The sequence below is a fragment of the Mesorhizobium sp. C395A genome (genome assembly GCF_030323205.1).
Lineage (GTDB): Bacteria > Pseudomonadota > Alphaproteobacteria > Rhizobiales > Rhizobiaceae > Mesorhizobium.
Map to the genome: position 1 here is coordinate 2,869,009 of NZ_CP100473.1, position 230,686 is coordinate 3,099,694.

Sequence of the window (230,686 nt, forward strand, 5' to 3'; positions counted from 1 at the left end):
GCAGGCGTTGCTGTCAGGCGCCATCGTCAACATCAGCGTGTTCCCCAACATCGCCGTCGCACCTGACGAGCAGATCTGGCTCGAGTTCGACCAGGAGCGGCTGCATCTGTTCGATGGCGAAACTGAACTGGCCCTCAAGGCCGGCTGAGACAAGACGGGGTTCATTGGGAACGTTGGGGATGACTGAAAAGCTTAAGATCACCGCGATCAAACCCTATCCTGTATGGGTTGGAACGCGTAATCAGATGCTCGTCAAGATCGAGACCGACCAGGGCGTCTTCGGCTGGGGCGAGAGCGGCTTGAGCGGGCGCGAAAAGGCCGTTGCCGGCGCGGTCGAGCATTATCGCGAGTTTCTCATCGGCCGCGACCCGATGCAGATCGGGCGGATCTGGCAGGAGGCATATCGCAGCCAGTACTTCGAGGGCGGGCGCGTTCTGCAGGCGGCGATCTCCGCCATCGACATCGCCCTGCACGACATCAAGGGCAAGGCGCTGGGGGTGCCGGTCTACGAACTGCTGGGCGGCAAGCAGCGCGATCGCATCCCCACCTTCGCCTCGACCGGAGACGAGGCCGAGGGCGATGCCGCCGTCGAACGAGCCCGGGAGCTGCGCGCACGGGGGTGGCAGGCGATCCGCTTCTTCCCCGCAGGGCAAAGCAGCAGGGACATCTTCGAACCCCGCGAGTCGATCGGCGCTACCGCAAGCATGCTGAACAAGGCGCGCGAGGCGCTGGGCGACGACGTCGTCCTCGGCATCGACTATCATCATCGGCTGTCGGTGGCAGAGGCGGCGAGCTTCTGCAACAAGCTCGGCCGCGGCGTGCTTGATTTTCTCGAGGAGCCGATCCGCGACGAGACACCTGAAGCCTACGAATCCCTGCGCAGGATGACCGACATTCCCTTTGCCATCGGCGAGGAATTTGCCAGCAAGTGGCAGTTCCTGCCCTACATCGAGCGCGGCATCCATCAGTTCAACCGTCTCGATGTCTGCAATGTCGGCGGGCTCACCGAGGCGATGAAAGTCGCCGGCTGGAGCGAGGCGCACTATGTCGACCTGATGCCGCACAATCCGCTTGGTCCGGTGTGCACGGCCGCGACCCTGCATCTCGCCGCCGCCGTACCCAACTTCGCGTGGCTCGAGACCAGGGAACCCGAGACGAAGCTGGGCTTCGACAATTCCGACTTCTTCCCCGTGCAGCCACGGCTCGACGGTGCCGACTATCCGGTCAGCGACCTGCCGGGCCTCGGCGTCGAGGTCAACGAAGCGGCGGTCCAGGCGGAGGCTTTTCGTTTCTGGGAAGCGCCTCACCTCAGGCGCCGGGACGGGTCTGTTACGAACTGGTAGTTCCATCTCAACCGGAGTCCACAATGACGCATATCCCTGACATCACGCGACCGTCCAAAGACCTCATTGACGCCCTGAGGGAAATCGGCGCCGCGACGGTTGCCGGCACGCTGGGCCACATGGGTTTCCGCAATCCTCACATGGTCGGTCCGGTGGCGCAGAACCATGGGAAGTCGATCGTCGGGCCGGCGCTGACGCTGCAGTTCCTGCCGCAGCGGCCGGACCTCTTCAGCGAGGGAGAATACGCCGACCCGGAAACGCAACTGCACCGGCACGTGCTCTATCACGCGCAGGAAGGCGATGTGGTCGTCGTCGACGCGCGCGGTGACATGAGCTCGGGCGTCTTCGGCGATATGATGTCGACCTATTTCAAGGGCAGAGGCGGCGCGGGCATCGTAATCGACGGCTGCATGCGCGACCGGCCCAATGTCGAGAAGCTCGATCTGCCCCTATGGCTGCGCGGCTGGACGCCCAACTACCATGTGCAAACCAGCATCTATCCGAACGCCGTCAACGTTCCGATAGCCTGTGGTGGTGTCACGGTGATCCCGGGCGACATTATCATCGCAGACGACGACGGGGCGGTTGTGCTTCCCGTCGCAATGGCGGCAAAGGTAATTGAAGAATCGAAAAAACATCACGATTGGGAGGAGTTCTCGCGCGAGAAGCTCATGCAGGGCGCCCCGCTGCAGCGCTACTATCCGCTGCACGACGATGCTCGCGGCGAATATGAGGAGTGGCGCAAAGCCAATCCAGTGAAGGGCTGAGGCCCGGCAGCAACGGCATTCGGCATGCAGCCGTTCAAGAGGTGATTGTTGCCCGCAATACGTGGGTTTTGAGACCCTTGCCTTCGGCTACATGCCTGGTCCCACTCGAAAACCCTGCCGACGGGCCTCCCGATCCAGAAAAACGCTTTCCTCGGGTGAAGCGGCGGCTCCGATACGGAAGGTGAAGGACGTCACATGCGTCGCATTGGTGTCGATCCCACAGTGAAAGCGCACATGATACCAAGTCGTCGCGGTACGAAAAGCGGTATCCGGGGCGTCCAGAAGATTGCCGACCTCTAGTGGAATGCTTGGGAGCAATACGGGGCGATAAGCGGCGTCGTTCAGTTGCTGACCCAGAAGATTGGAGCAAAGGTCGGCTACGCGTTGCCCCCGTGGCACGTCGGCCATCGAGTTCGTTGCGAAGGGATCGCCGGTAGCGCCTTTTGAAAAAAGCTTGCGAACACCCGGAAGCCCCGCATACGCTAGTGAGTTGGCCGTGGGGTTTGGCTCTGCGGCCTTTGCGCGCGGCGGCTTCGCGGCCTTCGCCGGGCTGGGTTTCGGTGCAGTGTCGGGTCTGGCCTCAGGCGCCTGAGCCGACGCAGGAAGCTCGATCTCACCGCCATCATCAGCCGAAGGTGTTGCAGCGGCCGATTCGTGCCTGTCGGCGTCAGGAGCTCCCGCCTCCTGTTTGTCAGCTTCCGGCTTCTCATCGATGCTGGCTGGCTCCGCCGGCTTTGCAGCGTCGGGCGTCGGTTCAGATCTGCTCTCCGCATCGGTTGGCGTGGCAGCCGGCTTGGGCTCGCTGTCCTTGGCGGTGGACGACGCTTGGTCCTGAGCGCTTCTCCCATCCAGCGATTTCCTGGGGCCGGTGTCTTTGTCACCGAACTGGAATGCAGGCTTCAGGACTTTCTCTGACGGCAGGTTGTCCGGTACCGACTTTTCGACCTTCTTTTCAGGCTGACTTTTGGCTTCGGGTTTCGGCTTTGGTGGTTCGGGCGGCGGCACGAGTGCGACATTGATAGGTTGCTCCTCCTGCGGCTGCTGGGCAGGAACGGGCAGGCCATAGACCAGGAACGCGGTGATGAGCGCATGCAGGACCAGCGATGCGGGCAAGGCCCACAGCAAAGTCCGCCGCCGCTCGGATGTCTCGGTCTTCATCCCTCACGATGTGGAGCGAAACTGCGGCGGCATCAAGCGTGGCAACCGTATTGGCGCATTCAGCCGCAGCTCAGCAGTGAGGAGACGACGCATGATTGCTTCTCGCCGCCGGCTCCATTCTCTGCATGCCCGCCTCCAATCTCAGCGACGCAGGCTGGCGTCGCGGGCACGCTCGCGGAGCTCTTCGCGAGAAAGGCCCGCATCCGCCAATATGCTGTCTGGAAGCCGCCTCAAGCTCGCAAGCGTCTGGCGATAGGCAAGCCAGCGGGCGAAACGGTGTCGAAGTTCATGCAACATGATCGTCTCCTTGGCGAGCGGGATACCCACGCTCTTGGATTGGTCGAAAACGCAAAGCAATCGCGCAAAGCGTATGCACGATCGAACGGATTGCGCTGACTGCCTGGCCAACCGAGGTGCCTGTCATTTTCCCGCCAGGGCAGAATTATCAAGCGCTTCCAATGCCTATATACTTGCGCGTGATGGCCGCTTCGCGCTACAGCCACGGTCGCAAGGAGTTTTTCATTTCTGCAAAATGGATATTGGCTGGGACGACCTGAGGTTGTTTCTCGACGTTGCGCGGCTGGGTGGCCTGAGCGCGGCGACGGCAACCACGCGCCTCAGCGCAGCCACACTCGGACGACGCGTCACCGCGCTCGAAAAGCAGATCGGCGAAGCGCTGTTCGTACGTCAGCAGACCGGCTACCGACTAACCCCGGTCGGTGAAGAACTGCTGCGGCGCGCCGAAGACGTCGAAGCAGCAATGCAGTCGCTAACCCGCTGGCGCGAGGGAAACCTGCCCGACCGCATTGTCCGCGTCTCGGCCGGGCCATGGACCTCGGCCTTCGTTTCCACCCATATCGGCGAAATCTGGACCGTCGATGACGGCATCAGGGTGGAACTCGTCACCACCACCGACCGGGTCGACATCGGTCGCCGCGCCGCCGATATCGGCATCCGCAGCGAGCGCCCGACCGAACAGTGGCTGGCCGGCCGTCAGAGCGGCAAGGTCGCGTATGCCATCTATTCCGGACGCCACCTGATCAACGGCATCGCCGCCGGGTTGTTCGTCGGCGTCACCGGCGAAGGGGCAAACATTGCCTCGGCGCGCTGGCTGCAAGCCCATCACGGCGATCGCATCGCCGTGCGCGGCAACAACACCCATTCAGTGCGCGAATTGGTGGCCGCAGGCGCCGGCCTTTCGATCTTTCCGTGCTTCGTCGGTGACAGCGATCCGCGGCTGGTTCGCGTCGCTCATCCTATCCCAGAACTCGAAACCGACCAGTGGATCGTCACCCACCATGAGGAACGCCACTCCCCGCCGGTACGAAAGATTGCCGACCGGATTGCCGCTCTGATGCGGGCCCATCAGCCGTTGTTTCGCGGCAAGATGCCGATCCGCTAAGCGTCAGGCGTCGATCGGCCGCCAGATTCTCAAGGTTCTGGCGCGTGAGGCGGGCGCGTGAAGCTTGAAGGGGTTGGATCCCGGATTGTGGATTTTGGCTGGCCAGAAGCCGGGCCAATCCCGGAAATTGGCTGGAGACTCGTCCAAAAGGTCGGCTCGTTCAGGCGTATATGGTACAAGTCCCACATCTTGTCTTGCCGCAAAGTTCACCCTCTGATTCCCTGTGCCAAGGCGATAGAACCTGATTCTTGCACCTGGCGTGTTCAAGCGGCGCGTTCCGGGAACTTTTTTGTCGATCAATTCCAAGGAGACAAGACGATGAGCACCGCGGCAAGGCCCGTCATCTCGGAAATGCGGCCGAAGATAACCGTTATCGGTGTGGGCGGTGGCGGCGGCAACGCGGTCAACAACATGATTGCCGAAAATCTGCAGGGTGCGGAGTTCATCGTCGCCAACACCGATGCCCAGGCACTGACCATGTCGAAAGCATCGCGGCTGATCCAGCTGGGCGCCCATGTCACGGAAGGCCTGGGCGCCGGGTCGCTGCCCGCGGTCGGCCGCGCGGCAGCCGAGGAATCGATCGACGAGATCAGGGACCACCTTGCGGGAACCCATATGTGCTTCGTGACCGCCGGCATGGGAGGCGGAACTGGAACCGGTGCCGCGCCCGTCATAGCGAACGCTGCACGGGCAGCCGGCATCCTGACCGTGGCCGTCGTCACCAAGCCGTTCACCTTCGAAGGGAAGCGCCGCATGCAAGCCGCCGAAGAGGGCATCGAGCAGCTTCGCGAATGCGCCGATACCGTGATCGTTATTCCGAACCAGAACCTCTTCAGGATCGCCGACGCAAAGACGACTTTCGCGGACGCCTTCGCCATGGCTGATCGCGTCCTTTATTCCGGCGTCGGCTGCATAACCGATCTCATCGTCAAGGAGGGGCTGATCAATCTCGACTTCGCCGACGTGAAGTCGGTGATGCGCGACATGGGTCGCGCAATGATGGGTACCGGGGAAGCCACGGGCGAGGACCGCGCCAGGAAGGCCGCCGAAGCGGCGATAGCAAACCCGCTTCTCGACGAAGCCTCGATGATCGGCGCCAAGGGCGTCCTGGTCTCGATCTTGGGCGGCATGGACATGACGCTGTTCGAAGTCGATGAGGCCGCCACCCGCATCCGCGAGGAGGTCGACGCCGAGGCCGACATCATCGTCGGCGCCATATTCGACCGGGCACTCGCCGGAAAATTCAGGGTCTCAGTCGTCGCGACAGGATTGCGGCAGGGCCTGGAGATACCGCAGTAGGCAGGATCCGGGCTGCTGATTTATGAGTCTGGTGGACCGTGGTCATGGGCTTCGCCACCGAAAAGTCGGCCCGCAAGCCCGCACCATTGAACTTGCCGGTGAATTCGCGTTGCCGGCCTAGAGACCGAATTTGTTTCGAGGCCGCTGCCACGAATGCGCGAACTCGCATCAGCGCCGCCGCGGAACCGCTCCCAACTGCAACCGCGCCGCGAATGCGCTTCGACCCGGATCCCCAACAGGAGGCCATACAGATCGACCACGGCAGACATTTCGCCTGCGATATGGCCAGCGTCTGCTGACCACATGATCGGCCCTTTCTGATCGGTGATGCGGGCTCGCTGGATATGGCACAATAAAACCGGCATGGGTCAGACGTCGGGAGCGTCCAGTGGCGGCCAGCCTCGCAAGCGCTATATCGAAGAAAAACTCAGGTCGACCCGACAGGAGCATACTCCATGGCTGACACGCCGACACCCGATGCTTGGTTTCTCGCGGCCCTGACGACAGAGCATTTCGTGCAGCAGACAGCGATCAGCACGTCCATAAGTGAAATGGCGTCGCGGACGACCATCTACATTATGGCTCTGTCGAGCGCTCTGGTGGCAACGGGCTTTGTTACGCAGTCCTCCGAGTTCTTCCTGCCGTTTGTCGCGGTTGTGCTGCCATCGGTCTTTTTACTGGGTGCCTTTACCGTCTTGAGGTTGGTCGACATCGCCGCTGAGAACATGCAGGCCCATATCGGCATTGCCCGGATCAGAGCCTACTATCGAACTTTGGGCGACGAGGCTGCCTTCCAGTTTTCCAAGGAATTCGGTCGCTGGCCCGAAAATGACGCCGAACCTTCTCTTCGTACTGGGCCTCTCCTGGCGTACCTGACCACTGCAGCTACTATGATCGCATTCATAAATGCCATCGTCGCTGCGGCGGGCGTTACTCTGCTTGCGTTTGGTGTCGGTGCAGAACTATTGCTCGCGCTGTGTCTTGGCGCTGGAGCAGCAATCGGCTTGATGACGATTTTCTATTTATACCAGCGCCTTCGGACGAAAGGCATGGTCCGCATTGCCAAACCCTATGGCTCTGAAAAGAGCGTGCTTTGAGCGGGTAATGAATGTGGTGTTTGTGTGAACGGCACCGGCATGGCAATTCCGATCTTATTGACGACCAATGCTCCACGCCCCTCGCAGGCTGTTCGCAATGGCGAGCCCTTTCGGGATCGAGACATTTCCGCAAACTTTTTTGCCCGGCATGCGTTGTTCCTTCTCCGAGCACAGGAGAAAGCCATGCAGACTAAGTCGCAGACTTCAGCCGAAGCCGCCAAGCAACGCCATATCCAGCGTGGTATCGACGCCAAAGACGAGACGAAGAGCAATGGCAAAATGCAACAAGCGATGCAAGCCGGCGCCCGCAAATATCCCGAGCCACCTTTTCCCGAGCAGCATCAACCCAAACCGGGGCATGAATGGGCGATCGAGCCCGCTCCGCTCTACGATGCGCCTTACTACCTCGGATCGAAAAAACTCGACGACAAGGTAGCGCTTATCACGGGTGGTGATTCCGGCATCGGCCGTTCGGTGGCAGTCTTGTTCGCCCGCGAGGGCGCCGACATTGCGATCGTATACTTGAGTGAAGACAGAGACGCCGAAGCGACCAAAAACGCCGTCGAAAAGGAAGGCCGGCGTTGCATACTGATAAAAGCCGATGTCAGTGAACGCGAGCATTGCCGCAACGCCGTGGCGCTGACGGTCGAAAAATTCGGCAGGATCGACGTGCTGGTCAACAACGCCGCTTTCCAAATCCATTCCAGTGACTTCAACGACCTGACCGAGGAACATTTCGACACGACGCTGAAGACCAATCTTTACGGCTATTTTCATATGGCGCAGGAGAGCGTGCCGCACATGGAGCCGGGCTCCGCGATCATCAATACCGGTTCGGTGACCGGCATCGACGGTTCCAAGCAACTGGTTGACTATTCGATGACCAAGGGCGGCATTCATGCCTTCACGCGAGCGCTTTCGGGCAATCTGATCGGCAAGGGCATCCGGGTAAACGCGGTCGCGCCAGGTCCGGTGTGGACGCCGCTCAACCCTTCGGACAAGGAAGCCGACGACGTCTCGAAATTCGGCGCGGATACGCCGATGAAACGGCCAGCGCAACCGGAAGAACTTGCCCCGGCTTACGTGTTCCTCGCCTCGTCGCATTGCTCGAGTTACATCACGGGAGAGATCCTGCCGGTGGTCGGTGGCTACTGAGGTCGCGGAACGTATTTCATTGCATTGGGCTACCGAGTAGACGGCACGCGACGACGTCGTCTCCAGGGAGACGCTTGCCGCGCTCGATCGCTTCAAGAAACGCGTGATCGGTGCCGTGCGCCGCCGCTACACGGCACCCGCCACGGCTCCGGAGCAATAGCGCTCCGTGTTGGCCGAAATCCTCGCTCGCGTTTTCAATTTTCTGAATTTCCGCTTGGAACTCTCCCGCCGGCATACCGTTCAAACATCATTGGAGAACGACCATGCCACGAGGCGACAAATCGAAATACAGCGACAAACAGGAACGCAAAGCCGACCACATTGCCGCAGGCTATGAGAAGCGCGGTGTTTCCGAGAAGGAATCCGAGCGCCGGGCATGGGCGACCGTCAACAAGGACGATGGCGGCGGCAAGAAAGAAGGCGGCTCGGGTCGTGGTAAACACACCGGACACCCCGCGGCCCACAAGGGTGGGAAAAGCGGCGGCAAGGCATCGGCTTCACGGTCAGCCGCAAGCCGATCGGAATCGGCAAAGAAGGCAGCGGCAACACGCAAGCGGAATGCCGAGCACCATGCCCATTAACTGCCCCGCAACAGGTTCGGAACGCCATGAAACCCAAGCTCGTCAATCAGGTCAGCGGGCAAAGAATTTTCGTCGTGGTGCTCGACCTCGGCGACGAAGGCTTCGCCGCGCTGACCGCCTTCGCAACCGACAAGAACATCGCCGACAAGAACATCGGCAGTGCCTCTTTGACTGCGATCGGAGCGTTCGGCGCCGCCTTGATCGATGTTAATGCGTGAGATTGGCAAGCGCCTACCCGGCTCCTTGGCCATCAAGGGCGGATGTCTCTGTGGCAGGATCCGATTCAGCGCCGGGATCGAACCGAGGGCTCACTACTGCCACTGCGATATGTGCAGACGAGCGACCGGCAGCGCGTTTGCAGTTCTTGCCTGGATGCCCTGCCAAAGCCTGACCTGGAATTCCGGAACGCCAACATATCGAAGGTCTTCGCCGATCGCACAAAGAGGCTTCTGCCCAGAATGCGGGTCGCCGCTCAGCCTTTGCTACGACGCGTCGCCAACCGAGATCGCGCTGCACGTCGGTACCTTCGATGATCCGGCTCACCTGGTGCCTCGGTACAACTACGGTTCAGCGCAGCGCCTTGGTTGGGTGTGCTGCGGAATAGACCTACCGGACCGCGACACCGAGGAGCGCTGGTAGCGCCGCCTGTTGCGAATGACCTAGATTGCCGATCAGGAATGCGGCCCTTGTCGCCGTGCCCCGAAAGTGCGGTCTCGATCTGCCCGGCCTGCCGACGTGGCCAGACCGTCGACAAGCCCTAAGCGCTAGCCGGTTTTGATCCTTTGGGGGGCCGCATTCTCTATCGCGAGGAAAATCGCTTCGAACAGATCCTCGTCGCGGAAGGGCTTGCCGAGCAAGGGCACGTCGGCCGGCCGATCGGCAATCTCCCGGGCATCGGCATAGCCCGTGATCATGACCGCTGGCCAGTCCGAGCGCAAATTGCGCGCGAAGCGGATCACGTCGACGCCGGATACGAGTGGCATGGCGAAGTCGGTGATAATGACGTCGAACTGGTTGGGAGTGCGCTCCATCATGGCCAGCGCCTCCGCCCCTCCTCCCGCGCAGGTCACCTCGAAACCACGTTGGCGAAGGGACTCGGCGGTCAATTGCCGCAAAACATGGCTGTCGTCGATCAGGAGGATTGATGGGTGCTCCATCCCGGCATCGGCGAACGCTCGTTCAATGTCGGGTTCCACCACAGGATCGACCGGCTGTTCGGTCGATCGTGGCAGCCAGAGTTGCATGGTAGTTCCGCGGTTGACGACGCTTTCTATGCGAAGTGTCCCACCTGACTGCTTCATGAAGCCGTAGACCGTGCTGAGGCCGAGGCCCGTTCCCTTACCGACCGGCTTGGTGGTGAAGAACGGTTCGACGACCTTGGCGACAAGATCGGGAGGTATGCCGGATCCGGTGTCCTTGACGGCGATCATGACATAGTCGCCCGGCGGAATATCCTCTGTTGGCGTCCCGATCGATCGATTCTGCGCATGCACGGTTATTGTCCCGCCAGAGGGCATGGCGTCACGCGCGTTGAAAACCAGATTCATCAAGGCCAATTCAAGTTGGCCTGCATCGACATGCACCGGCCAGATCGTGTCATCGATCTGCCAGTCGAAACGGATCAACCCCCCCAGCACGGGCGCCACCAATCCGTTCATCGTGTCGCCCAGCGCAGCAAGGCGCACCGCTTCCGGCTTCAGGGTCTGGCGCCGCGAGAATGCCAGCATTCGCGCGACAAGGTCAGCGCCTTGTCTTGCAGAACGCCGCGTCAGGTCGAGTACCTGTTGCGCCTGATCATCCAACGTAGCCCGGCGTTCAAGCAGCCCTAACCCACTGAGAATTGCGGCGAGCAGGTTGTTGAAATCATGCGCCAGGCCGCCGGTTAGCTTGCCGATAGCGTCGATGCGCTGGGATTGAAGCAGCTGATCCTCAAGACCGCGCCGCTCGGTGATGTCAAGCAATGTGCCGATGATTTCCGGTTCACGGCCATCTGAGCCGTCCGACATCACGCCCTGGTCGAGAAAGATGCGATACTCGCCATTGGCGCAATGCCAGCGGAACTCGCACGTATAGGAGCCGGTGGTTTTGGCCGCCAGCAGCGCTTGCTTCAATCGCGGCAGGTCGTCGGGATGAACGCGGCTGAGACCGAACTCCGGATCCGATGTCAGGTATTCAGGCGCAAAGCCGGTCAAGCGCTCGACGCCCTCGGTAACAAAGCGCGCCGCGAAGGGCGGCTCGGCTGCCCGAGCATGAAAGCAGACCGGCAACGAATTCAGGATGGCATCCTGCCGTTGCTCGGCGCTGCGCAGCGCGCGTTCGGCCTGAAGCTTGTCCTTGTGCGCCTGCAACGCCTGCGCCAATAGTCCCTGCTCGACCTCCGCCTTGCGCTGGATCTCGAGCGTCTTCTCGTGGAGTTCGACGAAAACCGCGACTTTCGAACGCAGCATGATCGGATCGAATGGCTTGAACACATAGTCGACCGCGCCGGCATCATAGCCGCGCAGCATATGCGCATCCTCCTTGTTGATGGCGGTCAAGAAGATGATTGGGGTGCGCTTGGATTGCTCGCGCTGGCGGATAAGTGCGGCCGTTTCATACCCGTCCAACCCTGGCATGAGGACATCCAGGAGAATGACGGCGAACTCCTCTTTCAGCAGAAAGCGCAGAGCCTCTTCGCCCGATTGGGCGCAGATGACCTCTCCGATAGTCGCGAGCACTTCGCTGATCGCCAGCAGATTGCGCTCATCGTCGTCCACCGCCAGGATGCGGGCTCTTGCCGGCCCTTCGGCAAGAGCTGCCACCTCAAGTTTCCTTACCCTGTTTCTTGCCAGCTTTTGCATCGAACGGCCGTCAGTTCGCTGCCAGGAGAAGTTTTTCCGGGCTCTCGACACGGGATCGGGCACGCCCGATCCAGACACGAAGCAGCGCCAGCAGGAGATCCAGGTCGACGGGTTTGGCGATGTAGTCGGAAGCCCCGGCATCCAGACATTTTTGCCGATCCCCCTTCATCGCCTTTGCGGTGACGGAAATCAGCGGGATATGAGCAATCGCCGGTGTGCCGCGAATCCGCCGCATCGTCTCGTAGCCGTCCATCTCCGGCATCATGATATCGATCAATGCCACGTCGACATCGGGCGCCTGTTCAAGAAGCGCGATGCCATCACGGCCCCGCTCGGCATGCAGAACCTGTATGTCATAGGTCTCCAGAACACTGGTGAGCGAATAGATATTGCGAATGTCGTCGTCGACGATGAGAACTTTCGCCCCGGCGAGATCGGACTTGCCGTTGTGTTCAGTTCCTGCCCAGGCCTCTTGGCGACCTTCTCCCGGCAGCGTTGCCGAAATATGCAGCGCCAATTGAGCGAAGTTCTCCGCCCGCGGTGCTTCCGCCAAGGCCGGGTTCAACGCCAGTACCTGTTCAAGCGCGTCCGGGTGAGGCGTAAAGAACAGCAGCTGCGGCAAGGCTTCGCCGAAGTGGCCGGTGATCTCGTCCAGCGCCTTTGCGTTGTCCTTGGCGGAGCGTCCAAAGCCGAGCACGACGGCATCATAGGAGGCGAGGCCAACGTCTTCTGCATTTGCCGCAACTCGACCGATCGCGGTGACCGACGTTACGCCGTCGCGGATTGCCTCGACCAGCGCCAGACGCCGCTCCGGGTCAGGGTCCACGACCAGAACGCGGCGCTGAACGCGGAGCTTCTTCGAGTGGATATCCTGAAACACCTTCATCAGCTCGTCCGAGGAAACGGGCTTGGTGGAAATGCTGGACGCCCCCTTGCGTGCGAGACTGTCGATGTCTTCGGCACCCGAGATGACATGGATGGGAATTCCCCTCGTCTTCTGGTCATGCCGCAGCAGATCGAAAAGCACCCAGCCATCGATATCCGAAAGCCCGAGATCAAGCGTGATTGCGTCGGGAACGAGCTTGCGGGCCAATGCCAGCGTGCCGGAACCTGCATTCGACAGAACGCCTTTCAGCCCGGCCGACCGGGCGAGGCCGAGCAGCAACCCGCCAAAGGTCGGGTCGTCCTCGACGATCAACACGATCCGATCGGTGGGTAGGATTGAATCGCGGTCGTCGATCAGCTCTGCCGAGGCCGGACTGCTGAGCAGAGCTGTCGCAGCAACCGCCTCCGCCGCCGGAGCCAGGGTCGACTGTACTGTCGTCACGCGGGGGCCGTCGAACGGGATGATGAGGGTAAATGTCGACCCCTTGCCCGGCGTGCTTTCGACCCGCAATTCGCCGCCAAGCAAGCGAGCGATCTCGCGGCTGATCGAGAGCCCAAGGCCGGTGCCGCCATACTTGCGGCTGGTGGTGCCGTCGGCCTGCTGGAAGGCCTCGAAAATCAGCTTCTGTTTGTCTTCTGGAATGCCAATGCCGGTGTCGGTGACGGCGATCGCGAGAGCCTTCACCGGCTGCGTCGCGCCATTGCGGCGGCCGGCCTTTTCAACCCGGAAGTTCAGGCTGACCTCGCCTTCCGAGGTGAATTTGAATGCGTTGGAAAGCAGGTTGAGGACAATCTGCTGCAAGCGTTTCTCATCTGTGCGGACCGTGTCGGGAAGCGCCGGATCGACCTTGATGGTGAAGCCAAGTCCCTTGTCGGCTGCCAGCTGACGAAAAGTTCGTTCCATGTGCTGGCGAAGATGCGTCACCGGCATATCGTTGATGTCGATGGAAACAGTGCCCGACTCGATCTTCGACAGATCGAGGATATCGTTGATGAGGCTGAGAAGATCGGTTCCTGCCGAATTGATGGTGCGGGCGAACTCTACCTGTTTTTCGTTGAGGTTGCCGTGCTGGTTGGTCGCCAGCAGGTTTGACAAAATGAGCAGCGAATTGAGCGGCGTGCGCAGTTCGTGGCTCATATTGGCCAGGAACTCGGACTTGTATTTCGACGTGAGTGCCAGTTGCTCGGCTTTCTCCTCCAGCGCGCGTCGCGCCATCTCGATTTCGAGATTCTTGTTTTCGACCTGCTTCTTTTCGTTCTCGAGCAGCTGCGCCTTTTCCTGCAGCTCCTCGTTCGTCGCATGCAGCTCTTCCTGCTTTTTTGTCAGCTCGGTTTGACGCGCTTGCAATTCCGACGTCAGCAGTTGCGACTGCTTGAGCAGGCCCTCCGTGCGCATCGTCGCAGCGATGGTGTTGAGAACGATGCCGACGGATTCCATGAGCTGGTTGAGGAACGACTGGTGTGTGTCACGAAACTCGCCGAACGAGGCGAGCTCGATGACGGCTTTGACTTCATCCTCGAACAGGGCAGGCAGGATGATGACATTGGCTGGCGAGGCGCTGCCAAGACCAGATGTGACCCGAAGGAATTCTGGCGGCACATTGTCCAGCATGATGGCGCGCTTGTCGGCGGCACTTTGCCCAACCAGGCCCTCTCGCAGATCAAGCCGCTGCTTGATGGCAGCCTTGCTCTCGGCGCCATAGGAAGCCGCCAGCTCAAGATAGGATTCCTCCTCGTCGCGATTGGTGACGTAGAACACCCCATACTGGGCGTTCACCAGAGGAGCGAGTTCGGACATGATGAGCCGCGAGACGGTGGCAAGGTCGCGCTCGCCTTGCAGCATGCGCGAAAACCGGGCGAGATTGGTCTTCAACCAGTCCTGCTCGGCATTCTTCAGCGTCTGATCCTTCAGATTGCGGATCATCTCGTTGATGTTGTCTTTTAGCGCGGCGACCTCGCCGGAGGCTTCGACGCTGATCGAACGGGTAAGATCGCCCTTCGTCACCGCCGTCGAAACCTCGGCGATGGCACGCACCTGGGTGGTCAGATTGGCAGCGAGTTGATTGACATTGTCGGTGAGGTCGCGCCAGAGGCCGGCGGCACCTGGCACACGCGCCTGACCACCGAGCTTACCCTCGATGCCCACCTCACGGGCGACGTTGGTCACCTGGTCGGCAAAGGTGGCAAGCGTCTCGATCATGCCGTTGATGGTGTCGGCCAGCAGGGCGATCTCTCCCTTCGCGTCGACCGTCAGTTTGCGCCTGAGATTGCCTTGCGCGACCGCCGTCACGACATCGGCGATGCCGCGCACCTGATTGGTCAAGTTCGTCGCCATCAGGTTGACGTTGTCGGTCAGGTCCTTCCAGGTACCGGCAACACCTTCGACGCGCGCCTGGCCACCAAGCTTGCCCTCGGTGCCAACCTCACGCGCGACTCGGGTGACCTCGCCGGCGAAGGAGTTCAACTGGTCCACCATGGTGTTGATGGTCGACTTGAGCTCCAGGATTTCGCCCTTCACATCGACGGTGATCTTCTTCGACAGGTCGCCGCGCGCCACGGCGGTCGTGACTTCGGCGATGTTGCGCACCTGGCCGGTCAGATTCTCGGCCATCGAGTTCACATTGTCTGTGAGATCCTTCCACGTGCCGGCAACGCCGCGCACCTGCGCCTGGCCTCCCAACTTGCCTTCCGTGCCGACCTCGCGTGCCACGCGCGTGACTTCCGAAGCGAAGGAATTAAGCTGGTCCACCATTGTGTTGATGGTGTCCTTCAGCTCCAGGATCTCGCCGCGGACATCGACGGTGATCTTCTTCGAAAGGTCCCCGAGCGCCACGGCGGTGGTTACCTCGGCGATGTTGCGCACCTGGCCGGTCAGGTTGGCCGCCATGGCGTTGACGTTTTCGGTCAGATCCTTCCACGTGCCGCCGATGCCGCGCACCTGGGCCTGGCCGCCGAGCTTGCCATCGGAGCCGACCTCGCGCGCCACACGTGTCACTTCCGAAGCGAAGGAATTGAGCTGGTCGACCATCGTGTTGATGACGTCCTTGATCTGCAAGATCTCGCCCAGCGCGTCGACGGTGATCTTCTGGGTCAAGTCGCCGGTCGCAATGGCCGTTGCCACCTTCGACACGTCACGCAACTGCACCGTCAAATTGCCGGCCATAGCGTTGACGTTGTCGGTCAGATCCTTCCAGGTGCCACCGACGCCTTCGACATGCGCCTGGCCACCAAGCTTGCCTTCCGATCCCACTTCGCGGGCCACACGCGTGACCTCAGAGGCGAAGGAGTTCAGTTGGTCGACCATCGTGTTGACGGTGTCCTTGAGCTCCAGGATCTCGCCTTTGACGTCGACGGTGATCTTCTTCGACAGGTCGCCGCGCGCCACGGCGGTGGTGACTTCTGCGATGTTTCGAACCTGGCCAGTCAGGTTGGCGGCCATGAGATTGACGTTGTCCGTCAAATCCTTCCATGTGCCACCGACGCCCCTCACCTCGGCCTGGCCGCCCAGCTTGCCTTCGGTGCCGACCTCGCGCGCCACGCGCGTCACTTCCGAGGCAAAGGAGTTCAGCTGGTCGACCATCGTGTTGATGGTGTCCTTGAGTTCCAGGATTTCGCCTTGCACGGCGACCGTGATCTTCTTCGACAGATCGCCCGACGCGACCGCCGTCGTCACCTCGGCGATATTGCGCACCTGACCGGTCAGGTTCTCGGCCATCGAGTTGACGTTGTCGGTGAGGTCCTTCCAGGTGCCGGCGACGCCGCGCACCTGCGCCTGGCCGCCAAGCTTGCCTTCGGTGCCAACCTCGCGTGCCACGCGCGTGACCTCGCCCGCGAATGAATTCAGCTGGTCCACCATCGTGTTTATCGTGGATTTCAGCTCGAGAATCTCGCCCTTCACGTCCACCGTAATCTTCTTCGACAGGTCGCCCAAAGCCACCGCGGTCGTCACTTCGGCGATGTTGCGCACCTGGCCAGTCAGGTTCTCGGCCATGGAATTCACATTGTCGGTCAGATCCTTCCACGTACCACCAACACCCTCAACGCGCGCCTGGCCGCCAAGCTTGCCTTCAGTGCCGACCTCGCGCGCCACGCGCGTCACTTCCGAAGCGAAGGAATTGAGCTGGTCCACCATCGTGTTGATGGTGTTCTTCAGTTCTAGGATTTCGCCCTTGACATCGACTGTGATCTTCTTCGACAGGTCGCCCGACGCGACTGCGGTCGTAACCTCCGCGATGTTGCGCACTTGCCCGGTCAGGTTCGTGGCCATCGCGTTGACGTTGTCGGTCAGATCTTTCCACGTGCCGGCGACGCCCTTGACCCGGGCTTGGCCGCCGAGCTTGCCTTCCGTACCGACCTCGCGCGCCACGCGCGTCACCTCGGAGGCGAAGGAGGCCAACTGGCCGACCATGGTGTTGACGATCTTGCCGATGCGCAGGAATTCGCCGCGCAGCGGTCGGCCGTCAATTTCGACCATCATGGTCTGCGACAGGTCGCCCTTGGCGACGGCGCCGATAACGCGCGCAACCTCAGCCGTTGGCTGAACCATGTCTTCGATGAGATCATTGACTGAACGGACACTGGATTCCCAACTGCCGGTGGCATTGCGAACCCGGCCGCGCTCGCCTATCCGCCCTTCCTTGCCGACGACCCGGCTCAAGCGCTCGAACTCGCGCGTCACTTGGTCGTTGAGGTCTGCGATCTCATTGAAAGTCTCAGCTATCTCGGAATCGAGGCCTTCATAAACATTGTCGATGCGGACGGAGAAATCGCCGCGCCGGAAGGCTTTCAGAGAATTCAGAATGCTTCGACGGTCCAATTGCTTCTTGGATGCCTGCACGGTCACAGCGCCACTCCCAGCCCTATGGATTTATACGGATAAAATTGCCCCCGCGGCCAATGGTGGATCGCGCCGCAAGACCCCAAACGCGGCATTTTCCATTTTGTTCCATCGTGAATTCCAGGCCGACGATTGCGCCTTGGTTTGAACGCCGGATTTCATGATGCGGTTGTGGAAGGCGAGGCAGGCTTTGCGACCCATGTCCCGTGAAGGAAAATCGGATCGTGAAAACCCGAATTGGCGTAGCTTGCCGAATGGACGACGAAGGGGATGTTTCGGGCGTCAAGCAATGTAGCTATTCGTACGCAATCCCCGTCCGCCAGGCCGATATCCATGACAACAATGTCGGGAGAACTGCCCCTGAACCATTCCAGCGCGTCGACGCAGGACGAAAAGACCCCAGCGATGTCGAACCCCGCGTCACGCAACATGTCTTCAAGTTCGAGCGCGATAAACGCCTCGTCTTCCAAAATCGCAACGGACCTATGGTGGTCCAATTATCGCAGTCCTTTGCTCTCCGAAGCGATCGGCAGCGCAGCACGCCGCCTGACCGGTTCCACCCGGTGGTCGAAGCTCACGGCAATTTTCTTGCCGGACATGGCATGGACCATAAGCCCGACCAATTCCTCGTCGTCGCAGCGACACTCAGGAAACCTTGCGCGGATTTCATCGACCGCAAACGCCGTCGAGATAATGTCGTCAGCGCGATAGCCAGAGATCACCGCGTAGACTGCGCTATAGGTTTCAAGGTCAATGGCTTCGGTTTTCAGCACATCATCCTCCCTGCGGAAGGCCGACGGCAGAGGCGCCGGATGTCTCGCAAAGATTGCTAGATGCCGGCATCGAGTCTTCGGCGCTGTATCCTGTTCATTCTATGACGGTTGGCCGCGCTGTCGATAGCTCTGCAAGGCTTTGTACGCTTCCAGACACTGATTCACGCGAGCGACCAGATCAGGCAATCGTGCCGTTCATATACGTTTTCCGGTTCACTGTAGTGCCGTGCGCCAACTGAAACAGTCCGCCCGACCAGAATGACAATTGTCGGCCCTTTCACTTGAAGCCCCCCAGATCAGCGAGTGAGTTGTGGCCAACACTCCAACACCTCCGCCATGCTGGCCGCCTCAATCTGCTCACTGAAGCGGGAATGGTAGACTTCCATCAGTGCGTCATGGGTCTGGTCGGCAGAGCTGCAGATGGCATCGGTGACGAGAATGACGCGAAAGCCACGATCGATGGCGCCAAGCACGGTCGCGAGAACGCAAACGTCGGTTTCGCCACCGGTGATCACGAGCGCACGCACGCCGGAGCCACTCAGCAGCGCGTCGAGCCGCCCCTCGGTCCAGGGCGAATAGACATGTTTGTCGACCACCGTCGCCGGCGGTACAAATCGTGCTAGTTGAGGCATCAGCTCGATCAGGCGCGGATCGATGTTGGAAAGGGTTACCTCCGCCCACCGACGATAGTAGTTTGCCCACATTCCCGGCGCCTCGCCCGGGCGGGCGGCAGGAATGAAGCGCGTGAACAGGGTACGGCTGGCATGTCTGGCGACCAGTTCTTCGATCGCCGGGACCACCTTTTCAGCCCACGGCACGGGCCAAGGTCCACCCGGCGCAAACAGCCGCTGCATGTCGACGCACAGATGCAGGCCATCGTCGCCTATTGGTCCGTGAATCAATCCTTGGGCGGCCACTGGTGGATTCCGTCGGGTTTGGGTTACTGGCCTGCCTGCCGCGCTGCATCGGCCTCAGCCACATCAACAGTGTAAAGCAATTCACCGTTTTCGTTGGATACCCTCACAAGCCAGCCGGACAGAGTGTCCGTGCCAGGCTGCAGGTCGGCGAGAAGATCGATTGCGCAGCGGATAGCTTCGGACCGGGCCGCCTCAAGGCTCGCCATCCTCGACGGCGGTATGCGTCGGCTGGTTTCGCCATCGCGATACTCAAAGACATATACGTCGCCGGCGCCGTCGCTTGCAGAGGTTATCTCGACCTGGTCGAAATTGCCGTTGCTGCTCGCGTCATATTCATTGGCTGCGAGATCAAAGGTCGCTGTCTGGACCAGGATTGCCTTTGCGCGGGCAAGCACGTCATCTTCAGCTTGTATCCCGACGTTTGCCATGTCCACCGTAACGCAGTCGCCGCCCTCGCCGCAAAATATCACCCGGCGAACCGACTGCCCGTCTGGCGCCCTGGCATTCACCACTTCGGTCCGAACGACTTGCATGACACTCTCCTGCCTGTGTCTGACAATGTTCATGGTGCGCTTTCGGTTCCTGCGGATGCAGGCGCCGGCCCGGCAACTTAACGCCTGCGCCGCCGCCAAAGGCCATTCGGAACCCAAGGCCAACAATGAGAAGGCCGGCGATCCGCTGCTGCCAAAGCCGCACACGAGGGCGCTTCAGGATCCAGGCGCCTATGCTGCCGGAGGCCACGGCATAGGTCCCCAACACCAACACGCCCGTCATTTTCTGAGTTGCTCCCAGCAGCAACAGTTGAAGCGTCACGGAACTCCCATGCGGATCAACGAACTGAGGCAGGAACGCTGCCATAAACGTGATGGGCCACGGATTGAACAGATTGGCAATCATGCCTTCCCGTGCCGCGGCAACGGCCTTGATCGGGGTCGTATCCGGCCGGGCCTGTGTTTCCGGCTTCGTGAAGACCAGCCCTAGCCCGAGCCATACGAGATACGCCGCCCCAAGCCATTGCAGTGCTCCAAAAGCTAGTGGGGAGGTTCGCACGAGAGACGAAACACCGAACGCTATGAGAGGAAGCTGAACCATGCCGGCGCCGGCCGTCATCCCCAATACCGTGAACAGCGCAACCCTGCGTCCCTGCCCTATGCCGCGCGCCGTCACCAGCATGCTATCCGGCCCGGGCGGCATCTGCAGCAGGACGACCGTTCCCACGAATGCTATCCAGTGGGCGGGATCGATGACTTGTTCCTCTCAACAATGATGCTCTTGTTGGACTTGGAGCGGCGATATAGCCGGTCAACGCGAAGCTGCGGCGCCGAGGCCGTTGCGCAGAAGTAGCTCATGTCTGGTTCAGAATTAACTGCAGAGCCGCGACCGCCTTGCTCCACGATCATCTCGGCAATGTACTCCTTGAGGTCCCCGACTTCGTCCTGAATGTCCTCGGGGGCGATGCCTTCCTCGTCTGCATCCGCGATGCATTGGCTTGCGAGTTCCTCTGCGGCATCGACGCCCTTCCGCATGAGAGCAGGCTTTTCGATCACATGCTCCTCAATCCATACTCCGACGAAATGGACTGTACGATTTACGATGAGGTCAGCGTCTTCCGAGAGCTGCGCCTCGGTTTTCAAATCGTCCCTCGTCGACACTTTCATGGAACTCACCTCGGCAAATGGGCTCACTTCCAACGCCGACAGGTTGCCAAAAGATGCACCGTGCCGATGAAAATCGCTGTCGAGACCGACAGGATTTCCCCCCACCGGACATTCACGGTGCACCGAGCCCCCGCCGCAGGAACAATTCGAACGGAAACGCGTTGCCCTAGCTGGAAACGGGATAAGCGCAAAATGGCCGCGCCACGTGCTGCCTGGAAGGGCTTCTTGAAGGTTGGTTCGGTTACTTGCGGCGTGAAGATTGTCGGCGCAACCAGCGAAGCATCCAAGATCCATTTCAAGATTTTGAACCGCAAGGACGGTCTGCCGGTCAGGAGCGTCTACGCCGACGAGGAGACCGGAAAGCTGGTGGATGCAGCGGATCAGGTGAAGGGTTTCGAGATCGCAAAGGACGAATTTCTCCAGATCGAACCTGACGACATAAAGGCGTTGAAGCTGACGTCGAAGCACACGCTCGAAGTCGGCGAATTCGTATCGATTGACGATATCGATACGCGCTATCTCGAGAAGCCCTACTATCTGATCCCGGCCGACGGCGCCGCAATCGAAGCATACGGAGTGATCCGCGATGCCATGAAGAACAAGGGCGTGGCCGCTCGATCCTGCGTGGTGCTCTACCAGCGCGGCCGCGAAGTGCTGATTCAGCCCTATGGCAAGGGGATGGTGATGACCGAGCTTCGCAACCACAACGAAATGGTTTCGGAAAGCACTGTGTTCGATGGATTGGCCAAGCAGAAATACGACCCCGCTCTGCTCGAAATCGCCGGCATGCTTATTGACAAAAAAGTGACGACCTTCGATCCCTCGAAATTTGAAGACACCTATGAAGACGCGCTGATCGCCATGATCGATGCAAAGCGCAAAGGCAAGAAGCTGCCGAAGCCCGCACCAAGGCCACAGGAGAATGTCATCAACCTCGCTGAGGTGCTGAAGAAGAGCCTCAAACAGGAAGGGCTGGCGAGATCCACAAAGAGAGCCTCACCGAAACGCAAGACAGCATAGTTGATAGCTGCCCAGCCAGAAGGTCCGCACAGCAGCCCCAGCCGCCCCTAAATCGTTTGGAACAATTCTCGCGGTTGCCCGTTGGCCACCAAGGACGATGCCGTACCGAGATCAAGAACGTCGACAGGCAGTCCTCAAAGAGCCAGAGGCAGCGGATGCCAACATTGCGCTCAAAGGAGCCGGAACGCAGGACTCTGATCGGGCGCCGACAAGCCCCAGGACCGCTGGCCATCGGTAAAAATACATGGGGTGTGAAAAGACCCTTTCGCCTCCAGACGCGGCGACGCGCGACCGGTGGCGGGCCGAACCCCACGCCCAAGCGAAACCCGGAGAATAGATGTGCCCCCCAAACCAGAGCCAACCGAAGAGCCGCCAGTGGATGCGCCGACGTGGACGCCGGACATACGCGAGCCTGAGCCGGATCTTCTTCACGACGAAGTGCCAGTTCCTAATCCGGACGAGAACCGTGATCCGCCAAAGCGAGGCGTGGTGACAGACTGAACAACGAGTTTGGTCCGGCATCCTCCTGCAAAGGCGTTTATCTCGCCGCCGGGTTCAAGATCGCCAGTGAAATGCGACTGGATTTGGATGCGCCGAATGCTTGACGGATTTGGTCTCCATAGTGTGGACCTGCCGACGCTTCGCCAAGCCTCATTTTCCAAGTATCTGTTCGAACGTGCATTGCTTCGGGCTTTTGTCAGGACGCCATCGCAGAAATTTGGTGCCATGACGGAAACGATCCCCGGTGACATGATCGAACCGCACCTCCGCCACCAGTTCGGGCCGCAATGGCTCCCATTGTCCGCTTCTTTCCGTGCTCCACCGACTGGGACCGCCCGGCGCTTTTCCCGTGAAGCCAGGAGCCGATCGCAAAGCTTCAAGTTGTCGCGTAAGCTTGGCCCTGTCCTCCCGGGCGATCGTCGAAGTGAACCCGACATGGTCGAGTTGCCCCTGGTCATTGTACAGGCCAAGCAACAGGGAGCCGACTTCACGCGAATTCGCCAGGTAGCGGAACCCTCCGACGACACAATCGGCCGTGCGCAGGCGCTTGACTTTGACCATGGCGCGCTCGCCGGGTCGATATTCGTCATCGAGAAGCTTGGCAACGACCCCGTCGGTCGAACCTTGTCCGGATTGGCCAAGCCATCTGCCTGCCGCCGCCAAATCACGCGTTGCCCGAGACAGTTCGAGATCCTTTCGCCCGGCCGACTTTACGAACAGTTCGAGTGCAGCGCGCCGAACCGAGAGCGGCTGCTGCATCAAGGCGCCCTCGGAGGTCGCCAACATGTCAAAGAGGATCAGCTTTGCCGGCGTCGCGACCGACAGTTTCCGGATCCTGCTTTCCGCCGGATGCAGCCGCATCTGCAAGGCGTCGAAAGAAAGAGCGCCTGCAATTTCGATGACGATCTCACCATCGACCACGAACTCTTTTGTTTTCAGTTCATGCAACATCGCGACGACTTCCGGGAAATACCGCCCTAACGGCTTGCCGGATTTTGCACGCAACTCCACGGCCGCGCCGGCTTTAAAGGCCAGGCAGCGGAACCCGTCCCATTTGGGTTCGTATTGCCATCGGCCAGCATCGGCCGGCAACGTGTCGGCAGCCTTTGCTTCCATCGGCGCCGTGCTCAACGCCACGCCGAAAGACGATTTTACACTCGTCGGCAGATCGCGAGAGATGGCAGATTCGCCCGTCATGAAAGTTCCGTGGACAACGATGGAGATCGACTCAACGCAGCACTGGTGCCGGTTTTGGAAAAATCATGCTTCAACAGGGTTAGGTCATGATGAGATTTCAACCAAATCTCATCATGACCTGGGACGGTCTACTCGGCAGCCTGCATGTTGATCTTGCTTTCCGCCATTTCGGTGAGCTTGCGATCGGTCGCCTGCTCTTCCTTCAGGTTCTTGGCCAACACGTTGGCGCAGTCACTGCGGCCAAGCTGCTTGGCCCAGGCGATGAGCGTGCCATATCTGGTCATCTCATAATGTTCGACCGCCTGCGCCGAGGCTATCAGTGCCGCGTCTAGGACCTCCTTGTCGTCAACGTCGCCGCTCACATCATCGGCTTCCTCCAGAATGCCGTCTATCGCCTGGCAGTTGACCTCCTTGGCCTTGACGCCATGCAATTCGAACACCTGTTCGACGCGCTCGATATGGCCTTTGGTCTGCTCGAGGTGTTTTTCGAATCCGGCCTTCAATTGCGGATCGGTTGCCTTGCCGATCATCTTCGGCAGCGCTTTCTCGATCTGCTTTTCGGCGTAATAGATGTCGCGCAGCGTGTGCACGAAGAGATCGTCGAGTGTCTTGATGTCCTTCGAAAAGAAGCCCATGGCCTTACCTTTCATTGTGCAGAAGTTCGGGTTCGGCGGCGGCTTGCCCGCCACCCGCGGAGGCCGGGAACTCGTCCCGGCTTGCTGGTCAACGCACCGGTGCTGGAGGAGTTCCTGATTCCGAGCCGGCCGTTACTCCTTTTCGAGACGCTGCGGTCCATCTCCGGAGGAGCTTTGACCCGATCACACGTTCCATGGTCCAGCGAGGACCCTCAGGCGCACGCCGGCGCGGAAAAACTGACGGCCAGGAGAGCCGAAACGTGCTGTGCGCCGCAAGTTCTCGCAGGCGATGGCTGCTTCGGCAGATGCAATGCCAGCGTCGGGCGCGCACTATTGTCGGGAGAACTCTTGGTCAAGTATGCGAAGGCCCTCTTCATATTTGGCCGCCGACGCTCCGACCTGCCTCGACTGCCAGATGTTGTCCTCCAGATCGGCGCGTTTTACGGGGAGCGCCACTGGGTTCGACGCAGCCCGCCGGACAAAGGCGAAATACTCCTCATCCGGCCTGCGCGACATGGCATCGACCGCCGCGGTAATTGTCGGTTCGAAGCCTGCTTCTTCGAGCTTGGCGCGGGTCCAGCCCTCGCCTTTCTCCAGAACGTCATGAAGGTAGGCAACAGTCTTCTGATCGATTGTCTCGACAGCGTCGACGACACGGCGGCAATGCTCGATGTAGGGCCGCCCGGTCTTATCGCGCTGCGACGCGTGAACCTCCTCCGCAATCTTTGCCGCCTGGTAGAAACTGCTCATCGCGCCTGTCGTTACCGTGATTGACTCTGCCTGATGAAACCTATTCGACGATATGTGGCGTGTGTCGCTTGTCCTCGGCAGGGTCGACATCGATACGGGCCTTTTCCGGATCGAAAGCGCCGTGACCTGCAATAGCCAGAGCAGCCGCATCGGGCGTTTCGTAGGCCCACATGAAATCATCGGAAGAACTGCCGACGGCGTGGACACGCCAGTAGCTTGCGGTGCCTTTGAGCGGGCACCGGGTGGTGGTGTCGGTCTTTTCGAAAAGATCGAAATAGATGTCCTCGAACGGGATATAGAAAACGGGCTCGTGCCCGTCTTCACGCAGGACCTTCGCCCGCTCCGTAGCTGCGACGATGGCGTCGGAAAACCGCACCGTCACCGTGCCGGAAAACGGTTCTATGGCCAATCGGCCAAGGTTTTGCTGTGAAGTTGCGCCTGAAGTTTGCATCTGAATTTCTCCCTGGCGATTACCGCAAGATCGGTCATGCCTGGAGACGAAATGCGCGGCGGCGCTTCAGGTTCCGGCATGTCCGATGAAGCTGAATGGCAGCCGGCCTTAAAGCGCCTACCGCCTGCCGTATCCAGCAGTACTCGTCAGTAAGGCGCGGTAAAATGCACGTCCAACCCATTCGAAGATTTTGGAAGGACGACACGGTCGTCGCTTCCGTGGAGCGTCAGGGCTGGCACCGAAATGATCTTCGCCGCCACTTGCCGGCGGGCGAGTTCGTGGCTGGAGATGCTCCAGCTGTTTAGCCGTCGTCAGCTGCCGCCTCATGTACGGGCTCCGGGGCGGCCTCAGTTGCTGCCAAGTGGGCCGCAAGGTCCCTATAGACCTTGTCCCTGCCGCCATCGTGTTTAGCGATCAGGCCAAGTAGGTCATGACGGCTTAGCTTTGCAATCTTCATTAGGAATTCGAATTCGTGCTTCGGAATCGAGGCGGCTAAGCGATCGAGTTTGGCCCGCCGGGTCTCTTTGGACACATGTGCTCCTATGTATCCAGGCAGCACGCGAGGCACGTATTCGGAGGCCCGCCATTGTCTTGATGGCGGGCCTTCGGGCGGCCGAAGCCGCTAGGTCCATCGGCTACTTGTTGCAATTTTGCACGGTCGAGGTCGTTGCGCCACTTGCAGTGTTGTTATCGATGTCATTGCCTGCGGCGTCCTTGCAACGGTCGGTCATGCCGTTCGATTTTGTAGTCGAGTTTGTGGAATTCGGATCGGTTGGCACGGCCGCATTCCCGCTGCCAGTGCCATTGCCAGCGGCGCCGCCGCTGCCAACAGTTCCAGTACCAGTTCCATTACCCGTGCCAGCCGTGCCGCCAGCACCCGTTCCATTTGTCTGCGCCAGGGCGGAACCGGCCAAGGCAATAGTTAGCACCGACGCGGCTAGAATTTTCTTCAACATTGGAGTCTCCGTGTTTGAATCGCCGAATTGCGATCGCTTTCCCAACGACAGGTTTTTCTCATTGTTCCCGGCGTAATGGATTGTGATCCGCAGCAGCCTTCGTCGAGGTGGACACTCTTGACGGCGCACGAATTGTGATGAGACCTGACAAGGGCAGGATGGGCTTTGTTCAACACCAAAGCGATATGTTGGGCGCGGCTGCATGCATCCGTCGCGGATCGCGATGCGGAATGTGGGCAAGACGGGTTACAACAGAAGCGGCGATCAGAGCTGCGAGCGAACCGGCCGCCTTGATGTTAATCTGACGGTTGAATCTCAAGACCATTCCGACGCAGGAGCAGAACGCATGCCGGCTCGATCCGAAGGATTTACAATCGCTCTGGCTCACAACGGGGATGCACGAACGCAGGCGGCCGCTGCGCTCTATCGACACAACATCGAACAAACCGGAATCGATGACCGGGCAGTGATCGGCGCGGAGCTTACCGACCCCTCGGGAAAGATCTGGGGTGGAATTTGGGGCAGAACGGAACTGGGGCTCCTGTTTCTCGACATGTTCTTCTTGCCTGAAAAATTGCGTGGCCGATCCTATGGATCACAGCTTCTTATGGCGATTGAGGAGGAAGCCGTTAGGCGTGGATGCAAGAGAGCCGTCGTCGAGACGAGCAGTTTCCAGGCGCCTCAATTTTACCGGCATCATGGGTGGTTTGAGGAATTCGGCAAGGTCGAATTCGTTATTCCAGGACACGCCCGCATCTTCCTTCGCAAGAACCTGCAGTAATCTTTGCGGAGGCGCCATCTGCACGAACGGCTGTTCGCCGGCAAAACGCCGGCGCCTTAGCCCTCCCAGCCGTAGCCATCTACTCCCGAAGGTCCTTTTGCCCTTTCCATCCGGGAAGCTCGGTCATCGGGCATAGCAGCCGCGGTCGCGCCGGATCGGAGATATCGAGTTTATCCCAGGGAATGCGGTACAGGCCGTCGCGGCGGCGCAGCCGAAACAGGTCGAGCATCGCGATGCCGATGGTCGAGGCCGACAGACGCTCGAACGCGGCGTAGATGCCAACGTGGAATTCAGTAACGACGAGCTCGTCGCCACGCTGTTCGGCGAGAATCTCTTCGATGTGACCGATGCTCTTTCCGCGCTGCGAGAGCACGCGTCGCCCGGCAAGATGTTCGAGGTTGACTGTCCTCATCATCACGCTCCTGGGATGCGCCCGATGACATGATCGCGCAACCAGTCCTGCCAGGCGAAAATCGACGTCTCGCCCACCTCGATGTCACATTCGATGTCGAGCCCGTTGTCCTGCACCTTTTTCCACGCAATCCTGTGTGGCACGGCGTGGCGTTTGCCACCCACCCTCGTCGCCAGTTGCGCCATCCATTCCCCGGGCCGCGCGCCAAGGCGGCGCGCCAAAGTGATGGAGCCGAGTTCTATCGCGACAATCCTTGGTGGTTTGCCCCGCCGCAACTCGGCCACCACTCCGTCGACCTTGCCGATCTTGACCCGCCGGCGGTCGAACACCTGCTTGTCCAGGAGATCACGCATCAATTCCATCATGTGCCTCCGAATATCTGCAGCGGAATCGTCACCACGGCGAGCACGAAGGCAAGCGCGATAATGAAGACAACGGCGGCATTCGAAATGATGCCGTTGCGATGTTCGCCGACATAGCGTTCGTCATTCAGCAGGAAGAGAAATGGAACTACCGTCAGCGGAAGGCTCGCCGCCGTTACCGCCATGGAAAAGATGGTCAGCCTCAGTGGGTCGAGGCCAAGCATGATCGGAATGGCGGCCAAAAACAATGATGCCGTATAGACGGCACTGAAGCCCGGATCATCGCGCGGCTTGCGATCCTCGCCCCAGGTCCAGCCAAAGCCCTGCGCCACCAGATATGCCTGTTGCAACCCGACTTCGAGTGCGGCGCCGAAACAGGCAATGGCGAGCGAGGCAACGAATAGAACGAACCCCCAGAAGCCGAATATAGGGATCAGCATCAACGGCAGTTGGTGATAGTCGTCCACCTGGTCGATGCCGCGCGTCGCGAGAACGAGAGCAGCGACGATCAACACGCCGATCGAAATGGTCCCACCGAAGGTCATGCCCAGCCCGGCGATGGCACGATTGGCCCCAAGGTGGCTTTCATCCCATTTGTCCTCGATAGCTCCCGAGGAATAGAACATGAAAAGATAAGGCGATATTGACGCGCCGAGAATGCTGGCCGCCATGAACCAGTAATTGATGGCATCGTGAGCCGGCAGCGAAGGCACGGCGCTGCCAGCGACCGCTGTCCAGTCGGGCTTTAACATCACCGCACCAACCACGAAGCACAGCGTCACGAGGCCGAGGACCGAAACGCCTTTCTCGATAAAGCCAAACGTGCCTTTCCACAGCAGCAACCATGCCAGCAACGCCACCGGCAGTGCCCACCACTGGAAGCCTATGCCGGTGGCAAGTTCGAGTGCGATGGCCACACCGCCGATCTCAGCGGACAGCACCATGAAATTGACGAGAAGGACGACGAGCAACGGCCATAGAAAGACGTTGAACCCAAATCTTTCACGAATGCCCTCTGAGATCGTGTGATGGCTCATCGCGGCGAACCGACCGGCCATTTCAACCAAAAAGATGATGCATATGGTGCCGAGAACTATGGCCCAGATTAGCTGGAATCCGAAGGCGGCACCCGCCTGCGCCGCCGTAGCCATCGACCCGACTTCGAGGAAACCTCCGACACTGGTGACGACGCCAAGCGATATTTCCAGAAGCTTCTTCACGGCTTTGGTCCGAAAGCGCTGGTGTAAGCGGCGGCGAGCGAGCGCATGGCCGCCCGAAGATCCTGTTGTGCGCTTTTCACCTCAGTGCGATTGTTCACCCGCAATCCCGCCTCGGCATGCGCCACCGCCACCGACAAACTGTTGACTGCTGCCGTCAGTCCTGCTCGCCCGGCTGGTTCAGCGGTCTCGGCCGATCGAATTTGCGCCTCGACATCGGCCAGCGTTTTTCCGACCGAGTGCAGTGCGGCCGTGGCATAGGCGGACGGTGCCGCTCCCTCCACCCAGGCATCCAGTACCATCGATACGGTCTGTGCCGCGGAGGCCGCTGTTCGTGATTGCTGCGCCACCTGATTGGAAGACGAGCATCCGGCCAACCCGGCTAGAATCAGCAGCAAGCACAGGCAGCCAACCGGAAAATGACGGTCGTTATGGGGTACAGCGCGCGTTGTATGCACCACGCGGATTTCCTCCCCGGCCCGAACCAACTGCGTCCGGCATCAATGATCTAGAGCCCTCGGAGAGCTCGTCAACGAAACCGACGACGAGCCTGTGAGGTCGGCTAGTCAACGTAACAAAACGCTCATCCCGGACAGCCGTGAAAGAGGGAGGCCCGCGCTTCTCTTTGGCGCGGAGAAGCGCGGGAGATCGGGCTGAGGGGATGACCCGATCGCGCAGCATCAACATGGGAGGGCAACAACGCTGCACGGTTCGAACTTCCAACCGAGCCACTTGTTCCAACTTCAACTGATTAGGCTCATTGCCGTTCTGAGTACTCAATCCATGCGTTTGGGGGCCTTTTGAAGGTAGGCCATGGCGAGTTCTCATGGCGAAGAACGGCTTTTGCCCCAACGCTCATCCATGAATGCGCGCAAGGACCGCGACGACGACCGTCGCCTGACCGTCATGACAGCGCACGATCAATCCAGCCCAAACGCCGCGGAACAATTGTGCCCGCTCGTGGTTCCGATGGCACGAAGATGGAGGATATGATGACGGACGCCAAACTCGCTGTGGTGACCGGCGCCTCGAGTGGCATCGGAAGGGAACTCGCAAAGCTGTGCGCTAAAGACGGTTACGACCTGATCATCGCCGCCGACGAGCCGGCTATCCGGCAGGCGGCAGAGGCACTTGAGACCCACAATGTAACGGTCGAAGCCATTGAGGCCGATCTGGCGACCGTCGAGGGCGCCGATCGGTTGATCTCCCAGATCGGCGATCGCGATATCGACCTGTTGTTTCTCAATGCGGGACGCGGGCTCGGCAACGGCTTCGTCGACCAGGACTGGCGAAAAGTCCGCCGGATCATCGACACCAATGTCACCGGAACGGTCTATCTGGCGCATGAACTCGGCGCCAAGATGGCCCGGCGAGGCCGCGGGCGCATCCTGTTCACCGGATCGATCGCCGGCTTCATGCCCGGCACATTCCAGGCCGTCTACAACGGCACGAAGGCGTTCATCGATTCCTTCTCGATCGCGCTCCGCCATGAGCTGAAAGATAGCGGCGTGACGGTCACCGTGCTGATGCCTGGCCCCACGCAGACGCGATTCTTCGAGCGCGCTGAAATGATGGATACCAAGGTCGGCTCCGATGAAAAGGACAATCCGGCCGATGTCGCCAAAACGGGTTACGAGGCGATGATGGCCGGTGATGAACAGGTCGTCAGCGGTTGGAAAAACAAGCTGCAGGTTGCCGCCGCGCATGTCACGCCGGCAGGCACCTTGGCCGAACAGCACCGTAGGATGGCCGAGCCGGGGTCGGCGTCCAGCGACTGAGCTGATATTTCGCGTCATCAAACGGGCTGGCATTCGAAGAGACCGCATGTGCTGCGCGAGGCAATCTATCGCTGCCGCAAGGCGGCACCATCTCGGTTCCCGGCGTCTGTGTTGGCCTGGTCGATCACATCCCGTCTGGCGGCGATCAATAAGGGACCGGCTTTCCGGATGGGCCAGACGCATACGCAACGCTACCTGGAACCTTTATTGGCGACGGTCCAGAACGGCGAAATCGATTCCTCCTTTCTGACTACCCACCGGCCGATCTGGAAACAGGGCCGGATCTCTACAAGACGTTCCGCGACAAGCAGGAGGTTGTGTCAAAAGTGGTGATGCGGCCTCACGGCCGAGACGGGCAAGGCGACCGACACTCACTGCAATCACAAGGGAACATTCGCGTCGACGGCCGGTTAGGTGCCACTTCCGTAACGGTCACCTGCCGTCAAAGCGAGCCCATGATGAACCACGACCAGCATGACAATGTACCAGACGCAGCGCGTAGACTTGTCGTCGGAAGCATGGCGGGAGGAATTCTCGTCGCTTATGCTTCCACGGCGTCAGCCGATACGGGAACAGTGCCTGCTAAAGCAGGCCCTGCGAGCCCGATGCTCAAACAGAATCCGGTGACGCAATATCCCCAGCCGCCGTTCAAGCCACAGGAACAGAAGTGGCCGGGTTTGGCCACCAAGATGGTGCCGCGCCCGGATCACGGCGAAACAACCTACAAGGGATCAGGCAAGCTTGCCGGTCGCAAAGCGCTGATAACCGGCGGCGATTCCGGAATTGGTCGTGCGGCGGCGATTGCATTCGCGCGCGAGCGTGCGGACGTCGCTTTCGGCTACCTCCCCGAACAGGAAGACGCCGACGAACTGGTGGACCTAATAAAAGCGGCAGGTCAAAAGGCTTGCCGGCGATATCCGCAATTAGGCCTTTTGCAGAAAGCTGGTCGATGAAGCAGCAACGCCCCTCGGCGGTCTCGACATCCTGGTCAGCAACGCTGCCCGCCTCACTCGAGTCAACGGTCCTCAAAAAGGGCCGCCAGGCCCACCGCTCCTTAGGCGTGGTGGGCTTTCAGACTGTCCACAGGAGGAACCAATGGCTGGCGATGAAATAGAAAGAAGGCGACTGCAGATGTTGATCGAACAATATCTGGAGACCCGTAAGCGACGGCACGATTTCGTGTCGATCGCGAATGCCGAACTCGCGATCAAGGCGGTCATGCCGCATTGCCCGGTGTCAAACGCAGCGTTGGCAGAGATGATTGCCGCTGGCGCCGTCACTTACGGCCTTGGCGTCCTATTCGACGCGAAGCAAACCGAGGGCGAACTGCCCGTTGTTTGCTAGGCTCATCGCCTGACCAATCGTCGCGCGGTCGCGAAGTTTCGCCCAGCTCTGGAATACGCCAGACCGGGAGCATGCCAATCGTGCCGGCCGGATCGCAGGCACTTGCCGGCGACGTCGTCTCGGGCCTGGACCCGAATGTCGTCGCATATCTGATGAAAAACCAGTGTCTTTGTGCAGTTACCGGGCTTCTCGTTGGGTTGGCACCGTTCCGCTGTCCTGGTGTCTTGCCAAAGCTGTCGGTTGAACACCGAGCATATTTCGCACGGCCTCGACCAGCGCGGCAGCCCACACGGGTTTTGACAGCATCTTGTGATGACGCAAATCCTGCGGAATGTCGGATGTTGTGTACCCACTGACGAAAATAAACGGAATTCCGCGTTGCGCTAGAAGAGGGACAAGGGCAGCGCTGGTCTCGCCGCCGAGACCAATGTCCAGGACCGCGGCAGATATGACTTCACTCTCGATCAGCTTTTTCGCGCGAGCAACGGACGGCACTGGCCCGGCGATGGCGAAGCCGGCCTCTTCCAGAATTGCGCGGTGCTCCTCCGCGACCAGCCATTCATCTTCGACGATAAGGATACGAGATGCAGTCACGTTTCGCTCTCCCGATGATCAAACGGAAACTCAATCCGCAAGCTCAAACCATCGGAACCGAAAGATGTTTCAAAATTTCCGCCAAGCCGATACTCAATTTCGCCTTTCACCAGCGAAAGACCAAATCCCGTCTTCTCAGGCGGAATGACAGCGGGACCGCCGCTTTCTAACCATTCGAGCTGAAAACCGTGATCCGACGCCGACCAAGTCACGGACACCACGCCGTTTGGCACGGACAAGGCGCCATATTTTCCAGCATTCGTGGCAAGTTCATGGATCACCATGCCAAGCGACAGGCCCTGCTGAGGCTTGAGCCGAATGTCCTCGCCTGTGGTGTTGATGCGTTCCAGCCCGAACGGCTCGACTTCCTGCCGCACGATTTCCTCTACCGAGACCTCTTTCCAGCTTTCACGCGAGAGCACTCCGTAGGCCCGGGCCATGGCGCGCAGGCGACCGATGAGCGCTTCGGCGAAAGCCTCCGAAGAGGGAGCATTTTTCAGGGTCTGACTGGCAATGCTGACCGTAACAGCCAGCATGTTCTTGACCCGATGGTTGAGTTCCGAGATCAATACCCGCTGGTGGGCTTCGGCTTCAGCCATGGTCGTCACATCGACAAAGGTCACCACCACGCCCTGGATTTTCCGCGCGCTGTCGCGGTAGGGGATCAGCCGCACGAGATAGTGGATGCCGTTGCTATCGCGCGGCAGCTGGTGCTCGATCATCTCGCCGGCCCTGAAAACCTGGGCAATATGGTCGCGCAGGTGCGGATAATCGAGCCGGCTGGCAAGATCGGTCAGCGGTCTTCCGATGTCGGTCGGCAGCAAGTTGAAGAACGAAGACGCCGCCGGCGTGAAGCTGCGGATAACCAGCTTGGTATCGAGAAAAACAGTCGCGATCTGTGTGCTCTCGAACAGGTTCTTCAGATCGCTGTTGGCACGATCGAGATCCTCGATCTTGGAAACCAGTTCGGCATTGATGGTGTTCAATTCCTCATTGAGGGACTGCATTTCTTCCTTGGAGGCCTGGAGCTCCTCATTGGAGGACTGGGCTTCTTCGTTGACCGAGACGAGTTCCTCATTGGAAGATTTCAACTCCTCCAACGCGGTCTCATATTCTTCGATCGTCGATTGCAGGCGCTCGCGCGTATCGCGGAGCTCGCGTTCGAAATCAGCAATCCCAGATGCCACCGGCTGTCGAACCTTTAGAGCCTCCAGCCGCGGCTGCGGCTGGCCCACCGGCTCGAACAGGACGAGAAACAGCGGCTCGCCGCTGCCGCGATCAGTCAAGGGCTCGATCGTCAATGTGACGAATTGGACACGATCTTCATCTTCTTCAATGGCTATCGCTTCGCGCACAACCGTGCGCCGGCCCTCGGCGGCTTCCCGCAAAGCGCCGCGCAATTCCAGACGCAGGCCGCTGCGTGCCATTGTGAGCAATTGTCTGCTCGGCACCCCTTGCGGCGGCTCGAGATATTTGCCGGTTCGGACCGAGTAATAGACGACATCGCCATCACCATTGACGACGACGTGAGCCGGAGCGAAGCGTTCGAGAACCTGCGCTTCAACGGTTTGCCTTAGGGAATAAGACAAGCCGCGGCGGGCATGTGTGTCATTGGCGCTGGAAAAGTTGGTTGCAGGCGCAGCATTCAACAAGATCGGCAGCCGCGGCGGCGCCGAATGTTCTCGTGCCTTGAAGATCCGTTGTTTCTTGTCGACCGGTGCGAACAGGTCGGCATGCTGGCTTATGCTTTCGGAGGTGCCAAGGAACAGATAGCCACCGGGCTTCAGCGAATAGTGGAAGGTCGGAATAACCTGCTTTTGCACATCGGGGCCGAAATAGATCAGGAGGTTCCGGCACGACACCATGTCCATGCGCGAGAAGGGTGGATCGCGGATGACGCTGTGCGCCGAGAAGATGCAGAGATCACGTACGCTCTTGCTCAAGATGAAACTTGTGCCGTCATTGCTGAAGAAGCGTTCGCGACGTCCAGGCGAAACGCCCGCAAGCAATGACTCCGGATAGCGCGCCGAACGTGCGATGCCCAGCGCCGCGTCATCGATGTCCGTGGCGAAAATCTGGATGCGCGGCACGGCCGAAAGTGTATCCATATGCTCGCGCATCAGCATTCCGATCGAGAAGACTTCCTCGCCGGTTGCGCAGCCGGGCACCCAGACGCGGATCGTATCGTTGGCGTCCTTGCCTTCGAAAAGTTTGGGGATGACGGTTTCTTCCAGGGTCTTGAAAGCGTCCGTGTCGCGGAAGAAATTTGTCACGTTGATCAGCAGGTCGCGAAACAGCGAGCGCACTTCCTCCGCATTTGAACGAAGCAACTCTATATAGGCATCGATCGCGGTGTTCTGTGTTATTTGCATGCGTCGCCTGACGCGACGCAAGAACGTCTTGGCCTTGTAGCCCGAGAAATCATGTCCCGAATGGCTGCGCAGGATCGCGTAGATTTCCTCCTGGCCCTTGCGGAGTTTCAAAGCACTGGCCTTGCCATCGTCAGCTTCAAGCTCGTCGAGCAGTTCAAAGCTGTGGGCAAATTCCATGAGTTTCGCACCCATCTCATCGGCCGGGATGGCGATATCAATCAGACCGGAACTGATCGCGCTGCGCGGCATGTCGGGATTGCTCGGACCCGACTCGTCGGAGAGTTGCGCCAGCGTCAGGCCGCCATGCTCCTTGATTGCCTTGATGCCCAACGTACCGTCGGAATCGCCGCCCGACAGGACGACGCCGACGGCGTATTCGCCCTGATCCTCGGCCAGCGCGCTAAAAAAGATATCGATGGGCTTGCGCTCCCTGGACACCGAATTCGGTTGGCGCAACTTTAGGCTGGAATTTTCGATGGTGAGGATCGCGTTGTGCGGCATCACGTAGACGGTGTCAGGATGGATATCCATTGCATCTTCAGCGACACGAACCGGAATTCCGGTGTAAAGCGCAATCACTTCGTGCAGCAGACTTTCCCGTTCCGGGCTGAGATGCGTGACGATCACGAACGCCATCCCGCTCGAAGACGGCATCCCGCGAAAAAATCCCTCCATGGCGGCAATGCCGCCCGCAGAGGCGCCAATACCGACTATGGGGAACCTCGGCAGCTTTTGCATCAATTGTCCTGCTTCAGTGAAATGCAACGCGGCAGCGCTGATTTCGATCCAATGTGTAAACCGTTCCTGGTCGAATTCCCATCCCGCACCGCCGATAGCCACGGAACCGATGAACGCGACCGCCGTTTAAAGCCCGGAGGGCTGCTATGTTATTAGGCATGCGAATTCTGCTCGTCGAGGACGAATTCTTGCTGGCAAGCGAACTTGCCTCCTATTTCAGCGATTGTGGAGCGACCGTTTTGGGGCCGGTATCGTCAGTCAGCCGGGCTCGACGATATATCGATTCAGCGGATGGGGCGGTGCTGGACATCGATCTTAACGGTGAGACTGTTTTTCCCCTCGCCGATGAGCTGACGGACAGAGGCATCCCGTTCGTATTCTTCTCCGGAAACGATCAGATCACCCTACCGGAGCGGTTCCGATACACCCAAAACCTCTCCAAGCCGGCCGGGTTCAGGACAGTTGCCGGGATTCTCGCCGCGCAGTCAACAGCGCTTGGTGAAGACAACGTTTTCCGCGCTCTTCCAAAACTGAGGCTGTCCGCCCGGCTGTTGCTGGGCGACCCACAAGCGGCCGATCGCCTCGTCGAACGGACATTGAAGGCGGCGCTGGAGGAGCGGTTGTCGACGCGGCATGACCTTCCCTTGAGCGAATGGCTCAACACACTCATGGAGGAGGTGCTCCGCAACGACAGGTCTGGCATTATGAATTAAGATTGTCCGATAGTTTGCCGCAGACCGCCCCGTCGACCGCCCCCCACCCCGGTACCCTCCGCCAAGAGCGCTTCGCTTCGTCTTGCAAATACGGCCGCATTCCTGCTAGAAATCGTCGTGGCCAAACCTCCGCAAACCAAACCTGACTCATTCCGCGATTCCGTTGAGGGCGACGCACTCGCAGCGCTGCTCGACGAAATCGCAGAAGAGGAAACACCTGAACGGCTGTTGAAACTCGCCCTTGAGCTGCAGCAGCAACTGCTGTTGTCAAAGCAGCTGAAAAATCCCAACTGAACGGCCTGCAGCTAGGCATCTTGATTTGCCTCGAGTTCCACGATGGCGTCATCGCCTCGTTCGCCAGACCCCTGGTGCGGTAATCTTTCAGCGCTCGATGTGGGCGAAAGCCCAGTCTCAATAGCTCAGCCGTTCTGCGCCCAGAAAGCCCTGATCCCATCATGGCGCGATGAGACGACCTGGAAAATCAGGGCCGACTTGGGTCGCAGCCCGAGGTCGATCACTGCTGCCCTGGCATCTCGGTATTTTCTTGCGGGCTCTTTTTGACGCCGGCCGCGGGTGATGTCTCGGCGGGGGCATTGCCGCCTTGGTTCTGTTCCGGGGTGCGCTTTACCGGCGATGTCTGCCACGATCCGCCTGAAAGGGGTGTGAACACAAAGAAGGCTAGCAGGGCGACGAAGATTACAGCCGCAATGACGACGCCCCACCCGAGTACATTTCGGGTGCCACGCTGTTCTTCCTTCCGGGACACATGCTCCGTCATCACTGGACTCCTTTGTGTCGTTCGATGAGGTACAAATTATCGTGCAGGATCGACCGCACGGTCTGCTCTTCCCCGACGCGTGCCGCCAGCACAGCCGAAGAAGCTGAAGCTAATCTTCTCCAGCTTTTCGGCTGCCTGGTTTGGCGGCCCGCTTTGGCGCTTTCGGCACTGTCGGTTGCCGCTCGGGTGCAGGCGGATTGATCGCCTCGTGCGCCAAACGGGCTTTGCGCAATCGCGCCGTTTTCTCTTCCCGCGCTTTGCGCTCGGCTTCCATTACTCCTTGTGCGTAGAGGGTGGCTCGTGCGTCTCTGTCGTTTGCGGATCCACTGGCCGCCATAGTCAGCCCTCCGCCTTGTAATTTCTTGCTTCCTTCTTGGCGCCGGCTTTGCCGTGCTGGGCTGCAAGCTCTTTGGCCTGCCCGGGTGACACGTCGGTGGCTTCGGCCAACTTGATTGCCTCTTGTTCAGAGAGATCTCTGTCCTTTCGCGTGGGGTTCCTTGTCATCGCAGATCTCTTATCAGAGCCCAAACGACCGGACCGGCGGTGTGTTCCGTGGAACCTTCGATAGTCCACCGATTGAGGCGGGCTATCGCGCTTCCGGCAACGAGCGAAAAGTTTCTGATGCGGGCTGACAAGATACACGATCAGCTTCAAGGCCTTTCGAACTGCTCCGGCAAGCCGGGTTATGGGCGGGCTATGGCCGCGTGGGAACGCGTGACACACGGACGGATTCAGGCATCGATGCCAGGCGCTAGTTCTCGCCCGCGAGCGTGGCGAGAAATGACCGCCGCCATTCTGCTGCGTCATTGCGCGTGATGCGCTTGAGCAGTGCACTATGCCTTGCAATTCTTTCCCCAAGCGGCATCGCGAGCGCTTTTGCGATCGCGTCGGCAACCTCGTCGACCGCATACGGGTTCACGATCAAGGATTCGGCAAGTTCTTCGGCCGCACCTGCAAAACGCGACAATACCAGCACTCCGGGATCGGCTTCGTCCTGCGCGGCTATGTATTCCTTGGCGACGAGGTTCATTCCGTCACGCAGGGGCGTGACCAATCCGACCTGGCTAGCGCGCAACAGGCCAGCAAGCCGAGAGCGTGATACGGCACGGTGGATGTAGCGGATCGGGGTCCAAGCCAAATCCGCGTATCTTCCGTTGACCGCGCCGGCGGTTGCTTCAAGCTGGGCCCGGATGTCGGCATAGGCGCTGACCTCCTCGCGCGTCGGCGACGCAATCTGCAAATAGGTTGCCGCTCGCTCGTGTTCCGGATGCCTTTCCAAAAGACGAGCGAAAGCCTGCATGCGGCCGGGGAGACCCTTGGAGTAGTCCAGCCGATCGACGCCGATGATTTGCTTGAGGCCCAGAATCTGGCGGCGCATGGAATCGATCTGCACATCCTCCGCCGCCTCATTGGCCATGCGTGCGATTGAATCGACGTCGATGCCTATCGGAAAACACCTCGATAACACCGTGCGGCCGTTCATCTCAGCCGAACCATTGATATCAAAAGTAGTGGAGTTGGCCGCCTGCACTGAGCGCCGGAAATTCCCCACGTCCGTTTCGGTCTGGAACCCCACGACGTCATATTGAAGCAGATCATCGATGAGTTCTTCATGGTCGGGCGTGGCTACAAACAGGTCAGGCGGCGGGAACGGTATGTGAAGAAAGAAACCGATCCGATTCCGGACTCCCAGCCGCCGCAACTGGGCGGCCAAGGGGATAAGGTGGTAGTCGTGAACCCACACCAGGTCGTCGTTGCCCGACAGCAGTCCTGCGAGCGCCTTCGCGAACCGCGCATTGATCTGCCGGTAGGCGTGTAGAAACTCTGCCCGGTGGTTCACCAGGTCGAGTCGGTAATGAAAAAGCGGCCACAGCGTGCTGTTGGCATAGCCATTGTAATAGAGCGAATACTCCTCATAGGGCAGGGTAAGCGCAGCCGTCTCGATCTTTCCCACGCGTTCCAAGCGGATCAGCGGTTCGTCGCTCGCGGCGTAGTCCTGATACTCAGCGCTTGCTCCTAGCCACAGGCCTCCACGCTCGGCCAACGCATCCCCGATGCCTACAGCAAGTCCGCCGGCTTGCGACAGATCGCGAATGTTCCCCAGCCTGTTCGAGACGACAACCAGACGACGCGGGATGGCGCGATCGCCAGTTAGCTCAGCCTCCCCACCTAAGGCGTCGCGCTCAAGGGGATCACCAACCGTTTGCGAGGCCTCGTTGAAAATTTCATCCGGTCGCTGCAACAAGAGCAAATCCTGAGCGTGAAGATCGCTTGGGGAACGGTCCGCGCGTGCGATTGTTCCCGACGTAAGTGTCCAGCCGGACTCGCTGGATCACATTCTCGGCCCGCTCGGCGCCTTTTTCAGCGGCTCTCGCAGGATCGTCGTCGGACGCACCGGTGATGAGACCCCGATCCAGCACGCCGAGCAGCCGCTTTGGCGACGGCCGGACTTACCGCTTTGGTATTCATGCTGCCGGATCCCCTGCCCTGTCATATCAACTCCCCACCTTGGCAAAAGCCCCAACTGACCAAACCGTCAGTCCACCTCGATTACCTTGCGCGTCGGCTTTCGTTGGCGGGGCGGCTGCTTTGCGGCTACGGGCGCGGGCGGGGTCTGCGCTATCGATGCCTCCAACAACTGTCGCTGTTCTCTAAGCCGCGCCGTCTTGGCTTCCCTGGCATGCCGCTCCGCTTCCAACAGCAACTTGGCTTCTCGATCCGCCCTCTCGATCTTTTCCCTGTCGATGCGTCGTGTTTTCAAGGTCGCCTCCTTTGGTCAGACGGCGAACAAAGTGCGGACCTGAAAAAATGTTCCCAACAAATTAAGGCCTGATCTGCCTTGGCTGGATCTCGGGCGTCGTACCTGCAAGCCAGCGCCAGGGCTGGCGGAACGGCGGCCGAACCATTGGAATGAGAGAGATCTCCAAACGGACAAATGCCCGAAACCAATTTCACCGGCGTGGGTTGAAGATGGACATGGGGGACTTGTTTTCACAGTCTGACGACAAAGAAGCGGATGTTTGAAGGATTCAAGCTAGAGACCGTGGATCTGCCCGAGTCCTCACTGCGAGTCAGGTATGGAGGTTCAGGCCCGCCGCTTCTTTTGCTGCATGGCCATCCTCGGACGCACGTTACCTGGCACCGGGTAGCCCCACTTCTCGCCGCCGACCACACAGTTGTCTGCCCCGATCTGAGGGGCTTTGGCCAGTCCTCGGTACCGGCGGACGCCGTGGACCATGCTGGATCCTCCAAGCGTGCCAAGGCCAGGGACTGCATTGCTCTCATGGGACATCTCGGCTTTCGCCGGTTTGCCATCGCAGGCCATGACCGCGGCAGCTACACAGCGTTCCGAACAGCCATGGATCACCCGTCGGCGATCAGCCATCTGATCGTCATGGACAGCGTCCCTATCCTGGAAGCCCTCGAACGCTGCGACGCCCGCTTTGCGAAGCTCTGGTGGCATTGGTTCTTTTTCGCACAGCCAGACAAGCCCGAACGCGCAATCATGGCCGATCCTGACGCATGGTATGGCGGCTCAGCCGAGTCCATGGGGGCTGAGGCCTATGTCGACTACAAGGACGCAATCCACGATCCGAATGTTGTTCACGGCATGCTTGAAGACTATCGGGCAGGTCTGGCCATCGACCAATTGCACGATGCCGACGACAGGAAAGCTGGTCGCCGGGTCGCGTGCCCGACCTTGGCGCTCTGGTCCGCCCGCGATGACCTTGAGGCACTCTACGGCAACGTGCTCGATGTTTGGCGACCCTGGACCACCGAACTGAAGGGCCAACCGATCGAAAGCGGACATCATATGGCCGAAGAAGCAGCCGAGGCGGTAGCCGCAGCTGTCATGGCGTTCTTGCGCGAACCGACGTCGTCATGCGGCGAGCTTTGCTGAACCAATCCGTTTGATGGCACTGCTGATCGACCGTTCGCCGTCATCGTAGTCAGCCCAGGCGACGGTCTTTTTCAGGTGGCCCGGGACCGTGCGAACGGTGTATTTTTTCGGATCGAGATCCGCCTTCACCTGACTCCAGGTCAGCGGCATGGATACAGTCGCGCCTTCCCTGGCGCGAGGGGAGAGAGGGGCGACGGCTGTCGCCATGCGATCATTCCTGAGATAGTCGAGAAAAATCCGGGATGTCCGCAGCTTCTTGGCCATGTTGACGAGGTAGAGATCGGGGCTGTCTGCCGCCATCTGCATGCAGACGGCCTTTGCGAAGGCCTTGGCCTCGGCCCATGTCGTCTTGCTGCGTTGGGCCGTCAATGGCGTCACGACATGCAAGCCTTTGCCGCCCGTGGTTTTGCAGAAGCTCACCAAGCCCAGATCTTCGAGACGATCGCGCATTTCCTTGGCTGCCGCGACCACCTTCGCAAAAGGGACTTCCGGACCGGGGTCAAGGTCGAAGACAAGTCGGCCAGGTATTTCGGGATGACCCGGCTGGCAATTCCAGGGGTGAAGCTCAAGGCCGCCTATCTGGGCGATCGCGGCCAGACCCTCGACGCGGTCGATTTGCAGATACGGTTTGTGGTCGCCGAAGACTTTTACCAGTTCCAGCAGATTGGATGTGCCTGGCATTGCGTGGCGCTGGAAAAACTGCTCGCCGGCGTAGCCATCCGGCGCACGCACGAGTGAACAGGGACGACCTTTGATATGTCTGATCATCCAGGGGCCAACGGCCTCGAAATATTCTGCAAGATCGAGCTTGTCGACGGGCTGACCGTCGCCGGCATTCGGCCAAAGCGGCTTGTCCGGCTTGGAAATGATGACGCCCATGACAACCGGGCTTTTTCCTGTCTTGCCAGTCACCTTGGCAGGGTCGGCAATCGGCGTCTCTTGAGGATCGGCTGGACGCTCGGCCTCGACGTCTTTTGCGGGCTTGTCTTCACGCAGGCCTTTGAAGGCGGCCTGCCGGATATTGCCACCCCCGGTCCAGCCGGCGAACTCGATTTCCGCGACCAATTCCGGCTTCGTCCAGAAGACGGTTGAATTCCTTTTCGGTGCGCCATCGCCGGTAAACGGCGACGTCGCGGCTTTCATCTCCTGCAGCCTGGGCATCAGCTGCTTGACCTTTGCCTCGCTGAATCCGGTCCCCACACGGCCGATATAGGCGAAATGTTCACCGCGATTGACGCCGACGAGCAATGACCGGAATTTGCCGTTGGTCGTCGACCAGCCGCCGATGACCACCTCATGCCCGGCGCGGCATTTCGATTTTGCCCAGGTGTCGGTCCTCCCCGAAACATAGGTTGCATCGGCCCTCTTGGAGACAATCCCCTCAAGCGAAAGGCGACAGGCAGAACGCAGCACCGCGTCGCCGCCATTGCTGAAGTGCTCGACATAGCGGATGAGATTTTGCGCGCCGCGATCGACTTCGCCGAGCATCTCGCCCAGACGTTCCTTCCGTTGTGAGAGAGGCATCTTTCGCAGATCGACGCCATTTGCGAAGAGCAGGTCAAAGGCAAAGTAGATCAGGTCCTTCGTCCGGCGCTCCGACAGCGCTGCCTGCAGTGCGGCAAAATCGGGCGCCCCGTTCTCGCCAAGCGCTACGATCTCGCCGTCGATGATGACATTGGGAAGGCTGGCGGCCTCCTTTGCGATGGCGCCAAATTTCTCCGTCCAGTCAAGACCCTTGCGGGTCTTAAGGGCGATGTCCTTGTCTTCCACGCGCAACTGGACGCGATAACCGTCAAACTTGATTTCGTGAACCCAGTTCGTCCCGGCCGGCGGCCGGGAGAGCGTCGCGCAAAGCTGTGGTGGGATGAAGTCGGGCATCTTCGCCGCTGAGGCAGGACCGGCTCGCTTCGGCCGCGGAGCAGGCATTGCCGACCTGGCGGCGCGCTCGTCGGCCGCATGGCCGCGCTTGCTGTCCCAAACGGCATCCGCATCGGCCAACGATGAACCTTTCATCATGAACGGCTTCGGACCTGCCCCCTTCCCCGCTGCAATCCTCTCCATGCTCCGACCCGAGGCGACGGATCGATCCTGAGCCAGCACCGCATCGCCATTGCCCTCTGTCGCGTATTTGTCGCGGTGTTTTATCAGCAGCCAGTTGGTCCGCTTCCCGCCATTGCGGTCATGCTTCATGCGCACGAGGACGAAGCTTCCATGCAGGCGCTTGCCCTGCAGCGTGAATTTCAGGTCGCCTTTTTCCAACGCCTTTTCGGGAGACATGGCGCCTTCCGGTTCCCAATATCCGCGATCCCACAACTGCACCGTGCCGCCACCATATTGTCCTTGGGGAATCGTGCCTTCGAAGTCGCCGTACTCCAGCGGGTGATCCTCAACCTCCACGGCAAGTCGTTTGTCGTGAGGATCCAGTGATGGACCTTTGGTCACAGCCCATGATTTGAAGACCCCGCCAAGCTCGAGGCGAAGATCATAGTGCAGCCGCGTGGCCGCGTGTTTTTGGATGACGAACCGGAGTCGGTTCGAACCCGCAATCGAGCTTTCGCCGCTGGGCTCTTTCGTCTTCGCGAAATCCCTTTTGGCCCGGTAGGTGGAAAGCTCGCCCGTTTTCATGGAAGTGCCCCGACTAATGACGCAACGCCGAACTCAACGCAGTGGGTGAGATTTGGTTCGGTTCATAGCCGAGACGGCGCCGATGCTGCTTTTCCGCTTCAGAGTGGCATCGCCGTCAAATGTAGGCATTCACGGAGATTACACGTGATGTCGTCACCGCTGACGTTAAGGTTCCTTGGTTTGCCCAACCATTTTTGCAAGCTCTGGAAATGGTGGGATGTCCAGTTCGCCTTGCGCGTTGTTTGCGATCTGCAGAAGCCGGATCGGGAAGCAGATCGCGTCACGGTTGGCCGGTGACATATCTTCGTAGGTCCGCTCGTCACTTGTCATGGACGCCTCTGCCTTTCGCAGGGCGGTATCGATCTCGTCAATTGACAGCAGACCTTTGTGAACGAGCAGATTGTTGATTGACGCGACCGCCATCATCAACCCTTCAAGCTGAAGATTGGCAACGTTCATGGCTTGACCGTGTTTCCGCCGCCCGGCCTCGCCGGGGCGTTCTGGCCATCGGATTGGTGCGTCTTGTCATCCACCTCATTGACTGGCCGCGTCAGACCGACCCCACTCTTGGGTTTCTTGTTGCCGGCCGCATCCTGAGAGAACGCATCCGAAGGATCAGGACCTGTTCTAGCCGGGTACTTCGTTGCGCCGGTCTCGCGATGGTTTTCATTATCAGGCATTTTTTGATCACTCCAATCGGATGACCGATAACCATTACGAGCCCGGCGAGTTCCGGCGCCGCATGGAACATTTCTGGCCGTTGGTGCAGAGACAAGCGGGCGTGTCTCGGCAATCGCGCCTCGCGCACTGGCGGCAGGTCTCGCTTTCGTTGCCGACAGCACTAGGTTGCTCGTTGAGGTAAAAGGAATTCCCCATGCGGGTGGCACGCGAAGCCTGGGTTCTTGGCAAGGAGAGCATCCTCGGATTCATCAACGACAATGCCCTCAGCCACGGTGCGGCGATGGCGTTCTATGCCGTTACGTCCCTGGCCCCGATCTTGTTGATCGTTGTTGCGATTGCTGGACTTGTCTTTGGGCATGAAGCAGCTCAACTCGCTCTGTCGGCCGAAATCGCAGGCGTGATGGGATCGCAAACCGGCGACCTTCTGCGCAGCACCATCGAAAGCGCTTCTCACAGAACCGCCGGCACTCTTGCCACCTTGGTGGGCATCGTCACCCTCTTCGTGACAGCCTCCGGGGTGTTTGGCGAAATGCAGCTTTCGCTCAACACAATCTGGAAGATTGACCCACCACCCATGTCTGTGTCGCGATTGGTGCGGGCGCGGGCGGCCAGCCTGGGTCTGGTTGCAGCGTTGGGATTTCTACTGCTTGTGTCGTTGGCGGCGAGTGCCGCCATTTCCGCGCTTGGCGCTGTCATCAACGCCCATCTGCCGTTCGGCACCATCATTCTCGCGTCGATAAACGGCATTGTATCATTCGTGCTGATTTCCGCTCTGTTTGCCGCGATCTTCAAGATCCTGCCGGACCGGTCGCTCGCTTGGCGCGATGTCGCAATTGGCGCGGCAGTGACCGCTTTGCTCTTCACCATCGGCAAGTCGCTGATTGGCTGGTATATCGGAACCAGCGCGATCGCATCCTCCTATGGCGCGGCGGGTGCACTGCTGGTCGTGCTGCTTTGGGTTTACTATTCGTCTGAGATATTCCTGCTCGGCGCCGAGTTCACGCGGGCCTATTCCGTCCGTCTCGGCAGTCGGTCCGACCTTCAACCGATAGTGGAGGCAGAGAGCCCGTCGCGACAGACATCGAACCCTGGGCCAACTATCCAACGCGAGGTGCAGGCCTGGATTGTGATCACGGGTTTGCTGACCTTCGTGGCGACACGGGTCTGGCCATCGCGGCGATCTTAGCTGCTTCCCACCAATTCTGTTTCTTTGGAACGCAACCCGGACACCGGAATTGCATAGGAACAGGAGGTTGCCCATGCCAAAATTCCGCTTTGAGACGACAGTATCCGGCCAGACTACCGCTCTCGAGGAAGAGCTAGCGAGTGCGGAGATGGCCAGTCCGAGAGCAATAGAGATGGCGCGCGTAGCGGTGGCGGCGGATCCTGGGTCAGGAACCAAGCAATCGGGATCGACTATCAAGTTCTACGATGAAGCCGGATACCTGGTCGCCACAGTCAATTTTTCCGACGTGTTGCCGAGTGATCCGGACGCCGGACAGCATGGGATTGGCGACGCGGTTGTCGAAGAACCGGGTGTGATGCGGTCTGGCTGACCCGTGGTAGATCAGGGTTTCACGTTTCGCTCACGCGATCCCCGGCAGGGCAATTTGCTGAGATCGCGAGGTCCTCGGCCATCGTCGGATGCTAGAGCTGAGATTCGATCGGGAGGTGACGGACGAAGACCGCCAGGATACGGCGAAAAAATCCGGCTTCTGGTTCATGCGTATAGTCCTGAATCTTGCCTTCGCCGTATCCATGCCAATGCAGAACATTGTGCTTCAGTTCGAGCCGATAGCTTGTTTCCGGAGATATTTCCGATTGGAATCGATGCCGCAGCTCGGCGACCAATTTCGGATCCTCAAACAGCACGCCCATTTCCGAGTTCAAGGACACTGACCGTGGATCGAAATTGAAGGAACCGACGAAGCCGATATTGTCGTCGACGGTGAAAGCTTTCGTATGCAGACTGGCGCCCTTCGAGCCAAACACCGAGATTGCGGAGCGCCGGTTGAACGGCTGAAGCTCGAAAATATTGACGCCATTCCTCAGCAGCCGCTTGCGATAGTTTGCGTAAGCGCCATGGACTGCGGCGACGTCCGTGGCGGCCAGGGAATTGGTCAGAACCGAAACGTCAACACCGGCGCCGACAAGGTCCAGCAAGATCGCTGTGCCCCTTTTGCCGGGGATGAAATAGGGCGACACAATTTCCAGACACCCGCGCGTGGATTGGATGATCGGACGCAGCTCTTTCATAAGCCAGCTGCGACGTCTCCAACCACGAACTTTCTCCGGCGGATCGGAAATGACCCGCACGCCATCCACCCAATGAACGTCGTTGCTGGCCGCAATAAACTCCGTGATCGAGCCCCGGTTGCCGATGCCGTTCAGGAATTTGGGATCGGGGCCGGTATCGCTTCCTTCAAGCCATTTGGCATGCTCATGCTCAGCCACTGATCCCAAGGTTTTGATTGGCTTGGCTTCATTGCAAGCCCAGAAGGCATCGAATATCGCCGCGGTTTGCCGTACCGCAGGCCCCAGGAGCAGCAGATCGAGATCCCGGAAATTGGTTTCTGCCGCATCGAAATAGGCATCGCCAACATTCCGACCGCCGACAATGGCAAATTTGTCGTCAACGATCCAAGCCTTGTTGTGCATCCGTCGCGTCAATGCAAAGAGCCGCAACAGCACTTCCACACCACGCATGATCCGGCCGCGCCTGATACCGCTCGGATTGAACAACTTCAGTTCGATGTTTGGATGGTGGTTCAGCGCCAGATATGCCGCATCATTTTTGCGCGGATTGACGTCGTCAAGGAGCATGCGCACCCGAACACCGCGCTCAGCAGCTCGAAAAACCTCGCGAAGCAGCAAGCGGCCGGTGTGGTCATCATGCCAAAGGTAATACATCAGGTCGAGGCTGCGCTCAGCGCTCCTTGCCGCCAGCACGCGCACGGCGAAAGCGTCATAATTGTCCGAGACAAGCAGCAAGCCGCTCTTGCCGGCCTTGATGTTGTCGTCTGCGGTTCGCGAAAGTGATACGTCCATAAAAATTGCCACCTTTGGACGGCGCTCGCTGCCATCCCGCTCAAATCATAGCTAGAACCATTCTGAGGTATTCTGGTTGCATACGCAGCGTCCAATCACCCAATTGCTGGATGCAAGTAGGGCCAGCAATCAAGCGGCTGCAGAGCGGTCAGGAGGCTTGAGAGGCGTTGCCCCGACTGCTCTGCTGCCGCCGCGGAACTTGCGTCTCCTGCAGTCCCAGGCCCTCAGACCGCACGACCGTTGGCGGGAGCCCGATGGCGTGCGCCCCGCCGCGGCTCTTCGACGAGAATGACGTGGTCGTTGTTCTCAGTGAAGCGCAGGACCCTTTAAATTTAGATATCTCCATTATCCCGGAACCGGGTTCGGGTTTCCGAGTTAAGAAAATGCTCGCGACGGGCAATTTTCAACAGAGGAGACGGCACAATGCCCACTGCCAAGAAAGCCAATGGCAACAACAAGGACCTGGAGGACCTTTTCCTCGATGGCCTCAAAGACATCTACTATGCCGAGAAGAAAATTCTGAAAGCCTTGCCGAAGATGGCCAAAGGCGCATCCGAAGAGCAAGTTTCGGCAGCATTCGAGAAGCACCTCGCTGAAACCGAGGGGCAGGTCGAACGTCTGGAGGAGGTCTTCGAGATTCTCGGCGCGGCCGCGCGCGGCAAAACCTGCCCGGCGATCGACGGCATCCTGGAGGAAGGATCTGAAATCCTTCAGGAGTACAAGGGTTCGACTTCGCTCGATGCAGGGCTCGTCGGTGCCGCGCAAGCCGTGGAGCACTATGAGATCGCCAGGTATGGAACCCTGATTGCCTGGGCTACGACGCTGGGCAAGGATGACGTGGTTGCGCTCCTCAATGCGACACTCGAGGAGGAGAAGGCCACCGACGAGGCGTTGACTGCCCTCGGTGAAGCCGGCGTCAACGAACGAGCGGCAGAACGGAAAGCGGCTTGATTGATCGCCTACCCAACCGCCTCGGCGACCCATGTGCCGAGGCGGTCCCGGGAGATGAAGGACATGATCACGCATATCTACAAAGGACTGGAATGTTTCCTGCTTGAGTGTTCGGCCGCGCTGGTCAGGCGCCGCGCCCTTGGCGGTTGGCGCAGCGATCCTCGGCAGTTGCGAGAACAGCGCAGAGATGAGTTCAGGGCCCGCAAAGTCGCCGAATGAGCGCCAAGATGGAGAGTCGGATGGGCTTCTTTGGAAAATATTTCTCAGGACTGTTGAGCAAGAAATCGGCTGACGGCAAGGGGAGCGGCGATATGCGTAAAGCTACCGGCGCGGGTCCGGCGATTGCTGCGCATTCCAAAGATGCAAAGACATCCGCTGCTTCCGGTCAAAGCACCAATGCTTCGAGCAAAAATGCAGATGGACGATGACAAAAGGCAAGATTTGGCTACCGACTCTATGTCGCATCGAAGCGGCGCAAAGACGTTAAATCGTCGAGATGACCCGCATAGCAACCTTCAACGTCAATGGCGTCAACGGCCGACTGCCAGTGCTTCTCAGGTGGCTTGGCGAAACCGGCTATGACATCGTCTGCCTTCAAGAACTGAAGACCTCTGACGAAAAATTTCCCGTCGATGCGATTAGAAACGCCGGCTATGGCGCAATCTGGCACGGACAGAAGTCCTACAATGGCGTGGCAATCCTCGCTCGCGGGATTGAGCCGCTGGAACGTCGTCGAGGTCTGCCGGGCGATCCCGACGATTCGCACAGCCGCTACATCGAGGCAGATGTGAATGGGCTTGTTGTCGGCTGCCTGTATTTGCCCAATGGCAATCCAGCGCCGGGGCCGAAGTTCGACTACAAACTTCGCTGGTTCCGACGTTTGATCACCTATGGCCAGGTGCTGCTCGGCGATAGCTCACCGACCATCCTGTGCGGCGACTATAACGTCGTTCCAGGCCCGATCGACGCGGCGGTGCCGGGGCGCTGGGTTGGCGATGCCGTTTACTTCCCCGAGAGCCGGAGCGCGTACGCCGAAATGCTTGCTCAGGGCTGGTTCGATGCGGTTCGTCGCATTCATCCAGAAAAAGGAATTTACACTTATTGGAACTTCTCCTACCGCGGCGGGTACGATCGGAGTTCCGGGCTCCGGATGGACCATCTCTTGCTGAGTTCATCCCTATTGGATCGCCTGAAGAATGCCGGAGTAGATGCCGAAACGCGTGCATGGGACAAGCCGAGCGATCATGCGCCAGCCTGGATAGAACTTGATTGAGCTTCCTCGGCAAGGAGCCTGAAGACCTAGTGGCGCTCCTTCGTGATTACATTTGGCCGCGCATGTCTATCGTCAACAATGAGGACTGCCGGCGCCAAGCGATTCAAAGGACGCAATGATGACAAACACTCAAAAGGAAGCTGAACTGATTGCGCGCCTTGCACGCCAGCATGGCGTCACTGATGGCGCTGTCATGGCTGTCCTTGAGGCGTTGCGGCGTGGTGGTGGAGCCATGGCCCAGTTCAGCCACGTCGACTTCGGAGGAATGTCACAATGGTCCTCCGGCATGACGATGGTCGGCGACATGTTCGATGACAGCCTCAAGGCGAAGCTCAACACTATCGCGGCGGAGCTCTCGGCCTACCTGCGCGAACATCCCGCCAAGCCACAACGCGACGACACGAGCTATCGTTCTGCAGCTATGGCCCACGCCGGCTCATGGTGGCCTGAGGAGTTTGGGAGCCCGTCTGCCGCTGGTTCTCAAAACAATATGCGTTACGCAGCGTTTCCTGAGCGAAGCCGCCTGGTCATCGACGATCATGGAAAGATGGAGATTTATGACACGGGCGACCATCGCATATCCGGTGTTTCGCAGAGCCAGAGCACGGCCTCCACCCTGACCTTTGTCAGCCAGCACGGCGTGGTCCGCGTATCTGATCTCAAGCGCGTATCTGCGACGTAGGTCAGGGCCGCTTCCATGCAGACAGTCACGCTCATCGGCTATCTCGCGACCGTCTGCTCGATGAGCAGTTTCACGCCGCAAGCCTGGAAAATCATCAGGACACGAGAGACAAGCGGCATTTCCGCACCGATGTATGCCATCACTGTGTTGGGGTTCGCCTTGTGGCTGGCCTTCGGCATCATGAAGGCAGAGTGGCCGATCATAATCACGAATGGCGTCTGTCTCCTGCTGTCAGCGTTCATTCTCACAATGACAGTCCTGCCGCAGGCTGAGAAAGAGGCGGTTGCCAAGGCTTTCGACCCCGACGACTAAATTAGCGCTTCCAACTTTTCAGCAGCGGACCTTGGCTACCATATGCAGGATCCTTGCGCGGACGCCCCACCCTGGGGATCGTTGCGAGCGCATCGCTATGCTGATCCTTGCTCCTACATTCGTCATAAGTCCCAAACGGAGGATACGCGCCGACAACCAAAAAGTCATCGGATGCCGAGAGACATTGGTGCCCGGTGCCTGCCGGGAGGACCGCGACGTCGCCAGCCTTCAGCGACAGCGTTCGTCCTTTCTTGCCCCCAAACCGGACTTCAGCATTTCCGCGGGCAATGCCCAGAACCTCGTGTATTTGCGAATGATAGTGAACGTAATCATAGATGCCGTTTCGCCAGCTATCGCCCCATCCGTTTGCATCGAAAAGCACCTCCATGACGGCTGCTGGATCAAGTCCTTCGGGCAATTCGACGGCGCCTCGATAAACGACGAGCGGCCATGCTGGATGATTGGGTACAAGTCCATCATCCTTGAACCAGAACTCATTCGACTTTCGCTGCCTCACAAATCCGGCGACAGCTTGCTTGCGCGGTCTTGCGAAACCGGTGACGTTCTCGATCACTTTCTTGCTGGTTTCCAAAATGCTCATCGACGCTGCCTCTAAAGCAGAGGTTAGTTTAGCCGCTCGCTCAGAGCTCGACCTTTGCGTTGTCGCCCACATTCGGCTTGGCGCCGGTAACGGCCGCAAACACCATCGTTGCGGTAGCCATCATTAGCCCCGGGCTGTCCCACAATTCGCCTTCGTCGGGTTTGACCGTTATCAGACGAATCTCGGGATCATCGGCATTATCCCACCAGGCTGAGTCAGTTTTCTCCCAGAGCTCGGCGATCTTTTCCCTGTCATTTGTCACTGTGGCCGGGCCTGACATCGTGACGTATTTGTAGTGGCTGTTGTCACTCCAGGCCAATGTGACCTTTGGATAGGTCGACAGCTGCTTGCTCTTGGCGCTGTCGTCATTGACGAGGAAGTATATGGCGTTTTCCTCACGGACCACACGCGCAGATAGCGGACGGGCTCGATTGTACTCGCCGTCCCAGGTCACAAACATGCAGACGTCGATGTCCTCGGCGAGTTCCCAGATGCGGTCTGTTGCCTCGGCGGGCGTGAGGTCCGTCTGCTGCTCTCGGTGGTTAGCCATAAGATGTCCTCCTGCGGGTGAATATCCTTGCTGACAACTCACGTCCCGCCACGACGTTCCAACTCACTGGTTCCTTCGACCTGCTAAGCGGCGGTGGAACTTTCGAAATTGCCGGAAGTTTGGATGGCAAACGCGAGGCCATGATGGTGGACAAGACGCTTCGAACATCAAAACGGACACCCGAGCAGGACGCAAAGGGTCAGTCGGAAAAGGACCACAAGGGCGGGGGAAGCGATGGCGTCGCCAGCGCCGATCCGCGGGTGATCTCCGGCAAAAAAGACGGCGACGCGACATTCCCTGTCAAGGGACCGAAGAAATAGCTATGAGCCAATTAGTCGGGCGATCTGGCGGTGTCATCAATGCCACGGAGAAAATTGAAGAACGGGCTGAAATCATTTCGCTAAAGCCACAGAGTCAAGGCCAGCCTTCCCGACTTGCCGCCCCCAAGTGCAATCGCGGCAATCCGTCGATCCGTCTGTGTCGCGATGACACTTTGCTACCGTCACCGACGCGGATCACCTTCAACCCTCCGGAGTTTCATGACGCGCATCGGCCTCAAGGCGCTAATGGCAGCCTCAAGGCGCTAATGGCAGCCTGGAATCACGCGACCTTTGAAAAGAGAGCGACGTCGCATCTGGCCAAACCGTAGCGCCATCGGTGATCGGTTGTGGCAACCCGGCTCTGGTAGAACAGCGAAAGCTGACTTCCTTCGATCATCACTGTCGAGTGGCCGTTCTCGCCCGGTTGACCTGGCTCCAGCACCGGGCCGATCGAAACGTAAGGTCCGCTGACCTCGTCGGCTATGGCAAAAAACACCCGTTGCCGGTTTCCCCGAAGGCCGTCCGGAAGAAAGCACGTGGCATTGAGAAGCACCCGGCCGTCCGGCAATTCGATCAGTTGCGCGCCCTCAATGCCCCATTCGTAGTCGGGATCATCTCTGGTGTTATGGTGGGGAACATCGTTGTGGTCGAGGATTTTGCCGATCCGCTTCCACGGACCGAACCACGAGTCGGACTGGCTACGCGCCAGATAGATGTCGGGCTGAGGCACCCTGGTGAATTTTGGCATAGCAGAATAAACGAGGTAGCGCCCACCGCCAATGACTGCCGGATGCGGATCGTAAATTCCGTCCTCTTCCGTGTCCGGGATGGCCAGAATGGCCGGACTGAGGACTACCCAATGGAACCCGTCGTTGGAAACCGCATGCTCGCAACGGCCACCCGACTTCATGAATTCCGTCTGGATGAACATGTGGAAGACGCCGCACTCGTGGGTCACACCGGGAGCCGCAACACCAGTGCCGTTGATTGGAAGTTCGATCGGCTCATGCTCGGCCCACGGTCCATACAGATCGGGCGCCGTGGCATGCAAGATTCTCCACGTCTCAGTGGTGACCGTGCCGCTTGACCCGAAGACGTGCCAGACACGGCCATCGAAGACAGGACACGGATCCTTGAGATCATCCACGCTTTGCGGATGAAACAGTGGAAAAACGTTGGTTTCAAAGTTGATGTTCATGTCAGCCCCGGAATTCGCCTCGGCAGTCGGAGACGCGCAGAGATACAGGCGAATCATTGATGTTAGGCACATTCTATAGCCAACGAGTTCAACGCAAATACGGCAATGCCGCTGTCCACCAGCATTCCTCGTTCAACCACGCTTTCAGTGGCGGCCGGGTTCCGACAGCCGCCCTCGCCTCCGCAACCAGATCCCGCTTCGTGCGTGGACCAAGCGGGCGACCGGGCCTTCTTCATTTCAGTTGGAACAACTCACCTGATCGAAAGTTAGGAGCTGGAACTAAGTAGTTCTCTCCATTCGCGATTAACAAATGTTAATCGTAACATAAATAGTGTCACAGAGGGAGTATGTCAATGGAAGCGGCCTTTGGCGGGGTAACCGGCAGTCAATATGTTCGTCGCGAAAATATACTGGTTTGCTTCTCCCACTTACGATGGAATTTTGTTCACCAGCGTCCGCAGCATCTCCTCACCCTTGCATCCGCTCAGCAGCGAGTGGTCTATTTTGAAGAACCCGTTTTCGAAGAATTGCCGCAGCCGCTGATGCGGACGAGCGTGGCATCGGAAAACATTCTGATTGTCACACCAGTGCTGCCGCTTGGCACGTCGGCCGCGAAAGCAGATGCCGTCCAGCGGAGATTTGTGCAGCAGACCATCGCTTCTATGCCGCATAGCCGGCTGATCGCCTGGTACTACACCCCAATGGCTCTTCGCTTTACGGAATTCCTCGACCCGGACATATGCGTCTATGACTGCATGGACGAACTCTCTGCGTTCAAGAATGCGCCCCCCGAGCTGGGCCAGATGGAAAAGGCGCTTCTTCGCCGCGCGGATCTCGTTTTCACCGGTGGTCTAAGCTTGTTCGAGACCAAGCGTCACCTCCATCCCGCCATCTTTCCATTTCCGAGCAGCATCGATGTGAGGCACTTTCACACCGCAAGACAGCCAGGAAGGGACCCAGCCGACCAGGCGGGCATTCCTTCCCCGAGGGTTGGATATTTCGGCGTCATCGACGAGCGGCTGGACGTCGATCTCGTGGCGCTAGCGGCAAAGACAATGCCGGACGTGCATTTCGTCATGCTCGGTCCGGTTGTCAAGATCGACCCTGCAAGCCTGCCGCAAGCCGAAAACCTGCATTGGCTTGGCCCGAAAGCCTACTGCGATCTGCCCGACTATTTGCGCCATTGGGACGCCGGATGGATGCCGTTTGCCCTCAACGAGGCGACGCGTTTCATCAGCCCGACCAAGACGCCGGAATTTCTCGCGGCGGGTCTGCCGGTGATCTCGACGGCAATCGTCGACGTGGTGCGCAGTTACGGTGCTGCCGGGCTGGTGGAAATCGCCGACTGTGACGATCTGGAAATCAAGCTGCGCTCCGTCCTTTCGCGACCGCGTCAGATGCTCCTGCAGCAAGTCGATGCCTATCTTGCGGACATGTCCTGGGAACGGACATGGAATGCCATGGCAGCTCACATTGAGCGCGCCTACCAACGCAAGAAGGTCGTGCCCCTTCGCAGGAGTGCATAGCCATGTTCGATTGGCTGATCGTCGGCGCGGGTTTCGCCGGCAGTGTGCTTGCCGAACGGATAGCGTCGCAGCGTCAGGAAAGCGTTTTGCTGATCGATCGCCGCAGCCATGTGGGAGGCAACGCCTACGACTGCTACAATGAAGCCGGCATCCTCATCCATCGCTACGGCCCGCACATCTTCCACACCAACAGCCAAGCCATAGTGGACTACCTTTCGCAGTTCACGCAATGGCGGCCGTACGAGCACAGGGTGTTGGCGGCCGTAGACGGGCAACTGGTTCCCATCCCGATCAATCTCGACACCATCAACCGGCTTTACGGGCTAGACCTGACCTCGGCACAGCTGGAGGATTTCTTCGCGTCGCGACGCGAAACGGTGGAGGATGTCCGAACGGCTGAGGACGTCGTCGTCAGCACCGTGGGGCGCGAGCTCTATGAAAAATTCTTCCGCGGCTACACAAGAAAGCAATGGGGCGTCGATCCCAGTCAGCTGAGCAAATCCGTGACGGCACGAGTGCCGACCAGGACCAACCGTGACGACCGCTATTTCAGCGACAGCTTCCAGAAAATGCCGGCCGGCGGGTACACGCGGATGTTCGAACGCATGCTCGATCATCCGAACATCAAGATCATGCTGCAGACCGACTTCCGTGAAATTCGTGAGAAGATACCGTTCAGGCGCATGGTTTATACCGGCCCGATCGATGAATATTTCGGCTGGCAGCTCGGGCACCTTCCGTACCGTTCGCTTCGTTTCGAGCACGTTACACTGGATTGCGAGCAATTTCAGCCGGTTGCCGTGGTCAATTATCCCCAGACGGAAGATTACACGCGCATTACCGAGTACAAACATCTGACCGGCCAGCAGAGTTCGCGGACCAGCCTGACCTACGAATACCCCACGGACATCGGGGACCCGTACTATCCCGTGCCCCGGCCCGAAAACGAAGTGCTCTACAAGCGCTATGAAGCGCTCGCGGCAAGCTGCCCAGACGTGTGGTTTGTCGGCCGGCTTGCAACTTACCGCTATTACAACATGGACCAGGTAGTCGGACAGGCTCTGGCCACTTTCGCGCGCATCCAAAAAAGCCTCCCGGCCTGGGCACGCACGGAGGAGCCGTTGTTGGCGGAGCCGAGAAGATAGTTTCTTCCAAGACGGAAGATCGGGCGGGTATCAGAAGGAGAAACTCGATGGATACAAACTTCAACTCGGAAAGCCGTGAGATATTTATCGTCGGCTTGCGCAACGCGCACGCCATGGAAAATCAAGCGCTGTCGATCATGAAGCCTCAGGTCGAGCGTATAGAGAACTATCCGGAGGTGGCCGATCGCTTGCGCCGGCACATTCAGGAAACCGAAGGCCAGATCACGAGACTCGAGTCCGTCCTGGAGGGCCTTGGTGAGGAGCACTCCACCCTCAAGGACACCGCCTTGTCGATGGTTGGCAGCGTGGCCGCCATGGGACATTCGATGGCCGGCGACGAGATCATCAAGAACAGCCTGGCGAATTTCGCATTCGAGAACTACGAGATTGCTGCCTACAATTCGCTGCTGGTACTGGCCGACGCCGGGGGCTTCCAGGATGCTGAAAGGGCCCTCAAGCAGAACCTGAACGAAGAGGAAGCCATGGCCAACTGGCTCAAGGAAAATCTGAGCGACGTTACCATGCGATATGCCAGGCTGCGCGAGGCCGGGGCGACTGCAAAAAGCTGATGCACCGCACCGGCGCGGGCGGCGTTTCGAAGCAGACGCCCGCCCGCCCCTCCCTCGTTTGAGGCCTCTTCAAGGCGTCGTGTCCGCCACGAGAAGAGCTTGCTGACGGGCCAGTTCATCTGCTGTGGGTTTGCGCAGGTGTCGCCTGCCATCAGCCTGGATGACGGAAAACAAACCAACCTCGGCATGTCGCGAATTGTCCCAGCCCGGGTAGGCCGTTATCGGGTACAGGCAAATACCCTCGATCGGCGCTCCGAGACTGATTGCGGAACGCACCTCGTCGCAGACATAGTGGAGCCAAGCCGGCCCGCCGGATCCCTCGGAACCGGTCTCCGCAATGAACATCGGCTTGCCGTAGCGGTGGGCAACTTCTAGCAACATTTCTGACAGGGCGCGGTACTCGTGGTGTCCCATCGGAATCGTCGGCCCGTTTACGTACCATTGATTGTGCGGATAAAAATTCAAGCCCACGACATCGACAACATCTTCGCTCCCGCCCAACTCAGGTTCGACGCGGCCCAGCAACATGTCGTAAGCTTCGAACTGCCCCTGTCGGGCGTTTTCGGCCCGGCGCCGTTCGCTGCGGGTCCGGTCACGAGGGGCGATATGGATAAGCGGCTCGGCCCAGACAAATCTGCAGGCGGGGTCGATCTCCCGCATTGCACGAACACCCGCGATGGCGGCCTTCACGAGGTGCCGCTTGAACCATCCACGTTTGTTCGGCCCCACGCGCGGGAAATAGCCGACCTCGACAGCCCATGCGAAAAAGGAGATTTCGTTGATGGGACACAACAGAGGCGATGTTCCGGTGATCGAACGGTGTACCTTGACGGCTTCTGCCGCGAACGAGGCATAGGCGTCGATGAAATGCAGCGAGCCCTGATCGACATGGTCCGGAGATCCGTAGTGAAAGATGTCCCAGATTACCTGAACACCTGCCGATCGGGCTGCCTCCACCATTGGCGCCCAACTTGACCAGTCATAGGTTCCGGGAGCGGTTTCGATCAAATGCCAACGCAGGCCGTCGCGGATCGTGCGAAGGCCGAGTTCGGCGCAGCCGCGGTAGTCGCCCAGGGCATGCAAATTATGCGAGGTCGCACGAATAAGATCGAGGCGAACGCCGTCCTTGCGCCGGTGCGAGGAGCATTCAAAGCCTGCCATGAAAAAACTGGCGAAGCGCGAAGCTTCCGGAACCGAGGCCTCCGTCTGGCGTCCCACTTCGCTCATTTTTCGAAGTCTCCTTTGGGCAATCGGCTTCGAACTCGGCCGCCTTGTCCGGACCGGGAACCGCGTTGGCGAAATACCGAATTCAGTCGGGCGCGCCCCATGTTCGTTGCTCAGTCCAGCTCGTCCTTGCGTGGCCGGGTAGTGCCGAACCCATTGGTAGAGCCTTTGTTCCGGTGGTGAACTGTCCGGGCGCCGCGTGCAAATGAGGAACAAGGAGGCCCGTCCCAAGTTCGGGGCGATGTACAGCCGCCGTCATCCACTCGAGCGGCTGCTCGGCAACAACAGAGGCATGGGATCACATGACCGTTCAGATTCGACTTTCCGAGATCGACCACGCCAGGCGCGAGGATCGTGGCGACGGCGCTTGGAGCATCGCACCGGACCTGGGTTACTTGCGGCTAGCAATCGTCAATGTCGTGTTCTTCGGCGCACCGGGCAGCGGAGATCGGAACTGGGTGCTGATCGATACCGGGTTGCCGACGTCTCGCAGCAGCATTCTAGCGGTCGCGGAAAAGCGGTTCGGCGTCAACGCACGGCCGGCTGCAATCATCCTGACCCATGGCCATTTCGACCATGTGGGAACGGTTCTAGAACTCGCAAATGGCTGGGACGTGCCTGTCTTCGCCCATCCACTCGAGCACCCCTATTTGGACGGAACCACATCCTATCCGCCACCGGATCCCTGGGTTGGGGGTGGACTGATGGCGCTGCTTTCACCGCTTTTTCCACGCGGGCCAATCGATCTTGGCAGCCGTTTGGAACCCTTGCCCGCCGATGGATCGATCCCCGGAATGCCCGGATGGCAATGGCTGCACACACCCGGACATGCCCCTGGGCATATCTCGCTCTGGCGCGAGCAAGACCGCTCGCTCATCGTAGGAGACGCTTTCATCACCACCGGTCAGGAGTCGGTCTATGAAGTCGCCATTCAGGATCTCGAGATGCACGGTCCGCCGCGCTATTTCACGCCAGACTGGGATGCAGCGGAAAGGTCCGTGAAGCATCTGGCTGCCTTGGGCCCCCAGATGGTCATCAGTGGACACGGTGCGGCTGCTGCGGGAGTGGGCATGCGGCAGGCTCTCGATAACCTGGCTGAGCGATTCAGGGTATTCGCCGTCCCGCCGAAATTGAAATTCGTGCGCGAGCCAGCGTCGCCGATAGCTAGGCCAATCGAGCCGCCATCGTTCTGAAATTATGGTCGGATTGGCCAACGCGGGACCATCGGACAGAGTAACTCGGTCCAGCGGAACAAACCCGGCCGGCGACAGTTGGGGCACTCGCTCAGGGGGCGACACCCCGCGAAGTGCCGTGAGGTTCCGCGCCATGGGGAGGCTCAGATGGAAACCCGATGAACGCATGCCTCTAACGCGCGTTCCCGCAAAGAGAGATTGCAGAACCGGTGTTGTTGCCATCCAGCCCTAAGTTGACACGCCAACTGCTCTGGATCCTCGGAGGCGCATTCTTGCACGGTTGCGCGGGGGGAGTGCTCGATCCCCAAGGACCAATTAGCGTCGGCAATCGCACGATCCTTTTGAACTCGCTGGCGGTGATGCTGGTGATCGTTGTTCCCACGCTTGTTGCACTTCTGGCATTCGCCTGGAAGTTCCGCGCCTCGAACAGCAACGCCCGCTATAACCCGGAGTTCACCTATTCGGGACGCGTGGAGTTGATCGTCTGGTCGATCCCGACGCTCACCATCCTGTTCATTGGCGGGCTGATCTACTACGGATCGTATCAGCTCGATCCGCGCAAACCGATCCCTTCTAGCCAGCCGCCGCTCGACATTCAGGTGGTGGCGCTCGACTGGAAATGGCTGTTCCTCTATCCCGAGCAGGGCGTGGGTGCTGTCAATCAACTGGTTATCCCCGCCGGTGTTCCAGTGCGTTTCAAATTGACCTCGGCCAGCGTGATGAACACGTTCTTCGTGCCCCAGCTTGGCAGCATGGTCTACGTCATGAACGGCATGCAGACCGAATTGCATCTGCAGGCCGACCGCGAGGGCAGCTTTTTCGGCCAGTCGGCGCACTTCAGCGGCGACGGCTTCTCGGATATGAATTTCAGTGTGAGCGCGGTTTCAGCCGATGCCTTCACCCGCTGGGCGTCATCGCTGCGTGGCGGGGGCGGCGTGCTGAATGCCAATGCCTATCGCGAACTCGCCCGGCAAAGTACAAATGTGGCGCCGGCTTCCTTCGGTCATGTCCAGCCTGGGCTGTTCGAAGCGGTCGTTCAGCAGACGCTCCCACCGGGTCCGGGGCCTGCTGAGAGCGCAGCCAGCGGCGAGCCACAGGTGAGCCCAAGGGCATTCCCCGCGGCGGCGGCAACGATGACCCATCATCCACAAGGGGCAGAATGACGATGCTGGGCAAGCTCGACTGGTCGGCCGTTCCTTTCGATCAACCCATCCCCCTCGGCGCAGCCCTTGGCGTCTTTCTGGCAGCAGCCGCCGTGCTTGGCTGGATAACGGTGAAGGGCTACTGGCCATATCTGTGGAGCGAGTGGATAAGCTCGGTCGACCACAAGCGCATCGGCGTGATGTACATTGTGCTGGCGATGCTCATGCTTCTTCGTGGTTTTATCGATGCTATCATGATGCGCACACAACAGGTGCTGGCGATTCACGGGCCGGGCTACCTCCCGCCGGAGCATTACGACCAGATCTTTTCCGCGCACGGCACGATCATGATCTTCTTCGCCGCGATGCCGTTCATGATCGGCCTGATGAATTTCGTCGTGCCGCTGCAGCTTGGCGTACGCGATGTCGCTTTTCCGACGCTCAATTCCGTCAGCTTCTGGCTGACGGCTTCCGGAGCCCTGCTGGTCAACATCTCGCTTGTGGTCGGCGAGTTCGCGCGCACCGGCTGGCTGCCCTATGCCCCTTTGTCGGAAACCACCTACTCGCCGGGCGTCGGTGTCGATTATTATCTGTGGGCGATCCAGATCTCCGGCGTCGGCACGCTGCTCACCGGTGTCAACCTGGTGACGACTATCCTCAAGATGCGGGCGCCGGGAATGGGCTATCTGCGAATGCCGATGTTCTGCTGGACCTCGCTCGCGTCCAACCTGCTCATTGTCGCAGCCTTCCCGATCCTTACTGCCACGCTCGCAATGCTGACGCTGGACCGGTACCTCGGCTTCCACTTCTTCACCAACGAAGCCGGTGGAAATCAGATGATGTTCGTCAACCTGATCTGGGCGTGGGGCCATCCCGAAGTATACATCCTGGTGCTTCCCGCCTTCGGAATCTTTTCCGAGATTTTCTCGACTTTTTCATCGAAGCCGCTGTTCGGATACCGTTCGATGGTCGCGGCCACGATGTTCATCTGCATCGTCTCGTTCATGGTCTGGCTGCATCACTTCTTCACCATGGGTGCCGGAGCGGACGTTAATGCCGCCTTCGGCATCGCCACGTCGGTCATTGCCGTGGGAACCGGTGTGAAAATCTACAACTGGCTCTTCACCATGTATGGCGGGCGCGTTCGTTTCGACACGCCGATGCTTTGGGCACTGGCTTTCGTGACCACCTTCACCGTCGGCGGCATGACTGGCGTCCTGCTTGCCGTCCCGCCGGCCGACTTCGTGCTACACAATTCCCTTTTCCTCGTCGCGCATTTCCATAACGTCATCATCTCGGGCGTGTTGTTTGGAGCATTCGCCGGCTTCACCTACTGGTTCCCCAAGGCGTTCGGCTTCCGTTTGCACGAAGGCTGGGGAAAAGCGGCATTTTGGGTCACCTTGGCCGGCTACATGCTGGTCTTCGTACCGCTCTATATTGTCGGTCTGCTCGGCATGACGCGGCGCCTGCAACATATCGATATGGACCTTTGGGCACCGTGGCTGGTGGTGGCCGCTTTCGGCGTGGTGGTGATGATCGCCGGCGCGGCGCTGCAGATCACACAGCTTTTCGTTTCGATCCGGCATCGCGATAAGTTTCGCGACGAAACCGGCGACCCGTGGGACGGGCGTTCGCTGGAGTGGTCGACATCTTCCCCTCCTCCTGTCTTCAATTATGCACGGCTGCCTCACGTGGAAGACGAAGAACCCTACTGGAGCATCAAGCAACGAGGGATCGAACAGAGCGCGGACGAGGAAAAGGCATATGAGCCGATCGAGATGCCTCGCAACAGCCCGACTGGCTTCGTCACCGCCTTCTTCAGCACACTGATCGGCTTCGCGCTGATCTGGCATATATGGTGGCTGGCGATCGTCGGTTTCATCGGCGCATACGCAACCTTCGTCGTATTTGCCTGGCGCGATCATGGAGACTACGAGATCCCTGTCGACGAGGTCGCCCGCATCGACCATGACCACAAGGCAGCCCAGTTTGCCCGGCTGCGCGGGTGGGAGCGCCCGGCATGAGCGATCATGCATTCTCCAGCGTCGGCACCCAGGCACGGGACCCGTATCGGCTCAATCACACGGGTCGGCACGCGGTGCGCTCTGCGACCGGCCACGGAGAAGGCGGCCCGGCCTCAAAGTTCGTCACGGTGACCTACGGCTTCTGGATCTTTCTCCTGTCCGACATCATCATGTTCTCGGCATTTTTCGCCGCCTACGCCGTGCTCGCCAAGGCAACCGCCGGCGGACCGACAGGCAAGGATCTGTTCGAACCGACACGGGTTGCGGTCCAGACGGGCCTTCTGCTCACTTCGAGCTTCACCGGCGGCGTGGCAACACTCGCCACCCGTCGCAGATCAATGGCTGCCACGCAGTTCTGGCTTCTCGTCACGGGGTTGCTCGGGGCAGCGTTCCTGTTCCTGGAACTACAGGAGTTCGCGGCAATGATCGGCGAGCAGGCAGGCCCCTCGCGCAGCGCATTTCTTTCTGCCTTCTTTGCGCTCGTTGGCTGCCACGGTGCCCACGTCGGTCTCGGCCTGCTCTGGCTGGGAACGATGATGGCGCAGCTGTGGGTCAAGGGGTTTCGGCCCGACATTTTGCGGCGGCTCCACTGCTTCGGGCTCTTCTGGCACGCCCTCGACATCATCTGGGTTGCCATCTTCACCCTGGTCTATCTGCTGGGAGCATCGTCATGACCGAGTTCGAGAGCAAGACCGGCGAGTTGCAGGACCGCCGCGATTCAGCGCCGGGCGAGGAACACATAAGCGAGCACGAAACGGCTGGGGGCCTCTCGGGCTATGTGCTCGGCTTCGGGCTGGCCATCCTGCTCACGATCGCGTCATTCCTGGCGGCGCGAACCGATCTGATTTACCAGCCCGCGGTCATCTCGGCCCTGGTGGTGCTCGCTGTTGCGCAGATGGGCGTGCATCTTGTCTTCTTTCTGCACCTGACCACCGGGCCGGACAACACCAACAACATCCTGGCCCTGGCCTTCGGCGTGCTGATCGTCGCGCTGGTGGTTCTGGGCTCTATCTGGATCATGGCCCATCTGAATGAAAACATGGCCGCCATGACACCCCATCAAGCCGGAACCATGCCTTGAACGCTGCCCTGCGAACGCACGGTCGCCCACAGTGCACCATTCGCACCGATGGCCCCAGGAGACAAAAGGCTCGTCAGATCTCGTGCTTTGGCTGGGCTGCGCGTAGGGCATCAAGCGCTAAGCGAACCGCATCGATGCCTGAGACGCTGGGCTGGATCGGCCTGAAAATCAGGCGGCCGTTCCGGTAGTCCAGGCCCAACGCCTTGCTGTTCCGCCATTGGGACGCCGACGGCTTGTTCCGAGGGGTGATCGCGATGGCCTCGGGACCCACATCGACTTTGCCGACGCCCAATTCCGACGCTGCTATTCGCAACCTGGTAAATTCCAGCAAAAGGGCTACTTCGCCAGGCATGTCTCCAAAGCGGTCCTCGAGCTCTTCGCTGAATGTATCGAGGTCCGGCTCCGAACGGATGCGGGAGAGCCGCGCATAGAGGCCAACGCGCACCGTAGGCTCGTCGACATAGCTCTCGGGAAAAGCCCCCTTTCCCGAGCCATTGATCTCGGCAAGTTGCTTGCCGAAGTCGGGCCTTCCGCCAGCCGCCGAGACCGCCCGCTCCAGCAAGTGCTCGTACAAGCCCACTCCGATCAGCTTCATATGCCCGGCCTGGTCTTCGCCGAAAAGATCTCCGGCGCCACGCAGGTCGAGGTCTCTTTGACTGATTGCCAGGCCGGAGCCGAGCCGATCGAGCGCAAGCATCGTCGAAAGCCGGGCCCTGGTGCTGTCGGCCAGTTCAACGCCAGGTTGGGTCAGAAGAAACGCTACGGCCTGCACCGCCCCCCTTCCGACCCGGCCCCGCAGCTGGTGCAACTGCGCCAGACCGAACCGGTCGGGGCGCCAAACGATGATGGTGTTGGCCCGCGGCACATCGAGGCCGCTCTCGATGATGTCGGTGCTCAACAAAATGTCGCCATCACCGTCAGCGAATCCGACCATGACTTCGTCCAGCTGTCTCCCCTTCATTTCACCATGCGCCGTCTTGACCCGGAGTTCCGGCACCAGTCTGTTCAGTTGGTCACAGGCCGGGGCAATATCCTCGATCCGCGGGACCACGAAGAAGCTCTGTCCACCCCGGTGAAATTCACGCAGGAGGGCCGCGCGCACCGATGCTGGATCGAAAGCTGCCAAGATCGTGCGAACGGGACGTCTTTTGGCGGGCGGAGAGTTTAGAACGCTGACGTCCTGGATGCCTGACAACGCCGATTGCAGCGTCCGGGGTATCGGTGTGGCGGTCATGCTCAGCGTATGGAGGCAAGGCGTCATGGTCCGCAGGGCCCGCTTCAACTTGACCCCGAACCGGTGCTCCTCGTCGATCACCAGCAGTCCAAGATTGGCGAAGGTGACGCTCCTGGACGCCAGGGCCTGAGTACCCACAACGACCGCAACCTGGCCGCTCCGCAGACCCTCTTTTGCCGCTCTCGCGTCCGCTGCCCCGACCATTCTTGAAAGGTGGGCGACCTGCAGGCCGGTTCCTGCGAAGCGGCGGCTGAACGTCTCATAGTGCTGTCGTGCCAACACCGTTGTCGGCGCTATGATAGCAACCTGTTTCCCGCAGAAAGCGGCGGCGGCGCAAGCACGCAGGGCGACCTCTGTCTTGCCGAAGCCGACATCGCCGCAGACGAGCCGGTTCATTGTTCTTCCCGACGAAAGATCATCGAGCACAGCGCGGATGGCGGCCGCTTGGTCGGGCGTCTCCGTATAGGGAAATCTCGCCGCAAAACGGGCCAAGTCCGTGCGGGAGGGCTTTATGATCTCGGCAGGCTGGCTGGACCTGATTTTGGCAAGACTCAAGAGGCGTTTGGCCAGCCTGTCGATCTCGCGCAACGCAGCTTCGCGTCGCTTCGGCCAGCCCTCGCCTTTGAGGCGATCAAGCGACACTGCCTCCGGTTCCGAGCCGTAGCGCCATATTCGTCCAAAGTCGTCGACCGGAACCAGCAAGGAAGCCCCGCCATGATATTCCAGTCTGACGACATCCTGTTGCTGGCCAGCCAACTCGACCTGTTCGACCGCGGCGAGCACGCCCAGGCCATGGTCTTCATGGACGACGACATCGCCAATGCGCAACTCGGGTTCGAGTATGCCCGTGGTCGCGCTCCCGTTCGCCTTCAACGCGGGACCAAACAGGTCGGATGCGGCGACCAAGGCGATATTGGATTGCGCGTCGACAAACCCTTCGTCGAGGACGAATTCAGCCTTGAGAAGAGAGCCCCTTGCGGCCGAAAGTATTTGCGGCAAGTCGGCCGCTTCCTCTGCCCGCCGGCCTAGTCTCCTATCGAGCAGGCGATCTGCTCGCTGCAATTCAGAGGCATCGCCGGTGAACACTACTCTGACTCCGGCGCTCGTCTGCCTTGTGACGAATTCCGCGAAATCATGCCCGGGTCGGGCCTGGCGGAAGAATTTGGGAACTCCCACGGCAGAAACGGCAAGTCTCACGCAGCAGCGGTTAAGCAGAGCAGCGTCCCACTCTTCACGGGATAGGTAAAATCGTCCCGGCAAAGGTTTTTTCGTTCCGGCTGCCTCCTGCCTGGCACGACGTGCATCCTCGACCAGATCCAGAATTCTGCCGAGCGGCTGCCCGTCGGTCCCTTCAAGGAAGGAGATCGAGGCGCTGGAAGCCGCATCGAAGACGGATGGCATAGCGCCATACGATGCGACCAGGCGCTCTTCCATCGACGTCGCGCGCATCGCTGTCAGCTCAGGATGCTCACCAGCTTTAAAGATCAGCTCGGATGCCGGTCCGACCGTAACCGAGTCTCGAACCTGATCGCTGAGCTGACTGAGCGGGTCGTAGGTCTTGAGCTGGCCGATGCAGGCATCGGGACCAACGATGATGCGAACGGGGCCATCCGCGCCAGCAGGGAAAATATCGATGAGATCGCCCCGAAAGGCTATCTCACCCGGTTCGTCGACCCTCTCGTCGACGACATAGCCAATGGCTTCGGACCTGGTTCTGAAATCGTCACGGTCGAGCTTTTGGCCTACCTCCAGAATTGTGAAACCGCCAGCGATGACGGGAGCAGGCGGCACCCGCTGCAGAATGGCTTCGAGCGACATTACAGCGATGCGCGGGCGATCCGGCTTCGTTGCGATCTCATGCAACGCACGAAGCCTTCGCCCCATATTGGCACGTGTGGGCCACACCCTGTCGTAGGGCAGGCAATCCCAGGACGGCAGCAAGATGATATCCGCGTCAGGCAGGAACTGACGCAAGGCGCCGGCGATCTCCTCGGCACTGCGTTCCGAGGGAGCTATATGGACGATGTGCTTATCCCGACTGGTCTCCAGGCCACGGGCCAGCGCTACCGCGATTGCTGAGGATGGCGGTCCGCCATGCTCTATCGCAAACCCGCTGTCATCCGTGTGATCGATTTGTTCGACATCCGTCCGCGAAATATGCCTGTTCACTGAAATCTCACCTTGCCATTGAGACAACGTCAGCGGAGCCACCCCGTTCCTGGTGGCGCATCAAAGAGTTCCAGGACTGGCTGCGGGTGCAGCCCTTGAAATTGGGGGGAGCGACTGGGTCAAAGCTGCGCCGTGATCGGCGAACTCCTGGGGCTGGCTGCCCAGCGGGACAATTTCTAACCGAGCCTATGTCATAGGTTAATGCATTGCTGCCTGGCTCACCTATGGCTGTCCTAAAAAACTGGTGCTTGGATCATTCCGGGATCTTCAACCACCCTCGACGCTGGCAAAACGCCCCAGGCACGGGACCATGCCGCACGGCGGCGCCTTCTGCCGCCGCGCATATGTCCCCATGCCAATCGGAACTTTTGGCGCGGATAATAGTTCGATCACCAACATCAGCCAGGTAGTCAATTTGTTCCCCACCTCATCCTCGGATGTACTCATTCGCAAGCTTCAGACCATCTCGGATCTTCGAGAGGCCGACATCGGCGTTCTGAAAGGCATTCCGATCCAGGAGAAGGAATATTCGGCCAACCACGATCTGGTGCGTGAGGGCGACCGTCCTGTTTACTCGTTTATCGTTCTTGATGGCTTGGTCGGTTCCACCAAACATACGGGCGAAGGAAAGCGACAAATCACATCATTCTTCGTCGCTGGCGACATTCCTGATCTGCATGGGCTGCATCTGTCGGTCATGGATTGTAACTTCTCGACCCTTACGCCGGCCCGAGTAGGTTTCATGCGGCATGACACTCTGCGTGCCGTTTGCGACCAGCACCCTCGCATCGCCACCGCTTTTTGGCGGTCGACGTTGATAGATGCCGCGATTTATAGGGAGTGGGTCATCAATGTGGGAAGACGCGAGGCATACACCCGCATGGCTCACATCCTGTGCGAACTGATTTTTCGCTTGCGCTCTATGGGGCGCATTGAGGATCACGTGGCGGATATTCCCATTACACAGGCGGCCCTTGGCGATGCACTGGGTTTGTCCACGGTCCACGTCAACCGGATGCTCCAGGAACTACGACGCAGAGGCCTCATTGCCACCTCGGGATCAAAAGTTCACGCACTGGACTGGGCTGGCCTCACTCACGCAGGAGATTTCGACACGACCTACCTGCACCAAAGGAACCCCGCAGATTAGCAGTGACGGAAGCTCTCCGATGGCACGATTTTTCTTCGACAGCGGCGATGGCGATCTCATCTTCGAGGACGAAATAGGTGTCGAATGTGCTGGCCTCGAAGAGGTCCGCCGCGCGGGATTCGAGGGCCTTGTCGACCTCACGAGAGAGTCACTGAAGAGCGTCGACGGGCAGCAATTGTTTATCGAAGTGCGTGATGAAAACGGCGCCAAGATTTTGCGGCTGAGCCTCTCGCTTCGGGTAAAATCGATCGCTTAAATTTGCACTCTGCGCTCAGCGTTAGGCGCGCGGATTGAGACTGCAAACATCCACTGGCATGTCGTTGTCTCAAAACCAGGGCCACTTTTGAGCGACATACATTAACCCATAGATTGTGCCTCGATTCGCCTCGATTTGTGTACAGGACGGGGAACCATCAAAGAGCCGCAGAGTTCGTCCAACGGACAAGCTCGGGTTCTAACATGGAAGAAATCGGCAAGGCACAACAAAAGGTCATAGCCCGCCTCATACGGCAGTGGATTTCATCGGACGCCAATCGTCGCCAGCTTCGCCAGTTGCTGGATCTGCCGACAGATACGGACATGCCCAGCGAGCATCGGTCATTGCTTGACGAACTCGACCGAAAGCTCAACCAATGAGCGCCCCTGCTTTCGGGAGGGCTCCCGAGTGGATGCGAGCCGGTGGCGAGGGGAAGGAGCTGAGGTCGACATCTGGTTGAGGCCGCCGGCCCAAGCAGACGCGAACGCTTTACGCCAGACAGCGCCGATTGAATGTTCCGTGGTTTTCGTGGAGCCGCGGTCCGATTCCTAGAGGTGAGTTTCTGCACCTTGCTGCGCGTTTAAAAGTTGAGAAACGGCAGTTATGATCTGCGGCAGAAAAAAGGGCTTGGTGATCATTATGCTGTTGGGCACACCTTCCGCTCCCCAGTGTACCGCGCTGTCGCCACTGATATAGACAACGGGGATGGTAGAGTTGGACCTTCGCAAGTGCCGAGCGACCTCCCACCCCGACTGTCCTGGTCCCAAACGGATGTCCGTGAGTACGGCCTTGAACTTGGTCGGATCGGGGTCGAAAGCCGCCAGCGCCTCGGCGGCACTCCGAGTGCCGACCACCTGGAAGCCGGCCTCCTCCAAAGCTGACTCGAGGTCGAGCAGGATCATTGTCTCATCTTCGACGATCAGAACAGCACCTTCGCTCATCCGGAATCTCCCCAAGCCGCCACCGCTAATACGATTTCGGCGTCAACTTGGTTCCATCTGACCCGCAGCAGCCTTTTGGCTATCGAAGCTCTACGCTGCCTCGATTGCGCGGCGGACTTGTGACGTCGGGAAGCCACCCTGGAAAAGGCCGACACCGGCTTAGCTGCTTCGACAGCCTTGGCAATGAGGCTGAATTACAGGTTGTAGCCGACGCTGAACCGTCGCCGACGAGGTCGCTTTGATCAAGCGTTCTCCTGATCTTCAGAAGCTTGCTGGATTTGCGTCATCACCTTTTGGGGATCGACATTCTCGGCGAGTTCCGGCAGCTCTTTGTCGGCCGGGGTCGAGATATTCAGACGCGCCGTCAAGGCAGCCACCATCTCGATCAGCCGCGTGGTTTCATGTTCGTTTAGAAGGCTGATCTGCAAATCCAGTTCGGCTCGGCGCTCGCTGTGTGCGGCCATTCTGTTCTGATTGATCAGCACGAAAGTAGACAGGAAGATTGCCTCAACCGAGGCGACCATGGCCAGGATCACGAAAGTCGGGTCCCAGGCTGGGACGGCTGGTATCGCGCCAAGGTTCGCGAGGACCCAGACGACAAGAATTGCAAGGTGCAAATAGACGAAAGTCATGCTTCCTGCGAAGCGCGAAACAACGCCGGCGACCCACGCTTGAACACCTTGGTGCTCCTCTTGCTGTCGCCTGTGCTCGACCAGGGCCTGTATGTTCTGGTGGAGCACCGACTGCATGTCGGCTGGACGTTGGTCGCTCATTTGAAAGCCCCGTTTGGAGATCATTCCGTGCAAGCGGCGTCGCTTATCGCCGGTGGCTCCCGCGAGGCCGGATCTGCCTTGAACTCGTCGGCACGCGACTTGGGTCGCTGCCGACGGCCCGCTTGGAACAAGGCGTGCCGCCCTGCAATGGTGTGCACCATGCCAACCACGGCTTGCGGGGCGCTCTGATGAACCATATGGCCGGCGCCCGGAACCACCTCAAGGAGAGACCTACCGACTTCCGCGTGCAAGCGTCGTGCATCGCGTTGCGCGTCGAACAACCGGTCCCCGGATCCCGCCATGATGCCGGTGGGCACGGCAATGTCCCTATAGTTGGCTTTTCCCAAGAGGGACGCGGCCAGCATCGATGCTGTCTCCAGAGAAACCGCCCGCAGTTGGGAAGGGCGGCTGGCGACATCTTTGGCCAGTGCGGCGAAGTCGCTGGCGACGACGGCGGGTTTAAAGATCTTCTCCATTGCCCAATGCCAGGCAAGCCTTACAAGCGGGGGCAGCAAGGTGTGACGAAACGCGGTGCCGATCACAGGCAATGCAGGGAGTGCGGCCAGTGCAAGATCCAGCCGCGGTGACGGATAGTAGTAACCCGAGACCAGCACGATGCCGGCGACCGATGGAGAATGCCTTCGCGCCAACTCGAGGGCGATCCAAGCTCCCCAGGAATGTCCAAGCACGAGGTATTTCTCTATACCCAGCCCGCAGGCGGCGGCATGTATAAGGTCGGCTTGGTCGCGAGCGGACCAACGCCGGCCGCGCGGCCGTGAGCTTCGCCCAAAACCGGGACGATCAAATGCAATCACCCGGTAGGTCTTTGCCGCCTCATCGAAGATGCCGCTCGACTTGAAATCCTCCGCCATGGATCCATTGCCATGCAGGAGAAGCAGCGGCATGCCGGTTCCGGCTTCGATAAAATGCAGGCGCAGACCATCGATCTCCATCACACGTCCGCACGCCCGGCCGGCAATCGCACGTTTGGCGCGGATGGCGTTGTATGCCGCCAGCGCCGCCAACGAGGCCGCGAGCAACCCGGTCGCGAGTTTCGGTCCATCTCTGTCGAACGCCATGCCCGTGCCTGTTGGAAACTATCTGCCGACCCCAACTCTCGGGGCGAAAGCTTGTTCCGCCAGACAAGACAACGCTGTACAACCGGCTCAAGCGGCTAAAGTAGGCCTTCTCCATGGAGTTGGGACCGTTAAGCCTGGGCAGCGCTGCTGCCTCCCAGTTTCCAATCACCCTGCCAACGTGCGCGCACGGCAATCATCAGCATGGCCGCTTCCGTCATCCCGGTCTGGAAAAGTCTGACCAACTCTCTCGCGATGGATTCTGCCGCGGTAGTGTCCGACGAAATCTCAAATTCCTCACACAGCGCGTCGAAAACCGACCGAAGCGTTTTCAGGTCGTCTGGATAGAGAGCGTCCGTATTCGTAAGAATGGGTCGGTCAAGCATCAAACGTCTCCAAACGAGTGAAGTGCGGTTCGGGCACCCAGCCAGCGGGAGCTCGTCAAGTGCCCGCTGGTTTCCCCCTTTATCCGCCACAGCGCGCCAAGCTGTCATTAACCTATGACCGGTGCGGCGTGTTCGGCTGACCGGCCCGCCAAAGAAACTGCCGTCCTGCGGGGAACTCTTGGCCGCAGACTGCATTTAAGTCCGGGCAAAACGGGGGCGAAATGGGGGCCACTTCAAGCAATCCGCGATCTGAACTGCAGCGCTTCGAGCTTTTGGCAGCGCTGGGCGACCGTATTCGCGAGATTACGGATCCCGCAGAACTGGCCTACGCAGCCGCGGAACTGCTGGGGAACCATTTTGGCATCAGCCGAGCCGGATACGGCACGATCGATCTAGAGAAAGAAACGATCACCATCGACAGGGACTGGAACGCGCCAGGCATCAAAAGCCTGGCTGGGACGCTGAATTTCAGGAACTACGGCTCGTATATCGAGGATTTGAAGCGAGGCGAAACCGTTGTCTTTGAAAACGCCGAGACAGATCCGCGAACCAGCGGCCATGCGGAGGCACTCAAAGCCATCAGCGCCCAATCCGTCATCAACATGCCCGTCACCGAGCATGGCGGGCTGGTGGCGCTGTTATACCTGAACCACTCCGCGCCCAGACGCTGGGCGACGGAGGAAGTAGCCCTCATTTCGGCAGTCGCGGACCGGACGCGTACGGCGATAGAACGCCTTCGCGCCGAACTGGCCCTGCGTGAGAACGCCGAACGCCTTGCTTTTCTCGACCGCCTCGGCAGGGAGATAGCCCTCGCGGCCGACGCCGATGCTGTCATGCAGATCACCACTCGGCTCCTCGGCGAACATCTTGGCGTGTCGATTTGCGCCTATGCCGACATGGAGCAGGACCAAGACCATTTCACCATCCGCGGCGATTGGAGCGCACCTGGCTCGCCCAGCATCAGGGGATATTACAGTCTTGCCGATTTCGGTCGCCTGGCTGTCACCAACCTCAGCGCCAACAAGCCGCTTATCATCAACAACAACCTTGAGGAAATTGCTCCCGAGGAAGCGAAGACCTTTCAGGATATCGGGATAACGGCAACCATCTGTATGCCTTTGGTCAAACAAGGCCGACTGACTGCCCTGATGGCCATCCACGACAAGCAGCGCCGCGTCTGGTCGCAACGCGAACTGTCCTTGCTGACCGAGGTGACGGAGCGGTCCTGGGCTCACATCGAGCGCGTTCGCTCGGAACAGGCGGCACGGGCCAGCGAGGAGAGGCTGAGGCTTGCCACCGACGCGGCCGCTATTGGCACCTGGGATTACGATCCCATCAGCGGAGTGCTGCGTTGGGACGACCGGTGCAAAGCCCTTTTTGGTTTGCCGCCGGACGCGGAGGTGACATATGAAAGCGCCTTCCTGGCGGGCCTCCACCCGGAAGATCGCGCACGGGCCGACGAGGCCGTACGCCAGTCGCTCGCGCCGGGCACCCCCTCCCGCTACGACATCGAATACCGGACGATCGGCCTTCGGGATGGCAAGGAGCGCTGGATTGCCGCAACGGGGGAAGCGCTTTTCCAGTCCGGCCGTGCGATCCGCTTCATCGGCACCGTGGTTGATGTCACCGCGCGAAAGCGGGTGGAGCATCAGCTTCAGTTGATGAACGCTACGGCGGCAGCCGTGGCGGCCGAGCTTGACGTGGAGCGAATTGTCCAGACGGTAACCGATGCCGGCGTCGTGCTGTCGGGCGCACAATTTGGAGCTTTCTTCTACAATGTGATCGACGACAAGGGCGACAGCTATGTGCTCTACGCCCTTTCGGGGGCACCTCGTTCTGCTTTCGAAAACTTTCCCATGCCGCGCAACACCGCGGTGTTCGAGCCCACTTTCCGCGGCACAAGCGTGGTGCGTTCCGACGATATCCTCACCGATCCGCGTTACGGCAAGAACTGGCCCCGCAAGGGAATGCCGGAGGGCCATCTGCCGGTGCGTTCCTATCTCGCCGTGCCGGTCGTCTCGCGTTCGGGCGAGGTCCTGGGCGGCCTCTTCCTTGGTCATTCAGAGACCGGCGTGTTCGCCGAACAGCAAGAAGCGGCCTTGCTGGGGCTTGCCGGCCATGCCGCGACGGCCATCGACAACTCCCGGCTGTTCAAGGCGCTGCAGACACTCAACGGCACGCTCGAACAACGTGTCAAAGATGAAGTTGCGGAACGCGCCAGAGCAGAAGAGCACCTGCGCCAAGCCCAGAAGATGGAAGCTGTCGGACAGCTCACCGGTGGCATCGCGCACGACTTCAACAATATGCTGGCCGTCATCATCGGCGGCCTGAACCTTGTGCAGCGCAAGCTCAGAAACGGCGATACCAACGTCCACCAATTCGTAACCGGCGCGATCGATGGAGCACAACGTGCCGCAGAACTTACCAGGCGACTGCTCGCCTTTTCCCGCCAGCAACCACTGGCGCCGAAGCGGCTGAATCCAAATCGCCTCGTCTCCGGTATGAGCGAATTGCTGAACCGGACGCTTGGCGAGACCATCCAGATCGAGACCGTGCTCGCTGCGGGCCTATGGCATGTCGAGGCCGACGCAGGGCAATTGGAAAGCGCGCTGCTCAACCTTTGCGTCAACGCAAGGGATGCCATGCCTGCTGGCGGCAAGCTGACGATCGAGACATCAAACGCCCACGTCGACGATCGCTATGCCAGGGAGAACGCGATCCCCTCCGGCCAGTATGTGATGATAGCGGTCACCGATACAGGAACGGGCATGACTGCTGATGTTGTCGCAAGAGCCTTCGATCCGTTCTTCACCACCAAGGGGGTCGGCAAAGGCACCGGGCTGGGACTCAGCCAAGTCTATGGGTTTGTTCGCCAGTCCGGCGGCAGTGTGAAGATCTATTCCGAGCAGGGCATCGGAACCACCTTGAAAATATATTTGCCGCGCTCGCACCATGGCGTGCTCGACAGCCAAATCGACGTCGTGGCAGGCGAGCACCCCGGCTGTGCAGACGAGATCATCATGGTTGTCGAGGATGAAGATCGCGTCCGGCTGATGGCCGCGGAAGCGCTGCGGGAACTGGGCTACTCCGTGCTGGAAATGCAAGGTCCACGCGAAGCGCTGGTGGCCGTCGAAAGCGGGCAAGTGCCGTCGCTTCTGTTCACCGACGTGGTGATGCCGGAGATGTCGGGCCGGGAGCTGGTGGATCAGGTCAAGACAATGCACCCGTCGCTAAAAGTGCTCTACACCACCGGCTACACACGAAATGCGATTGTCCACAACGGCACGCTCGATTTCGGAACCGAACTTTTGACCAAGCCCTACACGATCGACGAATTGGCAGAGAAAGTCCGGAAGGTGCTGGATCGAAAGTGAACGGGCAACAGCCCGCGACGCTCGCCGTGTGACCGAACCCGGCGTTTGCCGCGTAAGGTGTGCGGCGAAACGGGCCGAAGGTGTCGACACCGACATCGTATTAATATGGCCCGGCTTCACTTTTCCGAGCCAGTATCCCTCCAGATTTTGTCTACCTCTTGCCCATCCGCGGCCTTGCTCATTGCTGTGATGGCGCAGCACGATCGAAATCTCGTTGCCGCCGGTCACCGGTCGGAGAAATAAATGCCGCCTCTGGCTCGCTGCGATGCTCAACACTGAAGTTACCGTAAAAATGCTCGCTGGCCGATGGCCGGATGGAACAATCAACTTGCCGGGATGTTCGGATGATCTAACCGGAGAGATGTCCATGTTCATGCACAACAAGCGCCTGCAATACACCGTTCGCGTCTCGGAGCCGAATCCTCGCCTGGCCTGCATGATCATGGAACAGTTCGGCGGCGCCGATGGCGAGCTTGCAGCGGCCATGCGCTATTTCACGCAAGGGCTTGGCGAGGACGATCTTGGCCGTCGTGACATGTTGCTCGATATTGCGACCGAAGAACTCAGCCATCTCGAAGTGGTGGGATCAATCGTCACCATGCTCAACAAGGGGCTTAAGGCACAGCTGGCCGAGGGCCAAATGAAGGAAGCGGACCTTTACCTGATGATCGGCGCCAGCGGCACAACAGCCAAGGAATCAATTCTGTTCGGCGGCGCTCCCGCGCTGTGCGACTCAGCCGGCGTTCCCTGGACCGCGGCCTATGTCGATTCGCGCGGTGAACCTACGGTGGATTTGCGATCGAATATCGCGGCCGAAGCTCGCGCCAAGATCGTTTACGAACGCCTTATCAACATCACCGACGACCCGGGAATCAAGGACGCGCTCGGCTTCCTGATGACGCGCGAGATCGCGCACCAGAAGTCGTTTGAGAAAGCACTTTACGCGATAGAAAACAATTTCCCTTCCGGCAAGCTCCCAGGCGTAGAGAAGTACGCCAGCATGTATGTCAACACCTCTCAAGGCGACGGCGATGTCGCTGGCCCATGGAATTCCGGCGAAGAGTGGGATCGGATCGATGACCTTGAAGAGGTGATGCCCGTCGACGGCGGAGACGGCCTGGCAACTGTCAAGCTGGGGGCCAAAGACATGAAGGTGGTGGCCAGGATGGCCGACCGTACGCTTTCCGATCCGGCTTCCGATCCGACGACAGGCGCTGATCTAGGAGCGGGCCCAGGAGCTGGCCGTACCAAGAACGCCGATTTCGGCGGCGCGGCAAGCATTCAGGAGGCCCCGGCCGTGGCAGAGGCTGCCGTCAAACGCGCACGTAGGCGTTAGCACAGAGCCGACATCATTGCGGGCATCTATGTTCCGCGATGCGGCCGGAAGCTAACACCGACGAAGGCAGGGCATCCGACCAGCAACGGACTGGCCGGAGCGCTCGCATCGACATCTGTGCTGAATGTGGGTGAAGCAACCATGGCCACCGCCGCACCACGATCAGATTCGGAGCGTGCGGGCCAGCCGGATAAGGTCCGTCCCGACGGTTGCGAGAACCGGTGCATCGTGACAATCGGAGCATCGGCCGGCGGCGTCGACGCGCTGAAGAGACTTGTCCGCGATCTTTCGCCGGACATCCCGGCGGCTCTCCTCGTCGTACAGCATGTTGGTCCCACGAGTTACCTCGGCGACATTCTCGGTCGCGCTGCCAACATGCCCGTTGCAAATGCCTCCAGCGGCATGAAGGTTAAAAACGGGCACATCTTCGTTGCACCGCCCGGAGCTCACCTTCTGTTACATGACGATCATATGCTGCTGCGGCGCGGGCCGCGCGAGAACCTGGCGCGCCCCGCCATCGACCCCCTGTTTCGATCGGCGGCCTGCAGCTTTGGCGGCAGCGTGATCGGCGTCGTGCTCACAGGCAGCCTCTCCGACGGCACCGCCGGCCTGCACGCAATCAAGATGTGCGGAGGCGTCAGCGTAGTCCAGGACCCCGGCGACGCTGCGGTACCCGACATGCCGCTGAGCGCCTTGCAGAATGTGGAAATCGACCATTGCGTCCCTCTGTCCGAAATGGCTGGCCTGTTGCACAGGCTTGCTTCCGAAATCGCAGGACCGACACCAGAAATCCCGTCCGGCATCCGCCTTGAGGCAGCGATTGCAGCTCAGGAGCACAGCACAATGGAACTGACCGAAGGCCAGCTTGGCGCCCCCTCGACATTTGTCTGCCCCGAATGTCATGGCCCCCTATGGGAGATAGAAGACGGGCCGATTACCCGTTACCGCTGCCACACCGGACATGCGTTCGGGGCAGACGTTTTGATGCAGGCCCAGGCTGACGATGCGGAACAGGCTCTTTGGAGCCTTCTAAGAGCGCACCAGCAGCGGGCTGAGTTGGCGAAACGTACGGCAAAACGCGAAGCCGCGCGGGAAAGACACAGCCTGGCCAGCCAAATGGCTGCGCGGGCCGCGGAATACGAAGCCGACGCGAAACTTATTGAAGAGATCATCCATCGTCGAACGCCGTGACAAGGCAACAGGGTTTGTCAGGCGGGTACGTCTGCGCGGTCCCGATCGCGGTTTTCCCGGATCAGCCGCGTTGCCTCATTGCTTGGCATGTGGCCACGGGTGTCCAGGTCCCATGCTTTGATTGAACACCTGCACCCAAATCCAACCGCATGAATTTTATGCAAAGCAGGAACATAGAAGCATTACGCGAGTTAGGCACTGACGCATTGGACGTATCCTCGCATTCTGCGGTCTGCCGGGGTGGTCCTTGTTATGTGAACGAATGCCAGGACAATGTATCGCTATCAGCTTTTCGTACCTCTTTTTGGCCTGCTGTTGCTGATGGGTGGCCTGTTCCACGGGCACGAGGCCATGGCGCAGGAACCCTGTCCGGCCGACCACGACAAGCTGCTTGCAGCCCTCAAAGCCAACGTGAAGGCAAGCGGCGGACCAGCGAATGGCGGCTTTGAAACCAACGAATGGGCAGCCATCGTTGCCCGTGACGGCACTGTCTGCGCGATTGCGTTCAGCGGCCCCACCCCCGACTCGCAATGGCCGGGAAGTCGGCTCATAGCAGCGGAGAAGGCCAACACGGCCAACGGTCTCAGCCTGGCTCAGATGGCCCTCTCGACGGCCAATCTCTATGCGGGGGTGCAGCCCGGCGGACCGCTATTTGGCCTGCAGGAGACCAATCCCGTCAACCAGGCCGCGGCCTATACGGGCGATCCCAAAACGTTCGGAAGCGCCGGCGACCCGCTCGTCGGCAAGCCGATCGGAGGCGTCGTGGTGTTTGGCGGCGGACTTGCCCTCTACGACGGCAAGAGCATTGTCGGCGGCCTCGGCGTTTCAGGCGATTCCTCATGCGCCGATCACAATGTCGCCTGGCGTATCCGCGCGGCGCTCGGCTTCGACAAGGTCCCGGCAGGCGTCAATCCAAATCGCAAGGATGCCATTGTCTACGATCTGGACCCCGGCGGCAAAAGCGCTTCGGGCTGGGGCCATCCGCTTTGTGCCGGAACGGAGGCCGACATCGCGGCCGAACTCGGCGCCGGCGTGGGAGGCTCGATCAATAAATGAAAGCTATGCCCCAGTTGGCATTGACGCGCGTTGACGTAGAACGCCATACCCGCAAATTGGCTGCCGGGAATTCCTTTGGCGCTATCCTTCTGGTGACGCTGCTCGCCTGCCTGCCGCTTTTGGGCGCTGCGTCCGAGCCACCTAAAACACCAGCGATCGTACCGCCAGCCGCAGCCTCGCCACCCGATGACGGCCAATGGACGATGCCGGCCAAGAACTACGCGTCGACGCGCTTCAGCGAACTCTCCGAGATCAACGAAGGCAACGTCAAGAACCTGCAGGTCGCGTTCACGTTCTCGACAGGCGTGAACAAGGGCCAGGAAGCAGCGCCGCTGGTCGTCGGCAACACCATGTATATCGTGACGCCCTTTCCCAACTTCGTCTATGCGCTCGATCTCTCCAAGCCCGGCGCCCCGATGAAGTGGAAGTACGAACCCAATCCCGAGCCGGCGGCACAGGGGGTGGCCTGCTGCGACGTCGTCAACCGAGGGGTGGCATTCGCCGACGGGCGCATCTTTTTCAATACGCTGGACGGCCACACGATTGCCCTTGATGCGAACACGGGCAAGCCGATCTGGAACACTCATGTCGGCAACATCAACATCGGCGAGACCATCACCATGGCGCCGCTTGTGGTGAAGGGCAAAGTGCTGGTCGGCAATTCCGGCGGCGAGATGGGCGTTCGCGGCTGGGTAAAGGCGCTCGACGCCGGCGACGGTCATGTCGTCTGGATCGCCTATAGCACCGGGCCGGACAAGGACGTGCTGATCGGATCGGACTTCAAGCCGCACTACGACATGGACAAAGGCAAGGATCTTGGCGTCACGACGTGGCCGCCGGAAGCCTGGAAGATCGGCGGCGGCAACATGTGGGGCTGGATTTCCTATGATCCCGATCTGAACCTGATCTTCCACGGCACCGGCAATCCCGGACCATGGAATCCGGATTTGCGGCCGGGCGACAACAAGTGGACGTCTGGCATTTTCGCGCGCGATCCCGACACCGGCGCGGCGAAATGGTTCTATCAGTGGAGCCCGCACGACCTCCACGATTATGACGGCATCAACGAGCAGATCCTGCTCGACATGACCTGGCAGGGCAAGCCGCGCAAGGTGCTGATCCGGCCGGAGCGCAACGGCTATCTCTACATCCTCGACCGGACAACCGGCGAGGTGCTGTCGGCAAAACCGTTTGGTCCGGTCAACTCCAGCAAAGGTGTGGATCTGAAAACCGGTCGGCTGATCGTAAACCCGGACAAGAAGACCGGCACCGGCAAGGTCGTTCGCGATATCTGTCCGACGGCGTCGGGCCTCAAGGACTGGCAGCCTTCCGCGTTCTCGCCGAAGACCGGCCTGCTCTACATCCCGCACAACAATCTGTGCATGGATGAAGAAGGCGTCGAGGTGAACTACATCGCCGGCACGCCCTATGTGGGCATGAACGTCCGCATGATACCAGGGCCTGGCGGTAATCGCGGCGCCTTCACCGCCTGGGACATCGCCGCGGAGAAACCCGCCTGGAGCCTCAAGGAGAATTTCCCGGTGTGGAGCGGCGCGGTAGTGACCGCCGGCGACGTTGTGTTCTATGGCACGATGGAAGGCTGGTTCAAGGCGGTTAGCGCCAAGACCGGAGACCTGCTTTGGCAGTTCAAGACCTCGTCCGGGATCATCGGCCAGCCCATCACCTATCGCGGTCCCGACGGGCACCAATATGTCGCCATCCTCTCAGGCGTCGGCGGCTGGGCCGGCGCCATTGTATCGGGCGATCTTGACCCGCGTGACGCCACCGCCGCGCTCGGTTTCGTCAATGCCATGAAGGATCTGAAGAACGCGACAACCTCGGGAGGCACGCTTTATGTGTTCCGGCTGCCTTGATGGATTGTACTTGACCGTAGGTCCGGCGCGAAAGGCGTGTCAACGGCTGGTGATCGGCATGGCCGCCATCGCCTTCGTGTTCTTGACGGCCACAGCCGACGCACGTGAGCTGAGGGTCTGCGCCGATCCGAACAACATGCCGTTCTCCAACGCGGCCGGTCAGGGCTTCGAGAACAGGATCGCCGAAATCGTTGCGTCCGATCTCGGCGCGAAGCTGACCTATACCTGGTGGGCGCAGCGCCGCGGCTTCATCCGAAACACGCTGAAGGCCGGTCTATGCGATCTCGTGCCGGGCACGCCGAGCAACCTCGAAATGCTGCGCACCACCACGCCCTACTACCGATCGTCTTATGTCTTCGTCACCCGCAGGGACGGCCCCGACGTAGCATCGTTCAATGATCCGCGGCTGCGCGACATGCGGATCGGTGTTCAGCTCATCGGCGACGATGGCGCCAATTCGCCTCCGGTCCAGGCGCTTGGCCGCCGAGGTATCGTCGGGCACCTCGTTGGCTATCCGGTCTATGGCGATTATTCCGCCCCCAACCCGCCGGCGCGCATCGTCGAAGCGGTGGCGAGTGGCGAGATCGACCTTGCCGTGGTCTGGGGCCCCCTCGCCGGCTACTTCGCCGCCAGGCAGAAGGTGCCGCTCCGCATCACGCCGGTTGCGCCCCGCATCGACGGACCGCAACTGCCGATGATCTACGACATCTCGATGGGCGTCCGCCGCGAAGACGATGCGCTGCGCGGCGATGTCAATGGCGCCCTGTCCAGGCACAAGGTCGAGATAGATGCCTTGCTGTCACAGTATGGCGTGCCGCGCCTCGATGCCCCGGGGAGCCCGGTGCGATGAGAGCCGCGGTGGCCATGCTCCTGTTTCCAGTCCTGGCGCTCGCTGCCTGCCAGCGCGAGGAACGTGACACGCGCCCGCAATCGGCGCTCGGATCGGGCGAGCAGCCGACGCCTGTGACCACGCTGGAGCCCGGCGGACAGCGGCCCCCCGCCAGCGACAACAAGGCGGCGAGCTTCGAGGCCAACGCCTTCCACATGAGCGAAGGGAAACGGCTTTTCGGCTGGTTCAACTGTTCGGGATGCCACGCCAATGGCGGCGGCGGCATGGGGCCGGCCCTGATGGACCAAAAGTGGCTCTATGGCAGCTCGATCGAAAGCATCCATGCCACGATCCGCGACGGTCGGCCAAACGGCATGCCGAGCTTCCGCGACAAGATTCCCGACGACCAGATCTGGGAGCTTGCGGCTTTCGTGCGCTCGCTGAGCGGCAACGCGCCGTCTTCCGCCGCGCCGCAACGCAATGACGACATGATGGCGCATCCTTCGGAAAACCGCATGCCCGACGCGGCCACGCTGGGGAAGTCGCCGTGAAACGTCTCGTCTCGATGGCGTTCGCCACCGCCGGGGCTCTGTTGCTCCAGGGATGCGCGGGCTGGCAATCCGCCCTCGACCCGAAAGGTCCCGCGGCGAGCGAACTGGCATGGCTGATCTGGTTCTTCACCGCGCTCTGCGCCGTGGTGTGGGTGCTGGTGATGATCGCCCTTGTCGTGCCTTTGATGATGGGGTCGCGCGCGCAGGCGGAGCCGCTCGCGATCGAGGCCGGCGCCGACGACCGGAAGCTGCGCGCGGTGATGACCGCCGTCGGGTTGACCGCCATTGTCCTGATCGGACTGACCTTGCTGAGCTTCTTCGCCAACAGGACGCTCGCCGCGATCGGCTCGGATGCCGCGCTGACCATTCGGGTCACCGGCCATCAATGGTGGTGGGAGGTGCGCTATGAGGATGCCACGCCAAGCCGCATCCTGACCACGGCGAACGAGATCCATATCCCCGCCGGGGAACCGGTGAAGCTTCTTCTGACCTCGACCGACGTCATCCATTCCTTCTGGATTCCGAGCCTTTCGGGCAAGCTCGACCTCATTCCCGGCCACATGAACGTGCTCGACCTCAAGGCCGACAAGCCTGGTGTTTACCGAGGTCAATGCGCCGAGTTCTGCGGGGCGCAGCACGCAAACATGGGTACCTTCATCATCGCCGAGCCGCGTGCGAAGTTCGACGCCTGGTGGAACGACCAGTTGCAGCCGGCAGCTACTCCGACGGGGGACGAGGCCAAGGCCGGCCAGGATCTGTTTCTGAAGCGCCCTTGCGTGATGTGTCACAGAATAGGCGGCACGCCTGCCGGAGGAACGGTCGCCCCCGACCTCACCCATATAGCCAGCCGGCAGACGCTTGCCGCCGGGACATTGACCATGAGCCGCGGCAATCTCGCCGCCTGGATAGCCGACCCACAGGGCATCAAGCCCGGATCCCACATGCCGGTGGTGGAGCTCAGCGGCGACGAACTCAACGCCATGGTCGCCTATCTCGAGGCGCTTAAATGAGCAGCGCGGATCTCACAAGCGAACGCGACCTGCCGCGCGAAACGCCCGCCACAGGCGACGTCGCACCCGAGCATGACGGACCGCGCGACACCGGCATGGACGATGCCAGCCTGGATCGCTGGCTGGCGCGGACATGGCGCACGCCCCCCGGCATCATCGGCGCGCTGTCGAGCGTCGACCACAAGGTCGTCGCACGGCGCTATCTGATCACCGCCTTCGTGTTTCTGTGCCTGGGCGGGCTCAACGCTGTCGCCATGCGCATCCAGCTCTCAGGGCCGCAGCGCGGTCTGATCGGCCCGGACCTCTACAACCAGCTGTTCACGATGCATGGTGTGACCATGATGTTCCTGTTCGCCGTGCCCATCGTGCAGGCGACAGGCATCTATCTCGTCCCGCTGATGGTCGGCAGCCGCAACATCGCCTTTCCCCGCCTGAATGCGTTCAGCTACTGGATCTATGTTTCGGGCGGCATATTCGCCTGGGTGTCTTTCGCGCTCAACATGGCGCCCGACGTCGGCTGGTTTGCTTATGTGCCGCTGTCAGGCCCCGAATTCGCGCCGGGCAAGCGGGCCGACGTCTGGGCCCAGATGATCACTTATACAGAAGTATCCTCCCTGGCCGTCGCGGTGGCAACCATCGTCACCGTGTTCAAGCAGCGAGCCCCCGGCATGTCGCTGGACAGGATTCCGCTCTACGTCTGGGCAATGCTGGTTACCTCCTTCGTCGTCGTCTTCGCCATGCCCGCGGTGATGATCACCTCGACCTTCCTGATCCTCGACCGGCTGGTCGGCACACATATCTTCAACCCGGCCGAGGGCGGCGACGCACTGCTCTTCCAGCATCTGTTCTGGTTCTTTGGCCATCCCGAGGTCTACATCATCTTCCTGCCGGCGACGGGCATGGTCTCGGCGATCATCCCGGTCTTCGCCCGGCGTCCCGTGTTCGGGCATCTCGGGCTGGTCCTGTCGCTGATCGCCGTCGGCTTCCTTTCGTTCGGCCTCTGGGTCCATCACATGTTCGCGACGGGACTACCCAAGCTCGGCGCCAGCTTCTTCACCGCGTCGAGCATGCTGATCGCCATCCCCAATGGCGTTCAGATCTTCTGCTGGCTGGCGACCTTGTGGGACGGCAGGCCGGTGATCCGCACGCCGCTGCTGTTCGTGTTCGGCTTCTTTTTCATCTTCGTCATCGGCGGCCTCACCGGCGTCATGCTCGCTTCGGTGCCGCTGGACCTCCAGGTGCACGACACCTATTTCGTCGTCGCCCATTTCCATTACGTGCTGATCGGCGGTTCGGTCTTCCCGCTGCTGGGCGCGGCCTATTTCTGGTTCCCCAAGATCAGCGGCCGCATGATGAGCGAGCGTCTCGGGCGCTGGCATTTCTGGCTGGCTTTCATCGGCTTCAACGCGGCTTTTTTTCCAATGCATCTCGTCGGGCTCTGGGGCATGCCACGAAGGGTCTACACCTATCCGGCCGAGCTTGGCTGGGGCAACATCAACCTGTTCATCAGCGCCGGCGCGGTGCTCTTTTTCCTCAGCTTCGTACTGTTCACTTTCAATCTTGTACACGGCGCGTTGAAGGGCGCACTGGCCGGAAACAATCCCTGGGATGCCGGTACGCTCGAATGGGCGACGTCTTCGCCGCCGCCAAGCTATAATTTCGCGCGGATACCGATTGTCACGCATGTCGAGCCGCTCTGGGCCGAACGGGAGGCGATGCCTGTGGCGACCGGACTCCGCGTCGATGTCCGTGAGCTGTTGATCTCAACCGTGGCGGAAGCCCACCCCGACATTCGCGAGAAATCGGCGACACCGTCGATCTGGCCGCTGCTGGCGGCAATCGCCGTCGGCGGTACGTTTGTCTATTCGATCTTCACGCCCTGGGCGATCGTCTGGGGCGCCGCGCCGATCGCCATCACCTTGATCGGCTGGTTCTGGCCCAAGGACGACCCGGAGGATGAGGGATGAGTGAGCGTCCCAGCTTGGATCTTTCGGACCTCCCAACCTTTGGACATGGTCCGCGCAGCCCGACCTGGTGGGGAACGCTCGGCTTCATGGCGCTGGAAGGCATGGGCTTTGCGTTGGCCGCGGGCGCTTATCTCTATCTCGCCACCTTGTGGCCCAATTGGCGTCTAAGCGCCCCGCACCCCGACCATTGGCCCGGAACGATCGTCACCATCCTGTTTATCATCAGCGTGGTGCCGAATCACATCCTCCACGGCCATGCCAAGCAATGCGCGATCGTGCCGGTGCGGATCGGGCTGGTGGTGATGTCGCTGCTCGGTCTGGCCCCGCTTGTCGTGCGCTGGTTCGAATTCCCGGCGCTGAACATCTACTGGGACACGAACGCCTATGGTTCGATGCTCTGGGTGCTGCTCGGGCTGCATACCACACACCTGATCACCGATGTCGGCGACACCATCGTTTTGACGGTGCTGATGTTCACACGCCATGGCTATAGCGGCCGGCGCTTCGGCGATGTCGGCGACAATGTCTTCTATTGGGATTTCGTGGTGCTGACCTGGATCCCGATCTATCTGCTCATCTACTGGATGCCGAGGCTAGGCTGATGCGTGCGTTGAAAATGGGAACGTCCTGGGGTGGTCTTCTGTCGGGGCCCATGGCTTGGGCAATCTCGACGCAGCTGAACTACGCACTCGTACCATGGCAGTGCAACCGCCAGGTGCCGGTGGTGCTTCCCGTGGCACTGGTGCTCGCCGTGCTTTCGCTGCTCGGCGGTGCCTTGTCATGGCGGGCGAAGCGGCAGGGCGGCGCCGCCTTCAAGCCTGAGCGCACGCGCAGCACCGAGCAGTTCGTCGCCGATCTCGGCATGCTTGCGGCATTGCTGTTTGCCCTCGTCATCATCATGCAAGGCAGCGCGGCTCTCATTCTCGACGAGTGCCTGCGATGAGCTTCGACGCGTTCTTCTCGACCTCGATCTGCTACGGCGCCGGCGCGCCCGAGGCCGGATGGACGCTCGCATTTCCCATCACGTTTCCGCTGGCCGCGATTGCCTTCCTTTATGCCATCGGAGCGACTCGGTTGTGGCGCCGCAGCAGCCGAGGCCGTCCCGAGCGGATGCGGCAGGCGTTGTTGTTCGCCGCCGGTTGGGGCGTGCTGACGGCAGCACTGGTCAGCCCCATCCATGCGCTCGGCGAGCGGGTGTTTGCCGCCCATATGATCGAGCATGAACTGCTGATGGCGGTGGCGGCGCCTCTCCTTGTCGCCGCGTGCCCAGGCGCAGTCCTGCTCTGGTCCTTGCCGGCCTCACTTCGCCGCGGAACGGGCAAGCTCACGCGCGCAAAGACGCTGCAATCGGTTTGGGCCCTGGTGATCCGCCCCCTCAACGCGACGATCATTCACGGCGTCGCCATCTGGATCTGGCACATTCCGGCGTTGTTCCAGGCAGCGCTCCAGCAGGGCTTTCTCCATTATGCCCAGCATGCGAGCTTCCTCGGCACAGCCTTGCTGTTCTGGTGGGCGCTCCTACCGCGCCCCGGTCGACAGCAGACCTATGGCAACTCCGTCATGCATCTTTTCTTCACCTCGCTTCATACCGGCCTGCTCGGTGTCCTGCTGCTGATGTCGCCCAAACTCTGGTATCCGGAGAATGGCGCCGGCGCGGCATTGTGGGGAATGACCGCGATCGAGGACCAGCAGCTCGCCGGATTGGTAATGTGGGTTCCGGCAGGCTTGATCTATGGCGGCGCCGCCTTGCTGCTCGCCGGCCTCTGGATAAGCAGCAGCGCAACCAGGGAGGCAACACATGCGCTCCGACCTGGGTAGGCTGATCGGGGGCGCCCTTGCCGCAATCCTGCTGCTGGCTGCGGCTGTCGCAGCGGCGACTTTGTGGTCCGACAGGCGCGAGCGCGTCCGGCACGAGTCGGATGCGGCGACCGGCGGCGTAGGCGCCCGCGCCATTCCAATCATGACGGCGAATGGCTGCTCCGGCTGCCATACGATACCCGGCGTGCCGGGTGCGCAAGGCCAGGTCGGACCCCGCCTAGACGGTGGCCTTGCCGACAGGGTCTTTATCGGTGGCCTGCTGGCAAACAATCCGGAGAACATGATCCGCTGGATACGCTCGGCGAGGGAAGTCAATCCGCACACGGCCATGCCGTCGACGAGGATCACCGAGCAACAGGCGCGGGACATCGCCGCTTATCTCTATGCTTTGAGGTAAATCAGCCCTCGCCGCCGCGCCGGGACCACAAGCCGCGGCCGGGATCGTAGCCGATGACCGCCGCGAGGAAGAAGGCGATGAGGCAGCCAAGGACCACAATCGCCGCGACAGGATCGAACCGCAGATAGAGCGCGAAGCGTATCAGCTCGACCGCCGAGCTGAACGGGTTCCAGGCGGCGATTGTTGCCAGCACCGGTCCCGCCTCGGCAAGCCGCCACAGCGGATAGAGCGCCGTCGAGGCAAAGAACACCGGAAAGATGACGAAATTCATGACACCGGCAAAGTTCTCCATCTGTGTCGAAACCGAGGAGACAAGCAGGCCGAACGCGCCAAGCATCAGGCCCGCCAGCACGAGCGCCGGAAATACCGCGACGTAGCCGAGAACGGGCGGCCGCACATCCCAGAAACGCGCGATCAACAGAAACAAATAGACCAGCGGCACGCCGACGATCACGCTGGCCAGCAGGCGCGCCGCAAGCAGGTACCAGCGCGGCAATGGTGCGGTCAGCAACAAGCGCATGCTGCCCATCTCGCGATCGTAGACCATGGCCAGCGAACTCGCCATGGCATGGAAGAGCAGCATCATGGCCGCTAGCCCGGGCACCACATACACGTCATAGAGAACATAGGTCTGGTAGGGTGGCGTGATCGACAGACCGAGAACGGAGCGGAAGCCAGCGGCAAAGATTGCCAGCCAGACCAGCGGCCGTACCATCGCCGAGAGCAGCCGGCCGCGTTGCCGCAACGTGCGCAGCATCTCCCTGCGCAGGATGCCGTTGAGCGCGCGCACCGCGTGAGACGTTTTCATTCGGACTCCGTCAGCGACGCGAAGGCCTCGCCCGTGCTCGCCACACCGAGATCGGCAGCCAGCCGATCGGCGCGGCCGGCCCACCGGATTGTGCCTCGATGCAGCACCACCACATCGTCATCCGCCGTTAGTTCCTCCAGAAAATGTGTTGCCCACAGGACGGCAATGCCGCGCTGGCGGCAAAGCTCCCGCACGTGCCGCTCGAGCGCGCGGCGGCCCGGCACGTCGAGCCCGGTGGTCGGCTCGTCCAGCAGCAAAAGGCGTGGGCTATGCATCAGAGCGCGTGCTATCTCGACACGGCGACGCTGCCCCCCGGAAAGCGCTCGGGCAGGATCGTCGATCCTGTCCAGCACGTCCAGCCGGCCGAGTTCGTGGATGGAGCGCTCCTTGCTCAAGGCCTGGCTAAGCCCATGCAAGGCCGCGTGGTAACGCAGGTTCTCGCCGGCCGTCAGATCGAGATCGAGGGTCGGCAACTGGAAGACGACGCCCATCTGCGCCAACGCGGCGGACGGGTTGACATCCATCGCCTGGTCGAAGACATGCACCGAGCCGGAGCGGGCGTGATAAAGACCGGTGATCAGCGAGAACAACGTCGTCTTGCCGGCGCCGTTGCGGCCTAGCAAGATGCACATCCTGCCTTGGGCCACAGAGAAAGAGACGCCGTCGAGAACCCGCCGGTTCCCGAAACTATGACCCAGATTCTCGACCGACAAGGCGTTCATGGCCCGATCACGACGCCCCACGGCCCCCGCCCCACCGGCAGCGATTTCACCACCTCCTGGTTTTCCAGATCGATAAACGAGATATCGCCGGAATTCCCGTTTGCGGTGACCAGGCGCTTCTGGTCGCCGGAGAGCGCAACGTGCCAGGGTCGTTGACCAACAAGGTAGAGCCGACGGACCGCCAGCGTTTTCACATCGACTTCCGCAATCCTGTTGGCGGGGCCGAGCGCCACATAGACGGTCGTGCCATCGCGGGACGTCCCCATGCCGACCGCCTGCACGCCCTCGCGTCGTATACCCGGCACCTCGAACTCGACTTTGCCGGTCTGCGCGCGCGTTGCCGTGTCGAAGACGGTGACAGTGCCCCGGATCTCCGAGGACACCCAGAATTGCTTCCCGTCCGGCGAGAATAAAGCCGCGCGCGGCCGGGTATCGACCAGCAGATTGTCGACGAGTTCAAGCGTGCCTGCGTCGATCAGATGCACCATGCTGGTGGTCTCCGAAGTGCAGGCGACATAGCGGCCGTCGGCGCTGGCCGCCATTCCTTCCGGTTCGACGCCGACATCCACGGTACCGATGACCTTGGCCGCGGCGATGTCCACCACCGACACCAGATTGTCATTCTCGTTGGCGACGAACAGCCGCTTGCCATCGGGATGGACTGCGAAGAATTCCGGATCGGCTCCCGAAGGCAATTCGCCGACGACCCGCCGCTTCGCGACGTCGACCACGTCGATGCGGTTGTCGTCGCCTTCCGCGACGAACAGCATCTTGTTGTCGATCGACAGTGCCAGCCCGCGCGGACGGCGGCCGACATCGATCGTCGCCAGCAAAGTCATTGTCACGCCGTCGACGACCGCGACGGTATTGTCCTGCTCATTGGAAACGTAGATGGTCTCGGCGGCGGCGGGAGCAGCAAGAGCGAACGCCGCCAACAACAGCGTCATCAGAACTTGCATGTGCTCTCCTCCAGGTCGATGCCCAGCGTGTCGAGCGGCGTGCGCTGATGCAGGAAGCCCGGTTGCGGTGAGCTGGAAATCAAGAGGCGAGGCCCGGCGATCAAAATGGGCTGGCGCATCTGTCCGTCCCAGGGACGGAAACTAAGCCCCTGCCCCTTGAAGCCAGCGAGAAGAAACGCGTCGCCGCGTATATATCTGCCGATTGCCGCGGGATCGAGACTGTGCAGGCGCGTCGCCGCTTCGCCGATACTGCGCACAGCGAGCCAGGCCGCGTAGTCGCTGGGCAACATCCAGCGCCTTGCCTGCCTGTGGAAACGGTCCTGCAGTTGCGTGGCGCCCCATTCCTCGCTGACAGCGCTCCAGCCTGTGGTGACCAGCCCTTGCGTGCCGGCGACGATTCTCGGCAGCGCAGTGCGGCCCTCCAGATAGGCGCCGAATTCATCCGCCTCGTCGGCGACCACGAGCACATCATAGTCGCTGACCTGCGTGACCGCGGGTATTTCGGTCTGCAGCGTGACATGCCCTGTATCGGCACGTCCGTTGGCGGGCCTGAATGTCCACGGCTGGTCGATCGTGATCTCGGCTCCGAAGCGAGCCGCCGCCCGTCGAAAGGCCGCAGCCATCGCCTGATCCTGCGGATGCGGCCCCACAAGCAGGAACCAACGCTGCCAGCGCTTCCAGGCGAGATATTGCGCCAGCCCGTCGGCGAGCATGGCGCGGCTCGGGATCGTGTGCAGGACGTTCCCACGGCAGTCCTGTTGGCGAAGCACGTCGTCCGGCGCCCGGCTGTTGAGCAACGTCATCTGCTCGGCACCGGGCGCGGCACTGGCCTGTAGAAGCTGACTGGCGTCGAGATCGGCGACGACAAAGGCGATGCCGGCATCGGCGAATTGTCTTACCGCGTCGTCCGGCGTTTCGGTTGGTTTCAATACCCTTTCCTCCAGCCGAAATTTCTGCCCGAAAAACCGGCCGGTGCTTTCGTCGTCGGCAATGCCGAGCCGAGCGCCTTGCAGGCCGTCATCGGTGACGGTTTCATCAAGGGGTCCAAGGGGCAGAGCCGGTTTGCGCTCCTGGCCGATATACCCGATCACCATCGTCTGTTGCTCGGTGGCGCCAGGGCCGGTGATCAGCAAAAGAAAGAGAAGGCCCATCAACAGTCTCATTGTGTCGCCCCCAGCCCAAAGCGCGACGATCCCGCTTCATCGCCACCAGAGATTGCGACATCGCGCACGATGCGCGCAGGCGATCCCTCCAGAACAATAACCCGATCCCCCAGCGACGAGGCATATGCGAGATCATGCGTAACCAGCAGCGTGGTAGTCCGCCGACTGGCGAAACAATCCTGCAGCAGGCGGCGCATGGCTTGCGCGGTCGCCTCGTCGAGTGAAGCGAATGGCTCGTCGAGGAGCAGGAGCGCAGGCTCCACGGCGAGCGCCCGGGCAAGCGCTACGCGCCGCGCCATGCCGCCCGAGAGTCGCTGCGGATAGCTCTTCTCATTGCCTTTCAGGCCGACAGCGGCAAGCCACCGGGCCGCATCGGGCGCGCGATCCGGGATGGCCATCTCTACATTGCGCAAGGCGGTGAGCCAGGGCAGCAGCCTCGGTGTCTGGAACAGCATGCCTATCGGAAGCGGTCGTCCGCTCACGCTGCCGCGAAATTCGCGGTCGACGCCCGAAACGATCGACAGCAGCGTCGACTTGCCGACACCGGAAGGGCCGGTCAGGACGCAGACCTGTCCGTCGGCTATATCAAGCGACAGCGCGCGAAAGATCGTCCGGCGCTGGCCGTCGTCACCGGGGAAAGTCTTGTCCTCGATCCTGATCCTCAGCATCAGCGTCGCCAGGCGAACAAACGACGTTCCAACGGCACAAGCAGTCCATACTCTATGGCAAGCATCACAACGCCGAAGCTGATCGCATAGGCAAGGATGTGGGTGACGTCGAAGTTCTGAAAATAGACCTGTAGCTGGAACCCGACGCCGTTGGAGCGGCCGAGCAGTTCGGCGAGCAACACGATCTTCCACGTCAATGCCAGCCCGCTGCGCAGGGTGACGAGAAAGAACGGCGCCAATTGCGGCAGCACGACATGCTGCAGCTTTGCAGCACGCCCGAAGCGATAGAGCTCAGCCATTTCGGCAAAGTCCTTGTCCAGCCGGCTGGCGCCTTCACGAATAGTCACCACGACATTGGGGATCTTGTTGAGCGCGACCGCAAGGACAAGCGCGGTCTCGGCAAGACCAAGCCAGATATAAATTAGAATGACCGTGATCAGCGCCGGCATGTTGAGGAGTAAGACGATCCAAGGCCTCATCCATATGTCGGCTCTGTGCGAGCGGCCTGCCGCGTAGCCAAGGGCCGCGCCGATGAGTATTGCCGACCCGAGGCTTGCCACGACGCGCGCAAGCGAGATGCCCAAATGGTATGGCAGCTCGCCCCGAACCGCTTCGTGCAGGAGAACCGAAACAACCTGGACCGGACCAGGAAACAGCCGATCGGCGGCGATCGATGATGCAATCTGCCAGACGAGCACCATGGTCAGCAATGCCGCAGCCGATTGCCAACGCTGCATTGTGATGGGGAACGCTGGGACATCGGTCATTGGCGCGAGCTCAAGCCGGTATGGCCCGGAAGACACCAGGATCGAGGCTCGTCGCCTTGCCGACCAGATCCTCGCCGCCCAATTTGGCCAGGATTGCAAACAACCGGGCCGCGCCATCACGTTCGTCTTTGCCGAAACGACGAGGGATTCCGGCTCGATAGGCGGCGCGTAACGCCGCCTGTAGGTGAGGATCGTCCGTGCCCAATTGAGGCGCGAGCACCCGCCACTCGTCGTCCGAAGACTCGAGCAGCGACTTCGCTGCCGCGGTCGCGCTCGTGAATCGCGCGAGGGCTATCGGGTTGGCCCGCGCCCAGCTTTCATGGAAGACGTAGCCGAGCATCGGCAAGTCCACGGATACGCCAAGCCCCTGCAGGATTTGCGCGACACTGAGCAGAGGCCTTGCCCCCTCTGACTCGAGACGAGCGGCGAAATTCCAGAACGTCAGCAGTGCATCCAGTCGCCCCGCCAGAAATTCCTGCTCCAACAAAGGCGGCGCGCCGAACACTGGCTCCACCTCTTCAGCAAGATCGCGCTTCACCTGACGGAGGCCGAGCGCGCGCAACAGGATCCAGCTTTTGTCCAGCGGACCACCTGCGATCCCCAGCCTTTTGCCCTTGAGGTCCGCAAGAGTTCGAATGGACGAGCCTTGCGGCAGTTCCAGCGCGCCGACGGCACGAGAATAGGGATAGAACACCAGATCAGCGCCTTCGCTGCGCTGGCGCATGACCCACACCCAGTCCGAAACGATGACGTCGACGCTGCCCGCCAGCAATGCGGTCTTACCGACTTCGGTCCCGGCAAGCCGCTGAGCCTCGATTGATACGCCGTGCACAGCGTCCAACGCATGTCGCCGCATGACGTCAACTTCCCAGGCGGCGGTGCCAAATCCCAGCACGCCAAATCGCACGAGCGGCGATGGCTGTGGCGCGGCTTCAGCGGAAGCACCCAATAGCCAGCAACAAATACCCGCAAGAGCGGCCCGCCGCGAGATGTGACCCTGATCATGCCGGGTCAGCCATTCGCCTGGAAGGGTAGCAGTCAGCACGGGCGCACCGGGTGTGAAGGAACTTTCCTAACGCGGTGGCGGCAGGAATGTTCCTCGATGGTGCATGGAACTAACGGGAAAGCACCTAAGGTCCGTTTTTCGGCTCGTACGGCAGTCCGGGGGCTTGTTCAGGCGAACAGAAGAAGGTGTCAGGGGCTACGGTCCGCTCTTGGCATCATCGACCTCCAACGCGTCCATTACAGGTGCCGGATCGCTCTTTTCGGAGCTCGGGCTCTGCACCCCGGACCCGGCGTTCTCGATCGCTTGCACGATAGCATCTTCGATGTTTCCGAGTTCGTCCTCCCTTACTTCACGCCCATAACCAGCCACCTCGGCATCCTGCTCGAATTGCTGAGCGAGCACCGCGACGCTGACTTCCTCTCGACCAGGAAGTGTGCCGACATTCTCCTGTAGCCAGTTTTGAAAAAACTCTCTGGTCGCGCTCATCTCAGACCACCCTTTCGCCAAACTAAGCGCGACGGTGAGCCGAAGTTCCATGATGCGTTCACTTTCCCAGTGGTGCTGTACTCACAGCGTTGGGAGCCACGAGGTTTTTGCAGGCTTGATGAGGCAGTGGCCTTTCTCTTCACGACTCGATTGGAGTTCACTCTTATTGTGCAGTGTGCATCCTGATTGCGTCCATTTCGACCCTGTGGAACAAGCTCGTTGAGTTGAAGTTAGGCCCGATGCCAAGCTTTTCGGGCGAACCAAGCTTTTCGGGCGCACTAGTTTTTGACGTTGCCATCGTCGGCGGCGGCCCCGCGGGGCTCGCTGCAGCCATGTATTTAGCCAGGTTTCTGCGTTCGGTGATCTCGCTCGACGCGGGGCATGCGCGTGCCAAGCTCATCCCAAAATCCCGCAACTGTCCCGGCTTCCCCGACGGCATCAGCGGGGAAGAACTGCTCGGCCGCCTACGAGCCCAGGCACAGCTATACGGCGCGAGCCTTGTCCATGGTTGCGTAGGCCACGCCGAAAAACGCGAGGGGTTTTTTGTTCTGACGACCACCTGCGGGATTGTCCAAGCAAGGCGCGTGATTCTGGCAACGGGCATTGTGGACAAGGCACCTCCCATTGAAAGACTGGAGGAGGCGATCGCAACCGGCATTGTCAGACTGTGCCCGGTTTGCGATGCATATGAGGCCCGGGGTAGCCGCATCGGCGTTGTTGGTCCGGAGCATCTCGCCGTCAGGGAGGCTCTGTTCCTGAAGGGATATGGCAGTCAGGTCGCCTTGCTCGCCAATAACCAGGATGATGTTTCCGAAGCTGCCCGCGGCGCCGCCTTGGCAGGCGGAGTTGAAATCTGGGACGCTGTCGATGACCTGATCCCTCGACGAACCGGGTTCGATGTCGTCATGGCCGAGGGCGCCCCGATGCGCAACATCGATGTGGTGTACCCTTCGATGGGCAGCGACGTACGCTCCGAACTCGCGGTTGCTCTGGGGGCTAACTGTGACGCAGAAGGCTATGTCCTGGTCAACCGACACCTTGAGACTTCAACGCCAGGACTCTATGCCATTGGCGACGTGGCCGAGGGGCTCAATCAAATTGCTGTTGCGTTCGGAGACGCCGCCAAGGCTGCAACTCACATTCATAACGACCTCCGCGATTGCGCCGAGCCGGCGACGAACTTCCGGCGAAGTTGACCTGCAGATGCGAACGCACCGTACCGGCTCACCTTTGGCTGCGTTGATGCCCGGAACCTGTTCCACCCGGCGTGAGACTACCGGCTTCGGCTTTGCTAGAGTTCTCCCAGGCGCAGCCGCTGGGTTGATGGACGGGCACGCGCTGGCGAACGGCTGGAGGAAGGAATGAAAATTCTCGTCACCGGCGCGTCAGGTCTGATTGGAGCCGCGCTTTGCGCGCGCCTGGCCGGCGAGAGTCATGAAGTGGTCCGCGTGCTTCACCACGCAGACACTGGCGTCCACCCGGAGATCCAAACCGTTTCCCTGGATATGGCGCGGGCCTTGCGACCTCAGGACTGGACCCCCTATCTCGCCGGTGTGGACGCCGTCGTAAACTGTGCCGGCGTCCTGCAGGATAGTGCCCGGGAAAACACCCGGCATGTCCATTCTACCGGCGCCTCGGCTCTCTTCACCGCGTGTGAGCACGCAGGTGTGAATAAGGTGATCCACTTTTCTGCCATCGGGGTCGATCGCCAGCAGCCGTCCGCCTTTTCCGCCAGCAAGCTCGCCGGCGATGAGGCACTGATGGCACGTAGCCTTGACTGGGTCATCCTGCGCCCCTCCGTAGTACTGGGAAGGCCGGCCTTCGGCGCAAGTGCACTTTTTCGCGGCCTCGCGGCGTTGCCGCTCTTGCCGTTGATGCCCGACACGGGCCGTCTCCAAGTCGTCCAACTCGATGACGTGATCTCCACCGTCCTGTTCTTCCTCAAACCCGGCAGCCCATCGCACCTCACGCTGGACCTGGCTGGGCCCGAGGCACTTTCGATGAGCGAGGTCGTGGGTCGCTATCGCCGCTGGTTCGGATGGAGCAGTGCTCGGGAGTTCATCTTGCCCAATTGGGCCGCAGCTATCTTGTACAGGTTCGGGGATGCCGCGGCTCAGCTGGGCTGGCGCCCGCCGATGCGCAGCAATGCAGCAAAAGAGATTGCCCGAGGCGCTGTCGGCGATCCCCAACCCTGGATGACGGCGACCGGCATTCAACCATCAAGTCTTACATCTGCACTGCGTTTAAATCCTGCGACGGTGCAGGAGCGATGGTTCGCCGGTCTTTACTTCGTCAAGCCGGCGCTCTTTGTCATCTTGCCGCTCTTCTGGATCATGACGGGCATCATTTCCCTCACTGCCGGCTGGCGCAGCGGAGTTGATTTGCTGATTGGCACTGCTGCCGGCCCCTTGGCCGAACCGGCGGTAGTCGCCGGCGCGCTGGCTGACATCGCCGTCGGGGCGCTTATCGCCTGGCGCCCAACCAGCCGGCTTGGTCTTTTCGGCGCAATCGCGGTATCGCTTTTCTATGCGATCGCTGGGAGCATTCTGCGGCCGGATCTTTGGCTCGAGCCACTCGGGCCGTTGATCAAAATCCTCCCGATCCTCGTTCTGCATTTTGCAGCGCTGGCCATTCTGGAGGAACGCTGATGACGTACTTCGTGCTTAAATACCTGCACGTGATCGGCGCTGCTGTGCTGCTCGGAACTGGTGCCGGCATTGCTTTTTTCATGCTTTTGGCACACCGGACCGGGAATGCCGCGACGATCGCAGCCGTCGCCCGCATTGTCGTGCTGGCTGATTTCCTGTTCACGGCTACGGCCGTTATCGCACAACCTCTGACCGGACTGGGCCTCGCTAGGGTTGCGGGGTATTCGCTGTCCGAAGGATGGATCGTTCTCTCGATCCTGCTCTACATCTTGACGGGCCTGTTCTGGCTGCCTGTCGTGTGGATGCAGATCGAGATGCGAAATCTAGCCACACAGGCCGCACTCTCCAACCAACCTCCTCCCGAGCGCTACCATCAGCTGTTCAGACGCTGGTTTGTCTTCGGCTTCCCAGCTTTCGGCGCCGTGCTCGCCATTTTCTGGCTGATGATTGCGCGCCCGGCAATCGAGTGGTCATCGTTGTAGCTGCGATCGGCAAGCACTGGGCCGTGAATTCATCCGTCGCGCCTAGCTGGCTCGTGCCGGCGCGATGCACTGCGGTCGGGAACCACGGTCACTGCCGCGAGTTCTTTCGCATGGCCAATCATCCCGTCACCGGCGTGCTTACCTCAATCGGCACATTAACCTCCCGCCCCGCGGCATTCCTGATCCTGTTGGTCTACGCAATCCTTTGGATGATCTTCGAGCGACAGACCCTGGACTGGCATGGAGCGGCTACCTTGTTTACGTGGGCCATGACGCTGTTCATCCAGCGTGCCGAGCACCGCGACACTCAGGCCATTCACGCCAAACTGGATGAGATCCTGCGATCAGACCACAATGCCTCGAACATCACGCGGATCGACGATGAAGAGCCCGAGGAAATCGAAAAACACCGCCACCGCAAGCAGCAGGACGACTGATGAGCAGCGTTTTGGTTTCACGGCAGGACGAGTAGCGGGTTTCCAGCTTTTGACGCCTATCCAGCCCCGCCGCCTCCTGCGCTCAGGCCCAGGCCTTCGATCCTTGCTGCGGCTGTGGTTCAGCTACCGAAGGATCGGAGCCCTCTATTGTTCCACTGCATCCAGAAAAATTTGCCCGAGAACCAGGTCAGGCAAATCGGCCGGCTCGAAGTGCGTCATTCGCCTTTCTGGTTGCGCTCGACGAACTTGTTGAAACGGCTGGTTTGTCCGTCACCAGTCTTGGACTGGTAAAGAAAGGCCAGATCGTTCTCGTCGAATATGCGGAAGAACTCGTCCCATTCGACCGGCTCGAATGCTTCCTCGGGTTTGCCGAAGTCGATCCGCAGGATGCCGCCCGCGCCTTTGGTGCGAACCACTGCCGGCCGTCCATCCCGCTCCTCGGCCCATTTGCGGATTTCGTCGTGATTGGTGGTCGTTTGCGACTGGGACATTGAAATCTCCTTTGATCATCGGCGTTGCCAACATCGGGCATCGTCGGGGCTGCCGGCGTCCTAACAGCACAAGGGCGGCAATGTTCCGGCACGGCGCGGCGAGCGCGATGTGGCTGCTTCCGAACGAAGCCGGCCAAAGGAACTTTGTTGAAGCCAAGGGAACAAACCTTTTGCCGAAAAGTTCGGGTCGCCAAGATTACCTGTCTGAGGAGTGGTCGTGAAACGGATATTGGTTACAGGGGGCTGCGGCTTCATTGGCCGGCATGTCGCCCAGGAACTCATCGAGCAGGATTATTCGGTTCGCATTTTGGATGTGCTGCTGGAGCAGGTGCACGCAGGCGAAACAGTCGCCCTTCCCGCCGGGGCCGAGCTGATCAAGGGCGACATTCGGGACCGGGAGGCGGTCGCCAAGGCGCTGGAAGGCGTTGACGCGGTCATTCATCTAGCCGCGGAAGTCGGCGTCGGACAGTCGATGTACGAGATCGCGCGCTATGTCGGCACCAACGATCTCGGCACCGCGACGCTGCTCGAGGCGCTGATCAAACACCCGGTCGAGCGCATTGTCGTCGCCTCATCGATGAGTGTCTATGGCGAGGGCCTCTATGCTACATCGGACGGCCGGCGCATCGACAATGCCCGGCGCAAGGCGAGCGACATCAAAAACGGACAGTGGAATCCGCTGTCGCCGGAAGGCGAACCCCTCTCCCCCCTGCCGACGGACGAGGAAAAGCCGGTCGATCTCGCCTCTATCTATGCACTGACGAAATACGCCCAGGAACGCGCCGTGCTGATCTTCGGCGAAGCCTATGGCATCGATGCGGTCGCGCTGCGCCTTTTCAACGTATTCGGCGCCGGCCAGGCGTTATCGAACCCCTATACCGGCGTGTTGGCCAATTTTGCTTCGCGTCTCGCCAACGGCCAACGTCCAATGATCTTCGAGGATGGCGAACAGAAACGCGATTTCGTCCATGTGGATGACGTCGCCCGCGCCTTTCGTCTTGCGCTGCAGCAACGCCAGGCAAGGGGTCACGTCATCAACATCGGCAGCGGCCGAGCCTATGCTATCAGCGACGTCGCGCGGGTACTTGCCGAGGCCATGGGAACGCCGGACCGCTCGCCAGAGTTGCTCGGCAAGGCGCGCTCCGGGGATATCCGCAACTGCTTCGCCGATATTTCCAAGGCCCGTGAGCTGCTCGGTTTCGAGCCGAGGCAACAACTGGAGAATTCGCTCGCCGATTTCGTTTCCTGGGTGCGCAACTCGTCCGCCATCGACCGCGGCGCCGACATGAAACGCGAGCTTGAAGAACGTGGGCTGGTGTCATGAATACGCGCAATCGACGCGACGCGCCCGTCGCCATTGTCGGCGGCAGCGGCTTCATAGGATCGAACCTGGCCGACAGCCTGTTGTCGGATGGCGAGCCGGTGCTGGTGATCGACAATCTCAGCCGCCCCGGCGTCGAACAGAACCTTGAATGGCTGGCGCAGAAACACGGAAGCCGCCTCATGGTCGAAACGATTGACGTGCGCGACGCCAACGCGCTTGCGCCCGTTCTGAAGAGTTCCAAGGCGATCTTCCACCTGGCCGCGCAAACCGCCGTCACAACGAGCCTGGTCCAACCGGACGAGGATTTCGACATCAACCTTCGAGGAACGTTCAATGTCCTCGAGGCGGCGCGGCTGAGCAGTGAGTTTGTTCCGGTGGTCTTCGCCAGCACCAACAAGGTCTATGGCAGCCTGCCCGACGTCGCGGTGCGCGAGGACGGCGATCGTTACCTGCCTTGCGATGGCATCATCCAAGCGAATGGCATCGACGAGACCCACGGCCTGGATTTCTGCACGCCCTATGGCTGCTCCAAAGGCGCGGCGGACCAATATGTGCTCGACTATGCCAAATCCTACGGCATGCCGACGGCGGTGCTGCGGATGAGCTGCATTTACGGGCCGCGCCAGTTCGGAACCGAGGATCAAGGCTGGGTCGCGCACTTCCTGCTGAGTGCGCTGACGGGACGTCCAATCACCATTTACGGCGACGGCAGACAAGTGCGCGACATACTGCATGTCTCCGATGCGGTCGCCGCCTACAGGGCCACGCTCGATCGTATCGAGACGACCAAAGGACAGGCATTCAATCTTGGCGGCGGCCCCGATAATGCGATCAGCCTGCGCATGCTGTTGAGCGAGATCCGTAGCTTGACCGGCCGTGAGCTTTCGATCCGCCATGATGGCGAACGCACCGGCGATCAGCCCTTCTTCGTCGCCGACACCCGCAAGATCAAAGCGATGCTTGGCTGGAAAGCTCGTGTTTCATGGCGCGAAGGCATTCGCGATCTCGCAGACTGGCTGCAACAACACCGGCTCCAGCCTCGCCCCGAAGTCGTGAGGTACGTCGCATGAAAATCGCCCTGGTAAACCCGTTCTGGACCTATGACGACAGCATCTATTTCGGCTGCCGCCAACCACATCTCCCGCTGGAACTCGGCTATTCGAAATCCCTCCTCGAAACAGCCGGCCATGAGGTGTTGATGCTGGATGGGCAATTGCAGAAGCTCGACAACTCGGACCTCTCCGAGCGTGTGGCTGATTTCGCGCCTGCAATGACGGTCGTCAGTACCGCCCCGACTTATCTGTTCTGGCGCTGCGCACCACCCGAGTTGCGCGTGCCGGCCGATTTCCTCAACCGTCTCGCCGGGCGCGGTGGACGCACAGTCGCGGTCGGGCCGCATGGCTCGGCTACGCCCGCGCCAACCTTGCGCAAGCTTGGCGTCGACATTGTTGTGCGCGGCGAATGCGAGGAAATCGTCGCGGAACTTGCCCGGCGCGACGACTGGAGCGCGGTGCCCTCGACCGCTTACCTGCGCGACGCCAAGGTGGTTTTGACCGCCGGCGTCCACGCCAGTTCGTTTGTCGATCATCCGCCACTCCAATGGCCATCAGACTGGATCACAGCCCATTCGCACCACCATCACAGGTTCGATGACAAGCAGGTTGGGTTCGGCGCGGAGGTCGAAGCATCGCGCGGCTGCCCCTACAATTGCAGCTTCTGCGCCAAGATCGATTTCCGCGATGCCTATCGCCGCCGAAACCACGAGGCGGTCATAGCGGAAATCGATGGGCTGATTGCCCAGGGCGTCGGCTACATTTATTTCATCGATGAAATCTTCCTGCCGCAGAAAGCGCTGCTGGAAGCGTTGATCGATCGCGACGTGAAGTTCGGTGTGCAGACCCGCATCGACCTTTGGAAACCCGATCTGCTGGAACTGCTCGGTGCGGCCGGCTGCGTCTCCATCGAGGCCGGCCTCGAAAGCCTGACCGTGGAAGGTCGTGCGATGCTGGCGAAACGCTGCCGGCTGGGTACCGAGGAACTTGCCGCGCTGCTCGTCAATGCCAGGCGTCACGTTCCGTTCGTACAGGCCAATCTGATCGGCGTCGTCGAGGATGACCCTGCCCTTGTGGACTACTGGCGAACGCACCTGATCGACAACGGCGTGTGGGCCAATGAACCCGTACCGCTTTATCCATATCCGAGTTCGCCAAGCTATCGCGAGCTTTGGGGCGAACCCGACGACCTCGCCTGGGAGCGCGCCCATGATCACTATCTCGCATCATTCCAGAAGTTCAGCGACATCCAGGAAAGGCGCCCGCGTCCGCTGGCGGAACTGGAGGCGACATGTTGCGGACACTGACGCCGCGCTCGCGGCGCATCCTGATGACGGTCGACGCCGTGGGCGGCGTGTGGCGCTATGCGCTCGACCTGGCCAGGGAACTTGTCAATGGCGGCGATAGCGTGGTGCTTGCCGGTCTCGGTCCGCCACCGTCCAGGCAGCAGGCCGACGAGGCGGAGGCTTTCGCGAAGCTGATCTGGCTCAACACGCCGCCGGATTGGATGACCCGGAACGGCGGTGATCTCGACGCGCTGCCTCGGGAGTTGCATGCGCCCATGCGCGACCACGCCATCGACCTTGTCCATTTCAACGCGCCTTCGCAGGCGGCGGGATTCGACGCGCCATGCCCGGTCGTGGTGGTCTCCCATTCCTGCGTGACGACTTGGTTCCATGCGGTCAGAGGACAGGCGGCGGATGGGGCATGGGCCTGGCAGAAGGAGCGCAACAGACGCGGCATGGATCGGGCCGACGCGGTCATCGCGCCGAGCCGCAGCCATGCCGACATGCTAGAGACCTGCTACGGCCCGATCGCGCGCTTGAGTGTGGTCACAAATGGTGCCCGTCCTCTGCCGAAGGCCGAAAAGCATCAACCGCTCGTCTTCGCCGCTGCCCGCTGGTGGGACGAGGGCAAAAATGCGGCGGTGGTCGATCAGGCGGCGTCCCTGACGCGATGGCCTCTGTTTGCCGCCGGTTCGACGAACGGCCCAAACGGCGAGCATGTCAGCTTCAGCCATGCTGTTCCTCTGGGAGCAGTGCCGTCCGATGAGGTGCGTTCGTTGATGGCTCGCGCGGGTATTTTCGTGTCGCCATCGCTCTACGAGCCATTCGGCCTGGCCGCGCTGGAAGCCGCCATGTCGGCTACGCCCCTGGTGCTTTCCGATATCGCCACCTATCGCGAACTATGGGACGGGGCCGCGATGTTCTTTGACGCGCGCGATCCGCACGATCTCGCTGCCTGCCTCAATCGTCTCTCCAGCGATGCCGAGCTCCGGCGAGAGCTTGGCCAGGCAGCCATCCGACGCAGCCGCAGGTTTAGGCTGACAAAGCAGACAGCGGCTATGCGCGGCGTCTACGACAAAGCGGCCTTAGCGATGGCGGAGCGCTGATCATGCGCTTTGTGTTCTACACCCACTCGGTCGTTTCCGACTGGAACCATGGCAATGCCCATTTCCTGCGCGGCGTCATGCGAGAGCTGGTCCAGCGCCGGCATCAGGCGATTGCGCTGGAGCCGGCGAATGGCTGGAGCCGGTCGAATCTGCTGGCTGAGAAGGGGTCGTTCGCCATCGAACGCTTCCGCAAGGATTTTCCCGAACTGATGCCGGTGACCTACGATGCCGGATTTGATCACGAAGCCTGGATTGCCGAGGCCGACGTTGTGATCGTTCATGAGTGGACGGATCCGGAGCTTGTCGCACGTATTGGCCGTGCCCGGGCCGCCGGCGGCAACTTCATCCTTCTTTTTCACGACACCCACCACCGGGCCGTGTCTGCGACCGAGGCACTCTCGGCGCTCCGGCTGGAGCACTATGACGGCGTTCTCGCCTTTGGCGAAACCTTGCGCGAGAGCTATCTGCGCGCCGGCTGGGGCAAGCGCGTCTTCACTTGGCATGAAGCGGCGGACGATCGCCTGTTCAAGCCGCACCCGGAGATCCACCCCACCTCCGATCTGGTCTGGATCGGCAACTGGGGCGATGATGAGCGGACCGCCGAACTCAAGGAGTTTCTGATCGAGCCGGTGCACGATCTCGGCCTTGATGCCGCTGTTCACGGCGTACGCTACCCCAAGACCGCACTTGCGGATCTGGCCACCGCCGGACTGCGCTATGAGGGGTGGATCGCCAATGCCGACGTGCCAAAGGCCTTCGCCGCGCATCGTGTCACCGTTCACATCCCACGGCGCCCCTATCGCCAGAGGTTGCCCGGTATCCCGACGATCCGCATGTTCGAGGCACTCGCCTGCGGCATTCCGCTGATTTCAGCGCCATGGTCCGATGTCGAGCAGCTTTTCAGGCCCGGTGTCGACTTCCTGTTTGCCGAGAATGGCTCGCAAATGCGGCAACAGCTTCGGACGGTGTTGTCCGACGAGGACTTTGCGGCCTCCCTGGTGACCTCGGGTCTCGAGACCATCCGCTCGCGGCACACCTGCCGCCACCGCGTCGACGAGTTGCTCGGCGTGCTCACGCAATGCGCGAACCGACACACCGCCGTCCCGACAGCCGCAAAGGAAGCCGTCGCATGAAGATCGCATTCTATGGATCGAGCCTTTTGTCGTCCTACTGGAACGGTGCCGCGACGTACTATCGCGGTTTGCTCAAGGCACTTTCGCAATTGGGTTACGAGATCACGTTCTACGAACCCGATGTCTACGACCGGCAGAAGAACCGCGACATCGAAGCTCCCGACTGGTGCACTGTCGTCGTTTATGAGGCGACCCAGCATGCGCTGATGCAGGTCGCGGCACGTGCCGCCGGCGCCGACATCGTCGTCAAGGCGAGTGGCGTCGGTTTCGAAGACGAGGCGCTGCTTCGCGCCGTTCTCGACCACGCCCGCAGCGACGCGCTTGTCGTATTCTGGGACGTGGATGCGCCAGCCACGCTTGCCCAGTTGCGCGACGAGCCGGACCACCCGCTCCATCGTGCACTGCAGGAGATCGACCTCGTGCTAACCTATGGTGGCGGCGATCCCGTTGTCTGGGCCTATCGTGCCATGGGCGCCAAGGAGTGCGTGCCCATCTACAATGCGCTCGATCCCGAAACGCACCATCCGGTGGCCAGCAAAGCGCGTTTTGCCTGCGACCTGGCGTTCCTCGGAAACCGGCTGCCGGACCGTGAAGCGCGTGTCGAATCGTTTTTCCTCGATCCCGCCAGCCGGCTGCCGAAACAGCGTTTCCTGCTCGGAGGCTCGGGTTGGGGCGACAAGCCGCTCCCCACCAATGTAGGCTGGCTCGGCCATGTCGGCACCCGCGATCACAACGCCTTCAATGTCACCCCAAAAGCCGTGTTGAACATCAGCCGCGACAGCATGGCCGCCAACGGTTTTTCACCGGCCACGCGAGTGTTCGAGGCGGCCGGGGCGGGCGCCTGTCTCATCACGGATGCATGGCTGGGCGTGGAACTGTTCCTGAAACCAGGCGAGGAGATCCTGGTCGCGCGTGACGGCGGCGATGTCGCCGAAATAATGCGCTCGCTGACCCCCGGGCGGGCCAAGGCAATCGGCCAAGCCGCACTTCACCGCGTGCTGGCGGACCATACCTACGCGCTTCGGGCGGATGTGGCGGATGCCGTCTTCAAACGTCATTTCGAGCACGGGGCCGTGGAGGCAGCGGAATGACCAAGAAACTGGACATCGTCTTTCTCGGCCTGTCGCTGTCCTCATCCTGGGGAAACGGCCACGCCACAACTTTCCGGGGTCTTTTGAAAGGCTTGCACGGACTCGGTCACCGGGTGACTTTTCTGGAGCGCAACGTGCCGTGGTACGCCAATCACCGCGATCTGCGCGATCCGGAGTTCTGCGCCTTGCGCTACTACGAAACCACTGCGGAGCTGCAACGCGACTACGCACAGTGCCTGGAGCAGGCCGACATCATCGTCATCGGATCCTTTGTTCCAGAAGGACGCCAGGTCATCGACATCGTCGCCTCGCTTTGCAAGGGGCAGCTCTGCTTTTACGACATCGACACCCCGGTGACCCTGGCCAAGCTTTCAGCCGACGATTGCGATTATCTGAGTTCGCGGCAAATTCCGTATTTCGATGTCTATTTCTCCTTCACTGGCGGACCAACGCTCAACCATCTGGCGCAAGACTTCGGCGCGCGCCATGCCGAACCTCTCTATTGTTCGGTCGATCCGGAACGGCATCACCCGACAGGAGATCCGATCCGCTGGGATCTCGGCTATCTCGGCACCTACAGCATGGACCGGCAGACAACGCTGAACGCTCTGCTGCTCGAGCCCGCACGGCATATGCCGAACCTCCGTTTCGTCGTGGCCGGCTCCCAATATCCATCCGACATCATCTGGCCGGACAATGTCGAACGCGTCGAACATTTGCCGCCAGCCGATCACGCCGCGTTCTATAGCCGTCAGCGCTACACGCTGAATGTCACACGCAGTTCCATGATCACCGCAGGATGGTCGCCCAGCGTGCGCCTGTTCGAAGCGGCGGCTTGCGGCACGCCCATCGTCAGCGACCGCTGGCCAGGGCTCGACAGCTTCTTTCCTGCATCGGCGATCCACACGGCCGCGGAGACGGACGAAGTCATCGATATCCTCGTTGGCGAGTCCGAGCGCGCACGCCTGGCCATGGCCGGCCGGGCTCGCAAACTCGTCCTCGCTTCCCACACCGGTGCGGCCAGGGCTCGCGAATTCGTGGCGGCGCTGACCCAACCAAGGGCGACGGCCCTCGATCTCGACATTGGAAGTGCAGCATGAACGGCAGACAGGAGAAAACAGCGATGCGACAGACAAGAAAGGCGCACAGGGCAAAGACGGTGCTTGTTGCCGGCGGCGCGGGTTTCCTCGGTTCGCATCTTTGCGAAGTATTGCTCCGCAACGGCTGGCGCGTGATCTGCGTCGACAATTTTCTGACCGGGCGCATGGAAAACATCATCTCGATCATGGACCGGCCGGGTTTCCGGTTGATCGAGCAGGACATCTGCCGGCCATTGGATCTCGGCGAGCCCGTGGATCACATCTTCAACCTGGCCTGCGCCGCCTCACCGCCGCGTTATCAGGCCGACCCGATACACACCACGCGTACCTGCGTGATCGGAACCCTCAACCTGCTCGAACTCGCTGTCCGCAATGACGCGCGACTGCTGCAGGCCTCGACGAGCGAAGTGTATGGCGATCCGGAACAACACCCGCAAAGGGAGGATTACGTAGGTCATGTGAACTGCACCGGCCCACGCGCCTGCTACGACGAGGGAAAGCGCACCGCCGAAACGCTTTGCTTCGACTATCTAAGGGCCGGCAAGGCCGACGTCCGCGTCGCGCGCATCTTCAACACCTACGGTCCGAGAATGGATCCGGCCGACGGTCGCATCGTCTCGAATTTGATCATGCAGGCGCTCGAGAAGCGTCCGCTGACGATATTCGGCGACGGCCAGCAAACGCGATCCTTCTGCTATGTCTCCGACTTGATTGATGGATTGATGCGCCTGATGAACATCGACCCCAATCCGGGCAAGCCGGTCAATCTGGGCAATCCCGGAGAATTCACCATCGTGCGACTGGCGGCATTGGTGAAGGCGATGACCGGCACCAAGTCGGATCTGAAATTTCTGCCCCTGCCGCAAGACGATCCTCGGCGCAGGCAGCCTGATATTTCGCGTGCGAAAACGCTGCTCGGCTGGTCGCCGAGAGTGCCGCTCAACGAAGGGCTCAAGCTGACGATCGATTATTTCGCGGCGCTCGAAGGCACCGGCATCGGCGATCAGATGACAGGCCTTGCCAAAAGGAGACCCGCAGGCGGGCTGCAGAACCTTCCTGCATGACGTGGGCCGCGGCCGGACCTGCCCGGAGATCGTGCGGAACATCCATCCAACCTTGTAGTTTGGCGGGAGGGACCCGATACGGAGGATCATCCTCATGCAACCCAAGCGACCCGCGAAGGATGTCGACAAGATTGCCGAACGCGAGGCGGCTGCCTATCTGCGGCGCTCCTCGATCACCTATCTCGAGTGCTGCGTCAGCCTGATGATGACGCATCTGCAGCGCGAGGAAGTGGCCGCTATTCTCGAGCAGGAAGCAGACATGCTACGAAGGCTGGATTGATCGAAACGCTACACCTGAGAGTCGTCCAGGAACCGTATCAGCCCCGCCCTGTATCGGTCTCCGGTCGCGGCCAGCCTTGCTTTTTCCTGGCCATTTTCGGATTGCGCAGCCGTGCTCCAGAGCCCGATTTGGAACGCCAAATAGCAGGGTTCGAAAAAATCGATGTGGCCATTGTCAATATCGAGCCCCATCCCCTCGACCAATGTCGTCACATCGCTGTCGGATAGTCCATATTCGACACGGGCGCCGGCAATGTCCCACTCTATCGGCTGGCAGCCAATCAAATCGTGTGCCCGGCAATGGTCGACGGCATCTGTCTTGAGCACCGTGCCGTCGGCACAAACGAGAAACTCCCACGCGTGAAGCTTTCCGTCGATTTCCACCCGCTGCAGAACATACGCAGGGGTTTTTTTCGAGAGCCAACGGCGCAACGTCGCCGCTCGGTTCTCGCCCAGGGCTTCAGATGTATTGGAAACAGCCATTTCCGCGAGTGCGAGCAATGATGCACCCGGTTCGCAGGTTCGGAGATTGAGCGCCCGCCAGGTTAGATAGCGCGCCAACTCCGCGACCAGCCTTCCTCTTGGCAGCGGCGCCTGGTCCATCGTGGTGCCGTCAATCCACCGTTCGACCAGAAAGCCGTGGCAAAGCCCGACCACTTGCGATCCGAACCCGGCTTTCCCCAACATTTCCGCGGCTCGTCTCTTACGCCGTCCGGTTTCGCCGAGGCCGGCGAATTTGACGAGCCAGCGACCACACCCCGCGGACGCCAGGAATTTACGCCGCTCGATGCCGCGCGGGCTCGGCGGCCAATGCTTTTCGTCGACGTAGTGGACGCTCCTCCATTCGCCACCAGACAGTTCGGTCAGGCGTAATTCGGGGCTGCCGACCGCCTCGGCCACCCATTCGCTAAGCGTGGGAATGTTCGAGCTTTCGGGGAAGGTGCATTCGAGCGCCGTCGCCACATGTTTCGGACAGCGCGACCATGTCTCCCTGGCCTCCCGTGACGCTTCGATGCCCGGGTTGCCAGGATGGCTGGGAAACAGGTGAATGCGGTCCATACCAATACCCAGTTCCCGCAGCCACGCGACGACGGCGTGCATCGAACTGCCGGACAGACCGGGACCTTCGTCTACAACGGCGAAGCGTGCCGATGGATTGTTCTTCCAGGAAGCGATCGAGCGCGGATCGGCATTGATGTGCCTGCGGAAAGGATGGCCGACCGGACGAACGCTGAACGGCGCCGGCGCGCCAATCGCGGCAGCCACTATGGCGGCAAGCCCCAGGCCGATGCTGCGGATGCCGATCACGCATGTGTTCGCATCGAGACCTGACTCCTGCGCCGCTCCCAAATAGCTTTCGGGATAAAGCGCGTAATGCGCGTAACCCTCGGCAGAACCGGTCAGAACCTCAGCCTCGCAATCCAACCCGTCCAGCAGTTGGAGAAGTCCCGGCTCGATGCCACCGCCCACGGCGAAACCGCTTCGCCACGACTTCGCCACCTCTGCCGCAAGACCAACCAGCAATCTGGCGCCTTGCTGTTGCCGCGGCGAAAAGATGTCGATGCCGCTGTTCTCGAAATCGACATCGGCAAGCGCGCGAACCAGTTCCGATACGCTGATGAATAGGCCGACCAACGCGGCATGGCGTCGGACGCCATGAGCCATGCGGTCCAGACTTTGAGCAATCTCGCTGGCAGCTTCGCGAAGCCGTTCTGCGCTCTGCCTCCGCTTCTGGTCGCCGTAAACGATCATCGATCGGTTTTCCAATGCTTTGCCTTTGCGGCAACGCAGCGAGCGCTGCTTCGATCCATGCTGTCTTGCGCAATTTTTCGGCAGGCCAAGGAACATTCCGGCACGCTGGTGGTTCGGCGGCAGGAACTTACCTTTGAACAGCATAGGGCGGCAGTTTCGTGGGATCGAAAAAGGTTCGTGTCGGTATCGTCGGGGTCGGCAATTGCGCATCCTCCCTGGTGCAGGGCCTCTCCTATTATCGTCACGCAAAAAGCAACGAACCAATCCCAGGGCTGATGCATGCCGACCTCGGCGGTTACCATGTCGACGACATCGAGATTGTCTGCGCATTCGACGTCGCCAGGAGCAAGGTTGGCCTCGACGTCGCTGAAGCAATCTACGCCGCCCCGAACAACACGTTCCGCTTTGCCGATGCGGCGGCAAACGGCGTTCGCGTCGAGCGCGGACCGACACTTGACGGCATCGGAAAATACTTGCGCGACGAAATCGAGGAGGCGCCGGAGCCGGTTGCCGACGTCAGCGAAATCCTGCGCAACAGCGGCGCCGACGTACTGGTCTCTTACCTGCCGGTGGGCTCCGAGGAGGCGACGCGCTTCTACGCCGAATGCGCGCTTGAGGCCGGCTGCGCCTTCGTCAACTGCATACCCGTTTTCATCGCCTCACGTCCGGAATGGCGCCGGCGCTTCGAGCAGCGAGGGCTGCCGCTGGTCGGCGATGATATCAAGAGCCAGGTCGGGGCGACCATCGTTCACCGCCTGCTGGCCAATCTCTTCCGCGAGCGCGGCGTGCGCATCGATCGCACTTATCAGCTGAATTTCGGCGGCAACACCGACTTCCTCAACATGCTGGAACGCGAGCGGCTGGAATCAAAGAAAATTTCCAAGACCCAGTCCGTGGCCAGCCAGTTCGATGTTCCCCTGGAGCCGGGCAATATTCATGTCGGACCCAGTGACCACGTACCGTGGCTGACTGATCGCAAATGGGCCTACATCCGGGTGGAAGGGACGACCTTCGGCGGCGTGCCGCTCAACGCCGAGCTCAAGCTGGAAGTCTGGGATTCTCCAAATTCAGCCGGCGTGGTGATCGATGCGATACGCTGCGCCAAGCTTGCGCTCGATCGCGGCATAGCGGGAGCACTGACCGGCCCCTGCAGCTATTTCATGAAGTCGCCTCCCGAACAGTTCACCGACGCCGAAGCGCGGCAGCGCACGCTCGCCTTCATCGCCGGCAAGGACGAGCCTTTGCTGGATGCCGCGGAATGACGACAACGTTCTTTTTGATCCGTCATGCAGCGCACGACAATGTCGGCTCCTATCTTGCAGGACGGATGGACGGCGTTTGCCTTGGCGAGGCTGGGAAGGCGCAGGCCGCGCATCTTGGTGGCCGCATGGCCCGGGAGCCGATTGAAGCCATCTTGTGCAGCCCGCGTGAGCGTACGCAAGAGACGGCCGTGCCGATCGCGCTTGCCTGCGGCGTCGGTGAAATCGCGATCTGCGCCGAACTCGACGAGATCGATTTCGGCGATTGGTCGGGAAAGACCTTCGACGAGTTGAACGGCGACGCCGGCTGGCGGGCGTGGAACGACCAGCGGCAGGAGGCCAGGACACCGAGCGGCGAGACCATGCTGGATGTCCAGGAGCGGATCGTCGCACTGATGAACGCAGTGCGCGAGCGGCATCCGAACCAGTGTGTCGCCCTGGTCAGCCACGCCGACGTCATCAAGGCCGCCGTCTGCAAGGTGCTTGGCTTGCCGGTCGGCGACTGCTTCCGCTTCGACATCGATCCAGCCTCGATCACGACGATCGTGTCGGGTGACTGGGGCTCCAAGCTCCTGCGAATGAACGAAGCTGCCTGACGAGGACTTTCCGGATGCAGATGGTCATTTTCGGTCTCACCGTTACATCATCATGGGGCAACGGCCATGCCACGCTCTGGCGCGGACTGATCCGCGCCCTGGGTCGGCTGGGATGGTCCATCACCTTCTTCGAACGCGATACCCCCTACTATGCCGGGACGCGTGATCTCGATCGGCTCGATGGCGGCAACGTCGTCATTTATCCGGACTGGGAAGACATCCGTCGCGTTGCGGAGCGGGCAATGAAGCAAGCGGATGTCGTCGTCGTTACCTCCTACTGTGCCGACGCCGTGGAGGCCTCGCGGCTGGCGCAGCAGACAGGTCGCGGATTGCGTGTCTTCTACGATCTCGACACTCCGGTCACGCTTGCCCGCATCGAGCAAGGCGAGCGTCCGCCCTATTTCGGACCTGAGGGTCTTGCCGATTTCGACCTCGTTTTGAGTTACACCGGCGGCTCTGCGATCGAGGCGCTTAAGTCGGTTTTAGGCGCGCGTCACGTGGTGCCTCTCTATGGGCATGTCGATCCCGACCAACACCGGCCGGCAGAGAAGCGGGCCGAATTCGCCGGTGATCTGTCCTATCTCGGAACTTACGCGGCGGATCGCCAGGCCGGCGTCGAAAAGCTGCTGGTCCGCCCGGCCGCGCGCCTGCCCGACCACCGTTTCATCATTGGCGGCGCGCAATATCCGCAGGAATTCCCATGGAGCGACAACATCTTCTTTGTCAGGCATCTTCCGCCAGCCGACCATCCGGCTTTCTTCTCATCATCTCGCCTGACACTGAACGTCACCCGGGAGGCGATGGCGCAAAAGGGCTGGTGCCCGTCGGGACGGCTCTTCGAAGCGGCCGCGTGTGGGGCTGCCATCGTCACCGATGCATGGCCGGGCCTGGCCGAATTTTTCGAACCCGGCCGCGAAATCTTGTTGGCGCATGACACCGATGATGTGGTCGCCGCATTGCGATTGCCGGAGCGCGAGCTCGACGGCATTCGAAGGCGTGCCCGCGACCGGGTCTTGGGCGAACACACTTCCGCACGGCGCGCGGCGGAACTGGATCGCATCCTGAACGAGGCCTTTCAAAGATCTCCCGGCGAACCGATGAGGGAAGCGGTCTGATGTTGGGCATCGTACCCGCTGCCGGGCGCGGCAGCCGCATTCAGCCGCTCGGCTTCTCGAAAGAGCTGCTGCCGGTCGGTAGCCGGATCGATGGACAGACCGAGCGTCCATGCGCCGTGAGCGAGTATCTGGTACGGCGCATGGTGCAGGCCGGCGTCGACAAGATTTGCTTCATCATCGGATCGGGCAAATCCGACATCCTTGAATACTACGCCGCCGGCTACGGTGACGCGGCGGCTCTCTTCGTGGTGCAGCCGAACCCCGTCGGTCTGTGCGATGCGATCTTCCGGGCGGCGCCCCTCGTCGCGCCCGACGAGGTCGTCCTGGTCGGCCTTCCCGATACGATCTGGTTTCCCGAGGACGGTTTCCGCCATTTGCCCGACGATCAGCTCTCATTTCTGCTTTTCCCGGTGGATCAGCCGGAATTCTTCGACGCCGTCGTCATCGACGTCCAAGAGCGCGTGATCGAAATCCAGGTCAAGCGACAGGATGCCGCCACGAACTGGGTTTGGGGTGCGTTCAAGATGCCTGGCCATATCCTGCATCAGCTTGCGGCACTCTGGCGTGAGCGCGAGCGCAGTGACGAATATATCGGCACTTTGGTCAACGCCTATATCGCGGCCGGCGGTACAGCTTTTGGTGTCAGGGCTGGGTCGGACTATGTCGATGTCGGCACTTTCAACGGCTATCGAACAGCTCTGCGGTTGCTTGAAAACGACGCCTCATCCGCGCAGCGCCGGCCCACCATGATCATGCCCGGCGCGCAGTCGCATGTACCCGTCGTTCCTGGCGAAGGAGCCTGAGCCATGCTGCATTCCCATGCCGAAATCCGCCGCCGCATCGATGCGCTCGGCCCATGGTTCCACAACATGGAACTTGCCGGCGTCGAAACCGCTCCCAACCATTTTCTGGGCAACTACCCGCTGATCAAATGGCGCAAATTTGCCAATGCCATTCCCGCTGATCTGAGGGGCAAGGCCGTACTCGATATCGGCTGCAATGCAGGATTTTACTCCATCGAGATGAAACGGCGAGGTGCTGACCGTGTCCTCGGCATCGATTTCGATGACGCCTACCTGGCGCAGGCTCGCTTTGCCGCCGAGGTTGCCGATTGCGAGATCGAATTCCAGAAGCTTTCGGTCTACGACGTCGGCTCGCTGCGCGAGACGTTCGATGTCGTGCTGTTCATGGGGGTGCTTTACCATTTGCGCCACCCCTTGCTCGCGCTCGACCTGATCCGCGAACATGTCGCCCGTGACCTGATGATCTTCCAGTCCATGCAGCGCGGCAGCGCGGATCTGCCCGAGTTGGAAGAAAACTATCATTTCTGGACGCATGACCTGTTCGACCAGCCGCAGTTTCCCAAGCTGCATTTTATCGAGCACCGCTATGCCGACGATCCCACCAACTGGTGGATTCCAAACCGCGCCTGCACCGAAGCGATGCTGCGCAGCGCCGGTTTCGAGATCGTTCTGCACCCCGAGCAGGAGGTCTATTTCTGCCGCGCAGCCGGGGACCCGGCCGGCGGCGGCGCCATCTACCCCTCGAAAGGACAGCTCCATGATTGAAGCCGCCATGATCTGGAACGAGCCCAACAACAAATCGCATTGGGACCCAGAGCTCGATCCCGATTGGAGCCGCTTTGCCAGGATGGCGATCTTGTCGGCTGACGCAATCGCGTCAGAGAACCCGTCTTTGACGAAAGTACTCGGTGGCATCTCGCCGATAGATCCGGGCTTTATCACCCGCATGAAGGAATTCGGCGTGCTGGACCATGTCGATGCCGTCGCCGTGCACGGCTTTCCGCTCGACTGGAACCTGTGGCAGATCCACGAATGGCCACAGAAGATCGGCGAGATCGCGACCGTCACCAACCTACCCATCTGGGTCAGCGAAGTCGGCGTATCAACCTTCGGCGCGGAAGAAATCCAGGTTTGGGGGCTCAAGCGCACCGCTGAGTTGCTGATTGGCAACGCACCACGCATCCAGTGGTACAGCCTCTACGACCTTCCGCGCGAATGGGAAGCAACGACGCGGCATCGCGAGGCAGAGGGCTCTTCTTACTATCGACATTTCCACATGGGGCTGCTACGCCAGGACGGTACGCCAAAACCTGCGCTGGAGGAGTTCCTGCGCTACACGCCCGCAATGGGGCTGGTGCAGTGGTTTCATTTCGAGGACGCCCGGCTGGACGATGCCGTCGCCTGGATGAAGCGGCTGGGCGTCACCAATATGCGCACGGGGCTTTCCTGGGCAGACAGCTTCCGGCCGAACGCGCTGGACTGGTTTGACCGGCAGATGGAGGCACTCGCCGATTTCGACGTGACGGTCACCTTTTGCTTTACACCGCAGCATCGCGGAATGATGCCCCACCACACCAGCCCACCTCTGGTGCCGGAGGAGTTCGCGGAATTCTGCGCAACCATGATCCGCCGCTATGCGCCCGGCATGACGTCCGCTTCGCTCCCGACGCGGCGGGCCTCGGCAGCGTGAAAGTGTCATGCTGCCAATGCATCAGACGCCTGACACATTGGACGAATTAGCGGCATCATCGACAGGTGGTGCGGCATACGGGACCGAGGCGCAACCAGCCGCGGCGCTCACTGTCCTCAATGTCGCCTACCCTCTCGCACCCGTCGGACCCGATGCTGTCGGCGGTGCCGAACAGGTTCTGTCGATGCTCGATCGGGAGCTGGTTCGCGCCGGCCACCGCTCTATCGTCATTGGCTGCCGCGGCTCCAGCGCGAGCGGTACCCTTGTGGAAATACCGGCTGAAAACGGCGTGCTCGACGAGGCGGCGAAGAGCCGCGCGCAGCAGGCTCATCGCAAAGCGATCGCCGCTGCCCGCGCCCGATGGCCGATCGATGTGGCTCATCTGCACGGTATCGATTTTCATGCCTATTTGCCCGACGATGGTCCGACCCTGGTGAGCCTCCACCTGCCCTTGGACTGGTATCCGGCCGAGGCTCTGCGACCGACGCGCGACGACCTGTGGCTCCATGCGGTCTCGCCCACCCAGCAGCAAACGGCGCCACCAGGGGCCAGACTGGTGGCGCCGATTCCCAACGGCGTTGACATCGAAGCACTGAGCCTGGTGCAGCCGAAGCGAGACTTTGCCCTGGTTCTCAGCCGAGTCTGCCCGGAAAAGGGCATTCACCTGGCCCTGGACGCGGCCAAACAGGCGGGCGTGCCCCTGGTCATCGGCGGCAAGGTCTACCCCTACGAAACACATACGCGCTACTTTCGCGACGAGGTCCAATCCCGTCTTGATGCTCGCCGCCGCTTCCTGGGCCCGCTCGGTTTTAACGCCAAGAGGCGCTTTCTCAACGCAGCCCGCTGTCTGGTCATTCCGAGCCTCGCCGCCGAGACAAGCTCGCTTGTCGCCATGGAGGCCCTCGCCTGCGGTACCCCGGTGGTCGCATTCCCGAATGGCGCGCTTGCGGATGTCATCGAGCACGGCAGGACGGGCTTTCTCGTCAACACAGTCGACGAAATGGCCCAAGCCATTCTTGCGGCGCCCAGCCTGGACGCCGAGGCGTGCCGGGTGGAGGCGCGACGGCGGTTTTCGCTGGAACGGATGATCTCGTCGTATATGGCTGCCTATCAGGCGCTGGCACAACTTGGCACAGATTGCCGGCGCTTCGCTGCGGCACCGTGAGAAAAGCAGTGTTGCGCAGCGAAATCATCGATGACCCCGTAAAATTCGATGCCTTGACGCCGCACTGGTGGAAACTATGGGAGCAGAGCTCCTCTGCGACGCCGTTCCAATCCCCCGCCTGGCTGGTGCCATGGTGGCGCGCATTCGCACCCGGTGAACTGGCGACAGTCGCGGTCTGGCGTGGCGGCGATCTGGTCGGGCTGGCGCCACTCTATCTCGAGCATGGAACGGCCGGTTCGAAGCTGCTTCCGGTCGGTATTTCGCTCAGCGATTATCTGGACATCCTGGCTGTCCGGGATATCGAGGCGGCGGTCGTGTCCACAATTGCCGAAACGATCTGCTCGGTCGGGTGGTCACAATGGATCTTGTCTGATCTGCCGCAAAACAGTGCCGGTCTTACGATCGCGCATCCCGGTTTAACGGTCGAGAGGCCGGCAATTCATGCAGCCTGCCCCGTGCTTGCTGTTGCCGGCGACGAAACATTGGCCGGCTGCGTTCCCGCTCGGCGCAGGCGCCAGTTGCGCCGGGCGCGCCAAGCGGCGTGCAGACGCGGCCGGCTCGCGTTGGCGTCAGCCCGGGGCGACCAGAACTTCCTGAACCAATTGATCCGCCTGCACCATGCACGCTGGGTTGGACATGGAGGTGGTGTATTGGCCGACCCCGCCGTGCAGCACTTCCATGGGCTTTCACTTCCCTTGCTCGATGCTCACGGTCTGGTCCGATGCTGGTTGCTCGCGATCGATGGCACGACTGTCGCCGCCTATTACGGATTTCACCACCGCGGCCGCGCCTATGCCTATCTCGGCGGCCTCGATCCTGCTTATGCCGAGGAGAGCCCAGGTGCGATCCTGATCGGCCACGCGATCGCGGAGTCGATCCGCGAGGATGCGCGCGAGTTCGACTTCCTGCGCGGCCAGGAAGCCTACAAATATGGCTGGGGCGCCGTCGACAGGTGGACGATGCGGAGGATCTGGACGCGGAGTTGATGTCATGAGTGTGCTCGCGCAGCGCCGGACATCGGTCAGACGGGCGGTCGAAGGTTGTGTGGCCGGTGGTGCCTGCGCCGAAGCTGTTCTCGTCAGGCTGGCGCTTCACCTGCCGCCCACAATTGAAGCGGCGGAATTGGCGGAGGTCGTGCTGAAAGTCCGTCCGGCGGATACCGGCGATGCTGAAAGACTGCGAAAGGTCGCTGGACTGCTGCGCCACAAACCGGGCGTCCTTGCCACTTTGCGAGCGACAGGCGGCGCCGTTCGGCATGAACGCGGTAACGGCGAGACGGATGTCGCCGTGGTCAGGAGGCTGGCCTCGAGTTTTGATGCCGCGGCAGCAATTTCGACAGCCGCAAGTGTCCAGTTAGGATCCCTTGGCGATGACGAGCGGCTGACAGCCATGACCGACGAAATCGTTGAATGGCTCGAGGCGCGAGAATTCACCGGAATTGAACGAGACATTCTCGACATCGGTTGCGGCATCGGACGTTTCGAGCGCGCGCTGTCCAATTCCTTCAAGCGGATGGTCGGCATCGACATATCATCGCGGATGATCTCTATCGCCTCCGAGCAATGCGAAGCGCTCGGCAATGTCGAACTGCGCCAAACCTCCGGTCTCGATCTGGCCGACTTCGACGACGACAGTTTCGATTGCGTGTTGGCGGTCGACAGCTTTCCCTACCTGGTCCTGGCCGGCATGGCTGAGCGGCTTTTCGATGAAATTGCGCGCGTTCTCAAACGGCCGGGCCGGCTCGCATTGCTGAACTATTCTTATCGCGGATCGCTTTCTTTGGACCGGGCCGACATCGGCCGTCTTGCGCAAGCTCACCAATTGCGGGTCGTCATCGACGGCGAGAAGCCGTTTCGGTCATGGGATGGCGACGCCTTCCTGCTTGCTGGGTGAGACGGAACATTACAGCGCGATGCCGGTTCGGGCGTCGGCACCGATCGGTGTCCTGGATTCGAAGGAGGAGATCATGGCATCCGGCGGCAAAAAGCATTTCGGCCAAGGCAGCCAAGGCAAAGGTGCCGGCGCCGGCGCAATGACCACCTTGGACAAGGACAAGATCGAGGAAAACGCGGTTTTGTCCAACCGCGACAGGAAGCAACATGGCCGAGAGCGCGGGCTGGACGGCAATCGAACCAAGTCCGATCAATTTCAGGATCACGCCGCAAACCGGTTGCTGAAGGACTGACGCCACCGCGCCGCGTCTTGCCGCGGCACGGAGGAAAAACTGTGCAAGGGCCGCCGGTGAGCCTCTCAGCGGCCGACAACGCCTTGTAGTGCCGGCGCTCATCCACCAGACTTGGATCTAGGGATGCTATCAAGAGAACGTGATGTCTCATTCGAGCGACGATACCACGGATCTGCTTGTCGAGATGGCAGTGGATCGGGAGATTGCTTCCCTGCTGGCCGCCATAGAGCAGGAAAAGATACCAGACCGCCTATCCAAGCTGGCGATCGAATTGCAAAATGCTCTCGTCGAGAAGCATCGGCGAGACGTGAAGAGCTGATTATCTGCGGCTGTCGACCTCTATATCGAGCTGACCATCCGACAGCTGATTTCGCCTTTCTATCAATGTCTGCAACGAGCTCTCCCCGAGTAGCTCAAGGATGTTGGCGCGGGCACGGTTCAGCCGGCTCTTGACCGTCCCTACCGCGCAGCCGCAGATTTCGGCGGTTTCCTCGTAGCCCACTCCTAAGACGCCAATCAGCATCAGCACCTCGCGCTGATGTTCGGGCAGCTTTTGGATGGCGCCGTGAACTTCCTTGCTCTGAACGGTCCATTCCTGGGTAGCTTCCGAAATCGGTCTTGAAGACGCGCAGTCGAGAAGGCCTGGCGCTTCCCGTGCAGCGATCTTGATCCGGGTATAGTAGGTGTTGCGCATGATGGTGAAGAGCCACGACTTCATGCGTGTACCGGGTTCGAACTTGTCGATGTTGGCGAGCCCTTTGGTCAACGTTTCCTGCACCAGATCGTCGGCATCGTCTGGAACGCGGCAGAAGGTGCGCGCGAAAGCCCGCAGGGCAGGTATCAGATCAACGATGGAAACGTCATTGGTTTGTTGGTCGGCCAAGAGATAGCCTCCGGATGACAATGGTCCAGCTCCCAGAAGAAAGAGTGAATGAACGAAGCCAGAGCTAAATGCATGGAAGTTTGGTTCGTTCCCGCCGTTGGAAACAACTCTTCGAAAATTCCATGGGGCGCGAACGCGCCGACTACGGTCTTCCCCCAAACACGCCCACTTCAAGGGAACGAAACACCATGCCGAGCTTTATTCCCGGGAAGCGACGCCGGTGCGTTTGGCTGTGCAGGGCATGGACCGAGTCGTGCGGCTGGTAACGCGCAAACCACTGCCTGACAAACCTATTGGCGAACCACGTGGCGAACTCGGCTACCATCGATACACAGCGATAATGGTTGGGCCGGAGGACATGTTAAAGTCGTTGATTTGTTCACCTATTGGCGCGGGTGAAATCCAGCAATCGGTCGTAGTTGCCGGGCGCCAACGAACATGCTCGTCCAGCACTTGCTCTATTCTGCCCTCCGATCGGGCTAAGCCGATGAATACCGGGTTGATTCACCCCTCACGACGTCGCCGAACGGCGTGCTGTCTCGTACAATCTGCAGCTGCTCTCCGAAGCTGGCTGTTGCGGTGCTGTGCAACTCGCTTTGGCGAAGATCACGGATGACGATCAGCGCTTGAGTGAGCGCCCGAACCGGTCCTCGATCCGCGACTGAAGGAACTCGAGCCCCATCGAGAGCAGCCAATAGATCATCGAGGCGGTGATGAGCATCTCGATGTGGCGGAACTCGGTCTGGCCCTGCGTGCGTGCGAGATACATGATCTCCCAGACCCCGACCACCGAAACCAGCGAAGAATCCTTCAGCATCGCAATGAACTGGTTGCCGGTCGGCGGCACGATGACGCGCATCGCCTGCGGCAGGATGACCAGGAACATCGTCTGGTTAGCGCTAAGGCCGAGTGCCGTAGCACCCTCGGTCTGTCCGCGCGAGATGCTTTCGATGCCGGCGCGGAAGATCTCGGTCATGTACGCGCCGTAGCAGAGCGACAGCGCCATGATGCCGGCCGGCACGGCGCCGATCACGTAGCCAATCTGCGGCAGGCCGAGATAGATGATGTAGATCTGCATCAGCAACGGTAAGCCACGAAAAAGAGAGGTATAGAAGGTCGCCAAGCCATAGACCACGCCGTTGCGGGAAAGTTTGGCGATGGCACCAACGAAGGCGATGAGGGTGGCAATGGCGATCGAAATGGCCGAAATGTAGAGGGTCGTCACCACACCCTTCGAGACGAGGAAGCCGATCTTCTTGGCGATGAACGCGAAGGACAGGTCGAAGGAATAGAAAAACAACATTAGCAGCACGAACAGCTCTATCCAGACTGCCACAATCTGCTGTTTGCGGCTGAGATATCGCAGCGCGTTCCAGTTCGCCACCAAGATCAATGCGATCAGCACCGCCGAGACCGCCCGCCCGACGTCTGGGTTGGCGGCGAGCCACTCGACCGACCCCGGAACGAGCTTGCCGAGCCAACTGGCTTTGATGCCGAGCCCATACAGGCCGGCGGCGATGGCGGCGAGCACGAAGAATACGCCAACGCGGCGCGCCGCGTCCGGGTGGTTGAGCAATAGTCGGCCGATCACGTCTTCGATCTCCCTGCGGTCAGCGGGCCCGCTCGCGCCACCAATCCTGCGCCTGCAGCTTCCAGTAGGTGAGTTGCGCAACCGCAAGTCCAGCCGGGCCGCCCGCCCAGGCAAGGCCGAAGGGTGCGAACAGCCGGTAGCGGTCCGATTGTCCCAGTATGGCTTCGGCGATCAACTTGCCGGCGATCGCCGTGGTGTTGATGCCATGGCCACCAAAAGCCGTGAGGTACCAGACGCCCGGCTGCAACGGGCCTATCTGGGGCATCATGTGTCGGGCATAAGACATGAGCCCGGACCAGGCGAGTTCGGTCTTGAGGTGTTCGAGCTGCGGATAAGTGGTGACCATCTCACGGCGCAATTGCCTCGCCAACACGCCCGATGAGGCTGCCCGGGTGGTGATGCGCCCTCCCCAGAGCAGCCGCCTGCCGTCTTCGACAACGCGGTAATAATCGCCTGCGCGACGGTTATCGCCGACGGCGTCGGTCGTCGTAATCGCCTTGGCGATGAGGTCAGGCGCCTCCTCGCTCACCATAACGTAAGTGGCGATCGGCAGGAATGCCCGCTGCAGCCGACTGACCAGTGGCCCCGTATATCCGCCGGTGGCAACTACGGCCTGGCGGGCGCGCACTTCGCCGCTGTCGGTACGCAAGATCTTTTCGGCGCCGTCAAGGTTGGCTTCAACGGCAGCCGTTCTCTCGTATATCCTGCCGCCCAGCCGCTCGATCTCGCCAGCAACGGCGCGCAGATAGTTAAGCGGATGCATGTGGAAGGCGCTGGGATCGCGCAGGCCTTGGTGGTAGCGATCCGAATGCAGCACCGCTCGCACCTGGTCGCGATCGAGATAGTCGAGCCGATAGTCGAAATCCCGCGCCAGTTGCTCGGCATATGCCTTGAGCGCGGCGCCACCATCGTGGCGAAGCACGCTCAATATACCGGAGCGCGGCTCTGCCGCCTTGATGTCGAGATCGCGGATCGTCTGCCGCACGAAGTCGACGCCTTCGATGGACAGGCGGTGCAGTTTTTGTGCCGCGTCGACGCCGGCCATCGCGGCGATGTTGTCGGTGCCGGTGGCGAAACCGGGATTGACGAAGCCGCCATTGCGACCGGAAGCGCCGAATCCTATCCGCTGCGCCTCAAGCACGACGACCTGCTGGCCGGCGCGAGCCAGCTGCAACGCCGTCGTCAGGCCGGCCAGTCCGCCGCCGACAACGACTGTCTCGCACTCGGAAACGCCGCTCAGCGGCGGTCTGATGGTGTTGTCGGCAAGCGTGCGTCGGTAATAGGTGTCAGGACATGTCATGATCAATATGATGAGGTGGCGGCACTAGAGCATTTTGCAGGCAGGCGGAGCCGCCCGGTGTCGTGGAAATGCGGCTGAAACAAAACAGATGGAGCGGGATGTTCAATTGAATGCACCCCGCTCAAGCTTTATCCACGATGCCTCTCAGTCAGAGCTGTAATCCTTGCCGTACCACTTGGTGGTCAGTTTCGCGAGGGTACCGTCCTTCTTCATCTCGTCGAGAATGCCGCCGATCTTGGCATTCCACTCGGCATCACCTTTTTCCGCGATCACCACCAGTGGCTCACGGAAGGCATAGCCGCCTTCCAGGACACGCAACGGGTAGCCGTTCTTTATCGCGTTCTGAGCCGTCTGTTCTGGTGCGATGACCGCGTTGAGGCGCACGCCGTCGCCGAGCCTCAAATCGTCGAACGGCAGCATTGAGTCAGCGAAAGTCCTGATCTCACCGGGCTCCAGCTTGTATTCGATGGGCGGCAGGCCGGGAGCATCGATCTCGAGTTGTCTACGGATGAAATCCTCCGACGTGGTGGCGGTCTCGACGCCGATGATCTTGCCGTTCAGGTCGGCGACCGATTTGGCCGGGCTGTCCTTGTGAACCACGTAAACGTAGGGGCTATAATAATAGATGCCTTCGAAATCGATCACCTTGGCCCGCGCTTTGGTCGGCGTCACCGAGCCGACACCCAGATCGTAACGTCCCTGCCAATGGCCGCCCGTCATCGTCGCCCAGTCCGGCGTATCGAAACTGACCTCGACACCGAGGCGCCTTGCGATCTCCTTCGAGACGTCGATATCGAAGCCGACCAACTGATTGCTGTCGTCGAGGAAACTCTGCGGCGGCCAACCGCTGTTTGTGGCGACCACCATTGCCTTCTTCGAGGTAACCCGGTTGATGGTTTCACCCGCCGAGGCCGCAGACGCGAACGCGAGCGTGGTAGTGGCCAAGGCCAGCCACGCGATCAATTTCCTCACTTGAACCTCCCTCTTCATCGTCATTCAGACATATGCTTCCCAGAGCGCGCTCCCGTAGAGAAACAGCAATTGAGAGCGCGGCATGAGATCGATCTCATATCAGCACACATATCGACGAGGGGATCAAGTCCTTTTTCAAGTAGCCAATTGTCCTCCGGGGGCGCAAAGCATCGGCACCCGCACGGTGCGGCGGAACCCGCGTTTGATGTGACGCGCGTGACTTTCAAGACAGAGGAAACGAAGATCTACTTCAACCTATCACATCATTGCCAGATGGGCGGCACAGGATGGCTTGCTGTCTACGAGTTTCCGATGTTCCGGTTAAGCATGGGTGCGCGGCACACCGGCAGCAGCACCAGCAGGATGATGGCGGCGTCGACCCAGAGGACCCTGTTCACGCCCATCGTGTCAACGATCTGACTGGTCGCTAGGGTACCCACGGAGATGGCAAGATTGAAAGTGAAGCAGTAGATGGCCGTCGCGGTCTCCGCGCTTTCTGGTGCTGCACTCAGCACCCACGTCTGCAGCGTGATGGGCGCCGCGCCATACGCGAAGCCCCACACCAGCAGCAGGATGGTTCCTGTGAGCGGCGTGACCCCGAGCAACGGGAAGAGAGCCAGCGTGGCGCCGAGCCCAATGACGATGCAGGCCAATGTGCGACCGACGGATTTGGCGGCCCAGACGCCTGCGACGGCGTTGCCAATCATTCCGAGAATGCCATACCCCAACAGTAACCAACCTATGCTCCCTGCAGTGACGCCCGAGACCTCCAGCAACACCGGGCTCACGAAAGTGTAGGCACCGTAGTGGGCAGCCACCAGCAGTGCGGTCGCAACCACGCCCGACAGGAGGGCGGGATTGCGCAATTGCGCACGCAGGGCTTTCACCTCCACAGGCTGCGCCGCCTCCAGCTTCGGAAGCACAAGCAGGGCGGCGAGCAGTATGGCAAAGCTCAGGCCGGCGAGAGACCAGAACGCGCCGCGCCAGCCGACTAGATCACCGATGATCGTGCCGGCCGGCACGCCCAGCACCGCAGCGGCACTTACACCGCCGAATACAATAGTCATGGCGCGCGGCACGGACGGTCCAGGAACAAGGCGTACTGCGATGCTTCCGGCTATAGCCCAAAAGCCACCGATGGTGATCCCGACGAGCAGCCTGGACGCGAGCAGAACGGGAAAGTTCGTTGCGAGCGCTGAAATCACGCTCGCCGCAGCCATTACCGCGAGCAGGCCCGCCATCAGAATACGCCGGTCGAGCCTCCCCACTGCCAACGGCAAACCGATAGAAGCGAACGCCGCAATTACGCCGGGTATCGTCACCGTGAGACCGCCACTCCCAATAGAGACATTCAACTCGGAAGAAATTGACGGAATCAGCCCCACAGGGAGTTGCTCCGCAGTGATCATCGAAAAAATACCCAGCGATACAGTGAGCACGGAGAGCCACATGCGAAAAGTGGCTCCCTGTTTCTCCCGAAGGGCTGCTTTGGTCAGAGACATGATCACCTCCAGCCCGCGAGAAGGCACTCGACCCCCAACGTTTCGGGCAAACGTTAGAGAGACGGATCGGGCAATTGATCCCGGCCTGGTTTCAGATAATCTGTCCACTGCGGATTGATAATCGAGGGAGATATGGATGGTGAATTCACGAAACGTGAATGAAAGAGGTGATTGCAGTTGGACCGGCTGACCAGCATGACCGTGTTTGCCAACGTCGTCGGTGAAGGCAGCTTCGCTGGAGCGGCTAAGCGGATGCGACTATCGCCAGCGGCCGTGAGCAAGCATGTCCAAATGCTGGAAGAGTGGCTTGGCGCACGCCTTCTCAACCGGACGACCCGGCGCATCAGCCTGACAGAGCTCGGCGCCTCCGTCTACGAGCGCAGTCTGCGCATAATCGAGGATGTCGAGGAAGTTCGTACGAGCGCGGCCGAGAGCAAGACACGTCCCACCGGCTCACTGCGTGTCAGCGCGCCGATCTCCTTCGGCGCGATGCACCTTGGGAGAGTCGTTGCAGAATATCTCGCGGTCTACCCGGAGGTGTCGGTTGAGTTGGTGTTGGACGACCGTGTGGTTGACATCGTGGAAGAGGGCCTGGATGTCGCGGTACGCATCGCTCCACTCACGGTTTCCAATCTGGTTGCTCGCCGAATCGCGCCGTCACGGGAGGTGGTCTGCGCTTCGCGCGATTATCTGGACAGACGCGGGCGTCCCACAAAGCCGTCGGATCTCCACGACCATGATTGTCTGGACTACGCGTTGCGCGCCAGCCGCGGAAAATGGCGATTCGACGGACCAAAGGGGGAAGTGGCGGTAAAAATTACTGCACGGATGACGGCAACGAACGGGCAGCTCCTGCGCGATGCGGCGCTGGGTGGAGCAGGCATAGTACTTTGCCCCACTTTCCTTGTTGGAGAAGCCATTCGTTCGGGCCAGCTGGAGACAGTGATGCCCCAGTTCAAGCCGGTAAGCCGGTCGATCTACGCGATGTACCCGTCAAGAAGGCATCTTTCCGCCAAAGTTCAAAGCTTCGTGACGCATCACGCCGCCCGCTTCGGTGAGAACCCACCTTGGGACAACTTTGGACCATGACGACGGGATGTTGAGTCCAGAGGCCGCGCGCACTTGCACGGCCCTTTCTGTGCATGGACCAGCACCCACGCCAATGGGCGGTGCATATCGAGCCGTCAGCACCTTTTCGAGACTGAAGGATCCGCTATTTGCCGACGGTCAGTCGCTGAGGCCCAATCCGCCGCCCATCCGAAGCGCCGCCACAGCGCAAGTTGTAGCATCTGCGGCGTCTCTGGTTCTCTGCGGCCACCGGCGGAACGGGTTGTAAGCAGGCGCGTTCCTCCAGCGTCAAGCTTGGAGAACATACATGGATGACGAGCTGCGCCTGAAGTTACAAGAGCTGAGCCAAAGCATGCAAACGCGAGCGGCCGAACTTTCGACGCTCGGCGGCAACGCAGACATAAGTACGCTGATGTCGGGGATCGCCGTCGCTCTGGAGGCGCTACTGGTGATTGCCGAAGAGATGAAAACGCCACGTTCCGGCCCTTCGGTCCTGCCCGACGCTACATGAACATCTCCGATCGCTTGGGAGAGGCTCCCGAGCGAGAGCGCCTACCGCTCACCAGCAAATCGCTCGCCGAGGAACTGGCTTTAATCCACATTCCGGGTTGGAGAGTGGAGAGCGCAATCTACTCGGTGGAGTACTCCAGGGGGGTGAGCGTCGGTAGAAATGGATTTTGCACTCGACGATGCCTTTGGGTAATCGAGGACGGCCTTAGGACGGAGGACCACGATGGCTTGGATGGCCGCAATTTGCCCGATTACAGATGAGCAGGCACTCGTTAATTCGGAGACAGTTGGCGACATCCGGGAGTTTCGCTGTCCGAGTTGCGGCGACTTCAAAATCACGAACTCGGCCACCGCGATGTTCAAAGGCCTGTCGGCAGAACAGAAGTTGGAGCGCTTCGAATACGCTAGGGCAATCGCGGGCGACAAAGCGATCACAGTGACGACGGAACATGGATCTGTCGATACCGAAGATCAATAGAATACCCGCCCGACGAGCCGGGTTCCCAGCGCATCTCCTCATTGCTGCCCTGAGACCATTTGACTGCCGGTCCAGGTAATGGGCAGTTTTGAAGGTAGAAGCTCACGTCAACATGGCCAGACCATTTTTACACTGCCGATCTGCGCGGCCAGCAACGCCTCTCGTGAGGGGCAAGGCATGGGCATCGAACGTCTCGGACCGGTCGGCGGCGTAAGGCTGGTTGCCTATGATCCTCCTACCGGCGAATGGAACCAGATCTGCCACAGCGCGTCATAGAAGCAGATCAGGTGCGATTTAACGCAAGGAGTGACATCGATGATCAGGCTCCTTCTCCTCCTCGCCATTGCATTCGCCTTCGCATGCGGCGGGACGGAGGCGGCCAAGCTGGATCTAGCCGCTGTAAATCAGGCGCAATTCTCCGCCGGCGATCCGAAAGGGCTCGATCCTGCCGTGCTGAAGGCGCAAATTTTTTTGGATCGTGCGCGCTTCTCACCGGGGCTCATCGACGGCCGCCTTGGAGAGAACTTCGCCAAGGCGGTCAAGGCCTTCCAGGCGTCGAACGGACTGGCGCCAGATGGCAAGCTCACCCAGGCGACTTGGGACAAGCTGATGGCAACCTCCACCAGCCCAGCTCTGGTCACCTATGAACTGAACCGCAAAGATGTACGCGGCCCCTTCACCAAACGCATTCCGGGGCGCATGGAGAGGATGGCTCGCCTGAGAAGGCTTGGCTATCACGACTCGATCGAGAAGCTGGCGGAGCGCTTCCATGTGAGCGGACCATTGCTCAGGAGGCTAAACCCAGGCACCGGATTCAGGAAAGCTGGAACCACGCTGCTGGTACCAGATGTTGGCCGGGGTGAACCTCCCGCCACCATTGCCGGCGTGGAAGTCGACAAAGGCGCTCATCAGGTGCGCGTGCTCGACCCCTCCAATAAAGCGCTTGCCGTCTACCCTGCCTCGATCGGGAGCGACGAGAAGCCGGCACCAAGTGGGCAGGCAGAGATCCAAAGGGTGGTGCACAACCCGACCTATCACTACGATCCCGATTTTGCATTCAAGGGAGTCAAAACCAAGCGGCCCTTCACCATTGCTGCCGGCCCTAACAATCCCGTGGGATCAATCTGGATCGACCTCTCCATCGAAAGCTACGGCATTCACGGCACGCCCGAACCCGGCAAGATCGGGAAGACCTTCTCTCACGGCTGCATCAGGCTAACGAACTGGGATGCCGAGGACCTCGCCTCAATGGTGCACAAACATATGAAGGTGACTTTCAAGGACGAGTGACGCAAGCCGTCGACGAGCCTGCCCGTTGAACGATAGGGTCGGAAACCAAGGCCGGGCCTTCCGGACAGCCTACACCGCACGTCTACTGCGCCAAGATCGACGCTGGCAGCCGAACGGTGAAGGTCGTGCCGCTGGTGCTTGTGGCGATTGCGAGCGAACCGCCCAGCTGCTTGATGAAAGCGTTGACAAACCGCGTGCCCAGCCCGGGTCCCTCGGCCTTGCCGCTTAGGCCGGCGCCATTGTCGCTGACGGTCAGTGTGACCTCGCCATCCCTGCGTTGAAAGCCGAGAATGATCTCGCCGTAGCCGGACGGAAACGCATATTTGACGGCATTGGTCGCCAGCTCATTGGCGACCAGCCCGATCGCGACGGCATGATCGGGCAGGATGCTCAATTGCTCTGTCTTGGTAGTGATCGTGACATTCGAATTGCGGCCGAGCAGGCTCTTCTGGATCGTGCCGCTGATGCCATTCAGGTAAGACTCGATGTGCACCGGACCAAACGCACTCGATTGGGCGATAACGTCGTAGAGTTCGGCAACAGCGCCGATCCTCGCCTGCATGGCTTGATAACCTTCAATGCAGGGCTCCGCAGCGCGCCGTATCTCATACGACACGAACGACGAGATGATCTGGAGGCTGTTCTTGATGCGATGCGCCAATTCGGCTGCAAGCACGTCGCGATGGCGATCAAGAAGCACCGCCTCGGTCGCATCCTCGAACACGACAAGCAATCGTGTCATATGATCGCCGGGGCGAAACACTTTTCGGGCGTTGATCTTGAAGACGCGACGCCCGAGTCCGGGAAAATCGTCTTCCAGCAGCAGCCCGTCTAGCTCCTCGTCATGGGGAATGATCCGTTCGAGGAGATCGTTAAGCGCAGCGACATTCCACTGGCCGGCTCCAAGCTCATGAAGCCGGCGTCCTAACACCTCGCCGGCCTTGACACCGAACAAGTTCAGGAACGATCGGCTCGCTATGGCCACGCTCATGTCCTCCTCAAGGATCAGAAGCGGGTCGCGGACGGTATCGACAATGTTCTGCGCGAGCTGCCAGTTGCGCTCGGCTTCGATCTTCGCAAGCTTGCCCTCGGTGATATCGTCAATTGCCAGAAGGAAGAAGCTGACGTGACCGCCGGGCCTATAGACCGTCCGGGCGTTGAGTAACATGACCTTGCGGCCGAGTTCGGGAAACGAGGCATCAACCTCATATCCATCGACCGTTGTATTCGTCGGCACGATCTCCTCCAGGAGCTGCCGGAGAGCGGGGATATTCCACTGGCCGTCGCCAAGGTCGTACAGCCGACGTCCGATCGTTTCCTCGGCGTGGGTCATGAACGTGGCATAGAACGCCCGATTGGCGGACACCACTGTTAAGTCCGGGCTTAGGACCAGCAAAGCGTCGCGCGCCGTGTCGACGATGTCTTGCGCAAAGATCTCGTTTATCGAGAAGCTTTCCATCGGGCATGCTTTCTGACGGAAGGGATCGCCTTCTCGGTACGAGTGTGCCGCGGGTGACGGGTGTGGATTGGCTGTGTTGTGGGTCAGCACGATGTACTATGGGCGAAGCGCCCTAACCGCGGGTCACTTCACGCCAGCATCCGTCTGCTTTGCAGCTTCCCCATACCGGGCAGGATCCGGGTTCAGGCTCTGGAAGATAGCGTCGTTGGTGGCGCGCCATTTTTCGTCCGCCAGCCATAGATATTCCTGGTCAGGCATCAGCGGCACCATCTTGACCTGCGCGCTGGAAATTCGAAGATAAAAGCTGTTGCGGGCCTCGTTCACCTGCAGGTAGCGGAGGGGAACGACGATGCTGTCCTTGCCCGCTATGAAGAAACCGGCAGCTGCGACGACGGCATAGTCCCAGCGGTCCTTCGTGCCGATAACGACATTGCGGACCTCGCCAACGATCTTGTCGTCGGAACTGCGAACTTCCGAGCCCACGATCTCGTCGACGCGCAAGCCCGGGCCGAGTTCGTCGATGTTGATGAGGGGCCGTGCGTCCGGCGCGTTGCGATTGCCGTGAATTTCGCCCCCCTCATGGACTTGTGGTTCGCTCGCGGCCAGCTGCTGGTCTGCTTCGTCCTCATCGTTGTCGCCGAGCTTCCCCATGGAGGGCGACGCAATCAACTGGCGGATGTTGGCCAGCACTCGCTCGCAATCGTCGTGCAAGCCGTAGGACCACAGGATGAACGCCGCATCGCGCAGTTTGCGCAAATCGCGCACGAGATAGCGGTTCTCGGGCTTGCGCAACTCGGGACTCTTGAGCACCGCCTCTTCGAGCTTTGCGTCAGAAATGTTGCACACGGCAAACGCCGGACTAACGCCGAGCGCGCAAAAAAGCGCCAAGGGCGCTGCAATTTTCGGAAAAGTCATAGGATATCCGTTCGGCGGCTTCGAGTGACGAGGTCGGTCTACCTAGACTGGTAGGAACGTACCGAGAAATGCTCGGTACCAACTCAACATAATGCGAAACTCACAGATTGGTTCCGTCATATACTGGCCGGCGGCGAGCTATATTCTTTCCCGAATATCGCGCCGTCGATCATCTTACCCCGGAATGCGAACGAAACCGAGCCCCGCTCTTCGTCGCTTTCAAGCTTGAGCCGGAGGCGCCATTGGTTCATCCGTGGCTGGATGGTTGGAGACATGGGTCGGCCATTCGCCCTTTCGGCGCGCGTTGACTTTCTCGGCCAAACATATTGGCCTGCTCTGTGGCCCTTCGGAAGACCACTGGTTCCTCCACGCGAGGTGTTGCTTGGCTCCCGCTCGAGCCGCCACGCAAGGTCGTCTGTGCCGGTGACAATCGCATCCTGCGACCCGTTGGCCGATCAGCGCGTGCTTCGGGTTCGGGGTGCAACATCAAGCGGCGCCATTTGCACGGATGGCGGCGAACCAACCACCATGGCGGGGGCGCCAGATTGCTCACCACGTTGGCTCTCTACTTCGCGGCTCATACCTTGTTGAGCAGCTTGCATCTCCGGAACGGTGAAAACCGGGACCTCGCCCTTGAAACCCTGGAGCTCAAACGCGCCCGCCTGAACGACCGGCATCGATGCTCCTGCCGCAAAACCGGGTCCAAGCACCAGGGGGATGCCCAGCTTCTTGGTCGTCGATTCGAGCCGCGCCGCGCGGTTCACGGGGGAGCCGATCGCGGTGTAATCGAAGCGCCGTTCGGAGCCGAAATTGCCTACCGAGCAGATGCCGGTCTCGATGGCGACGCCGATTTCGATGGATCGATGGCCATCCGCGGTGAAGGCGGCGTCTTCGCGCCTCACCCGCTCGATAAGGGCAAGGCCCGCGTCCAGCGCACGCTCACGATGATCGGGTTGATCCAGCGGTGCGTTCCAGAAGGCCAGTACCGCATCGCCCATGAACTTGTCGATGGTGCCGTCGCGCTTGAGGATCTCATCGGTCGCAATGCCGAGGAAATGGTTGACCACCTTGGCGATCTCTTGGGTGTCGAGCTGTTCGCTCATGGTCGTGAAGCCACGTATGTCGCTGATCAAAATTGTGATCTCGCGCTTCTCGCCGGACAGGATTGCCTCGGTGTCCGAGCTTGCGAGGCGCTGCACCACGGAGGGCGACAGATATTGGGAGAACTGTCGCGTCAGGGTGGACCGGCGCTGCTCGCTGCGCCTGTAGAGGACATAGCCTTCGAAGCCCGCAACCATGATGGTTGCAAGCGCCGGCTGCAGCGGGTCATAGAGTGCACCCTGCAGGCTGTACTCGAGAGCGCCGAACACGAACGGCGTGACGGCCAGCAGCGCCAGGGAGAGGGCGCCAAGCACGACACGCCCGGCGAGCACTCCGGAAAGCCCGATGAAAACGACGGCACTGAGGAGAAACCAGAGCCGCTCGAGCATACGCGCGTGCGCTGGCTCTGCCAGGAAGCTCCCGGCAAGCATCTGGCCGATCGCATCGGCGTGGATCTCCGCTCCTGGTCGCGCTGGACTCGTCGGCGTGGGCAGGTACTGCGTCAGGCCCACAGCCGACAGGTCGACAATGGCGATGGCGTCCCGCAGCCGCGGATCGCCATGGCCCGAAAGGATAGTGCTGGCAGACAGGCGAGGCGTGTCGGTGGCGGTTTCCCAGAGGCGGATGCTCCCCTCCGGCTCGAGCGGCACAATGGCGCCTGCCATCCTGAGTGCGTCGAACCCGGCTGCATTCATCCGGGCTGTGTAACCGTCCTGTCCAGCGTAAAGGCGCAGGAGCTCGAGTGCGAAAGACGGCCACAGCTGCGCGCGTTGAGGGGTGTTGCGAAGCCAGAGCAGCGGCACATGGCGCAGTACGCCGTCGGGATCGGGCAAGGTGCGAATCACGCCGAGGCCTGCGGCGGCGTTCGAGAATTCGGCAAGCGACCCGGTAAGACCGGTGAAGCCGGGAAGTGTATCGGGTACTTGCCCGACGATCGACCAGCCGGCTTTGGGTTCTGCTTCTGAAACCGTCGCTTCATTGCCCAGGCTGACGGCAAGCGCCGTTCGATTTTTGGACAGCGCCGCTGCCAGGCGCTTGTCTCCGGCCATGCCCTCAGGCGAGGTGTCAGCCTCGGGGAGTACCAGCGCAAGCCCGACCACCGCCGCGCCGGATTGCGTGATGCCATCGACCAGATCGGCCAAGAGGCCACGGTTCCAGGGCCATCGCCCATGTGCCTTGAGGCTGTCGTCGTCTATCGAGACGATCACGACAGGATTGCTCGTCGCCTGGCGTGGGGCGAGAAACTGATACAAGTCGTACGTCCGCTCACGCAGGCGCGACAACGGCCCGTCAAAAGCCAAATGGCAAGCGAGCAGCAGGAGCACGACCACAAGGCCGGATATTTTGCGCCTGCCGGCTTGCCGCCAATCAGCCCAGCGCCCACCGACCGAGTGGCTCATCTCGTGCAGCCAGGCCTAATCGCAGTTGTAGTAGTAGCAGCAACCCTCACCCTCACACTCGCCCCGCCGGCCCCCGCTGCCCGCAGGTGGCGTTGGGCTGTCAGGGAATTCCATGACCACTCCTGGCAGTGCGCCGTCCCTGGACCCGCAGACTTTGAGCGAGGAGCCTAGAGCCGACGCACAAATTGCGCTTACGTCCAACCCAGGACCCGGTGCGCCCGGCAGGCCGGTTCCCGCTATCCGGTCGATACTGTCCAAGATCGGGAAGGCGTCGATGCCGCCGTAGCCGGCCAGAAGCTTGCCATCGTCCGACGTGCAGGCGTAGCCCGGGTTCGTGATGACCAGCCGTTTGCCATTGATCGTGCAGGTCATGCGGCCGGCGCGCAATATGCCGACGGTCTGGCCGGCTGCCACCAGCACTTCGATGATGCCGCCTCTCGCTCCGAGCACCATGTGCGGCGTCGCAACCTGCATGACGCCCCCTTTCGAAACCTGGCCGCCATAAAAACGGGCCAGGCCGCTGTTCATCCCGATGTCGATCTTTCCCGACCCGGAGCCCGGATTGTAGACGAACTCATCGATCGTCAGGCTGGTGTTTGGACCAATCTTGGCGCTCGATTCATCCCGGAACACCAGCATTCCGAGACCGGTGGGATTGCTGCGCAACTGGTCGCCGAGTTCGACGCCGGCGCCAACGTTCATCGTCCCGCCGTTATTGCGGACGATGATGGTCTGATAGGCCGTCATCGACCCGACCGTCTCAGCGGCGGATGGTGCCGCGAAGGCGAGGCAGGCGATAAAAATGACGATCTGATGATACCTCATCGCGGCCTCTTTCAATTGAGCGTCAACGTATAGCTCATGAGCATTTCCAACGATTTTCGGTCGCGGTTGGCGAGGGCGAAGTTGGTTTTACGATAGGCGAGATCAACGCTGATCTTCTGCGCTTCCGTCAGCTGAAAATCGCTTTCCGAGGCAATGCGCCAGAAGTCGCTCTTGATATTTGTGCCGATGCCGACGGACAGATCGGGAGTGTCGCTGTGGCCGGCCGATAAGGCGATCTGGTGCGACCATGCGAAAAGATCCGGTACGTTCATCAACAGGCCGCCATAGCGGACCTCGCCCGTATAGCTGCGGCTGATTTCGCCCGATCCGGAAGCGAAGTCATTCGAGCCGACAAAGCGCAAGCCGAGCGCCTGGCCATTGCGGAAGCGGTAGCTGCCGCCTGCCTCATAGAAGACCCTGCTATCCGCGAAAATGCCTTGCGAGGCGCTTAGATCGATGTAGCCGCCACCGGCGAAGAGCGTCGTCTCGACCGTCGGGCGAACGACGAAACGTCCACTGAGGCCGATACCGGTTTCGTAAATGTCGCTGTCGAAACGATCCGTAACGGTGAACGCGGAAAGCAGCAGGCGCAGCGAATCGATCCCGCTGTTGGGCAGTCCCTTGTCCCAGGTTATCGCTGCGTTGCCGTGGATAAAAGTCTTCTCGCCACCCGGAACCGACAGGTCTTCCGTGAAAAGACGCTCAGTCGCGGTCAACGACCCCGAAAGAACGAGCGCGTCGGCACTTGGCGTGCCGAGGTCCCACCGCACAAAACCTTCCGCCTGCCCGTAAGGCGAGACGAAGCTGTCGTCGTCCTGCGCCCCGCCTGGCTCAAAATCGGTGAATGCGCTGAATACGCCGCCGGTCAGGGCGAGTTCCCAGGTGACGCCACGCAACGCGCGCTCGATGCGGGCGAGCAGGCGAACAGCTTCCTGTTGCTCACTTGCGGTCAGACCTCCGACTTCGATGCCGTACTGCACCTGCCGCCGGGCCAATTCATAGGACCCGACATGGTAATACAACCGGCTGGCCGCAAGCCGGGCGCGCGCATCGCGGGGGTACTGGATCAAATACTGCTCGATCGAGGAGATCGCCTGATCGTACTGTCCAGCGTTGACCGCAACCGTGACGAATTGGGCGAGCGTTCCATTGTCCGCCGGACTGGCGATGCGGGCCGCAAACGCATCGTCATAGGCCCCAAAAAGATCTTGTGCGCCGGCCGGCAACACGCCGGCACAAAGCAGCGCTGCGGCGACGCCGAAGATCGTTCGAAACGAAGATTGCATGCCGAGAACCCACCCCAAACCCGACTAGTGCGAGGGATTTAGCACGACTGCAAGAAAAAGGCGACTGAACGGTCGCCGGACTTATGCGAGTCTCAGCAGCTGTTGCAGCTGCGCAACAAGATATCGGGTTTATTCCTGTTTCGGCTCCGCTGATTGTCAAAAATTCTTCTCAACATTGCTGCACATAATTGAAGTATTTGGCCCAAGGCGTAACAACTCAAATCTCATCAGTAGTGGATCGCACAGCCGACAAGATTAATATTGGGTGGGCGATCCTGCGTATCTGATCACCAGGCTTCAAGGTCACCCACGGCTTCTCCAAAGGCCTTCCGTCGCGTTTCGCAAGGGGCGGAGAGCTGCCGGAGGTGCTTCTCACGAGGCGTGTGCGATCGGCCCGGGTCTTGCAATTTCTTTGAACGCGAGGTCAGCTCATTGCCCCAACTCCCAGGGACGCGTCACCGCACCCAGCTTGCTACAGCACGAGCATGGTCGCCAGCCCCAGCATCAGGCCCATGCCTACAATATCGGTCACGGTGGTGAGGAAGATCGCCGAGGCGACCGCCGGATCGGCGCCTACCCGGCGCAGGCCCAACGGGATCAGCACGCCGGAGATGCCGGACATGAGGCACGATCCGGACATGGCAAGCAAGATCACAAGTGCCAGCATCGGTGCCTGAGCCGCCGACTCCGGTCGCCTCGAGGCATAGAACCACATCGCCGCAGCCGCAACAACGCCGACGAGCGCGCCGTTGGCGACCGCGAGCGCGCCCTCTCTCATCACCAAGTGCAGCTTCGGTCGTTTGTCCACATCCCCCAGGGCAAGGCCGCGCAGCGTCATAGCCAGTGCCTGGCAGCCGGTGTTTCCGCTCTGCCCGGCCAAGACCGGGAGGAACGCCGCCAGGGCGACGATCTTCTCGATCGTGCCTGTGAAGGAACTGACCACGAATGCGGCCATGAAGGCCGTCAGGAGATTCAACTGCAGCCACGGATGACGCTTCAGGAAGGCTGAAAACAGCGGCGTAAAAGAGCGCTCCTCCTTCTGGAGGCCGACCATCTGGCCAGACTGGGCGGAAATCTCGATGATTTGCTGCTCGAACAAGCGCCAGCCGCGAACCTGCCCAAGCAGCCGGTTCTCCGCATCCACCACCGGATACACAGGGTAGTGACGCCGTACCGCCGCCTTGCATGCGTTACTCAAAGAGAGACCGACATCAAGAGCGAACGGCCTGGGCAGCATGATGTGATCGACAATCGCGTCGGGTTCGCTCAGCATCAGATCGCGCAGGACCGCCAGGCCAACCAGTTTATTGCCCTTGTCCGTGACGTAGAGATAAGTGAGCTCGGTCGGCACCTGGGCGCCTCTGACAGCTTCCACCGCGGCAGCAACCGTCGTCCCGACAGGAACGCTGGCGGGGATCGGGTCCATCACCTCGACGAGCGACTCGGGGATCGCGAAACCCATGTCACCATCATGAGAGCTGATGGGCCGCATATGCAGTGGCAAATGCTCGGCCACCTTACGGGCGTGCCCGTCAGGCAACAGCTTTAGTGTGTCGCGGATGAACTCGGGAGACTCTCTAGCGAGCAATTCAGCTGCGTCATCAGGTGCTCGAGCACGCAGCGTGCGCACCAACTTCTGAACGCCGGTCTCTTCGTTCATATGATATGGCCCCCCAATTGAAAGTGAGAAAGTTGTGAAGTGTCGGATCGCACCGGGGCGGAAATACGACAGCTTCTTCCGGCCCAGCAGTCCGCCTTGTGGTTCTCGCAAGCGCCGCCTGCACCCTCCTAGCTTGAGAAGGCAAAGCAGACGTCTACATTTTGGGCGTGCCTTCGGTCAGGTCAGCACGCGAGTGTCCGCGCTATTTCCCTCGCTTTTCAATCTTTAGATCTGGGAGGTCGGGTCGCTTGGATACCACACCGGCCTCCTTCAAGGCTGTATATCCAACCTTTTTGAGGAGCTTCTCTGTTTTGGCGCGCTCCTTGTCCAGAGCGGTATCACCTTTGACCTTGGGCATCCGTCCTCCATTTGGTCGTTGTCGTTCGCCGGTAAATGAGATTGCCGGAAATGTCCCGCAGTGTCGTGCTTTGACCCGCGGCCGAGGACTGCATTGAGGCGCATTGCCGCCCGGCAGCCTTTGGGCCGGAAGCGGACGGGCAGGCTATTCCTGCTGGAATTGACAGGGCCAATCTTCTGGCCTCGTCATGCCAGAAGGCAACTCGGTCCGGGCGTCTCCGCAAGCCATGTTGAGCTGCCACTGGGACAGACCCGCTGAATTGGACAGATCGAGGCCCTCGATACGGGTCAGAAAGAAAAAAGCGCCGTCAAAGTCTATCGGTGCGGTGAACTTCGCTCCTCGGAAGTCCGCCCGCGCGAGATTGGCAAACGAAAAGTGGCTGCCGCTGACATCGGCGTCATGGAACTGTGCACGCCCCAATTCCGCCTTTGTGAAATCAACATTGACCAGATTGGCGTCCTGGAAATTCGAGCGCTGCACTTCCGCGCCCGCAAACACAGCGCCCTGCGCGTCCATATGGCTGAAGTCGGTCCTGTAAGCCTCGATTTTGTCGAACCGGGCGCCTTTGGCGGTCGAGCCGGCCAGGGAAGCGCGCACAAGCGTTGCCTTCTCAAAATTTGCCGCAAGGAGATTGCTGTTCCTGAGGTCGGTCGAAGTGAAATCAACACCGAACAGGTTTGCCCCGCTCAGGTCCTGTCCTTCTAGGATGAGAAGCTTTTTGTCACACTCCTGCCAATTGACGCCAGGCGTTGCGGCCGCGTAGCAATCTTGAGCGGCGGTGGCGTTTTGCCAAGCCAATACAGTGCAAACCGCCAGAACCAAGCCGGATCCGCCGTAAGCTCTGGTTCGTCTCAAAGTCATTGTTGCTGGACCCCTCTGCTACTCGTCGACAATCAGCCTTACCACATCTGCTGACACTCGAGCCACGGTAACGACCGCCGTCACAGTTTGCGCATCAACGAACCGCCGATAGCCAGCGGCAGCTTGCGGAAATTATCGAGAGTGGGGAAAGGCTTTGACGGCAGAGTGCCTTTTCGCGGATGCGCATGAGCGCCTCAAGTGCACGAACGAGGAGCGTGAGCAGCGCCTGGGGGAGCGTCTGACGCTCGCGAAGGAAATGACGGGGAGCGTAGATCCGTTGGATTTCATAGAAACCTGGATATCCCCCGGCCAGAGACACCATCCAAAGTTCGGTGGTGACCCTCCCAGCGCCGGCGGGGCGGAGAGCGACAGCTGAAGCGTGAGGCCGTGACAACCATAGTGACTGTCAACGAGCGCCTTCCCGTGGTTCGAGCCATCGGTCGTGTGAACCCATCCTGTTGCACGTCGTAGCCGCCGATTGCCGCACGAATCGCTGGAAGTCTTTCGAAGCTGAAATTCTTGGGTTACGTGTGACAGGTGGCATCCCGAGAAGGTGAATCGACGAACGGACTGACGACTATGTCGATCCAAAATCTGAAAGGTCCCGTATCATCCCGTATGCTCCCGCGACCCCAAACTGCCGACCATAGCTGACCTCGTTTTGCAAACGTTGGGAGACAGGGTCCAGAACGGCGGAAATGGGGACGGTTGCAGATCGGCAGCTGCGGCAACAGCGCGCGACCAGCCGACGGTCTAGCGCCTCGATATGCCGATGAGACTTGGGAAGTAACAAACAAGCGGCAGCTTGCAGGCAGTTGTAATCGGTGGAATGGATTTACGAGTCGAGGCGCCGGACCAGGACGGGCTCACTTGCCTCGAAGTTCAGCCTGTTGGAATGGCGCGGAAGAACGAGTAGTGGTATCTAACGAGCCGGCGGCCCCTCGATGTTTGACCGCTCGTCCTGCAACTCTCGTATGTCGTCCCGCAAAGTGGTGGCGCTACCGACCACTTCGTTCCGCATTGTTTAAACAGCGTATGACTCGTTACAGTCAAATTTTTTTCTGAGCTGCGAAAGGCCGACACTAGAACCGTAAAAAAATTACGCTTTTGATTTTAACGAAAAATCGCCGCAAGAAATATTTTGAGGTTTCACCAGCTATCGGGATCAATCGAGGGATTTTTGGACCTTGAGGCATTCGATGGCCTACCGAACCGCCTCAAAAAGTACCGTCACCTCTTCGGTTGACCCAGTCGTTGATCGGCCGTCATACGAGTCCTATGCTGGCACGCTGGCCAGTGAAGCAGTCGTCGGCGTTTATTCGCCGGCTCAGGGATTTATGCCCACGCTTCAGGTCGAAGAAAGGCAGGGGTGTCCGTTCCAGGCTCTTGGCAAGTGGGCTAAGATTATCCTGCCGATTGTAGCTGCCAACCAAGATGTTGTCGGTCACCTCGCTGAAAAAGTACACCCAGAAATAGTCAAGCCATCAGGAGCAAGTAGGTCATAAGGTGGCCTTGCGGTCCTCCTTTCCGGAGCGGTTTCGCTTGCCTGTTCAAACTCGGACGGCTGTTACCCAAAAACCGCAGTGGGTATTTTATGTGCCATTTTTGCGACATTCTATAGAATTTTGCTTGAATTCAGCGTTTTAGCGGTCACTAAATCAATAAGTGCTCCCATATTTTGCAAATTTGTGAACAATCACGGTTGAGTTGTAACGCCTGGCAATAATGGCGCAGGGGAACGTTGGGGTGGGGTGAAATGAATACGACATCTATGTCGGCGATAGGCAAACGCCTCGGCCTGCTGACGACGGTCGCCATATTGAGTTGTGGGAATGCTCACGCGCTCACTCTCCAGGAGGCGATGGCGGTTGCGGTGGAGTCCAACCCCGAAATTGGCCAAGCGATCGAAAACCGCGAAGCAATCGAATTCGAGCTACGCCAAGCGAAGGGACTTTATCTTCCCAGCGTCGATGTCGAGGCGTCGGCGGGGGTTCGTCGTCTCGACAATTCCTCCCGGCGTTCGCTGTCCATAGAGGATGACGCGCTCTATCCGGCGGAAGCCGATGTCGTTGTCACGCAGACGCTTTATGACAGCGGCGCAAGGCGGGCGGAACTGAATCGTCAGGCGTCGCGGGTCGACGGCGCATCGTTCCGGGTGCTGGAACGGTCTGAATTCATTGGACTGACTGTCGTCCAGGACTATCTCGAATACATGCTGCAGGCTTCGATCGTTTCAGAAGCGAAGAAGAATCTGGGCTTTCACCAGGCAATCCTCGGCGACATCCGGCAAGGTATTGCAGGCGGCGCGTTGAACGAGGCTGATCGCCAGCAGGCCGAGGAGCGGCTGTTCGCTGCCAAGGCACGTATGCAGGAGGCGACCGAAGAACTGGAGGCTTCCAAGATACGGTTCTTCAAGACGGTCGGTAAGCCGCTGACCAACGCGTCAAGGCCAGGCGATGTCTCGAGCGCGCTGCCAAGGTCGCTCGACGACGCGCTAGGGCTGGCGCGACAGAACAATCCGCGCGTCCACATGGCCAACAGCGATATCGACGCCGCCGCCTCCCTGGTGGATGCGGCGCGGGCGAAATTCGGGCCCTCCGTCATCGCCGAAGGCCGCGCCCGCGGCGGCTATGACATCGACGGCGACGATGGCGACGCTAGCGACCTGCAGGCGCGGCTGGTGCTGCGCTGGAACCTCTATCGCGGCGGCATCGACAAAGCCAACGAGCAAGAGCAGGTCCGCCGCACCAGCGAGCAGCGCCTTGTGCTGCACCAGGTTCTGCGCGAGATCGAGGAAGCCGTCCGTACGTCATGGGATCGCCGCTTCCGGCAGGCCGATCTGGCAAAGACATTGAAGCTTCAGGCTGCCGCCAACGAAAGGCTGGTGGCGTCCTATCGCGAGCAGTTCAAGGTCGGACAGCGCTCGCTGCTCGATGTCCTCGACGCGCAGAACACGCGGTTCAACACAGCTACGCTTGCCGACACCGCATCCTACGCGTCGCTTTTCGCGCAGTACCGGCTGCTGGCGGCAACCGGGCAGTTGCTGAAGACCATGAATCTTCAGCCGGCAAAACAGGCCACCGCCTATGCCAAGGCCGAGTTCAATGCGCCTGAAACGGCCGATACCGAAACCTATGCGCGCACGCCGTCGGAGCAGATGAACGATCTGCCTTTCGACATCCTCGCACCGGTAAGAAAGAAGTAGGAAGGTCAAGGACGAACGATAGTCCTGCGGGCCAATCGTGAACCCACAACCCAAAATCCTCTCCCCAAAAGAGGCGTTCAAGGCCTGCTTCTCCGCTGTTGCCGGGTACCTCGGCAGGCCGAGTTCCGAGACCGTGCTGTTTGCCGGCGTGCCGCTGTCAGACACCCGCATCGATATCGACGCCATCCGGCATCTTGCCGAACGCATCGGTCTTGAAATCACGGAATTCAGCCATCGCGACTTTCTTCGCGGACGCATCGACCTTCCCGCCATTCTGTTTCGCGTCAGCCAGTTGCCTGTAGCGCTGCTTGCCCAGACCGAGGACGGTGGATTTACGACCGCTCCCCAGGAAGACGGCCGCACGACAATCAGCAAATCCGAGTTTTCCGGAAGTTATATTAGTGGCGGCGTTTCGTTCTCGATAACCTATGCCAACGCAGTAGAGGCGATGAGCGTCGGTTCGGCGGCCAAGATCGAGCGGCGACATTGGCTGACTGGCACGATGGGGCCGTTCTGGCGCACCTATTCGAAGGTCATCCTGTCGGCGGTATTCATCAATCTGCTGGCTCTTGCCTCACCGATCTTCACCATGAACGTCTACGACAGGATCTTGCCGAACAAGGCGATATCGACGCTCTGGGTGCTGTCGATCGGGATCGGCGCGGTCATTCTGTTCGACCTGCTCTTGAAGACCGCCAGAGCGTCACTGATCGACTATGCCGGGCGCAAGGCCGATCTTCGCATCTCCTATATGCTGTTCGAGAAGGTTCTGAACTCGTCCTTGTCGGCACGGCCCGGCTCAACCGGCGAATATGCAAATCGGGTGACGCAGTACGAGTTCGTGCGCGAGTTTTTCACGTCGAACACCATCAGCGTTTTCATCGACACAGCATTCGTCTTCGTCTTTCTTCTTGTCATCTATGCGATAGGCGGTTGGCTGGTCGTCATACCGGCCATTGCTTTTGTCGCCTCGGTGATCGTCGGGCTGATCACGCAAAGGCGCATCGGCAAACGCGTTGCCGCTTCCATGAACGAGGCTTCGCAGCGCCAGGCCCTGCTGGTCGAATCCATCTCCACGCTGGAAACGATCAAATCGCTGCGGGCAGAGGCGTACCTTCTGCGAAAATGGGCGGAGCATTCCAAGAACGCATCCAACACGTCCGAGAAGATCAAACAGCTTTCGGCTGCCGCCGGCAACATAACCCAAGCCATCCAGCAGATGGTCACCGTCGCTTTGATCGTGGCCGGCGCCTATGCCTTTTCGGAAGGGCATGTCTCGACCGGCGCCATCATCGGCACCGTCATGCTGGCAGGCCGGGCGGTGGCCCCGCTTGGGCAGATTGCGATCACCTTGTCCAGACTTCGCCAGGCGATGCTGTCCCTGCGAATGGTGAATTCGATCATGGCGCAGCCTGAGGATCGGCCGGACACGGTTGGTTTCGTCAACCGCCCCATTCGCAACGGTGCAATGGCATTCAGGAATGTTGGCTTTGTCTACCCGGGTTCCGAAAACGAAGTGCTGACCGGCCTGAATTTCTCGGTGAAGCCCGGTGAGCGGATTGGCATCATCGGCCGCATAGGCTCGGGAAAGACGACCATGGGGCGGCTGATCGGCAGGCTGTTCCTGCCGACCTCCGGCGAGCTGCTGCTGGACGGGATCGACATCCGTCAATACCACCCGTCGGAGGTTCGCGCCGCGGTCGGGATCGTCGCGCAAGCAAACGATCTGTTTTCGGGCACCATCAAGGAAAATCTCCTGATGGCGTGCCCGGAGGCGACCGATGAGCAGATCGTCGACGCGGCCAAGGCTGCCGGCGTCGACGACTTCGTCTCCCGCCATCCGCGAGGCTACGACATGAATGTCGGCGAGCGCGGCACCAATCTTTCGGGCGGTCAGAGGCAGACAATGGCAATTGCCCGCCTGTTGCTGACCAAACCGAAAATCGTGTTCCTGGACGAGCCGTCCGGCTCGATGGATCTGGCTTCCGAGCGCCAGCTGATCAAGCAGCTCAAAGTGGCTTTCGATCGCAACACGACCCTGATCGTATCGACGCACCGCTTCAGCATGCTCGAGCTGGCCGACCGCCTGATCGTCATCGAGCAGGGCAAGATCGTTGCCGATGGACCGAAAGACCAAGTGATACAAGCGCTTCAGAAAACAAGCGCCTGACGAACAGAATTATGCGTCAATACAGCACGTTGGGACGTGGTAAATGCTAGCCAGGGAAGACCGTCCGCCGCTTTTTGCGTCGGCTTCGATATTCATTATCGGAGCGCTTTTTGCGAGTTCGGTAGCCTGGGCATCCTTCGCCGAGGTCGATGAAATCGCACGCGGCGACGGCAAGATCATACCGGCGTCGAAGACCCAGATCATCCAGGCCAGCGAGCCGGGCGTGGTTCAGGAAATCGCGGTGACGATCGGTCAGGTCGTCAAGAAGAATGACCTCATCATTCGTCTCGACAACACCTTCAACACTTCCAGCCTTGGCGAGCAGCAGGCCAAGGCGCGGGCGCTGCAGACGCGCATTGCACGGCTCCAATTCGAACAGACCGGCAGCCTCGAGGGCGCGTTTCCCTGTCCGTCCGAGATCCAGAAGGTGGCGCCGGAAATCTGCGACAACGAGCAGAAGCTGCTAATCGCGCGGCGCGACAACTTCGAAGTCAAACTGTCGGTTCTAAAGTCGCGGCTCGATCAGCGTGAGAAGGAACTCGACGAAGCCAACGCCAATGCCGATCGCCTCACCAAGAACCTGGCCGTCAGCGACCAGGAGGCGAAGCTGGTCGAAGCGATGGTCAAGAAAGGCCTGATGGCGCGAACCGAGCAGCTCCGCGTCGAGCGCGAGCAGACCGAGCTCAATGGTCAGCTGACGCTTGCCGGAGAGACCATCAAGAAAGCCAGGTCTGCCATCACGGAAGCCAAGCTTCAGGTCGACGAACTTGGCCTGCAACTGCAACAGGAAGCGCTCAGCGATCTGACGCAGGCGCTGGCCGATCTCTCGGTGGTGGACGAGACGATACGCGGTGCCACCGACAAGGTGGCGCGTACCGATATCCGTTCGCCTGTCGACGGTATCGTCAACACGCTTGACATCAACACGGTCGGCGCCTTCGTCCAGCCCGGCGCGGTCGTCGCGGGTATCGTGCCGACGTCCGAGACCCTGCTGGTCGAAGCCCGGGTCTCACCGCGGGACGTCGCCTTCATCCGGCCGGGCCAGGATGCCCTGATCAAGGTGACCGCCTATGACTTCTCGATCTTCGGCGGCATCGAAGGCAAGGTGTCGAACATCACTGCCGACAGCCTTGTCGACCAGAAGACCGGCGAACCGTACTATCAGGTGCGTGTCGCCACCGACAAATCGACCCTGACACGCGACGGCAAGACCTATTCGATCATCCCCGGCATGATCTGTTCGGTCGACATCAAGACCGGACGCAAAACGATTCTCACCTACCTTCTGAAACCAATCAACAAGGCGCGGGAGGAGGCAATGAGTGAGCGATAGTGCGATCTCCCGCCCGGTCGATCGCGACCGGCTGCTGCCACCGCTGGCGAGTGAGGATTTCGGTCTCGAGTTCCGGGTTGTGGCGCGTGGCGGCACGCGCCGCGGCATTCGTCTGGAGAGGGCGTTCTGGACTTCGCTGAAGCAGATGGCGGAAAGCCGCAAATGCACGATCGGCACACTGATCGAGGAAATTGCAGAGAGCCACGCCAACGCCGGAAACCTGACATCGGCAATCCGCGTAGCCTGCATGCGTGGACTGGCCGACCAGAACGTCACCTTGCAGAGGCTCGCGTCGATCAAGACCATCAACGCCATTCTCGTCGCCTGTCCCTCGCCGGCCTTTGCCCTGGCATCGTCGAAGAAGATCCTGACCTTCAATGCGCCGTTCCAGCAGCTGGTGCGGCGGCAATTGCCGGTGGCGCCGAACGAGGACGCGCGCCAGGATCTCAAGCTGGCGCTGGACCTCAATGTCGCCGACATATTCGCCAGGCTCGACGCCAATGGCGAGACGCCGGTCGCGACCGGTTTCGTCATAGGCGCCGGCGACCGCCGCTACCGCGGTCAACTGAGCGCGGTGCGGGCGCCGGTGGTCGAGCCGGAACTGCTGATGGCGTTCGTCTTCGGGGGCTAGAGCAATTCCGGGAAAAGTGTGAGCGGTTTCCGTGGAAAATTGCGTCAAACAAGAGTTAGAGCGCTCAAGACTCTCTGATGGGAACTTACGGCTGCACACCTTCACCAGGCGCGACCGTCGAAAGGCCGCCCTTGATATCCGCTATTTGAGCAGAACCGGTCTTCGCGCCATGGATCCACGCGCGATCGGTGCTGAACGAATACAGCGGCACGTAGGTCGGCAGGTCTGTGTCGCGGGAAACTACATTGCTCAAACTGTCGAGAATGAAGACGCCGCTGCCGGTGCTGACCGACAGCACGGCATGAAAGAAACCGCGCTTGCGATCCTGCAAGACGACCAGCGACATGCTCTGCGCCGGGATGCCTGCATGCAGCAGCGCGGCCATCTTGAGGATGGCGAAATCTTCGCAGTCCCCTGCCCGCCGCTCAAGGATTTCCCGGGGCTTGGCCCAGTAGTCGAGCTTGCCGTAAACCACGCTGTCCTTCTTGTAGGCGATGGCGCGATTTATACTTGAGTTGACGAAGGACAACTTGTCGATGAAGCGCTTGTTCCCGGCTGCCTTGACGATCTCGGCAAAGGCGCTGTTCTTGCGTTCGCACGCGCTGCTCGCGGTACAGTCGACAATTGCCTTGTAGACCGGCGCCCAGCGCGCCGAAACCGGGAAATTGCGCATCGACAGGGCAACAGAACCGAACACGCCGGGAATGATCGCCGCCGTCTGGATCGGGTCGATCCCGGCGGCGGGCGGCGCGATCGAAGAACCACGCTTTTCATCAACGGCAACAGGACCATAGCTGCTGAAAATCATGCCGATCCGGTAGGCTGAAACCGGCTGCCATGGCTGCGGCCGAGCCAGCGAAACGCCGCCGAGACTGGAAGGGGTTTCGACCGCCGCCAGAACTCCAGCGGCAGCGCCGGCATTCACGGTAATTGCTTTCGCGGATGATGGCTGCGGCAGGCTTGTGATCGCCATTGCCAGCAGGATGAGCCTGAGCCCGGTTATTCCCAGGGCAGATTTTTCTTTTTTCATGACGCCCACCTCTTGACTGTGGACGGTACCAATCTTGTCTCAAATTACTGGAAAGGAAGGTGGATAAGTTTCCTTCAATCGGGAATACCCACTTTGTGTAAAACTTTATTCAAATTTATACTTCTGTTTACCAATCCAGCTCAGCCGGCGGATATCAAACGAGGCGCGGCTCGGCCAATGCATATCAGATTATATCTTCCGGGTTTACCACACGTAAAAAATGCCGAGACTTGCATACCGGGATATATGAAATTGATTGCGGGACAGTTGCAAAGCAGAAGTCGTCACTGTCTCTATCCGGGAAATGCCGGAGGGGTTTGGCGATGACGACGAGTAACGATTTGGATACCGTCTCGAATTCTTGGGACGAGCACTCTTCACATGAACATGGCGGCCCGCCATCGCAGGCAGGCATCCAGGTAGCGCAGGCCGCTCAGGCGGCGCCTGCCGAGCCGGTACCGGTCGATGTCGGCAGTGGCGCACCCGTTCAGCCGGCAGCACCCGCGGAGGCGAAAGCGCCGGCGGCAGCCGCGCCGCATGAATACGTGGCCGACGCCAGCAACATCGTGAAACTTCCGGCGGACGTCTCCATCGACAACATCAAGGTCGACGGCCACAATCTGTTGCTGGAACAGGCCGACGGTTCAGTCATCCTCATCAAGGATGGCGCGCTCAACGTGCCGACCTTCATCATCGGTGATGTCGAAGTTCCGCGCGTGGCCTTGCTGGCCGCTCTTGAAGCGAGCCACGTCGATGTCGCCTTCGGTGCTGATGGTTCGATATCGGCCGGCCCGGGCGGTTCGAACCCAAGCGCCGGCGCAGACTTCTCGGTTCCCCCCGGTGGCATCGGCGACGGGTTCGGTCTTTCGGCACTGTTGCCTCCGACAGACCTGGCGTTCGGCCAGCCGGATCATCGCGAGCTGTTCCCAAGCCTGCGGCCGGATTCCACACCGTCGATCATCGACCTGACGCCTTCCGTCGAGGGCGGCGACACCATCGTCAATGAAAAGGGCCTGCCGGAAAGCCCTGGGCCGGAAGGTTCGGGCGAAGCGTCGGCGCCAGGCGTTGACGGCGACATCTCCGAACACAACACCGGCACCTTCACCATCGCCTCTCCCGACGGTGTCGGCTCGCTGACCATCGCCGGCCAGGTGATTTCGGGCGCGGCTCTTGCCAACAGCGCATCGACGCCGATCGACATCATCACGCCGCTCGGCAACACGCTGACCGTCAACGGCTACGACGCCAGCACAGGCCAGGTGAGCTACAGCTACACGCTCGTCCATAGCGCGACTCACCCCGACGCGGGGACAGATTCCATCTTCGACGACATGACGATGACGGTTACCGACACCGACGGAGACGTGTCCCTTCCGGGCACGCTGTCCGTTCAGATCGTCGACGACGTGCCGACGGCGCATGATGAGGCCTCGCAGTCGATTGCGGAAGGTGCCCCGGCGCTGACGGGCACGCTGGACTTCGTCGCCGGCGCCGACGGCGCGACGGTGACGCATATCAACGGCACGGCGCTGATCTTCGATGCCGGCACGGGTTACTCGCAGTTGATCGACATCGGCGCGGGCACCATCCAGGTGAAGGCGGACGGGTCCTACTCGTTCACGCCGGACGCTTCGGTGGATAACAGTTCCGGTCCGGTAGCTGTTAACGCGACCTACACTGTGACGGACGGCGATCTCGACACGTCGATGGCCAACATCGCCTTCACAATCACGGACGGCGCGGCCCCGGTTGCCGGCGCTCCGATCACGCTGGCGCTTGACGACCAGAACCTGAGTGACGGCTCGACGCCGGCCGGCGCTGACTTCGCCTCGAACTCGATCACCTTCACGCCGGGCTCGGATGCGATCGCCTCGATCGCCTTTGGCACCGACCTGAGCGGGTTGAACACCGCCAACTTGACCTGGACCCGGGTGTCGGACACCCAGATCGTCGGCAATGACGGCGCCGTGACTGTGGTGACGCTGGATCTGGCGGTTGCCAACAATGTGGCAACGGTGACGGCGACGCTGAACAACAATTACGATGCCCATCCTGGCATTAACGCCGACGACCTAGTCGATCTGGGCCATCTCGGCGTGGTTGCCACCGACACCGACGGCACCCAGGCGACAGGCACGGTCAACGTGACGGTGTCCGATGACGTGCCGACCGCGGTTACCGACATCGACAGCATCGGGGCCGGCCTGTTCGGCCCGGCCACCGGCAATGTGCTGGTTGGCGGAACCGATGCCCTCGACGGCAACACGACCGACGGGGTTGCCGATACCAAGGGCGCCGACGGCGCTGCCGTGGTCGGCGTCGTCGCCGGCGACACCAATGCCGCCCTCGACAATACCGCAACACTCGGCGTGCAGATCCAGGGTCTCTACGGCAAGCTGACGCTGGCCGCCGACGGCACCTACACCTATACCCGCGATGCCGGCTCCGCCGGTGGCCATGACGACGTCTTCACCTACACCATCAAGGACGGTGACGGCGACACCTCGCACACCACGCTGACCATCTCGATCGGCAACTCGCCGCCGGTGATCACCGACCTGACGCCGGCCGCCAACGGCGGCGACGTCACCGTCAACGAGGATGACCTCCTGGCCAGCCGCGGCGTTGGCGAATCGGCCGGCTCCGACACCTCGAAGGAAAGCACCACCCAGGGCGGCACCTTCACCATCTCCTCGCCCGACGGCATCGCCTCGCTGACCATCGACGGCCATGCCTTCATCACCAACGGCGTGTTCACCGCCAGCTCCTTCACCACCGCGCTCGGCAATACGCTGAACGTGACCGGCTACAATCCCGCAACCGGCACCGTCAGCTATACCTACACGCTGCTCGACAACGAGGCCCATGCTACCGGCGCCTCCACCAACAGCCTGTTCGAGAACCTTGCCGTCTCGCTCACCGACCAGGACGGCCAGAACGCCACAGGCACGCTGTCCGTCAACATCGTCGATGACGTGCCGACCGCGGTTGCCGACATCGACAGCATCGGGGCCGGCCTGTTCGGCCCGGCCACCGGCAATGTGCTGGTTGGCGGAACCGATGCCCTCGACGGCAACACGACCGACGGGGTTGCCGATACCAAGGGCGCCGACGGCGCTGCCGTGGTCGGCGTCGTCGCCGGCGACACCAATGCCGCCCTCGACAATACCGCAACACTCGGCGTGCAGATCCAGGGTCTCTACGGCAAGCTGACGCTGGCCGCCGACGGCACCTACACCTATACCCGCGATGCCGGCTCCGCCGGTGGCCATGACGACGTCTTCACCTACACCATCAAGGACGGTGACGGCGACACCTCGCACACCACGCTGACCATCTCGATCGGCAACTCGCCGCCGGTGATCACCGACCTGACGCCGGCCGCCAACGGCGGCGACGTCACCGTCAACGAGGATGACCTCCTGGCCAGCCGCGGCGTTGGCGAATCGGCCGGCTCCGACACCTCGAAGGAAAGCACCACCCAGGGCGGCACCTTCACCATCTCCTCGCCCGACGGCATCGCCTCGCTGACCATCGACGGCCATGCCTTCATCACCAACGGCGTGTTCACCGCCAGCTCCTTCACCACCGCGCTCGGCAATACGCTGAACGTGACCGGCTACAATCCCGCAACCGGCACCGTCAGCTATACCTACACGCTGCTCGACAACGAGGCCCATGCTACCGGCGCCTCCACCAACAGCCTGTTCGAGAACCTTGCCGTCTCGCTCACCGACCAGGACGGCCAGAACGCCACAGGCACGCTGTCCGTCAACATCGTCGATGACGTGCCGACCGCGGTTGCCGACATCGACAGCATCGGGGCCGGCCTGTTCGGCCCGGCCACCGGCAATGTGCTGGTTGGCGGAACCGATGCCCTCGACGGCAACACGACCGACGGGGTTGCCGATACCAAGGGCGCCGACGGCGCTGCCGTGGTCGGCGTCGTCGCCGGCGACACCAATGCCGCCCTCGACAATACCGCAACACTCGGCGTGCAGATCCAGGGTCTCTACGGCAAGCTGACGCTGGCCGCCGACGGCACCTACACCTATACCCGCGATGCCGGCTCCGCCGGTGGCCATGACGACGTCTTCACCTACACCATCAAGGACGGTGACGGCGACACCTCGCACACCACGCTGACCATCTCGATCGGCAACTCGCCGCCGGTGATCACCGACCTGACGCCGGCCGCCAACGGCGGCGACGTCACCGTCAACGAGGATGACCTCCTGGCCAGCCGCGGCGTTGGCGAATCGGCCGGCTCCGACACCTCGAAGGAAAGCACCACCCAGGGCGGCACCTTCACCATCTCCTCGCCCGACGGCATCGCCTCGCTGACCATCGACGGCCATGCCTTCATCACCAACGGCGTGTTCACCGCCAGCTCCTTCACCACCGCGCTCGGCAATACGCTGAACGTGACCGGCTACAATCCCGCAACCGGCACCGTCAGCTATACCTACACGCTGCTCGACAACGAGGCCCATGCTACCGGCGCCTCCACCAACAGCCTGTTCGAGAACCTTGCCGTCTCGCTCACCGACCAGGACGGCCAGAACGCCACAGGCACGCTGTCCGTCAACATCGTCGATGACGTGCCGACCGCGGTTGCCGACATCGACAGCATCGGGGCCGGCCTGTTCGGCCCGGCCACCGGCAATGTGCTGGTTGGCGGAACCGATGCCCTCGACGGCAACACGACCGACGGGGTTGCCGATACCAAGGGCGCCGACGGCGCTGCCGTGGTCGGCGTCGTCGCCGGCGACACCAATGCCGCCCTCGACAATACCGCAACACTCGGCGTGCAGATCCAGGGTCTCTACGGCAAGCTGACGCTGGCCGCCGACGGCACCTACACCTATACCCGCGATGCCGGCTCCGCCGGTGGCCATGACGACGTCTTCACCTACACCATCAAGGACGGTGACGGCGACACCTCGCACACCACGCTGACCATCTCGATCGGCAACTCGCCGCCGGTGATCACCGACCTGACGCCGGCCGCCAACGGCGGCGACGTCACCGTCAACGAGGATGACCTCCTGGCCAGCCGCGGCGTTGGCGAATCGGCCGGCTCCGACACCTCGAAGGAAAGCACCACCCAGGGCGGCACCTTCACCATCTCCTCGCCCGACGGCATCGCCTCGCTGACCATCGACGGCCATGCCTTCATCACCAACGGCGTGTTCACCGCCAGCTCCTTCACCACCGCGCTCGGCAATACGCTGAACGTGACCGGCTACAATCCCGCAACCGGCACCGTCAGCTATACCTACACGCTGCTCGACAACGAGGCCCATGCTACCGGCGCCTCCACCAACAGCCTGTTCGAGAACCTTGCCGTCTCGCTCACCGACCAGGACGGCCAGAACGCCACAGGCACGCTGTCCGTCAACATCGTCGATGACGTGCCGACCGCGGTTGCCGACATCGACAGCATCGGGGCCGGCCTGTTCGGCCCGGCCACCGGCAATGTGCTGGTTGGCGGAACCGATGCCCTCGACGGCAACACGACCGACGGGGTTGCCGATACCAAGGGCGCCGACGGCGCTGCCGTGGTCGGCGTCGTCGCCGGCGACACCAATGCCGCCCTCGACAATACCGCAACACTCGGCGTGCAGATCCAGGGTCTCTACGGCAAGCTGACGCTGGCCGCCGACGGCACCTACACCTATACCCGCGATGCCGGCTCCGCCGGTGGCCATGACGACGTCTTCACCTACACCATCAAGGACGGCGACGGCGACACCTCGCACACCACGCTGACCATCTCGATCGGCAACTCGCCGCCGGTGATCACCGACCTGACGCCGGCCGCCAACGGCGGCGACGTCACCGTCAACGAGGATGACCTCCTGGCCAGCCGCGGCGTTGGCGAATCGGCCGGCTCCGACACCTCGAAGGAAAGCACCACCCAGGGCGGCACCTTCACCATCTCCTCGCCCGACGGCATCGCCTCGCTGACCATCGACGGCCATGCCTTCATCACCAACGGCGTGTTCACCGCCAGCTCCTTCACCACCGCGCTCGGCAATACGCTGAACGTGACCGGCTACAATCCCGCAACCGGCACCGTCAGCTATACCTACACGCTGCTCGACAACGAGGCCCATGCTACCGGCGCCTCCACCAACAGCCTGTTCGAGAACCTTGCCGTCTCGCTCACCGACCAGGACGGCCAGAACGCCACAGGCACGCTGTCCGTCAACATCGTCGATGACGTGCCGACCGCGGTTGCCGACATCGACAGCATCGGGGCCGGCCTGTTCGGCCCGGCCACCGGCAATGTGCTGGTTGGCGGAACCGATGCCCTCGACGGCAACACGACCGACGGGGTTGCCGATACCAAGGGCGCCGACGGCGCTGCCGTGGTCGGCGTCGTCGCCGGCGACACCAATGCCGCCCTCGACAATACCGCAACACTCGGCGTGCAGATCCAGGGTCTCTACGGCAAGCTGACGCTGGCCGCCGACGGCACCTACACCTATACCCGCGATGCCGGCTCCGCCGGTGGCCATGACGACGTCTTCACCTACACCATCAAGGACGGTGACGGCGACACCTCGCACACCACGCTGACCATCTCGATCGGCAACTCGCCGCCGGTGATCACCGACCTGACGCCGGCCGCCAACGGCGGCGACGTCACCGTCAACGAGGATGACCTCCTGGCCAGCCGCGGCGTTGGCGAATCGGCCGGCTCCGACACCTCGAAGGAAAGCACCACCCAGGGCGGCACCTTCACCATCTCCTCGCCCGACGGCATCGCCTCGCTGACCATCGACGGCCATGCCTTCATCACCAACGGCGTGTTCACCGCCAGCTCCTTCACCACCGCGCTCGGCAATACGCTGAACGTGACCGGCTACAATCCCGCAACCGGCACCGTCAGCTATACCTACACGCTGCTCGACAACGAGGCCCATGCTACCGGCGCCTCCACCAACAGCCTGTTCGAGAACCTTGCCGTCTCGCTCACCGACCAGGACGGCCAGAACGCCACAGGCACGCTGTCCGTCAACATCGTCGATGACGTGCCGACCGCGGTTGCCGACATCGACAGCATCGGGGCCGGCCTGTTCGGCCCGGCCACCGGCAATGTGCTGGTTGGCGGAACCGATGCCCTCGACGGCAACACGACCGACGGGGTTGCCGATACCAAGGGCGCCGACGGCGCTGCCGTGGTCGGCGTCGTCGCCGGCGACACCAATGCCGCCCTCGACAATACCGCAACACTCGGCGTGCAGATCCAGGGTCTCTACGGCAAGCTGACGCTGGCCGCCGACGGCACCTACACCTATACCCGCGATGCCGGCTCCGCCGGTGGCCATGACGACGTCTTCACCTACACCATCAAGGACGGTGACGGCGACACCTCGCACACCACGCTGACCATCTCGATCGGCAACTCGCCGCCGGTGATCACCGACCTGACGCCGGCCGCCAACGGCGGCGACGTCACCGTCAACGAGGATGACCTCCTGGCCAGCCGCGGCGTTGGCGAATCGGCCGGCTCCGACACCTCGAAGGAAAGCACCACCCAGGGCGGCACCTTCACCATCTCCTCGCCCGACGGCATCGCCTCGCTGACCATCGACGGCCATGCCTTCATCACCAACGGCGTGTTCACCGCCAGCTCCTTCACCACCGCGCTCGGCAATACGCTGAACGTGACCGGCTACAATCCCGCAACCGGCACCGTCAGCTATACCTACACGCTGCTCGACAACGAGGCCCATGCTACCGGCGCCTCCACCAACAGCCTGTTCGAGAACCTTGCCGTCTCGCTCACCGACCAGGACGGCCAGAACGCCACAGGCACGCTGTCCGTCAACATCGTCGATGACGTGCCGACCGCGGTTGCCGACATCGACAGCATCGGGGCCGGCCTGTTCGGCCCGGCCACCGGCAATGTGCTGGTTGGCGGAACCGATGCCCTCGACGGCAACACGACCGACGGGGTTGCCGATACCAAGGGCGCCGACGGCGCTGCCGTGGTCGGCGTCGTCGCCGGCGACACCAATGCCGCCCTCGACAATACCGCAACACTCGGCGTGCAGATCCAGGGTCTCTACGGCAAGCTGACGCTGGCCGCCGACGGCACCTACACCTATACCCGCGATGCCGGCTCCGCCGGTGGCCATGACGACGTCTTCACCTACACCATCAAGGACGGTGACGGCGACACCTCGCACACCACGCTGACCATCTCGATCGGCAACTCGCCGCCGGTGATCACCGACCTGACGCCGGCCGCCAACGGCGGCGACGTCACCGTCAACGAGGATGACCTCCTGGCCAGCCGCGGCGTTGGCGAATCGGCCGGCTCCGACACCTCGAAGGAAAGCACCACCCAGGGCGGCACCTTCACCATCTCCTCGCCCGACGGCATCGCCTCGCTGACCATCGACGGCCATGCCTTCATCACCAACGGCGTGTTCACCGCCAGCTCCTTCACCACCGCGCTCGGCAATACGCTGAACGTGACCGGCTACAATCCCGCAACCGGCACCGTCAGCTATACCTACACGCTGCTCGACAACGAGGCCCATGCTACCGGCGCCTCCACCAACAGCCTGTTCGAGAACCTTGCCGTCTCGCTCACCGACCAGGACGGCCAGAACGCCACAGGCACGCTGTCCGTCAACATCGTCGATGACGTGCCGACATTGGGAACCGTGCAAAGCCAGCAGGCAAGCACCGATACGTCGCAAACGCCGGCCGTTGGAACACTCCACTTCGTCGCCGGCGCCGACGGCGCCGGGGCCACCATGACGATCACTGCCAACACAACAGGCATCACTTCGGCCGGCCACAACCTCATCACGGAGCAGTCCGGCAGCGTGTTGACCGCCTATGCCGACAACAACAACAACGGAAGCCATGATGCAGGCGACACGGCGGTCTTTACCATCACCGTTAATCCGAATGCCGGTACGTCGGGGCAGTACACGTTCGACCTTTTGGCACCTTTGGACGGCACTGTCAGTAATGTCTCCGTTGCATCGAGCGGCGCCTTCGGCTCCGGCCCCAGCAATTCCATCGTGGTGACGGCGGGCGGTCAGAATGTCGTGATGGTGACCGGATGGGCGCCAACGGATGCCGGCGGCTCCTTCACCTCACCACACGAGACGGCATGGCTGGCCGGCGGCATGCCATCGTTGACACAAACAAGCAACGTCAATGGTTCGTCAGCAGGTTGGGGCCTCGGCAACAACAATTTCGACGGAGGCGAGTTCATGCGTTTCGATTTCGGGACGCCGGACGACTATGACGGCCCGGGCGGCTATACGGCTCCGGCCATCACCCTCGCGACTGTTAGCTATGCCAAGTTTTCGTTCGATGCGGTTACCGCCGGCGACAAGATCGAGTTCGTCGCCCACTACACCAACGGAACCACGGCTTCCTTCACTCCGGCGGTCGGTGCGACGTTGCTGACGATCACATCGCCTGCCGGAACGCAGATCGCATGGGTCGACGCCTATGAGTCGTCGGGCAAGACCAAGCTGAACCTGACGGATGTCGGGGTCACGAGCACCACGGTCGACCATACAATTCCGGTCGCGTTGCAACTCACGGATGGCGACGGGGACACAACAACGACGGCGAATTTCACTGTCCACGTGGCGGCCGGACTGATACCTTTTGCCATTGCCGCTCCGGTCGTACTCGACCTCAACCATGATGGAATCCACACCACCGATCTGACGCACTCCACCGTTTCGTTCGACTATAACGGCGATGGCGTCGCTTCGAAAACCGCCTGGGTCGATACGCATGACGGTATCCTGGCGATCGATCTCAATGGCGACGGCAAGGTGAACAACGGTTCGGAGATCGTGTTCACCCAACATGCCGCCGGCGCTGCGACCGACCTTGCCGCGCTCGAGCAGCTCTATGACACAAATCATGATGGCAAGCTGACTGCCGCCGACCACGACTTTGCGCAATTTGGTGTCTGGCAAGATGCCAACGGCAACGGCGTGTCGGATTCGGGCGAGTTCAAATCTCTGGCCGCCTTGGGTATCGTCGAGATCGGCCTCGATAGCAACAATCAGCACTCGGTTTCGGCGGACGGCTCGGTCTTGACCTATGGCGAAGCCACCTTCACGACCGCCGACGGTCAGATAGCCGCGGTCGGCGACATCGGCTTCGGCAACTACGATAACGCTAGCTCCGGAAGCACGGCCGCCATCGCCGGCACTTCGGGAGCCGACACGTTCAAGATCGACAATCTAAACATCAAGGATCTGATCGCCGACTACCATGCCGGTGAAGGGGACAAGATCGACTTGAGCGCGTTGTTCGACAAGGCGCCGGCCGGCAACATGGCCGACTATGTGCATTACGACACCGCGACCAGCACCGTGAGCGTCGATACCAGCGGCTCGGGCAACGCGGCCAACTTCGTGGATGTCGCCGTTCTGCAGAATGCGCCTGCCACCGGCACGATCAACATCCTCTACGACGACACACAACATCAACAGCACACGGCCACGATTTAGCACTTATGCGTGGCCGTACTCTCATGCTACATATTAGCGAAACATAAAACCGCAGTTTGGAGAGGGACTTAAATGAAGCGTTGTGCAAGATTGCTGGCTTCGGCCGCGGCGCTGCTGTTGGCTGGATCGACTGGCTTCGCTGCCGACATCATCGAAGGGCCGGTGGCCGACTATTGCCGGACCGTCGGCACATCGAACCTGGTGCTGACCGACAACATCGTCGATCTCAAGGCCGAGGTGGTGAAGCTGATGGACGAGTCGGTGGCCGTCGCCAACAGCTCGGAATGGATCAATTCGTCCCGTCCTACCTTCGTCTGGGCATCGGAAGCCAAGGTCGCCTGCGGCATGGCCTATGGCTACCTCAAGACGAACTACAAGGACGAGGACACGCTCAACAAGTGCGAATGCTTCCACGACCGCATGGTCGAGTACATGAACTGACCGGAAGGGATCCGGCAGTGCCGGTTGGCTGACCCGATGGTCGGCGGACGATTGACGAGGGCGATCGCCGGAGCGATCGCATTGACCGGTTTTGGCCAGCTTGCCACGCAAGCCTGCGCCAACTGGCTGGAACGACCTAGCCTGGAGAGACCAGCACCGTTCGGCTTGAGGCGGCCGGTTCGCTGCGACGCCGCCTCCGAATGGACGCGCGCGACATTCAAGGCGTTTGCGACATGCCAGGCATCGCTCTACGGCTTGGAACCGGTGCTGGCGCACGCGGTAATGGAGATCGAAAGCGAATTCGATCCCGATGTGCACGGCGCCGATGGTGAGGTCGGGTTGATGCAGGTAATGCCCGCGACGGCCCGAATGCTGGGCTTTCGTGGCTCGCTCGACGAGCTTGGCGCGCCGGCGACCAACATCGCGCTCGGCGTCAGATATCTGGCGCAGGCAAACAGCCTTGCCGCAGGCGATCTCTGCACCACCGTCATGAAGTATCGTGCCGGGCACGGTGAAACCCGGTTCTCCGAACTTTCGGTCCGCTACTGCCGGCGTGCGCGTGCAATCCTGGCGAGAGAAGGTTTTGCGGTGGCCGGGCCATTGCCGGTGGCGACGTTCGGATTCTCCGCATTCCCGACAGCAGGAGACGATGGTGCCCCTGCCCCGGCGAGGCGGATTTGTGTGCGCCGACTGTTCGTGCCGGGCCCGCGATACATGAAATGCGCGGACTATCGAAGCGCCGGGCAAGCCAGAATGATCAAGGCGCTCCGGGCAAGACTTTTCGACGGCTGAGCCATAATCCAGCAATTGCAAAGACGGCGAGGCAAGTCTGCCGTAAGATGAACGGATGAGACCGGGACAAATACCCGGCGGGATATGAGGGAGGCATCATGGATTCTGGCCGGCAGCGACACGGTTTGTGGACGTGGGCGATCGTCTTTGCGTTCGCGGGCATGGTGTCGGGCTGCCAGTCGAAGGGCAGCGTCTCGGACGCGCTCGACCCGGCGGCGATCGCCGCACCTGGAGCGCCGGCCGCCGGCACCGCTGCCAGCCCGGCCCAAGCCACGCGATCGCTCGGCACCGGGTCGACGAAGGTCACGATGCTGCTGCCTTTGTCGGCCCCGGGCAACGCCGGCGAAAACGGCAGGAAGATGCTCGATGCGACCAAGCTGGCGATGGCCGACCTTGGAAACGTCCTGCTCACGGTCACGGTCGAGGACACCATGGGCGACAGCGCGCACGCCAGCAAATTGGCGGTGAAGGCGATCACCACCGGAGCCACGATCGTCATCGGCCCGGTGGAACTTGCCGCGGCTCAGCACATTGCCAAGCTGTCGGGATCGAAGCGGCCGCCGGTGCTGGCGCTGGCCGACAATTTCGCCGGCGGCCCGGGCGTCTATGCGGTGCGCCTCAACGAGGCCGACAGCGCGGCCGCGGGCGCAGCCGCCCTGGCGGCCAAAGGCAGCAAGAAGTTCGTGTTGCTCGTCGCGGCAGGAGCGAATGCCGGCGCGGTTGAAAAGCGGGTCGCCAACAGCCTCAGCATCTATGGCGCGACGCTCGCCGTCACCATTCCGTATCCGGCCGGCGATGGCGGCACCAAAGTGGTCAATGATATGGGCTCGCTGGTCGAGGCTCCCGATGCCATCATCATCGCCAGCGGCGACGACAATCCGGCGCAGATCCTTGCGGCGCTGAAAACGAAAGGCATTCCTGGAAAAGCAATTGCCGTCGTTGGAACCAACCGCTGGCTGGAACATCCGATGGAGCCGCTGTTTGAAGGCTCCTACATCGCCACGCTCGACCCAACCGAAACCGGCCCGATCGCCGACCGCTTCAAGACGACCTACAATTATCCAGCCGACGCCAATGTCGCCTACGCCTATGATATGGTCGCCCTGACAGCAGGAATTGCAAGTTCGGCCGGGCCGGACGGCTTCAGCAAGCAGGTGCTCGAAAATCGGAGCGGATTTCGCGGATCGACCGGCCTGTTCCGGTTTCGGGCGGATGGCTCCAGTGAGCGATCCATGCCCTTCTATCAGGTTCAAAAAGGTGCACTCAAGCTGGTCGCCAAATCGACATCGGGGTATTGAGGGGCAAGGAACCTTGCTTGAGTTGATGGGCTGGCCGAGGCACAATCGCTTGATAGCGCTCGGAAGCCTGCTCCTCCTGGCCGGGGTCTTGTTGATCATCCGGGCCGCCGATCTGCTTCCGAACAATCGGCCGGCGCCAGCGCCACGTCAATCCATCGATCATAGCCAGCCAATGCGACCACCTGCGACCGCCGCCAATACGCCATGGCGAGGACGGGCACGCAAGATTGCTCAGGACCTTATCGCGCCGCCACAGCTTGATCCGGCGCAAATCCAACGGGTCGAGCCGCGCCCGCCGCTCAGCGACCTTGGCCTGGCCGCGCCTGCAGGGATGCGAATGCCAAAGGATTGGAAAGAGGTCCTGCTGTACCAACCGGTTGCCACCTCGTCGGCAACCTTCGAATCCATGGGGCGCAAGATAGCCATCAGCGGGATCCAAGGCATTGACCTGGATGAGACCTGTTCCTTTCGCGGCGTCGCCTGGCCTTGCGGCCAGCGTGCGCGCGCGGCGTTCAATTCCTGGCTGCGCGGCCGGGCGCTGAAATGCGTCGTGCCGCCGGAAATCGATCGTTTTGCCATTGCGGCACCGTGCAGCTTGGGCAAGCAGGATGTCGGCGCCTGGCTTGTTTCCAATGGCTGGGCGACGGCCCTGGCGAGTGGCATCTATGGCAAGGCGGAGGCAGTGGCCAGAGACGCGGAGATGGGGATATTCGGCCCGCCACAATAGCCGACAATTCGGTGTCTTTGCTTTTGCCGCCGTAGCCTTGCTTTTGAAGGCCTGATTTCAGGCCAATGGTAGGTGATTGCGCCATTACTAAAATTGTATGTTTCCTCGAAACTGAAAGTGCAGCACCTTGGCCTTATGACAGCCGATCAGGCGGGAGATTGGCTAATGATGACACCAATGGCGAATAGCTCGCCCCGGCAATGGAAAGATGTCGCATGGCTGACTGCCCTGGGATCGGCGGGAATTCTGCTCCTCTCGGTTGGCCTAAATTATCTGCTTCTGTTCTCGGAAGCCTTGACGCCGTTTGGCCGCAGCATGGTCACAGCGATCCTGTTGCCGGTCATCGTCGGTGGCCCGCTTTTGCTGTTCATTGGCCTGCAGCGGACCGAGCTCGTCCGTTATCGAAGGGAACTCAACAAGTCGGCGACCTTTGACAGTCTGACAGGCTGCCTCAACCGGACGGTCTTCACGTCGATGGTCGAAAGGAGAGCAACCAGGCCAAAATCGTCTGGTCCAAGATCTGGCGCCTTCCTGGTCATTCATCCCGAACACATCAGGTCCATCAATCTGCGCTTCGGCCTTGGCTGGGGTGACGAAGCCTTGCGGCTCATAGCCTCGACCATCCAGTCATCGGTACGCAAGGAAGATCTGGTGGGCCGGATCGGAACCTCCATGTTCGGGGTCTTTCTGCCCGGTGCGACAGAAGACGACGCCAGGGAGATCGGCGACCGTATCCGGGCGCGCGTGGCCCAAGCCTATTTCGCGCCAAAAGGAACCGCGGACACGCTGACCATCAGCGTCGGCGGCGTGGTGTTTGAAAACGAGTTGGAATTCGAGGACATGTTCCGATCGGCGGAATCGCTGTTATCCGGCGTCGAACGCCAGCCCGGATTTCAATTGTCGCACCTCCACAACTAGCTGAAACAAGTCGTTGCCGGAGGAACACCGCCGCAAATGTCTTGCCGCACGGCTGCGGCAGCGATCATCTTGGCCCTTGTTGCCAAACCGGACGATTGACCCATGGGCGGTTTCAACCCGTGGGAGGTCTGGTTCCTGACGGTGCTGACGGCATCGCCGCGCATCGCTGGCAGTATTTGCCGGACCGACCAAGTTCTGGTTGCCGCTGGTTGCAGCAACCTTGATCGCCTTGATGGCCGGCTATCGGACCATGCTGCTGCCGCCGAACTCCTGACAGGTCGAGACACCCGCCGCGCGAGTAGCATCAGGTTCGGCGCTCAGGGCACGAGCGACAAAGCTTGAGGGCGCACAGATAGCAGCTGGATCCCCACGGCTCTCTCTTCATCCGTGGGGATCACAAGCACGTCGACGTCGGAACCAGCAAGGCTGATGACCTCGTCGCCTCGTCCATTCAGCTTGTGGTCGATATTAACCGCAAGCCAGCCGGCCACAGCCCCGGCCCTCTCTCGAATATATTGGGCGTTTTGGCCTAGGCCTGCCTTGAACACCAGCGTGTCCAGTCCGCCTATCGCAGCGGCCAGCGACCCGATCTCGCGTGCGATACGATAGACGAAGAGATCGACTGTTTCGGCGGCAAGAGGATCATCGGAGTCGATTAGCGTCCGCATATCACCGGATATCCCTGACACTCCGAGCAGGCCGGATTGCTCGTAGAGAAGCGTGACCAGTCGTCCGTCTGCAGCTTCCGGTCATTCAGCTGCGCGCTTTGCCCCAGCCAGCCCACGCGCCTTTCTCGTTCGCCGGGCTTTGGGCTTCCAATCTCGACATAACCAGCTGCACCATCATCACATGATCAACAGCCTCTCATTCTCTACCAGGCATACTATGACGCCTGGCTGGACCCGGGGACCAAAGGACCAGCCTCAAGGACATTCTCAGCCACGACTTCGACGGTCAGCTGCAGTTCAACCGCGTTGGACGTGAGGTGAACACGAGCGCCGTCAACAAATTTCCCAACGACCATCCCGGCCTGGTCGGGCGGAGCCGGCGACTTTTTCTGTTCGCCGAAATCGTCAAGCACGCCCCTGCTGGGGCGAAGCTTTCTAAAGCACGCTCCAACCACATATTTTAGGAGGGCGGGATGACAGAGCGTGAGCAAGAGATCGTCGCGAATGCATGGGCACTGGCTACGGGCGCACAACAAATCCTAGAGGCGCTTCTCATCATGCTGAAAAAGTCGGGAACGTCGCGCGACCTTCGATTGCCGGGTAGCCGGGTAGCCGGGTAGCCGGGTAGCCGGGTAGCCGGGTAGCCGGGTAGCCGGGAAGTGGACCATCAGTTAAGGGTCCGTAGCTAGAGCGTGATAAAGCAGCAAACACACTATCATAGAAACGGCGCTGCCTAGCAGCTGGTCTGCCGTCAGGCCGGAAAAATAGACAAGATGAAACGCCACCAACGCTCTACCAATCACGGTTCGGAACACTGCCGAAATGACCGTTAGACGGCGCTAATGTTCCGGTCTGGATTCGCTACCGCTTTGGAAGCATTCTGCACTCGGGGGAGAGGGCGTGGGCAAAGTCCAGCGTCATCAAGGTGCGGATCAGGCCGACCGCTGGCGCAAGAACGCAAAGGGGCGGTGGATGTGGCGACGGCAATATCTGCCGGCGCTGGTGATGGTTCCCTGACCGGCTCATCCCAGTTGGCTGGCTGAGTGGCACCCGCACGGCCGGCGCGGGGATCTGCGATATCAAGGGCAACATTTCCACCAGTACCGATGAGCGATTTATCACGTTCCAGGGCAGGAGCATTACTGGAAGACGACGATCAGTTTCAGTACAGCGAGCGCTGGCTGTGCAGCGAGGCAGAGGCATGGGCCGCCGGCTGGCGCAAAGCAAGGCGGTAGCGCGGTAGCCACCACCATGTGCAGGCCCGCCAGCCCGTCATCATGGTCCGAACCTGATCGCACCCGCCGACCTTGGTCTCAACGTCGTTGATTGGCACTGCCACGCGGCTTTCCTTCATTCGCATGGTTCGCAGACATTAGCATGATCGCATACTCTCATCATCCGGCGTCGTCTCCCTCACAAAGCAGCGCCGGTAAGGCTCGGCGCCCTTCTTGTTTGTCCCGTGTGCCAAAGGAGGTCGCCGGGCCTGCCGTTGCTCATTTTTGCGGGTTGCTCCTGATGGCTCCGCTTGGCGCCGTGGCCCTGCGTCTTCCTTCGGGTAAGGCCGGCGAGGCGCTTGTCAGACGGCCTGGCATGTAGAATTATGGTCCTCGTTGCGGCGACGCCCTCAATGGAGAGCGCCAATGGCCAGAACAAACCTTCCGAACAGCTTTCCCGGGCTGAAATCGAGCGCTTCCTGGCGGCAGCCGAAGCGCTGCACAAGAGCATCGCCGGGCCGCTCCTGGCGTACCACAGGGAGGACTGCCAAGCTCTACCTGAGGCCCATGGACCCCTGTTGAAGTCGATTGAGACGGTCACCGGCCAGAAGGCGCAGTTCATCCGCTGGAACGGGACAGGACCGGCACAGCCCCGGAGAAGCCTCCGGGCTGGTTCTCCTCGCGCAACTCTCGCGCCGCATCACCTCTAAGAGCAGTTCGAAGACGCTTTCGATTTCGCCGTTGATTTGGTCGGCAGGGATGCCAGGCTTCTCGGCCGCTGTCGTCAATTGGTCTGCTAAGTCGCTGGCGGCGATCGGATCGCCCCGCGTCACAATCGCGGCGCGGAGGGGTTTTATTAGCTCCCCCTCATCTTGACGCCGGCGCCGGCTGCTCCAAAGTCTTGGGCATGGCTCGGGGAAGTATCAAAGTTGGCGACGAGGTCGCAGTCACGGCGATTGTGCGCGGCCGGGTGACGCCCGATCGCATAAGCGTGACGATCCCCTCCTACGACTTCCCGCATTCTGTTGTCGATTCGACTTGGAAGGCTGTGATTGGCCAGCATATGGAATTGATCGGCCCTGTCACACGCATCGACGGGAACAAAGGTAACCGTCAGCCTCCGGCCATTGGTGACTGTCGACGCCGAGCACGTGCGCCTGGTCGAAAGCCACGTGGCACTTCCGCGAGCGCGAAAAAGGCCGCTCGTTGACAAAGTTTAACTTGCCTGCCCACCCAAGGAACGGCCAGTGAAACTTTCCCCATCACATCGGCTCTGGTCGCCTCCCGCTAGCTGCCGGCGCGTTGCGATATCGGCGCAGTAGACGGGTCGGCATTTTCCGAACTTTCCGACATCTCGTCGCGATGACGTTGGCGAAGGCGCTTCAGCAGTTCGCGTGAGGCTTGGATCGCCCTGCGCGATTGATCCATGTTCTGGCGAAACGTGGCGCGTTCCTCCATGGACTTCTGCCACTTCAGCAAGGTAGCCGTAGTCGCAGTGGCCGCTTGAGCGATATCTATGGGCGTTGCAACCATCGCATCCTCCCAAAAAGGCAATGGTAAACGCAATCTTTATAGGCCCGCCGAAACCCTTTCTTCAATCAAAAACGACCGTACAGATTCATACGCCAAATGGCTATTTGTCGGGGCGCTCGACGGCGGCTTCGTCGACCTCGGCCTCCATCTCGTCGTTGACGGTCTTGGTCTTGCCAAAACCGTCCATCGCCACACCGTCAAAGCCCTGCAGCATGTTCCTGCCAGTAAGCTGGCACCTCACGCTCCTTGCCATCCTTGCGCGCTTGGGCGCCGTACATCCAAGCGTAGGTGGCGCGTTCCTGATCTTTCTTAGGCATGGCCATTTGCATCATCCTCCCGGAAATCCAGCAGCCTTGCGTGCCGCAGCTTCTCTTCGCCTTTGAGGGTCTTGACCCAGCCAACCAGTCCGGGCTTCAGCCACTCGGCCTTGTCCTTTTTATGCCCCTTCGGGACCGGGCGGCCAACCTTGCCCTGGACGCGATCCCAAAGCGCTTGCCGCTCATCGGCATTGAAGTTGACGAGTGCGCCGCCTTTGTAGAGGCCCTTTTCAGCCATGATCACCTGGGTAGCTTTGCCGCGCTCGCGCTGTGCACCGATGATTTGCATTTCCTTTTCCTCAAAGCACTTGATCTTGCGCCAAGCGCTCGTTTGCCGCTGCGATATGACTGCCCTTGAGCTTCGAGACCATGCCTTCTAGCCCGTCTCGTCGACCAGGTGGCAAACGGCGTCACCAGTGCGGCATCGCTCCGCTGATTGAATGCGCCCGCCGGCAGGGATCATTTCGTGCAGGATCTCGCCGCGATCTTCGGTCGGCATCCCCGCGCAGGTCATGATGCGTGGAACCCTGCCGGTTGCTGACCGTTCTCCGTCAATGGAAGCCCCGAACCAACAGAGCCAAACGATCCTCGTGGTTGACGGCGACGTCATCGCCCGATGCGTCATCGCGGACTATCTCCGCCACTGTGGCTACAGGGTGATTGAGGCCCATTTCGCACGTGAGGCGCAACAAGCGTTGAACTATGCGGAGTTCGGTGTGGACACCGTCTTGTGTGACGTTGACCTGCCGGGCAACATGAACGGGTTCCAATTGTCGAAGTGGGTTCGCGAGAACAAGCCCGAGGTCAAAATAGTGCTTTCTGCCGCAGTAGAACGAACTGCGATCGCGGCGGGCGACCTTTGTCAGGAAGGCCCGCACCTTGCGAAGCCGTATGAGCCGGCCAACGTAGTGGACCATATCAGGCGACTGCAGCGTGTTTGGAGCTTACGATCCAGGAACCCTGGTGCAAAGCGCAATTGATCTCTGTCAGACGCCGAGAGGCTCGTCTGCATACCAATGGTGATTGGCCCTGCGAACTGGACGCCGCTCAGAGGAAGAACGGCGTATAAGCCGCAGTCCTGCGTGCGGCCGCAACAGTGGACGGTTGTCGCGCGCAGGACGGAGGAAATTCGCCCTCCTGCCGCGGGCGGTGAACGGGATACCGTAGGAGCGTCAGCATAGCGCCGGCCACAGGACGGGACGCGGCACCGACTGTCCCCGCCCGGTAGTCCGCATGTTTTGGTCGAAGCCGACCGGCTGGGATCGTACGCATTTTGGTTCTCGACGGTACGGCCGCTGATCGGCGATGATGCGAGGACCGAGTTGCCTGGAAGAAATCGATCTGGTCTTGCACCTTTTTTGCTTCCTCATTCGCGGGATAGCTTGTGATTTTCCAGCCTGACAGACTCTCCCCTGTCTATAAGAAATTCCCGACGCATGAGCGCACGTCCAACACAGTGCGGGCTCCAATGCTCACCGGCTGCGCGAGAATGGTAACCACCTACCTTGAGGGGAGCGCCACGTGCGTAATCAACGATGCAGGCGCTGCCAACCTCGGCATCCCCGGCAGTAGCAGGCTTATAAATGAATATGTCGTTGATCAACGCTATCGGCGCAGCCGCCGGGAGATGGACAGACCGCGTTTCAGCTAGCTAGGGTATCGATGTTCCAGGCTAAAGGCATTGGCATGTCCGAATTAGAAAAAAGACCTGAATCCCGTAAAGCAGCAACAAAATGCCGAAAGCTATCCAGAAGCCGGGTCGCGTAAGCAATGCCAGATCTTTTCTTAGCTGCTCCATTCACATCAACTAACATGGCCAAGCGTCGTTCCCGTCCGCTGGGGACAAATTTCAACTGAGCTGATAGGCTTCGTCGCATAGTGCCGCGCCACTGCGGATCGAGACACCTCAGCGCCCCGCGTGAGCACGCGCAACTCGATCGGAGGCGCAAGGAGAAAGTTCGGAACGGTTCCAAGAACCCCAAGCAAATTGAGCGCCGCAGCGGACGATAAGGTTCACGCATATCCCGGCGAACATCCGCACAGCAATGGTCAATATCAACGGCAGAAGGGCGTCCGAAAAGAAACTCATCTCTGCGTCACCGCCTCATCGAGAGTCACCGCTGCGGCATCCTGAATACAGGTCGGCGACCCGAAGAGCATGCATTGCGCAAGATTTTCCAGATGAACTGATGCCGAGACCGGCCCAAGCGTCCACCCTAGCCTCCAGCCGGTCATTGCATGAGACTTCGACAGGCTGTTCACAATTATCGTCCGCTCTCTCATTCCGGGACTGAATGCTATTGAGAGGAACTCGCCGTCGAACACTGTGCTGCGGTAAACCTCATCGCTGATGATCCACAGATTGTGCCGCTCGGCAAATGTGGCAATGGTTTCCAGATCCTCCTTGCCGAACACATATCCGCCGGGATTGTTTGGGGAGTTCAGCAAGATCGCCCGCGTTCGATCTCCTACCGCTGAACGGAGAATATCCTCGGATGCCTTCCGCCGCGCATTTTGCAGCGATAGTTTGACGGATCGGACCACTGCTCCACCGGCGCGTATTGCCGCTTCGTATGTAGATACCAAGGCTCAAGGCAAAGCACCTCGTCGCCAGCTCCGGCAACGGAAGCTTAGTGTGATTGGGCGGCCAGGCGGCCGGTCCCAATTCGTTCGAATGATGCGCTTGCCTCGCCAAGGTCGCATGGTGAGTCAGCCGGCAAACCAAAACACTCAACCGCCGGTTAGGCCCGGCCGCCTGATGCGCCCCACAAGAGGCTGTGCCGGGCCGTTCGTCGGGGCTTCTGCACCTGAGCGTTAATGTGCCCAGGCAACACACCATCGACGCCAAGACGATGGCAAGAAGGGGAGTCGCGCAGTCCTCAAGAATAAGTCAGCAGGCACCTAGACCGATGTAGGGCCTTCCAATCGCAGCTCTCGGCTCCTCGCGGCGCCGGCGCCCTGGCATCGTTTGATTGAACGAAGACGCTGAGTTGAGCTCTCGATACAAAAGCATCTCAGTCCTCGTGCCTCAATGGTTCCGGGCATGCGGCTGCAGGGGATGAAGTCATGAAGTTCAGGGATTTGATCAGACGCGCCGAGGACAATGTGGAGAGGTCGTTCGACGATCTCGAAGCTGACTTGGCTAACGCTGTCGACCAGTGCCTCGATTTGGAGGATGTCGCCGACGTGCCAAACATGGCAGGCGACAACAACGAACAGGATGACAGCGTACGGAGTGAGGGCGGTGCCGGCGACGACGATGATAGCTCGCCGATACCAGCGCATCGGCTGACCTCACACACGCAGAGCCGAATTGCTGCCGTGAGCTCGTTTAACGGCTTGTTCCACGATGCCAAGCTCCATTTCGAGGACATCAACGCAAAAATCTCCGAAATTACAGGCACATGTCAACTGACGTTCGAGTTTTTTCACATCCTTCACGCGGACATTCTCCGTGCGAACGAACTGGAGCTGGCGAATCAAAATCTGATCGCAGATCAAAGGAACTTGTCGGAAAGACTCAATGACCTGAACAGACGGTACTGTGAGCGTCAAGGCACCATCGAGACATTGCAGCAGCGCCAGGCAAGCCTTGTTCAGGAGTGTGAAGTGCTCCGTGGCGCGTTGGCCGCGGCAAGGCTGGAGCTGGTCGAAGCGGCGAACACCACCACAAAGAACGAAGCGGAATTTGGCGACCTCACGAACATGCTTGCCGCCGCAAATGTCGAGGCCGACAGGCGCTCCCGAGAGAACAAACAGCTGCGTGAAAAAAATGTGAGCCTGTCTATTGACCTGGAAAAGGCCATGAAGCGGGAGGAAGAGGCACGGCATAGGCTGGATGCCTTCTCGACGATCCATGCCAACGAAGCTGCGCGAAATTCCGAAATGCTGAGTGCGCTCGGCAAGAGCGAAAAAGAGGCAATCAAATTGCACACCTCACTCGAGGTTGCGCAGGCCAAGTTATGGGAGGTGACCGAAGCAGCCAGGATTATGCGGGCGGACATGGATGGCGAGCTTCAACGCTGCCAGGCTGAGAACCGAGGATTGCGCTCAGAAGTTCAAAGCCTCCAATCGCGCTTCGAACTCGCCTCAATCGCAAACAACGAGGCCGCGGCCGAGATCGCCAGGCTCCAGCTACAATGGAGCGACGCCCTGGCGGAAAAACAGGTGACTGACGAAAGGTTGGCCGCACTCGCTGAGGAGGCCGAAACCAACAAGGTGAACCTTTCCAAGATCACCGCAGATTTTGCGCAACTGTCCATGCAGCAGGCGTCCGATCAGATTGAACTCGATGTGAGACGGCAGGAATGTGAGGACTTGCGGGTCGAAATTGCCTCGGTCAATGCTCGGGTCAGGGAATTGCTGCCCTACAAGAGGTCGCATGGAAGCGCGAACGCCTTGCCGCATACATCTGACGTGGGAAATGTAGCGGTGACTGCAGACCGAACGGTGCATGCCGCACGCCGTGTCCGCCGGAGGGCCCTCGCCGCGTCGTAGGGGCAAAGAACCTCTCCTCGTGAGGCAATTGCCCCTGTCGATGATCGTGGAACGGTATGCGCTCTTTGTTGCGCAAAAGATGACAGGACGCTAACGCTGTTGTCGGAGCAGGACTTGGTGAGGCGGCCAGGAAAATCCTGTTGGGGCCTTGTAGCCGGGACAATGTCCCAGACGAGCTCGCGCGTCGTCCGCCGGCGTCACCCCTGTCCGGCATCACGTCGCCTACCAGCCAGTATGTCAGCAAGCACGCCTGCAGTGTGCCCGCGGTCGACCGCCCACAGCCGCCATGTCATTGCCGGAAAGCCCTCGACATCTGGTCGGTAAGTGGCTTCAGCAGATAAGACCAGACGCTGTGTTCGTCCGTACTTATGTGAACCTCCGCTGGCATACCGGGTTTGAGCACTTTGGCATCGGTCAGACATGTGGACTTGTCTTCGACATTGATGCGCGCCGAGAAATAAGAAAGCTGGCGCTGTTGATCTTTTATCAGGTCCGCCGAGATGCGCTTGACAGACCCTTGGCAGGCAGGCGTGGTGCCGGCGTCGAAAGCCGGAAACCGGATCGAGACCCGCTGACCTGGACGAACGTCATCTATGCGCGACGGCGCAATCAGCGCGTCGACCACAAGGTTGCCGGTGTCAGGGACGATCATCATCAGAACTTCGCCCGCGGCAACCACGCCGCCGATCGTGTGAATGGAAGATTCCTGTACCGTTCCCGATTGCGGAGCGCGGATGGTGGTTTTGGCCAGTTCGTCCTGTGCCACAACCTTGCGCTCGCTGAGTTCGGTCTGCTTGGCTTCCGTTTCACGAAGTTCGCTCGTTACGTCACTACGCCTTTGTTCATCGAGCTGAAGTATCTGCAGTTCGGTCTCGCTGATCCTGGCCTGCGCCTCGGCAACCGCCGCCGCGAGGCGCCCTGATTCTCCGTGCGCCCGGGTGGCATCCAGTCTGATGTTGCTAAGTCGCTCTTTGGACACCAGCTTCTTTGTAAAAAGCGCCTGTACATCGACAAGATCGCCATCCAGCAGGACCACGGATTGTTCTTCCGCGGTCTGTTGCGCCTTGAGGCCCTCAACTTGGCGTTCGAGTTGCTTTGAGCGGCTTTGCAACTGTGCCTTCTGCCCGTTGAGGGCCGTAGCGCGGCTTTCGAACAGCGTGCGCTCACCGTTCACCAAGGCAGCCAGTTCCGGCTCGCCCATTCGCGCTTGAAGGCTGAACGGAAGCTGCATCTCCGACAGGCCTTGCCGCTCTGCCTCCAGCCGCACAAGCCGAACCGTTGCCCGATCAAGATCCTTGCTAATTATCTGCAGATTGGCCCGTGTCAGTGTGTCGTCCAACCGTGCCATCACATCGCCGGCCCGTACATGATCCCCGTCTTGCGCGAAGATGCCACCTATCGTGCCGCCCGTCAGATGCTGCACCTTCTTTATGTTGCTCTCGACCACCACGGTCGCCGGCGCAATTACCGCGCCAGCAATCTTGGTCAGACCGAGCCAGAGCCCGCCGCCGGCAAGCAACATAACCGTGACCGCCGCACCCAGGATCAGGTTGGCCCCGATTCCATCGCGCGTGCCCGAAATCGCGTTGCGCCGGCTCCCATTGCCGATCGGGGCCGATGGAGCCATCGTCGCCTCAGACAAAAAAATATCCCTCATGCATGACCGCTCACCCCTTTGTGCATCGCGACGGCCGCTGCCGGGCGTTCAACAGGCGCAGCAAAGGGGCGGATGACGTTGGCCAGGACCTCCTCGCGTGAGCCGAAGGCGTGAAGCATCCCGTTGGACATTACGAGTACCCTGTCGATATTGGTAAGGGCAGAAGGACGGTGCGCAACTACGATGACGATGCCTCCACGTCTGCGCACTGCCAGGATCGCACCGGCCAAGGCGGTATCGCCATCGACGTCCAGATTTGAATTCGGCTCGTCCAGAACGACAAGAAACGGATCGCCGTAAAGTGCCCTTGCAAGCCCTACGAGTTGCCGCTGTCCAGCCGACAAGGCTGTTCCTCCCTCGCCCATGCGTGTTTGAAAACCGTTCGGCAATCGCAGGATCATTTTGTCGACGCCCGCTGCCTTGGCAGCTGCAAGCACGCCCTTGGCGTCGCCCTTCCCGCCAAATCGCGAAATGTTGTCGGCAACCGTTCCATCAAACAGTTCGACGTCCTGGGGCAGGTAGCCAATATGTGCGCCAAGGTGTTCTTGGTCCCATTGGTCAAGCGAGGCGTCGTCCAGCCTCACCGTGCCGCGAAGTGGCTGCCAGACGCCCACCAGCGCGCGCACAAGCGTGCTTTTGCCAGAACCGCTCGGGCCGACAACGGCCATTCCCGTCCCTGCAGCCAGGCGGAAGCTGACATTGGCTACCGTCGGTTTTTGCTGGCCCGGTGGCGCTATAGTCAGGTCCTCGACCGCAAGCTCCGCTTGGGGGCGCGGAAGTTCCATATGTTCGTCCCGGTCAGGAAAAGCGGCCAGGGCCGTTGCCAGTTGCGAATAGCTTTGCCGGAACGCGGCGAACCCTCGCCAGTTCGCGATAGCGGCGTCAACAGGAGCCAATGAGCGGCCCAGCAAGATGGAGGATGCGATGATCACGCCTGGCGAGGCTTCGCCTCCTATCACCAGGTAGGCACCCAGTCCAAGAACGCAGGACTGCAAGGCCAAACGCAGTGCCCTAGAGAGTGCCCCGGTGGCGCCGACGACGTCGGAAAGCCTCTCTTGGTGCCGCAGATATGCGTTATTGATCTCGCCCCAGCGGTGGGCAAGCCGTGCGGAAAGGCCCATCGCGCGCACGACCTCCGCGTTGCGGCGTCCGGATTCGGCGAGATTGCGTTGCGACACCAGCGTCTCGGACGCGCGTGTCACCGATGTGCGGCCAAGAACTTCCGCCATGACCGTGAGCAGCACGACAATGATCGCACCGCTTGTGGACAACAGACCGAGCGCAGGATGCAGGAAATAGATGATCAGCAGGTAAAATGGAATCCACGGAGCGTCGAAGATGACAGTCGGCCCCATTCCGGAAAGGAAGCCGCGTAACTGATCGAGATCACGGAGGGGCTGTATCCGGTTCGCATCCTGCCCGCCAATGAGCGGCAAGGACAGTGAGAGGCCGAACACCCTCTGCTTCAAATTCCTATGGACACGATTGCCCACTCGAACCAGCAGGCGCAGCCGCACGAAATCCAGCAGCCCGTAGACAGCGTAAAGACCCAGCATTCCGATCGTGAACCCGACAAGCGTCGGAACGCTCTGCGAAGGTAAAACGCGATCGTAAATTTGCAGCATATAGACCGAGCCGGTCAGGGCGAGAAGGTTTATGACTGCCGAGAAGACGCCGACGCCTACCAGGCCAGGCACGGTCCCAAGCATTGCGCCTCGCAGATCCGACGAACTCCTTCCACCAGGGTTCATGGGTTTCGACCTCCCGTGAGAGATCGTTGCGCAAGCTCACTGGCCCCACTGGGCACGGACAATCTCTTGCTGTTCAGGAGCGTATCCCCTTAGCCTTCTAATATTACGCCCCGCTAACATGATTGGACTTTAGTCAAAATGTAGCAAAATCGTGGCGCTGACCCGAGAAACCCGGAACCCACATATTAAATCGGGGGAAAACTGCCGTTCCACCGTATTTAGACGGGCTTCATGCCGGGCGAGCCACCCCAAGAAAACCGCTGCCTGCCGTTTTCGGGGCTTTCTCGGGATTTAGCGCTTCCTCGCAACAACCAGGAAGTGTTGCGCCAGCTGGCCAGGAACGCGAAGCCTTCTGCAGGCCTTCTCGACAGGCTGCATCATCATTTCACAGAACCCTGGCAACAGGTTTCCCGGCCGAGGCAGGTAACCGTACGGTATCGTCTGCTCGACGGTGAATCCCGAGGCAGTCAGGAGGGCCTTGAACCTCGCTGCGCTCAGCGTGTTGCGAATGGTGCGTCGAGACACTCGATTGAGCAGCCGGCACGCCAGGCCGACGGGCGACGTCGCATTCATGTGAACGTTGCACACAAGCCGCCCGCCATCTTTAAGGTGCTCATTGATCGCTTTCAGTGCATGCCATTTCAGTTCATCCTCTGCGTTCAGGAAAAAACGAAATGCGGTTACCACATCGAACGTCATACCCAACTGCTCCCTTGTCACGTCGACGTGACGCAAACTCACATTGGGCGGTACTTGAGCGCTGTCGAGCATAGTTCTGGAAACGTCGGCGCCAACCACCTCGCTGAAGAGGCCGGCGGCTACCTCGGCGATGCGGCCTGTTCCGCATGCGAAATCAAGGCAGTTTCGGCTCGCTCCGCTAAAGGGGCGAAGAACGTCGAGGATCAGGGGCTTTTCGATGTTCTCCCAAAGCGCGCCATAATAGCCGGAACTGTGCGTTTTGTTGTAATGTAGGCCGTAGCCGGGCGCGCAATGGCTGGTCCTGTAGCCGTCCGACACGAAGCCGCCCTGCGAATTGCTCTCCTTGCTAGACGTAAATTCCTGCCAATTTCCGGACTCACCGGCGCGCGACCTGGACCGCACAATTCGCGCTGACGGCATATGGAAAGCATAACTTGACGACTGCGTCACCTGATCCGCGTTCGTTGAGGGTGTCAGGGTCGCTCCCTGGTTGAAAATGCGCCTCACCTTGGATCTCCGTTCAGTTGGGTTCGCCCCCCCGATAGAACAGTAAGCTCCGCACGGACTGCGGCTGACGCCCTATTGGACTGCCACACTTTGCAGTTCACTGCTGAATCTGGCTTCGACAGTATCCCCCGGCAGCACAATCGCATCTTCGTCAACCAACAGCTTGCGCCATTCATTGCCGATCTTGCGTACGATGGTCACCTGGGCCCGTACCGTTTCGCCGGCAATCGGCAATGGCTGTGTGGATGCTCCGGTCGGCTGCAGCTTCTCGCTGGCGGCATGGAGCCTGGCGGTGACATCCGCCAGCCGGGCGTTGGTGTCCTTCAGATCCGTCAGCAGGCCAATCCTCCTTTGATTGTCGTTGCGTTCGTGCTGTCTGACAAAGTCCTCCTGCTGGCGCCGCGCCCTCATCAGTTCGACCGAGGTTTGAAGCGCGCCGCTTGAAGATAAAAGCAACGCGCGCCTGACATCCGCGAGCCGGGTGTTGGTCAGATTGCCTGCATCGAATGCCTTCGTCACTCGCGCCAAATCTTGCTCATCCGCCTTCACGCTCTCGCCCTCGACTCGTTCGCGTTTCTGCAAAACGCCAATTTGCTCGGCAGCGTCCGTCCGGCCCTTCTCCAGAAAATCCTGCTCTTGCCGGAAATCACTCAGCGCAACCTTTAGCGCCTCTGCTTCAGCCTGAGCCATCGCGGCTACAACGCTCGGCGAAAGAGGTGATCCCTGTGGTGTCTTCTTGTCGAAATCCGCCTGGCCCTGAAGCTCGGCGCGAATGCGGGCAGCGTGAAGGTATTCTTTCGTGTAATCTCCCCAGAGCATTTCGTAATCGCGCTTGAGATCGACCGGATCAGGCCCGGCCTGGCCCGCCCGTGATCGCAAAAAACTGAAGCCGCCGGAAACGGCCAGCGCCTGCCGTACAGTCATGAGCGGACGGTAGGCCTGTTGTCCTGGGGTGAGCACATCGCCCGTTACATAGATCGGGCGATAGTCCGCTATGATTGCTGTGACATCGTCGGGCTCGACAGTAACTGTCTGCTCCCGCCCGTCAGTCAGACGCACGTGAAAAATCTTGCTTGGCAAGAGCTCTTGCATTCGCCTTTGCAATTGAGACGCCGTCAGGCCTGCGACCATGATCATCCCCGCCTCCGGAAGGGCGATATTGCCATCCATCTGGACTATGGCGCGCTGCGTCCGATCAGGGATAGGCGCTATTCCTATCTCGACCGTATCGCCAGGTGAGAGTTGATAGGGCTCGACCTCGCCTGCGCAAGCCATCGAGGTTAGCGACATCATCACGACTGCGCCAAGAACGTATCGTCTACTGAAGATCATTTGCGACAATCTCCTTCCGGTCGAACACCGGCTTCAAAGGCCATTCAACACGAGTAACGAAATCGTATACCGGGCCACCGGGCACGCCCCAGTTGCTGGACCAGACCACCTGGGAGCCGTCTGGAGACGGAGAGGCATGCGTCTCGCTCCAGTAGTCGAAGGGCGCGTTGTGCGTGTCTGCGACACGGCGGACCTCTCGACTGCCGTCTAGACGCAGCGCAATGACTTGCTGAGCGTAAGGCGCCCAATCCGGGTGCTGCGATAGTTCGGCTGGCGTGCCGCCATAACTCAGAAACACCCAGCCGGGCCTGCCGAGCGACCTGAGTGACGCATGCATGGCCTCGCCATATTTCATCAGCGAGGTAGCCTTGCCATCAGCCAAGCGGCGCTTGATCACCTGATATTTGTCAGGATCCGATTTGCTGATCCCGACATAGATTTCGCTTCCGTCGGAATCGACCGTCATGTCGCCATGGCCCGGTCGATGGTGCTCCATCCACTTCTGGCGCAATATGCCGTCGATGGAGAAGACGAAACTCGCTTCGATTCCGTCCGGTAATTGCTGGGAACACACTATGTTGATTCCGAGTGGTGAGATCGAGCAGGAGCCGGTTGTTCCCGGGAATTCGGCAAGATCGATATCGGGGAATTTCTGCCGTAGCTTTAGATCGTAGCCAAAGACCACCGCTCTGCCGTCATTGTTCGTTGCACGCACCGCAATCCGGCTGCCGTCGCGGCTCGGATTGCCTTTGTTGGGTCCAAATTTGAGGTTGGAGTACGCTCCGGAGGCGAACACGACGTCCTCATGATCGGTACGTGGGGCCCATGTCGCAATCTGCCGGCCCCCGACGCAGATCATCAACTCGGGATCGGTGGGATGCCATTCGCATTCGGTCGCGCGGTTGCGGTGGAACAAAGGCAAGTAGGTTTGTCCGTCGAGAAAGCACAGGCCACCGCAGCCATTGGCGATCAGGAGCAGGCTCTGGTCGGCATTCCAAGCCTGTGCGCTTGAGTAACGGTGGGTGCAGTACTTCTTCCCGCATACACCCGCCCGGCCGAGAACGCCCGGTCTGGTGATCCGTGCGAAAACCATGCCAGACCAAGGATCCCTTGTTTCGCGCACATAGCCCGGCAGGTTGTTCAGGACCGCAGTGGCCGCCGCCTCCGCTGCCTTGCTTTGACGGCCACCGGCAACGTAGATGTTGGGAGATATGGCACCGGCAGCCAGCAACAGCGCCAACGCATGACGGCCGCCCAGGGTCATGTCATGTAACCCACTTCGCGCCGTACCCGGCCTTCACTAAGGCGCTCGCGCCACCACGTGATTGTTCGCTCCAGCCCATCGCGCAGGCTGGTCTGTGTCCGCCATCCAGTCTCGCGTTCAAAGCGCGAGGAGTCGGCGAGCAAGGCGCGAACTTCGGAATTTTGCGGCCTCAGGCGCCTTTCATCACGACGGACCGGCTTTTTGCAATCGGTCAACTCAAGAACAATGGCCAATACGTCCGAGACGGTCGCAGCGCGTTGGCTGCCAGCGTTGTAGGCGTGGCCGAACTCGAGCTGGGCGAGACCTGCGGTCAGGAACGCTGTCGCGGTATCTTCGACATAGGTCAGGTCGCGGATCGGGCTGGTATCCCCGATCATGATTGCAGGACATTTCGGGTCGAGGACCTGCCGGATAATGGTCGGCACGATGGCGCGTTCACTCTGGCGCGGGCCATACGTGTTGAAGGGTCGCATGATGACCACAGGGACATCGAACGACCTGGCGTAGGACTCCGCCATCATGTCAGCGCCGATTTTGGACGCCGAATACGGTGACTGTCCCTGCAGGGGGTGTGTTTCGCCGATCGGCATGGTTTGGGCAGTTCCATAGACCTCGCTCGTCGAGGTATGGATCACCCGCTCCGTCTCCCACAGGCGCGCCGCTTCGAGGACATTCACCGTGCCTAAGATGTTGGTTTCCACATAGGACTGGGCAGCGGCGTAGGAGTATGGAATCGCAATAAGCGCCGCCAGATGAAAAACCGCGGCTTGGCCGCGCATGATCCGGTTAAGGAACGCACTGTCGCGGACGTCACCACGGACGAGCCTCAACTGGCTGCGGATGGTGTCCGGCAGATCGTCTAGCCATCCATGGCTGTCGAAGGAATTGTAAAGGGCAAGGGCTGTGACATCTGCCCCGTTGCGAACAAGCGCCTCCGTGACATGCGAACCGATGAATCCGTCCGCGCCGGTCACCAGGACTTTCTTTCCATTGTAGCTCATCACTGCGCATTCCTTTGGCTGTTTGGAACGCTTCCCTTGGATATTCAAACGTCGATCGGCGGTACCGGAACCCAACCGACCACTGCCAGCACTCCCCGCACCATCCACGCGAGGTCGGAGACGATGGTGCGTCGCGGATAATATGAGAGGTCCAGTGTTGCCTTGGCGGGGAACATGACCTCCCGGTAGAACACGATCGGATCTACGGATTGGGGGAAGTAATGCGCTTCGTGCCGAAAAACGACCTGGGCTGGTCCCAGCAGGCCTGGCTTGTATTGCAGCACGGCCCTAAGCTCGCCCCGGAAACAATCGGCGAAAGCCAGGCTCTCGGGCCGTGGGCCGACGATCGCCATTTCGCCTTTGAGGACATTCCACAGCTGCGGTAGTTCGTCCAGCTTCGTCGCTGCGAGAAAGCGGCCAACGGTGGTCATGCGTGTATCGCCCACGACCGTCAGCGCAAGGCCTTGAGAGCCGCAGTTCACACCGAATTTGCGAAATTTGTACATGCGGAAGGTTCGGCCGCCGGCCCCGATGCGGGTCTGAGCGAACAAGATCGAGCCACCGCCCTCGAGCAGAAGCGCTCCGGCGATCAGCAGCATCAATGGCGCCAATGCGACGGTAGCGATGCCCGCCACCGCAAGATCGATTGCGCGTCTCGCAAAGCCGTGATCAGGATTGGGAACGAACATCCGGTGAAAGGCAGGGTCTAACGCATTCATGCAGCAGTTCCTCTTTGGGCGCCTGCTTTGAGCGCGCCTGTTTTGAGCGCGGCTGCCAGGGCAGCCACGACTGATTCGGCGGCGGCGGAAGTGATCTGGGGGTGCAGCGGAATTGTGAGCTCTCGCTCAGCGAAATCCTCTGTTCGGGGCAAACTCACGCCGGGAAAGCGCTCGCGGTAGAACGTCATTTGGTGCACCGGCGGGTAGTGGATGGTGGTCTGTATGCCCTGTGTCCGCAGCTCGTCGATGACATCCTGCCGGCTCGCGTAGCGCGGCAGGACGATCGGCATGATGTGGTAAGCCGACGTCCGGGGTTCGCTAAATGGAATGACAATGGCTGGGCAACGGTCCGCGATCAGGCGTCGGTACAAGACAGCTATGATACGCCTGATTTCGTTCCACTCTTGCAGGTTCTGCAACTGAACCAGCCCTATTGCCGCTCGCATCTCGTCCATTCGGTAGTTGAACCCGAGCATCGTGACATCATATTGCGGCGTACGACTGTTCAGCCGCTGATGCGTCCCCGTGGTCATTCCGTGCCCGCGGGCCAGGCGAACCCTGTCGAGCAGATCGGGGTCACGTGCAATCACGGCGCCCCCTTCGGCCGTTGTCATGTTCTTGTTGCCATAGAAGCTGAACGCGGCCGCGGCGCCGAAGGTCCCGACTTCCCTAAGCCCGGGCGCGTGCGCAGCGTCCTCGATGATATGCAGCCCGCGAAGCCGGGCGAACCGCTGCCATTGTTCCCGATCGGCGAGATACCCGGCGAAGTGAACGAGAATGACCGCTTTCGTGCGCGTCGTGCACCGCGCTTCGGCTTCCGCAACCGAGATCAACGGCACGTCGACGGACTCGATGTCGACGAAGACCGGCGTCGCCCCTACATACAGCACCGCATTCGCCGTCGCCACGAACGTCAGCGAAGGAACCAGTACTTCGTCGCCAGGGCCGATGCCCAAAGCATGGAGGAGAAGATGGAGCGCTGCGGTGCAGGAACCAACCGCGACGCAATCTCGCGCGCCATGCATGCTGGCAAAGGCCTGTTCGAACTCTCGTACCCTGTCCCCCATCGTAAGCCAGCCGCTATCAATCACCTGCGACAGGGCTGCCTTCTCTGGCACGCCTAGGATCGGGGCGCTCACCAAGAGCATCTTGACCTCCTGAAAGCCTTGTTAGTGGCTAGACCTCTGCATCAGACTTTCATGCGGCTGCAGCGGCAGCCGCGACCTCGATTGAGGACGACTGATCTTCCCAGGCAATTGCCTGTGCATTCTGGAAGTCATCGACACGACCGATGTCGAGCCAAAGACCGTCATGCTTGTAAACATGCACGGTCGTGCCGCCCTGCATCATCTGCAGCATCAGGTCATCGAACCCAAATGGGATCCCGGACGGAATGAACCGCAGGACATCTGGGTTCATGCAGTAAATACCCATGCTGACGAGATGGGAAAGCGTCGGCTTTTCCCGGAAGAGCTGGACGGTATTGTCGATCTCGTCGATGACCCCGAAGTCCATCTTGATATGACGGCACGCCGTGGCGATCGTAACGGGATCCCTATGCAAGCGGTGCGCGGCTACAAACCGGCTCAGGCTTAGATCTGTGAGGACATCGCCGTTCAGAACGACAAATGTTTCGTTCAGTTCATCCCTAATCAGAGAGAGAGGTCCGACGGTGCCGAGTGGCTCCATTTCCTGGGTATATTTGATCTTCAAGTTCCATTGCGATCCGTCGCCGCAGACGCTCCGGATCAAATGTCCTAGATACCCTGTCGTAATATATACCTCTTCAATGCCGTTGCGCCGCAGCCACTTCAAAAGCAACTCAAGAACAGGCCTGGCCCCTATCGGCATTAATGGTTTCGGCAGGACCGATGTAAACGGTCGAAGGCGCGTACCCATCCCACCACATTGAATCACCGCTTTCATTCGATCCTCCTGATCTGCAGTTGGCTTTGTTCGGGATCGGTGTTCCATTGTCCGGCCAGGGCACACCCTCAAATCCGGCCAAACCTCGGCGGCAATCCGAACATCATATGCGAAAAGGTATGTGACAGCCGGGGCGGCTGTCGTCGTGCATTCGAATGGTAGGGATTCAAAACGTTCAAGGTATTAGATGGCCACGAGATCAACAGCCGATAGAAGCGCGATTGGGCACTGATCATGACGCCGATAAAACGAAAGCAGTTGCTTTCAAGAAAGCTGCGATCCGCCAGGGCCGGACCGGCCTACAGGTCCGGCGACAGCGGGTGGCGACATAACAGATGTCACATGATTACGATGGTCCTGAACAGCTGGCTTTGGACCCACAAATGGGGAACCGGCATCGTTTTGCGGACGGGCACCGCACGCCAGGGTTAAAAATCTATGGATGAGCTTCGCAATTTAGTATTATATTAGACGTTCTGGATGTGCGTGGATGGGACGCTGCGGACATCACTGTGATGCGTTGACCAGTGGATGGCCGCCATTTTAGGACCACCACGGATTGTCGATCATAGGCGAATGGGAGGTTCCAGCGGGTTTTCTCGTCGGGAACCGAGTAACGCGTTGGGGTAGTTGCATGGCTCGGATCGTCATTGCCGACGATCACGGCTTATATCGGCGTGGTCTCCGGCTGGCTCTCATGGCTGGAATTCCAAGCGCCGAAATATTCGAAGCTTCGTGTTTCGATGCCGCGGTCAATCTTCTAGAGGAGCAGGCTTCCATCGATCTTGCGATCCTCGATCTGAACATGCCTGGGCTGTTCCATCAGGAAGTGCTCAGCGACTTTATGGCTGCCTATCCTGACACTCGCTTTGCGATCGTTTCCGGGGATGATTCCCGCTCGGAGATACTGACCGCGCTTTCGATCGGACTTCACGGGTATATCGTCAAATCGCAGAGCGACGAAGAAGTCGTGCTGGCTGTAAACGAAATCCTCGCTGGCCGGATCTATGTGCCATCTCTGCTATCTCGAACGTCTGCCGACCAGAGATCGCATGCCCCCCCACCTCCGGTTCAAAATCCCAGCCGCCGGCACGAGGGCTCGGGCGACGTCGCTAGGCTGACATCTAGACAGAAGGACGTCCTCAAGCTGATGGCAGAGGGGTACTCGAATAAGGAGATTGCCCGTAATCTGGACATTGCCGAGGCGACAACGAAAATCCATGCCGCAGCCGTGCTGCGTGAGCTTGGGGTTAGAAACCGTACCGAAGCAGCTGTGTTGCTCCAAAGCTGGCTGACGAGACAGGCGAGTTGACGTATGCCCCTCGAACCGGCCCGAGTTTGCTTGCAGGAAATCGCAGCAAAGGGCCCACACCATCGGTTAATTGGCCAATTCGGCTTCGACTTGGAGGGGCTCTATTGCAATCCAAATTCCTCAATTTCTTTGCGCGATACACGCAGCGAATATCGAAGGCCATCTTCGGTTATTTCCATATTCGGGGAATGCCCGACAAGCGGCGTGCTGTCCACACCGATTATCAGTGACCCGAACCCGCGGCGTACGACTTTTGAACTCTTCCGTCGGCCCGATTCCACCCAATCGAACACGAGGTCGTCACCTTCGTCCTCGGATGCAAATCGCCACTTAACTTCGACCTTGCCATTCGGGTCACCCAGCGCACCATGTTTCACCGAGTTTGTCGTCAACTCGTGAAGGATCATCGCCAAGCCCTCGGCGGCGCCGCTTGGCACAGTGAGGGAAGGTCCACTGATCGTAATGTCGCGTGTCTCCTTGAAGGGCTGCAATTCCCGGTCCACGAGTTCATGGAGCATCCCTGACAGGTTGGCATGACGAGAAAGGATGCGATGGGTCGCCTCCAGTGTTCGAATCCAATCGATCAACATCTCCTTGTATTTGGCAACATCATTGTCGGGAGTATCGATCATGTTGACCAGAGCTCTAATCACTGGAAACACATTGCTGAACCGATGGCGCTCTTCGCGCATTATGCGCTCGCGTCTCTTTACGGCGGCGCGAAGCAAAGTTGTTTGTCGACGTTCGGTCAGATCCGCCGCCACCCCGATGCGCATTTTGCGGTCGCCGTGCTCTTCCTGCCGTCCACGCAATGCAATCCAGCGTGTGTGACCATCCACTTGCCGGACGCGAATCTCGACGTCAAAGTTCAATGCCGATGAAGGCTTTGCCGAGGCGGACAACTTCGGCCAGTCGACGGGATGGATTACGGCCGAGAGTTCTTCCAAGCGGCGGACTGGGGCCGGAGGCAGACCAAGGATGTCCCAGAACTTGCCGGAGCCGGCGACTGTCCCATCCTCAATGTCTATTTGCCATGTGCCCAGGCGCCCGGCAGATACGGCGAGATCGAGCCATTCCTTCTGAGCCCGAAGGGCCTCGCGTGCCGCTTGTCGCTCGGAAATATCGTCAACCACCACGAATACGCTCTCATTTGGCGCCTCGTCCGGCCGCGACGAAGACAGGGCCAGGTGAGCCCAAAATGCCGTGCCATCCTTGCGCAAAACGCGGATATCCGTCGCCGACGCGGTCCCATTGCCCAAATCTTGCAAAAGCTTCCGCACAGTACCTCGATCGTCGGGGAAAATGAGTTCCTCCAGCTCCAGTTGGGCAAGTTCCTTGTGCGCGTAGCCGGTCATCTCCAAAAGCCGTCTGTTCGACTGCAGCAGTTCGCCATGGCGATTGGTATTAGCAAAGCCCAAGGCGGCAGCATCGATGGCAGCGAGCCTCGCTTCTGCCACCCTGAGCGCGCCGTGCAGATCTTGTCGCAGGCGGTGGAACACGGTTGCGATCAGGCTACCCGAACCCAGAAGGAAGACGGCCCCGGTCCAGTCTCGACCAGTGAGGTGACCGTCCAACAGGTGTCGCATCCACAAGCCGGCGACCGCCATCAGAAGCGTTGCTGCGATGGCAACAAAACGGCCCTCAAGATACACGATGACAACGGTTATGGGGATAAACGCAACAAGCGGCAACGGCTGGCCGCCATATACCGTACTTATCGCCTCGAATGCTATCGATGCTGCAAACACCAAAAGCGAAGCTAGATGAGCCCACGTAGTGCTCGACACATTCGATTTGAGCCAGCGCAGGTCCGAACCCATGCGCAAAGACTACAACTTTCGGTCTAGTCCGTCGAGACTAGGCCGAAGGGGTGGCACCTAATCCCAATGCCCGATTGCCATGACTTTGCCGGCGAATAAAATCATGGTGTCAGGAGCGCTCTTCAGAAAGATATATCCAAGAGACGCTGCGGAAAAACCATTCGCAGATTTCTCGCAGTATGTGGAAATTCAAGTTGAAGCAGCAACTTCATCAGATTTGATTTGCGTCAGTAGCAATGGGTTGGGTGGAAGCGATGACACTGATTGAAACGCGAAACGATACGCTTGCAGGCAGGCAATACATTGTATTGAACGATACCCGCCACGAAAGGCCGATAAGCCTTGTGGACCGACCGGACGCAAGGGTCGGCGGATCTCGACGACGCAGCCTGGAATCCATCACCGGCATGCTTGATCGTATGGGTTGCGGCTATCTCGTCCTGGACCGAGACAAGAAAGTAATAGAATGGAACGCTGCCGCTCGGGACACCCTCGCACGCCAGGGCGAAGCAACTGATACAGCCGTCGAGCTTGCTGCCGGGTTGAGGCGGCTGGTCGCGAATGTTCCGGTCCACCTCCAGCCGGGCTCACTCTCATGGGTAGTGATCCACAGCAGAGGCGACAGGCCGGTGACCATGAACGAGACGGGCGTCGTTACACCGGACGGGACAACCGTCGTCGCATTGCTGGACCGGGATAACAAATCGGCGGCCAACCCTCGCACGTTGCAAAGGATGTTCGGTTTGACCAGCGCGGAAACGCAGTTGGCGCTACGCCTCGCCCATGGCGACGCGCCCCTGGAGATCGCCCGTAGCTGGCATCTCAGTCGCACGACTATTCGCTCTCAGCTCGCCTCGCTGTTCGCCAAGACCGACACGAGGCGTCAGGCGGAACTAGTGGCTCTTTTGGGGCGCATTTCGGTTTTGCCATGAGAAATCGACTGCTGTCTGCATCCGCTTTGATTCAGACAGCGGCGGCCCGCATTGAGCGCGCTGTCGCGTAGATCACAAGGCCGGCGGCGCCATTTCCGATCGTTCAAGCGCTGCCGAGATAGCGCGGAACGCGGAACCTGGAAACGGGAGTGACTTGCCATGGCCGAAGCAGATTCGAAGGTCAACAAGCTGGCGGATATCGTTCACGCGCTGCAGGATGGTGCTGCGTCGAACCTTACGCACACGGGGCCGATCATCGTCACGGGCGCCGCTGGGTTCATCGGATTTCATGTTGCGTCACGCCTTTTGCGGCTCGGCGCCGAGGTCATCGGCGTCGACAACTTCACGCCTTACTACGACCTGAAGCTGAAGGAGGCGCGATTTACACGGCTCTGCGCCGAGCCGAGGTTCACGCCGAAGCGCTTCGACCTGGCGGACCGGTCGCTGGTGAAAGCGCTGTTCTGCGAATTCCAGCCATCGCACTTCGTGCATCTGGCCGCCCAGGCCGGGGTGCGTCATTCGCTCGTCGACCCGCATGCCTATGTGGAGTCAAACATAGTCGCATTTCTCAACGTTCTGGAGGGCTGCCGACACGCGGGCGTCAGCCATCTCGTTTATGCCTCGTCGAGCTCCGTATATGGCGCCAACCGACGCATACCCTTTTCCGAGCATCATGGTGCCAATCATCCGGTGAGCTTCTACGCCGCCACCAAGGCCGCCAACGAATGCATGGCGCATTCCTACAGCCATCTGTTCGGCTTCCCCGTAACCGGACTGCGCTTCTTCACCGTCTATGGCCCCTGGGGCAGGCCCGACATGGCAGTCTATACTTTCACCCATGCCATCGCCGAGGGCCGAACGATCGAAATCGCCAATGCCGGGCACGTATGGCGGGATTTCACCTATATCGACGACATCGTAGAGGGGGTTGTTCGCGTGCTCGCCAAACCACCGTGTCAGGATCCCGGTTGGGACGGTCGCGCTGCCGATCCTGCCACCAGTTCGGCGCCATATAGGCTCTACAATATCGGCAATGATCGGCCGGAAGAAATCAACCATCTGATCGCGCTCATCGAGACGGCCCTTGGTCGCCGCGCCGTTCGCGTCAACGTACCTTTACCGCCAGGTGACGTCCTGGAAACCCGCGCCGATGTCAGGGACCTCCGCCGCGCCGTTGGCTTCGCACCGGCGACAACACTGGAGGACGGCGTGCAACGTTTCGTGGAATGGTATCGGGAATTCCATGCACGCCCTGTGGGGCAGGTGCGACCAGCTGGCCTTCCGGCAACGGCATAGTGAGCACAACGCCGCCATTTCCTTGGTGTGACAGGGTCGCGGCTCGCCTTCAATCTGTCTTGGGATACGCCGGCACTGGAAGGGGCCCAAGCTGCCGTCCTGTACTGTGCCCGACCCCCAAAAGGCGCCGCGCATAGCGGGTGAGCGGCTTCTCGAACAGACGATGGGTGATAAATGCCACGCCGAGGGTTATCGCCAAGGCCGAACCGATGAAGGCCCACGGGCCGAGCACAAAGATCAACCCTGTACGCCAGAACAATATGCGCATGGCGCGGATCACGAATGGATGCATGAGGTAAAGAGCGTATGACGCATCGCCAACGCCAGCGGCCCACCTCGCCGCCAGGCTGTCATGCCTCAGTTTACCCGGCGGTGCCAAGGCAGCACTCCAAACAATTAGAGACGCCGGAATGCCATACACGACAGAGCGACCAAAGCCGGCCGAGATATCGGGAAACGCCGCCGCAAGCATCAGGGCACCCAGTCCCGTTGCGGCCATACAGGCCCTGATTGGGCCGGAAGGCCGCAGGCCTGAGGCGCACATGACCCCGATCATCGCGCCGAAAGCGAATTCGAGGATGATCGGATTGGTCCAGAAACCCCAGGGCTCAGGCAAAGGAGCCCCAAGAGCGCCCGAGAGCACCATCCCAACCAGGATCGCGAGCAGGACCGTAACTGCCCACCGCATGGGCAGCACGATCGTCGCCGTGAACAGCACGTAAAACAGCATCTCATAATTGAGCGTCCAACCCAGCTCGTAGACCGGCTGAACGACGCCGTCAGGGCGACTGGCCGGAACGAATAAGTAGGATTCGACTACAAACCTGAAATCGACGTAGCTCTGGTTGAGAAGATTTGGGGCGGCCACCGCTACCGCAATGTAGAGCGAGGTGAGCGCCCAATATAGCGGGACAATTCGCGCGATCCGGCGGGAAATGAAGAGACGCGCGCCCCCGGGCTTTGCGAACAGCTGTCGCGACGTATGCACCATGATAAGCCCGGAAATCACGAAGAAAATATCGACTCCAGCGCTCCATGGTATCGGATTCCAGCTCTGAAAGGTGCGGCCGGCCTGTAATTCCAGGGTGGCCGCATCATGCTGGGCGTGTCGCAGCGCGACCGAACTAGCCGCGAGGGCGCGCAGGACCTGGACCTGGGTGAGGGTTTCGCGTTGGCTGCGCTCGACAGGCGTCGATCTCTCCGAGCGACGCACTGCAGGCGCCGAGGCGCTCGCCATTCGGGCTTGTTCCATGGATGCTCCGCAGATTGTGAGCACACCGTGGTGCACCTCCGAAACTGATGCATCCTTCAAATGACGGACACCGCCCGCAAAGTATCGGCTGCCCGCGGGGACGCGGGTGTCCGGAACAGGTATACGCCGAAGCGTCTGCGCAGCCCTATGGCCTTTGTGCGATCCGGGCTTCGTGACTTCCTGCCCGAACGACGGCGATCACCGTAGCGAAAACAGTGGTCTCATTTGCTCGCCCTCAAGAACCAATGCCATTGACGGGCGTCGACCGCGCTCGGCCTCATCGACAGCAAGGCAAAAACCAAGCCTGGCATGATTTTCAGTCGCTTGCGGATATAAACGGCCATGGCAATGCTCCAGATGCTCAGTGCAAGTGCCACACCCACCGCAGCGCCAAGCAGGCCGTACACCGCAACTCCGGCTGCACAGGCAATGATATTGGCCACAGCACCCGCTATCATCGTCGTTGCCGCAGCCCATTCATTTCCAGTCATGGTCAGGAGATTCTGTTGGGGCCCGCACAGCGCGACAAAGACATATCCCAAAATCAGAACCCGTGCGATCGGCGCTCCCGCGCTATAACCCTCACCGAAATAGCTCAAGAACGGCTCGACGATCACCATCATCGGGACGGCCACCAGGATGGCACCGCCAGCAGAAAGCAGGGTTGCGCGCGCGAACAGCTGTTGTAGGCCTCTGCGATCGCCTCTGACGTAGAGATCGGCTGCTGTTGGCGAAAACATGGTTGCCACGGCGATACGGGACAGGCCCACGAGCATCGCGACATTCAAGGCCAGCGCGAAAATACCCGCTTCAGCAATATGGCTTGTCCAGCCCAAAACCAGGACTCCTGCCCGACTGACGAAAACATCGAGCCCGGTGATGAGCATGAGCGGGGGGACGGCAAGCCACCATTCCCTCGAGGCATAACTTGGCTTGGCGTGTCCCAGGCCGGGTGGTTCAAACCTCCTCGCGATGATGAACACCAGGGCCGCTGTGAAAGCGGAACTCACAAGCACCGCCAGCGTCACCGAGGGCGCATCCACTGTTCGAAATCCCGACAATGCCAGGAGGGCTACCAACACGAGCAGGAGCCCGTCTCGCATGATGCGCTCCGGCAACAACGCCGAGACAACGCCGCCGAAAGCACGCACAAGCGTGGCTCCGAGAGCATAGGCGGTAACCAAGGGCACAGCCATCATGCCGAGCACGATGCTTGTCTCAAGCCCTCTTTCCGTTGGATCTGAAAGGAACAGGACTGACGCAGCGCCGATCATCCCGAACAAGGTTGCCGCTATCAGCGATCTCTGCAGCGCAAATCTTATCACCCCGCGGGCCAGATCAAGCCTGCCACTGGCCCTATAGGCCGGGAGGAAACGCAACAATGATACATTAAAGCCAAGCGTTGCCAGATAGGCGAGCACTGACGTCCAAGCCTGAACGTAGGAATAGATGCCGTAGTTGTGAGGTCCGATAAGGCGTGCAATTGCCAACTGGGCAAGACTGGTCAAACCAGCGCCACCAATATAGATCAACAAGGCGAAGATGCTTGCCCAAGCGAGCCGCGATCCCATGTCCTTGTTGCGCGGCGGTGTGGTTGCTGAACCAGTTGTTACGTCTGCGCGATGAGATGGCAACTCAATTTGCTTTTCGCCGACCGCCCTATCGAAGCGCGACAATGCAGAAAGTATTTGTCTCTCAATCCGACAAATACTTTTAAAGGTCGATGGACCATCGGTGTATTCGACGGAGATGATTTCCCGGCCAGATGTTGTCAGGAGGTCATGCATCGCTTCAAAAACGGCGAACGAGCGCATGTTCACGTTCAAGTCGGCCTCGAAAATCCGTTCCGCCGGCGGCTCAAGCTCCATCCGCCTACGAAGGCGACTTTCCACGACCGCAGCTGGCACCAAGAGCCTGACGGTGAGATCGGCCGCCGGTGCGAGGCTGAGCGCCTTTTCCAGCGTTCTGGGGTTGGTGCTCCCATTGAACATCGCAAGCGAACCAATCGCTTGAACATATCCTTGATCGAAAATCGTAATTTCGGGCGATTGCTCCGCAGACTTCCAGCAACGCGAAAGGTGCAGGATGTATCGCCAGATTCGCGCGCGCCATATTCGGTTTTTTGGCGGTATCATCCTCACCATTGCAAAGGAATTGGAAATATCATCGGCTCGCCCTGCCGAAAAAAGCAATATTCTGGCTGTTGAAAATATCGCCGATACGATCCGTGATATGAACAGAAAGATTCCGAGATCATATTTGGCGGCCCTGGTGCTTGGCTTGTAGCTGAGGGCGACCTTGGCGTGATAGCCTTTCCCGCGCAGCTGCTGCGCAAGCGCATGTGCGAAGGTTGTTTTGCCGGATCCTGGAGGTCCGAAAAATTCAATGATCATCGTGTAGCTGGCTCGATTTAGGGACGCGATCGCTCCCTGGAGATTCTGTTGAAGATCGCAGACGCATCTTCAAACCCTCTCCAACAGAAGATCGGCGTTGTCTCCGAGCCTGGAGCCGGCTAGCCTCTTCAGGTTCACCCGGGTGAGCACACTCCCTACTGGAACGGTGGCGGATCCGCCGGCCCCTATTGCATCCAGAGCACCACGGGCAATGCTGCGCCTCGTCCTTGCCCAGCGAACGGCAAAAAGCACCGAATCGGCCCAGCGCTTAAGCAGCCTGGTTTCAGGCCCCCGAGGCCGAGGGGACCGTTCATGATGACCACGTCGTAGGCCGAACGCAGCTCCTCGGTGAACTGGCATTTGTCGACGGTGGACAGAAGCGTCAGGAGATCATCGGAAGGTGCTGGAGCGGCCATGAGGTCGATACCGATTTCCGGCATCCTCGTAATTGCATCCTTCAGCACGCAACGTTCATTCACATAGTCGCCGAAGGAGTTCCGGGCCTTGTCGGTGCTGAATTCACCACGAAACCCGTTCGTGAGCCGTACATCCTTGCGATCGAGATCGAGGAAAAGCACTCTTCCTCCCAGCCGCGTTGCCGCCAGCGCCAGGCTCCATGCCAACTCGGTCTTGGCATCGTCCTGGATGCTGGACGTCACGAGAATGATATGCGGCGGCTGCCCCTTCCCCTGAGTTGGCGCCGCAGTGACGAGCAGCGAAGTCACGGCGCGGCTGAACGGCAAGTTCTGCTGGCTCAGAACCAGATGCCGCAGCTTTCTGGCATTAAGTCCCGCAACCCTGGGAAGCAGTCCTACGCACGGGACCCCAAGCTCGGCCTCGGCTTCGGCTTCACTGCGCAAGGTTTGGTTGAAACCGTTGCGGACCAGGACAATGACCGCCCCCATGAGACCAAAGACGACCATGCCGGGGGGAATCAGGAAAATCGGCGACAATGTCACGGGGGTCGACGGCGGCCAGGCGGTCGAAAGGACCGCTACGCCTGGCGAAGGAGCGGCGATGCGACGTATCAGATCCTGCTGCCGGCTCAGGAGTTCGTTGTAATGCTGCGTCACGATGGCTACCCTAGGCTCAAGGGAACGCAGCCCCGAAAGTTGGCTCGCCGTGTCGGCCACGGCCGCGTCGAGCATCGCCTTGCGACTTTCAAGAGCCGTAGCCTGAGACCGGTAGACATTTGCCTCGGCAGCGATTCGGGCAACGCTTTGCTCCATTTCGCGGGCGATCGCGTTGCGCAGATCGCCGTCGGCGGCGGCGCCCGACTGGCGTGTCACCAGGTCCGTCAACACGGGCGACCCGATTTCTTCAGCGATGGCCGTGACCGGGGCGCCCGCCTTGCGCAGGTCCTCAATACGGCGAAGGCGCGCTTCCGACGCGGAAAGACTGGCTTTCGATAGGAATATCTGCCGGCCGAGTTCCGCTGTCTCACTGGCTGCGTTGTTGGCCGCAGTCTGATCGACGGCGCCATGCGTGAGCCGGTATGTCTCCAGCCGATCTGTCGCTTCGACAAGATCCCTTTGTACTTGCGGAAGGCTGGCGACTATCGAATCCAGATGAACCTGATCCGATGCTCGGCTTTTTTGTACCAGATCTTGAATGTAGACTTGGGCGAACGTGTTCGCGACAAGTGCCGCACGCGCCGGACTTGGATCGGTGAACCCGATGGTGATGACGCGCGATCGCAGCTCTTGTCCGACCCTCATTCCCTTGCGTAGCGCCTTCAGCTCGGGCGCGTCCGCTGCGTCCGGATTTTCCGCCACTGTCTTATCCTGTCTCCAGGCCCTGTTCAGGAGGTCGATGAGGAACGAGCCAGCCGCGGGCGGGACGGCATTGACGACGCTCTTTCCGTTACCGTCGACTGGTTGGGCTTTGCGCAGTGCTGCCAGGACCCGACGCAGGTGGCCTTGCGAGGAGAGCATCGTCAGATGATCATCGATGTTCGATTCCAGCGAGTCCTGGGCGGATGCCACGCCACCCGAAGCACTGCTGCTCGGGGCGTCGATAATGACCTGCGTCGTTGCCTCGAACAGCACCGGGCGGGTGAAGCCTGCCAGTCCGGCCAGGATGCCGCCCAGAAGGGCCATGGCAAGCAAGAACCATTTTCGCGTCGTCAGGATGATGACGAGCTGATGGAAGGGTGACGATTGCGTTGGCTCGCGTGGCGGCCGCATCAAGCGCAGATTGGTTTCAAGTGTCCCAGCTTCCATCTGCTTGGCGCGCGGACGCCGGGCGCGGTTGGCTATGGAACCTTCCATCTCAATCCCCTGTCAGTTCGATATGGTAAGAAGGGTGCGTGGCGACCGTCGATGGCCGCATGGCTTCGTTGCGCCACGCCTGAAACATGAGCACCGGCCACAGGTCGCGGAAATTATCTTGGCTTCCATGCAGATGATTGCGCCAGCATGCGTCGACCTTCTCACGGTCGATGACCCCGTCCCCGGAGCGGCCGATCGTGGCAATGATATCGGTTGCCCAGCCGCGCAAGGGCCCTTTCAACCAAGTCCCGACCGGAACGTCGAAACCTTGCTTGGGCCGGTCGACCAGTCGGCGTGGTACATAACGATCAAGCAGTCGGCGAAGCAACCATTTGCCCTTCCCGTTTCGGACTTTGGCACGGGCTGGCAAGCGCCAGGCGAATTCAACGACGCGATGGTCCAGGATCGGGCATCGCCCCTCGAGGCTGTTGGCCATAGTGGCTCGATCGAGCTTCACCAAAATGTCGCCCGGTAGGTAGCCTGTCATGTCGGCGAATAGGAGACGCGAGAGCAGGCCGTCGAGCTTTGTCGTGTCGGTAGGTGCTGTCGACGGCTTGCGATGAACAAGGTCGTTGGCTGAAGATTTGGTCAGTTGCAGAAGGAGTTCGTCCTCATCTCGCGCCGCGAGCAGGCGGGCAAGGCGAGCCAGGCGGTCACCGCGCAAGCCATGCCGCATATTCGATGAAAGCGGCAGATTGCCGAAGATATCTTTCTGAGAGGCTTGGGCCAGCAACCCAGCCCCCGATGCCAACAGCCGGCGAAATGACAATGGCAGCTCATGCTGCTTTGTGAGGCGGGCTGCCAGGAAGTGTCGAGAATAGCCTGCGAAGCACTCGTCGCCACCATCGCCTGAAAGCGCCACGGTTACATGTTGCCGCGCGAGCCGCGACACCAGCAGCGTCGGTATCTGCGATTCATCGGCAAACGGCTCGTCCCAAATCCGGGGCAGCTCCGGAATGACCTCAAGCGCGGCGGCCGGCGAGAGATGAAGTTCCGTATGATCGGTGCCCAGATGCCGAGCCACCGCGGCCGCATGGGGAGCTTCATCAAACCCACCTTCGCCGAACGCTATGGTGAACGTACGAACGGGGTTTCGGGACTGTGCCTGCATCAGCGCGACGACAGTCGAGCTGTCGATTCCGCCCGACAGAAAGGCGCCCAGCGGCACATCTGCAATCATTCGTTCCTTGACGGCCAGGCGGAGCAGGCTGTCGAGCTCGGTTGCGAGGTCCTCGTCGCTGGCAGCTATCGGATCGCGCTGTCCCTTGCAGGCGACATCGGCCAGCGACCACCAAGGGTGAATGCGATGCGCAAGCGAACCGGTGCCTCGGGCGTTGGCGAATTGCGCCGCAGTGACCGACAGGACTGATCCAGGTGGCAGCTTGAACACGCCCTGCCAAATGCAACGGTCATCCGGCACCCAGCCTTTGGAAACCATTGTCGTCGCCGCATCGACATCGAGTTCCGGGGTGAAGCCTGGGAAGCAAGTGATCGCCTTCAACTCCGAGGCGAAGACGAGCGCATCACGTGTCAAGGCGACATAGAGTGGCTTCTTCCCCATTCGGTCGCGGGCAAGCTGAAGCGTTCGGTTCTTCAGGTCCCACAGCCCAAAAGCAAACATGCCAGCGAAGCGCGCGAGGGCTGAATCAAGGCCCCAGCTTTCGATTGCGCACAGCATGACCTCCGTGTCGCTGGCGCCGCGGAAATGATGGCCCGCCCCTTCCAGTTCACGGCGCAGATCGCGAAAATTGTATATCTCGCCATTGAAGGTGATGACATACCGACCGCTCGCGGAGAGCATTGGCTGGCGACCCGCTTCGGACAGGTCGACGATGGCCAGTCGCCGGTGGCCGAAGGCTACTCCCCCTTCACGGCTCACCCAGAAGGCCTCACCGTCAGGTCCGCGATGACGAAGCGCCGTCGCCATCGGTCCGATGGCCCTGAGCGCACTTGCGTTGGCTGCATCGGGCGCCAACAAAATTCCGGCGATCCCACACATTCTAGCATCTCCTCTGGCGAACAATCGCGGGGATCGCTTCCGGCGTCCCAGCGGCAAGGCAGAGGGTCAGACAGAACCACACGATCGGATGGCGGATGACCAAATGCGGAGCACTGAAAACGGCGATCGATGCCACGAGCGCCACCAGAGCGTCCAGCTTCGCCCGCCAGGCGGACAACGCAGCCGAGCCGAAGATCCACATCAGGGCTAGAACCGAAATCAGGCCGCCCTGAGTGTAGAGATCCAGGATGGTGCTGTGCGCCTCGAAGGGCCGCGGCAAAAACTGTTGATTGACCACGGGCGGACTATCTAGGTGCGGGCCCGGACCCAGTCCAAGCGATCCCGATCGTGCCCCCTTCTCCAAGGCTGCATTCCAGAGGTAGAGGCGAAGCGCCGCGGTTTGGGCAGTCGCTTCCCCGCCCTTGTCTTTGGTCAGGCTCTTGGCGAAGTCTTCGGCGCTGGAGGCCTCGCTGAGGGCATAGGGCGCTATAGACAGGGCCAGCGGCAGGAAGCCAACGGCCATCAGGACGGCAAGCTGCCTTGAAAGGCTCGCCTTATTGCCGTCGCTCGTCAGCCAGGCCCGGACCCGCAGCCCGAGAAGGATCAGACAAGCCAGGACCGTGGTATAAAGGTAGGTATCGCTTTTTGTCAGCCTTCCGACGTAAACGGTGAATATGAGGCTGCATAGGGCAAGGCATCTTCCCCATTTATTGCTGGTGGTTGTGGCAAGATGCAACGCCAGTGGACCGAGTAGGGCGCAGTAGAGCGCAAGCTGGTTCGGATTGTCGGACCATCCGCAGAAGCGGTCCCAGTACCAGGGCTCGACCCCAGCCTGATGGAGCCAGCCGAAGCCAAGCCCTACCTGAATGATGAAGCCCGCATTCGCGATAGCAACCATCCACCAGGCGATACGACGCAAACGGAAAGACGCGTTGGGCTCCGCAGCGGCCAGACAGGTGACGCACGCCAACAGCACATAGGCCAGCGTGTCGTGCAACAACGGATCCAGGAACAACGTGGTTGTCAGAAAACCGATGATGTAACCCACGCCCATGGCAAGCGCCAGGATCAGCCAGAAAAGCCCAAGCTTGGCCAGGGCCGGCGTAACCTCCAGTTGGCCGCCAGCAAGGATTCGCGTCATCGACAGCATTATCCAGAGCGTGAGGCATAGTTCGCTGTAGCCGAAGGGCAGCCCTGGGATGCTGAGTTGCGCCGCGTAGGACATCGCGACGCCGAAGGCCAGAAGCGCATCACGCATCATTGCCGCGCCTCGCCCAGTCGATGGGGGCTCGGCACCGCCTCTTCCCTCGGATTCGCCTGCGCAGCTTGAACAAGCCTCCTGCGATATCTGCCACCCAGGATTGTCTTGTACAGGTCGCAATACTGGTCGATGACCCACGACAACGAGAACCGCTCCCGCACGAATCCGACGGAACGGCTGCCCATGGTCTTGCCACGGGCGGGGTCGGAAAGAAGATCGACTATCCGGGAGGCCAAGCCATCCGCATCGCGCGGCGCCACGAGATAGCCGTTCCAGCCATCCTCAACCACATCGTTGCAGCCCGGCATATTCGAGGCGACGATCGGTAATCCGGACAATCCCGCCTCCAGCAGGACACGCGGAATTCCCTCGCGATATTGCGTCGGAAATGCAAACAGATCCGCCATCCCAAGGAGGGCTGGAATGTCGCGCCTTGGCCCCAATGCGACAACGTGGGGAACATGGCGCTCGATATCGGCTCTGCTGACGGCAAACGGACCTTCGGAGTCTTGCGGGCCGACAAGTACGAAACGCGCGTTGGGCCTCTCGCGGATAACGCGAGGAACCGCCTCGATGAGGGTTGGAATCCCCTTCTGCCGCGTGAGCCGGCCGACAAATATTATGACCTGGGCTGATTGTAGGCCAAGTTCCTCGCGCATCGTGGCAGCCGAAGGACCACGATACCTTGCCATCGAGAATGCATCGGGGTCGATGCCAGAACTCCGGATCAGTCGCCCTTTGCCGCGAGCCACCAGCCGGTAGCGCTCGAAGAAGGCCTGATCATCACTATTCTGGAAGACGGTCATGGCTGTCCAACGAGACGCCACCCCCTGAAGGCCGCAAAAGAAAGGACGCAATGCCAGGGCCCGCGGCTCCCGCGACGAGAATGTCCAACCAAGCCCGTTGATGGTGCGAACGACGGGAACGTGCCCGCGCACCGCCAGTGGAGTTAGGATATTGGGCTTGGTGTCGAAGCTTTGAATGATGTCCGGACGCAGTTCGGACATCAGTTCACGGATCGCGCTGACAGCACCCCATTCTGCACCGCCGCTGCCAAAGCGGTCGAACCCAAATCGGCGATGGGCAATGCCATGGGGTGAGAAGGCGGCTCCGAGATCACTCGAAACGGCAGTGACTTGAAAACCCCTTTCGCGAAGCGCCAAAAGAAACGGGATTCTTAGTCTATGATCCTCGCCTCCAACGCAAACCAGATGCGGACTCATCCTGTCGCTCCTGGATGCGATACCAATCGCTTAAAACAGCTGACCCTATCCGCGGTTTCCATGGCCGGTTTCATCGCCCCTGAACACACAACAGCCAGTCCCACGCTAGGAGCAGGCTTTCGTGCTGTCCTCGTCTGTTTGCATGAAGCAAGCTGATCAACGATGCGGCAATGCAGCCACAATCGCTGTCACCTCGGTCAGTGAGTTGGATTCATCCGGTCTGACGGTGCAAGGACGGCACCTTCGCGTACGACACGGCGGGCCGGATATAAAAAAGGGCTGTGTTCGAAAGGTCCGCGCGCCGCGTTCAAAGCAACTTCCGCCCGCCTTCTCACGCCGGATCAACATCGCACCCCAGATGGTGTGATGACTCGCACCGCCAGTTCTCCCGACCGCTTCGTCTGGAACAGGCTTTCACCCGGTCTCTGGATATGGTCGGACCACCAGCCGCCTCTTCCCGCGGATGGGCGACCGCGTTGCCATGCTCGCCGTCATTCGGACCGGCACGCCCGCCTTTCCGTTGAACCCGGTGGGATCCAGTTCAGTGCCTCTCCGCAATTGCCAGCGGCGCGCGTCTCGCATGACCTTTTGGAGTACTGCCTTGCTCATTTTGGCGCCGAGGCTTTTCACGAGGAGCATTGAGCGGCTGCAATGGGAGGGCTTCGTCAGGACGCGATCCCTTTGCGGTCTGAGCTCGAAGAAATCCTGGGGAAGCGCGCATTTGGCGGTGGCTCAACCGAACGTTCATTGGCCGATTGCCGCCACTGCAAACGCACAAGGCGCTCCGGCAGACTTCGCTGCAATGCTTTCGTTGCAGGCTTGAGCACCCCATACTTGGATCATCTACATACCTCTGAGGCAAGCGTAGCATCGAGGCTGTTGTGTTTTTCGGACGCTGATCAAAGATTCTATCAAGGGGCGCCGGTATTTGATTTGTCGCTAATGGATCCTTTCCCTAGGCAGGTGTGGGGCGCCTACCGAATCGGACGAAGGGTATGTCAATGACAACACTCCATTACGCCTCGGGCGGGTCGGCCTCCGAGGTCGCGAAAGCCGGATTCAATCTTGTTGATGTATCTTCCTTGGACCAGCTCAACGCCTTGCCGGCCGGCCAGAAAGGCCTCGTGTGGCTCAATGAAGCCGATGGTGCAACCTCCTCCTTTATCCAGAAGGTCACGCCCTTCATCGGCAACCCGAAAGTGTTTGGCTTCTTCCTCGTCGATGAGCCGGACCCGACCGGCAAATGGGGAACTTATGCCACCGCCGCTGATCTGAAGGCGGAGTCAGACTGGATCCACAGCCACCTGCCCGGCGCCAAGACCTTCATAACCATGATGAACATGGGGTCTTCCGCTAACCCCGACTTTTCAAACACATTCAATCCTGCCAACACGCATATCGACTATTACGGCTTGGATCCCTACCCGGTACGGACCGGAACAAGCACGATTGACTACAACATGATCGACAGGACTGTGGCGGCGGCCGTCGCCTCGGGCATCCCGCTCAGTCAGGTCGTTCCCGTGTATCAGACCTTCGGCGGCGGCGACTGGACGACCGACACGGGCGGTCGCTATGTCCTGCCCAGCGTTGCTCAGGAAAAGACTATGTTGGACCACTGGGCCAAGGTAGCGCCTTCGCCCGCCTTCGACTATGCCTATGCTTGGGGTTCTCAACAGGGCGACACGGCGCTTGAGAGCTCGCCGACGCTGCAGGCTCTGTTCCTTCAACACAACCAGAGCACCGCAAGCGGTCCTTCGGCCAGCGAACCGACGCCGCCGCCTACCAGCACAGTGCCTCCGCCCACAAGTGTCCCTCCGACCAGCACCGGCGATCACATTTTCTACGGCACGGGTAGCGCGGATGTGCTTCGCGGCACCGCTGGCGCGGACACGATGATGGGCCGCGGCTACAACGACACCTACTATGTCAACAACGCCGGCGACAAGGTGGTGGAACTGCGGCACAGCGGCAACGATAGCGTGCTGGCATCGGTCAGCTACGCGCTGTCGGCCGGTTCGCAGGTCGAGCATCTTGCGACCACCAGCAAATTGGGAACTGCCGCCATCAAGCTCACGGGAAACGAATTCGCCCAAACCATTGATGGCAATTCCGGGAGCAACACTATCAACGGCGGTGGCGGGAGAGACGTTCTGACGGGACATGGCGGCAACGACGTCTTTGTCTTCGATTCGGCTCTCAAGGTCGGCAATATCGACAAGGTCACCGATTTCAAAGTGGGCCACGACAAGATCCAACTCGACCACACTGTGTTTGCCGGCCTGCATACCGGCGCCCTCCCCTCTTCGGCGTTCTACGCCGGCAGGGCCGCGCACGACAGCGGCGATCACATCGTCTATAACAGCACGACCGGCGCGCTTTCCTTTGACAGCGACGGCTCCGGCGGCGCACATCAGATCCAATTTGCCACTCTATCGCCACACTTGGCTCTGACGGCGTCCTCGTTCATCGTGACGTGACCGCGGGAACGTCAGCCTGAGCAAGATGGTCTGACGTTCTTGAATATGGCTGACGGAACCAACAAGCCCCGCCGAGCTTGTAGTTGGTATGAGCGCGCGCGGCATCGAATTCCTGCAGAAATGGATAGAGGATAAGATCCCGCTCTACACCAAGGCCGATCCGGCTCTTGCGGCGAAACTTGCGGACCAAGCAACGGCGGATGCCATCAGAGCGGGAATCCGCCCCGAGGAAATTTCTGAGGAAGTCGGAAGCATGTTGACGACCATGCTCGAAGTGCTCGATCAGCACGATTCGACATGATTGCGCGCTTGGCGGCAGATGCTGCCCGGCTTGGCGCCAAATGCATAAAATGTGTCATGGATCATAGGTTATGGGCCAGCCTAGACAGCATGACCAACATGCTCGCCCAGAACGCGCGCGACGACCCCGTCCACGTCGTGAGGTTCAGCACCATTGACTTGTATCAACGGCCATCGGTCCTGGCGCAGGCACTCGCCGACCTCTCTTGAGATTTCGGCCTGCCTTAATCCTTTGTCCACGCCAAGTTCGAACAGCATAACCTCGAGGAGCGGTTGCTGCGCATGCCTATCCACAAGACGGCGGCGTAGCGTTTCCTGCGGCGCGTCGAGTTGCACAACGAGATCCGGCCGCGGCAGGAACGCCAGGCACTTGCGGACCGCCTCCAGGCTTGGAGTTCTAGCCAGCACACCCAGCGCACACAAAGCCTGAATCATGCCCTCTTCGAAGATGAAGCAACCGGGCGACTCCCGCGCTTGGCGCCAGGACTGGCACAGTTGGGCGATGTCGACCTTCATGCGCCATGACCACACGCGGCTTCGAAGAGGGATCGATGCCAGAAGCCGGGCCGCGACACTGTCCTTTGGCAAGGTCGACAGCAAGATAGGACCGGATGTGGCAATCTTCTTGCCAATTCGCCCTATGCCGTGGCGGATTTCCGGAGCGTCATCCTGAGCCGATCCAGGTTCAATCAGGCGATACCCATTTACTGTCTTCACATTGATGCCGTGTCTCGCCAGCCCGTGGCAGAGGCCGCGAAGCAGCGTAGTTTTACCCGCGCCAGGCGGCCCAAACAACTCGATGATCATATGCTCTCGTCTCCGAACGAGCAGTCATTCCCCTACCGATCAAGCTTAGCCGGATTTCAGATCACACCAACGTTCATTTGAATGATTGTTCCAATCAGTGAATCTGGGCACCGAGCCCGGATTCTAGCGGAGATGCCGATCGCATCCGTTCGCCTGGGCATGCCGTCTTGCGCTCCACGGAGCTTGCAAGGAAAAACGACCGGTGCTGGACACAAATGGCAAAACATCTGAAGGACGCTCGGGAAGCGCTGGCTAGGCAAGATCGAGGCATCATCCGAATGATTGATGAAAAGATCTCCGCGGCGAGCGATGTTCGACCGTCAGCTTGGCGGGGCCCTGAATGTCCTCAGTGTGTTTGCATTCGGAAGTGGCAAATCAAAACCTACAGGTGGATCTGCGACCCACCCGAAGGTGGTCAGTCGTTCCCGAATATGAGCTTGACCAAGGGGGGCCAGTCTGGCGCCGTTACCGACAGATGGGTGCCAAATTTGCGGACATTCCAATCTTCGATCACCTTGGAGATGTCGCCAGGCGGTATCCTGACAAGCTCGCAATCAGCGACGGCGCCAACCGCCTGACTTTTTCTGAGCTTTTCCGGGCGGTCGAGACGCTGGCAACTCATATCGGTGCCGTCGTCCCCGAAGGGCAGGCCATCGGCATCCTGCAAGCAAACTCCGCTTGGTATCCTGTGGCGATCTTGGCGACCATGACGGCGGGACGGCCTTCGGTTCCGCTCAACACAAGAGATCCCGCCTCTCGCATTTTCGATATAGTCAGTGCCGCGCGGCTCGGCGCAATTATAGGCGCCGAAAATGTTCGCCCGGTCGAATTGGCCCAGGAGATCGTCTGGATCGATATTGCCGCCGCCGTGGCGCCCAACGATCAACACCCGGAACAGCAGCATAAGCACCCTATCGTTTCGGTCGATGCGCCTGCATTGGTGCTTTACACTTCAGGTAGCACCGGGCGCCCCAAGGGAATCGTCAACAGCCAACGAAGCCTGCTATGGCGGGTCCGGCAATATGTCGATGCGTGCCATATCAGCGCGGATGACGTTTTCCTGCCGCTGACCGGGCCAGCCACGATCGCCGGTTGCCGGGAGATCTTTGCGGCGCTGCTGACGGGCGCCACTTTGCATCTTCTCGAGGTGGAGGCTGTCGGCCTGCGCGCTACGCGCGCTCGATTGCAGTCCGAAGGTGTGACGATCGCCTATCTTGTGCCGGCACTGCTTCGAGCCCTCCTGGCTGAGGCGCCCGCCGACGCTTCCTGGCCGCTCAGAGTGGCCCGGATCGGTGGGGAGAAAGTGTCATGGACGGACATCGCTTTGCTGCGCAAAGCCGTTTCGGACCAGTGCCTGATCCAGATCGGCTACTCATCGACTGAAACCATCGGTTCGCAATGGTTCTTGCCGCCTGACTGGCCCGAGCAAGACGCGTCGGTTCCCGTCGGCAGGCTGCTCCCTGGTATGGCATTCGCTATCGTCGACGAAGCGGAGCGCAATGTAGGGCCAGGCGAAAGTGGAGAGCTTCTGATCAAAAGCCGCTATGTCCTGCTCGGTCATTGGGAGAACGGTGTGGTCGTTCCCGCGCAGCCGGACCCCGACGATCCCGAGGCTCGGCTTTTTTCCACCGGGGACCTCGTTCGGCTCGACGATGATGGCATCTTGAGGATCGTCGGCCGCAAAGGGCGCCAGATCAAGATCAATGGTCGACGCATCGAGCCCGCCGAACTCGAACGGGTCTTGCGTTGCGCGCCTTCGGTGGCGGATGCCGTGGTGATGGTAACGGCCGCGCAGGAACTCATCGCCTTCGCGGTTCCCCAGCGCTTCGCAGGCGGCGCTTTTGCAGACGACCTTCGCCAGCTCCTCAGAATGACCTTGCCGGCACCATTGCGTCCCTTGCGATTGCACACCGTTGACGCAATCCCACGCCTGTCGGGAGGTAAGGTCGATTTGGCAACACTGGCCGAGATAGATCGTTCGCACGGAAGGAGGGCGCGAGCCGCCCGGTCGTCCACTCTCGATGCTCGGCCCGCCGGAGGAGCAAAGGACACGCGTCAAATAGTGCAGCACGCGTGGACGCAGGTTCTCAACACAGGCACTGCCACGGGAAACTGGGATGATGCTGGAGGAGATTCGCTGCAGCTGCTGCACTGCGTCATGGCGATCGAAAACGCCATCGGGCAAGAGCTGGGCCTCGAGGCATTCACCGTGGGCATGAGCTTGGACGAGATGGTTGAGGCGGTCGTCTCTGCACGGTTGGGCGAAGGGCGCGAAAAGAAGCACCACCCCCCGGTTCTTTTCCTGTTTCCAGGGTCCGTTGGCTATGGTCCGAGCCTGGCTGCGTTCGCAGCCGCCATGGCGAAAGTCGCCCGTGTAAACCCGATCCGATATCCGAGCCTTGCGGCGATACTGGACGGACACAACAGCCTAAGCGCCATGGCTGGCGCCGCACTCGAGCAGATAAGCCGCATCCAACCTGCGGGCCCCGTGCGACTTCTCGGCCATTCTCTGGGTGGCGCGGTTGCATTCGAGGTTGCCGCACGGCTCATGAAGGCCGGGCGAACGGTGCGGTTCCTGGGCATCCTCGACACGAGCCTCCTGCACGAGCCGAGCAACCACTGGGAGACACTTACCCGTACGTTCTATCGTATTCGCACCAACCGCATATCCGCGCACCGGATGGCTTGCAGAGCCCTTGCGAAGATCACCGTCGCCGTGGGCGGCGAAGCGCGTCTGGCCAGGATTCTAGACAGATTTGCCAATGGAGAGTTCAACCCGACGATCTTCAGGACCAAACTGGAACTGCAGGAGGTTTTAAGGGCGAAGTCATTCTTCCAGTGGCTTGAGGCACCGAAACCGGCTCTGCCCCTCTCCGGTACCTTGTTCCGATGTCGCAGGGAGGGAATGCCGCGGGCCTTGGGCTGGGACAGCGTCTTGGCACACCTGGACGTCATTTCGATCAAGGGCAGCCACATCGACCTTGTCGTCGAACCAAACCTTGCCACCAACCGTCCGCTTATCGAGACGGCCATCGTGCAGACCTATTCCCCCGCCGAATCTCGCAAAAGGGAGGACTTGTCATCGACATAATTCCGGAATTCAGCAAGGACATGCTGGCGCTCGATGCCGGCGCGGAGGTCGATCGCATCGTTGACACCTTGCGCACTCAGGTTCTCGGCACCCTGCATCGTCGCGGCGTGGTTGTCGGTCTTTCCGGCGGTATCGACAGCTCCGTCGTCGCGACCTTGTGCATGCGCGCGTTCGGGAAAGACAAGGTCCTGGGACTGTTCATGCCGGAGCGGGATTCTTCCGGCGACTCCCTGAGACTTGGCCGCCGCGTCGCGGCACAGCTTGGCATTGAAAGCGTCCTTGAGGACATAGCACCGGCACTGGAGGCCATCGGCGCCTACCGCCGGCAGATCGATGCGATCCAGACCGTCGTTCCCGACTATGGGAAGGGTGGAAATGCAAGCTGGTGATCGCGTCGGTTCTGGAGAGCAGCGGGCTCAATATAACCCGCCTCACGGTCCAGGATCCGCAGGGTAAAGTAGATACCGTGCGTCTGCCGCCAGCTGCCTATCTGCAGATCGTTGCTGCGACAAACTACAAGCAGCGCCTGCGCAAAATGACGGAATACTATCACGCCGACCGCCTCAAATACGCGGTTGTCGGCACTCCAAATCGCCTCGAGTACGACCAGGGCTTTTTCGTCAAGCAGGGCGACGGAGCCGCCGACGTGATGCCGATCGTTCACCTTTACAAAACCCAGGTTTATCAACTCGCGGAATATCTCGAGGTGGATGATGAAATCCGGCAGCGGCCACCGACCACCGACACCTTTTCCATGACCCAAAGCCAGGAAGAATTCTATTTCGCGCTGCCCTATCACCTGATGGATCTATGCCTCTACGGCCTGAACCACGGGGTCGCCAGCAATGAGCTCGCGGCGGTTGCTGGCCTCACCGAGCCCCAGCTTCAGAAAGTGTTCAAGGACATCGAAGCGAAACGAAGGGCGGCCCACTATCTTCACGCGCGGCCTTTGCTGTCCGCGGAAGGCGGAGATTGACCGAGCATGTGCGGCATCGGTGGAATCGTGGCGCTGAATGCCACAGCGGCTTCTCCTTCGCGGCAGGCGCTGATGCAGATGATGGGCGCGCTGGCGCATCGCGGGCCCGACGGGCGCGGTCTCTACCGGGACAGACGCGCGGGGCTGGCGCATGTGCGCCTGTCCATCGTCGATCTTTCCGGTGGCCAGCAGCCGATGGCGGATACAGGCGATACGACGTGGATCGTGTTCAACGGCGAGATATTCAACTACGTCGAATTGCGTGAAAAACTCACGGCGCTCGGCCACCGCTTCCGAACCCGCAGCGACACGGAGGTCGCGCTGCACGCCTATCGTGAGTGGGGAGAAACGGCCTTCGAGCGGATGAACGGCCAATGGGCAATTGCGATCTGGGATTCAGTGGCCAATCGTCTCATATTGTCGCGCGACCGCTTCGGCATTTGCCCGCTGTATTTCAGCGAGCATGCGCACCGGCTTTATTTCGCCAGCGAAGTGAAAGCCATTTTCGCGGCCGATCGAACCATACCTCGCGCCCTTGATCCAGCCGGCATCGATCAGACGTTCACGCTCTGGACGGTCGTTCCGCCGCAAGGAGTTTTCCACGGAATCAACGAACTCGAGCCGGGTCGTGTCCGCATCTATCAGGATGGCACCGTTCGTGAGCGGATTTTTTGGCAGCCTTCCTATCCCGACAATTTCGGATCGCGGCAGGGCGAGTTCCCCGGGTCCTCCAACGACGCGGTGGACCGCGTGTCTAGCGCTCTTGAGTCCGCGACGGCGCTCAGAATGGTGCGCGCCGACGTGCCTGTCGGGTGCTACCTCTCCGGAGGGCTGGACAGTTCGCTTGTGGCCGCGCTCGCAAGGCGCTTCGCGGGCGATCGCTTCCAAACCTTCTCCTTGCGTTTTGCCGACGCCGAATATGACGAGACCCGCTTCCAGCGAATGGTTGCCGAGACGATCGGCAGTGAGCACCATGAAGTGGTCGTTTCGCGCAGAGATATAGCCGGAATCTTTCCGGAGGTAATCCAACACACCGAACGCCCGATCCTGAGGACTGCCCCGGCGCCACTCTTCCTGCTCTCGCACCTGGTGCGCGAGCGTGGCATCAAGGTCGTGCTGACCGGCGAAGGCGCTGACGAAATGTTCGCCGGCTACGACCTGTTCCGCGAAGGCAAGGTCCGCCGCTTCTGGGGGCGCCACCCGACTTCGACACGACGCTCTCGGCTCCTGGAACGCCTTTACCCCTATCTCACCCGCTCGCCGGTGCAACAGCAGGCGATGGCGCGTCAGTTCTTCGGGCGAAATATTCACGCTTACGACGCGCCGGGCTTTGCCCATGAAACACGCTGGCGAACCACCAGTGCCATCAAGCGCTTGTTTACGGCCGATATGCGGGCTCGAACGCAGGGCCGCGACGCCGTGTCCGAGTTGCTCGCCCGTCTGCCCGCGCAGTTTGCCCGTTGGAGCCCTCTTGCGCAGGACCAGTATCTCGAGGTGCAAACACTGATGTCGGGCTATCTGCTCTCCTCGCAAGGCGACAGGATGCTGATGGCTCACTCCGTCGAGGGGCGCTTCCCGTTCCTGGACGATGAACTTGTGAGGCTCGCGAATTCGCTGCCACCCTCCTTCAAACTCCGCGGCCTCGACGAGAAGCACGTGCTGAAGCGCATGGCGGCACCCATCCTGCCCTCCGAGATCATAGCCCGCAAGAAGCAGCCCTTCCGTGCGCCCAACGCGCTTTGCTTCGTCGGCGCAGACGCTCCGGATTACGCACGCGAGGCGGTTTCGCAGGCGGCCCTGCGCGAGGCGAATGTCTTCGATCCAAAGGCGGTCACGCACCTGCTTGCCAAATGCCAGGCCAGAACTGGCGATGGCGACCTGTCCAATGCCGACAACATGGCGCTGGTCGGCGTGTTGTCGACCCAACTTCTTCATCAGCAGTTCGTCGCGGGTTGTCCCAGTGCAACGCTCGAATGCACACTCAGCGTCGACGTCGACTGCGAACATCGGGAAGAGCGCCTGCATGTTGCATGATGCCGTACCATTGCTGCATGACTACCTCGCCCATTCAGCCGTCCGACACGGAAGTAAGGTGGCGCTGGTGTGCAACAGGCAGCGTGTCACCTACCTCGAACTCGAAACGCGAGCCAACGCGATCGCCCGGGACCTAGCCGCATCCGGCGTCGTTCGCGGTGATCGCGTGATGATCTTCGCCGACAACACCGTCGAGACGGTGGTTAGCTTCTGGGCGGTGCTAAAGGCGAATGCGGTGGTGTGCATCGTCAACCCGCTCACCAAGAGCGACAAGCTCGATTATCTGCTCAACGACTGCCGGCCGACGGCGCTCATCACGGACGGCCATCTGCACGCGATCTTCCGCGAGCCGGCGCGCGGCTGCCCGTCACTTCTGCGAGTGATCGTATCGGGACCGATCGACGACGTCGAACTCGCCCAGCTGCCGTTTGCCGTGCGCTGGGACGCCGCCCTCGCCAATGGCGCGGATACGCCGCCGGCACGGCAGTGCATCGATGTTGATCTGGCAGCCATCATCTACACGTCCGGGTCGACGGGCGAACCCAAGGGCGTGATGCTGACGCACAGAAACATGATGGCCGCGTGCGCGTCTGTCGCTTCCTACCTGGCGATTGCCGAGGACGAGGTGATCCTCAATGTCCTACCCCTCGCCTTCGATTATGGACTGTACCAGATGATCATGGCTTTTCGTACCGGCGCCCGGCTGGTGCTCGAACGCTCGTTCGCTTTCCCGGCACAGATCCTCGGGTTGATCAGGCAGGAGGGGGTTACGGGCTTTCCTGGCGTGCCCACAATCTTTGCCGCACTCTCCGAACTCAGGTCCCTCAAAGACCAGGATTTCTCGAGCATCCGCTACGTCACAAACACTGCGGCAGCCCTACCCCTCAAGCATATTTTCATGCTTCGCGAGCTGTTTTCGGGTGCACGCATCTATTCGATGTACGGTCTCACCGAATGCAAACGTTGCACCTATTTGCCGCCAGAGGACCTCGAGCGAAAGCCATTGAGCGTAGGGATCGCAATCCCGAATACGGAGATGTGGATCGTTGACGAGCATGACAGGCGGATAGGCCCCGGCGTTGTCGGCCAACTCGTCATTCGCGGCGCAACGGTGATGAAGGGATATTGGGGCAAGCCCGAGGCAACGGCCAGGAAACTCAAACCCGGCCCGCTGCCCGGCGAGCAGGTCCTATACACCGGCGACTACTGCCGGATGGATACGGAGGGTTACCTCTACTTCGTCGGCCGTGGGGATGAGATCATAAAGTCGCGAGGCGAGAAGGTGGCGCCAAGGGAAGTGGAAAACGTACTCATGGACATTCCAGGAGTCCGAGAAGCGGCTGTCATCGGTGTTCCCGACGAGCTCCTCGGGCAAGCGGTGAAAGCTTTTGTGGTGATGGAGCATGGAAGAGCCATTGGCGAAAGGGAATTGCAGAAGGAGTGCCAGAAGCGTCTGGAAAACTTCATGGTCCCGAAATCCATCGTCGTTGTGGCGAACCTGCCGATGACGGACACGGGAAAACTCAAGAAAACGGCGCTGTCATGATGCGGGGCCAGAACCAAGTCGCTGATTTAATGGTGACGCCACGGAGGACGAATTCATGTTGACCATCAAGGAACGCACCGGAATCTACAGCGAGCAGATTCGTAGTTTCTTGGTTTCAAATTTCTACGTCAGCGACGTCAAGGCATTGCTGGATGACGCATCCTTGCTCGATCAAGGCATTGTCGACTCGACGGGTGTGCTTGAGATTATCGGCTTCATCGAGGAGACCTTTGGCATTACCGTCGAGGATAGCGAGCTTCTGCCTGAAAACCTCGATTCCATCCAGGGGATCGAGCAATACATCATCCGCAAAATGAACTGATGGGTAAGCGTAACGCCCAGAGCAGCCCCGTATTTGGTCTGATTGTCGCAGGATTCATGCCTGCGTCTTGACTTGCCCCAGAACCACCCGGCCCTCGCCCGCTTCGTTCGAGACCGAACGGATGTTCTCGAATGCCTTGCTGCGTTCCAGCAGACCCGCTACCTGTCGGTCTTGGCCAAGCCCGACCTCGAAGAGCAGGATGCCGCCAGGCCGCAGGTATCGCGGTGCGTCTTTCAGTACGCGCATATGAATGCTCAGGCCGTAAGGGCCGGCTGCGAACGCCTCGCGCGGCTCAAGCTCGATCAGATGGGCGCGGTCGCCCTCGAGCCGCTTTTCAGAAATGTAAGGCGGATTGCAGACGATTACGTCGATAGTTCCGTCTAACCCAAGGCCGATGAGAGAGTCGAACAAGTCGCCCTGAAGCACCGAAAGACGCTCAGCCATGCCGTGATGTGAGGTGTTGCGGCGTGCCGTTTCGACGCATTCATCGGTGAGATCGCTTGCCCAGACAAGGGCGCTGGGCACATGGTAGGCGATCGCGCACGCCAGATTCCCAGTGCCGCAGCACATATCAACTATGCGCGGAGCCGGCAGGTTCATCTGATGCAACACACCAAGCGCGGTCTTGCCGAGCAACTCGGTCTCAGGCCTGGGGACGAGCGCACCGGGCGAAACCAGCAGTTCAAGTCCCATGAAGATGGCGCGGCCGGCGCCATAGGCATCAGCTACACTGAACTCTTTGCTCATGGCCGACCCCATCGCTTGATCTCCCCAGTATAGATCTGCGGCGCTCATGCGCCAGCCAAACCTGCTCCGAAATCATGAATTCTCAAGCCTTTCCTTCGAAAAACTGCAGGCACAAACTCGGTGCATCGCACTTCTGACGCTCATTGACCGACCGCAATCTCAGGTCGCCCAAGATGGAGAGAGAGAGAGAGAGAGAGAGAGAGGTGCTGCTGATGCTTTGAAGAGCCAATGGCGTGGTACGGAGGCTTTTAGATTTTGCGGATCGTGGAGAGGGTAAACGCCTATCCACCTCTGATGGAGCGGAGGCGCGGACCGCAGCTCCATTGACGCGCTAATCTTCGGCTCCAGTAATTCAGCAAGTGGTCGGTGGAAGCGCCTGCGCTCCAGAATCAGCCTCACCTTGCTGCATGGAGAGGTTACCTATAGGTTTGCGGACATGTCGAAACAACTGTCCGAAGGTCTCGGATCGACATCTCATTTCCGGTCAATCGCAGAGAGGGGCCGTGAGCGAAAGCGTGAGTGTTCTGATTGTTGAGGATCAATGGCTAGTCGCGCAGGACACTGCCGCGCGGCTGCGTCGCGCCGGTTATCAGGTGGTCGGACCTGTGCCGTCGGTATCCGCCGCTCTGCGTCTTGTCGAATCGGACAAGATTGACGTGGCGTTGCTAGACATCCAGCTGAACGGTGAAACGGGTCTGCCGGTGGCGAGGATATTGCAGGCGCGAGGCATCCCCTTTGCCTTCTTGTCGGGATTTGGCCCCGCCGACGTTCCCGCGGCTTTCCGCGACTGCAGATTCCTGCCGAAGCCGGCAACCGATGCTGTCATCCTTGCTGCTGTCAGCGAGTTGGCGTCCCTGCGCACAGCTTCGCGCTGACATTCGCTCCGACCGTATTATTGCCGGAGTTGCGCCCTGGCGACCTGGTAGGCCGGGCGAGGTCAGTTTCACAAAAGGCAACATTGGCGCTTTGGCCACGAGGACGGCGGACTACGACCGGCGAGGACGGGGTTCCACTTCTCGGCCTGTTGGCGGCGATTTGGACTTAGGTCCGATCCCGGTCGCCAGAGGTCGGATTGCGGAACATCTGCCAAGGACCCACGTTCGGGGTTTGAGCACGGAGGTGCCGGCCGATCTCGAAGCGCAAGTTTCACGGGCAACTGTTGGGGAGTGTCGTGTAGTGCCGATTTCAAACGATATGGGGGACGAGTACCTGGAACTGGAATGTCCAAACTGTTCTCATGTCATCATAAAAAAGGGATCGTGGTTGAAGGTGATATCCAACTTCAACTGCACCCAATGCCATGCAAAAATCAGAATTGGTTATATGACCAAGCTCGCGCTTTTCGAGAAAAAAAGGCAAAGCATGAACCCGGCTGCCCGGTGAGAGTCCTGGCGGCCCGACAGTCGTTTGGGGTGGTGCGTTGAACCGTCGGGCCTGACCGGCCCGATGGCGGGGGAGCCAGGCCGGCTGGGTGAATCGTATACATTAGATCGTGCTTATCAAGCCCAAATACGCGGCGCGACATCGCCTGGTGGGCAACGGTGAAACCCGCGCCCGTATACGCGCTAGCAGGAACGTCGGCGGTCAACATGCCGCTCATTCGTAGAGAGTGCGAACAGCTTCATCAAACAGCTCCACCTCGGCTTCAACCTTTTCAGCCGCTTTATCGACCTTGTCGAAACGCTTCAGCATTCGGTTGTGGAGCATGGACAAGCGTGCGGCATGGTAGACCACACTGCGCTTGTAACCTTCAGAGTCGAGTGGTTCGAACAACATTGTCATGGCAGCAATCCTCAATGTTTTCCGTCCTGCAATCCTTCCCTAGTAAATCGTCAATTAACTCTTTCGTTCCGCTGGTGATGCGAAGGCGCCCGAATGAATAACTCGTTGCGCTGTCTCCAGACTGCACGAGCGTGATTCGTCTGTCCGAGGTTGGGCCTCAAGGCTTGCGCTTGCCTCGCCTGTTCGGCTCGTGCTGCGTCAGTCACGATGGACGGCCAGCTTCAGTTTTCAATCGCGTTGGGCGTGAGTTGAATACCGGCGCTGCCAAGAAATTGCCGATGATCAACCTGCTCTGTGGGACCGATCAACCCGTCAGGAGCGACGAACCGAGCCGGCTTGGATGATCGGCCCGCCGCTGGGACGCGAGCGGATCGAAGATCACGTCGGCAGGTGCTCTGCCCTCTCTAGGACGCCGGCGCCGCGCGCACTTACTGAAAAAACCCAAACAGAATAAGAGCGAGAAAGGCAAACAGCAGCGCTGCAGCCGCTAGCAACACACCTTTGTTGGAGCCCCGCCGAGGTTGAGGGTCAGGCACGAGTTTTTTCCGGTTTGGGAGTTCATTCATTGGACATTAATTTGCGGCTGCAAATTAGGTTCCGCTCATGCTTGGATGCCTACAATGCCGCCCCACAGCGCCCTACAGGCGCACGACCTTCGCTAGCCCTAGGCGTATCCGCTGGCCTTCTGCAAAGGATAACGCGAACGATTCCTGATTGAATGACCGGGCAATTTCCTGATCTTTCTCAACCACGCGGACGAACCATTCGCCCCAGGTTTCTGTCACTTCGACGCAAGGGACGGCCTTGCGGAATGGAGCCGCGTTATCCATCACAGCAGACCTACGAGCAATGGCAACGTCAGTTTTATAAGGCCACCGAATTCGGGATTTCAATGCAAAAGTCGATACGTGATCATGTAATTTACGGGATCAAGTAATTAGTGAGCAGCGGATCGCATTTGAAGTGCGCTAACGATCACCTATGTGCTCACCGAAGCATTGGGGTTCGGCCGACACGGTGATTTTGAACGCCTACGGCAATTCCTTCTCTGAGAAAGTCGCTGACCGGCATGATGGCGCACTGAACCAAGATGGCGGGCATGGGGCCCGGCTGCAAGCTGCATGGACTTCGGAAGACGCTGGGGAAGTACCTGGCCAAGGAGGGCGCGACCTCGAAACAATCGGCAGGCATTCTCGGCCACGACGTCCTGGACCACGTAGAGCTTTACAGCAAGGACGGAGCAGGAGCGGCTCGCCGTGGATGGCATGGCGAAGCTTCTGAAGCGGTTTGTCTAACCCACTGTCTAACCAGGTTGTCTACCCTCGACGCAAAGCCTTGTGCATGAAGGCGACTGGTGGCCCGGAGGGTGTCTAAAAATCCTTGATTTTGTTAGTTTTTTCTTGGGCCAAAATCAGAAATCTTCCCGTATCGTTCCGTATGTTTCCCGTGACGCTATGAAGTCCACTCCAGCTAACCTCGTTTGAGAACGTTCTGAGGCATGCTCTAGAACGGCCGCAGTGGTGCGGGAAGCATTACGAGGTTTTGGACGTACCTGCTGATGCCGTTGCTGCGTTCAAAGTTGCCTTTGCCAAGGGCGTCTATTTTAACAGCCACATCCGCAATCGTTATACAGTCCGGCTCGCGCCAGAGCGCTGACATCTGGAGACGCCGGGTTTGTGCAGGGATGGCCCGCGCCTGCTTCCGAGCGCGGGCCGACCATGATGAGTGAGGGGCCATCTTGGTCACCGGCAGGGACCGCTGAGAACGAGCCGGGTGTGACCGAACAGCCTCGGAGCGGGGATGTTCCCGGCTGACCCAAAAAGGCCGAAGGGCGCAATTAGCACCGACTTAATTAGGTCCGGATCATTTTAACGAATCGTTGACCGCGCTGTCCCAGAATAGGACGGCGCGGTCAAACCCCAACCTTGGCTGCGCAGGCGGCTTCGGCACTCAGTTCCACCCCCGAGCTGTCGGAGCCGCCACCCACCCCACACTTATACCAGCAATGGTTGAATCAACCGTTACTGCACGTGCTTTCATGGCGCTTCCCTGATCGTTAGACTTTGACGGATCAAACAGGGGATTCACAGATTCGGAGACTCGACCGATGGAAACGATCTTCGATGACATTGCCAAGTCCCTCAGAGCGCTCCGCACAGACGCATGGCGCCCTGTACGCGCCTTCGCCATCGACATGGCCGGCAAGCTGTTCCTTGGCGTCGCCCTGGACCTTGGCTTCGGAATTGGCGATCGCGGGTTATACCCGACCTATCGGTTCGGGCGGTCCGTAGCCAAAGCGTTGTAAAGCACCAAACACGCCAGCAACGAAATGACGCTGCCCAGCAGGTCGCCTAGGGTCGGGCCGAAAAAATAGACAAGATCGAGCGCCAGTACCGCCATCGCTCTCGGACACTGCCGGACATTAACCGTTAGTCGCCGCTAATGTTCCGGTCTGGATAACCTGTTCAATCTTTTGGTTGAACTTGCGCCATTCGCCAACAATCCAAAGTTGGGCGAAGCAATCAAGCTTGCGAATGAATACGCCTCCGGAGACGTCCCCATCGGCCAAGAGGTTTTGAGGCCATCGGAGCGTCGCGGAAAGAAATGATAGAGAGTTGGCGAAAGAGGCGGAACGCTATCCGGTCTGGCAAGCTCGCTCCCACACCACGCAACATTATCCAAAGTACCGCGAGGAATAGGAATGGCTAAAGTCCGCAAACGCACCCTGCCCTCCGTCGAAGTCCGCTGGCTGGCCGACTATTTCGATGCCGGCGGCAATCGCCGCTCCAAGCAGTTCGACAAGCGCAAGGATGCCGACGGCTATCCGGTAAAGGTGCGACGTGACCTGCAGCTATGATTCGAATCCAGGTTCCCCAGAAAGCGATTTTTCCGTTTGATCATTAGAATATTTCGTGTCAGTCGGACGCACAGTCGGTAATTTTTGTTTCCGTTTCGAGCTTGCGGATGGCGCTTTCGCCGAGCGCCGGATCTCGGTTGAGGAAGGCTGTGGCCGGTGATCGTTGCGATTTCCGGCACCCAGGCCTCGACGAGCGCCAGGCGCGTTACAGCAGTCCCGCGAATGTATTGAGGGTCACTCCGACCACCCCGGCCGAGGCGCAGGCCTTGCGCCACGATGATCGAAAGCCATCGGAGGTCCATGGCACGCCGTCGCTGTTCAAAAGTATCTGCCCGACCTTGTCGCGCAACGCCTTGAGCGGCCCTCCGACGGGAATGACCACACGAGTTCCGGTCTTGGATTGCTGCAGGCGGATCACCTTGCCGTCATACTGCTGCCAAGTGAGCCGCAGCAGGTCGCCCTGGCGCCGGCCGGTCCACAAGGCCAGTGTGAGCGGCAGATGCAGGTGCGCGGGAGCGCTGGCATAGAATGCGGCCTCATCGGCGGCAGTCCAGACGTTAGCCACCCTGGTGCCGCGATAGAGGCGCCCGCCCTTCTCGCAAGGATTGGCTGACACAAGGCCGCGACCGTGTCCCCAGGACAGGATCCTCGCCAGCACCTGCCAGCCATAGTCTGCCTGTCGGCGCGATGCCTTGGCGCGCTCGTCGCGCCACTCCATGAAGATGCCGTGCGTGCGGCGGTCGCTCATGCCCGACAGCGGGAAGTCACCGAATTTCTTTCCGATAACCTTGATCAGCTTGACATAGTCGGCTTGCTTGCGCGGCGCCAGGTCATCCAAATCCGAGCTGGCCTGAAATTCATTCATCACGGACAGGAGCGCGCCCTGGCGCGGCTTGGCCTTGGTCGCGGCGGCAGCTTTGTAGGCCGCGATGAATTCGGGATCTCCAGGCTTGCCAGGCAAGGTGGCCCGCCCTTCCAAGCCCACTAGTAGGTGACGAGGCTGCCGTCGGCGAGTTGTTTCGTGCGGCTGTTCAGCCCCTTAAGACGAACGCGCATGATTTTTTATACACTGGTCGATGGGGTTTTCCGGTTCGCTCGTATGTGTAGCGGCGATGACCACGATCTTGCCCGTCGCCGGATCTATTTCTACCCTGCCAGGCTCCAAGTTGCCTTAGCGTGCGCTCTTGATCGCGCGCGCAATATCGGCAATTTTGAAGGAGATCAGTGTGCCGGCCATTTTGGATTGCTCCCGCCTTTTCAGCCGCCGCGTTTTCCAAAAGATTCGTGAGGTTTTGGATTAACTGCCTGGAGCAGATCCTTGACGGGCAGCCCCATCACCTTCTCGATCCCAATTAAGACTTCCAGGACAATTCGAGCCGGCCTGAGAATGATCGAAACCGGATATTGCTCGCGCCTAATTACCTCTCCTACCGGAGAAGATGCATCGAAATCAGACCATCCCTGCCCTTCCTGGTCGAAAGACAAGGCCAACACAGGATCACTTTCCATCAACGGGCTGCCCGTCTCCCAAGCCGCGCGATACATAGGCAAAAGTGCCATCGCGGCGGAGACCGCACGAGATGCAGCCATGCCAGCACTAGTCAGAACGACCACAGTGCGCGCAGTCGTGATTTCAGCTCCAGAATAGGTGTTCCACTTACGGTCAGCGTTGGTCCAAGGGAAAAGCCCGTTTCGCTTTCGCCACGCGTTGAAAGTGACATTGGATACCAATGCCGCCTCCAACAACGTGGATTGAGGGAAGCGATGCGGTTTCCGCTTTTGGTCCATAATCATACAACTGTATTATTCGAACTTCGATGCACCTGTATTATTTTGCTCCGACATGAGGCGAGGTGCGGAAATTCGGACTCTTGGGACCTTCTCAGATGGTTACAGCAACCGACACCGTGAAACGCAAATGTCCATGAGATCGGCGGTTGCTGCTACACATTCCCCTCGCTGGGGCATGCGTTTCTGGAAGGCGGTCCGCAGCCGGTTCCGTGCACGTTTTATTTTGACTGTTAACTGTCACGCTAGTCGAATGTTGACGACTCCCCCTCGGAAGAGTTAATAATCTCCTAATATAAGCATTTTCTTAAAAACATGATCGGCAGCCGACGAGTTTGCCGACGCAATGGGGAGACGCAGCGCGGCGACCAATCTCGTCGCAACATCATCATCATCATCAACATCGAGCCGCCATCCGTAAACGGTACTGCTGAGTCAGCCGTTCGCAAGGCGTAACATAGCGGCGGTTGGGTGCGCTTACGAAGTCTATGAGTTTTGATAGCAAGTGCTTTGTCTTTTAAGTGCGGTCGGTAAACGGATGTGGGGGCATCTGTGTATGAGTAAGGGGTTATAATGGCTGCTTCTCAAATCATACACGCCGACGGAATGTCGACGTTGCTTTCTGATACGCCACAGGGCGGAGACTATACCTACCGCTTAGCCGAAAATGCGCTCGTCCCTATTTCCACCGTTCTGACCATTATATCTCTCAATGGGTCGAGTAGCGATCTGGCCGAAATCGCACTTTGCTCTCCGAATGATGAGTTTTCCGCCTCGACCGATCCGAAGAAGGCCGCTGCTGCCTACGAAGATCTAGCAGGCATCAAGCTGTGTTTGCCAGACTCCGGGGGGTGGGCGTTTGGCATCGGTACACATGCCATTGGTCTGAATGCGAACTCATTTGGTCCGGCGCTCTCTCCCAGGATCAGGCCGTTAGTGGGCGAAGGCGAACTTGCCCTCACCGGTTCACAATTTTTGAGCGACGCCGCTGCAAGCGGCAGGTCAATGTCGACACTTCTTGATCGACAAGAACAACTAGCGAGATAGGGGACGGGGTATGGGAACGGCAACTGGTACAAGCGGCAACGACAATCTGGTCGGCGGTAGTGGAGACGACGTGCTTTTGGGCGGTGCCGGAAGCGATCGCCTGAATGGCGGTTCAGGCGCCGATACGCTCGATGGAGGCAGTGGTTTCGATACGGTCCTGGGCGGATCGGGAGCGGACACGCTCATCTATCGCGCGTGGGAAAATCAGTACAAGTTTGGTAGCCAAGTCTACGGCACAGGGACAACCGTCGGACAAACAGCCTTTTCCGGCTACGACACCTACGACGGCGGTAACGGCAATGCTGCGAAAGGCACTGCCGAGATCGATACGCTCGCTATCTATCTAAGCAATGTTCAACTAGCCAATACGTCATTCATGACGGCGTTTAACACCGAACTTGCTCAGTTTCGTGCCTTCATTGCCGCGAACTCGAACACGAATACCGGCCAAGCAGGTCAGGCAGAATTTACATTCGCCACGATCAACCTCAAGGTCTCCGCGATCGAGCGGGTTGTCGTTCTCGATAGCGCCGGGCAGGTTCCTGTCTCCGTGAATATTGTCGACTCTTCTTTAAATGATGGTGACAACAACTCGGTCGTGACGTTCACCTTCACTGGTCCAGTGACTGGCTTCACTTTAGACGATGTGACGGCAACCCACGGAACGCTGTCTAATTTTGTGATGATCGATGCTTCGCACTATACGGCGAAGTTCACGGCAGCAGACGGTTTTAATGGCGATGGCTCCGTTTCGGTAACGGCCGGCGGTTACACCGACGCTGCCGGCAACGCTGGTGCTGGGGGCGGTGACACCGTCGCGGTGGACACTGCGAACCCCACTGTGACGTTGGTCACCTACGGACCCAATGACGGTACCCTGAAGGCGGGGGAATCAGTCACCCTGACACTCAATTTGAGTGAAGCGGTTACGGTAGCTGGCGGAGTCCCCACTCTGACGCTAAACGATGGCGGCACCGCGACATATGTAGGCGGATCTGGCACTGCCGCGCTAACCTTCAAGTATACGGTCGCAAGCGGAGAAAACACAGCTGACCTATCCGTGACGGGATTCAGCCTGAACGGCTCTTCGATCAGGGACGCGGCAGCCAACGATGCCGTCCTCAGCGGGGCGGTAACCAATCCCGCCGGGGTACTGGTCGTGGACACCGTGATTGCGACCCCGACGGTGGCGCTGACCAACGACAGCGGCAGCTCGGGCAGCGATCTTCTGACCAATGACGCGGCGCTGACGGTGAGCGCGGCGGCCCCCGACGTGACGCGGAGCTATTCCGTGGACGGCGGGCTGGGGTCGGCAACCTATACGGCGCCGACCGGCCAGGGCAGCCACACGGTGGTGGTGACCGACACCGACGCCGCCGGCAACACCGCCAATGCCAGCATCACCTTCAATCTGGACACCGTGATTGCGACCCCGACGGTGGCGCTGACCAACGACAGCGGCAGCTCGGGCAGCGATCTTCTGACCAATGACGCGGCGCTGACGGTGAGCGCGGCGGCCCCCGACGTGACGCGGAGCTATTCCGTGGACGGCGGGCTGGGGTCGGCAACCTATACGGCGCCGACCGGCCAGGGCAGCCACACGGTGGTGGTGACCGACACCGACGCCGCCGGCAACACCGCCAATGCCAGCATCACCTTCAATCTGGACACCGTGATTGCGACCCCGACGGTGGCGCTGACCAACGACAGCGGCAGCTCGGGCAGCGATCTTCTGACCAATGACGCGGCGCTGACGGTGAGCGCGGCGGCCCCCGACGTGACGCGGAGCTATTCCGTGGACGGCGGGCTGGGGTCGGCAACCTATACGGCGCCGACCGGCCAGGGCAGCCACACGGTGGTGGTGACCGACACCGACGCCGCCGGCAACACCGCCAATGCCAGCATCACCTTCAATCTGGACACCGTGATTGCGACCCCGACGGTGGCGCTGACCAACGACAGCGGCAGCTCGGGCAGCGATCTTCTGACCAATGACGCGGCGCTGACGGTGAGCGCGGCGGCCCCCGACGTGACGCGGAGCTATTCCGTGGACGGCGGGCTGGGGTCGGCAACCTATACGGCGCCGACCGGCCAGGGCAGCCACACGGTGGTGGTGACCGACACCGACGCCGCCGGCAACACCGCCAATGCCAGCATCACCTTCAATCTGGACACCGTGATTGCGACCCCGACGGTGGCGCTGACCAACGACAGCGGCAGCTCGGGCAGCGATCTTCTGACCAATGACGCGGCGCTGACGGTGAGCGCGGCGGCCCCCGACGTGACGCGGAGCTATTCCGTGGACGGCGGGCTGGGGTCGGCAACCTATACGGCGCCGACCGGCCAGGGCAGCCACACGGTGGTGGTGACCGACACCGACGCCGCCGGCAACACCGCCAATGCCAGCATCACCTTCAATCTGGACACCGTGATTGCGACCCCGACGGTGGCGCTGACCAACGACAGCGGCAGCTCGGGCAGCGATCTTCTGACCAATGACGCGGCGCTGACGGTGAGCGCGGCGGCCCCCGACGTGACGCGGAGCTATTCCGTGGACGGCGGGCTGGGGTCGGCAACCTATACGGCGCCGACCGGCCAGGGCAGCCACACGGTGGTGGTGACCGACACCGACGCCGCCGGCAACACCGCCAATGCCAGCATCACCTTCAATCTGGACACCGTGATTGCGACCCCGACGGTGGCGCTGACCAACGACAGCGGCAGCTCGGGCAGCGATCTTCTGACCAATGACGCGGCGCTGACGGTGAGCGCGGCGGCCCCCGACGTGACGCGGAGCTATTCCGTGGACGGCGGGCTGGGGTCGGCAACCTATACGGCGCCGACCGGCCAGGGCAGCCACACGGTGGTGGTGACCGACACCGACGCCGCCGGCAACACCGCCAATGCCAGCATCACCTTCAATCTGGACACCGTGATTGCGACCCCGACGGTGGCGCTGACCAACGACAGCGGCAGCTCGGGCAGCGATCTTCTGACCAATGACGCGGCGCTGACGGTGAGCGCGGCGGCCCCCGACGTGACGCGGAGCTATTCCGTGGACGGCGGGCTGGGGTCGGCAACCTATACGGCGCCGACCGGCCAGGGCAGCCACACGGTGGTGGTGACCGACACCGACGCCGCCGGCAACACCGCCAATGCCAGCATCACCTTCAATCTGGACACCGTGATTGCGACCCCGACGGTGGCGCTGACCAACGACAGCGGCAGCTCGGGCAGCGATCTTCTGACCAATGACGCGGCGCTGACGGTGAGCGCGGCGGCCCCCGACGTGACGCGGAGCTATTCCGTGGACGGCGGGCTGGGGTCGGCAACCTATACGGCGCCGACCGGCCAGGGCAGCCACACGGTGGTGGTGACCGACACCGACGCCGCCGGCAACACCGCCAATGCCAGCATCACCTTCAATCTGGACACCGTGATTGCGACCCCGACGGTGGCGCTGACCAACGACAGCGGCAGCTCGGGCAGCGATCTTCTGACCAATGACGCGGCGCTGACGGTGAGCGCGGCGGCCCCCGACGTGACGCGGAGCTATTCCGTGGACGGCGGGCTGGGGTCGGCAACCTATACGGCGCCGACCGGCCAGGGCAGCCACACGGTGGTGGTGACCGACACCGACGCCGCCGGCAACACCGCCAATGCCAGCATCACCTTCAATCTGGACACCGTGATTGCGACCCCGACGGTGGCGCTGACCAACGACAGCGGCAGCTCGGGCAGCGATCTTCTGACCAATGACGCGGCGCTGACGGTGAGCGCGGCGGCCCCCGACGTGACGCGGAGCTATTCCGTGGACGGCGGGCTGGGGTCGGCAACCTATACGGCGCCGACCGGCCAGGGCAGCCACACGGTGGTGGTGACCGACACCGACGCCGCCGGCAACACCGCCAATGCCAGCATCACCTTCAATCTGGACACCGTGATTGCGACCCCGACGGTGGCGCTGACCAACGACAGCGGCAGCTCGGGCAGCGATCTTCTGACCAATGACGCGGCGCTGACGGTGAGCGCGGCGGCCCCCGACGTGACGCGGAGCTATTCCGTGGACGGCGGGCTGGGGTCGGCAACCTATACGGCGCCGACCGGCCAGGGCAGCCACACGGTGGTGGTGACCGACACCGACGCCGCCGGCAACACCGCCAATGCCAGCATCACCTTCAATCTGGACACCGTGATTGCGACCCCGACGGTGGCGCTGACCAACGACAGCGGCAGCTCGGGCAGCGATCTTCTGACCAATGACGCGGCGCTGACGGTGAGCGCGGCGGCCCCCGACGTGACGCGGAGCTATTCCGTGGACGGCGGGCTGGGGTCGGCAACCTATACGGCGCCGACCGGCCAGGGCAGCCACACGGTGGTGGTGACCGACACCGACGCCGCCGGCAACACCGCCAATGCCAGCATCACCTTCAATCTGGACACCGTGATTGCGACCCCGACGGTGGCGCTGACCAACGACAGCGGCAGCTCGGGCAGCGATCTTCTGACCAATGACGCGGCGCTGACGGTGAGCGCGGCGGCCCCCGACGTGACGCGGAGCTATTCCGTGGACGGCGGGCTGGGGTCGGCAACCTATACGGCGCCGACCGGCCAGGGCAGCCACACGGTGGTGGTGACCGACACCGACGCCGCCGGCAACACCGCCAATGCCAGCATCACCTTCAATCTGGACACCGTGATTGCGACCCCGACGGTGGCGCTGACCAACGACAGCGGCAGCTCGGGCAGCGATCTTCTGACCAATGACGCGGCGCTGACGGTGAGCGCGGCGGCCCCCGACGTGACGCGGAGCTATTCCGTGGACGGCGGGCTGGGGTCGGCAACCTATACGGCGCCGACCGGCCAGGGCAGCCACACGGTGGTGGTGACCGACACCGACGCCGCCGGCAACACCGCCAATGCCAGCATCACCTTCAATCTGGACACCGTGATTGCGACCCCGACGGTGGCGCTGACCAACGACAGCGGCAGCTCGGGCAGCGATCTTCTGACCAATGACGCGGCGCTGACGGTGAGCGCGGCGGCCCCCGACGTGACGCGGAGCTATTCCGTGGACGGCGGGCTGGGGTCGGCAACCTATACGGCGCCGACCGGCCAGGGCAGCCACACGGTGGTGGTGACCGACACCGACGCCGCCGGCAACACCGCCAATGCCAGCATCACCTTCAATCTGGACACCGTGATTGCGACCCCGACGGTGGCGCTGACCAACGACAGCGGCAGCTCGGGCAGCGATCTTCTGACCAATGACGCGGCGCTGACGGTGAGCGCGGCGGCCCCCGACGTGACGCGGAGCTATTCCGTGGACGGCGGGCTGGGGTCGGCAACCTATACGGCGCCGACCGGCCAGGGCAGCCACACGGTGGTGGTGACCGACACCGACGCCGCCGGCAACACCGCCAATGCCAGCATCACCTTCAATCTGGACACCGTGATTGCGACCCCGACGGTGGCGCTGACCAACGACAGCGGCAGCTCGGGCAGCGATCTTCTGACCAATGACGCGGCGCTGACGGTGAGCGCGGCGGCCCCCGACGTGACGCGGAGCTATTCCGTGGACGGCGGGCTGGGGTCGGCAACCTATACGGCGCCGACCGGCCAGGGCAGCCACACGGTGGTGGTGACCGACACCGACGCCGCCGGCAACACCGCCAATGCCAGCATCACCTTCAATCTGGACACCGTGATTGCGACCCCGACGGTGGCGCTGACCAACGACAGCGGCAGCTCGGGCAGCGATCTTCTGACCAATGACGCGGCGCTGACGGTGAGCGCGGCGGCCCCCGACGTGACGCGGAGCTATTCCGTGGACGGCGGGCTGGGGTCGGCAACCTATACGGCGCCGACCGGCCAGGGCAGCCACACGGTGGTGGTGACCGACACCGACGCCGCCGGCAACACCGCCAATGCCAGCATCACCTTCAATCTGGACACCGTGATTGCGACCCCGACGGTGGCGCTGACCAACGACAGCGGCAGCTCGGGCAGCGATCTTCTGACCAATGACGCGGCGCTGACGGTGAGCGCGGCGGCCCCCGACGTGACGCGGAGCTATTCCGTGGACGGCGGGCTGGGGTCGGCAACCTATACGGCGCCGACCGGCCAGGGCAGCCACACGGTGGTGGTGACCGACACCGACGCCGCCGGCAACACCGCCAATGCCAGCATCACCTTCAATCTGGACACCGTGATTGCGACCCCGACGGTGGCGCTGACCAACGACAGCGGCAGCTCGGGCAGCGATCTTCTGACCAATGACGCGGCGCTGACGGTGAGCGCGGCGGCCCCCGACGTGACGCGGAGCTATTCCGTGGACGGCGGGCTGGGGTCGGCAACCTATACGGCGCCGACCGGCCAGGGCAGCCACACGGTGGTGGTGACCGACACCGACGCCGCCGGCAACACCGCCAATGCCAGCATCACCTTCAATCTGGACACCGTGATTGCGACCCCGACGGTGGCGCTGACCAACGACAGCGGCAGCTCGGGCAGCGATCTTCTGACCAATGACGCGGCGCTGACGGTGAGCGCGGCGGCCCCCGACGTGACGCGGAGCTATTCCGTGGACGGCGGGCTGGGGTCGGCAACCTATACGGCGCCGACCGGCCAGGGCAGCCACACGGTGGTGGTGACCGACACCGACGCCGCCGGCAACACCGCCAATGCCAGCATCACCTTCAATCTGGACACCGTGATTGCGACCCCGACGGTGGCGCTGACCAACGACAGCGGCAGCTCGGGCAGCGATCTTCTGACCAATGACGCGGCGCTGACGGTGAGCGCGGCGGCCCCCGACGTGACGCGGAGCTATTCCGTGGACGGCGGGCTGGGGTCGGCAACCTATACGGCGCCGACCGGCCAGGGCAGCCACACGGTGGTGGTGACCGACACCGACGCCGCCGGCAACACCGCCAATGCCAGCATCACCTTCAATCTGGACACCGTGATTGCGACCCCGACGGTGGCGCTGACCAACGACAGCGGCAGCTCGGGCAGCGATCTTCTGACCAATGACGCGGCGCTGACGGTGAGCGCGGCGGCCCCCGACGTGACGCGGAGCTATTCCGTGGACGGCGGGCTGGGGTCGGCAACCTATACGGCGCCGACCGGCCAGGGCAGCCACACGGTGGTGGTGACCGACACCGACGCCGCCGGCAACACCGCCAATGCCAGCATCACCTTCAATCTGGACACCGTGATTGCGACCCCGACGGTGGCGCTGACCAACGACAGCGGCAGCTCGGGCAGCGATCTTCTGACCAATGACGCGGCGCTGACGGTGAGCGCGGCGGCCCCCGACGTGACGCGGAGCTATTCCGTGGACGGCGGGCTGGGGTCGGCAACCTATACGGCGCCGACCGGCCAGGGCAGCCACACGGTGGTGGTGACCGACACCGACGCCGCCGGCAACACCGCCAATGCCAGCATCACCTTCAATCTGGACACCGTGATTGCGACCCCGACGGTGGCGCTGACCAACGACAGCGGCAGCTCGGGCAGCGATCTTCTGACCAATGACGCGGCGCTGACGGTGAGCGCGGCGGCCCCCGACGTGACGCGGAGCTATTCCGTGGACGGCGGGCTGGGGTCGGCAACCTATACGGCGCCGACCGGCCAGGGCAGCCACACGGTGGTGGTGACCGACACCGACGCCGCCGGCAACACCGCCAATGCCAGCATCACCTTCAATCTGGACACCGTGATTGCGACCCCGACGGTGGCGCTGACCAACGACAGCGGCAGCTCGGGCAGCGATCTTCTGACCAATGACGCGGCGCTGACGGTGAGCGCGGCGGCCCCCGACGTGACGCGGAGCTATTCCGTGGACGGCGGGCTGGGGTCGGCAACCTATACGGCGCCGACCGGCCAGGGCAGCCACACGGTGGTGGTGACCGACACCGACGCCGCCGGCAACACCGCCAATGCCAGCATCACCTTCAATCTGGACACCGTGATTGCGACCCCGACGGTGGCGCTGACCAACGACAGCGGCAGCTCGGGCAGCGATCTTCTGACCAATGACGCGGCGCTGACGGTGAGCGCGGCGGCCCCCGACGTGACGCGGAGCTATTCCGTGGACGGCGGGCTGGGGTCGGCAACCTATACGGCGCCGACCGGCCAGGGCAGCCACACGGTGGTGGTGACCGACACCGACACCGCCGGCAACACCGCCAATGCCAGCATCACCTTCAATCTGGACACCGTGATTGCGACCCCGGTGATCACCGGCTTTACCAGTGACAGCGGCACGGTGGGCGACCACATCACCAGCGACACCTCGCTGATGATCAACGGTACGGCGGAGGCCAACAGCACGGTCACGGTGTTCCAGAACGGCGTGTCGGTCGGCACAGCGTTGGCGGACGGCAGCGGCAACTGGAGCAGGGTTGACAGCAACGTTCTGGTGAGCGGCACCACATATCAGTTCACGGCGACGCAGACTGACGTGGCCGGCAACACCAGTGCCGTGTCAGCCAGCTACGCGGCTACCATCGACACCACGGCCGCTGCCCCGGTGATCACCGGCTTTACCAGTGACAGCGGCACGGTGGGCGACCACATCACCAGCGACACCTCGCTGATGATCAACGGTACGGCGGAGGCCAACAGCACGGTCACGGTGTTCCAGAACGGCGTGTCGATCGGCACAGCGTTGGCGGACGGCAGCGGCAACTGGAGCAGGGTTGACAGCAACGTTCTGGTGAGCGGCACCACATATCAGTTCACGGCGACGCAGACTGACGTGGCCGGCAACACCAGTGCCGTGTCAGCCAGCTACGCGGCTACCATCGACACCACGGCCGCTGCCCCGGTGATCACCGGCTTTACCAGTGACAGCGGCACGGTGGGCGACCACATCACCAGCGACACCTCGCTGATGATCAACGGTACGGCGGAGGCCAACAGCACGGTCACGGTGTTCCAGAACGGCGTGTCGATCGGCACAGCGTTGGCGGACGGCAGCGGCAACTGGAGCAGGGTTGACAGCAACGTTCTGGTGAGCGGCACCACATATCAGTTCACGGCGACGCAGACTGACGTGGCCGGCAACACCAGTGCCGTGTCAGCCAGCTACGCGGCTACCATCGACACCACTGGACCAGCAGTAAGTTCAATTGTATTCCTAACGCCCAACCCGGATGCTAGCGGCTACACTGACGTCAGTATCACGTTCACCGAAGCGGTAGGCAACTTTGATGCCAGTGACCTGCAATGGCAAACTGGCGGTTCTGGACCGGCAATCACGCTAACAGCCACTTCTACGCCAGTGAAGGTCATCTCCCTGACGACCGTGGACAACATTCACTGGGCCCTTCAACTCGATTATTCTGGTAGTAGCCCGAGTGGCAAAGATAATGGAAGGTTGATTGTCACACCCACCTACACTGACATTTCAGGTAACATTGGGGCAGCAGGTCAAACCACGTCGACGAATGAGAAAGTGGCCCCCGCGGGGATTGCAGGGCAGCCGATTAATCTTGCCCTAACAGATCCGGGAACCGTGCAGGGTAACATTGCAGTAACGGTTGCAGGCGTTCCGCTGGGCTGGAGCCTCAGCGAAGGCACTGACAACGGCGACGGCTCCTGGACGGTGCAGACCAATAACATCGCCGCTCTCTCGATCATCTCGCCCGACAGTTACACTGGCGCTCTAACGCTCAATGTCACTGAATACTGGACCAATACCGACGGGAGCACGGCCAATGTTTTCGTCTCCGACAATGTCGAGGCCTACGCTCCGGGCTCGCCGATCTTTGCCTGGTCCGGCGACGACGTGCTGACCGGCTCCAGCGGAAACGATCTCTTCGTCTTCTCGCAGCCGATCGGCAACGACACAGTGCACAGCTTCGACGCTGCGGCCGACCAGATCGACCTCATCGGGTACAACGGATTGGCAAGCTTCGCCGACGTCCAGGCGCATATGGTCGACGACGCCAACGGCAACGCGGTGATAGCGCTCGGCGACGGGCAGTCGATCACGCTTGATGGCGTGCACTCAAGCGCACTCACCGGAAGTAATTTCGTCTTCGACCAGACGCCGGTGGTCAACAATTCAGGCACCATGACGATCGGCGACGGCGCTCTGCTGCCGCTGAGCGGCATTATCAACAACAGCGGTCTCATCTCGCTCGACTCGGCGGGCGGCGATACGCTGTTGCAGGTCATCCAGCATGGCGTGACCCTGCAGGGTGGCGGGCAGATCCTGCTGTCCGACAGCGCCGCCAACATCATCTCCGGCACGGGGCCGGACGCCACTCTGGTCAATGTCGACAACACGATCGCAGGCGCCGGCCAGCTGGGCGGCGGGATGCTCAGCCTTGACAACAGCGGCACCATCATCGCCACCGGCTCGAACGCGCTGGTCATCGACACCGGAGGCAGCGTCGTCGTCAATTCGGGAACGCTGGAGGCAACCGGCTCCGGCGGCCTTACGATCACCGGCGGGCTGGCGAATTCCGGCATGATCTGGGCCAATGGCGGCAATATTGCCATTAACGGCCAGGTCACTGGCGACGGCGATGCCACGATCGGCGATCTGTCGAAGCTTGAGTTCGGTGCGGCCTCTTCAACCGACGTCACGTTCGCGGCGGATGCCGCCGGCACATTGCAGCTGGACGATTCCTTCGATTTCAGCGGAAGCATCGCCGGCATCACCAGTGACGACAAGGTGAACCTCGAAGACATCCTGTTCGGCACCGGAACGTCCACTGCCTATCAGGCGGACCTCGACGGCGCCGGAGGAACGTTGACCGTCACGGACGGCACGCACAACGCCACGCTCCACCTGCTCGGCGTCTACGATGCCCACAGCTTCACACTTGCCGACGACGGCACCGGCAGGACGGTGGTGCAAGTGAGCGACTTTGTGATGTGAACCAAAAGGAGAGCCGCACGGATAGGCGCGGCTCTCCTCATGCTGCGGGCTCCTGATTCAGCTTACGAATTAAGGTTTACGGCAGGAATAGGAAGGGAACCACGTGGCCGATTGGACGATCAGGAGTAGTATCGGTTCCGGGCGTGGACAGGGGGGCGGTTTTCCGCTGGGTATTTGAGTCTCGACAACAAATCCAAGATTGTGAAGGACGCCTTGCTGGCGTGCCGCCGCTATTTCCTGGTTGCGGCGGCATTCAGTCTGGCGATCAATCTGCTCTACCTCGCGTCCCCACTTTACATGCTGCAGATCTACGACCGGGTGGTCACCAGCGGCAGCGAAACCACGCTGGTGATGTTGACCCTGGTGTTGCTGGCGGCCTTCCTTTCGTTGGCCGGCCTCGATCTGGTGCGCGCCTCCATCCTGACGCGTGCCAGCGCGCGGCTCGACCGGTTGCTGTCGGCAAAAGTCCTCGCCGCGTCGGTGGAGACCCCATCGCCGGGCTCCTCGCAAAGCCAGCCGATCCGCGATTTCGACACGTTCAGGCAGGTGATCACCGGCAGCGGCATCCATGCCCTGTTCGACCTGCCATGGTCACCCATCTACATCGGCATCATCTTCCTGCTGCATCCGTGGCTCGGCTTCTTCGCGCTGGGCTGCTCGCTGCTCTTGATCGCCATGGCCGTGCTCAACGAGTATCTCGTGCGTTCGCCGCTGAAGCAGGCCAACGACCTGGCGACGACCAACTATAATTTTACCGAAATGAGCCTCAGAAACTCGGAAGTCGTTCGCGCCATGGGGATGATCGACGGTCTCATCCGCCGCTGGGGGCGCGACCGTAACCTGGCGCTGCGGCGCCAAGCGGAGGCAAGCGATCGCGCCGCCCTGATGTCCGGCCTGATCCGGTTCCTGCGGCTCACCATGCAGTCGCTGATCCTCGGCCTCGGCGCCTATCTGGTGATCGAGCGGCAGATCACCGGCGGCACCATGTTTGCGGCGAGCCTCTTGCTGGGCCGGGGGCTACAGCCGGTCGAGCAGATCGTCGGCCTTTGGCGCAGCCTGATCCTGGCCCGGGCGGCGTTGGCAAGGGTCGAGAAGCTGGTCGACGGGGGGGCGCTCAACGAAAGATCTTTCAACCTGCCGAAGCCCACCGGCAAGGTTTCGGTCGAGCAGGTCAGCTTTGCAATTGCCAGCCAGCAGAAAGTGCTTCTCCGCGACGTATCATTCCGGCTGGACGCAGGCGAGGCGCTGGGAATCGTCGGCCCTTCCGGCGCCGGCAAGTCGACGCTGGCGCGTCATCTCGCGGGCGTCATGCAACCCAGCCGCGGCACCGTCAGGCTGGACGGGGCCGACCTGTCGCAGTGGGGGCACGACGCGCTCGGCGACCACATCGGCTACCTGCCGCAGGATATCGAACTCTTCGCCGATACGGTCGCCGCCAACATCGGCCGCTTCAAGACCAATGTCGACCAGGAGGTGATAGCCGCCGCGCGGCTCGCCGGCGTTCACGAGATGATCATTCGGCTGCCGCAGGGCTACGAGACCCAGATCGGCGAAGGCGGCGCAGTGCTGTCGGGAGGATATCGGCAGCGGATTGCTCTTGCTCGTGCGGTATTCGGAACGCCGAACCTGATCATTCTCGACGAGCCGAGCTCCAATCTCGACGCCGATGGCGACCGCGCGCTGAGCGAGTGCGCGATCGAGCTCAAGCGCCGCGGCAGCACAGTGATCATCGTCTCGCACCGGCCTTCGACCTTGGCCAATGTCGACAAGATCCTTCTGTTGCGCGATGGCGCCGTCGAGGCCTTCGGCATGAGAAACGAGATCGTGGCGCTGCTCAACCAGCGCGCGGCTCCAATGGCGGTGGCAACCCAATGAGCTGTGGCCGGAGAGATCGATGAGCGACGGCGCCCTCACCTACCGGAGCCTGTCCGGCGAAACCGGTATCCTGGCCCCGGATTCGATCCGGGTGCCGGCCTCTGTCGGCCTGCTGATCATCATTGCCTTCTTCGGTATCTTCGGCGGCTGGGCGGCTTTTGCCCCGCTGAACGGCGCCGTGCTCGCCGACGCCATCGTCAAGGTGGAAGGCAATCGAAAGAGCGTACAGCATTTCGACGGCGGCACGGTGAAGGAGATCCGCGTCAAGGATGGCGACATCGTCAAGGCAGGCGATGTGCTGGTGGTGCTCGACGACACGCACGCCCGTTCCGAATTCAACCTCTATTCGCAGCAATATGCGTTGTTGCGCGCTACCGATGCCCGCATTCGTGCAGAGCTCGACGGCCATGAGGCAGTCGCCTTTCCGAAGGACATCACCGCTGAGCACCAGGCCTATCTGCAGGACGCGATGACCAACCAAATTGCCGACCTCGGGAGCCAGCGCGCCTCGATGGCCGGTGCCAAGCAGATCCTGCAGAAACGGATAGCCGAACTCGACGAGCAGATCGATGGAAAGCAGGCGCGCGTCGAATCTTTTCGTGCGCAGCTCAAGTCGACAATTGATGAAAAGGCAGGCCTCAACAAGTTGCTGAAGGCCGGCCTGACAACGCGCACGCGTGTCCTGGAGCTCGACCGCTCCGCCTCCGACCTGCAGGGCCTGATCGACCAGACTCTCGGCGATATAGCCGGAAACCGCCAGAGTAAGGCCGAGCTTGAAAGCCAGATTGCGCAGCTCACCAACGAGCGCCGCGCAAAACTCTCAACCATGCTGATCGACGCCCAGTCCAACCTCGCCGACCTGGTACCGAAAATGTTCGCCGCGCAGGCCACGGTCGACCGCGCCGAAGTGCGGGCGCCCTATGACGGCCAGGTGATGAATCTCACCGTTTTCTCGACCGGCGCGATCGTCGCCCCCGGCCAGACCATCCTGGACATCGTGCCGACTAGGAATTCGTTGATCGTTCAGGCGCAGGTGAAGGTCGAGGACATATCCAGCCTGCGCGCCGACATGACGGCCGAGGTCCGCTTCACGTCCTACAAGCAGCGTTCGATACCGGTCATTCATGGACGGGTCACCCGCATTTCGGCGGATCGCGTCACCGACAGCAAGACCGGGCTTCCCTACTATCTTGCCGACGTAGCGGTCGATCCCGCGGAATTGGCCGCGGCCCCACAGATTGCGCTTTATCCGGGCATGCCGGCGTCAGTCATGATCGTCACCGAGGAACGCACCGCACTGGACTACATTTTAGGCCCGCTGGCTGTGTCGTTCCACTCCGCGTTTCGCCAGAAGTAACGAGCTTCGCGCCCAACATATTCGCGTTTTTTCAATTTGCGGACGCGGTCCAAGGTAGGTGGCGAGACCCATCTTATTCGATGGTCTGCGCCATCTCCAAGGCGGCCCAACCCATCCGGGAGCTTATTTCGATTTCTGGCGATAACGGTTGGGCTAGTTCCATGTTGCACGAACTTTCCGGCTCTCTGTCGCTTAAATCCTTTCTTTCCGGGCATGTCTCGGCCCATTCCTTGCTGTGCCTGCAACATGGCTGCAACACAAATTGATATGTTTGTTCGTGTATGTCCGTCCGATCGGCCTCCTCGTCAAGGCAGGCCATCGTTGATCTGACCAACTACGATCGCGCTGCCAACTACGGCGCGATGCTCTGGATGACCGCGAAGGTCCAGAGCCCCGAAGGCGAGCAAGCCCAACGATTATGGACTGAGAAGGGTAGCCAGGCGTTCGATGCTGAAGGGCGTGACGAGCGGATGGGACGGCGAACTTACCCACAGTTGGCGCGAGCAGCGGCCGGCACGAAGCCCGAACAGCAGACTTCTCCGGTGCGCCAGCGCCGACGCCGCAGTCAAACGCCCGCGCAGGAAGCTTTCGTCGCTACCGCGCGCACGTTCGTAGAACCAGCGTGACTGACGTTGCATACCGCCCGCCGGGCGCGCCCAGATCGACCCGAAAGCTCCTGCATCCGTCGGTGGAAGGATGATTGGACGAGAAGTCGGCCATGTCGACCTTGTTCTGATTGTTGGCCGACTGGGAGATGCGCGGCGCGATCTCCTCGATGTCACCATCGTCCAGAATCTCGATAATCTTGAGCGGCACTTGGAGGCGGCTCGCGTCCACATCGTCCTTGCGCCACGCGCGGAAGATCGAACCGGTCGTCTGCCGCGCAATCACGCTGATCAGCAATGGCAAGACCTACGTTGAGCCCACAACCACCGCGTCCGTTTCCGCGGTCTGGGCGAGGAGCTGGGACATGGACGAAGGTTTGCTATCTAAGAATTCGATGACTGCTAAGGCACTGAAGCGCAAAAATCGCGATCGTGGTTACCCGGTGGGCAGGCCATTGGAACCAGCTCGCGAATTCAGCGTTTCGAGCGGATGATCAGAAGTTTCGCTTACGCCCTTATCCTCGTCCAGGTATCCATGGCGACCGCGCTGGCCACACAGGTCTTCCTTACGACCGCCGAGGAAGCCCGTAGCTCAGAACTCTCGCTGGCGCCGGCGCCAGGCGAAGAGGGATGCGCCAAGGCGATGTGGCCCAATATTCCGGAACGATGTCTGCAACGAGTCGAGCCGAAGGTGGTGACGCTCGTGCTCACCCAAAACAACTAATGGCGCATGGCGCTTTCTGATATGCAGCTGGCTTGCGCCGCTGGCTGCGCTGCCGCAGCACCAGCAACGGTCCGTTAAGCCTCGCTCAATCTCTGCAAGCTATCTTGTTGCCAGTTTGTCGAGGGTGACATGAAGCGCAAGTCGATAATGCTCTTTGCCTTCCCAGCTCTGATCCTGCTGATCTTGGCAGGGGAGCGCATGGCGACTTTCTTGCTGGGAGCACATCCGGCCAGTCCCGCAATGTGGCGGATCTGGCTTGAACTAAGGCCGCTGTCGACGATGTTCTGGCAACAGGTCGATCTTTATCTCGGGTCGTCGATGGTCCTTGATGCCTTGATGCTGGCCGCCGCGTCGATGGTTTGCTGGATGGCGTGCCGCACAAGAAGGTCGGCCGCGTTCTTCTTCCTTGCCAACCACGTCGCCCTGCTTTTCGCCGGGTTGATGATCGCTGTCACCAGCCATTCCGAAACAGCCAGCACGATCGCCTCTTTCACGGTACCCGGCGGCCTTCCGTTCCAACTTACGGTCGATTTCACCTTGAACAACAGTCTTGTGCTGTTTCTGGGCGTGACGGCATGCGCCTACTGCCATGTCATCTTCCTCAGCGAAACCCGACAGCGGTCCGAAGCGCTGGCCGCTAGGCTCGTTGCTCTGCAGCGAGATCTCTAGGATAGCCCCACCCTTTTCCAGCGCTAGTTGATCTTCCGGTAG

At 60.6% G+C, this 230,686-nt stretch carries 199 protein-coding genes and 3 pseudogenes (2 of these 202 running past the window's edge); 113 read left to right on the forward strand and 89 right to left on the reverse strand.

Features of this window, described 5'->3' with window-relative positions; translation table 11 throughout:
• The 3 genes in view from NLY37_RS14095 to NLY37_RS14105 are tightly spaced (at most 31 nt apart) and all read left to right on the forward strand, a layout consistent with a single transcriptional unit that may run on beyond the window.
• Positions 1-148: the 3' end of an ABC transporter ATP-binding protein gene (locus NLY37_RS14095; RefSeq protein ID WP_023741802.1), read on the forward strand. It extends 950 nt beyond the left edge of the window; only the last 148 of its 1,098 coding nucleotides appear in the window; its start codon lies beyond the left edge, outside the window; the stop codon is at positions 146-148.
• A 31-nt stretch (positions 149-179) separates the two neighbouring features.
• On the forward strand, positions 180-1,343 hold the full coding sequence (locus tag NLY37_RS14100) for a mandelate racemase/muconate lactonizing enzyme family protein (RefSeq protein WP_023712168.1): 1,164 nt from the start codon (positions 180-182) through the stop codon (positions 1,341-1,343).
• Between the two features lie 23 nt (positions 1,344-1,366).
• Entirely contained in the window at positions 1,367-2,110 is a 744-nt protein-coding gene (locus tag NLY37_RS14105; RefSeq protein ID WP_023681186.1) for a ribonuclease activity regulator RraA, read from the forward strand.
• An 87-nt stretch (positions 2,111-2,197) separates the two neighbouring features.
• Here the strand turns inward: NLY37_RS14105 and NLY37_RS14110 are convergent, their stop codons facing one another.
• Both NLY37_RS14110 and NLY37_RS30785 read right to left on the reverse strand, forming a co-directional pair.
• Positions 2,198-3,268 (reverse strand): DUF930 domain-containing protein, encoded by a 1,071-nt coding sequence (locus NLY37_RS14110; RefSeq protein ID WP_023681185.1) that lies wholly within the window; start codon positions 3,266-3,268, stop codon positions 2,198-2,200.
• 141 nt (positions 3,269-3,409) lie between these two features.
• Complete coding sequence (locus NLY37_RS30785; protein WP_023681184.1) at positions 3,410-3,565, reverse strand: YjiS-like domain-containing protein; 156 nt, start codon at positions 3,563-3,565, stop codon at positions 3,410-3,412.
• Between the two features lie 235 nt (positions 3,566-3,800).
• Between NLY37_RS30785 and NLY37_RS14115 the strand changes: the two genes are divergently transcribed.
• The 7 genes from NLY37_RS14115 (at position 3,801) to NLY37_RS14145 (ending at position 9,441) form a co-directional block, all read left to right on the forward strand.
• Entirely contained in the window at positions 3,801-4,670 is an 870-nt protein-coding gene (locus tag NLY37_RS14115; RefSeq protein WP_023668092.1) for a LysR family transcriptional regulator, read from the forward strand.
• A gap of 318 nt (positions 4,671-4,988) precedes the next feature.
• Positions 4,989-5,969 (forward strand): cell division protein FtsZ, encoded by a 981-nt coding sequence (gene ftsZ, locus NLY37_RS14120; RefSeq protein ID WP_286442656.1) that lies wholly within the window; start codon positions 4,989-4,991, stop codon positions 5,967-5,969.
• 455 nt (positions 5,970-6,424) lie between these two features.
• Positions 6,425-7,066, forward strand: a complete 642-nt coding sequence (locus tag NLY37_RS14125; protein ID WP_023741803.1) for a hypothetical protein — start codon at positions 6,425-6,427, stop codon at positions 7,064-7,066.
• 183 nt (positions 7,067-7,249) lie between these two features.
• Positions 7,250-8,221, forward strand: coding sequence for an SDR family oxidoreductase (locus NLY37_RS14130; protein ID WP_023687856.1), 972 nt, complete (start codon positions 7,250-7,252; stop codon positions 8,219-8,221).
• A 263-nt stretch (positions 8,222-8,484) separates the two neighbouring features.
• Positions 8,485-8,802 carry a hypothetical protein gene (locus tag NLY37_RS14135; RefSeq protein ID WP_023687854.1) on the forward strand — a complete coding sequence of 106 codons (318 nt, stop codon included), beginning with the start codon at positions 8,485-8,487 and terminating at the stop codon, positions 8,800-8,802.
• Between the two features lie 26 nt (positions 8,803-8,828).
• Positions 8,829-9,020 carry a PPC domain-containing DNA-binding protein gene (locus tag NLY37_RS14140; protein ID WP_023687853.1) on the forward strand — a complete coding sequence of 64 codons (192 nt, stop codon included), beginning with the start codon at positions 8,829-8,831 and terminating at the stop codon, positions 9,018-9,020.
• Positions 9,013-9,441, forward strand: a complete 429-nt coding sequence (locus tag NLY37_RS14145; protein WP_280938685.1) for a GFA family protein — start codon at positions 9,013-9,015, stop codon at positions 9,439-9,441. Before NLY37_RS14140 ends, NLY37_RS14145 begins: the two co-directional genes overlap by 8 nt.
• 125 nt (positions 9,442-9,566) lie before the next feature.
• On the opposite strand, the gene NLY37_RS14150 is transcribed toward NLY37_RS14145, so the two are convergent.
• From NLY37_RS14150 to NLY37_RS14180, 7 genes are all read right to left on the reverse strand, one after another.
• Positions 9,567-11,705 carry a PAS domain-containing hybrid sensor histidine kinase/response regulator gene (locus tag NLY37_RS14150; protein ID WP_245270897.1) on the reverse strand — a complete coding sequence of 713 codons (2,139 nt, stop codon included), beginning with the start codon at positions 11,703-11,705 and terminating at the stop codon, positions 9,567-9,569.
• Complete coding sequence (locus NLY37_RS14155) at positions 11,653-17,364, reverse strand: HAMP domain-containing protein (RefSeq protein WP_031246159.1); 5,712 nt, start codon at positions 17,362-17,364, stop codon at positions 11,653-11,655. The genes NLY37_RS14150 and NLY37_RS14155 overlap by 53 nt, the downstream gene beginning before the upstream one ends.
• A 158-nt stretch (positions 17,365-17,522) precedes the next feature.
• Positions 17,523-17,834: a response regulator gene (locus tag NLY37_RS14160; protein WP_198024940.1), complete on the reverse strand. Its 312-nt coding sequence runs from the start codon at positions 17,832-17,834 to the stop codon at positions 17,523-17,525.
• Between the two features lie 27 nt (positions 17,835-17,861).
• Complete coding sequence (locus NLY37_RS14165; protein ID WP_023741805.1) at positions 17,862-18,137, reverse strand: hypothetical protein; 276 nt, start codon at positions 18,135-18,137, stop codon at positions 17,862-17,864.
• A gap of 296 nt (positions 18,138-18,433) precedes the next feature.
• A complete protein-coding gene (locus NLY37_RS14170) occupies positions 18,434-19,054 on the reverse strand; it encodes a cysteine hydrolase family protein (RefSeq protein ID WP_023687850.1) in 621 nt (206 codons plus the stop codon).
• A gap of 23 nt (positions 19,055-19,077) precedes the next feature.
• Positions 19,078-19,482, reverse strand: a complete 405-nt coding sequence (locus NLY37_RS14175) for a DUF6894 family protein (protein ID WP_023741806.1) — start codon at positions 19,480-19,482, stop codon at positions 19,078-19,080.
• Positions 19,457-20,272: a LysE family translocator gene (locus NLY37_RS14180; protein ID WP_245270900.1), complete on the reverse strand. Its 816-nt coding sequence runs from the start codon at positions 20,270-20,272 to the stop codon at positions 19,457-19,459. Before NLY37_RS14180 ends, NLY37_RS14175 begins: the two co-directional genes overlap by 26 nt.
• A 167-nt stretch (positions 20,273-20,439) precedes the next feature.
• Between NLY37_RS14180 and ku the strand changes: the two genes are divergently transcribed.
• Complete coding sequence (gene ku, locus NLY37_RS30790) at positions 20,440-21,732, forward strand: non-homologous end joining protein Ku (RefSeq protein ID WP_348626553.1); 1,293 nt, start codon at positions 20,440-20,442, stop codon at positions 21,730-21,732.
• A gap of 651 nt (positions 21,733-22,383) precedes the next feature.
• On the opposite strand, the gene NLY37_RS14190 is transcribed toward ku, so the two are convergent.
• The 6 genes from NLY37_RS14190 to NLY37_RS14215 all read right to left on the reverse strand — a co-directional run bounded on the left by NLY37_RS14190 (position 22,384) and on the right by NLY37_RS14215 (position 26,222).
• A complete protein-coding gene (locus NLY37_RS14190; protein WP_023714624.1) occupies positions 22,384-23,430 on the reverse strand; it encodes an ATP-dependent DNA ligase in 1,047 nt (348 codons plus the stop codon).
• A 128-nt stretch (positions 23,431-23,558) separates the two neighbouring features.
• The gene (locus tag NLY37_RS14195) at positions 23,559-24,065 is read right to left on the reverse strand and encodes a YciE/YciF ferroxidase family protein (protein WP_023741809.1); all 507 of its coding nucleotides are present in this window, start codon (positions 24,063-24,065) and stop codon (positions 23,559-23,561) included.
• Between the two features lie 330 nt (positions 24,066-24,395).
• The gene (locus NLY37_RS14200; protein ID WP_023741810.1) at positions 24,396-24,815 is read right to left on the reverse strand and encodes an HD domain-containing protein; all 420 of its coding nucleotides are present in this window, start codon (positions 24,813-24,815) and stop codon (positions 24,396-24,398) included.
• Positions 24,816-24,855: 40 nt separating this feature from the next.
• Positions 24,856-25,266 carry a DUF427 domain-containing protein gene (locus NLY37_RS14205; protein WP_023704637.1) on the reverse strand — a complete coding sequence of 137 codons (411 nt, stop codon included), beginning with the start codon at positions 25,264-25,266 and terminating at the stop codon, positions 24,856-24,858.
• 301 nt (positions 25,267-25,567) lie between these two features.
• Positions 25,568-25,798 carry a hypothetical protein gene (locus NLY37_RS14210; protein WP_023741811.1) on the reverse strand — a complete coding sequence of 77 codons (231 nt, stop codon included), beginning with the start codon at positions 25,796-25,798 and terminating at the stop codon, positions 25,568-25,570.
• A gap of 103 nt (positions 25,799-25,901) precedes the next feature.
• Positions 25,902-26,222, reverse strand: coding sequence for a hypothetical protein (locus NLY37_RS14215; protein ID WP_031195797.1), 321 nt, complete (start codon positions 26,220-26,222; stop codon positions 25,902-25,904).
• A gap of 202 nt (positions 26,223-26,424) precedes the next feature.
• On the opposite strand from NLY37_RS14215, the gene NLY37_RS14220 reads away from it, so the two are divergent.
• Positions 26,425-27,003: a GNAT family N-acetyltransferase gene (locus NLY37_RS14220; RefSeq protein ID WP_245270901.1), complete on the forward strand. Its 579-nt coding sequence runs from the start codon at positions 26,425-26,427 to the stop codon at positions 27,001-27,003.
• Between the two features lie 79 nt (positions 27,004-27,082).
• Here NLY37_RS14220 and NLY37_RS14225 read toward each other — a convergent pair whose 3' ends face one another.
• Genes NLY37_RS14225 through NLY37_RS14240 form a run of 4 tightly spaced genes read right to left on the reverse strand, consistent with a single transcriptional unit; the run spans position 27,083 to position 29,455 of the window.
• Positions 27,083-27,415, reverse strand: coding sequence for a hypothetical protein (locus NLY37_RS14225; RefSeq protein WP_023681169.1), 333 nt, complete (start codon positions 27,413-27,415; stop codon positions 27,083-27,085).
• 2 nt (positions 27,416-27,417) lie between these two features.
• Positions 27,418-27,780, reverse strand: coding sequence for a hypothetical protein (locus NLY37_RS14230; RefSeq protein ID WP_245260609.1), 363 nt, complete (start codon positions 27,778-27,780; stop codon positions 27,418-27,420).
• Positions 27,777-28,997, reverse strand: coding sequence for an NRAMP family divalent metal transporter (locus NLY37_RS14235; protein ID WP_023668066.1), 1,221 nt, complete (start codon positions 28,995-28,997; stop codon positions 27,777-27,779). Before NLY37_RS14235 ends, NLY37_RS14230 begins: the two co-directional genes overlap by 4 nt.
• Positions 28,994-29,455 (reverse strand): hypothetical protein, encoded by a 462-nt coding sequence (locus tag NLY37_RS14240; protein ID WP_245265504.1) that lies wholly within the window; start codon positions 29,453-29,455, stop codon positions 28,994-28,996. The genes NLY37_RS14235 and NLY37_RS14240 overlap by 4 nt, the downstream gene beginning before the upstream one ends.
• 519 nt (positions 29,456-29,974) lie before the next feature.
• On the opposite strand from NLY37_RS14240, the gene NLY37_RS14245 reads away from it, so the two are divergent.
• The 3 genes and pseudogenes from NLY37_RS14245 to NLY37_RS14255 all read left to right on the forward strand — a co-directional run bounded on the left by NLY37_RS14245 (position 29,975) and on the right by NLY37_RS14255 (position 32,116).
• Entirely contained in the window at positions 29,975-30,772 is a 798-nt protein-coding gene (locus NLY37_RS14245; RefSeq protein WP_023696321.1) for an SDR family NAD(P)-dependent oxidoreductase, read from the forward strand.
• A 605-nt stretch (positions 30,773-31,377) separates the two neighbouring features.
• Positions 31,378-31,777: pseudogene (locus tag NLY37_RS14250) on the forward strand (SDR family NAD(P)-dependent oxidoreductase); the annotation flags it as partial.
• A gap of 90 nt (positions 31,778-31,867) precedes the next feature.
• On the forward strand, positions 31,868-32,116 hold the full coding sequence (locus NLY37_RS14255) for a hypothetical protein (RefSeq protein WP_023681163.1): 249 nt from the start codon (positions 31,868-31,870) through the stop codon (positions 32,114-32,116).
• 177 nt (positions 32,117-32,293) lie between these two features.
• Here NLY37_RS14255 and NLY37_RS14260 read toward each other — a convergent pair whose 3' ends face one another.
• Positions 32,294-32,710, reverse strand: coding sequence for a response regulator (locus NLY37_RS14260; RefSeq protein WP_023741815.1), 417 nt, complete (start codon positions 32,708-32,710; stop codon positions 32,294-32,296).
• Positions 32,707-35,820, reverse strand: a complete 3,114-nt coding sequence (locus NLY37_RS14265; RefSeq protein ID WP_023741816.1) for a CheR family methyltransferase — start codon at positions 35,818-35,820, stop codon at positions 32,707-32,709. Before NLY37_RS14265 ends, NLY37_RS14260 begins: the two co-directional genes overlap by 4 nt.
• Positions 35,821-35,978: 158 nt before the next feature.
• On the opposite strand from NLY37_RS14265, the gene NLY37_RS14270 reads away from it, so the two are divergent.
• Both NLY37_RS14270 and NLY37_RS14275 read left to right on the forward strand, forming a co-directional pair.
• On the forward strand, positions 35,979-36,533 hold the full coding sequence (locus NLY37_RS14270; protein WP_050588792.1) for a response regulator: 555 nt from the start codon (positions 35,979-35,981) through the stop codon (positions 36,531-36,533).
• Between the two features lie 117 nt (positions 36,534-36,650).
• Positions 36,651-36,827: a hypothetical protein gene (locus NLY37_RS14275; RefSeq protein WP_023741817.1), complete on the forward strand. Its 177-nt coding sequence runs from the start codon at positions 36,651-36,653 to the stop codon at positions 36,825-36,827.
• Between the two features lie 220 nt (positions 36,828-37,047).
• Here NLY37_RS14275 and NLY37_RS14280 read toward each other — a convergent pair whose 3' ends face one another.
• The 3 genes from NLY37_RS14280 to NLY37_RS14290 all read right to left on the reverse strand — a co-directional run bounded on the left by NLY37_RS14280 (position 37,048) and on the right by NLY37_RS14290 (position 40,072).
• On the reverse strand, positions 37,048-37,311 hold the full coding sequence (locus NLY37_RS14280; protein ID WP_023668057.1) for a hypothetical protein: 264 nt from the start codon (positions 37,309-37,311) through the stop codon (positions 37,048-37,050).
• A gap of 751 nt (positions 37,312-38,062) precedes the next feature.
• Positions 38,063-39,556 (reverse strand): alpha,alpha-trehalose-phosphate synthase (UDP-forming), encoded by a 1,494-nt coding sequence (locus NLY37_RS14285; RefSeq protein WP_023741819.1) that lies wholly within the window; start codon positions 39,554-39,556, stop codon positions 38,063-38,065.
• 291 nt (positions 39,557-39,847) lie between these two features.
• On the reverse strand, positions 39,848-40,072 hold the full coding sequence (locus tag NLY37_RS14290) for a hypothetical protein (protein WP_023668054.1): 225 nt from the start codon (positions 40,070-40,072) through the stop codon (positions 39,848-39,850).
• 255 nt (positions 40,073-40,327) lie between these two features.
• On the opposite strand from NLY37_RS14290, the gene NLY37_RS14295 reads away from it, so the two are divergent.
• On the forward strand, positions 40,328-41,212 hold the full coding sequence (locus NLY37_RS14295) for an alpha/beta fold hydrolase (protein WP_023741820.1): 885 nt from the start codon (positions 40,328-40,330) through the stop codon (positions 41,210-41,212).
• Here the strand turns inward: NLY37_RS14295 and ligD are convergent.
• From ligD to NLY37_RS14310, 3 genes are all read right to left on the reverse strand, one after another.
• A complete protein-coding gene (ligD, locus tag NLY37_RS14300; protein ID WP_023741821.1) occupies positions 41,192-43,837 on the reverse strand; it encodes a DNA ligase D in 2,646 nt (881 codons plus the stop codon). The two genes, NLY37_RS14295 and ligD, sit on opposite strands and share 21 nt — an antisense overlap.
• A 165-nt stretch (positions 43,838-44,002) precedes the next feature.
• Positions 44,003-44,296 carry a hypothetical protein gene (locus tag NLY37_RS14305; protein WP_023681153.1) on the reverse strand — a complete coding sequence of 98 codons (294 nt, stop codon included), beginning with the start codon at positions 44,294-44,296 and terminating at the stop codon, positions 44,003-44,005.
• The gene (locus tag NLY37_RS14310; protein WP_156933724.1) at positions 44,293-44,517 is read right to left on the reverse strand and encodes a hypothetical protein; all 225 of its coding nucleotides are present in this window, start codon (positions 44,515-44,517) and stop codon (positions 44,293-44,295) included. Before NLY37_RS14310 ends, NLY37_RS14305 begins: the two co-directional genes overlap by 4 nt.
• 194 nt (positions 44,518-44,711) lie before the next feature.
• Here NLY37_RS14310 and NLY37_RS14315 point away from each other — a divergent pair, with 194 nt between their 5' ends.
• Entirely contained in the window at positions 44,712-45,704 is a 993-nt protein-coding gene (locus NLY37_RS14315; protein ID WP_023681152.1) for a YihY/virulence factor BrkB family protein, read from the forward strand.
• A 73-nt stretch (positions 45,705-45,777) separates the two neighbouring features.
• Positions 45,778-46,074 carry a hypothetical protein gene (locus NLY37_RS14320; RefSeq protein WP_023741822.1) on the forward strand — a complete coding sequence of 99 codons (297 nt, stop codon included), beginning with the start codon at positions 45,778-45,780 and terminating at the stop codon, positions 46,072-46,074.
• A 91-nt stretch (positions 46,075-46,165) separates the two neighbouring features.
• On the opposite strand, the gene NLY37_RS14325 is transcribed toward NLY37_RS14320, so the two are convergent.
• Positions 46,166-47,566 carry a phospholipase D family protein gene (locus tag NLY37_RS14325; RefSeq protein ID WP_023741823.1) on the reverse strand — a complete coding sequence of 467 codons (1,401 nt, stop codon included), beginning with the start codon at positions 47,564-47,566 and terminating at the stop codon, positions 46,166-46,168.
• Between the two features lie 423 nt (positions 47,567-47,989).
• Here NLY37_RS14325 and NLY37_RS14330 point away from each other — a divergent pair, with 423 nt between their 5' ends.
• The 5 genes from NLY37_RS14330 (at position 47,990) to NLY37_RS14350 (ending at position 50,784) form a co-directional block, all read left to right on the forward strand.
• Positions 47,990-48,517: a YciE/YciF ferroxidase family protein gene (locus NLY37_RS14330; RefSeq protein ID WP_023681150.1), complete on the forward strand. Its 528-nt coding sequence runs from the start codon at positions 47,990-47,992 to the stop codon at positions 48,515-48,517.
• 215 nt (positions 48,518-48,732) lie between these two features.
• On the forward strand, positions 48,733-48,945 hold the full coding sequence (locus tag NLY37_RS14335; protein WP_245270903.1) for a hypothetical protein: 213 nt from the start codon (positions 48,733-48,735) through the stop codon (positions 48,943-48,945).
• 68 nt (positions 48,946-49,013) lie between these two features.
• Positions 49,014-49,790, forward strand: coding sequence for an exodeoxyribonuclease III (gene xth, locus NLY37_RS14340; RefSeq protein WP_023741825.1), 777 nt, complete (start codon positions 49,014-49,016; stop codon positions 49,788-49,790).
• Between the two features lie 118 nt (positions 49,791-49,908).
• Positions 49,909-50,472, forward strand: coding sequence for a hypothetical protein (locus NLY37_RS14345; RefSeq protein ID WP_031246168.1), 564 nt, complete (start codon positions 49,909-49,911; stop codon positions 50,470-50,472).
• A 15-nt stretch (positions 50,473-50,487) separates the two neighbouring features.
• Positions 50,488-50,784 carry a SemiSWEET family sugar transporter gene (locus NLY37_RS14350; RefSeq protein WP_023696336.1) on the forward strand — a complete coding sequence of 99 codons (297 nt, stop codon included), beginning with the start codon at positions 50,488-50,490 and terminating at the stop codon, positions 50,782-50,784.
• A gap of 1 nt (position 50,785) precedes the next feature.
• Here NLY37_RS14350 and NLY37_RS14355 read toward each other — a convergent pair whose 3' ends face one another.
• Positions 50,786-51,385, reverse strand: coding sequence for a cupin (locus NLY37_RS14355; protein WP_023741827.1), 600 nt, complete (start codon positions 51,383-51,385; stop codon positions 50,786-50,788).
• Between the two features lie 40 nt (positions 51,386-51,425).
• Positions 51,426-51,935 carry a pyridoxamine 5'-phosphate oxidase family protein gene (locus tag NLY37_RS14360; protein WP_023741828.1) on the reverse strand — a complete coding sequence of 170 codons (510 nt, stop codon included), beginning with the start codon at positions 51,933-51,935 and terminating at the stop codon, positions 51,426-51,428.
• A gap of 17 nt (positions 51,936-51,952) precedes the next feature.
• Between NLY37_RS14360 and NLY37_RS14365 the strand changes: the two genes are divergently transcribed.
• A complete protein-coding gene (locus NLY37_RS14365; RefSeq protein ID WP_156933930.1) occupies positions 51,953-52,255 on the forward strand; it encodes a hypothetical protein in 303 nt (100 codons plus the stop codon).
• Positions 52,256-52,535: 280 nt separating this feature from the next.
• Here the strand turns inward: NLY37_RS14365 and NLY37_RS14370 are convergent, their stop codons facing one another.
• The gene (locus NLY37_RS14370) at positions 52,536-53,453 is read right to left on the reverse strand and encodes a glycoside hydrolase family protein (RefSeq protein ID WP_023681142.1); all 918 of its coding nucleotides are present in this window, start codon (positions 53,451-53,453) and stop codon (positions 52,536-52,538) included.
• Between the two features lie 353 nt (positions 53,454-53,806).
• Between NLY37_RS14370 and NLY37_RS14375 the strand changes: the two genes are divergently transcribed.
• From NLY37_RS14375 to NLY37_RS14385, 3 genes are read left to right on the forward strand one after another with little or no spacing between them, the layout of a single operon-like run.
• Positions 53,807-54,979 carry a glycosyltransferase family protein gene (locus NLY37_RS14375; RefSeq protein WP_023741830.1) on the forward strand — a complete coding sequence of 391 codons (1,173 nt, stop codon included), beginning with the start codon at positions 53,807-53,809 and terminating at the stop codon, positions 54,977-54,979.
• A gap of 2 nt (positions 54,980-54,981) precedes the next feature.
• The gene (gene glf / locus NLY37_RS14380) at positions 54,982-56,124 is read left to right on the forward strand and encodes a UDP-galactopyranose mutase (protein WP_023733195.1); all 1,143 of its coding nucleotides are present in this window, start codon (positions 54,982-54,984) and stop codon (positions 56,122-56,124) included.
• A 47-nt stretch (positions 56,125-56,171) separates the two neighbouring features.
• On the forward strand, positions 56,172-56,693 hold the full coding sequence (locus tag NLY37_RS14385) for a ferritin-like domain-containing protein (protein ID WP_023741831.1): 522 nt from the start codon (positions 56,172-56,174) through the stop codon (positions 56,691-56,693).
• 69 nt (positions 56,694-56,762) lie between these two features.
• Here NLY37_RS14385 and NLY37_RS14390 read toward each other — a convergent pair whose 3' ends face one another.
• Positions 56,763-57,920, reverse strand: a complete 1,158-nt coding sequence (locus NLY37_RS14390; protein ID WP_023691420.1) for a hypothetical protein — start codon at positions 57,918-57,920, stop codon at positions 56,763-56,765.
• 299 nt (positions 57,921-58,219) lie between these two features.
• Between NLY37_RS14390 and NLY37_RS14395 the strand changes: the two genes are divergently transcribed.
• The 5 genes from NLY37_RS14395 (at position 58,220) to cyoD (ending at position 63,357) form a co-directional block, all read left to right on the forward strand.
• Positions 58,220-59,110: an MBL fold metallo-hydrolase gene (locus NLY37_RS14395; RefSeq protein ID WP_023741832.1), complete on the forward strand. Its 891-nt coding sequence runs from the start codon at positions 58,220-58,222 to the stop codon at positions 59,108-59,110.
• Positions 59,111-59,307: 197 nt separating this feature from the next.
• Positions 59,308-60,273 carry a ubiquinol oxidase subunit II gene (gene cyoA, locus NLY37_RS14400; RefSeq protein WP_084558947.1) on the forward strand — a complete coding sequence of 322 codons (966 nt, stop codon included), beginning with the start codon at positions 59,308-59,310 and terminating at the stop codon, positions 60,271-60,273.
• 2 nt (positions 60,274-60,275) lie between these two features.
• Positions 60,276-62,276: a cytochrome o ubiquinol oxidase subunit I gene (gene cyoB / locus NLY37_RS14405; protein ID WP_023733200.1), complete on the forward strand. Its 2,001-nt coding sequence runs from the start codon at positions 60,276-60,278 to the stop codon at positions 62,274-62,276.
• On the forward strand, positions 62,273-62,950 hold the full coding sequence (locus NLY37_RS14410) for a cytochrome (ubi)quinol oxidase subunit III (RefSeq protein WP_023741834.1): 678 nt from the start codon (positions 62,273-62,275) through the stop codon (positions 62,948-62,950). The genes cyoB and NLY37_RS14410 overlap by 4 nt, the downstream gene beginning before the upstream one ends.
• Positions 62,947-63,357, forward strand: coding sequence for a cytochrome o ubiquinol oxidase subunit IV (gene cyoD / locus NLY37_RS14415; RefSeq protein ID WP_023668026.1), 411 nt, complete (start codon positions 62,947-62,949; stop codon positions 63,355-63,357). Before NLY37_RS14410 ends, cyoD begins: the two co-directional genes overlap by 4 nt.
• Positions 63,358-63,430: 73 nt before the next feature.
• Here the strand turns inward: cyoD and NLY37_RS14420 are convergent, their stop codons facing one another.
• Entirely contained in the window at positions 63,431-66,802 is a 3,372-nt protein-coding gene (locus tag NLY37_RS14420) for a DEAD/DEAH box helicase (RefSeq protein WP_050588415.1), read from the reverse strand.
• 268 nt (positions 66,803-67,070) lie between these two features.
• On the opposite strand from NLY37_RS14420, the gene NLY37_RS14425 reads away from it, so the two are divergent.
• The 3 genes from NLY37_RS14425 (at position 67,071) to NLY37_RS14435 (ending at position 68,546) form a co-directional block, all read left to right on the forward strand.
• Positions 67,071-67,910, forward strand: a complete 840-nt coding sequence (locus NLY37_RS14425) for a Crp/Fnr family transcriptional regulator (protein WP_245259912.1) — start codon at positions 67,071-67,073, stop codon at positions 67,908-67,910.
• Positions 67,911-67,929: 19 nt separating this feature from the next.
• Positions 67,930-68,166 carry a DUF6894 family protein gene (locus NLY37_RS14430; protein WP_023725511.1) on the forward strand — a complete coding sequence of 79 codons (237 nt, stop codon included), beginning with the start codon at positions 67,930-67,932 and terminating at the stop codon, positions 68,164-68,166.
• 203 nt (positions 68,167-68,369) lie between these two features.
• On the forward strand, positions 68,370-68,546 hold the full coding sequence (locus NLY37_RS14435) for a hypothetical protein (RefSeq protein ID WP_023725512.1): 177 nt from the start codon (positions 68,370-68,372) through the stop codon (positions 68,544-68,546).
• A 168-nt stretch (positions 68,547-68,714) separates the two neighbouring features.
• Here the strand turns inward: NLY37_RS14435 and NLY37_RS14440 are convergent, their stop codons facing one another.
• From NLY37_RS14440 to NLY37_RS14455, 4 genes are all read right to left on the reverse strand, one after another.
• Positions 68,715-69,107 carry a response regulator gene (locus NLY37_RS14440; protein WP_023668021.1) on the reverse strand — a complete coding sequence of 131 codons (393 nt, stop codon included), beginning with the start codon at positions 69,105-69,107 and terminating at the stop codon, positions 68,715-68,717.
• Between the two features lie 242 nt (positions 69,108-69,349).
• Positions 69,350-69,880 carry a DUF1003 domain-containing protein gene (locus tag NLY37_RS14445; RefSeq protein WP_023739561.1) on the reverse strand — a complete coding sequence of 177 codons (531 nt, stop codon included), beginning with the start codon at positions 69,878-69,880 and terminating at the stop codon, positions 69,350-69,352.
• 20 nt (positions 69,881-69,900) lie between these two features.
• Positions 69,901-70,959, reverse strand: a complete 1,059-nt coding sequence (locus tag NLY37_RS14450) for an alpha/beta fold hydrolase (protein ID WP_023739562.1) — start codon at positions 70,957-70,959, stop codon at positions 69,901-69,903.
• Between the two features lie 128 nt (positions 70,960-71,087).
• Positions 71,088-71,342 carry a hypothetical protein gene (locus NLY37_RS14455; RefSeq protein WP_023696347.1) on the reverse strand — a complete coding sequence of 85 codons (255 nt, stop codon included), beginning with the start codon at positions 71,340-71,342 and terminating at the stop codon, positions 71,088-71,090.
• A 221-nt stretch (positions 71,343-71,563) separates the two neighbouring features.
• Between NLY37_RS14455 and NLY37_RS14460 the strand changes: the two genes are divergently transcribed.
• The 13 genes from NLY37_RS14460 to NLY37_RS14520 all read left to right on the forward strand — a co-directional run bounded on the left by NLY37_RS14460 (position 71,564) and on the right by NLY37_RS14520 (position 86,745).
• Positions 71,564-74,716, forward strand: coding sequence for a GAF domain-containing protein (locus tag NLY37_RS14460; protein ID WP_023725513.1), 3,153 nt, complete (start codon positions 71,564-71,566; stop codon positions 74,714-74,716).
• A gap of 367 nt (positions 74,717-75,083) precedes the next feature.
• Entirely contained in the window at positions 75,084-76,052 is a 969-nt protein-coding gene (locus tag NLY37_RS14465; protein WP_023681124.1) for a manganese catalase family protein, read from the forward strand.
• A gap of 141 nt (positions 76,053-76,193) precedes the next feature.
• The gene (locus NLY37_RS14470) at positions 76,194-77,243 is read left to right on the forward strand and encodes a chemotaxis protein CheB (protein WP_023741836.1); all 1,050 of its coding nucleotides are present in this window, start codon (positions 76,194-76,196) and stop codon (positions 77,241-77,243) included.
• A 351-nt stretch (positions 77,244-77,594) separates the two neighbouring features.
• The gene (locus NLY37_RS14475; protein ID WP_023681122.1) at positions 77,595-78,299 is read left to right on the forward strand and encodes a heme-binding protein; all 705 of its coding nucleotides are present in this window, start codon (positions 77,595-77,597) and stop codon (positions 78,297-78,299) included.
• Positions 78,296-80,173, forward strand: coding sequence for a methanol/ethanol family PQQ-dependent dehydrogenase (locus NLY37_RS14480; RefSeq protein WP_023681121.1), 1,878 nt, complete (start codon positions 78,296-78,298; stop codon positions 80,171-80,173). Before NLY37_RS14475 ends, NLY37_RS14480 begins: the two co-directional genes overlap by 4 nt.
• 58 nt (positions 80,174-80,231) lie before the next feature.
• On the forward strand, positions 80,232-81,023 hold the full coding sequence (locus NLY37_RS14485; protein ID WP_023668012.1) for a substrate-binding domain-containing protein: 792 nt from the start codon (positions 80,232-80,234) through the stop codon (positions 81,021-81,023).
• Positions 81,020-81,553: a c-type cytochrome gene (locus NLY37_RS14490; RefSeq protein ID WP_023681119.1), complete on the forward strand. Its 534-nt coding sequence runs from the start codon at positions 81,020-81,022 to the stop codon at positions 81,551-81,553. The genes NLY37_RS14485 and NLY37_RS14490 overlap by 4 nt, the downstream gene beginning before the upstream one ends.
• Complete coding sequence (coxB, locus tag NLY37_RS14495) at positions 81,550-82,563, forward strand: cytochrome c oxidase subunit II (protein ID WP_023681118.1); 1,014 nt, start codon at positions 81,550-81,552, stop codon at positions 82,561-82,563. Before NLY37_RS14490 ends, coxB begins: the two co-directional genes overlap by 4 nt.
• Positions 82,560-84,530, forward strand: coding sequence for a cytochrome c oxidase subunit I (gene ctaD / locus NLY37_RS14500; protein ID WP_023725519.1), 1,971 nt, complete (start codon positions 82,560-82,562; stop codon positions 84,528-84,530). The genes coxB and ctaD overlap by 4 nt, the downstream gene beginning before the upstream one ends.
• Complete coding sequence (locus tag NLY37_RS14505) at positions 84,527-85,132, forward strand: cytochrome c oxidase subunit 3 (protein WP_023712215.1); 606 nt, start codon at positions 84,527-84,529, stop codon at positions 85,130-85,132. The genes ctaD and NLY37_RS14505 overlap by 4 nt, the downstream gene beginning before the upstream one ends.
• A complete protein-coding gene (locus tag NLY37_RS14510) occupies positions 85,132-85,473 on the forward strand; it encodes a hypothetical protein (RefSeq protein WP_023681115.1) in 342 nt (113 codons plus the stop codon). The genes NLY37_RS14505 and NLY37_RS14510 overlap by 1 nt, the downstream gene beginning before the upstream one ends.
• Positions 85,470-86,348 (forward strand): cytochrome c oxidase assembly protein, encoded by an 879-nt coding sequence (locus NLY37_RS14515; protein WP_023681114.1) that lies wholly within the window; start codon positions 85,470-85,472, stop codon positions 86,346-86,348. Before NLY37_RS14510 ends, NLY37_RS14515 begins: the two co-directional genes overlap by 4 nt.
• Positions 86,329-86,745: a c-type cytochrome gene (locus tag NLY37_RS14520; RefSeq protein ID WP_023681113.1), complete on the forward strand. Its 417-nt coding sequence runs from the start codon at positions 86,329-86,331 to the stop codon at positions 86,743-86,745. Before NLY37_RS14515 ends, NLY37_RS14520 begins: the two co-directional genes overlap by 20 nt.
• A gap of 1 nt (position 86,746) precedes the next feature.
• Here the strand turns inward: NLY37_RS14520 and NLY37_RS14525 are convergent, their stop codons facing one another.
• From NLY37_RS14525 to NLY37_RS14560, 8 genes are all read right to left on the reverse strand, one after another.
• Positions 86,747-87,553, reverse strand: a complete 807-nt coding sequence (locus tag NLY37_RS14525; RefSeq protein ID WP_023681112.1) for a lanthanide ABC transporter permease protein PedC — start codon at positions 87,551-87,553, stop codon at positions 86,747-86,749.
• The gene (locus NLY37_RS14530; protein WP_023733211.1) at positions 87,550-88,275 is read right to left on the reverse strand and encodes a lanthanide ABC transporter ATP-binding protein PedB/LutE; all 726 of its coding nucleotides are present in this window, start codon (positions 88,273-88,275) and stop codon (positions 87,550-87,552) included. The genes NLY37_RS14525 and NLY37_RS14530 overlap by 4 nt, the downstream gene beginning before the upstream one ends.
• Positions 88,272-89,234, reverse strand: a complete 963-nt coding sequence (locus NLY37_RS14535; RefSeq protein ID WP_023741837.1) for a PQQ-dependent catabolism-associated beta-propeller protein — start codon at positions 89,232-89,234, stop codon at positions 88,272-88,274. Before NLY37_RS14535 ends, NLY37_RS14530 begins: the two co-directional genes overlap by 4 nt.
• On the reverse strand, positions 89,222-90,385 hold the full coding sequence (locus NLY37_RS14540) for a lanthanide ABC transporter ABC transporter substrate-binding protein PedA1 (RefSeq protein ID WP_245270907.1): 1,164 nt from the start codon (positions 90,383-90,385) through the stop codon (positions 89,222-89,224). The genes NLY37_RS14535 and NLY37_RS14540 overlap by 13 nt, the downstream gene beginning before the upstream one ends.
• A gap of 8 nt (positions 90,386-90,393) precedes the next feature.
• The gene (locus tag NLY37_RS14545) at positions 90,394-91,065 is read right to left on the reverse strand and encodes an ABC transporter ATP-binding protein (protein WP_023829136.1); all 672 of its coding nucleotides are present in this window, start codon (positions 91,063-91,065) and stop codon (positions 90,394-90,396) included.
• Positions 91,065-91,832, reverse strand: a complete 768-nt coding sequence (locus tag NLY37_RS14550) for an ABC transporter permease (protein ID WP_023741839.1) — start codon at positions 91,830-91,832, stop codon at positions 91,065-91,067. Before NLY37_RS14550 ends, NLY37_RS14545 begins: the two co-directional genes overlap by 1 nt.
• A 10-nt stretch (positions 91,833-91,842) precedes the next feature.
• Positions 91,843-92,877: an ABC transporter substrate-binding protein gene (locus NLY37_RS14555; RefSeq protein WP_031193032.1), complete on the reverse strand. Its 1,035-nt coding sequence runs from the start codon at positions 92,875-92,877 to the stop codon at positions 91,843-91,845.
• 156 nt (positions 92,878-93,033) lie between these two features.
• Positions 93,034-93,375: a DUF768 domain-containing protein gene (locus NLY37_RS14560; RefSeq protein WP_023696361.1), complete on the reverse strand. Its 342-nt coding sequence runs from the start codon at positions 93,373-93,375 to the stop codon at positions 93,034-93,036.
• Positions 93,376-93,497: 122 nt separating this feature from the next.
• On the opposite strand from NLY37_RS14560, the gene NLY37_RS14565 reads away from it, so the two are divergent.
• The 4 genes from NLY37_RS14565 to NLY37_RS14580 all read left to right on the forward strand — a co-directional run bounded on the left by NLY37_RS14565 (position 93,498) and on the right by NLY37_RS14580 (position 96,891).
• On the forward strand, positions 93,498-94,520 hold the full coding sequence (locus NLY37_RS14565) for an NAD(P)/FAD-dependent oxidoreductase (RefSeq protein ID WP_023699997.1): 1,023 nt from the start codon (positions 93,498-93,500) through the stop codon (positions 94,518-94,520).
• 165 nt (positions 94,521-94,685) lie between these two features.
• Positions 94,686-95,972, forward strand: a complete 1,287-nt coding sequence (locus NLY37_RS14570) for an SDR family oxidoreductase (RefSeq protein WP_023741840.1) — start codon at positions 94,686-94,688, stop codon at positions 95,970-95,972.
• Entirely contained in the window at positions 95,972-96,454 is a 483-nt protein-coding gene (locus NLY37_RS14575) for a DUF2269 family protein (protein ID WP_023741841.1), read from the forward strand. Before NLY37_RS14570 ends, NLY37_RS14575 begins: the two co-directional genes overlap by 1 nt.
• Positions 96,455-96,564: 110 nt before the next feature.
• Positions 96,565-96,891: a low affinity iron permease family protein gene (locus tag NLY37_RS14580; RefSeq protein ID WP_023687797.1), complete on the forward strand. Its 327-nt coding sequence runs from the start codon at positions 96,565-96,567 to the stop codon at positions 96,889-96,891.
• A 215-nt stretch (positions 96,892-97,106) separates the two neighbouring features.
• Here the strand turns inward: NLY37_RS14580 and NLY37_RS14585 are convergent, their stop codons facing one another.
• Positions 97,107-97,382 carry a hypothetical protein gene (locus NLY37_RS14585; RefSeq protein ID WP_023667991.1) on the reverse strand — a complete coding sequence of 92 codons (276 nt, stop codon included), beginning with the start codon at positions 97,380-97,382 and terminating at the stop codon, positions 97,107-97,109.
• Between the two features lie 217 nt (positions 97,383-97,599).
• On the opposite strand from NLY37_RS14585, the gene NLY37_RS14590 reads away from it, so the two are divergent.
• The 9 genes from NLY37_RS14590 (at position 97,600) to NLY37_RS14630 (ending at position 106,818) form a co-directional block, all read left to right on the forward strand.
• A complete protein-coding gene (locus tag NLY37_RS14590) occupies positions 97,600-98,706 on the forward strand; it encodes an NAD-dependent epimerase/dehydratase family protein (RefSeq protein ID WP_023681102.1) in 1,107 nt (368 codons plus the stop codon).
• Complete coding sequence (locus NLY37_RS14595; RefSeq protein ID WP_023691444.1) at positions 98,703-99,776, forward strand: GDP-mannose 4,6-dehydratase; 1,074 nt, start codon at positions 98,703-98,705, stop codon at positions 99,774-99,776. Before NLY37_RS14590 ends, NLY37_RS14595 begins: the two co-directional genes overlap by 4 nt.
• The gene (locus NLY37_RS14600; RefSeq protein ID WP_023741842.1) at positions 99,773-101,065 is read left to right on the forward strand and encodes a TIGR04295 family B12-binding domain-containing radical SAM protein; all 1,293 of its coding nucleotides are present in this window, start codon (positions 99,773-99,775) and stop codon (positions 101,063-101,065) included. The genes NLY37_RS14595 and NLY37_RS14600 overlap by 4 nt, the downstream gene beginning before the upstream one ends.
• Positions 101,050-102,150 (forward strand): glycosyltransferase family 4 protein, encoded by a 1,101-nt coding sequence (locus NLY37_RS14605; RefSeq protein WP_023741843.1) that lies wholly within the window; start codon positions 101,050-101,052, stop codon positions 102,148-102,150. The genes NLY37_RS14600 and NLY37_RS14605 overlap by 16 nt, the downstream gene beginning before the upstream one ends.
• A gap of 2 nt (positions 102,151-102,152) precedes the next feature.
• Positions 102,153-103,283: a CgeB family protein gene (locus tag NLY37_RS14610; RefSeq protein ID WP_023741844.1), complete on the forward strand. Its 1,131-nt coding sequence runs from the start codon at positions 102,153-102,155 to the stop codon at positions 103,281-103,283.
• Complete coding sequence (locus NLY37_RS14615; RefSeq protein ID WP_023741845.1) at positions 103,280-104,374, forward strand: CgeB family protein; 1,095 nt, start codon at positions 103,280-103,282, stop codon at positions 104,372-104,374. The genes NLY37_RS14610 and NLY37_RS14615 overlap by 4 nt, the downstream gene beginning before the upstream one ends.
• Positions 104,371-105,474 carry a CgeB family protein gene (locus NLY37_RS14620; RefSeq protein ID WP_023741846.1) on the forward strand — a complete coding sequence of 368 codons (1,104 nt, stop codon included), beginning with the start codon at positions 104,371-104,373 and terminating at the stop codon, positions 105,472-105,474. Before NLY37_RS14615 ends, NLY37_RS14620 begins: the two co-directional genes overlap by 4 nt.
• 23 nt (positions 105,475-105,497) lie before the next feature.
• Entirely contained in the window at positions 105,498-106,538 is a 1,041-nt protein-coding gene (locus NLY37_RS14625; RefSeq protein ID WP_023681096.1) for a UDP-glucuronic acid decarboxylase family protein, read from the forward strand.
• A gap of 94 nt (positions 106,539-106,632) precedes the next feature.
• Complete coding sequence (locus NLY37_RS14630) at positions 106,633-106,818, forward strand: hypothetical protein (protein WP_023667982.1); 186 nt, start codon at positions 106,633-106,635, stop codon at positions 106,816-106,818.
• A gap of 8 nt (positions 106,819-106,826) precedes the next feature.
• On the opposite strand, the gene NLY37_RS14635 is transcribed toward NLY37_RS14630, so the two are convergent.
• The gene (locus tag NLY37_RS14635; protein WP_245270909.1) at positions 106,827-108,713 is read right to left on the reverse strand and encodes a hypothetical protein; all 1,887 of its coding nucleotides are present in this window, start codon (positions 108,711-108,713) and stop codon (positions 106,827-106,829) included.
• Between the two features lie 14 nt (positions 108,714-108,727).
• Here NLY37_RS14635 and NLY37_RS14640 point away from each other — a divergent pair, with 14 nt between their 5' ends.
• From NLY37_RS14640 to NLY37_RS14690, 11 genes are all read left to right on the forward strand, one after another.
• A complete protein-coding gene (locus tag NLY37_RS14640) occupies positions 108,728-109,831 on the forward strand; it encodes an inositol-3-phosphate synthase (RefSeq protein ID WP_023681094.1) in 1,104 nt (367 codons plus the stop codon).
• Entirely contained in the window at positions 109,828-110,424 is a 597-nt protein-coding gene (locus NLY37_RS14645) for a histidine phosphatase family protein (RefSeq protein ID WP_023667978.1), read from the forward strand. The genes NLY37_RS14640 and NLY37_RS14645 overlap by 4 nt, the downstream gene beginning before the upstream one ends.
• A 14-nt stretch (positions 110,425-110,438) precedes the next feature.
• Positions 110,439-111,539: a CgeB family protein gene (locus NLY37_RS14650; RefSeq protein WP_023699986.1), complete on the forward strand. Its 1,101-nt coding sequence runs from the start codon at positions 110,439-110,441 to the stop codon at positions 111,537-111,539.
• Positions 111,539-112,342, forward strand: a complete 804-nt coding sequence (locus tag NLY37_RS14655; RefSeq protein ID WP_023739577.1) for a sugar phosphate nucleotidyltransferase — start codon at positions 111,539-111,541, stop codon at positions 112,340-112,342. Before NLY37_RS14650 ends, NLY37_RS14655 begins: the two co-directional genes overlap by 1 nt.
• A gap of 3 nt (positions 112,343-112,345) precedes the next feature.
• Positions 112,346-113,107, forward strand: a complete 762-nt coding sequence (locus tag NLY37_RS14660) for a TIGR04290 family methyltransferase (RefSeq protein WP_023733222.1) — start codon at positions 112,346-112,348, stop codon at positions 113,105-113,107.
• Positions 113,100-114,032, forward strand: coding sequence for a glycoside hydrolase 5 family protein (locus NLY37_RS14665; RefSeq protein WP_023691448.1), 933 nt, complete (start codon positions 113,100-113,102; stop codon positions 114,030-114,032). The genes NLY37_RS14660 and NLY37_RS14665 overlap by 8 nt, the downstream gene beginning before the upstream one ends.
• Before the next feature lie 7 nt (positions 114,033-114,039).
• Positions 114,040-115,197, forward strand: a complete 1,158-nt coding sequence (locus NLY37_RS14670; RefSeq protein WP_023667973.1) for a glycosyltransferase — start codon at positions 114,040-114,042, stop codon at positions 115,195-115,197.
• 8 nt (positions 115,198-115,205) lie between these two features.
• Positions 115,206-116,183, forward strand: a complete 978-nt coding sequence (locus tag NLY37_RS14675; RefSeq protein ID WP_023714679.1) for a GNAT family N-acetyltransferase — start codon at positions 115,206-115,208, stop codon at positions 116,181-116,183.
• Positions 116,184-116,187: 4 nt separating this feature from the next.
• Positions 116,188-117,090, forward strand: a complete 903-nt coding sequence (locus tag NLY37_RS14680; protein WP_023681090.1) for a class I SAM-dependent methyltransferase — start codon at positions 116,188-116,190, stop codon at positions 117,088-117,090.
• 73 nt (positions 117,091-117,163) lie between these two features.
• Complete coding sequence (locus NLY37_RS14685; RefSeq protein WP_023741848.1) at positions 117,164-117,382, forward strand: hypothetical protein; 219 nt, start codon at positions 117,164-117,166, stop codon at positions 117,380-117,382.
• A 142-nt stretch (positions 117,383-117,524) separates the two neighbouring features.
• Complete coding sequence (locus tag NLY37_RS14690; protein WP_023696378.1) at positions 117,525-117,701, forward strand: hypothetical protein; 177 nt, start codon at positions 117,525-117,527, stop codon at positions 117,699-117,701.
• On the opposite strand, the gene NLY37_RS14695 is transcribed toward NLY37_RS14690, so the two are convergent.
• The 5 genes from NLY37_RS14695 to NLY37_RS14715 form a co-directional block, all read right to left on the reverse strand.
• Positions 117,702-118,265 carry a sigma-70 family RNA polymerase sigma factor gene (locus tag NLY37_RS14695; protein ID WP_023667968.1) on the reverse strand — a complete coding sequence of 188 codons (564 nt, stop codon included), beginning with the start codon at positions 118,263-118,265 and terminating at the stop codon, positions 117,702-117,704. It abuts the gene before it with no gap.
• Between the two features lie 619 nt (positions 118,266-118,884).
• The gene (locus NLY37_RS14700; protein WP_023687785.1) at positions 118,885-119,856 is read right to left on the reverse strand and encodes an amino acid ABC transporter permease; all 972 of its coding nucleotides are present in this window, start codon (positions 119,854-119,856) and stop codon (positions 118,885-118,887) included.
• 19 nt (positions 119,857-119,875) lie between these two features.
• A complete protein-coding gene (locus tag NLY37_RS14705; RefSeq protein ID WP_023741850.1) occupies positions 119,876-121,156 on the reverse strand; it encodes an NAD(P)/FAD-dependent oxidoreductase in 1,281 nt (426 codons plus the stop codon).
• Between the two features lie 144 nt (positions 121,157-121,300).
• Entirely contained in the window at positions 121,301-122,128 is an 828-nt protein-coding gene (locus tag NLY37_RS14710) for a transporter substrate-binding domain-containing protein (RefSeq protein ID WP_023691453.1), read from the reverse strand.
• Positions 122,129-122,427: 299 nt separating this feature from the next.
• Complete coding sequence (locus NLY37_RS14715) at positions 122,428-123,630, reverse strand: MFS transporter (protein WP_023741851.1); 1,203 nt, start codon at positions 123,628-123,630, stop codon at positions 122,428-122,430.
• Between the two features lie 177 nt (positions 123,631-123,807).
• Between NLY37_RS14715 and NLY37_RS14720 the strand changes: the two genes are divergently transcribed.
• The 4 genes from NLY37_RS14720 to NLY37_RS14735 all read left to right on the forward strand — a co-directional run bounded on the left by NLY37_RS14720 (position 123,808) and on the right by NLY37_RS14735 (position 126,976).
• A complete protein-coding gene (locus tag NLY37_RS14720) occupies positions 123,808-124,719 on the forward strand; it encodes a LysR family transcriptional regulator (protein WP_023741852.1) in 912 nt (303 codons plus the stop codon).
• Positions 124,720-125,005: 286 nt separating this feature from the next.
• Entirely contained in the window at positions 125,006-125,209 is a 204-nt protein-coding gene (locus tag NLY37_RS14725) for a hypothetical protein (RefSeq protein WP_023741853.1), read from the forward strand.
• Positions 125,210-125,431: 222 nt separating this feature from the next.
• Complete coding sequence (locus tag NLY37_RS14730) at positions 125,432-125,686, forward strand: hypothetical protein (protein ID WP_023741854.1); 255 nt, start codon at positions 125,432-125,434, stop codon at positions 125,684-125,686.
• 315 nt (positions 125,687-126,001) lie between these two features.
• Positions 126,002-126,976 (forward strand): L,D-transpeptidase family protein, encoded by a 975-nt coding sequence (locus tag NLY37_RS14735; protein ID WP_023741855.1) that lies wholly within the window; start codon positions 126,002-126,004, stop codon positions 126,974-126,976.
• Between the two features lie 82 nt (positions 126,977-127,058).
• Here NLY37_RS14735 and NLY37_RS14740 read toward each other — a convergent pair whose 3' ends face one another.
• From NLY37_RS14740 to NLY37_RS14775, 8 genes are all read right to left on the reverse strand, one after another.
• The gene (locus NLY37_RS14740; protein WP_245270911.1) at positions 127,059-128,435 is read right to left on the reverse strand and encodes a sensor histidine kinase; all 1,377 of its coding nucleotides are present in this window, start codon (positions 128,433-128,435) and stop codon (positions 127,059-127,061) included.
• A 123-nt stretch (positions 128,436-128,558) separates the two neighbouring features.
• Entirely contained in the window at positions 128,559-129,350 is a 792-nt protein-coding gene (locus tag NLY37_RS14745) for a PRC-barrel domain-containing protein (protein WP_023741857.1), read from the reverse strand.
• 455 nt (positions 129,351-129,805) lie between these two features.
• Entirely contained in the window at positions 129,806-131,851 is a 2,046-nt protein-coding gene (locus NLY37_RS14750) for a CHASE2 domain-containing protein (RefSeq protein ID WP_023741859.1), read from the reverse strand.
• Between the two features lie 15 nt (positions 131,852-131,866).
• Positions 131,867-132,676 (reverse strand): FecR family protein, encoded by an 810-nt coding sequence (locus NLY37_RS14755; protein ID WP_023667958.1) that lies wholly within the window; start codon positions 132,674-132,676, stop codon positions 131,867-131,869.
• Positions 132,677-132,687: 11 nt separating this feature from the next.
• Positions 132,688-133,962 (reverse strand): tetratricopeptide repeat protein, encoded by a 1,275-nt coding sequence (locus NLY37_RS14760; RefSeq protein ID WP_023741860.1) that lies wholly within the window; start codon positions 133,960-133,962, stop codon positions 132,688-132,690.
• 472 nt (positions 133,963-134,434) lie between these two features.
• Positions 134,435-135,622 (reverse strand): magnesium transporter, encoded by a 1,188-nt coding sequence (locus NLY37_RS14765; RefSeq protein ID WP_023741861.1) that lies wholly within the window; start codon positions 135,620-135,622, stop codon positions 134,435-134,437.
• A gap of 202 nt (positions 135,623-135,824) precedes the next feature.
• On the reverse strand, positions 135,825-135,980 hold the full coding sequence (locus NLY37_RS14770) for a hypothetical protein (RefSeq protein WP_023687778.1): 156 nt from the start codon (positions 135,978-135,980) through the stop codon (positions 135,825-135,827).
• Between the two features lie 144 nt (positions 135,981-136,124).
• Positions 136,125-136,841, reverse strand: coding sequence for a pentapeptide repeat-containing protein (locus tag NLY37_RS14775; protein WP_023741862.1), 717 nt, complete (start codon positions 136,839-136,841; stop codon positions 136,125-136,127).
• 1,199 nt (positions 136,842-138,040) lie between these two features.
• Between NLY37_RS14775 and NLY37_RS14780 the strand changes: the two genes are divergently transcribed.
• The 5 genes from NLY37_RS14780 (at position 138,041) to NLY37_RS14800 (ending at position 144,180) form a co-directional block, all read left to right on the forward strand.
• A complete protein-coding gene (locus tag NLY37_RS14780) occupies positions 138,041-138,346 on the forward strand; it encodes a hypothetical protein (RefSeq protein WP_156933931.1) in 306 nt (101 codons plus the stop codon).
• A gap of 251 nt (positions 138,347-138,597) precedes the next feature.
• Positions 138,598-140,046 carry a TolC family protein gene (locus NLY37_RS14785; protein WP_023741864.1) on the forward strand — a complete coding sequence of 483 codons (1,449 nt, stop codon included), beginning with the start codon at positions 138,598-138,600 and terminating at the stop codon, positions 140,044-140,046.
• A 37-nt stretch (positions 140,047-140,083) separates the two neighbouring features.
• Positions 140,084-142,216 (forward strand): type I secretion system permease/ATPase, encoded by a 2,133-nt coding sequence (locus NLY37_RS14790; RefSeq protein WP_023687775.1) that lies wholly within the window; start codon positions 140,084-140,086, stop codon positions 142,214-142,216.
• A gap of 43 nt (positions 142,217-142,259) precedes the next feature.
• On the forward strand, positions 142,260-143,549 hold the full coding sequence (locus NLY37_RS14795) for an HlyD family type I secretion periplasmic adaptor subunit (protein WP_023667951.1): 1,290 nt from the start codon (positions 142,260-142,262) through the stop codon (positions 143,547-143,549).
• Positions 143,539-144,180: a ribbon-helix-helix domain-containing protein gene (locus NLY37_RS14800; protein WP_023712249.1), complete on the forward strand. Its 642-nt coding sequence runs from the start codon at positions 143,539-143,541 to the stop codon at positions 144,178-144,180. The genes NLY37_RS14795 and NLY37_RS14800 overlap by 11 nt, the downstream gene beginning before the upstream one ends.
• Positions 144,181-144,265: 85 nt before the next feature.
• On the opposite strand, the gene NLY37_RS14805 is transcribed toward NLY37_RS14800, so the two are convergent.
• Positions 144,266-145,210, reverse strand: a complete 945-nt coding sequence (locus NLY37_RS14805) for a transglutaminase-like cysteine peptidase (RefSeq protein WP_023741865.1) — start codon at positions 145,208-145,210, stop codon at positions 144,266-144,268.
• A 323-nt stretch (positions 145,211-145,533) separates the two neighbouring features.
• Here NLY37_RS14805 and NLY37_RS14810 point away from each other — a divergent pair, with 323 nt between their 5' ends.
• The 6 genes from NLY37_RS14810 to NLY37_RS14835 all read left to right on the forward strand — a co-directional run bounded on the left by NLY37_RS14810 (position 145,534) and on the right by NLY37_RS14835 (position 159,897).
• The gene (locus NLY37_RS14810; protein ID WP_286442731.1) at positions 145,534-155,721 is read left to right on the forward strand and encodes an SPM autocatalytic domain-containing protein; all 10,188 of its coding nucleotides are present in this window, start codon (positions 145,534-145,536) and stop codon (positions 155,719-155,721) included.
• A gap of 72 nt (positions 155,722-155,793) precedes the next feature.
• Positions 155,794-156,162: a hypothetical protein gene (locus NLY37_RS14815; RefSeq protein ID WP_023681064.1), complete on the forward strand. Its 369-nt coding sequence runs from the start codon at positions 155,794-155,796 to the stop codon at positions 156,160-156,162.
• Positions 156,163-156,426: 264 nt separating this feature from the next.
• Entirely contained in the window at positions 156,427-156,954 is a 528-nt protein-coding gene (locus tag NLY37_RS14820) for a lytic transglycosylase domain-containing protein (protein WP_502882110.1), read from the forward strand.
• Positions 156,955-157,052: 98 nt separating this feature from the next.
• Entirely contained in the window at positions 157,053-158,252 is a 1,200-nt protein-coding gene (locus NLY37_RS14825; protein WP_023741870.1) for an ABC transporter substrate-binding protein, read from the forward strand.
• A gap of 13 nt (positions 158,253-158,265) precedes the next feature.
• Complete coding sequence (locus NLY37_RS14830) at positions 158,266-158,979, forward strand: thermonuclease family protein (RefSeq protein ID WP_245260769.1); 714 nt, start codon at positions 158,266-158,268, stop codon at positions 158,977-158,979.
• Positions 158,980-159,144: 165 nt separating this feature from the next.
• On the forward strand, positions 159,145-159,897 hold the full coding sequence (locus tag NLY37_RS14835) for a GGDEF domain-containing protein (RefSeq protein ID WP_023733234.1): 753 nt from the start codon (positions 159,145-159,147) through the stop codon (positions 159,895-159,897).
• A 317-nt stretch (positions 159,898-160,214) separates the two neighbouring features.
• On the opposite strand, the gene NLY37_RS14840 is transcribed toward NLY37_RS14835, so the two are convergent.
• A complete protein-coding gene (locus tag NLY37_RS14840) occupies positions 160,215-160,565 on the reverse strand; it encodes an acetate/propionate family kinase (protein WP_023741871.1) in 351 nt (116 codons plus the stop codon).
• A 1,066-nt stretch (positions 160,566-161,631) separates the two neighbouring features.
• On the opposite strand from NLY37_RS14840, the pseudogene NLY37_RS30940 reads away from it, so the two are divergent.
• Positions 161,632-161,800: pseudogene (locus NLY37_RS30940) on the forward strand (sunset domain-containing protein); the annotation flags it as partial.
• Here NLY37_RS30940 and NLY37_RS14850 read toward each other — a convergent pair.
• The 3 genes from NLY37_RS14850 to NLY37_RS14865 all read right to left on the reverse strand — a co-directional run bounded on the left by NLY37_RS14850 (position 161,728) and on the right by NLY37_RS14865 (position 163,918).
• Positions 161,728-161,919, reverse strand: coding sequence for a hypothetical protein (locus NLY37_RS14850; protein ID WP_023670919.1), 192 nt, complete (start codon positions 161,917-161,919; stop codon positions 161,728-161,730). The pseudogene NLY37_RS30940 and the gene NLY37_RS14850 overlap by 73 nt on opposite strands.
• 1,147 nt (positions 161,920-163,066) lie before the next feature.
• The gene (locus NLY37_RS14860; protein ID WP_023714697.1) at positions 163,067-163,312 is read right to left on the reverse strand and encodes a hypothetical protein; all 246 of its coding nucleotides are present in this window, start codon (positions 163,310-163,312) and stop codon (positions 163,067-163,069) included.
• Positions 163,313-163,621: 309 nt separating this feature from the next.
• Complete coding sequence (locus tag NLY37_RS14865) at positions 163,622-163,918, reverse strand: ATP-dependent DNA ligase (RefSeq protein ID WP_023681052.1); 297 nt, start codon at positions 163,916-163,918, stop codon at positions 163,622-163,624.
• Between the two features lie 223 nt (positions 163,919-164,141).
• Between NLY37_RS14865 and NLY37_RS14870 the strand changes: the two genes are divergently transcribed.
• Positions 164,142-164,609 carry a response regulator gene (locus tag NLY37_RS14870; RefSeq protein ID WP_245275317.1) on the forward strand — a complete coding sequence of 156 codons (468 nt, stop codon included), beginning with the start codon at positions 164,142-164,144 and terminating at the stop codon, positions 164,607-164,609.
• A gap of 1,105 nt (positions 164,610-165,714) precedes the next feature.
• Here NLY37_RS14870 and NLY37_RS14875 read toward each other — a convergent pair.
• The gene (locus NLY37_RS14875; protein WP_286442737.1) at positions 165,715-166,215 is read right to left on the reverse strand and encodes a pyridoxal phosphate-dependent aminotransferase; all 501 of its coding nucleotides are present in this window, start codon (positions 166,213-166,215) and stop codon (positions 165,715-165,717) included.
• A 480-nt stretch (positions 166,216-166,695) separates the two neighbouring features.
• Here NLY37_RS14875 and NLY37_RS14880 point away from each other — a divergent pair, with 480 nt between their 5' ends.
• Positions 166,696-168,126: a coiled-coil domain-containing protein gene (locus NLY37_RS14880; RefSeq protein ID WP_023741174.1), complete on the forward strand. Its 1,431-nt coding sequence runs from the start codon at positions 166,696-166,698 to the stop codon at positions 168,124-168,126.
• Positions 168,127-168,415: 289 nt separating this feature from the next.
• On the opposite strand, the gene NLY37_RS14885 is transcribed toward NLY37_RS14880, so the two are convergent.
• From NLY37_RS14885 to NLY37_RS14925, 9 genes are all read right to left on the reverse strand, one after another.
• A complete protein-coding gene (locus tag NLY37_RS14885; protein ID WP_023670911.1) occupies positions 168,416-169,753 on the reverse strand; it encodes an HlyD family type I secretion periplasmic adaptor subunit in 1,338 nt (445 codons plus the stop codon).
• 26 nt (positions 169,754-169,779) lie between these two features.
• Positions 169,780-171,492, reverse strand: coding sequence for a type I secretion system permease/ATPase (locus NLY37_RS14890; protein ID WP_023681048.1), 1,713 nt, complete (start codon positions 171,490-171,492; stop codon positions 169,780-169,782).
• 333 nt (positions 171,493-171,825) lie between these two features.
• Entirely contained in the window at positions 171,826-172,740 is a 915-nt protein-coding gene (locus NLY37_RS14895; RefSeq protein ID WP_245270789.1) for a class I SAM-dependent methyltransferase, read from the reverse strand.
• 72 nt (positions 172,741-172,812) lie between these two features.
• Positions 172,813-174,072: a polysaccharide biosynthesis/export family protein gene (locus NLY37_RS14900; RefSeq protein ID WP_023741172.1), complete on the reverse strand. Its 1,260-nt coding sequence runs from the start codon at positions 174,070-174,072 to the stop codon at positions 172,813-172,815.
• Complete coding sequence (locus NLY37_RS14905; protein WP_023741171.1) at positions 174,059-175,336, reverse strand: hypothetical protein; 1,278 nt, start codon at positions 175,334-175,336, stop codon at positions 174,059-174,061. Before NLY37_RS14905 ends, NLY37_RS14900 begins: the two co-directional genes overlap by 14 nt.
• Positions 175,333-176,337, reverse strand: coding sequence for an SDR family NAD(P)-dependent oxidoreductase (locus NLY37_RS14910; protein ID WP_023711226.1), 1,005 nt, complete (start codon positions 176,335-176,337; stop codon positions 175,333-175,335). Before NLY37_RS14910 ends, NLY37_RS14905 begins: the two co-directional genes overlap by 4 nt.
• A 44-nt stretch (positions 176,338-176,381) precedes the next feature.
• Positions 176,382-177,056, reverse strand: coding sequence for a sugar transferase (locus tag NLY37_RS14915; RefSeq protein WP_023681043.1), 675 nt, complete (start codon positions 177,054-177,056; stop codon positions 176,382-176,384).
• On the reverse strand, positions 177,053-178,204 hold the full coding sequence (locus NLY37_RS14920; RefSeq protein ID WP_023670904.1) for a DegT/DnrJ/EryC1/StrS family aminotransferase: 1,152 nt from the start codon (positions 178,202-178,204) through the stop codon (positions 177,053-177,055). Before NLY37_RS14920 ends, NLY37_RS14915 begins: the two co-directional genes overlap by 4 nt.
• A gap of 49 nt (positions 178,205-178,253) precedes the next feature.
• On the reverse strand, positions 178,254-178,982 hold the full coding sequence (locus tag NLY37_RS14925) for a nucleotidyltransferase family protein (protein ID WP_023681041.1): 729 nt from the start codon (positions 178,980-178,982) through the stop codon (positions 178,254-178,256).
• Positions 178,983-179,616: 634 nt separating this feature from the next.
• Between NLY37_RS14925 and NLY37_RS14930 the strand changes: the two genes are divergently transcribed.
• Positions 179,617-180,294 (forward strand): LuxR C-terminal-related transcriptional regulator, encoded by a 678-nt coding sequence (locus NLY37_RS14930; protein ID WP_023670902.1) that lies wholly within the window; start codon positions 179,617-179,619, stop codon positions 180,292-180,294.
• 101 nt (positions 180,295-180,395) lie between these two features.
• Here the strand turns inward: NLY37_RS14930 and NLY37_RS14935 are convergent, their stop codons facing one another.
• Positions 180,396-182,114 (reverse strand): sensor histidine kinase, encoded by a 1,719-nt coding sequence (locus NLY37_RS14935; protein WP_023689782.1) that lies wholly within the window; start codon positions 182,112-182,114, stop codon positions 180,396-180,398.
• Positions 182,115-182,368: 254 nt separating this feature from the next.
• Here NLY37_RS14935 and NLY37_RS14940 point away from each other — a divergent pair, with 254 nt between their 5' ends.
• Both NLY37_RS14940 and NLY37_RS14945 read left to right on the forward strand, forming a co-directional pair.
• Entirely contained in the window at positions 182,369-183,046 is a 678-nt protein-coding gene (locus NLY37_RS14940) for a helix-turn-helix transcriptional regulator (RefSeq protein ID WP_023706589.1), read from the forward strand.
• Between the two features lie 159 nt (positions 183,047-183,205).
• The gene (locus tag NLY37_RS14945) at positions 183,206-184,342 is read left to right on the forward strand and encodes an NAD-dependent epimerase/dehydratase family protein (RefSeq protein WP_084558914.1); all 1,137 of its coding nucleotides are present in this window, start codon (positions 183,206-183,208) and stop codon (positions 184,340-184,342) included.
• A 49-nt stretch (positions 184,343-184,391) separates the two neighbouring features.
• On the opposite strand, the gene NLY37_RS14950 is transcribed toward NLY37_RS14945, so the two are convergent.
• The 6 genes from NLY37_RS14950 to NLY37_RS14975 form a co-directional block, all read right to left on the reverse strand.
• Positions 184,392-185,594, reverse strand: coding sequence for an acyltransferase family protein (locus NLY37_RS14950; protein ID WP_023714707.1), 1,203 nt, complete (start codon positions 185,592-185,594; stop codon positions 184,392-184,394).
• A gap of 221 nt (positions 185,595-185,815) precedes the next feature.
• Complete coding sequence (locus NLY37_RS14955; RefSeq protein WP_031245991.1) at positions 185,816-187,987, reverse strand: polysaccharide biosynthesis C-terminal domain-containing protein; 2,172 nt, start codon at positions 187,985-187,987, stop codon at positions 185,816-185,818.
• A gap of 185 nt (positions 187,988-188,172) precedes the next feature.
• The gene (locus NLY37_RS14960; protein ID WP_286442740.1) at positions 188,173-190,257 is read right to left on the reverse strand and encodes a GumC family protein; all 2,085 of its coding nucleotides are present in this window, start codon (positions 190,255-190,257) and stop codon (positions 188,173-188,175) included.
• 1 nt (position 190,258) lies between these two features.
• A complete protein-coding gene (asnB, locus tag NLY37_RS14965; protein ID WP_023741167.1) occupies positions 190,259-192,256 on the reverse strand; it encodes an asparagine synthase (glutamine-hydrolyzing) in 1,998 nt (665 codons plus the stop codon).
• 1 nt (position 192,257) lies between these two features.
• Positions 192,258-193,517, reverse strand: a complete 1,260-nt coding sequence (locus tag NLY37_RS14970) for an O-antigen ligase family protein (protein WP_023681031.1) — start codon at positions 193,515-193,517, stop codon at positions 192,258-192,260.
• Positions 193,514-194,740: a glycosyltransferase family 4 protein gene (locus NLY37_RS14975; RefSeq protein ID WP_023741166.1), complete on the reverse strand. Its 1,227-nt coding sequence runs from the start codon at positions 194,738-194,740 to the stop codon at positions 193,514-193,516. Before NLY37_RS14975 ends, NLY37_RS14970 begins: the two co-directional genes overlap by 4 nt.
• Positions 194,741-195,741: 1,001 nt before the next feature.
• Between NLY37_RS14975 and NLY37_RS14980 the strand changes: the two genes are divergently transcribed.
• Both NLY37_RS14980 and NLY37_RS14985 read left to right on the forward strand, forming a co-directional pair.
• Positions 195,742-197,220 (forward strand): M10 family metallopeptidase C-terminal domain-containing protein, encoded by a 1,479-nt coding sequence (locus tag NLY37_RS14980; RefSeq protein WP_023701115.1) that lies wholly within the window; start codon positions 195,742-195,744, stop codon positions 197,218-197,220.
• Positions 197,221-197,308: 88 nt separating this feature from the next.
• Complete coding sequence (locus tag NLY37_RS14985) at positions 197,309-197,521, forward strand: DUF768 domain-containing protein (protein ID WP_023733260.1); 213 nt, start codon at positions 197,309-197,311, stop codon at positions 197,519-197,521.
• Between the two features lie 80 nt (positions 197,522-197,601).
• On the opposite strand, the gene NLY37_RS14990 is transcribed toward NLY37_RS14985, so the two are convergent.
• The gene (locus tag NLY37_RS14990) at positions 197,602-198,327 is read right to left on the reverse strand and encodes an AAA family ATPase (RefSeq protein ID WP_023741165.1); all 726 of its coding nucleotides are present in this window, start codon (positions 198,325-198,327) and stop codon (positions 197,602-197,604) included.
• 340 nt (positions 198,328-198,667) lie between these two features.
• On the opposite strand from NLY37_RS14990, the gene NLY37_RS14995 reads away from it, so the two are divergent.
• The 5 genes and pseudogenes from NLY37_RS14995 to NLY37_RS15015 all read left to right on the forward strand — a co-directional run bounded on the left by NLY37_RS14995 (position 198,668) and on the right by NLY37_RS15015 (position 206,296).
• Positions 198,668-201,418 (forward strand): non-ribosomal peptide synthetase, encoded by a 2,751-nt coding sequence (locus NLY37_RS14995; RefSeq protein ID WP_023741164.1) that lies wholly within the window; start codon positions 198,668-198,670, stop codon positions 201,416-201,418.
• A gap of 20 nt (positions 201,419-201,438) precedes the next feature.
• Positions 201,439-202,394 (forward strand): annotated as a pseudogene (nadE, locus tag NLY37_RS15000) (NAD(+) synthase).
• A 6-nt stretch (positions 202,395-202,400) separates the two neighbouring features.
• On the forward strand, positions 202,401-204,428 hold the full coding sequence (gene asnB, locus NLY37_RS15005; RefSeq protein ID WP_023741162.1) for an asparagine synthase (glutamine-hydrolyzing): 2,028 nt from the start codon (positions 202,401-202,403) through the stop codon (positions 204,426-204,428).
• The gene (locus NLY37_RS15010; RefSeq protein WP_031245987.1) at positions 204,418-205,974 is read left to right on the forward strand and encodes a class I adenylate-forming enzyme family protein; all 1,557 of its coding nucleotides are present in this window, start codon (positions 204,418-204,420) and stop codon (positions 205,972-205,974) included. The genes asnB (NLY37_RS15005) and NLY37_RS15010 overlap by 11 nt, the downstream gene beginning before the upstream one ends.
• A 55-nt stretch (positions 205,975-206,029) precedes the next feature.
• Positions 206,030-206,296, forward strand: a complete 267-nt coding sequence (locus NLY37_RS15015; RefSeq protein WP_023670883.1) for an acyl carrier protein — start codon at positions 206,030-206,032, stop codon at positions 206,294-206,296.
• A gap of 54 nt (positions 206,297-206,350) precedes the next feature.
• Here the strand turns inward: NLY37_RS15015 and NLY37_RS15020 are convergent, their stop codons facing one another.
• Positions 206,351-207,043 carry a N5-glutamine methyltransferase family protein gene (locus NLY37_RS15020; RefSeq protein ID WP_023741160.1) on the reverse strand — a complete coding sequence of 231 codons (693 nt, stop codon included), beginning with the start codon at positions 207,041-207,043 and terminating at the stop codon, positions 206,351-206,353.
• 503 nt (positions 207,044-207,546) lie between these two features.
• Between NLY37_RS15020 and NLY37_RS15025 the strand changes: the two genes are divergently transcribed.
• Entirely contained in the window at positions 207,547-207,918 is a 372-nt protein-coding gene (locus NLY37_RS15025) for a response regulator (RefSeq protein ID WP_023670881.1), read from the forward strand.
• Between the two features lie 345 nt (positions 207,919-208,263).
• The gene (locus NLY37_RS15030; RefSeq protein WP_156933900.1) at positions 208,264-208,467 is read left to right on the forward strand and encodes a hypothetical protein; all 204 of its coding nucleotides are present in this window, start codon (positions 208,264-208,266) and stop codon (positions 208,465-208,467) included.
• Positions 208,468-208,639: 172 nt separating this feature from the next.
• Here NLY37_RS15030 and NLY37_RS15035 read toward each other — a convergent pair whose 3' ends face one another.
• Positions 208,640-208,825 carry a hypothetical protein gene (locus NLY37_RS15035; protein ID WP_023681021.1) on the reverse strand — a complete coding sequence of 62 codons (186 nt, stop codon included), beginning with the start codon at positions 208,823-208,825 and terminating at the stop codon, positions 208,640-208,642.
• A 2,107-nt stretch (positions 208,826-210,932) separates the two neighbouring features.
• Between NLY37_RS15035 and NLY37_RS15045 the strand changes: the two genes are divergently transcribed.
• Both NLY37_RS15045 and NLY37_RS15050 read left to right on the forward strand, forming a co-directional pair.
• Entirely contained in the window at positions 210,933-211,130 is a 198-nt protein-coding gene (locus tag NLY37_RS15045; RefSeq protein WP_023741159.1) for a hypothetical protein, read from the forward strand.
• A 396-nt stretch (positions 211,131-211,526) separates the two neighbouring features.
• Positions 211,527-211,682, forward strand: coding sequence for a hypothetical protein (locus NLY37_RS15050; RefSeq protein ID WP_023741158.1), 156 nt, complete (start codon positions 211,527-211,529; stop codon positions 211,680-211,682).
• A 205-nt stretch (positions 211,683-211,887) separates the two neighbouring features.
• Here NLY37_RS15050 and NLY37_RS15055 read toward each other — a convergent pair whose 3' ends face one another.
• Together NLY37_RS15055 and NLY37_RS15060 are read right to left on the reverse strand one after the other, a co-directional pair.
• Positions 211,888-212,643 carry a site-specific integrase gene (locus NLY37_RS15055; protein WP_245259978.1) on the reverse strand — a complete coding sequence of 252 codons (756 nt, stop codon included), beginning with the start codon at positions 212,641-212,643 and terminating at the stop codon, positions 211,888-211,890.
• Positions 212,644-212,939: 296 nt separating this feature from the next.
• Positions 212,940-213,413, reverse strand: coding sequence for a hypothetical protein (locus tag NLY37_RS15060; protein WP_156933899.1), 474 nt, complete (start codon positions 213,411-213,413; stop codon positions 212,940-212,942).
• Positions 213,414-214,043: 630 nt separating this feature from the next.
• Between NLY37_RS15060 and NLY37_RS15065 the strand changes: the two genes are divergently transcribed.
• The 5 genes from NLY37_RS15065 (at position 214,044) to NLY37_RS30795 (ending at position 229,272) form a co-directional block, all read left to right on the forward strand.
• On the forward strand, positions 214,044-214,517 hold the full coding sequence (locus tag NLY37_RS15065; RefSeq protein WP_156933898.1) for a hypothetical protein: 474 nt from the start codon (positions 214,044-214,046) through the stop codon (positions 214,515-214,517).
• Between the two features lie 10 nt (positions 214,518-214,527).
• Positions 214,528-225,414 carry a beta strand repeat-containing protein gene (locus NLY37_RS15070; protein WP_286442751.1) on the forward strand — a complete coding sequence of 3,629 codons (10,887 nt, stop codon included), beginning with the start codon at positions 214,528-214,530 and terminating at the stop codon, positions 225,412-225,414.
• 174 nt (positions 225,415-225,588) lie between these two features.
• Positions 225,589-227,289 (forward strand): type I secretion system permease/ATPase, encoded by a 1,701-nt coding sequence (locus NLY37_RS15075; RefSeq protein WP_286442753.1) that lies wholly within the window; start codon positions 225,589-225,591, stop codon positions 227,287-227,289.
• A 19-nt stretch (positions 227,290-227,308) separates the two neighbouring features.
• A complete protein-coding gene (locus NLY37_RS15080; RefSeq protein ID WP_023741153.1) occupies positions 227,309-228,646 on the forward strand; it encodes an HlyD family type I secretion periplasmic adaptor subunit in 1,338 nt (445 codons plus the stop codon).
• A gap of 371 nt (positions 228,647-229,017) precedes the next feature.
• Positions 229,018-229,272, forward strand: coding sequence for a hypothetical protein (locus NLY37_RS30795; protein WP_352515455.1), 255 nt, complete (start codon positions 229,018-229,020; stop codon positions 229,270-229,272).
• Here NLY37_RS30795 and NLY37_RS15090 read toward each other — a convergent pair.
• Entirely contained in the window at positions 229,241-229,549 is a 309-nt protein-coding gene (locus NLY37_RS15090) for an AIPR family protein (RefSeq protein WP_023741151.1), read from the reverse strand. The genes NLY37_RS30795 and NLY37_RS15090 overlap by 32 nt on opposite strands.
• A 237-nt stretch (positions 229,550-229,786) precedes the next feature.
• On the opposite strand from NLY37_RS15090, the gene NLY37_RS15095 reads away from it, so the two are divergent.
• Both NLY37_RS15095 and NLY37_RS15100 read left to right on the forward strand, forming a co-directional pair.
• Positions 229,787-229,975, forward strand: coding sequence for a hypothetical protein (locus NLY37_RS15095; protein ID WP_156929786.1), 189 nt, complete (start codon positions 229,787-229,789; stop codon positions 229,973-229,975).
• A gap of 129 nt (positions 229,976-230,104) precedes the next feature.
• Positions 230,105-230,644: a hypothetical protein gene (locus NLY37_RS15100; protein WP_023741150.1), complete on the forward strand. Its 540-nt coding sequence runs from the start codon at positions 230,105-230,107 to the stop codon at positions 230,642-230,644.
• Positions 230,645-230,667: 23 nt separating this feature from the next.
• Here NLY37_RS15100 and NLY37_RS15105 read toward each other — a convergent pair whose 3' ends face one another.
• Positions 230,668-230,686, reverse strand: partial view of a hypothetical protein gene (locus tag NLY37_RS15105; protein WP_023741149.1) — the 3' portion only. Its footprint extends 575 nt past the window's final position; 19 of the gene's 594 nt are visible here — the last part of the coding sequence; the start codon falls outside the window, past its right edge; its stop codon occupies positions 230,668-230,670.

Excerpts from the sequence above, each read along its gene's own strand:
- NLY37_RS14100 (WP_023712168.1), top strand. The coding sequence starts at position 180 with ATGACTGAAAAGCTTAAGATCACCGCGATCAAACCCTATCCTGTATGG.
- NLY37_RS14105 (WP_023681186.1), top strand. The coding sequence starts at position 1,367 with ATGACGCATATCCCTGACATCACGCGACCGTCCAAAGACCTCATTGAC.
- NLY37_RS14110 (WP_023681185.1), bottom strand. The coding sequence starts at position 3,268 with ATGAAGACCGAGACATCCGAGCGGCGGCGGACTTTGCTGTGGGCCTTG.
- NLY37_RS30785 (WP_023681184.1), bottom strand. The coding sequence starts at position 3,565 with ATGTTGCATGAACTTCGACACCGTTTCGCCCGCTGGCTTGCCTATCGC.
- NLY37_RS14115 (WP_023668092.1), top strand. The coding sequence starts at position 3,801 with ATGGATATTGGCTGGGACGACCTGAGGTTGTTTCTCGACGTTGCGCGG.
- ftsZ (WP_286442656.1), top strand. The coding sequence starts at position 4,989 with ATGAGCACCGCGGCAAGGCCCGTCATCTCGGAAATGCGGCCGAAGATA.
- NLY37_RS14125 (WP_023741803.1), top strand. The coding sequence starts at position 6,425 with ATGGCTGACACGCCGACACCCGATGCTTGGTTTCTCGCGGCCCTGACG.
- NLY37_RS14130 (WP_023687856.1), top strand. The coding sequence starts at position 7,250 with ATGCAGACTAAGTCGCAGACTTCAGCCGAAGCCGCCAAGCAACGCCAT.
- NLY37_RS14135 (WP_023687854.1), top strand. The coding sequence starts at position 8,485 with ATGCCACGAGGCGACAAATCGAAATACAGCGACAAACAGGAACGCAAA.
- NLY37_RS14140 (WP_023687853.1), top strand. The coding sequence starts at position 8,829 with ATGAAACCCAAGCTCGTCAATCAGGTCAGCGGGCAAAGAATTTTCGTC.
- NLY37_RS14145 (WP_280938685.1), top strand. The coding sequence starts at position 9,013 with ATGCGTGAGATTGGCAAGCGCCTACCCGGCTCCTTGGCCATCAAGGGC.
- NLY37_RS14175 (WP_023741806.1), bottom strand. The coding sequence starts at position 19,482 with ATGGCAAACGTCGGGATACAAGCTGAAGATGACGTGCTTGCCCGCGCA.
- NLY37_RS14190 (WP_023714624.1), bottom strand. The coding sequence starts at position 23,430 with ATGACGGGCGAATCTGCCATCTCTCGCGATCTGCCGACGAGTGTAAAA.
- NLY37_RS14195 (WP_023741809.1), bottom strand. The coding sequence starts at position 24,065 with ATGGGCTTCTTTTCGAAGGACATCAAGACACTCGACGATCTCTTCGTG.
- NLY37_RS14200 (WP_023741810.1), bottom strand. The coding sequence starts at position 24,815 with ATGAGCAGTTTCTACCAGGCGGCAAAGATTGCGGAGGAGGTTCACGCG.
- NLY37_RS14205 (WP_023704637.1), bottom strand. The coding sequence starts at position 25,266 with ATGCAAACTTCAGGCGCAACTTCACAGCAAAACCTTGGCCGATTGGCC.
- NLY37_RS14215 (WP_031195797.1), bottom strand. The coding sequence starts at position 26,222 with ATGTTGAAGAAAATTCTAGCCGCGTCGGTGCTAACTATTGCCTTGGCC.
- NLY37_RS14220 (WP_245270901.1), top strand. The coding sequence starts at position 26,425 with ATGCATCCGTCGCGGATCGCGATGCGGAATGTGGGCAAGACGGGTTAC.
- NLY37_RS14225 (WP_023681169.1), bottom strand. The coding sequence starts at position 27,415 with ATGAGGACAGTCAACCTCGAACATCTTGCCGGGCGACGCGTGCTCTCG.
- NLY37_RS14230 (WP_245260609.1), bottom strand. The coding sequence starts at position 27,780 with ATGATGGAATTGATGCGTGATCTCCTGGACAAGCAGGTGTTCGACCGC.
- NLY37_RS14245 (WP_023696321.1), top strand. The coding sequence starts at position 29,975 with ATGGAGGATATGATGACGGACGCCAAACTCGCTGTGGTGACCGGCGCC.
- NLY37_RS14255 (WP_023681163.1), top strand. The coding sequence starts at position 31,868 with ATGGCTGGCGATGAAATAGAAAGAAGGCGACTGCAGATGTTGATCGAA.
- NLY37_RS14265 (WP_023741816.1), bottom strand. The coding sequence starts at position 35,820 with ATGCAAAAGCTGCCGAGGTTCCCCATAGTCGGTATTGGCGCCTCTGCG.
- NLY37_RS14270 (WP_050588792.1), top strand. The coding sequence starts at position 35,979 with ATGCGAATTCTGCTCGTCGAGGACGAATTCTTGCTGGCAAGCGAACTT.
- NLY37_RS14280 (WP_023668057.1), bottom strand. The coding sequence starts at position 37,311 with ATGACGGAGCATGTGTCCCGGAAGGAAGAACAGCGTGGCACCCGAAAT.
- NLY37_RS14295 (WP_023741820.1), top strand. The coding sequence starts at position 40,328 with ATGTTTGAAGGATTCAAGCTAGAGACCGTGGATCTGCCCGAGTCCTCA.
- ligD (WP_023741821.1), bottom strand. The coding sequence starts at position 43,837 with ATGAAAACGGGCGAGCTTTCCACCTACCGGGCCAAAAGGGATTTCGCG.
- NLY37_RS14305 (WP_023681153.1), bottom strand. The coding sequence starts at position 44,296 with ATGAACGTTGCCAATCTTCAGCTTGAAGGGTTGATGATGGCGGTCGCG.
- NLY37_RS14310 (WP_156933724.1), bottom strand. The coding sequence starts at position 44,517 with ATGCCTGATAATGAAAACCATCGCGAGACCGGCGCAACGAAGTACCCG.
- NLY37_RS14315 (WP_023681152.1), top strand. The coding sequence starts at position 44,712 with ATGCGGGTGGCACGCGAAGCCTGGGTTCTTGGCAAGGAGAGCATCCTC.
- NLY37_RS14320 (WP_023741822.1), top strand. The coding sequence starts at position 45,778 with ATGCCAAAATTCCGCTTTGAGACGACAGTATCCGGCCAGACTACCGCT.
- NLY37_RS14325 (WP_023741823.1), bottom strand. The coding sequence starts at position 47,566 with ATGGACGTATCACTTTCGCGAACCGCAGACGACAACATCAAGGCCGGC.
- NLY37_RS14330 (WP_023681150.1), top strand. The coding sequence starts at position 47,990 with ATGCCCACTGCCAAGAAAGCCAATGGCAACAACAAGGACCTGGAGGAC.
- NLY37_RS14335 (WP_245270903.1), top strand. The coding sequence starts at position 48,733 with ATGAGCGCCAAGATGGAGAGTCGGATGGGCTTCTTTGGAAAATATTTC.
- xth (WP_023741825.1), top strand. The coding sequence starts at position 49,014 with ATGACCCGCATAGCAACCTTCAACGTCAATGGCGTCAACGGCCGACTG.
- NLY37_RS14345 (WP_031246168.1), top strand. The coding sequence starts at position 49,909 with ATGACAAACACTCAAAAGGAAGCTGAACTGATTGCGCGCCTTGCACGC.
- NLY37_RS14350 (WP_023696336.1), top strand. The coding sequence starts at position 50,488 with ATGCAGACAGTCACGCTCATCGGCTATCTCGCGACCGTCTGCTCGATG.
- NLY37_RS14355 (WP_023741827.1), bottom strand. The coding sequence starts at position 51,385 with ATGAGCATTTTGGAAACCAGCAAGAAAGTGATCGAGAACGTCACCGGT.
- NLY37_RS14360 (WP_023741828.1), bottom strand. The coding sequence starts at position 51,935 with ATGGCTAACCACCGAGAGCAGCAGACGGACCTCACGCCCGCCGAGGCA.
- NLY37_RS14370 (WP_023681142.1), bottom strand. The coding sequence starts at position 53,453 with ATGAACATCAACTTTGAAACCAACGTTTTTCCACTGTTTCATCCGCAA.
- NLY37_RS14375 (WP_023741830.1), top strand. The coding sequence starts at position 53,807 with ATGGAAGCGGCCTTTGGCGGGGTAACCGGCAGTCAATATGTTCGTCGC.
- glf (WP_023733195.1), top strand. The coding sequence starts at position 54,982 with ATGTTCGATTGGCTGATCGTCGGCGCGGGTTTCGCCGGCAGTGTGCTT.
- NLY37_RS14385 (WP_023741831.1), top strand. The coding sequence starts at position 56,172 with ATGGATACAAACTTCAACTCGGAAAGCCGTGAGATATTTATCGTCGGC.
- NLY37_RS14390 (WP_023691420.1), bottom strand. The coding sequence starts at position 57,920 with ATGAGCGAAGTGGGACGCCAGACGGAGGCCTCGGTTCCGGAAGCTTCG.
- NLY37_RS14395 (WP_023741832.1), top strand. The coding sequence starts at position 58,220 with ATGACCGTTCAGATTCGACTTTCCGAGATCGACCACGCCAGGCGCGAG.
- cyoB (WP_023733200.1), top strand. The coding sequence starts at position 60,276 with ATGCTGGGCAAGCTCGACTGGTCGGCCGTTCCTTTCGATCAACCCATC.
- NLY37_RS14410 (WP_023741834.1), top strand. The coding sequence starts at position 62,273 with ATGAGCGATCATGCATTCTCCAGCGTCGGCACCCAGGCACGGGACCCG.
- cyoD (WP_023668026.1), top strand. The coding sequence starts at position 62,947 with ATGACCGAGTTCGAGAGCAAGACCGGCGAGTTGCAGGACCGCCGCGAT.
- NLY37_RS14425 (WP_245259912.1), top strand. The coding sequence starts at position 67,071 with ATGCCGCACGGCGGCGCCTTCTGCCGCCGCGCATATGTCCCCATGCCA.
- NLY37_RS14430 (WP_023725511.1), top strand. The coding sequence starts at position 67,930 with ATGGCACGATTTTTCTTCGACAGCGGCGATGGCGATCTCATCTTCGAG.
- NLY37_RS14435 (WP_023725512.1), top strand. The coding sequence starts at position 68,370 with ATGGAAGAAATCGGCAAGGCACAACAAAAGGTCATAGCCCGCCTCATA.
- NLY37_RS14440 (WP_023668021.1), bottom strand. The coding sequence starts at position 69,107 with ATGAGCGAAGGTGCTGTTCTGATCGTCGAAGATGAGACAATGATCCTG.
- NLY37_RS14445 (WP_023739561.1), bottom strand. The coding sequence starts at position 69,880 with ATGAGCGACCAACGTCCAGCCGACATGCAGTCGGTGCTCCACCAGAAC.
- NLY37_RS14450 (WP_023739562.1), bottom strand. The coding sequence starts at position 70,959 with ATGGCGTTCGACAGAGATGGACCGAAACTCGCGACCGGGTTGCTCGCG.
- NLY37_RS14455 (WP_023696347.1), bottom strand. The coding sequence starts at position 71,342 with ATGCTTGACCGACCCATTCTTACGAATACGGACGCTCTCTATCCAGAC.
- NLY37_RS14460 (WP_023725513.1), top strand. The coding sequence starts at position 71,564 with ATGGGGGCCACTTCAAGCAATCCGCGATCTGAACTGCAGCGCTTCGAG.
- NLY37_RS14465 (WP_023681124.1), top strand. The coding sequence starts at position 75,084 with ATGTTCATGCACAACAAGCGCCTGCAATACACCGTTCGCGTCTCGGAG.
- NLY37_RS14470 (WP_023741836.1), top strand. The coding sequence starts at position 76,194 with ATGGCCACCGCCGCACCACGATCAGATTCGGAGCGTGCGGGCCAGCCG.
- NLY37_RS14475 (WP_023681122.1), top strand. The coding sequence starts at position 77,595 with ATGGCGCAGGAACCCTGTCCGGCCGACCACGACAAGCTGCTTGCAGCC.
- NLY37_RS14480 (WP_023681121.1), top strand. The coding sequence starts at position 78,296 with ATGAAAGCTATGCCCCAGTTGGCATTGACGCGCGTTGACGTAGAACGC.
- NLY37_RS14485 (WP_023668012.1), top strand. The coding sequence starts at position 80,232 with ATGGCCGCCATCGCCTTCGTGTTCTTGACGGCCACAGCCGACGCACGT.
- NLY37_RS14490 (WP_023681119.1), top strand. The coding sequence starts at position 81,020 with ATGAGAGCCGCGGTGGCCATGCTCCTGTTTCCAGTCCTGGCGCTCGCT.
- ctaD (WP_023725519.1), top strand. The coding sequence starts at position 82,560 with ATGAGCAGCGCGGATCTCACAAGCGAACGCGACCTGCCGCGCGAAACG.
- NLY37_RS14505 (WP_023712215.1), top strand. The coding sequence starts at position 84,527 with ATGAGTGAGCGTCCCAGCTTGGATCTTTCGGACCTCCCAACCTTTGGA.
- NLY37_RS14510 (WP_023681115.1), top strand. The coding sequence starts at position 85,132 with ATGCGTGCGTTGAAAATGGGAACGTCCTGGGGTGGTCTTCTGTCGGGG.
- NLY37_RS14515 (WP_023681114.1), top strand. The coding sequence starts at position 85,470 with ATGAGCTTCGACGCGTTCTTCTCGACCTCGATCTGCTACGGCGCCGGC.
- NLY37_RS14520 (WP_023681113.1), top strand. The coding sequence starts at position 86,329 with ATGCGCTCCGACCTGGGTAGGCTGATCGGGGGCGCCCTTGCCGCAATC.
- NLY37_RS14525 (WP_023681112.1), bottom strand. The coding sequence starts at position 87,553 with ATGAAAACGTCTCACGCGGTGCGCGCGCTCAACGGCATCCTGCGCAGG.
- NLY37_RS14530 (WP_023733211.1), bottom strand. The coding sequence starts at position 88,275 with ATGAACGCCTTGTCGGTCGAGAATCTGGGTCATAGTTTCGGGAACCGG.
- NLY37_RS14535 (WP_023741837.1), bottom strand. The coding sequence starts at position 89,234 with ATGCAAGTTCTGATGACGCTGTTGTTGGCGGCGTTCGCTCTTGCTGCT.
- NLY37_RS14540 (WP_245270907.1), bottom strand. The coding sequence starts at position 90,385 with ATGGGCCTTCTCTTTCTTTTGCTGATCACCGGCCCTGGCGCCACCGAG.
- NLY37_RS14545 (WP_023829136.1), bottom strand. The coding sequence starts at position 91,065 with ATGCTGAGGATCAGGATCGAGGACAAGACTTTCCCCGGTGACGACGGC.
- NLY37_RS14550 (WP_023741839.1), bottom strand. The coding sequence starts at position 91,832 with ATGACCGATGTCCCAGCGTTCCCCATCACAATGCAGCGTTGGCAATCG.
- NLY37_RS14560 (WP_023696361.1), bottom strand. The coding sequence starts at position 93,375 with ATGGAACTTCGGCTCACCGTCGCGCTTAGTTTGGCGAAAGGGTGGTCT.
- NLY37_RS14570 (WP_023741840.1), top strand. The coding sequence starts at position 94,686 with ATGAAAATTCTCGTCACCGGCGCGTCAGGTCTGATTGGAGCCGCGCTT.
- NLY37_RS14575 (WP_023741841.1), top strand. The coding sequence starts at position 95,972 with ATGACGTACTTCGTGCTTAAATACCTGCACGTGATCGGCGCTGCTGTG.
- NLY37_RS14580 (WP_023687797.1), top strand. The coding sequence starts at position 96,565 with ATGGCCAATCATCCCGTCACCGGCGTGCTTACCTCAATCGGCACATTA.
- NLY37_RS14585 (WP_023667991.1), bottom strand. The coding sequence starts at position 97,382 with ATGTCCCAGTCGCAAACGACCACCAATCACGACGAAATCCGCAAATGG.
- NLY37_RS14595 (WP_023691444.1), top strand. The coding sequence starts at position 98,703 with ATGAATACGCGCAATCGACGCGACGCGCCCGTCGCCATTGTCGGCGGC.
- NLY37_RS14600 (WP_023741842.1), top strand. The coding sequence starts at position 99,773 with ATGAAAATCGCCCTGGTAAACCCGTTCTGGACCTATGACGACAGCATC.
- NLY37_RS14605 (WP_023741843.1), top strand. The coding sequence starts at position 101,050 with ATGTTGCGGACACTGACGCCGCGCTCGCGGCGCATCCTGATGACGGTC.
- NLY37_RS14610 (WP_023741844.1), top strand. The coding sequence starts at position 102,153 with ATGCGCTTTGTGTTCTACACCCACTCGGTCGTTTCCGACTGGAACCAT.
- NLY37_RS14615 (WP_023741845.1), top strand. The coding sequence starts at position 103,280 with ATGAAGATCGCATTCTATGGATCGAGCCTTTTGTCGTCCTACTGGAAC.
- NLY37_RS14620 (WP_023741846.1), top strand. The coding sequence starts at position 104,371 with ATGACCAAGAAACTGGACATCGTCTTTCTCGGCCTGTCGCTGTCCTCA.
- NLY37_RS14625 (WP_023681096.1), top strand. The coding sequence starts at position 105,498 with ATGCGACAGACAAGAAAGGCGCACAGGGCAAAGACGGTGCTTGTTGCC.
- NLY37_RS14630 (WP_023667982.1), top strand. The coding sequence starts at position 106,633 with ATGCAACCCAAGCGACCCGCGAAGGATGTCGACAAGATTGCCGAACGC.
- NLY37_RS14635 (WP_245270909.1), bottom strand. The coding sequence starts at position 108,713 with ATGCTGTTCAAAGGTAAGTTCCTGCCGCCGAACCACCAGCGTGCCGGA.
- NLY37_RS14645 (WP_023667978.1), top strand. The coding sequence starts at position 109,828 with ATGACGACAACGTTCTTTTTGATCCGTCATGCAGCGCACGACAATGTC.
- NLY37_RS14650 (WP_023699986.1), top strand. The coding sequence starts at position 110,439 with ATGCAGATGGTCATTTTCGGTCTCACCGTTACATCATCATGGGGCAAC.
- NLY37_RS14655 (WP_023739577.1), top strand. The coding sequence starts at position 111,539 with ATGTTGGGCATCGTACCCGCTGCCGGGCGCGGCAGCCGCATTCAGCCG.
- NLY37_RS14660 (WP_023733222.1), top strand. The coding sequence starts at position 112,346 with ATGCTGCATTCCCATGCCGAAATCCGCCGCCGCATCGATGCGCTCGGC.
- NLY37_RS14665 (WP_023691448.1), top strand. The coding sequence starts at position 113,100 with ATGATTGAAGCCGCCATGATCTGGAACGAGCCCAACAACAAATCGCAT.
- NLY37_RS14670 (WP_023667973.1), top strand. The coding sequence starts at position 114,040 with ATGCTGCCAATGCATCAGACGCCTGACACATTGGACGAATTAGCGGCA.
- NLY37_RS14680 (WP_023681090.1), top strand. The coding sequence starts at position 116,188 with ATGAGTGTGCTCGCGCAGCGCCGGACATCGGTCAGACGGGCGGTCGAA.
- NLY37_RS14685 (WP_023741848.1), top strand. The coding sequence starts at position 117,164 with ATGGCATCCGGCGGCAAAAAGCATTTCGGCCAAGGCAGCCAAGGCAAA.
- NLY37_RS14690 (WP_023696378.1), top strand. The coding sequence starts at position 117,525 with ATGTCTCATTCGAGCGACGATACCACGGATCTGCTTGTCGAGATGGCA.
- NLY37_RS14705 (WP_023741850.1), bottom strand. The coding sequence starts at position 121,156 with ATGACATGTCCTGACACCTATTACCGACGCACGCTTGCCGACAACACC.
- NLY37_RS14715 (WP_023741851.1), bottom strand. The coding sequence starts at position 123,630 with ATGTCTCTGACCAAAGCAGCCCTTCGGGAGAAACAGGGAGCCACTTTT.
- NLY37_RS14725 (WP_023741853.1), top strand. The coding sequence starts at position 125,006 with ATGGATGACGAGCTGCGCCTGAAGTTACAAGAGCTGAGCCAAAGCATG.
- NLY37_RS14730 (WP_023741854.1), top strand. The coding sequence starts at position 125,432 with ATGGCTTGGATGGCCGCAATTTGCCCGATTACAGATGAGCAGGCACTC.
- NLY37_RS14735 (WP_023741855.1), top strand. The coding sequence starts at position 126,002 with ATGATCAGGCTCCTTCTCCTCCTCGCCATTGCATTCGCCTTCGCATGC.
- NLY37_RS14740 (WP_245270911.1), bottom strand. The coding sequence starts at position 128,435 with ATGGAAAGCTTCTCGATAAACGAGATCTTTGCGCAAGACATCGTCGAC.
- NLY37_RS14745 (WP_023741857.1), bottom strand. The coding sequence starts at position 129,350 with ATGACTTTTCCGAAAATTGCAGCGCCCTTGGCGCTTTTTTGCGCGCTC.
- NLY37_RS14750 (WP_023741859.1), bottom strand. The coding sequence starts at position 131,851 with ATGAGCCACTCGGTCGGTGGGCGCTGGGCTGATTGGCGGCAAGCCGGC.
- NLY37_RS14755 (WP_023667958.1), bottom strand. The coding sequence starts at position 132,676 with ATGAGGTATCATCAGATCGTCATTTTTATCGCCTGCCTCGCCTTCGCG.
- NLY37_RS14760 (WP_023741860.1), bottom strand. The coding sequence starts at position 133,962 with ATGCAATCTTCGTTTCGAACGATCTTCGGCGTCGCCGCAGCGCTGCTT.
- NLY37_RS14765 (WP_023741861.1), bottom strand. The coding sequence starts at position 135,622 with ATGAACGAAGAGACCGGCGTTCAGAAGTTGGTGCGCACGCTGCGTGCT.
- NLY37_RS14770 (WP_023687778.1), bottom strand. The coding sequence starts at position 135,980 with ATGCCCAAGGTCAAAGGTGATACCGCTCTGGACAAGGAGCGCGCCAAA.
- NLY37_RS14775 (WP_023741862.1), bottom strand. The coding sequence starts at position 136,841 with ATGACTTTGAGACGAACCAGAGCTTACGGCGGATCCGGCTTGGTTCTG.
- NLY37_RS14780 (WP_156933931.1), top strand. The coding sequence starts at position 138,041 with ATGGCCTACCGAACCGCCTCAAAAAGTACCGTCACCTCTTCGGTTGAC.
- NLY37_RS14785 (WP_023741864.1), top strand. The coding sequence starts at position 138,598 with ATGAATACGACATCTATGTCGGCGATAGGCAAACGCCTCGGCCTGCTG.
- NLY37_RS14795 (WP_023667951.1), top strand. The coding sequence starts at position 142,260 with ATGCTAGCCAGGGAAGACCGTCCGCCGCTTTTTGCGTCGGCTTCGATA.
- NLY37_RS14805 (WP_023741865.1), bottom strand. The coding sequence starts at position 145,210 with ATGAAAAAAGAAAAATCTGCCCTGGGAATAACCGGGCTCAGGCTCATC.
- NLY37_RS14810 (WP_286442731.1), top strand. The coding sequence starts at position 145,534 with ATGACGACGAGTAACGATTTGGATACCGTCTCGAATTCTTGGGACGAG.
- NLY37_RS14815 (WP_023681064.1), top strand. The coding sequence starts at position 155,794 with ATGAAGCGTTGTGCAAGATTGCTGGCTTCGGCCGCGGCGCTGCTGTTG.
- NLY37_RS14825 (WP_023741870.1), top strand. The coding sequence starts at position 157,053 with ATGGATTCTGGCCGGCAGCGACACGGTTTGTGGACGTGGGCGATCGTC.
- NLY37_RS14835 (WP_023733234.1), top strand. The coding sequence starts at position 159,145 with ATGATGACACCAATGGCGAATAGCTCGCCCCGGCAATGGAAAGATGTC.
- NLY37_RS14840 (WP_023741871.1), bottom strand. The coding sequence starts at position 160,565 with ATGCGGACGCTAATCGACTCCGATGATCCTCTTGCCGCCGAAACAGTC.
- NLY37_RS14850 (WP_023670919.1), bottom strand. The coding sequence starts at position 161,919 with ATGAAGGAAAGCCGCGTGGCAGTGCCAATCAACGACGTTGAGACCAAG.
- NLY37_RS14860 (WP_023714697.1), bottom strand. The coding sequence starts at position 163,312 with ATGGTTGCAACGCCCATAGATATCGCTCAAGCGGCCACTGCGACTACG.
- NLY37_RS14865 (WP_023681052.1), bottom strand. The coding sequence starts at position 163,918 with ATGCAAATCATCGGTGCACAGCGCGAGCGCGGCAAAGCTACCCAGGTG.
- NLY37_RS14870 (WP_245275317.1), top strand. The coding sequence starts at position 164,142 with ATGATGCGTGGAACCCTGCCGGTTGCTGACCGTTCTCCGTCAATGGAA.
- NLY37_RS14880 (WP_023741174.1), top strand. The coding sequence starts at position 166,696 with ATGAAGTTCAGGGATTTGATCAGACGCGCCGAGGACAATGTGGAGAGG.
- NLY37_RS14885 (WP_023670911.1), bottom strand. The coding sequence starts at position 169,753 with ATGGCTCCATCGGCCCCGATCGGCAATGGGAGCCGGCGCAACGCGATT.
- NLY37_RS14890 (WP_023681048.1), bottom strand. The coding sequence starts at position 171,492 with ATGCTTGGGACCGTGCCTGGCCTGGTAGGCGTCGGCGTCTTCTCGGCA.
- NLY37_RS14900 (WP_023741172.1), bottom strand. The coding sequence starts at position 174,072 with ATGATCTTCAGTAGACGATACGTTCTTGGCGCAGTCGTGATGATGTCG.
- NLY37_RS14905 (WP_023741171.1), bottom strand. The coding sequence starts at position 175,336 with ATGACCCTGGGCGGCCGTCATGCGTTGGCGCTGTTGCTGGCTGCCGGT.
- NLY37_RS14910 (WP_023711226.1), bottom strand. The coding sequence starts at position 176,337 with ATGAGCTACAATGGAAAGAAAGTCCTGGTGACCGGCGCGGACGGATTC.
- NLY37_RS14915 (WP_023681043.1), bottom strand. The coding sequence starts at position 177,056 with ATGAATGCGTTAGACCCTGCCTTTCACCGGATGTTCGTTCCCAATCCT.
- NLY37_RS14920 (WP_023670904.1), bottom strand. The coding sequence starts at position 178,204 with ATGCTCTTGGTGAGCGCCCCGATCCTAGGCGTGCCAGAGAAGGCAGCC.
- NLY37_RS14925 (WP_023681041.1), bottom strand. The coding sequence starts at position 178,982 with ATGAAAGCGGTGATTCAATGTGGTGGGATGGGTACGCGCCTTCGACCG.
- NLY37_RS14930 (WP_023670902.1), top strand. The coding sequence starts at position 179,617 with ATGGCTCGGATCGTCATTGCCGACGATCACGGCTTATATCGGCGTGGT.
- NLY37_RS14935 (WP_023689782.1), bottom strand. The coding sequence starts at position 182,114 with ATGGGTTCGGACCTGCGCTGGCTCAAATCGAATGTGTCGAGCACTACG.
- NLY37_RS14940 (WP_023706589.1), top strand. The coding sequence starts at position 182,369 with ATGACACTGATTGAAACGCGAAACGATACGCTTGCAGGCAGGCAATAC.
- NLY37_RS14945 (WP_084558914.1), top strand. The coding sequence starts at position 183,206 with ATGGCCGAAGCAGATTCGAAGGTCAACAAGCTGGCGGATATCGTTCAC.
- NLY37_RS14950 (WP_023714707.1), bottom strand. The coding sequence starts at position 185,594 with ATGGAACAAGCCCGAATGGCGAGCGCCTCGGCGCCTGCAGTGCGTCGC.
- NLY37_RS14955 (WP_031245991.1), bottom strand. The coding sequence starts at position 187,987 with ATGATCATTGAATTTTTCGGACCTCCAGGATCCGGCAAAACAACCTTC.
- NLY37_RS14960 (WP_286442740.1), bottom strand. The coding sequence starts at position 190,257 with ATGGAAGGTTCCATAGCCAACCGCGCCCGGCGTCCGCGCGCCAAGCAG.
- asnB (WP_023741167.1), bottom strand. The coding sequence starts at position 192,256 with ATGTGTGGGATCGCCGGAATTTTGTTGGCGCCCGATGCAGCCAACGCA.
- NLY37_RS14970 (WP_023681031.1), bottom strand. The coding sequence starts at position 193,517 with ATGATGCGTGATGCGCTTCTGGCCTTCGGCGTCGCGATGTCCTACGCG.
- NLY37_RS14975 (WP_023741166.1), bottom strand. The coding sequence starts at position 194,740 with ATGAGTCCGCATCTGGTTTGCGTTGGAGGCGAGGATCATAGACTAAGA.
- NLY37_RS14980 (WP_023701115.1), top strand. The coding sequence starts at position 195,742 with ATGACAACACTCCATTACGCCTCGGGCGGGTCGGCCTCCGAGGTCGCG.
- NLY37_RS14985 (WP_023733260.1), top strand. The coding sequence starts at position 197,309 with ATGAGCGCGCGCGGCATCGAATTCCTGCAGAAATGGATAGAGGATAAG.
- NLY37_RS14990 (WP_023741165.1), bottom strand. The coding sequence starts at position 198,327 with ATGATCATCGAGTTGTTTGGGCCGCCTGGCGCGGGTAAAACTACGCTG.
- NLY37_RS14995 (WP_023741164.1), top strand. The coding sequence starts at position 198,668 with ATGTCCTCAGTGTGTTTGCATTCGGAAGTGGCAAATCAAAACCTACAG.
- asnB (WP_023741162.1), top strand. The coding sequence starts at position 202,401 with ATGTGCGGCATCGGTGGAATCGTGGCGCTGAATGCCACAGCGGCTTCT.
- NLY37_RS15010 (WP_031245987.1), top strand. The coding sequence starts at position 204,418 with ATGTTGCATGATGCCGTACCATTGCTGCATGACTACCTCGCCCATTCA.
- NLY37_RS15015 (WP_023670883.1), top strand. The coding sequence starts at position 206,030 with ATGTTGACCATCAAGGAACGCACCGGAATCTACAGCGAGCAGATTCGT.
- NLY37_RS15020 (WP_023741160.1), bottom strand. The coding sequence starts at position 207,043 with ATGAGCAAAGAGTTCAGTGTAGCTGATGCCTATGGCGCCGGCCGCGCC.
- NLY37_RS15030 (WP_156933900.1), top strand. The coding sequence starts at position 208,264 with ATGTCCAAACTGTTCTCATGTCATCATAAAAAAGGGATCGTGGTTGAA.
- NLY37_RS15035 (WP_023681021.1), bottom strand. The coding sequence starts at position 208,825 with ATGACAATGTTGTTCGAACCACTCGACTCTGAAGGTTACAAGCGCAGT.
- NLY37_RS15045 (WP_023741159.1), top strand. The coding sequence starts at position 210,933 with ATGGAAACGATCTTCGATGACATTGCCAAGTCCCTCAGAGCGCTCCGC.
- NLY37_RS15050 (WP_023741158.1), top strand. The coding sequence starts at position 211,527 with ATGGCTAAAGTCCGCAAACGCACCCTGCCCTCCGTCGAAGTCCGCTGG.
- NLY37_RS15065 (WP_156933898.1), top strand. The coding sequence starts at position 214,044 with ATGGCTGCTTCTCAAATCATACACGCCGACGGAATGTCGACGTTGCTT.
- NLY37_RS15070 (WP_286442751.1), top strand. The coding sequence starts at position 214,528 with ATGGGAACGGCAACTGGTACAAGCGGCAACGACAATCTGGTCGGCGGT.
- NLY37_RS15080 (WP_023741153.1), top strand. The coding sequence starts at position 227,309 with ATGAGCGACGGCGCCCTCACCTACCGGAGCCTGTCCGGCGAAACCGGT.
- NLY37_RS30795 (WP_352515455.1), top strand. The coding sequence starts at position 229,018 with ATGACCGCGAAGGTCCAGAGCCCCGAAGGCGAGCAAGCCCAACGATTA.
- NLY37_RS15095 (WP_156929786.1), top strand. The coding sequence starts at position 229,787 with ATGGCGACCGCGCTGGCCACACAGGTCTTCCTTACGACCGCCGAGGAA.
- NLY37_RS15100 (WP_023741150.1), top strand. The coding sequence starts at position 230,105 with ATGAAGCGCAAGTCGATAATGCTCTTTGCCTTCCCAGCTCTGATCCTG.